The organism is Pseudomonas sp. UBT (genome assembly GCF_050915955.1).
GTDB lineage: Bacteria > Pseudomonadota > Gammaproteobacteria > Pseudomonadales > Pseudomonadaceae > Aquipseudomonas > Aquipseudomonas antarctica_A.
Window position 1 is genome coordinate 4,180,757 of the sequence record NZ_CP168079.1, and the last position, 230,035, is coordinate 4,410,791.

General features: G+C 60.2%; 203 protein-coding genes, 3 pseudogenes and 1 riboswitch (2 of these 207 cut by a window edge). Of the genes and pseudogenes, 90 read left to right on the forward strand and 116 right to left on the reverse strand.

What is annotated here, in order from left to right:
• The 3 genes in view from pvdM to ACDZ94_RS19325 are tightly spaced (at most 33 nt apart) and all read left to right on the forward strand, a layout consistent with a single transcriptional unit that may run on beyond the window.
• On the forward strand, positions 1-114 hold the 3' portion of the coding sequence (gene pvdM / locus ACDZ94_RS19315; protein ID WP_432750610.1) for a pyoverdine-tailoring dipeptidase-like protein PvdM. It extends 1,236 nt beyond the left edge of the window; only the last 114 of its 1,350 coding nucleotides appear in the window; the start codon falls outside the window, past its left edge; the stop codon is at positions 112-114.
• Positions 115-132: 18 nt separating this feature from the next.
• The gene (locus tag ACDZ94_RS19320; protein WP_432750611.1) at positions 133-1,413 is read left to right on the forward strand and encodes an aminotransferase class V-fold PLP-dependent enzyme; all 1,281 of its coding nucleotides are present in this window, start codon (positions 133-135) and stop codon (positions 1,411-1,413) included.
• A gap of 33 nt (positions 1,414-1,446) precedes the next feature.
• On the forward strand, positions 1,447-2,319 hold the full coding sequence (locus ACDZ94_RS19325) for a formylglycine-generating enzyme family protein (protein WP_064452740.1): 873 nt from the start codon (positions 1,447-1,449) through the stop codon (positions 2,317-2,319).
• 142 nt (positions 2,320-2,461) lie between these two features.
• Here the strand turns inward: ACDZ94_RS19325 and ACDZ94_RS19330 are convergent, their stop codons facing one another.
• Positions 2,462-3,289 (reverse strand): formyltransferase family protein, encoded by an 828-nt coding sequence (locus ACDZ94_RS19330; RefSeq protein WP_432750612.1) that lies wholly within the window; start codon positions 3,287-3,289, stop codon positions 2,462-2,464.
• Positions 3,290-3,487: 198 nt separating this feature from the next.
• Here ACDZ94_RS19330 and ACDZ94_RS19335 point away from each other — a divergent pair, with 198 nt between their 5' ends.
• On the forward strand, positions 3,488-5,140 hold the full coding sequence (locus ACDZ94_RS19335) for a cyclic peptide export ABC transporter (protein ID WP_064452742.1): 1,653 nt from the start codon (positions 3,488-3,490) through the stop codon (positions 5,138-5,140).
• 109 nt (positions 5,141-5,249) lie between these two features.
• The gene (locus tag ACDZ94_RS19340) at positions 5,250-7,691 is read left to right on the forward strand and encodes a TonB-dependent siderophore receptor (RefSeq protein WP_432750613.1); all 2,442 of its coding nucleotides are present in this window, start codon (positions 5,250-5,252) and stop codon (positions 7,689-7,691) included.
• A 144-nt stretch (positions 7,692-7,835) separates the two neighbouring features.
• Here the strand turns inward: ACDZ94_RS19340 and ACDZ94_RS19345 are convergent, their stop codons facing one another.
• Together ACDZ94_RS19345 and ACDZ94_RS19350 are read right to left on the reverse strand one after the other, a co-directional pair.
• Positions 7,836-19,688: an amino acid adenylation domain-containing protein gene (locus ACDZ94_RS19345; protein ID WP_432750614.1), complete on the reverse strand. Its 11,853-nt coding sequence runs from the start codon at positions 19,686-19,688 to the stop codon at positions 7,836-7,838.
• 3 nt (positions 19,689-19,691) lie between these two features.
• The gene (locus ACDZ94_RS19350) at positions 19,692-33,746 is read right to left on the reverse strand and encodes a non-ribosomal peptide synthase/polyketide synthase (RefSeq protein ID WP_432750615.1); all 14,055 of its coding nucleotides are present in this window, start codon (positions 33,744-33,746) and stop codon (positions 19,692-19,694) included.
• A 208-nt stretch (positions 33,747-33,954) separates the two neighbouring features.
• Between ACDZ94_RS19350 and ACDZ94_RS19355 the strand changes: the two genes are divergently transcribed.
• On the forward strand, positions 33,955-34,206 hold the full coding sequence (locus ACDZ94_RS19355; RefSeq protein WP_053256594.1) for a type II toxin-antitoxin system HicA family toxin: 252 nt from the start codon (positions 33,955-33,957) through the stop codon (positions 34,204-34,206).
• Positions 34,203-34,568 (forward strand): type II toxin-antitoxin system HicB family antitoxin, encoded by a 366-nt coding sequence (locus tag ACDZ94_RS19360; protein ID WP_064452746.1) that lies wholly within the window; start codon positions 34,203-34,205, stop codon positions 34,566-34,568. Before ACDZ94_RS19355 ends, ACDZ94_RS19360 begins: the two co-directional genes overlap by 4 nt.
• Here the strand turns inward: ACDZ94_RS19360 and ACDZ94_RS19365 are convergent.
• Positions 34,551-35,741 carry an MFS transporter gene (locus ACDZ94_RS19365; protein ID WP_432750616.1) on the reverse strand — a complete coding sequence of 397 codons (1,191 nt, stop codon included), beginning with the start codon at positions 35,739-35,741 and terminating at the stop codon, positions 34,551-34,553. The genes ACDZ94_RS19360 and ACDZ94_RS19365 overlap by 18 nt on opposite strands.
• 142 nt (positions 35,742-35,883) lie before the next feature.
• Between ACDZ94_RS19365 and ACDZ94_RS19370 the strand changes: the two genes are divergently transcribed.
• Entirely contained in the window at positions 35,884-36,477 is a 594-nt protein-coding gene (locus tag ACDZ94_RS19370; protein ID WP_262665008.1) for a TetR/AcrR family transcriptional regulator, read from the forward strand.
• Here ACDZ94_RS19370 and ACDZ94_RS19375 read toward each other — a convergent pair.
• The 11 genes from ACDZ94_RS19375 to urtA form a co-directional block, all read right to left on the reverse strand.
• Positions 36,461-37,816 (reverse strand): MATE family efflux transporter, encoded by a 1,356-nt coding sequence (locus ACDZ94_RS19375; protein ID WP_221294969.1) that lies wholly within the window; start codon positions 37,814-37,816, stop codon positions 36,461-36,463. The two genes, ACDZ94_RS19370 and ACDZ94_RS19375, sit on opposite strands and share 17 nt — an antisense overlap.
• Before the next feature lie 25 nt (positions 37,817-37,841).
• Positions 37,842-38,414 (reverse strand): DUF2239 family protein, encoded by a 573-nt coding sequence (locus tag ACDZ94_RS19380; RefSeq protein WP_432750617.1) that lies wholly within the window; start codon positions 38,412-38,414, stop codon positions 37,842-37,844.
• 67 nt (positions 38,415-38,481) lie between these two features.
• A complete protein-coding gene (locus ACDZ94_RS19385) occupies positions 38,482-39,438 on the reverse strand; it encodes an AAA family ATPase (RefSeq protein WP_432750618.1) in 957 nt (318 codons plus the stop codon).
• Positions 39,439-39,441: 3 nt separating this feature from the next.
• Positions 39,442-40,485: an aliphatic amidase gene (locus ACDZ94_RS19390; protein ID WP_432750619.1), complete on the reverse strand. Its 1,044-nt coding sequence runs from the start codon at positions 40,483-40,485 to the stop codon at positions 39,442-39,444.
• A gap of 15 nt (positions 40,486-40,500) precedes the next feature.
• Positions 40,501-40,848, reverse strand: a complete 348-nt coding sequence (locus ACDZ94_RS19395; RefSeq protein ID WP_064452753.1) for an FmdB family zinc ribbon protein — start codon at positions 40,846-40,848, stop codon at positions 40,501-40,503.
• Between the two features lie 2 nt (positions 40,849-40,850).
• Positions 40,851-42,080 carry a formamidase gene (fmdA, locus tag ACDZ94_RS19400; RefSeq protein ID WP_064452754.1) on the reverse strand — a complete coding sequence of 410 codons (1,230 nt, stop codon included), beginning with the start codon at positions 42,078-42,080 and terminating at the stop codon, positions 40,851-40,853.
• A 218-nt stretch (positions 42,081-42,298) separates the two neighbouring features.
• Positions 42,299-42,988 carry an urea ABC transporter ATP-binding subunit UrtE gene (gene urtE / locus ACDZ94_RS19405; RefSeq protein ID WP_064452755.1) on the reverse strand — a complete coding sequence of 230 codons (690 nt, stop codon included), beginning with the start codon at positions 42,986-42,988 and terminating at the stop codon, positions 42,299-42,301.
• A 10-nt stretch (positions 42,989-42,998) separates the two neighbouring features.
• The gene (gene urtD / locus ACDZ94_RS19410; protein WP_003218258.1) at positions 42,999-43,757 is read right to left on the reverse strand and encodes an urea ABC transporter ATP-binding protein UrtD; all 759 of its coding nucleotides are present in this window, start codon (positions 43,755-43,757) and stop codon (positions 42,999-43,001) included.
• Positions 43,754-44,914: an urea ABC transporter permease subunit UrtC gene (gene urtC, locus ACDZ94_RS19415; protein WP_064452757.1), complete on the reverse strand. Its 1,161-nt coding sequence runs from the start codon at positions 44,912-44,914 to the stop codon at positions 43,754-43,756. The genes urtD and urtC overlap by 4 nt, the downstream gene beginning before the upstream one ends.
• A 10-nt stretch (positions 44,915-44,924) precedes the next feature.
• The gene (gene urtB, locus ACDZ94_RS19420; protein WP_432750620.1) at positions 44,925-45,842 is read right to left on the reverse strand and encodes an urea ABC transporter permease subunit UrtB; all 918 of its coding nucleotides are present in this window, start codon (positions 45,840-45,842) and stop codon (positions 44,925-44,927) included.
• Positions 45,843-46,020: 178 nt separating this feature from the next.
• A complete protein-coding gene (urtA, locus tag ACDZ94_RS19425; RefSeq protein WP_064452758.1) occupies positions 46,021-47,229 on the reverse strand; it encodes an urea ABC transporter substrate-binding protein in 1,209 nt (402 codons plus the stop codon).
• Between the two features lie 302 nt (positions 47,230-47,531).
• Between urtA and ACDZ94_RS19430 the strand changes: the two genes are divergently transcribed.
• Positions 47,532-50,915, forward strand: a complete 3,384-nt coding sequence (locus tag ACDZ94_RS19430; protein WP_432750621.1) for an ATP-binding protein — start codon at positions 47,532-47,534, stop codon at positions 50,913-50,915.
• Positions 50,890-51,555: a response regulator gene (locus tag ACDZ94_RS19435; protein ID WP_053256610.1), complete on the forward strand. Its 666-nt coding sequence runs from the start codon at positions 50,890-50,892 to the stop codon at positions 51,553-51,555. Before ACDZ94_RS19430 ends, ACDZ94_RS19435 begins: the two co-directional genes overlap by 26 nt.
• Positions 51,556-51,675: 120 nt before the next feature.
• Here ACDZ94_RS19435 and ACDZ94_RS19440 read toward each other — a convergent pair whose 3' ends face one another.
• Positions 51,676-52,506, reverse strand: coding sequence for an IclR family transcriptional regulator (locus ACDZ94_RS19440; protein ID WP_064452760.1), 831 nt, complete (start codon positions 52,504-52,506; stop codon positions 51,676-51,678).
• A gap of 242 nt (positions 52,507-52,748) precedes the next feature.
• Between ACDZ94_RS19440 and ACDZ94_RS19445 the strand changes: the two genes are divergently transcribed.
• The 9 genes from ACDZ94_RS19445 to ACDZ94_RS19485 all read left to right on the forward strand — a co-directional run bounded on the left by ACDZ94_RS19445 (position 52,749) and on the right by ACDZ94_RS19485 (position 61,553).
• Positions 52,749-53,777 carry an ABC transporter ATP-binding protein gene (locus ACDZ94_RS19445; RefSeq protein WP_064452761.1) on the forward strand — a complete coding sequence of 343 codons (1,029 nt, stop codon included), beginning with the start codon at positions 52,749-52,751 and terminating at the stop codon, positions 53,775-53,777.
• The gene (locus tag ACDZ94_RS19450) at positions 53,774-54,619 is read left to right on the forward strand and encodes an ABC transporter permease (protein WP_064452762.1); all 846 of its coding nucleotides are present in this window, start codon (positions 53,774-53,776) and stop codon (positions 54,617-54,619) included. The genes ACDZ94_RS19445 and ACDZ94_RS19450 overlap by 4 nt, the downstream gene beginning before the upstream one ends.
• Before the next feature lie 4 nt (positions 54,620-54,623).
• Positions 54,624-55,418 carry an ABC transporter permease gene (locus tag ACDZ94_RS19455; protein ID WP_053256614.1) on the forward strand — a complete coding sequence of 265 codons (795 nt, stop codon included), beginning with the start codon at positions 54,624-54,626 and terminating at the stop codon, positions 55,416-55,418.
• Entirely contained in the window at positions 55,418-55,708 is a 291-nt protein-coding gene (locus ACDZ94_RS19460) for a (2Fe-2S)-binding protein (RefSeq protein ID WP_064452763.1), read from the forward strand. The genes ACDZ94_RS19455 and ACDZ94_RS19460 overlap by 1 nt, the downstream gene beginning before the upstream one ends.
• Positions 55,705-57,048, forward strand: a complete 1,344-nt coding sequence (locus tag ACDZ94_RS19465; protein WP_432750622.1) for an FAD-dependent oxidoreductase — start codon at positions 55,705-55,707, stop codon at positions 57,046-57,048. The genes ACDZ94_RS19460 and ACDZ94_RS19465 overlap by 4 nt, the downstream gene beginning before the upstream one ends.
• Positions 57,045-58,142: an NAD(P)/FAD-dependent oxidoreductase gene (locus tag ACDZ94_RS19470; RefSeq protein WP_432750623.1), complete on the forward strand. Its 1,098-nt coding sequence runs from the start codon at positions 57,045-57,047 to the stop codon at positions 58,140-58,142. Before ACDZ94_RS19465 ends, ACDZ94_RS19470 begins: the two co-directional genes overlap by 4 nt.
• A 14-nt stretch (positions 58,143-58,156) precedes the next feature.
• Positions 58,157-59,188 carry an ABC transporter substrate-binding protein gene (locus ACDZ94_RS19475; protein WP_064452766.1) on the forward strand — a complete coding sequence of 344 codons (1,032 nt, stop codon included), beginning with the start codon at positions 58,157-58,159 and terminating at the stop codon, positions 59,186-59,188.
• A gap of 668 nt (positions 59,189-59,856) precedes the next feature.
• On the forward strand, positions 59,857-61,395 hold the full coding sequence (locus ACDZ94_RS19480; RefSeq protein WP_064452767.1) for a cryptochrome/photolyase family protein: 1,539 nt from the start codon (positions 59,857-59,859) through the stop codon (positions 61,393-61,395).
• Positions 61,392-61,553, forward strand: coding sequence for a DUF2256 domain-containing protein (locus ACDZ94_RS19485; protein ID WP_082895908.1), 162 nt, complete (start codon positions 61,392-61,394; stop codon positions 61,551-61,553). The genes ACDZ94_RS19480 and ACDZ94_RS19485 overlap by 4 nt, the downstream gene beginning before the upstream one ends.
• 543 nt (positions 61,554-62,096) lie before the next feature.
• Here ACDZ94_RS19485 and ACDZ94_RS19490 read toward each other — a convergent pair.
• From ACDZ94_RS19490 to ACDZ94_RS19500, 3 genes are all read right to left on the reverse strand, one after another.
• The gene (locus ACDZ94_RS19490; protein ID WP_262665030.1) at positions 62,097-62,744 is read right to left on the reverse strand and encodes a nicotinamidase; all 648 of its coding nucleotides are present in this window, start codon (positions 62,742-62,744) and stop codon (positions 62,097-62,099) included.
• A gap of 429 nt (positions 62,745-63,173) precedes the next feature.
• The gene (locus tag ACDZ94_RS19495) at positions 63,174-63,947 is read right to left on the reverse strand and encodes an L-iditol 2-dehydrogenase (protein WP_262665032.1); all 774 of its coding nucleotides are present in this window, start codon (positions 63,945-63,947) and stop codon (positions 63,174-63,176) included.
• 21 nt (positions 63,948-63,968) lie between these two features.
• On the reverse strand, positions 63,969-65,228 hold the full coding sequence (locus ACDZ94_RS19500; RefSeq protein WP_407016816.1) for an ABC transporter substrate-binding protein: 1,260 nt from the start codon (positions 65,226-65,228) through the stop codon (positions 63,969-63,971).
• 276 nt (positions 65,229-65,504) lie between these two features.
• On the opposite strand from ACDZ94_RS19500, the gene ACDZ94_RS19505 reads away from it, so the two are divergent.
• On the forward strand, positions 65,505-66,452 hold the full coding sequence (locus ACDZ94_RS19505) for an AraC family transcriptional regulator (protein WP_432750624.1): 948 nt from the start codon (positions 65,505-65,507) through the stop codon (positions 66,450-66,452).
• Here the strand turns inward: ACDZ94_RS19505 and ACDZ94_RS19510 are convergent.
• Positions 66,434-67,246, reverse strand: a complete 813-nt coding sequence (locus ACDZ94_RS19510; protein WP_432750625.1) for an aminoglycoside phosphotransferase family protein — start codon at positions 67,244-67,246, stop codon at positions 66,434-66,436. The two genes, ACDZ94_RS19505 and ACDZ94_RS19510, sit on opposite strands and share 19 nt — an antisense overlap.
• Positions 67,247-67,452: 206 nt before the next feature.
• On the opposite strand from ACDZ94_RS19510, the gene ACDZ94_RS19515 reads away from it, so the two are divergent.
• Positions 67,453-68,415, forward strand: a complete 963-nt coding sequence (locus tag ACDZ94_RS19515; RefSeq protein WP_064452773.1) for a nucleoside-specific channel-forming protein Tsx — start codon at positions 67,453-67,455, stop codon at positions 68,413-68,415.
• Between the two features lie 14 nt (positions 68,416-68,429).
• On the forward strand, positions 68,430-69,461 hold the full coding sequence (locus tag ACDZ94_RS19520) for a purine-nucleoside phosphorylase (RefSeq protein WP_432750626.1): 1,032 nt from the start codon (positions 68,430-68,432) through the stop codon (positions 69,459-69,461).
• Between the two features lie 120 nt (positions 69,462-69,581).
• Here the strand turns inward: ACDZ94_RS19520 and ACDZ94_RS19525 are convergent, their stop codons facing one another.
• The 7 genes from ACDZ94_RS19525 to ACDZ94_RS19555 form a co-directional block, all read right to left on the reverse strand.
• Positions 69,582-69,917 carry a DUF6124 family protein gene (locus ACDZ94_RS19525; RefSeq protein WP_432750627.1) on the reverse strand — a complete coding sequence of 112 codons (336 nt, stop codon included), beginning with the start codon at positions 69,915-69,917 and terminating at the stop codon, positions 69,582-69,584.
• 435 nt (positions 69,918-70,352) lie between these two features.
• Positions 70,353-71,312, reverse strand: a complete 960-nt coding sequence (locus ACDZ94_RS19530) for a quinone oxidoreductase family protein (protein WP_221294986.1) — start codon at positions 71,310-71,312, stop codon at positions 70,353-70,355.
• Between the two features lie 30 nt (positions 71,313-71,342).
• On the reverse strand, positions 71,343-71,516 hold the full coding sequence (locus ACDZ94_RS19535; protein WP_082895909.1) for a DUF1427 family protein: 174 nt from the start codon (positions 71,514-71,516) through the stop codon (positions 71,343-71,345).
• 89 nt (positions 71,517-71,605) lie between these two features.
• A complete protein-coding gene (locus tag ACDZ94_RS19540; RefSeq protein ID WP_407016817.1) occupies positions 71,606-72,370 on the reverse strand; it encodes an AraC family transcriptional regulator in 765 nt (254 codons plus the stop codon).
• Between the two features lie 67 nt (positions 72,371-72,437).
• Positions 72,438-72,608: a metallothionein gene (locus ACDZ94_RS19545; RefSeq protein ID WP_064452778.1), complete on the reverse strand. Its 171-nt coding sequence runs from the start codon at positions 72,606-72,608 to the stop codon at positions 72,438-72,440.
• A gap of 89 nt (positions 72,609-72,697) precedes the next feature.
• Complete coding sequence (locus ACDZ94_RS19550) at positions 72,698-73,153, reverse strand: DMT family transporter (protein ID WP_053256633.1); 456 nt, start codon at positions 73,151-73,153, stop codon at positions 72,698-72,700.
• A gap of 4 nt (positions 73,154-73,157) precedes the next feature.
• Positions 73,158-73,646 (reverse strand): DMT family transporter, encoded by a 489-nt coding sequence (locus ACDZ94_RS19555; RefSeq protein WP_056859391.1) that lies wholly within the window; start codon positions 73,644-73,646, stop codon positions 73,158-73,160.
• A gap of 117 nt (positions 73,647-73,763) precedes the next feature.
• On the opposite strand from ACDZ94_RS19555, the gene ACDZ94_RS19560 reads away from it, so the two are divergent.
• The gene (locus ACDZ94_RS19560; protein ID WP_432750628.1) at positions 73,764-74,696 is read left to right on the forward strand and encodes a LysR family transcriptional regulator; all 933 of its coding nucleotides are present in this window, start codon (positions 73,764-73,766) and stop codon (positions 74,694-74,696) included.
• 93 nt (positions 74,697-74,789) lie between these two features.
• Here ACDZ94_RS19560 and ACDZ94_RS19565 read toward each other — a convergent pair whose 3' ends face one another.
• From ACDZ94_RS19565 to ACDZ94_RS19575, 3 genes are all read right to left on the reverse strand, one after another.
• The gene (locus tag ACDZ94_RS19565) at positions 74,790-76,109 is read right to left on the reverse strand and encodes an Nramp family divalent metal transporter (RefSeq protein ID WP_064452780.1); all 1,320 of its coding nucleotides are present in this window, start codon (positions 76,107-76,109) and stop codon (positions 74,790-74,792) included.
• A gap of 41 nt (positions 76,110-76,150) precedes the next feature.
• Positions 76,151-77,704, reverse strand: a complete 1,554-nt coding sequence (locus tag ACDZ94_RS19570) for a DUF726 domain-containing protein (RefSeq protein WP_432750629.1) — start codon at positions 77,702-77,704, stop codon at positions 76,151-76,153.
• A gap of 82 nt (positions 77,705-77,786) precedes the next feature.
• Positions 77,787-78,569 (reverse strand): helix-turn-helix domain-containing protein, encoded by a 783-nt coding sequence (locus ACDZ94_RS19575; RefSeq protein WP_432750630.1) that lies wholly within the window; start codon positions 78,567-78,569, stop codon positions 77,787-77,789.
• A 99-nt stretch (positions 78,570-78,668) separates the two neighbouring features.
• On the opposite strand from ACDZ94_RS19575, the gene ACDZ94_RS19580 reads away from it, so the two are divergent.
• Positions 78,669-79,565: an EamA family transporter gene (locus tag ACDZ94_RS19580; RefSeq protein ID WP_407016799.1), complete on the forward strand. Its 897-nt coding sequence runs from the start codon at positions 78,669-78,671 to the stop codon at positions 79,563-79,565.
• Between the two features lie 16 nt (positions 79,566-79,581).
• On the opposite strand, the gene ACDZ94_RS19585 is transcribed toward ACDZ94_RS19580, so the two are convergent.
• Entirely contained in the window at positions 79,582-90,081 is a 10,500-nt protein-coding gene (locus ACDZ94_RS19585) for an autotransporter-associated beta strand repeat-containing protein (protein ID WP_432750631.1), read from the reverse strand.
• Positions 90,082-90,385: 304 nt separating this feature from the next.
• Between ACDZ94_RS19585 and ACDZ94_RS19590 the strand changes: the two genes are divergently transcribed.
• Positions 90,386-92,194: a monovalent cation:proton antiporter-2 (CPA2) family protein gene (locus ACDZ94_RS19590; RefSeq protein ID WP_064452785.1), complete on the forward strand. Its 1,809-nt coding sequence runs from the start codon at positions 90,386-90,388 to the stop codon at positions 92,192-92,194.
• A 72-nt stretch (positions 92,195-92,266) separates the two neighbouring features.
• Positions 92,267-92,824: a hypothetical protein gene (locus tag ACDZ94_RS19595; protein ID WP_432750632.1), complete on the forward strand. Its 558-nt coding sequence runs from the start codon at positions 92,267-92,269 to the stop codon at positions 92,822-92,824.
• 129 nt (positions 92,825-92,953) lie between these two features.
• On the opposite strand, the gene ACDZ94_RS19600 is transcribed toward ACDZ94_RS19595, so the two are convergent.
• From ACDZ94_RS19600 to ACDZ94_RS19615, 4 genes are read right to left on the reverse strand one after another with little or no spacing between them, the layout of a single operon-like run.
• Positions 92,954-93,673, reverse strand: coding sequence for an alpha/beta hydrolase (locus ACDZ94_RS19600; RefSeq protein ID WP_064452787.1), 720 nt, complete (start codon positions 93,671-93,673; stop codon positions 92,954-92,956).
• Between the two features lie 12 nt (positions 93,674-93,685).
• Positions 93,686-94,441: a precorrin-6A synthase (deacetylating) gene (cobF, locus tag ACDZ94_RS19605; RefSeq protein ID WP_262665049.1), complete on the reverse strand. Its 756-nt coding sequence runs from the start codon at positions 94,439-94,441 to the stop codon at positions 93,686-93,688.
• 45 nt (positions 94,442-94,486) lie between these two features.
• Positions 94,487-95,041 (reverse strand): histidine phosphatase family protein, encoded by a 555-nt coding sequence (locus tag ACDZ94_RS19610; RefSeq protein WP_128588095.1) that lies wholly within the window; start codon positions 95,039-95,041, stop codon positions 94,487-94,489.
• Between the two features lie 53 nt (positions 95,042-95,094).
• Positions 95,095-95,646, reverse strand: a complete 552-nt coding sequence (locus ACDZ94_RS19615) for a DUF4865 family protein (protein WP_432750633.1) — start codon at positions 95,644-95,646, stop codon at positions 95,095-95,097.
• 93 nt (positions 95,647-95,739) lie between these two features.
• Between ACDZ94_RS19615 and ACDZ94_RS19620 the strand changes: the two genes are divergently transcribed.
• Complete coding sequence (locus ACDZ94_RS19620) at positions 95,740-96,606, forward strand: LysR family transcriptional regulator (RefSeq protein ID WP_064452791.1); 867 nt, start codon at positions 95,740-95,742, stop codon at positions 96,604-96,606.
• A gap of 3 nt (positions 96,607-96,609) precedes the next feature.
• On the opposite strand, the gene ACDZ94_RS19625 is transcribed toward ACDZ94_RS19620, so the two are convergent.
• The 3 genes from ACDZ94_RS19625 to ACDZ94_RS19635 are packed head-to-tail and all read right to left on the reverse strand — an operon-like array spanning position 96,610 to position 100,738.
• Positions 96,610-97,977, reverse strand: a complete 1,368-nt coding sequence (locus ACDZ94_RS19625; protein ID WP_432750634.1) for an MFS transporter — start codon at positions 97,975-97,977, stop codon at positions 96,610-96,612.
• 43 nt (positions 97,978-98,020) lie between these two features.
• Entirely contained in the window at positions 98,021-99,556 is a 1,536-nt protein-coding gene (locus ACDZ94_RS19630) for a class I adenylate-forming enzyme family protein (RefSeq protein WP_432750635.1), read from the reverse strand.
• Positions 99,557-99,559: 3 nt separating this feature from the next.
• Entirely contained in the window at positions 99,560-100,738 is a 1,179-nt protein-coding gene (locus tag ACDZ94_RS19635) for an acetyl-CoA acetyltransferase (protein WP_064452794.1), read from the reverse strand.
• Positions 100,739-100,867: 129 nt separating this feature from the next.
• Between ACDZ94_RS19635 and ACDZ94_RS19640 the strand changes: the two genes are divergently transcribed.
• From ACDZ94_RS19640 to mntP, 3 genes are all read left to right on the forward strand, one after another.
• Positions 100,868-101,440 (forward strand): LuxR C-terminal-related transcriptional regulator, encoded by a 573-nt coding sequence (locus ACDZ94_RS19640; RefSeq protein WP_064452795.1) that lies wholly within the window; start codon positions 100,868-100,870, stop codon positions 101,438-101,440.
• A gap of 142 nt (positions 101,441-101,582) precedes the next feature.
• Complete coding sequence (gene scpB / locus ACDZ94_RS19645) at positions 101,583-102,365, forward strand: methylmalonyl-CoA decarboxylase (protein WP_432750636.1); 783 nt, start codon at positions 101,583-101,585, stop codon at positions 102,363-102,365.
• Between the two features lie 30 nt (positions 102,366-102,395).
• Positions 102,396-102,565, forward strand: a riboswitch (yybP-ykoY riboswitch).
• Between the two features lie 10 nt (positions 102,566-102,575).
• Entirely contained in the window at positions 102,576-103,139 is a 564-nt protein-coding gene (gene mntP / locus ACDZ94_RS19650) for a manganese efflux pump MntP (RefSeq protein ID WP_064452797.1), read from the forward strand.
• A 154-nt stretch (positions 103,140-103,293) separates the two neighbouring features.
• Here mntP and ACDZ94_RS19655 read toward each other — a convergent pair whose 3' ends face one another.
• A complete protein-coding gene (locus tag ACDZ94_RS19655) occupies positions 103,294-104,361 on the reverse strand; it encodes an NAD(P)-dependent alcohol dehydrogenase (protein ID WP_064452798.1) in 1,068 nt (355 codons plus the stop codon).
• Between the two features lie 146 nt (positions 104,362-104,507).
• Here ACDZ94_RS19655 and ACDZ94_RS19660 point away from each other — a divergent pair, with 146 nt between their 5' ends.
• A complete protein-coding gene (locus ACDZ94_RS19660) occupies positions 104,508-105,326 on the forward strand; it encodes an alpha/beta fold hydrolase (protein ID WP_262665065.1) in 819 nt (272 codons plus the stop codon).
• Positions 105,327-105,573: 247 nt separating this feature from the next.
• On the opposite strand, the gene ACDZ94_RS19665 is transcribed toward ACDZ94_RS19660, so the two are convergent.
• Positions 105,574-105,960, reverse strand: a complete 387-nt coding sequence (locus ACDZ94_RS19665; protein ID WP_432750637.1) for a DoxX family protein — start codon at positions 105,958-105,960, stop codon at positions 105,574-105,576.
• 174 nt (positions 105,961-106,134) lie between these two features.
• Here ACDZ94_RS19665 and ACDZ94_RS19670 point away from each other — a divergent pair, with 174 nt between their 5' ends.
• Positions 106,135-107,133, forward strand: a complete 999-nt coding sequence (locus tag ACDZ94_RS19670; RefSeq protein WP_221294996.1) for an NAD(P)H-quinone oxidoreductase — start codon at positions 106,135-106,137, stop codon at positions 107,131-107,133.
• Here ACDZ94_RS19670 and ACDZ94_RS19675 read toward each other — a convergent pair whose 3' ends face one another.
• From ACDZ94_RS19675 to ACDZ94_RS19685, 3 genes are all read right to left on the reverse strand, one after another.
• A complete protein-coding gene (locus ACDZ94_RS19675) occupies positions 107,134-108,255 on the reverse strand; it encodes an alkene reductase (protein WP_064452802.1) in 1,122 nt (373 codons plus the stop codon).
• Positions 108,256-108,335: 80 nt separating this feature from the next.
• Positions 108,336-109,013 (reverse strand): type 1 glutamine amidotransferase domain-containing protein, encoded by a 678-nt coding sequence (locus tag ACDZ94_RS19680; RefSeq protein ID WP_128588082.1) that lies wholly within the window; start codon positions 109,011-109,013, stop codon positions 108,336-108,338.
• A gap of 25 nt (positions 109,014-109,038) precedes the next feature.
• Entirely contained in the window at positions 109,039-109,653 is a 615-nt protein-coding gene (locus tag ACDZ94_RS19685) for a TetR/AcrR family transcriptional regulator (RefSeq protein ID WP_064452804.1), read from the reverse strand.
• Positions 109,654-109,825: 172 nt separating this feature from the next.
• Between ACDZ94_RS19685 and ACDZ94_RS19690 the strand changes: the two genes are divergently transcribed.
• Complete coding sequence (locus tag ACDZ94_RS19690; RefSeq protein WP_064452805.1) at positions 109,826-110,770, forward strand: GlxA family transcriptional regulator; 945 nt, start codon at positions 109,826-109,828, stop codon at positions 110,768-110,770.
• On the opposite strand, the gene ACDZ94_RS19695 is transcribed toward ACDZ94_RS19690, so the two are convergent.
• Positions 110,748-111,254: a GNAT family N-acetyltransferase gene (locus tag ACDZ94_RS19695; protein ID WP_237140851.1), complete on the reverse strand. Its 507-nt coding sequence runs from the start codon at positions 111,252-111,254 to the stop codon at positions 110,748-110,750. The genes ACDZ94_RS19690 and ACDZ94_RS19695 overlap by 23 nt on opposite strands.
• Positions 111,255-111,434: 180 nt before the next feature.
• Here ACDZ94_RS19695 and ACDZ94_RS19700 point away from each other — a divergent pair, with 180 nt between their 5' ends.
• Positions 111,435-112,307, forward strand: a complete 873-nt coding sequence (locus ACDZ94_RS19700; protein WP_262665075.1) for an undecaprenyl-diphosphate phosphatase — start codon at positions 111,435-111,437, stop codon at positions 112,305-112,307.
• A 110-nt stretch (positions 112,308-112,417) separates the two neighbouring features.
• Here ACDZ94_RS19700 and yghU read toward each other — a convergent pair whose 3' ends face one another.
• On the reverse strand, positions 112,418-113,251 hold the full coding sequence (gene yghU / locus ACDZ94_RS19705) for a glutathione-dependent disulfide-bond oxidoreductase (RefSeq protein WP_432750638.1): 834 nt from the start codon (positions 113,249-113,251) through the stop codon (positions 112,418-112,420).
• 2 nt (positions 113,252-113,253) lie between these two features.
• A complete protein-coding gene (locus tag ACDZ94_RS19710) occupies positions 113,254-113,385 on the reverse strand; it encodes a hypothetical protein (protein WP_257784278.1) in 132 nt (43 codons plus the stop codon).
• A 206-nt stretch (positions 113,386-113,591) separates the two neighbouring features.
• Here ACDZ94_RS19710 and ACDZ94_RS19715 point away from each other — a divergent pair.
• The 3 genes and pseudogenes from ACDZ94_RS19715 to ACDZ94_RS19725 form a co-directional block, all read left to right on the forward strand.
• Positions 113,592-113,744, forward strand: a pseudogene (locus ACDZ94_RS19715) (LysR family transcriptional regulator); the annotation flags it as partial.
• On the forward strand, positions 113,741-114,274 hold the full coding sequence (gene mug / locus ACDZ94_RS19720) for a G/U mismatch-specific DNA glycosylase (protein ID WP_432750639.1): 534 nt from the start codon (positions 113,741-113,743) through the stop codon (positions 114,272-114,274). The pseudogene ACDZ94_RS19715 and the gene mug, both read left to right, overlap by 4 nt.
• 30 nt (positions 114,275-114,304) lie before the next feature.
• Positions 114,305-114,907: a glutathione S-transferase family protein gene (locus tag ACDZ94_RS19725; RefSeq protein ID WP_064452810.1), complete on the forward strand. Its 603-nt coding sequence runs from the start codon at positions 114,305-114,307 to the stop codon at positions 114,905-114,907.
• Positions 114,908-114,912: 5 nt separating this feature from the next.
• On the opposite strand, the gene ACDZ94_RS19730 is transcribed toward ACDZ94_RS19725, so the two are convergent.
• Positions 114,913-115,680 carry an SDR family NAD(P)-dependent oxidoreductase gene (locus ACDZ94_RS19730; RefSeq protein WP_262665081.1) on the reverse strand — a complete coding sequence of 256 codons (768 nt, stop codon included), beginning with the start codon at positions 115,678-115,680 and terminating at the stop codon, positions 114,913-114,915.
• Between the two features lie 138 nt (positions 115,681-115,818).
• On the opposite strand from ACDZ94_RS19730, the gene ACDZ94_RS19735 reads away from it, so the two are divergent.
• Positions 115,819-116,967: an aldose epimerase family protein gene (locus ACDZ94_RS19735; protein WP_432750640.1), complete on the forward strand. Its 1,149-nt coding sequence runs from the start codon at positions 115,819-115,821 to the stop codon at positions 116,965-116,967.
• 53 nt (positions 116,968-117,020) lie between these two features.
• On the opposite strand, the gene araH is transcribed toward ACDZ94_RS19735, so the two are convergent.
• Genes araH through ACDZ94_RS19770 form a run of 7 tightly spaced genes read right to left on the reverse strand, consistent with a single transcriptional unit; the run spans position 117,021 to position 125,447 of the window.
• On the reverse strand, positions 117,021-117,992 hold the full coding sequence (gene araH, locus ACDZ94_RS19740; RefSeq protein ID WP_432750641.1) for an L-arabinose ABC transporter permease AraH: 972 nt from the start codon (positions 117,990-117,992) through the stop codon (positions 117,021-117,023).
• Positions 117,993-118,001: 9 nt separating this feature from the next.
• Positions 118,002-119,528 (reverse strand): L-arabinose ABC transporter ATP-binding protein AraG, encoded by a 1,527-nt coding sequence (gene araG / locus ACDZ94_RS19745; protein ID WP_432750642.1) that lies wholly within the window; start codon positions 119,526-119,528, stop codon positions 118,002-118,004.
• A gap of 57 nt (positions 119,529-119,585) precedes the next feature.
• Positions 119,586-120,590 (reverse strand): substrate-binding domain-containing protein, encoded by a 1,005-nt coding sequence (locus tag ACDZ94_RS19750; protein WP_064452815.1) that lies wholly within the window; start codon positions 120,588-120,590, stop codon positions 119,586-119,588.
• Positions 120,591-120,628: 38 nt separating this feature from the next.
• The gene (locus ACDZ94_RS19755) at positions 120,629-121,492 is read right to left on the reverse strand and encodes an SMP-30/gluconolactonase/LRE family protein (RefSeq protein WP_407016811.1); all 864 of its coding nucleotides are present in this window, start codon (positions 121,490-121,492) and stop codon (positions 120,629-120,631) included.
• A 33-nt stretch (positions 121,493-121,525) separates the two neighbouring features.
• Complete coding sequence (locus tag ACDZ94_RS19760; RefSeq protein ID WP_432750643.1) at positions 121,526-123,106, reverse strand: aldehyde dehydrogenase (NADP(+)); 1,581 nt, start codon at positions 123,104-123,106, stop codon at positions 121,526-121,528.
• A gap of 10 nt (positions 123,107-123,116) precedes the next feature.
• Entirely contained in the window at positions 123,117-124,109 is a 993-nt protein-coding gene (araD1, locus tag ACDZ94_RS19765; protein WP_064452818.1) for an AraD1 family protein, read from the reverse strand.
• Between the two features lie 15 nt (positions 124,110-124,124).
• Positions 124,125-125,447 carry an MFS transporter gene (locus tag ACDZ94_RS19770; protein ID WP_064452819.1) on the reverse strand — a complete coding sequence of 441 codons (1,323 nt, stop codon included), beginning with the start codon at positions 125,445-125,447 and terminating at the stop codon, positions 124,125-124,127.
• 192 nt (positions 125,448-125,639) lie between these two features.
• Here ACDZ94_RS19770 and ACDZ94_RS19775 point away from each other — a divergent pair, with 192 nt between their 5' ends.
• The 3 genes from ACDZ94_RS19775 to ACDZ94_RS19785 all read left to right on the forward strand — a co-directional run bounded on the left by ACDZ94_RS19775 (position 125,640) and on the right by ACDZ94_RS19785 (position 129,664).
• Positions 125,640-127,376: an IlvD/Edd family dehydratase gene (locus ACDZ94_RS19775; RefSeq protein WP_128588064.1), complete on the forward strand. Its 1,737-nt coding sequence runs from the start codon at positions 125,640-125,642 to the stop codon at positions 127,374-127,376.
• Between the two features lie 47 nt (positions 127,377-127,423).
• Positions 127,424-128,146, forward strand: a complete 723-nt coding sequence (locus ACDZ94_RS19780) for a FadR/GntR family transcriptional regulator (RefSeq protein WP_064452821.1) — start codon at positions 127,424-127,426, stop codon at positions 128,144-128,146.
• A 126-nt stretch (positions 128,147-128,272) separates the two neighbouring features.
• Positions 128,273-129,664, forward strand: a complete 1,392-nt coding sequence (locus tag ACDZ94_RS19785; RefSeq protein WP_128588062.1) for an HdeD family acid-resistance protein — start codon at positions 128,273-128,275, stop codon at positions 129,662-129,664.
• Positions 129,665-129,776: 112 nt separating this feature from the next.
• On the opposite strand, the gene ACDZ94_RS19790 is transcribed toward ACDZ94_RS19785, so the two are convergent.
• The 4 genes from ACDZ94_RS19790 to ACDZ94_RS19805 form a co-directional block, all read right to left on the reverse strand.
• Entirely contained in the window at positions 129,777-130,376 is a 600-nt protein-coding gene (locus ACDZ94_RS19790; RefSeq protein ID WP_262665095.1) for a hypothetical protein, read from the reverse strand.
• A gap of 13 nt (positions 130,377-130,389) precedes the next feature.
• Positions 130,390-130,974: a papain-like cysteine protease family protein gene (locus ACDZ94_RS19795; RefSeq protein WP_432750644.1), complete on the reverse strand. Its 585-nt coding sequence runs from the start codon at positions 130,972-130,974 to the stop codon at positions 130,390-130,392.
• Positions 130,975-131,375: 401 nt separating this feature from the next.
• Positions 131,376-135,119 carry a beta strand repeat-containing protein gene (locus ACDZ94_RS19800; protein ID WP_432750645.1) on the reverse strand — a complete coding sequence of 1,248 codons (3,744 nt, stop codon included), beginning with the start codon at positions 135,117-135,119 and terminating at the stop codon, positions 131,376-131,378.
• Between the two features lie 709 nt (positions 135,120-135,828).
• Entirely contained in the window at positions 135,829-136,113 is a 285-nt protein-coding gene (locus ACDZ94_RS19805; protein ID WP_069553840.1) for a hypothetical protein, read from the reverse strand.
• Between the two features lie 194 nt (positions 136,114-136,307).
• Here ACDZ94_RS19805 and argP point away from each other — a divergent pair, with 194 nt between their 5' ends.
• From argP to ACDZ94_RS19830, 5 genes are all read left to right on the forward strand, one after another.
• Positions 136,308-137,237: an HTH-type transcriptional regulator ArgP gene (gene argP / locus ACDZ94_RS19810; protein WP_064454956.1), complete on the forward strand. Its 930-nt coding sequence runs from the start codon at positions 136,308-136,310 to the stop codon at positions 137,235-137,237.
• A gap of 268 nt (positions 137,238-137,505) precedes the next feature.
• On the forward strand, positions 137,506-138,381 hold the full coding sequence (locus ACDZ94_RS19815; protein ID WP_064452827.1) for a bestrophin family protein: 876 nt from the start codon (positions 137,506-137,508) through the stop codon (positions 138,379-138,381).
• Positions 138,382-138,624: 243 nt separating this feature from the next.
• Entirely contained in the window at positions 138,625-141,033 is a 2,409-nt protein-coding gene (locus ACDZ94_RS19820; protein ID WP_432750646.1) for a glucose/quinate/shikimate family membrane-bound PQQ-dependent dehydrogenase, read from the forward strand.
• A 69-nt stretch (positions 141,034-141,102) separates the two neighbouring features.
• Positions 141,103-142,368: a carbohydrate porin gene (locus ACDZ94_RS19825; RefSeq protein WP_432750647.1), complete on the forward strand. Its 1,266-nt coding sequence runs from the start codon at positions 141,103-141,105 to the stop codon at positions 142,366-142,368.
• A gap of 471 nt (positions 142,369-142,839) precedes the next feature.
• Entirely contained in the window at positions 142,840-143,136 is a 297-nt protein-coding gene (locus ACDZ94_RS19830) for a DUF6124 family protein (protein ID WP_064452830.1), read from the forward strand.
• A gap of 116 nt (positions 143,137-143,252) precedes the next feature.
• On the opposite strand, the gene ACDZ94_RS19835 is transcribed toward ACDZ94_RS19830, so the two are convergent.
• Positions 143,253-144,752: a CoA-acylating methylmalonate-semialdehyde dehydrogenase gene (locus tag ACDZ94_RS19835; protein ID WP_432750648.1), complete on the reverse strand. Its 1,500-nt coding sequence runs from the start codon at positions 144,750-144,752 to the stop codon at positions 143,253-143,255.
• Between the two features lie 109 nt (positions 144,753-144,861).
• Here ACDZ94_RS19835 and ACDZ94_RS19840 point away from each other — a divergent pair, with 109 nt between their 5' ends.
• The 13 genes from ACDZ94_RS19840 to ACDZ94_RS19900 all read left to right on the forward strand — a co-directional run bounded on the left by ACDZ94_RS19840 (position 144,862) and on the right by ACDZ94_RS19900 (position 161,847).
• A complete protein-coding gene (locus tag ACDZ94_RS19840; protein WP_064452832.1) occupies positions 144,862-145,800 on the forward strand; it encodes a LysR family transcriptional regulator in 939 nt (312 codons plus the stop codon).
• Between the two features lie 412 nt (positions 145,801-146,212).
• Positions 146,213-148,078, forward strand: coding sequence for a 3-dehydroquinate synthase (locus tag ACDZ94_RS19845; RefSeq protein WP_432750649.1), 1,866 nt, complete (start codon positions 146,213-146,215; stop codon positions 148,076-148,078).
• Positions 148,079-148,083: 5 nt separating this feature from the next.
• Positions 148,084-148,953 (forward strand): UbiA family prenyltransferase, encoded by an 870-nt coding sequence (locus ACDZ94_RS19850; protein WP_064452834.1) that lies wholly within the window; start codon positions 148,084-148,086, stop codon positions 148,951-148,953.
• Positions 148,950-149,633 (forward strand): EboA domain-containing protein, encoded by a 684-nt coding sequence (locus tag ACDZ94_RS19855; protein ID WP_064452835.1) that lies wholly within the window; start codon positions 148,950-148,952, stop codon positions 149,631-149,633. Before ACDZ94_RS19850 ends, ACDZ94_RS19855 begins: the two co-directional genes overlap by 4 nt.
• Before the next feature lie 32 nt (positions 149,634-149,665).
• Complete coding sequence (locus ACDZ94_RS19860) at positions 149,666-150,550, forward strand: TatD family hydrolase (protein ID WP_064452836.1); 885 nt, start codon at positions 149,666-149,668, stop codon at positions 150,548-150,550.
• Positions 150,547-151,767, forward strand: a complete 1,221-nt coding sequence (gene eboE / locus ACDZ94_RS19865) for a metabolite traffic protein EboE (protein WP_432750650.1) — start codon at positions 150,547-150,549, stop codon at positions 151,765-151,767. Before ACDZ94_RS19860 ends, eboE begins: the two co-directional genes overlap by 4 nt.
• The gene (locus tag ACDZ94_RS19870; protein ID WP_432750651.1) at positions 151,757-153,193 is read left to right on the forward strand and encodes an alkaline phosphatase family protein; all 1,437 of its coding nucleotides are present in this window, start codon (positions 151,757-151,759) and stop codon (positions 153,191-153,193) included. Before eboE ends, ACDZ94_RS19870 begins: the two co-directional genes overlap by 11 nt.
• Complete coding sequence (locus tag ACDZ94_RS19875; RefSeq protein WP_432750652.1) at positions 153,172-154,311, forward strand: hypothetical protein; 1,140 nt, start codon at positions 153,172-153,174, stop codon at positions 154,309-154,311. Before ACDZ94_RS19870 ends, ACDZ94_RS19875 begins: the two co-directional genes overlap by 22 nt.
• A gap of 10 nt (positions 154,312-154,321) precedes the next feature.
• Positions 154,322-156,685 carry a hypothetical protein gene (locus ACDZ94_RS19880; protein WP_432750653.1) on the forward strand — a complete coding sequence of 788 codons (2,364 nt, stop codon included), beginning with the start codon at positions 154,322-154,324 and terminating at the stop codon, positions 156,683-156,685.
• A 59-nt stretch (positions 156,686-156,744) separates the two neighbouring features.
• Positions 156,745-157,668 (forward strand): hypothetical protein, encoded by a 924-nt coding sequence (locus tag ACDZ94_RS19885; RefSeq protein WP_064452841.1) that lies wholly within the window; start codon positions 156,745-156,747, stop codon positions 157,666-157,668.
• Between the two features lie 19 nt (positions 157,669-157,687).
• The gene (locus ACDZ94_RS19890) at positions 157,688-158,974 is read left to right on the forward strand and encodes a hypothetical protein (protein WP_221295015.1); all 1,287 of its coding nucleotides are present in this window, start codon (positions 157,688-157,690) and stop codon (positions 158,972-158,974) included.
• A 3-nt stretch (positions 158,975-158,977) separates the two neighbouring features.
• Positions 158,978-160,786, forward strand: a complete 1,809-nt coding sequence (locus tag ACDZ94_RS19895; protein WP_064452843.1) for a hypothetical protein — start codon at positions 158,978-158,980, stop codon at positions 160,784-160,786.
• Between the two features lie 11 nt (positions 160,787-160,797).
• On the forward strand, positions 160,798-161,847 hold the full coding sequence (locus tag ACDZ94_RS19900; RefSeq protein WP_221295016.1) for a hypothetical protein: 1,050 nt from the start codon (positions 160,798-160,800) through the stop codon (positions 161,845-161,847).
• 8 nt (positions 161,848-161,855) lie between these two features.
• Here the strand turns inward: ACDZ94_RS19900 and ACDZ94_RS19905 are convergent, their stop codons facing one another.
• The gene (locus tag ACDZ94_RS19905) at positions 161,856-162,161 is read right to left on the reverse strand and encodes a putative quinol monooxygenase (protein ID WP_082895910.1); all 306 of its coding nucleotides are present in this window, start codon (positions 162,159-162,161) and stop codon (positions 161,856-161,858) included.
• Positions 162,162-163,153: 992 nt separating this feature from the next.
• Between ACDZ94_RS19905 and ACDZ94_RS19910 the strand changes: the two genes are divergently transcribed.
• Both ACDZ94_RS19910 and ACDZ94_RS19915 read left to right on the forward strand, forming a co-directional pair.
• On the forward strand, positions 163,154-163,678 hold the full coding sequence (locus tag ACDZ94_RS19910) for a GNAT family N-acetyltransferase (RefSeq protein ID WP_432750654.1): 525 nt from the start codon (positions 163,154-163,156) through the stop codon (positions 163,676-163,678).
• 191 nt (positions 163,679-163,869) lie between these two features.
• Positions 163,870-164,430 carry a fasciclin domain-containing protein gene (locus tag ACDZ94_RS19915; RefSeq protein ID WP_064452847.1) on the forward strand — a complete coding sequence of 187 codons (561 nt, stop codon included), beginning with the start codon at positions 163,870-163,872 and terminating at the stop codon, positions 164,428-164,430.
• A 158-nt stretch (positions 164,431-164,588) separates the two neighbouring features.
• Here the strand turns inward: ACDZ94_RS19915 and ACDZ94_RS19920 are convergent, their stop codons facing one another.
• Together ACDZ94_RS19920 and ACDZ94_RS19925 are read right to left on the reverse strand one after the other, a co-directional pair.
• Positions 164,589-165,047, reverse strand: coding sequence for an Hsp20 family protein (locus ACDZ94_RS19920; RefSeq protein WP_064452848.1), 459 nt, complete (start codon positions 165,045-165,047; stop codon positions 164,589-164,591).
• Positions 165,048-165,168: 121 nt separating this feature from the next.
• Positions 165,169-165,384, reverse strand: a pseudogene (locus ACDZ94_RS19925) (hypothetical protein); the annotation flags it as partial.
• A 366-nt stretch (positions 165,385-165,750) separates the two neighbouring features.
• Between ACDZ94_RS19925 and ACDZ94_RS19930 the strand changes: the two are divergent.
• The 3 genes from ACDZ94_RS19930 (at position 165,751) to ACDZ94_RS19940 (ending at position 166,990) form a co-directional block, all read left to right on the forward strand.
• A complete protein-coding gene (locus ACDZ94_RS19930) occupies positions 165,751-165,975 on the forward strand; it encodes a hypothetical protein (RefSeq protein ID WP_221295018.1) in 225 nt (74 codons plus the stop codon).
• A gap of 396 nt (positions 165,976-166,371) precedes the next feature.
• On the forward strand, positions 166,372-166,581 hold the full coding sequence (locus tag ACDZ94_RS19935) for a hypothetical protein (protein ID WP_432750655.1): 210 nt from the start codon (positions 166,372-166,374) through the stop codon (positions 166,579-166,581).
• Positions 166,582-166,660: 79 nt separating this feature from the next.
• A complete protein-coding gene (locus ACDZ94_RS19940) occupies positions 166,661-166,990 on the forward strand; it encodes a hypothetical protein (protein ID WP_432750656.1) in 330 nt (109 codons plus the stop codon).
• Positions 166,991-167,135: 145 nt separating this feature from the next.
• Here ACDZ94_RS19940 and ACDZ94_RS19945 read toward each other — a convergent pair.
• From ACDZ94_RS19945 to ACDZ94_RS19965, 5 genes and pseudogenes are all read right to left on the reverse strand, one after another.
• Positions 167,136-167,239 (reverse strand): annotated as a pseudogene (locus ACDZ94_RS19945) (lysis protein); the annotation flags it as partial.
• A 338-nt stretch (positions 167,240-167,577) separates the two neighbouring features.
• On the reverse strand, positions 167,578-170,655 hold the full coding sequence (locus ACDZ94_RS19950; RefSeq protein ID WP_432750657.1) for an efflux RND transporter permease subunit: 3,078 nt from the start codon (positions 170,653-170,655) through the stop codon (positions 167,578-167,580).
• Positions 170,652-171,818 (reverse strand): efflux RND transporter periplasmic adaptor subunit, encoded by a 1,167-nt coding sequence (locus ACDZ94_RS19955; RefSeq protein ID WP_432750658.1) that lies wholly within the window; start codon positions 171,816-171,818, stop codon positions 170,652-170,654. The genes ACDZ94_RS19950 and ACDZ94_RS19955 overlap by 4 nt, the downstream gene beginning before the upstream one ends.
• Complete coding sequence (locus tag ACDZ94_RS19960) at positions 171,815-173,233, reverse strand: efflux transporter outer membrane subunit (RefSeq protein WP_432750659.1); 1,419 nt, start codon at positions 173,231-173,233, stop codon at positions 171,815-171,817. The genes ACDZ94_RS19955 and ACDZ94_RS19960 overlap by 4 nt, the downstream gene beginning before the upstream one ends.
• A 103-nt stretch (positions 173,234-173,336) precedes the next feature.
• On the reverse strand, positions 173,337-174,026 hold the full coding sequence (locus ACDZ94_RS19965) for a response regulator transcription factor (protein WP_428553109.1): 690 nt from the start codon (positions 174,024-174,026) through the stop codon (positions 173,337-173,339).
• A gap of 117 nt (positions 174,027-174,143) precedes the next feature.
• Between ACDZ94_RS19965 and ACDZ94_RS19970 the strand changes: the two genes are divergently transcribed.
• From ACDZ94_RS19970 to ACDZ94_RS19990, 5 genes are all read left to right on the forward strand, one after another.
• Positions 174,144-174,836, forward strand: a complete 693-nt coding sequence (locus tag ACDZ94_RS19970) for a response regulator transcription factor (RefSeq protein ID WP_193040024.1) — start codon at positions 174,144-174,146, stop codon at positions 174,834-174,836.
• Positions 174,814-176,208, forward strand: a complete 1,395-nt coding sequence (locus ACDZ94_RS19975) for an ATP-binding protein (protein ID WP_432750660.1) — start codon at positions 174,814-174,816, stop codon at positions 176,206-176,208. Before ACDZ94_RS19970 ends, ACDZ94_RS19975 begins: the two co-directional genes overlap by 23 nt.
• Before the next feature lie 217 nt (positions 176,209-176,425).
• Entirely contained in the window at positions 176,426-176,635 is a 210-nt protein-coding gene (locus tag ACDZ94_RS19980) for a co-regulatory protein PtrA N-terminal domain-containing protein (RefSeq protein ID WP_193040022.1), read from the forward strand.
• 72 nt (positions 176,636-176,707) lie between these two features.
• Positions 176,708-177,511, forward strand: a complete 804-nt coding sequence (locus ACDZ94_RS19985) for a glycosyltransferase (RefSeq protein WP_432751525.1) — start codon at positions 176,708-176,710, stop codon at positions 177,509-177,511.
• A 543-nt stretch (positions 177,512-178,054) separates the two neighbouring features.
• Positions 178,055-178,381, forward strand: coding sequence for a hypothetical protein (locus ACDZ94_RS19990; protein ID WP_432750661.1), 327 nt, complete (start codon positions 178,055-178,057; stop codon positions 178,379-178,381).
• 1,053 nt (positions 178,382-179,434) lie between these two features.
• Here ACDZ94_RS19990 and ACDZ94_RS19995 read toward each other — a convergent pair.
• From ACDZ94_RS19995 to ACDZ94_RS20050, 12 genes are all read right to left on the reverse strand, one after another.
• Positions 179,435-179,950, reverse strand: coding sequence for a lysis system i-spanin subunit Rz (locus ACDZ94_RS19995; protein ID WP_432750662.1), 516 nt, complete (start codon positions 179,948-179,950; stop codon positions 179,435-179,437).
• Positions 179,947-180,375, reverse strand: a complete 429-nt coding sequence (locus tag ACDZ94_RS20000) for a structural protein (RefSeq protein ID WP_432750663.1) — start codon at positions 180,373-180,375, stop codon at positions 179,947-179,949. The genes ACDZ94_RS19995 and ACDZ94_RS20000 overlap by 4 nt, the downstream gene beginning before the upstream one ends.
• A gap of 57 nt (positions 180,376-180,432) precedes the next feature.
• Entirely contained in the window at positions 180,433-180,672 is a 240-nt protein-coding gene (locus ACDZ94_RS20005; RefSeq protein ID WP_432750664.1) for a hypothetical protein, read from the reverse strand.
• Between the two features lie 131 nt (positions 180,673-180,803).
• Complete coding sequence (locus ACDZ94_RS20010; RefSeq protein ID WP_432750665.1) at positions 180,804-181,304, reverse strand: hypothetical protein; 501 nt, start codon at positions 181,302-181,304, stop codon at positions 180,804-180,806.
• A 79-nt stretch (positions 181,305-181,383) separates the two neighbouring features.
• Positions 181,384-182,022 carry a hypothetical protein gene (locus ACDZ94_RS20015; protein ID WP_432750666.1) on the reverse strand — a complete coding sequence of 213 codons (639 nt, stop codon included), beginning with the start codon at positions 182,020-182,022 and terminating at the stop codon, positions 181,384-181,386.
• A gap of 346 nt (positions 182,023-182,368) precedes the next feature.
• Positions 182,369-186,286, reverse strand: a complete 3,918-nt coding sequence (gene gpJ, locus ACDZ94_RS20020; RefSeq protein ID WP_432750667.1) for a TipJ family phage tail tip protein — start codon at positions 186,284-186,286, stop codon at positions 182,369-182,371.
• A 58-nt stretch (positions 186,287-186,344) separates the two neighbouring features.
• Positions 186,345-186,926: a tail assembly protein gene (locus tag ACDZ94_RS20025; RefSeq protein WP_432750668.1), complete on the reverse strand. Its 582-nt coding sequence runs from the start codon at positions 186,924-186,926 to the stop codon at positions 186,345-186,347.
• Positions 186,923-187,678, reverse strand: coding sequence for a C40 family peptidase (locus tag ACDZ94_RS20030; RefSeq protein WP_432750669.1), 756 nt, complete (start codon positions 187,676-187,678; stop codon positions 186,923-186,925). Before ACDZ94_RS20030 ends, ACDZ94_RS20025 begins: the two co-directional genes overlap by 4 nt.
• 2 nt (positions 187,679-187,680) lie before the next feature.
• A complete protein-coding gene (locus tag ACDZ94_RS20035; protein WP_432750670.1) occupies positions 187,681-188,430 on the reverse strand; it encodes a phage minor tail protein L in 750 nt (249 codons plus the stop codon).
• A 10-nt stretch (positions 188,431-188,440) separates the two neighbouring features.
• Positions 188,441-188,779, reverse strand: a complete 339-nt coding sequence (locus ACDZ94_RS20040) for a phage tail protein (protein ID WP_432750671.1) — start codon at positions 188,777-188,779, stop codon at positions 188,441-188,443.
• Positions 188,780-188,781: 2 nt separating this feature from the next.
• Complete coding sequence (locus tag ACDZ94_RS20045) at positions 188,782-192,012, reverse strand: phage tail tape measure protein (protein ID WP_432750672.1); 3,231 nt, start codon at positions 192,010-192,012, stop codon at positions 188,782-188,784.
• Positions 192,013-192,117: 105 nt separating this feature from the next.
• Positions 192,118-192,567 (reverse strand): superinfection immunity protein, encoded by a 450-nt coding sequence (locus ACDZ94_RS20050; protein ID WP_432750673.1) that lies wholly within the window; start codon positions 192,565-192,567, stop codon positions 192,118-192,120.
• A 728-nt stretch (positions 192,568-193,295) separates the two neighbouring features.
• On the opposite strand from ACDZ94_RS20050, the gene ACDZ94_RS20055 reads away from it, so the two are divergent.
• Positions 193,296-193,856 (forward strand): fasciclin domain-containing protein, encoded by a 561-nt coding sequence (locus ACDZ94_RS20055; protein WP_432750674.1) that lies wholly within the window; start codon positions 193,296-193,298, stop codon positions 193,854-193,856.
• Between the two features lie 197 nt (positions 193,857-194,053).
• Positions 194,054-194,290, forward strand: a complete 237-nt coding sequence (locus tag ACDZ94_RS20060) for a hypothetical protein (RefSeq protein WP_432750675.1) — start codon at positions 194,054-194,056, stop codon at positions 194,288-194,290.
• On the opposite strand, the gene ACDZ94_RS20065 is transcribed toward ACDZ94_RS20060, so the two are convergent.
• On the reverse strand, positions 194,274-194,537 hold the full coding sequence (locus ACDZ94_RS20065) for a hypothetical protein (RefSeq protein ID WP_432750676.1): 264 nt from the start codon (positions 194,535-194,537) through the stop codon (positions 194,274-194,276). The two genes, ACDZ94_RS20060 and ACDZ94_RS20065, sit on opposite strands and share 17 nt — an antisense overlap.
• A gap of 121 nt (positions 194,538-194,658) precedes the next feature.
• Here ACDZ94_RS20065 and ACDZ94_RS20070 point away from each other — a divergent pair, with 121 nt between their 5' ends.
• Complete coding sequence (locus ACDZ94_RS20070; RefSeq protein WP_432750677.1) at positions 194,659-194,844, forward strand: hypothetical protein; 186 nt, start codon at positions 194,659-194,661, stop codon at positions 194,842-194,844.
• Positions 194,845-195,058: 214 nt separating this feature from the next.
• On the opposite strand, the gene ACDZ94_RS20075 is transcribed toward ACDZ94_RS20070, so the two are convergent.
• The 30 genes from ACDZ94_RS20075 to ACDZ94_RS20220 form a co-directional block, all read right to left on the reverse strand.
• Positions 195,059-195,289: a DUF1799 domain-containing protein gene (locus ACDZ94_RS20075; protein ID WP_432751526.1), complete on the reverse strand. Its 231-nt coding sequence runs from the start codon at positions 195,287-195,289 to the stop codon at positions 195,059-195,061.
• 86 nt (positions 195,290-195,375) lie between these two features.
• A complete protein-coding gene (locus tag ACDZ94_RS20080) occupies positions 195,376-195,756 on the reverse strand; it encodes a phage tail assembly chaperone (protein ID WP_432750678.1) in 381 nt (126 codons plus the stop codon).
• An 11-nt stretch (positions 195,757-195,767) separates the two neighbouring features.
• A complete protein-coding gene (locus tag ACDZ94_RS20085; protein WP_073842680.1) occupies positions 195,768-196,415 on the reverse strand; it encodes a phage tail protein in 648 nt (215 codons plus the stop codon).
• Positions 196,416-196,486: 71 nt separating this feature from the next.
• Positions 196,487-196,903, reverse strand: a complete 417-nt coding sequence (locus ACDZ94_RS20090; RefSeq protein ID WP_432750679.1) for a phage tail terminator-like protein — start codon at positions 196,901-196,903, stop codon at positions 196,487-196,489.
• Positions 196,900-197,556 carry a hypothetical protein gene (locus ACDZ94_RS20095; protein WP_432750680.1) on the reverse strand — a complete coding sequence of 219 codons (657 nt, stop codon included), beginning with the start codon at positions 197,554-197,556 and terminating at the stop codon, positions 196,900-196,902. Before ACDZ94_RS20095 ends, ACDZ94_RS20090 begins: the two co-directional genes overlap by 4 nt.
• Positions 197,553-197,924 carry a hypothetical protein gene (locus ACDZ94_RS20100; protein ID WP_432750681.1) on the reverse strand — a complete coding sequence of 124 codons (372 nt, stop codon included), beginning with the start codon at positions 197,922-197,924 and terminating at the stop codon, positions 197,553-197,555. Before ACDZ94_RS20100 ends, ACDZ94_RS20095 begins: the two co-directional genes overlap by 4 nt.
• A gap of 17 nt (positions 197,925-197,941) precedes the next feature.
• The gene (locus tag ACDZ94_RS20105; RefSeq protein WP_432750682.1) at positions 197,942-198,445 is read right to left on the reverse strand and encodes a DnaT-like ssDNA-binding protein; all 504 of its coding nucleotides are present in this window, start codon (positions 198,443-198,445) and stop codon (positions 197,942-197,944) included.
• 59 nt (positions 198,446-198,504) lie between these two features.
• Positions 198,505-199,089, reverse strand: a complete 585-nt coding sequence (locus ACDZ94_RS20110) for a hypothetical protein (RefSeq protein ID WP_432750683.1) — start codon at positions 199,087-199,089, stop codon at positions 198,505-198,507.
• 47 nt (positions 199,090-199,136) lie between these two features.
• Entirely contained in the window at positions 199,137-200,102 is a 966-nt protein-coding gene (locus ACDZ94_RS20115) for a major capsid protein (RefSeq protein WP_432750684.1), read from the reverse strand.
• A 12-nt stretch (positions 200,103-200,114) separates the two neighbouring features.
• Complete coding sequence (locus ACDZ94_RS20120) at positions 200,115-200,843, reverse strand: hypothetical protein (RefSeq protein ID WP_432750685.1); 729 nt, start codon at positions 200,841-200,843, stop codon at positions 200,115-200,117.
• Positions 200,844-200,924: 81 nt separating this feature from the next.
• Positions 200,925-202,010: a minor capsid protein gene (locus tag ACDZ94_RS20125; RefSeq protein ID WP_432750686.1), complete on the reverse strand. Its 1,086-nt coding sequence runs from the start codon at positions 202,008-202,010 to the stop codon at positions 200,925-200,927.
• Positions 201,985-203,403 carry a DUF4055 domain-containing protein gene (locus ACDZ94_RS20130; protein WP_432750687.1) on the reverse strand — a complete coding sequence of 473 codons (1,419 nt, stop codon included), beginning with the start codon at positions 203,401-203,403 and terminating at the stop codon, positions 201,985-201,987. The genes ACDZ94_RS20125 and ACDZ94_RS20130 overlap by 26 nt, the downstream gene beginning before the upstream one ends.
• On the reverse strand, positions 203,400-204,734 hold the full coding sequence (locus tag ACDZ94_RS20135; RefSeq protein WP_432750688.1) for a terminase large subunit domain-containing protein: 1,335 nt from the start codon (positions 204,732-204,734) through the stop codon (positions 203,400-203,402). Before ACDZ94_RS20135 ends, ACDZ94_RS20130 begins: the two co-directional genes overlap by 4 nt.
• Entirely contained in the window at positions 204,731-205,474 is a 744-nt protein-coding gene (locus ACDZ94_RS20140; protein ID WP_432750689.1) for a terminase small subunit, read from the reverse strand. The genes ACDZ94_RS20135 and ACDZ94_RS20140 overlap by 4 nt, the downstream gene beginning before the upstream one ends.
• A gap of 41 nt (positions 205,475-205,515) precedes the next feature.
• A complete protein-coding gene (locus ACDZ94_RS20145) occupies positions 205,516-205,767 on the reverse strand; it encodes a hypothetical protein (protein ID WP_432750690.1) in 252 nt (83 codons plus the stop codon).
• Positions 205,764-205,952: a hypothetical protein gene (locus tag ACDZ94_RS20150; RefSeq protein ID WP_432750691.1), complete on the reverse strand. Its 189-nt coding sequence runs from the start codon at positions 205,950-205,952 to the stop codon at positions 205,764-205,766. Before ACDZ94_RS20150 ends, ACDZ94_RS20145 begins: the two co-directional genes overlap by 4 nt.
• Complete coding sequence (locus ACDZ94_RS20155) at positions 205,949-206,140, reverse strand: hypothetical protein (RefSeq protein WP_432750692.1); 192 nt, start codon at positions 206,138-206,140, stop codon at positions 205,949-205,951. Before ACDZ94_RS20155 ends, ACDZ94_RS20150 begins: the two co-directional genes overlap by 4 nt.
• Entirely contained in the window at positions 206,140-206,370 is a 231-nt protein-coding gene (locus tag ACDZ94_RS20160) for a DUF7681 family protein (RefSeq protein ID WP_432750693.1), read from the reverse strand. The genes ACDZ94_RS20155 and ACDZ94_RS20160 overlap by 1 nt, the downstream gene beginning before the upstream one ends.
• A gap of 57 nt (positions 206,371-206,427) precedes the next feature.
• Complete coding sequence (locus ACDZ94_RS20165; RefSeq protein ID WP_432750694.1) at positions 206,428-206,772, reverse strand: hypothetical protein; 345 nt, start codon at positions 206,770-206,772, stop codon at positions 206,428-206,430.
• Complete coding sequence (locus tag ACDZ94_RS20170; RefSeq protein ID WP_003218335.1) at positions 206,769-207,107, reverse strand: hypothetical protein; 339 nt, start codon at positions 207,105-207,107, stop codon at positions 206,769-206,771. Before ACDZ94_RS20170 ends, ACDZ94_RS20165 begins: the two co-directional genes overlap by 4 nt.
• Before the next feature lie 156 nt (positions 207,108-207,263).
• Complete coding sequence (locus ACDZ94_RS20175; RefSeq protein WP_432750695.1) at positions 207,264-207,581, reverse strand: hypothetical protein; 318 nt, start codon at positions 207,579-207,581, stop codon at positions 207,264-207,266.
• A 176-nt stretch (positions 207,582-207,757) separates the two neighbouring features.
• Positions 207,758-208,276, reverse strand: a complete 519-nt coding sequence (locus ACDZ94_RS20180) for a hypothetical protein (protein WP_432750696.1) — start codon at positions 208,274-208,276, stop codon at positions 207,758-207,760.
• A 5-nt stretch (positions 208,277-208,281) separates the two neighbouring features.
• On the reverse strand, positions 208,282-208,470 hold the full coding sequence (locus ACDZ94_RS20185; RefSeq protein WP_432750697.1) for a zinc finger domain-containing protein: 189 nt from the start codon (positions 208,468-208,470) through the stop codon (positions 208,282-208,284).
• A gap of 144 nt (positions 208,471-208,614) precedes the next feature.
• The gene (locus tag ACDZ94_RS20190) at positions 208,615-209,196 is read right to left on the reverse strand and encodes a hypothetical protein (protein ID WP_313043104.1); all 582 of its coding nucleotides are present in this window, start codon (positions 209,194-209,196) and stop codon (positions 208,615-208,617) included.
• A complete protein-coding gene (locus ACDZ94_RS20195; RefSeq protein WP_432750698.1) occupies positions 209,193-209,783 on the reverse strand; it encodes a recombination protein NinG in 591 nt (196 codons plus the stop codon). Before ACDZ94_RS20195 ends, ACDZ94_RS20190 begins: the two co-directional genes overlap by 4 nt.
• Positions 209,780-210,250, reverse strand: a complete 471-nt coding sequence (locus ACDZ94_RS20200; RefSeq protein ID WP_432750699.1) for a hypothetical protein — start codon at positions 210,248-210,250, stop codon at positions 209,780-209,782. The genes ACDZ94_RS20195 and ACDZ94_RS20200 overlap by 4 nt, the downstream gene beginning before the upstream one ends.
• A complete protein-coding gene (locus ACDZ94_RS20205) occupies positions 210,247-211,044 on the reverse strand; it encodes a hypothetical protein (protein ID WP_432750700.1) in 798 nt (265 codons plus the stop codon). Before ACDZ94_RS20205 ends, ACDZ94_RS20200 begins: the two co-directional genes overlap by 4 nt.
• Positions 211,031-212,023, reverse strand: a complete 993-nt coding sequence (locus tag ACDZ94_RS20210) for a phage replication protein (RefSeq protein ID WP_432750701.1) — start codon at positions 212,021-212,023, stop codon at positions 211,031-211,033. Before ACDZ94_RS20210 ends, ACDZ94_RS20205 begins: the two co-directional genes overlap by 14 nt.
• A gap of 1 nt (position 212,024) precedes the next feature.
• On the reverse strand, positions 212,025-212,873 hold the full coding sequence (locus tag ACDZ94_RS20215) for a BRO-N domain-containing protein (RefSeq protein WP_432750702.1): 849 nt from the start codon (positions 212,871-212,873) through the stop codon (positions 212,025-212,027).
• A gap of 215 nt (positions 212,874-213,088) precedes the next feature.
• Positions 213,089-213,304 (reverse strand): YdaS family helix-turn-helix protein, encoded by a 216-nt coding sequence (locus tag ACDZ94_RS20220; RefSeq protein ID WP_176992367.1) that lies wholly within the window; start codon positions 213,302-213,304, stop codon positions 213,089-213,091.
• An 87-nt stretch (positions 213,305-213,391) separates the two neighbouring features.
• On the opposite strand from ACDZ94_RS20220, the gene ACDZ94_RS20225 reads away from it, so the two are divergent.
• Together ACDZ94_RS20225 and ACDZ94_RS20230 are read left to right on the forward strand one after the other, a co-directional pair.
• Complete coding sequence (locus tag ACDZ94_RS20225; RefSeq protein WP_432750703.1) at positions 213,392-214,060, forward strand: LexA family protein; 669 nt, start codon at positions 213,392-213,394, stop codon at positions 214,058-214,060.
• Between the two features lie 399 nt (positions 214,061-214,459).
• Positions 214,460-214,678: a hypothetical protein gene (locus ACDZ94_RS20230; protein WP_367242015.1), complete on the forward strand. Its 219-nt coding sequence runs from the start codon at positions 214,460-214,462 to the stop codon at positions 214,676-214,678.
• 1,028 nt (positions 214,679-215,706) lie between these two features.
• Here the strand turns inward: ACDZ94_RS20230 and rhuM are convergent.
• Positions 215,707-216,732, reverse strand: a complete 1,026-nt coding sequence (rhuM, locus tag ACDZ94_RS20235) for a RhuM family protein (RefSeq protein WP_367242016.1) — start codon at positions 216,730-216,732, stop codon at positions 215,707-215,709.
• A gap of 263 nt (positions 216,733-216,995) precedes the next feature.
• Positions 216,996-217,484: a DUF2846 domain-containing protein gene (locus ACDZ94_RS20240; protein ID WP_367242017.1), complete on the reverse strand. Its 489-nt coding sequence runs from the start codon at positions 217,482-217,484 to the stop codon at positions 216,996-216,998.
• 163 nt (positions 217,485-217,647) lie between these two features.
• Here ACDZ94_RS20240 and ACDZ94_RS20245 point away from each other — a divergent pair, with 163 nt between their 5' ends.
• The 3 genes from ACDZ94_RS20245 to ACDZ94_RS20255 all read left to right on the forward strand — a co-directional run bounded on the left by ACDZ94_RS20245 (position 217,648) and on the right by ACDZ94_RS20255 (position 219,995).
• On the forward strand, positions 217,648-218,532 hold the full coding sequence (locus ACDZ94_RS20245) for a zinc ribbon domain-containing protein (protein WP_432750704.1): 885 nt from the start codon (positions 217,648-217,650) through the stop codon (positions 218,530-218,532).
• Positions 218,533-218,699: 167 nt separating this feature from the next.
• Positions 218,700-218,951, forward strand: coding sequence for a DUF1654 domain-containing protein (locus ACDZ94_RS20250; protein ID WP_432750705.1), 252 nt, complete (start codon positions 218,700-218,702; stop codon positions 218,949-218,951).
• A 660-nt stretch (positions 218,952-219,611) separates the two neighbouring features.
• Complete coding sequence (locus ACDZ94_RS20255; RefSeq protein WP_432750706.1) at positions 219,612-219,995, forward strand: response regulator transcription factor; 384 nt, start codon at positions 219,612-219,614, stop codon at positions 219,993-219,995.
• 113 nt (positions 219,996-220,108) lie between these two features.
• Here the strand turns inward: ACDZ94_RS20255 and ACDZ94_RS20260 are convergent, their stop codons facing one another.
• Entirely contained in the window at positions 220,109-220,468 is a 360-nt protein-coding gene (locus tag ACDZ94_RS20260) for a hypothetical protein (protein ID WP_426180408.1), read from the reverse strand.
• A 380-nt stretch (positions 220,469-220,848) separates the two neighbouring features.
• Here ACDZ94_RS20260 and ACDZ94_RS20265 point away from each other — a divergent pair, with 380 nt between their 5' ends.
• The 7 genes from ACDZ94_RS20265 (at position 220,849) to ACDZ94_RS20295 (ending at position 224,042) form a co-directional block, all read left to right on the forward strand.
• Entirely contained in the window at positions 220,849-221,268 is a 420-nt protein-coding gene (locus ACDZ94_RS20265) for a hypothetical protein (RefSeq protein ID WP_426180406.1), read from the forward strand.
• A complete protein-coding gene (locus tag ACDZ94_RS20270) occupies positions 221,265-221,456 on the forward strand; it encodes a hypothetical protein (RefSeq protein ID WP_094953501.1) in 192 nt (63 codons plus the stop codon). The genes ACDZ94_RS20265 and ACDZ94_RS20270 overlap by 4 nt, the downstream gene beginning before the upstream one ends.
• A complete protein-coding gene (locus tag ACDZ94_RS20275; RefSeq protein ID WP_201228767.1) occupies positions 221,453-221,644 on the forward strand; it encodes a hypothetical protein in 192 nt (63 codons plus the stop codon). The genes ACDZ94_RS20270 and ACDZ94_RS20275 overlap by 4 nt, the downstream gene beginning before the upstream one ends.
• Positions 221,645-221,723: 79 nt before the next feature.
• Positions 221,724-222,449 carry a hypothetical protein gene (locus ACDZ94_RS20280; protein WP_426180404.1) on the forward strand — a complete coding sequence of 242 codons (726 nt, stop codon included), beginning with the start codon at positions 221,724-221,726 and terminating at the stop codon, positions 222,447-222,449.
• The gene (locus ACDZ94_RS20285) at positions 222,446-223,009 is read left to right on the forward strand and encodes a siphovirus Gp157 family protein (RefSeq protein ID WP_426180402.1); all 564 of its coding nucleotides are present in this window, start codon (positions 222,446-222,448) and stop codon (positions 223,007-223,009) included. The genes ACDZ94_RS20280 and ACDZ94_RS20285 overlap by 4 nt, the downstream gene beginning before the upstream one ends.
• A 7-nt stretch (positions 223,010-223,016) precedes the next feature.
• Complete coding sequence (locus tag ACDZ94_RS20290; protein WP_432750707.1) at positions 223,017-223,610, forward strand: hypothetical protein; 594 nt, start codon at positions 223,017-223,019, stop codon at positions 223,608-223,610.
• Positions 223,611-223,679: 69 nt separating this feature from the next.
• On the forward strand, positions 223,680-224,042 hold the full coding sequence (locus tag ACDZ94_RS20295) for a hypothetical protein (RefSeq protein ID WP_432750708.1): 363 nt from the start codon (positions 223,680-223,682) through the stop codon (positions 224,040-224,042).
• Here ACDZ94_RS20295 and ACDZ94_RS20300 read toward each other — a convergent pair.
• Positions 224,039-224,515, reverse strand: coding sequence for a hypothetical protein (locus ACDZ94_RS20300; RefSeq protein WP_432750709.1), 477 nt, complete (start codon positions 224,513-224,515; stop codon positions 224,039-224,041). The two genes, ACDZ94_RS20295 and ACDZ94_RS20300, sit on opposite strands and share 4 nt — an antisense overlap.
• A gap of 29 nt (positions 224,516-224,544) precedes the next feature.
• Between ACDZ94_RS20300 and ACDZ94_RS20305 the strand changes: the two genes are divergently transcribed.
• Positions 224,545-225,147 carry a hypothetical protein gene (locus tag ACDZ94_RS20305; RefSeq protein WP_432750710.1) on the forward strand — a complete coding sequence of 201 codons (603 nt, stop codon included), beginning with the start codon at positions 224,545-224,547 and terminating at the stop codon, positions 225,145-225,147.
• Positions 225,148-225,216: 69 nt separating this feature from the next.
• On the opposite strand, the gene ACDZ94_RS20310 is transcribed toward ACDZ94_RS20305, so the two are convergent.
• Positions 225,217-225,717 (reverse strand): hypothetical protein, encoded by a 501-nt coding sequence (locus ACDZ94_RS20310; protein ID WP_432750711.1) that lies wholly within the window; start codon positions 225,715-225,717, stop codon positions 225,217-225,219.
• A gap of 75 nt (positions 225,718-225,792) precedes the next feature.
• Between ACDZ94_RS20310 and ACDZ94_RS20315 the strand changes: the two genes are divergently transcribed.
• From ACDZ94_RS20315 to ACDZ94_RS20335, 5 genes are all read left to right on the forward strand, one after another.
• On the forward strand, positions 225,793-227,841 hold the full coding sequence (locus ACDZ94_RS20315) for a DNA cytosine methyltransferase (RefSeq protein WP_432750712.1): 2,049 nt from the start codon (positions 225,793-225,795) through the stop codon (positions 227,839-227,841).
• Positions 227,842-228,236: 395 nt separating this feature from the next.
• Entirely contained in the window at positions 228,237-228,725 is a 489-nt protein-coding gene (locus tag ACDZ94_RS20320; RefSeq protein ID WP_432750713.1) for a hypothetical protein, read from the forward strand.
• Positions 228,726-228,822: 97 nt separating this feature from the next.
• Positions 228,823-229,152, forward strand: coding sequence for a hypothetical protein (locus ACDZ94_RS20325; protein ID WP_432750714.1), 330 nt, complete (start codon positions 228,823-228,825; stop codon positions 229,150-229,152).
• A complete protein-coding gene (locus tag ACDZ94_RS20330) occupies positions 229,149-229,379 on the forward strand; it encodes a hypothetical protein (protein WP_432750715.1) in 231 nt (76 codons plus the stop codon). The genes ACDZ94_RS20325 and ACDZ94_RS20330 overlap by 4 nt, the downstream gene beginning before the upstream one ends.
• A gap of 49 nt (positions 229,380-229,428) precedes the next feature.
• Positions 229,429-229,881 (forward strand): hypothetical protein, encoded by a 453-nt coding sequence (locus tag ACDZ94_RS20335; protein WP_432750716.1) that lies wholly within the window; start codon positions 229,429-229,431, stop codon positions 229,879-229,881.
• Between the two features lie 146 nt (positions 229,882-230,027).
• Here the strand turns inward: ACDZ94_RS20335 and ACDZ94_RS20340 are convergent, their stop codons facing one another.
• Positions 230,028-230,035, reverse strand: the 3' end of a protein-coding gene (locus ACDZ94_RS20340) for a glycosyl hydrolase family 28-related protein (protein WP_432750717.1). The gene runs 1,789 nt beyond the window's last position; only the last 8 of its 1,797 coding nucleotides appear in the window; its start codon lies beyond the right edge, outside the window; its stop codon occupies positions 230,028-230,030.

Genomic DNA, 230,035 nt, shown 5'->3' on the forward strand with positions numbered 1-230,035 from the left:
GAGCTGATCCAGCGCGGTTACTCCGAAGCCGATATCGCCAAGCTCTGGGGAGGCAACTTCCTGCGGGTGTGGGACCAGGTACAAAAAGCCGCCAAGCCATTGGCCAACCGCTAATCACCTAGAAGCAAGTCCATGACCGACCGCCGTACATTTCTCAAGCAGGCCGGCGTATTCGCCGCCAGCCTGCCGCTGGGCGCCGCCCTCCTCCCACAGGCCTTGGCAGGCGAACCGGCACCCGCTACGAACGACCCATGGACGGGGCTCAAACAACTGTTCAACCAAGACCCGGACTACCTGCACTTTTCCAACTTCCTGGTGACTTCACATCCCAAGCCCGTGCGCGAAGCCATTGACCGCTACCGCCAGCAGATCGACCGCAACCCGGGCCTGGCGATGGACTGGGGCCTTGAGGAAACCTGGAAACGTGAGGGCCAGGTGCGCGAATGGGCGGGTCGCTACCTGAACGCCACACCGCCTCAGATCGCGCTGACCGGCAGTACGTCGGAAGGCCTGGCGATGATCTACGGCGGCATCAAGCTGCGGCCTGACCAGGAAATTCTGACCACCGAGCACGAGCACTACGCCACACAGAACGTCCTGGATTTTCGCGTCGCCCGGCAAGGCACGCAGGTGCGCCGAATTCGGTTATTCGAAAATGCCCACCAGGTGTCCGTAGACGAAGTGCTCGGCAACATCAAACGCGCTATCCGCCCCAATACCCGTGTGCTGGGCATGACCTGGGTGCAATCCGGCAGTGGCGTGAAGCTGCCCATCGGCGAGATCGGCAGGCTGGTGGAGACACTCAACCGCAACCGTGACGATAAGGACCGCATTCTCTATGTGGTCGATGGCGTGCATGGCTTTGGCGTGGAGGACCTCGATTTTCCGGCCATGCACTGCGATTTCTTTATCGCCGGCACCCATAAATGGATGTTCGGGCCACGCGGCACCGGGCTGGTCTGCGCTCGTGATGCCGAGAACAAAGACGTGACGCCGATGGTGCCGACCTTCTCCGAAGACACCAATTTCGCCACCACCATGACCCCCGGGGGCTACCACGCTTTCGAGCATCGCTGGGCGGCGGACGAGGCCTTCAAACTCCACCTGCAACTGGGCAAGGCGTCGGTGCAGGCGCGTATTCACGAACTGAACACCGAGCTGAAAAACCAACTGCTGGCCCACCCGCAGATCGAGCTGGTGACGCCGCGCAGCACCGAGCTTTCAGCGGGCTTTACGTTCTTCCGTGTCAAGGGCCAGGACAGCGACGCCGTAGCCGCCTACCTGATGAAAAACCGTGTGGTGATCGATGCGGTAGACCGCGATGTCGGCCCAGTGATTCGCACCTCTCCCGGCCTGCTTAACAGCTCGGACGAGATCCAGCACTTCATGACCTTGCTGAGCCAACGGTTGTGACGGCCACTTTTTTCCTTTGAACGAGATGCCCACATGAATCCATCCCGACTCAACCCCCTGACAGCCCTGGCGCTGACCGCCCTGTGCGCTGCGGCGCTGCCCAACCTGGCCCAGGCCGCTACGCCGCAGCCCGGCAAGGTATTCAAGGACTGCAAGGACTGCCCGGAAATGGTGGTGCTGCCGGCCGGCACGTTCACCATGGGCACCCCCGAAGACGAAGTCGGCCGCGAGCCCGACGAAGGCCCGATGCACGACGTGACCTTCGCCAAACCCTTCGCCATGAGCCGCTTCCACATCACCGCCGGTGAATGGGACAGCTATATCCGCCAGAGCGGGGTCAAGATCGCCGATGGCGATACGCGCCCCGGCCGCGAATGCATCGCCAGTAAACCGCGCTACCCGCAGGGGCCGCGCCAACCGGCGGTATGCATGGACATGGACGACGTAAAGAACTACGTCGCCTGGCTGTCGAAAAAAACCGGGCAGACATACCACATGGTCAGTGAAGCGCAGCGTGAATACGCCGCCCGCGCCGGTTCAACCGGACCGTTCCCGTTTCCTTTCGATGCAGGCAAGGGCTACAGCATCGCCGAACATGCCAATACCTACGGGCCGGCGGATGGCTACAGCTACTCTTCGCCGGTCGGCAGTTACCCGCCGAATGCATTTGGCATGTATGACATGCATGGCAATGTGTATGAGCGTGTGGCCGACTGTGAACACCCCAACTACATCGGCGCGCCTACCGACGGCAGCGCCTGGATGGAGCCGAACTGCGAGAGCTACCAGATTCGCGGCAATGACTGGGGCGAAGCGCCGGTATTTTCGCGCTCGGGCAACCGCAACAACATCTACCCGCAGACTCGCGGTGACTGGATTGGCTTTCGTGTAGTGCGCGATCTCTAAGGCCGACACCCTCAAATGTGGGAGCGGGCTTGCTCGCGAAGGCGGTGAATCAGTCGATACATCCGGCGACTGACACAGCGCTTTCGCGAGCAAGCCCGCTCCCACATTTTGCCCTGCATACATCAGCTGCAGCTCGGCTGAATCAGGCCTGCCTGGCCAGCAATTCCAAGCCCTCATGCAACGCCGGGAACAGGCTGTTGTTGAAGTTGTTCCAGCGCAACTCAAGGATGGTGTCTTCCGGCGAAATCTCGGTTTTGAGCACGTCGTGGAACACTTCACCGGAGTCGATGCCGTTGTCCACGTAGTGGAACGACGCCCCGGTAAGGTATAGCGGCTCCGACGGCGTGGTTGCCTTGGTCGCCCAATCCACCACGGTTTGCCCGCGCGCACCATACAAGGCGTTCCAGGTGGCGTAAGCCCCACGGCGCTCGTACGGCGATTCGATGCGGGTAATGCCCGGGTGAATGTTCATGATGCGCCGCGCAAACGGTGCGCCCGGTCGTAGCAGCTCATCCAGAATCACCAACAGACCATCCAACACCACGACATCAGCCTTCAACTCCACGAGAGTGTCGTGCAAGCGTCGCTCGAAATCCTGCTTGCCGGCGATGTGTTCGGCGCTGCCGCGAGGCAGGCGGCGATAGGTGGATGGCACACTCAGCAACAGGTCGTTAACCGGGCGCCCCTGCACCCGCAAGTCCGCCGGGTAAAGCCACTGGCGGCCGGGCTTATAGGCAAAGCCGTAATCGCTGACCAACTGCTGGTCCCGTGGATTCTGCTCGTCATCGTCGTAGATCACGCCGACCAGGTTATACGCCTCGCCCAGCGGTGTGTCGTTCAGCGACCCCACCAGAAACTCCAGCACCGATTTCATGTAGCGCTCGTGGTCTTTGTAAGCCACCGGCTGCCCTGCCTTGTCGGCGGCGGCATTTCTCAGGGACCACACATACACCAGGTTCTTTTTGGTCATTTTTCGCTCTCGCTGAATGGACTGCGCACAACGCCAATACACGTGCGCCTACAGCACAAGAACGAACCAGCCCAGCGGCAATTTATACCTCGCCGCTGCCGTCGGGCGCGCCGAGCTAAATACTCGCGCCGACGCTTCGTTTGTCATGGGTAAGGGTCTGTGTGCCCAGCCCCTCTTTTCACTCTCCGGGATGTATTTATGACCGACCCCAAACGCAGCGCCTTCAAGGGGCTGCTCGCCTTGCTCAGGCCCTTTCGCACCATCGTGACCGTCTCCGTCGCCCTCGGCATGGTCGGCGGCCTGGCCATCACGCTGCTGCTGGCCACCATCAATAATGCCCTGCATTCGGCCAACGGCATGACCCAAGGCGTGGTCCTGACCTTTGCGGCGCTGTGTGTGCTGGCATTGATCAGCTCGATCATTTCGGATATCGGCACCAATTACGTCGGCCAACGCATCATCGCAGCCCTGCGCAAAGACCTGGGCGAAAAAGTGCTGTCGGCGCCCATCGGGCAGATCGAGCGGTATCGCTCGCACCGCCTGATCCCGGTGCTGACCCATGATGTCGATACCATCAGCGACTTTTCCTTCGCCTTCACGCCGTTGGCCATCGCTGCCACGGTGACCCTCGGTTGCCTGGGTTACCTGGCCTATCTGTCGGTGCCGATGTTCCTGATGATGGTGGTGGCGATCATTATCGGCAGTGCCGTGCAGTTCATTGCCGGCGGTAAAGGCATCCAGGGCTTCGACCTGGCACGCAGTCATGAGGATGAACTGCAGCGTTATTACAACGCGATCGCTTCCGGCGCCAAGGAACTGCGCATGCACCGGCCACGGCGTTTTCGCATGAACACCCATCGCATCCAGGAAACCGCCGACCGCATCAGCGACATCCAGGTGCGCTCGGTCAACATTTACATCCTGGCCAAGACGTTTGGCTCGATGCTGTTCTTTGTGGTGATCGGCCTGGCCCTGGCGATGCAGGCCTACAACCCGAACCCGGACCCTACCGTGATCACCGGCTTCGTGCTGGTGCTGCTGTACATGAAAGGCCCGCTGGAACACCTGCTGGGCTACCTGCCGGTGGTGGGCAAGGCGAAGATTGCCTTTGGCCGTATCAGCGAGTTGTCGCAGCGCTTCTCCTCCCCCGAACCGCACCTGCTGATGGATGACAGCGAAGCCCCCAAACCGGTGGTCAACAGCCTGGAACTGCGCGGCGTGAGCTACAGCCCGCCGGCAGTTGAGGGCAGCGAACCGTTCCACCTGGGGCCGATCAACCTGAGCATCAAGCAAGGCGATATCGTATTTATCGTCGGCGAAAACGGCAGCGGCAAGACCACCCTGATCAAACTGTTGCTGGGCCTGTACCCGCCCCAGGCCGGCGAGATCCGGCTCAACGGCGAGGCCGTGACCGACCCCGAGCGCGATGATTATCGCCAGCTGTTTACCACGATTTTTTCCGACTATTACCTGTTCGATGACCTGGTGCAGGGCAGCGCCACCCAGTCATTGGACAGTGCCGCCAAATACCTGGAACGCCTGGAGATCGCGCACAAGGTCAGCGTGAAGGATGGCGTGTTCAGCACCACCGACCTGTCTACCGGCCAACGCAAGCGCCTGGCCTTGGTCAACGCGTGGCTCGAAGAACGCCCGGTGCTGGTGTTCGACGAGTGGGCCGCCGACCAGGACCCGGCCTTTCGCCGGATCTTCTACACCGAGCTGCTGCCGGACCTTAAGCGCCTGGGCAAAACCATCATCGTGATCAGCCACGACGACCGCTATTTCGACATCGCCGACCAATTGGTACGCCTGCGCGCCGGCCAGGTGGTGCACGAAATGGAGCCTGCCTGAAATTTCTTTTCCGGTTTTCCCAAGTAGGAACGTCTCACTAGTGTTAATGAGAACCAGAATCAATAAACACCTATAACTTGCCCACTTACACATAGAAGAGAAAGCATCCATGCCAGCAAGACTCGGTCTCAGCCCTCTGAGCAAAGCGCTATCCATGCGCCGGGCCCTGAACATTAATCTTCTTCCGAGCGCCCTGGCCCTGGCGATATCGTTGCCGGTTGCAGGCTATGCGCAGGCGCAGGAGATCGAGCTGGATATTCCTTCACAGTCGCTGGGGAGCGCGCTGCAGGAATTCGGTCGTCAGACCAACGTGCAGGTGCTGTACAGCCCGAGCGATGTGCAGGGCAAGAACAGTCGCGCGGTGAAGGGCAAAATGGAACCGCAGCGGGCAATTGATACCTTGCTGGGTGGGACTGAGACCACTCACAGCCTCAGTGGCAACTCGCTGACCGTGACCGCTGCCGGTACAACCGAAGCGTTGGAACTGAGCCCGACCCAAGTGACCGGCAACGCGTTGGGCAACATTACCGAGGACTCCGGCTCCTACACGCCGGGCACCATTGCCACAGCCACACGGCTAACCCTGACGCCTCGGCAAACGCCGCAATCGATCACTGTCATCACCCGTCAGCACATCCAGGACTTCGGCCTGAATAACGTTGATGACGTGATGCGCCACACCCCGGGCATCACCGTGTCGGCCTATGACACCGACCGCACCAACTATTATTCCCGTGGTTTTTCGGTCAACAGCTTCCAGTACGACGGCATTCCGTCCACTGTGCGCAACGTCGGCTATTCGGCGGGTAACACCCTAAGCGACATGGCCATCTATGACCGCGTCGAAATACTCAAGGGCGCAACCGGCCTGCTTAACGGTGCGGGTTCCCTGGGCGCGACCATCAACCTGATCCGCAAGAAGCCAACCTCGGAATTCAAGGGCCATGTCCAGCTGGGCGCAGGTTCCTGGGACAATTACCGCAGCGAAGTCGACGTCAGCGGCCCCTTGACCGACAGCGGCAACGTCCGTGGTCGCGCAGTGGCGGCGTATCAAGACAAAAAGTCCTTCATGGACCACTACTCACGCAAGACCGAAACCTACTACGGCATTACCGAATTCGACCTGTCCCCCGACACCATGCTGACGGTGGGCTTCGACTATCAGGACAACATTCCACAAGGCTCCAGCTGGTCCGGTGCCTTCCCGTTGGTGAAATACGACGGCAGCATCAACAAGATGCCGCGCTCCTATAACAATGGCACCACCTGGAGTTCCTGGGAGCAGAATACCCGTACCGCCTTTGCCATGCTGCAACATGACATGGGCGACGGCTGGGTCACCAAGTTCCAACTCGACCATAAGATCAACGGCTACCACGCCGACCTGGGCTCGATCCAGTTCGTTGAGCCTCAGTCCGATGGCACCGCGTCGATCAACGGGCAGAAGTACACCGGCGAAACCAAAAGCACCTCGGTCGATCTGTACGCCACCGGGCCTTTCAGCCTGTTCGGCCGCGACCATGAACTGGTGGTGGGCGGCTCGATCGGTACCTCGCGCTGGCAGGGCAAGGGTTATTGGTCGCCGGAATGGCCAGGCGGCAACAAAGTCGACTTCTACAACTGGAATGGCAAGATCGACAGGCCGATCTACGGCCCGGTCCAGCAGTACATCGACGACACCATTCGCCAGAACGGCTACTACATGACCACACGTTTGAACGTGATGGATGACCTTAACGTGATCCTCGGCGGACGCGTCGCCAACTACCACGTCACCGGTAATAACCCGTCCTACAAAGAAACCGGCCGGTTCATCCCATATGCCGGTGTCATCTACGACCTGAACGACAACTTCTCGCTGTACACCAGCTACACCGATATTTTCCAGCCCCAGGAAAGCACCTATAAGGACCGCGACCAAAAACTGCTGGAACCGGACGAGGGGCAAAACTACGAGTTCGGCCTCAAGGGTGAGTTCCTGGAAGGCCGCCTGAACACCAGCATTGCCTACTTCGAAGTGCATGAGACCAACCGCGCTATTTCGGACGATGCCTACAACAACCAGACCCCAACGCCGAACAACTACGCGTTTAAGGGCTCCAAGGCCGTCACCAAAGGCTACGAAGCGGAGATCTCCGGTGAGCTGGCCCCGGGCTGGCAAGTCCAGGGTGGCTACACCCACAAGATCGTACGCGACGAAGACGGCAAGAAAATCTCCACCTTCGAGCCGGAGCATCAGGTCAACCTGAACACCACCTACAAGCTCAAGGGCGACCTGGACAAGTTCACCGTCGGCGGCGGCGTGCGCTGGCAGAGCAAGGGCTGGTACGAAATCTATAACTCGCCGCTCGAAAAAAACCAGGACATTACCCAGTCGTCCTACACAGTGGTGGACCTGATGACCCGCTACCAGTTGACCAAGAACCTCTCGGCCACTATCAACCTCAACAACATCTTCGACACGACCTACTACACCAACGTGGGCTTCTATAACTCGGCGGCCTACGGCGAGCCGCGCAACGTGATGGTCAGCACCCGCTGGAACTTCTGACCGGATGCCTTGATCGCCCAGGCGATCAACTCAACGCCCGATGAAAGCCCTGCTTTCATCGGGCATTTTTTATGCCTGCCCCACCTGAAAAAAAGCCCAAAAAAACCCGGATCAATGATCCGGGTTTATTCGTACAACAGCCCCTTACTCCATGGCAGCCACCAGGCTATTGATGAACGCGGCGCTGTCGATGATCCCGTCATGATCAGTCTCGATCATCACCGAACGCTCGATGCGCCCCTGGCCAATCACACCGGCCATGTTCTGTTCGATCAGGTCCTTGAAGTGCCCCGCGCGGCTCAAAGAAGCCCACCAGCAACTGACCGGAGCCTGGATCGGCTTGAAGTCAGCCGCGGTCATGCGCTCGCTGAGTGCGCGGTCAACCTCCCAGGAAATCTGCGCTTCATTGCCACGCAGCAACTCGTCCTTGATGCCGGTGAAGGCCTCACCCAGGGTCTGTTCGGCCCAGGCTACAAACGCCTGCCATTGCCCGGCTTCATCCGCAGCCTGACGCCGGCACTGTTGCCACGCCCCTTCAATCTGCTCGGCAAACGCTGGGAACATCACCCCAAGCAACGCCACACGGCGCTCATTGGCTGATACTTCACGATCATCCTCGATCACCACCGCGTCCCAATAAGGCTTGAGCCACTGCGGTGGTGCCGAATCAATCCAGCCGACAAATTCGACCTCACGCCCGGCTTGCTCCAGTGCATAGGCGACTTCCATCGCCAGGTTGCCGCCCAGTGACCAGCCGGCCAGGCGATAGGCACCCTGTGGCTGAGCCTTCAACAATTGCGCGGTGTAATCGTCAACCATCGCCTGCCATTCAGGCACCGGTGCGCCCTCTTCCACCAGCGCACGGCAGATCACGCCGAACACCGGGCGCTGCTCCCTGAGTGCCAGGGCAATGGCGGTGTAGCAATGCACCGAGCCGAAACTTGGGTGGAACATGAACAGCGGCGTGCCTTGGGTCTGGCTGTTGAGCTTGACGATCAACTCGCTGCGTACCTCGCCCTGCACGCAATTGACCTGCCCACGCACGGTGGGGTTGAGCATCAACTGGCTGACGGACAGATTGACCCCGCTGACCTGCCTGATGCGCTCCTTGAGCAGCAGCACGCGCAATGAATGGCCACCCAACTCAAAGAAGTTGTCGTTCAGCCCGACGCGCTCAACACCGAGCACCTCGCTCCAAATCGCCGCGACCTGCTGCTCAATGTCGCTTTGCGGCGCCTGATAGTCCTGCGCAGCGTTTGCTTCAGGCTTGGGTAGCGCTTTGCGATCCAGCTTACCATTGGGGCTCAACGGCATCTGTGCCAGCACCACCCACTGCGCGGGCACCATGTAATCCGGCAGTTGCGCAGCAAGGTGAGCACCCACCAAGGCTTTCCAGTCCGCACACGGTTCCTGCAACACCAGGTAACCCACCAGGTGCGTGCCGCCTACTGCCAGCACGGCAGCTTCACGCACGCAGGCATGCTCCAGCAGGCGCGCCTCGATTTCACCCAACTCGATCCGCAGCCCGCGCAGCTTGACCTGATGGTCGATGCGCCCGGCGTACTCGATCACACCATCGTCGCGATAGCGCGCCAGGTCGCCGGTACGGTACAGGCGCGCGCCGCTGCCGAACGGGTCGGTCACAAAACGTTCAGCGGTCAGCGCCGGCCGACGGTGATAACCCCGCGCCAGCCCGATGCCGCCCAGGTACAGCTCACCCAACACGCCCACCGGCGCCGGCGCCAGGTTGCCGTCGAGCACATAGCAACCCAGGTTGGCGATGGGCCGACCAATCGGCACCACATCATGCCCTTCATCGACACAGGTCCAGTGGGTCACATCAATGGCGGCTTCCGTCGGCCCATACAAGTTGTACAACTGGGCACCGGGCAGCTTGGCAAACACCTGCTGCTGGGCATCCACGGGCAATGCTTCACCGCTGCAGACAATGCGTTGCAGGCTATGGCAGGCACTTACCGCCGAGTCCTGCAAGAACGCTTGCAACATGGACGGCACGAAGTGCAGCGTGGTGACCTGCTCGGCGTTGATCAGGCTGACCAACCTGGCCGGATCGCGATGCTCCCCGGGCGCAGCCACCACCAGGCGCGCGCCGGCCATCAGTGGCCAGAAGAACTCCCACACCGACACGTCAAAGCTGAACGGGGTTTTCTGCAACACGCTATCGCTGGCTTCCAGGCCATACGCCTGCTGCATCCAGCAGAGCCGATTGGTGAGCGCCGAATGCCGATTACCGGCGCCCTTGGGCTGCCCGGTAGAGCCCGAGGTGTAGATCACATACGCCAGGTTTTCGCCATCGACGGCGATGTCAGGATTGCGCGCGCTATAACCCTCAAGCCACGCCTCGCCCGTCTCCAGCACCAGGTGCTGAACGCCCGCCGGGATCGGCAGTTGTTCCAGCAGATGAGCCTGGGTCAGCAGCCACGTTACGCCACTGTCCTGCAACATGTAGGCGAGTCGGTCACGCGGGTATTCCGGGTCCAGCGGCACGTAGGCGCCACCGGCCTTGAGCACGGCCAACAGACCGACGACCATCTCGATGGAGCGCTCCACCGCCAGGCCCACCAGCACGTCCGGCCCCACGCCGGCCGCGATCAAACGATGCGCCAGGCGGTTCGCCCGACGGTTCAGCTCGGCGTAACTCAGGTGCTGCCCGGCAAACGCCAGGGCCGTAGCGTCTGCCGTACGAACCACCTGCGCCTCGATCAATTGATGCACGCTCTGGTGCAGCGGGTAGCTTTGCGCCGTGGCGTTCCAGGCCTGCAGCGTCTGGCGCTCGGCCAATGCCACCGAAGGCAGCGCGGCCAGGCACTGGTCGGCATCCATAATCAAGGCACTCAACAGCTGCTGGAAGTGCTCGGCCAGGCGCTGGATATGCGCGGCACTGAAGGCCTGCCGGTCGTAGTTGAATTCAAGCCCCAGGCTTTCGCCCATGCCCAGGAGCACGGTCAACGGGTAGTGCGTCTGCTCCAGGCTGTGCACGGTGCCAAAGCGTAAACCCGACGGCGCGCCCTGCTCCAGCGCCTCGGACACCGGGTAATTCTCGAACACCAGGATGCTGTCGAACAGCGCCTCCCCGCCCAGACCGGCCCAGCGCTGGATCTCGAACAGCGGCGTGTGTTCTTGCTCGCGCAAGCGCACATTCTGCGACTGGACATGTTGCAGCCATTGGCTGACCGACATCTGCGCCTCAGGCGTGGCCACCACGGGCAGCGTATTGATAAACAAACCGACTTGCTGCTCGATACCGCGCAGCTCGGCTGGGCGCCCCGCCACCGTGGCGCCGAACGCGACGGTGGCCTGCCCGGTGTGATGGTGCAGCAGCAATAGCCACGCGGCTTGCACCAGCGTATTGAGGGTGACCTTGTTGCTCTGGGCGAACACTTTGAGACGCTCGGTATGCGCGGCATCAAAGCTCAGGCGATGTTCACCGTTGGCCGCCGGGGCCGTCTGCACCTCGCTCGACTGGCCGCATGCCAGGCGCGTAGGCGCCTGCAGGTTGACCAACTGGTCTTTCCAGAAGGTTTCGCTGACGGCTTTGTTCTGCGCCTGCAACCAGGCGATGTAATCGCGATAGCGCCCCGTCGGCGCAGCCAGCGGCTCGCCGGCGTAGTGTTGCAACACCTCGCCAAACAACTGCGAACCGCTCCATCCGTCCATCAGGATGTGGTGGTTGGTATAGATCAGGTGATAACTCGACACCCCAGTGCGTATGACCGACAGGCTCAGCAGCGGCGCCTGTTCCAGCACGAAACCCTGGGCCCGCGCCGATTCGGCCAGGCTATCGAGGGCCGCAGGGCAATCCGTGCGGTCCGTCCAATCGAGCGCTTCAAGCGGTATGCGCCGCTGCTTGTAGACCACCTGCAACGGTTGCTCGACATCGGTTTGCCAGAGGAAACCACTGCGCAGAATTTCATGCCGGTCGACAGCTGCCTGCCAGGCCTGGCGGAAACGCGGGACATCCAGCCCGTCCACATCGATGCGCATCTGGTTGATGTAGTCGCCCGAACCTTCGCCATACAACGACTGGAACAACATGCCTTGCTGCATCGGCGACAACGGATACAGGTCTTCCACCTCAGAGAAGTTCAGTGGCAGCGCATCCAGCTGGCCTTGAGACAAGCGCGCCAGGGGAAAGTCCGACGGCGTGACGCCTTGATTTGCCGGAGCACAGCAATGCTCGATCAAGGCCTTGAGTTCCAACGCGTACTCGTCCGCCAACTGCTGCAGGGTCGCTTGCGCGAACATCTCTTGGCTGAAACTCCAGTTCAACTTCAATTCGCCTGCGTAGACCTGGCCATTGATTTCCAGCCAGTTGCCCAGCGGCGCGTCAAGGCTTTGCTCGGCACCACTGGCGTCACCGGAAGGCGCGAACAAACCTTCCTGTTCGCCGCCCTCGAAACTGCCGTCGAACTGCCCCAGGTAGTTGAACGTGATACGTGGGCGCGGCAATGCACTTAATGCCTGTTGCGCCTCGGCATTACCCAGGTAACGCAAGGCACCAAAGCCCAGGCCTTTGTCCGGTACAGCGCGCAATTGCTCCTTGATATGTTTAAGGGAACCCGCCAGGGAATCGGTCGGCGTCAGTTGCAAGGGATAGAGGCTGGTAAACCAACCCACAGTGCGGGTCAGGTCGATCTCATCGAACAAGTCCTCGCGGCCGTGGCCTTCCAGCCGGATCAACATCGACGTGTCACCGGTCCAGCCCACAATGACGCGCGCAAGGGCCGTCAACAGCAGGTCGTTGATCTGGGTACGGTAGGCACTTGGAGCGTCCTGCAACAAACGTCGGGTAAACCCTGGGTCCAACTGGGTCGTCACACTCAATGCATGACGGTTGCTCAGGCTGGCCTGCGGGTCGGCGCCCGGCAAACCGGCGTGGCTGCCGTGTAGCTGGGTCTGCCACCACGTCAACGCCTGCGCCAGCGCCGGGCTGCCGGCGTAAGCCTGCAGCCGCGCGGCCCATGCGCGCGTGGAGCTGGTCTTGGCGGGCAGCACCACCGCGGCGCCTTGGGCAATTTGGCGGTAGGCCGTTTGCAGGTCCTCGAGGAGGATGCGCCAGGACACACCGTCCACCACCAAGTGATGGATCACCAGCAACAGACGCTGTGAGCCATCGGCCATGCCTACCAACACCGCGCGCAGCAAAGGGCCTTGACTCAGGTCGAGGCTGCGCTGGGCTTCCTCGCCCAAGGCTTCAAGTTCTTCGAGGGTCGTGAGGGTGGTCTGCCACAGTACCTGTTCGGCCTGATGCTGTTCCGAACTTCGATACGCCGCACTCCAGCCATTTACACTTTGGGCAAACGTGGTGCGCAGGGCGTCGTGATGCACAATCAGCGCCTGTAGAGCGGCCACCAGCACCGGCACCTCCAGCCGCTGGTGCGGTTGCAGCACCACGGACTGGTTCCAGTGCTCACGCGCCGGGATGTCATCGGCAAAAAACGCATGCTGGATCGGCAGCAACAACAGCTCGCCGGTCAGCGCCGACTGATCCAGCAGCACCGCGCCCTCGCCTTCGCGGGCGACGGCCGCCAGGCTCTGGACCGTCTGGTGTTGGAACAGGTCCTTGGGCGTGAACCGCACACCCACTTGGCGCGCACGGCTGACGACCTGGATCGAAATGATCGAGTCGCCGCCCAGTTCGAAGAAGTTGTCATGCAGCCCCACGCGCGGCAGGCGCAGCACGTCGGACCAGATCGCGGCGATCTTCTGCTCCAACTCACTCTGTGGCGCCACGTACACCTGCTGCATCAGGCTCACGTCCGGCAGCGGCAGGCCTTTGCGATCCAGCTTGCCATTGGGCGTGAGTGGCATGCGCGCCAGGAACATCAGGTGCGTGGGTACCATGTAGTCGGGCAGGCGGGTTTTCAAGGCGCGGCGCAGCGCTTCACGGCCGTTCGATTGCGCCACGGCATCGTCGATCAACGCCGGGTCCAACGGCACCACATAGGCGACCAACTGCTTGCCGGTCGGCCCTTCCTGCGCCACCACCACGGTTTCACCAACGCTGTCCTGCTCGCGCAGACGGGCCTCGATTTCACCCAGCTCGATGCGAAAACCACGAATCTTCACTTGATGGTCGACACGGCCAAGGTAGTCCACCACGCCGTCCGGGCGGCCACGGGTCAAGTCGCCGCTGCGGTACACGCGGCTGCCGGGTTTGCCGAACGGGTCCGGTACAAAACGCTCGGCGGTCAGCGCCGGACGCTCCAGATAACCCCGGGCCACGCCCTCGCCGCCCAGGTACAACTCCCCGGCCACGCCGATCGGTTGCAGGTTCAACTGCGCGTCCAACACGTAGCCGCTGCGGTTGCCCAACAACGTACCAATCGGTGCATAGACAGCGCCGCAAGGGTCGCCCTTGCGGGCCTTCCATAGCAGCGGCGTGACCACGGTTTCGGTGGGGCCGTAACCGTTGAACAGGTAGGTCGGTTTGAGCGCACGCCAGGCCAGGTCGTAGCTCGCCTGCGCCACCGCATCACCACCAAAACAATACACGCGCACCGCCGGCGGGTTGCCGTCGCGTTCGGCATGCTCGGCCAGTTGTTGCAGGTACACCGGCGGGAACACCGCCATCGTCACGTTATGGCGGTGCATTTGTGCGTAGGTGTATTCCGGCAGCCACAGGCTGTCGTCGCGGATCAGCACACTGGCGCCGTTGATCAGCGGGTGCATCCAACCTTCGTGGGAGCCGTCAAAGGCGAAGGACATGAAGTGCAGTTCGCAATCGGCCGGGCCGGTTTCATAGCGTTCGCCGGTGGCGATGATATGCGCCACGAGCGGGCCGTGCGATACCGCCACGCCCTTGGGCATGCCGGTGGAGCCGGAGGTGTAGATCACGTAGGCGAGGTTGTCGCCGTCCAGTGCGACCTCTGGTGCGGTGTCGCTGTAATCGGCCCAGTCCTCGGTGCGATCTATCGCCAGGGTGTTCAGCCCTTCAGGTATCGGCAATTGCTGCAACACGCGGGTGTGAGTCAGTAACAGTTGCGCGCGGCTGTCTTGCATCATGTACAGCAGGCGATCACGCGGGTATTCCACGTCCAGCGGCACATACACGCCACCCGATTTCATCACGGCCAGGAACGCCACCATGCTCTCGGCACTGCGCGGCATGGCGATGGCCACGCGCACTTCCGGGCCCACACCACGGGCGATCAGCGCATGCGCCAGGCGATTGGCCTGGCGATCGAGTTCACCGTACGTCAGCGTTTGCGCATCGAATTTTACCGCCACTGCATTCGGGTTTTCCCGAGCACGGTCGGCGACCATTTCGTGAACCAGGCGCTTGGCCGAGAAGCCCGAGTCGGTGCAATTCCATAGCTGTAGAATCTGTTGCTGCTCAGCAGTGTCCAGCAGCGGCAATTGGCTGAGGGTTTGCTGCGGGTTGGCAACCATGCCCTGCAACAGGTTCTGCCAATGGCGGGCCATACGGTGCACGGTGTCGGCTTCAAACAGGTCCTGGGCATAACCCAAGGTGGCCCAGATGCCTTCGGCGGATTCCTGGATATCCAGGTCCAGGTCGAAATGCGCCGTCTTGCTCTCCCAGTCCAGCCCTTCGACCCGCAGTTGCGGCAATTGATGCTGGACCTGGGCCTGGCCCACATCGGTCTGGTGGTTGAACATCACTTGGAACAGCGGGTTGTGACTCAGGCTGCGTTCCGGTTGCAGGGCTTCCACCAATTGCTCGAACGGCAGGTCCTGATGCGCCTGGGCATCCAGCGCGCGCTGACGCGTGTGCTGCAACAACTGCTCAACGCTCATCTGGCCATGCAGGTCGGCCTTGAGCACCTGGGTGTTAACGAAAAAGCCGATCAGGCGCTCGGTCTCACTGCGATTGCGGTTGGCAATCGGCACGCCGACGCGGATCTCTTCCTGGCCGCTGTAGCGGTGCAGCAAGGTCTGGAATGACGCCAGCAGCAGCATGAACAGCGTTACGCCCTGTTGCTGGGCCAGTGCCTTGAGGTCGTGGGCCAGTGTCGGGGCCAGTTCGATCGGTAAGCGTGCGCCACGGTGGCTCTGCACGGCCGGGCGTGGATGGTCGAATGGCAATTCCAGCACGCTCTGCTCACCGCCCAGCACCTCGCGCCAGTACGCCAGTTGACGGGCTTTCTCGCCCGCGTCCATCCAGTTGCGTTGCCACACGGCGTAGTCGGCGTACTGGATCGGCAGTTGCGGCAATTGCACGCCCTGCCCCTGGCTGTAAGCGGCGTAAAGCTGCACCAGTTCCTCCACCACCAACTGCATCGACCAACCATCGGACACGATGTGATGCTGAACCAGCACCAGCACATGTTCGTCAGCCGCCAGACGCAGCAGCGTCACGCGCAGCAACGGCCCTTGTTGCAGGTCAAACGGCCGGGCGATTTCAGCTTCGACGCGCGCCTTGAGTTGGGCTTCCTCGACATCGGCACGCACCATCGGCAACGACGCCACCGGGTCAATCACCTGCACGGCGCCATCGTGCGTCTGGCGCAAATGGGTACGCAGGCTTTCGTGACGGGCCACCAACGTATCGAAACTGCGCTGCAACGCCGCCGTGTCCAACCGCCCTTTCAAGCGCAGGGCGCTAGGTATGTGATATGCGGCGCTTTGCGGCTCCAGTTGCCACAGGAACCATTGGCGCTCCTGGGCATACGACAACGGCAACGGCTGGTCACGCCCCACCGGCAGCAACGCGGGAGCTTTGGGCGCGGTCGGGGAATGGGCTTCAATGGCCGCGACAAATCCATCCAGGCGCGGCTGCTCAAACAGCATCTTGAGTGGCACTTCGAGGTTCAGCGCCTGGCGCATGCGCGAGACCACCTGCATGGCGAGCAGGGAATGCCCACCCAGCTCGAAAAAGTGCTGAGTCAGGCCCACACGCTCAGTGCCGAGGATATCGGCCCAGATCCCGGCAACTTGTTGCTGCAAGGCCGTTACAGGCGCTTGCCAGTCGGCTTGGACCGAAGTGGCATCAGGTTTGGGCAGGGCCTGGCGGTCCAGCTTCCCATTGGGGTTCAACGGCATGCGGGCGAGGAAGATCAGGTGCGCCGGCACCATGTAATCCGGCAATTGCTCGCGCAGGCGGGCCTTGAGCTGCTCACCGGCGGCCAGCTGTTCTGGCTCGGACAGCGCTTGTGTGGGCACCACGTAAGCCAGCAACTGGTTGTCAGCGGCCAGCAGCAGCGTTTCGCGCACGCCTGTCTGGGCCAATAGCAACGCCTCGATCTCACCCAGCTCGATGCGGAAACCACGGATTTTCACCTGGTGATCGACTCGCCCGACGTACTCGATTACCCCATCGGCGCGACAGCGTGCCAGGTCACCGGTGCGGTACAGGCGCTCGCCCAAGCGGCTGAACGGGTCGGCGACAAAACGTTCGGCGGTCAGTGCAGGTCGCTGCAGATAGGCACGCGCCAGGCCGCTTTCACTGGCAATATACAGCTCACCCACAGCCCCGACCGGCAGCAGATTCAAATCGCGGTCGAGCACATACAACGCACGCCCCGGCAGCGCCCGGCCGATAGGGCTGGCGCTGGCGCCGATCACGGTCGCGTCGTCGCTGCAGTCCAGCACGCTGGACACCACCGTCGCCTCGGTAGGCCCGTAGGTATTGAGCAGGCGTACATGCCCGAGCCCCGCGCGACGCCACAGCGCCGGGCCATCCAACGGCATGGCTTCGCCGCCGATATGCACCTGGCGCAGTGCGCCGTAAGCGCGTGGGCCGGCCGCCAGGCAATCCTGCAGGAAAAGTTTCCAGTAGGCCGTCGGCAAGTCGGCCAGGGTGATGCCCTGGGCGATAATCTGCCGGTACAGCTCGGCACCGTCCCACAGCTGCGGGCCACGCAGGACCACGCTGGCGCCGACGGTCAGCGCCGGGTACAACTGCTCGACGAAACCGTCGAAGTTCAAGGTCGCAAACTGCAACACCCGGTCATCCGGGGTCAGGCACGAGTAGCCCGCAGCGATGTTTGCGAACTCACTCAAAGCCGCATGGTTGATCGCCACGCCCTTGGGTTTACCAGTAGAACCTGAGGTGTAAATGACGTAAGCCAGGCTGCGCGGTTCGAAGTCGAGCCCGGGATTGTGCTCGGCACACTGCGCCAGTTGCGCATCGGCCACATCGATGTCCAGGGCCGACACGTGTTCAGGCAGTGGCAAACGCTCACGCAGGGACGACTGAGTCAACACCCGCTGCAAGCCGCTGTCGTCGAGCATGTGCAGCAAGCGCTCACGCGGGTATTGCGGGTCGAGCGGCACGTAAGCGCCGCCCGCCTTGAGCACCGCCAGCAGGCTCACCACCATCGCAAACGAGCGCTCCACGGCAATGCCGACCAGCACCTCCGGGCCTACGCCGTGGGCGATCAGGTAATGGGCCAGACGGTTGGCCTGGCGATTCAACTCGCCATAGCTGATGGTCTGCTCATCCAGGGCCAAGGCCTGGCGTTGCGGGTGCTGCTGGGCCTGGGCCTCGAACAGCTGATGCACCGCCTGCAGTTCGCCGCCGGTGGCCGGGGCATTCCATTCCTTGCGTATCACCGTTTGTTCGGTTGCGCTCAGCATCGCCACGTCACTGAGACGGCTGTGCGGTGCACTCACCACTGCGTGCAGCAGGTTCTGCCAATGCTGCGCCAAACGCTCTATTGTCGCGGCATCGAACAGGTCAGTGGCGTAGGTCAGCGCCGCCCAGATACCTTCCGGGGATTCATGGGTGTCCAGGCTGAGGTCGAAGTGCGTGGTTTGGCTGTCCCAGTCCAGCTCCGAAACGCGCAAGCCGGGTAATTGCTGCCCCTCGCGCCCGCCCTGGGCGTCGGTCTGGTGATTGAACATCACCTGGAACAACGGGTTGTGGCTCAGGCTCCGCTCGGGCTGCAACGCCACCACCAGTTGCTCGAACGGCAAGTCCTGGTGCGCCTGGGCCTCCAGTGAGCGCCGCTTGGTCTGCTGCAGCAGTTCGACAAACGTCATCTGCCCGTCAAGGTCGGCCTTGAGCACCTGGGTGTTAACGAAAAAGCCAATCAGCCGCTCGGTTTCGACACGGTTACGGTTGGCATTTGGCACGCCGATACGGATGTCCGACTGCCCGCTGTAGCGATAGAGCAAGGTCTGGAACGAAGCCAGGAGCAACATGAACGGGGTGGCGCCCTCTTGCTGCGCAAGGCGCTTGATGTCGCTGACCAGTGCCGGTTGCAGATGCACCTGCAGGCTGTTGCCGCGATGGCTTTGTTGGGCCGGTCGCGGATGGTCGAGGGGCAACTCCAGCACGGGCTGCTCACCGCCCAGCAGTGCCTGCCAGTACGCCAACTGACGGGCCTTCTCCCCCGCTTCCATCCAGCCGCGCTGCCACAGGGCATAGTCGGCGTACTGGATCGGCAAGTCCGGCAACGCCAGGGTGCGCCCCTGGCAGCAGGCCGCATAGAGCTGCACGAGTTCCTCGACCATCACCTGCATCGACCAGCCATCGGAAATGATGTGGTGCTGGACCATCACCAGCACATGTTCATCTTCGGCCAGTTGCAACAGTGTCACGCGCAACAGCGGCGCCTGGAGCAGATCGAAAGGACGTGCAACCTCCGCTTCCACCCGCGCCATCAATTGCTGTTCGTCCGTTTGCATCTGCACGATTTCAACCCTGGCCTCAGGCATTACCGCCTGCAACAGCTGCTCACCGTCCTGTACCAAGCGGGTACGCAGGCTTTCGTGGCGGGCCAGCAAACGGTCGAAACTGTGTTGTAACGCCGCGAGGTCGAGCTGGCCTTGCAGGCGCAGCGCCCCAGGAATGTGATAGGTGGCGCTGTCCGGATCAAGCTGCCAGAGAAACCACTGGCGTTCCTGGGCGTAAGACAATGGCAATGTGTCGACATCATGCCGGGTGGGGGCAATCGGCAATTGCGCGAAACTCATGCCGCGCGCTTGCAGGCGCTGATAAAACTGCTGGCGTTGTTCAAGCGGCAGGCGAAGAAAGCGCGAGACCAGATCGATATTCGTGTTGGAAAGCATGGTTCAAATCGCCTCTAGTTCGCTCAAAAAGTCACGTAGATCATCAAAATCTTCCACGCTGCCCGCGCGGAAGGTGGCGGCGGCCTGCACATAGGCACGCAACGTTTCGGTCTGGAACACTTCGACCAAGGGCACTTCCAGGCCCAACTCGACCTGGACCCGCGAAGTAATCTGGATCGCCAGCAAGGAATGGCCGCCGACTTCGAAGAAGTTGTCATCCAGGCCCACTTGCGGCAGGCGCAGCACTTCGGCCCAGATCGCCGCAACCTGCTGCTCCAGTTCGGTTTCGGGTGCCACATAGCGTTGCTGCATCAGGCTCGCATCCGGCGCGGGCAAGCCTTTACGGTCGAGTTTGCCGTTGGGGGTCAGCGGCATTTGCGCCAGGAACATAAAGTGCGTGGGCACCATGTAATCCGGCAGTCGGGTCTTGAGCGCACGGCGCAGGGCGTCACGGAATTCGGCCTGGTTGATCAGCGCGGGATCAACCGGTACGACATACGCCACCAGCTGCTTGCCGGTCGGCCCTTCCTGGGCCACCACCACGGTTTCACCGACGCTGTCCTGCTCGCGCAGACGGGCCTCGATTTCACCCAGCTCGATGCGAAAACCACGAATCTTCACTTGATGGTCGACACGGCCAAGGTAGTCCACCACGCCGTCCGGGCGGCCACGGGTCAAGTCGCCGCTGCGGTACACACGGCTGCCGGGTTTACCGAACGGGTCCGGCACAAAACGCTCGGCGGTCAGCGCCGGACGCTCCAGATAACCCCGGGCCACGCCCTCGCCGCCCAGGTACAACTCACCGGCCACGCCGATCGGTTGCAGGTTCAACTGCGCGTCCAATACGTAGCCACTACGGTTGCCCAGCAACGTACCAATCGGCGCATAGACCGCGCCGCAAGGGTCGCCCTTGCGTGCCTTCCACAGCAGCGGCGTGACCACGGTTTCGGTGGGGCCGTAACCGTTGAACAGGTAGGTCGGTTTGAGCGCACGCCAGGCCAGGTCGTAGCTCGCCTGCGCCACCGCGTCGCCACCAAAACAATACACGCGCACCGCCGGCGGGTTGCCGTCGCGTTCGGCATGCTCGGCCAGCTGTTGCAGGTACACCGGCGGGAACACCGCCATCGTCACGTTATGGCGGTGCATTTGTGCGTAGGTGTATTCCGGCAGCCACAGGCTGTCGTCGCGGATCAGCACACTGGCGCCGTTGATCAGCGGGTGCATCCAGCCTTCGTGGGAGCCGTCAAAGGCGAAGGACATGAAGTGCAGTTCGCAATCCGCCGGGCCGGTTTCATAGCGTTCGCCGGTGGCGATGATATGCGCCACGAGCGGGCCGTGCGATACCGCCACGCCCTTGGGCAGGCCGGTGGAGCCGGAGGTGTAGATCACGTAGGCGAGGTTGTCGCCGTCGAGTGCGACCTCTGGTGCGGTGTCGCTGTAATCGGCCCAGTCCTCGGTGCGATCTATCGCCAGGGTGTTCAGCCCTTCAGGTATCGGCAATTGCTGCAACACGCGGGTGTGAGTCAGCAACAGTTGCGCGCGGCTGTCTTGCATCATGTACAGCAGGCGATCACGCGGGTATTCCACGTCCAGCGGCACATACACGCCACCCGATTTCATCACGGCCAGAAATGCCACCATGCTCTCGGCACTGCGCGGCATGGCGATGGCCACGCGCACTTCCGGGCCCACACCACGGGCGATCAGCGCATGCGCCAGACGATTGGCCTGGCGATCGAGTTCCCCGTACGTCAACGTTTGCGCATCGAACTTCACCGCCACCGCATCGTGTGTTTCCCGAGCACGGTCGGCGACCAATTCGTGCACCAGGCGCTTGGCCGAGAAGCCCGAATCAGTGCAATTCCACAGGTGCAGAATGTGTTGTTGCTCATCAAGGCTGAGCAGGTTCAGTTGCCCGATGGCCTGCTGCTGATCGTCCACCATGCTCTGCAACAGGTTCTGCCAATGCCCGGCCATGCGTTCGATGGTGGTGTGTGCAAACAGATCGGTGGCGTAACTCAGGGATGCACGCAACGCCTCGCGGGATTCCTCCACATCCAGCGCCAAATCGAACTGGGCGACGCCTTCATCCCAGCTCAACACCTCGACCTGCAACCCGGACAAACGCTGCAAATGACTGTCTGCCGAGGTTACGCGGTGGTTGAACAGCACCTGGAACAACGGGCTCAGGCTCATGCTGCGTTCGGGCTGCAGCGCTTCCACCAGTTGCTCGAACGGCAGGTCTTGATGAGCCTGCGCTTCCAGGGACCGTTGGCGCACCTGACGCAACAGTTGCGCCACGCTCATCTGGCCGTTGATGTCAGCCTTGAGCACCTGTGTATTGACGAAGAAACCAATCAGCCCCTCGGTTTCAAGGCGGTTGCGGTTGGCGATTGGCACCCCGACGCGCACGTCTTCCTGGCCGCTGTAGCGATGCAGCAAGGCCTGGTAGGCCGCCAGCAACACCATCGGCAACGTGACTCCAGCCTGGTTCGCCAGGCTGCGCAAGCCGGCCAACAGCTGCGGCTTCAACTCAACACCGAGACGCGCACCACGATGGGTTGGCAACGCTGGGCGCTGATGGTCGAACGGCAGCTCCAATACCGGCTGCTCGCCGCCCAACTGCTCACGCCAGTAAGTCAGCTGGCGCGCTTTCTCGCCGGCTTCCATCCAGTTGCGCTGCCACAGCGCGTAGTCGGCGTACTGAATCGGCAAGGTCGGCAACTGCGGCGTGTGGCCGTCGCTGAAAGCCGCATACAGTTTCACCAATTCCTCGACCATCAACTGCATCGACCAGCCATCGGAGACGATGTGATGCTGTACCAGCACCACGACGTGATCGTCGTCGGCCAGGCGCAACAACTTGACCCGCAGCAACGGCCCGCGCAGCAGGTCGAACGGTTGGGCGACGGCCTCGGCCACCTGCCCCTTTAGCCCGGCTTCGTTGGTATCGCAACGTTCGATTTCGATCAAGCCCAGGTCTTCAATCACTTGCACCGCGCCGCCGGCCTCCTGACGCAGATGCGTGCGCAGACTTTCATGCCGCGCCAACAGCGTGTCAAAACTGCGTTGCAGCGCGGCCACGTCCAGCGCGCCTTTCAAACGCAGGGCGCTGGGGATGTGGTATGCCGAGCTTTGCGGGTCGAGTTGCCAGAGGAACCATTGGCGCTCTTGGGCGTAAGACAACGGCAAGGGGTGTGTGCGGTCGGCCTTGAGCAGTGCTGGTGCGGTGACGCCCTCCTCGCCCAATGCGCTCACAAAGTCACCGAGCACAGGCTGTTCGAACAGGGTCTTGAGCGCGACTTCCAGCGCCAGTGCCTGGCGTACTCGCGACACCACCCGCGTGGCCAGCAGCGAATGTCCGCCCAGCTCAAAGAAGTGATCCTCGAGGCCCACTTGCGGCACCTCCAGCACATCAGCCCAGATGGCCGCGACTTGCTGTTCGCGCTGACTGACGGGCGCCTTAAAGGCTTCGAGCAACAGCTCGGTATCTGCCTTGGGCAGCGCCTTGCGGTCGAGCTTGCCGTTCGGGGTCAATGGCAGGCTATCAAGGAATATAAGCTGTGCGGGCACCATGTAGTCCGGCAGGCGCTCGCGCAGCGCTGCCTTGTACTGGTTACGCAGCGCTGCCTGCTGTTCGGCAGCGAAAGTCACCAGGTAGGCGATCAAGCGGTCGTTCTCAGCCAGCACCACGACTTCACGCACTGCCGCGTGTTCGCGCAGGCAGGCTTCGATTTCGCCCAGCTCGATACGGAAGCCGCGCACCTTGACCTGATGATCGACCCGGCCGATGTACTCGACCACGCCGTCGGGGCGATAGCGTGCGAGGTCGCCGCTGCGGTACAGGCGTTCGCCCGGGGCACCATAAGGATTGGGCACAAAGCGTTCTGCGGTCAGCGATGGTCGCGCGTGATAGCCGCGCGCCAGGCCAACGCCGCCGATTAACAATTCACCGGCAGCGCCCTGCGGGCATGGCGTCAGGCCGGCGTTGAGAATGAACAACGAGGTGTTGGCAATCGGCCGCCCGACAAAAGGCTGCGCCTCTGACAGACGATGGGCAGCCGACCAGACAGTGGTTTCCGTCGGGCCATAGAGATTCCACACGGGGCCCCGCAGATCGAGCAAGCCTTGGGCAAGGTCGACCGGCAGTGCTTCGCCGCCACACAGGCACTTGATGCCCTGCAACAGCTGGGCGCGCGGGCTTTCCAGCAGCATGCGCCAGGTCGATGGGGTGGCCTGCAGCACACAGGCGGATTGGTTATGCACCAGATCGATAATCGCCTCCGGGTCGAGGGCCAGTGCCTGGCCGCTCAGCAGCACCGTGCCGCCGACGATCAGTGGGACGTAGAGTTCCAGGGCGAAGATGTCGAACGAGAAAGTGGTCAGCGACAGCACCCGCGCGTCGGAGCCAATCTCCAGGCTACCGGCCATGCCGCAGGCAAAGCTGCACAGCGCCTGATGACGGACCATCACGCCCTTGGGCCTGCCGGTAGAGCCGGAGGTATAGATCACGTAAGCCAAATGCTCCGGCGTGATATTCACCTGCGGGTCATGGTCGGCACCGCTGGCGTCTACCGCGTCCACCCACAGCACCTTCAGACCGTCCGGTTGTGCCAGGCGACCATTCAAGTGTGATTGGGTCAGCAACACCCGGGCGCGGCTGTCTTCCAGCATGAAGGCCAGTCGATCTGCCGGGAACTGCGGGTCGAGCGGCACATAAGCGCCACCCGCCTTGAGGGTCGCCAACAGACTAACCACCATGTCTACCGAGCGCTCGACATGCACGGCCACCAGTACGTCAGGGCCAACGCCCGCCGCAATCAGACGATGAGCCAGGCGGTTGGCGCGGCGGTTGAGTTCGCGGTAGCTCAGGGCGTCGCCATTGAATTGCAGCGCACTCGCGCCCGGCGTTGCCAATACTTGCGTTTCAAACAGCTGATGCACACAGCGCGTCCGCGGGTAATCGACGGTGCTGTCGTTCCAGCCATGCACGGTCTGTTGCCATTGCTGCGCGCTGAGCATCGGCAGTTCATCCAATACTTGCGAAGCATCACTCACGACGGCGCGCAACAGGTTCTGCCACTGCTGCGCCAAGCGCTCCAGGGTCGCGGGTTCGAACAGGTCGGTGGCGTAGGTCAGTGACGCCCACAGGCCTTCAGCGGATTCTTCGGTTTCGAGGCTCAAGTCAACTTGCGTGGTGTGGCCTGCCCAATCCAGCGGCTGCAACGCCAGACCTGGCAGGTGCACAGGGCCGGCCCGCAGGGTGTCCTGGTGATTGAACATCACTTGGAACAGTGGGTTATGGCTCAGGCTGCGCTCCGGTTGCAGCGCTTCTACCAACTGCTCGAATGGCAGATCCTGATGGGCCTGCGCCTCCAGGGCGCGCTGCTTGACCTGGGCAAGCAATTGGCTGAAGGCCATCTGCCCATCGAGGTCGCCCTGAAGCACCTGAGTGTTGACGAAAAAGCCGATGAGCCGCTCGGTTTCAAGGCGATTGCGGTTGGCGATCGGCACCCCGACGCGCAGCCGGGACTGACCGCTGTAGCGATGCAGCAGGGTCTGGAACGAGGCCAGCAAGAGCATGAACAGTGTCACGCCCTCGCGCTGGGCCAGCGCCTTCAGGTCGTTCACCAGCGCAGGGTCAAGCTGGACCTGCTGACGCGCGCCCCGATAACTCTGTACCGCCGGACGCGAGTGGTCCAGGGGCAGCTCCAGCACCGGATGCTCATCGCCCAGGCGCCGTTGCCAGTAGTCGAGCTGGCGCTGTTTTTCACCTGCCGCCATCCAGTTGCGTTGCCACACGGCATAGTCGGCGTACTGGATCGGCAGCGCCGGCAACTGAGCCTGGCCCTGATACAGCGCCACCAGCTCATCCACCATCACGTGCATCGACCAACCGTCGGAGATGATGTGGTGTTGAGTGATGACCAGCACATGGTGCTCGGGCGCGATCACCAGCAGTTTGACGCGCATCAGCGGGCCGCTGCGCAGGTCGAATGGGCGCTGGATTTCTTGCTCCACACACTGCTGGAGCGTCGCAGCCTCTGCCCTCGCCTGCTCGACAGGCATTGCCAGGGCGGAATGGATTACCTGCAAGGTCTGCTCACCGTCTTCAACAAAAGTGGTGCGCAACGGTTCATGGCGCAACACCAGCGCCTGGCATGCACGCTCCAGCGCGTTGATATCCAGTTCGCCGCGCAGATGCAACGCCGTAGGCACGTGATACGCCGCGCTGGCAGGGTCTAACTGCCACAAAAACCATTGGCGTTCCTGGGCGAACGACAGCGCCATCGGCTGCCCGCGCTCCAGAGCCACCAGCGGTTGCGCACTCTGCTGATGCAAGCCTGAACACAGCGTGGCGAATGCTTCCAGCGTCGGTTGCTCAAAAAGTGCTCGCAGCGGGACTTCGCGCTTCAACTCATGCCGCACACGGGAAATCACCTGGGTGGCCAGCAATGAATGGCCACCCAGCTCGAAGAAGTGATCCGTGAGGCCCACCTGCTCGACCTGCAACACCGCTTGCCAGATCGTTGCCAACTGCATTTGCAGCGGGCTTTGTGGCGCCACATAAGCCTGTTGACGCAGGTTCAGGTCGGGCGCCGGCAGCGCACGGCGATCAAGCTTGCCATTGTGGTTCAACGGCAACGCGGCGAGCAGCACCCAGTGGCCCGGTACCATGTAGTCCGGCAGCGATTGGCGCAAGGTTGCCGCCAGCGTTTGCGCATCCAGAGTCTGCCCATGGGCAGGCACTGCATAGGCGACCAATTGCATGCCGATAGCGCTCGGCTGGGCGATGACGACGGCTTCACGCACCTGCGGCAAGGCTTGCAGGCAGGCCTCGATTTCGCCCATTTCGATGCGGTAGCCGCGAATTTTCACCTGATGGTCGATACGCCCGACGTACTCCAACGCCGCTGCCTCGTTGTAACGGGCAAGGTCGCCGCTGCGGTAAAGCCGTGCGCCCGGCACACTGGAAAACGGGTCCGGCAGGAAGCGTTCAGCAGTCAATGCCGGGCGGTCGAAATAACGCTGGGCCAGGCCCGCTTCGGCGCCAATGCACAACTCGCCGACGCCGTCGGTGGCCAGCAGCTCGAACCCGCTGTCGAGCACATACAGCGAGCGACCTGCGATCGCCCGACCAATCGGCACACCGAACGCATCACTGGCATCCGCCAGTTGGCACTCGTGCACGCTGGACACCACCGTCGCCTCGGTCGGCCCATAGGTATTGACCAAGCGCACATCGCCCAGCCCCGCCGCGTGCCAGGCGCGCACGCCTTCCACCGACATGGCCTCGCCGCCCACATGCACTTGGCGCAGGTTGCCCAAGGTACGGCGGTCCAGCGCACATTCCTTGGCCAGCAGGTACCAGTAGGCAGCCGGCAAGTCGGCCAGGGTCACACCCTGCTCGACGATCTCCTGTGCAAGTTGCCCGACGTCCCACAGCTCATCGCCGCGCATGATCAAGGCGGCGCCCACACACAGCGGCGGGTAGCACTGTTCGACAAACCCGTCGAAACTGAACGTCGCAAATTGCAGCACGCGGTCTTCGGCACACAGGCGGCTGTACGCCTCGGCGCTGTCGCAGAACTGGCCGAGGGCGGCATGGTCGATGGCCACGCCTTTGGGCTGGCCGGTAGACCCGGAGGTATAGATCACGTAGGCCAGGTCGGCAGCCGCCGCCGAGTTGGCTGGATTGGTCGCCGAGTAATTGGCCAGCTCTTCACCGCACGCGCTGAACGCCACGCGCATCAGCCCTTGCGGCAGCGGCAGATCGGTGAGCAAGCCGGTTTGGCTGAGCAGCAGGTCCAGGCGACTGTCCGCCAGCATGTAGGCCAAGCGTTCGGCCGGGTATTTTGGGTCCAGCGGCACGTAGGCCGCGCCAGTTTTGAGCACCGCCAGCAGGCTGACGATCAACTGCGGCCCACGCAGACTGGCCAGGCCCACCCGTTGGCCCGGCCCTACGCCGAGTTCCATCAGGCGGTGGGCCATACGGTTGGCTCGCGTGTTGAGCTGGGCATAGCTCAGGCGCTCACGGCCCGCCTGTACCGCCAATGCGTCAGGTGTGGCGTGGGCCTGCGCGGCGATGCGCTCGTGCACGCGCTGATGACGCTGGGCGCCGCCGACCGATTGGCTAAATGCGAGCACCTCGTGTCGTGTGTCGGCATCCAGCAGCTGCAAGTTGCCTAAAGGTACGCGCGCGTCCGCCACCAGTTGCGTCAGTAGGTGACGCAGGTTAGCGCCCAACCGCGTGACTTGTTGCTCGCTGAAGCGGGCTCGGTCGTAGCTGAATTCCAGGCGCAGACTGGCACCCAGCTCGACGCCCAGGGTCAGCGGGTAGTGAGTGCGCTCATGGTTGTGCAGCCGGCCGAATGTCAGGCCTGCGGGCGCGCCTTGCTTGAGCGCTTCGGCCACCGGGAAGTTTTCAAACACCAGCAAGGTGTCGAACAACGCCGCGCCTTGCTGACCGGCCCACGCCTGTATGTCATAGAGCGGCACGTGTTCATGGTCGCGCAAGCTGAGGTTCAGGGCTTGCAACTCACTGAACCAAGCGCTGGCCGATTGAGCGGGCGAGGCGGCACTGATGATGGGCAAGGTGTTAATGAACAAGCCCAGCTGCTGCTCGATTCCCGGCAACGGCGCTGAACGCCCGGCGACGGTGGCGCCGAACGCCACGCAGTCCTGGCCGGTGTAGCGTTGCAGCAACAGGCTCCAGGCGCCTTGCAGCAGCGTATTGAGCGTGACTTTTTGTTGGCGGGCAAACTCGCCGAGGGCCTGGGTAAAGTCGTTGCCCAATGCCACTTGATGGTCAGCCATGCCCACGCCGTCGACCGGCGCCCGCAGGGCCTGGGCCAGCAACGTTGGCGCTTGCAACGGCGCCAGGGCATTTTTCCAGAAGGTCTCGCCGCTGGGTTGCTGTTGCAGCCAGCCCAGGTAATCGCGGAACTGCCCCAGCGGCGCCGGCAGTGCCTGGCCTGCATAGTGGGCAATGACTTCGCCAAGCAGCTGCGCGTTACTCCAGCCATCCATCAGGATGTGATGACTGGTGAAGATGAAGTGCCAGGCGGACCCGGCGCCGCGTACCAACATCAGGCGAAACAGCGGCGCGGCGTTTAGCTCGAAACCGCGTGAACGCTCGGCATCGGCCAGCGCATCGAAGTCGACAGCCACGTCTTCGATCACTTGCAATTGCACGTCGACCTGACGCTGGATCACTTGATGGGCACTGTCCAGGCCCAGCCAGTGGAAGCTGCTGCGCAAGATGTCATGCCGGTCCAGCGCCGCTTGCCAGGCACAGCCGAAGGCAAGCAGATCCAGGCCTTCAATATCCAGGCGAAGCTGGTTGATATAGGCCTGGGCCTCGGGCTCATACAACGTGTGGAACAGCATGCCCTGTTGCATTGGCGATAGTGGGTAAAGGTCAGCGATTTGCGGGCCGGGTACGGGCAGTGCATCCAGCTGCTGTTGGGTGAGGCGTGCCAGCGGGAAGTCCGACGGCGTCACCTGCCCTGCCGGCGTTTCGCAGCAATGTTCGATCAACGCCTTGAGTTCCGTGGCGTACTCATCCGCCAGGCGCTGAATGGTCGCAGCCTTGAACATCTCACGGCTGAAGCCCCATTGCAGGGACAGCTCCCCGCCGTACACCTGCCCTTCCACCGTCAACCAGTTGGCCAATGGGGCTTCAGGGTCTTGAGCCTGGCCGCTGCTTTGCGCGGCCGGTACGAACAGTGCCGAGTCGTTGAACTGGCGGTCGAACTGCCCCAGGTAGTTGAAGGTAATGCGCGGCGCGGGCAAACCAGCCAGGGTCTTGTGCGATTGCGGGTTGCCCAGGTAGCGCAGCAGGCCGTAGCCCACGCCCTTGTCCGGGACCGCGCGCAGTTGCTCCTTGATCGACTTGATCGCGCTCGACAGATCGCCATGGGCCTGCAAACGCACCGGGAACAAACTGGTAAACCAACCGACAGTGCGGCTTAGGTCGAGGGTGTCAAACAGGTCTTCGCGACCATGGCCCTCCAGCTGGATCAACGCGCCGGCCTGGCCGCTCCAACGGCTGATCACCCGCGTCAGCGCGGTCAGCAACAGGTCGTTGACCTGGGTGCGATAGGCCGCCGGCGCATCCTGCAGCAGTTGGCGGGTTTGCTCGGCATTGAGGCGGGTTTCGAGCTTGGCGCCCAGGCGATTCTGCAGGCCACCTTGAGGGTTGTCGCACGGCAGGTCAGCGTCGCAGGACTGCGCCTGCCAAAAAGGCAGTTGGTCCTGGCGGGTGTGCGCATGGGCCTGCAACTGCTGCGCCCACTGCTGGTAGCTGCTGGTCTTGGCCGGCAATGCGGCTTGGCGATAAGCCTGTTGCAGGTCTTCGAGCAGGATGCGCCAGGACACGCCGTCGACCACCAGGTGATGGACCACCAGCAGCAGGCGCTGGCTGCCATCGGCCATTTGCACCAAGGCTGCGCGTAACAGTGGGCCGTGCTCCAGGTCCAGGCTGCGCTGGGCTTCATCGCATAGCGCAGCCAGCTCAGCGTCGGTGCTGACGGTGGATCGCCACAGTGTGGATTGCGTGATCGGAGCGCCGTGGGCTTGCTGCCAGCCAGCGGCTTGCTGCGTAAAACGCAGGCGCAGCGCATCGTGGTGGTTGATCAGGTGCGTCAGGGCTGCATCCAGCCGAGCAGGCTCCAGCGCCTCGCGCGGCCTGAGCAGCAACGACTGGTTCCAATGGTGACGGGCCGGGATTGCCTGGGCGAAAAAGCCGTGCTGCACGGGCGTCAGGATTGCTTCGCCGGTCACCGGGCCTTGATCAATAACAGTCGCCTGTTCAAAGCTCGCCACCAGCGCCAGGCTGCGCACGCTCTGGTACTGGAACAGGTCGCGTGGGCTGAGGCGAATCCCCGCCTGGCGGGCGCGGCTGACCACCTGGATGGAGATGATCGAATCGCCGCCCAGCTCAAAGAAGTTGTCGTCCAGGCCGACTTGCGGGGCGCCGAGCACATCACCCCAGATCGCCGCCAAGGCTTTTTGAAGCTCAGTCGAAGGAGCAACAAACGCTTGTTGCGGCGCTGCATCGGGCAGCGGCAGCGCCTTGCGGTCAAGCTTGCCATTGGCGGTCACCGGCAGTTTGGCCAGGGTCACGAAGTGAGTCGGCACCATGTACTCCGGCAAGCTGCTGAGCAGCCACGCCTTGAGGTCCGTGGGCTCTTCGTTCTCGAGTACCAGGTAGGCGACCAGTTGTTTACCGCCCTGTACCAGCACCACCGCCTCACGCACCGAGGGGTGCTGCATCAAGCGTGTTTCAATTTCGCCCAACTCGATACGCAAGCCGCGCAGCTTGACCTGATGATCGAGACGGCCGAGGTAGTCGATTACGCCGTCGGCTCGCTGACGCACGCGGTCGCCGGTGCGGTAAAGGCGCTCGCCGTTGACGAACGGGCTCGACACAAACCGCTCGGCGGTCAGCGCCGGGCGGCGGTGATAACTGCGCGCCAGGCCAGTGCCGCCCAGATACAGCTCGCCGGACACACCGGCCGGCACCGGGTTCAGCTCGGCGTCGAGCACATAGGTGGCGAGGTTGGCGATCGGGCGGCCGATAGGCACGCTGTCGGCACCTTCATCCACACAGGTCCAGTGGGTCACGTCGATCGCGGCTTCGGTGGGGCCATAGAGGTTGAACAAGTCGGCCCCTGACAGCTTGGCGAACACCTGCACTTGCGCATCCAGCGGTAAGGCTTCGCCACTGCAAACGATACGCTTGAGGCAGGTGCAGGCGTGTACGCCCGGCTCATGGATAAACGCCTGCAGCATCGACGGCACAAAGTGCAAGGTGGTGATGGCGTGACGGCCAATGGTCTCGATCAAGCGCGCGGGTTCGCGGTGTTCGCCAGGCGCGGCGACGACCAGACGTGCGCCGGTCATCAGCGGCCAGAAGAACTCCCAGACCGAGACGTCAAAACTAAACGGGGTTTTCTGCAGGACTGCATCGCTGGCATTCAGGCCATAGGCCTGTTGCATCCAGCAAAGACGGTTGACCAACGCACGATGGCTGTTGCCGGCGCCTTTGGGTTTGCCGGTGGAGCCGGAGGTGTAGATGACGTAGGCCAGGTTGAGCGCGTGGATATCCACGGCAGGCGCTTCGATGCTGTAGCCCTCGAGCCAGGCTGGCGCTTGGTCCAGGGCAATCACCTGGAGGCCTTCAGCGGGCAGCAACGCCAACAGGCTGTGCTGGCTGAGCAGCAGCGTGATGCCGCTGTCTTCGATCATGTAGGCCAGGCGCTCCCGAGGGTATTCCGGGTCCAGCGGCACATAGGCGCCACCCGCCTTGAGGATCGCAAGCAAGCCCACCACCATTTCGACGGAACGCTCGACGCAGATCCCCACCAGCACATCCGGGCCGACACCTCGCTCACGCAAGGCATGGGCCAGTTGGTTGGCGCGGGTGTCGAGCTGGGCATAGGTCAACGTGGTGGCGCCAAATACCAGGGCTGGCGCGTGCGGCGTGCGCTGCACCTGGTCTTCGATCAGTTGATGAATACCCACGTCGGTCGGGTACGCCTCGGCGGTCTGGTTCCAGCGATGCACCAGGCTTTGCTGCTCATCAACATCCAGCATCGGCAGCTCGCCGATGCGCTGTTCACCATCGGCCACCATGGCCTGCAACAGGCTGATCCAGTGCCGGGCCATGCGCGCAATGGAGGGCGCGTCGAACAGGTCGTTCGCGTAGGTCAGCGCGGCGTACAGGGTGCCGGACTTTTCATAGGTATCGAGGGTCAAGTCGAACTGCGTGGTACGGCCCTGCCACTCCACAAGTGCCAGCTCCAGGCCGGAGGCGGTGCTGACCGAGGCGATGTCCGCGACCACCGGCTGATGGTTGTACATCACTTGGAACAGCGGCGTATGGCTAAGACTGCGCTCGACTTTCAGTGCTTCCACCAAGCGTTCGAATGGCAGCTCCTGATGGTCCTGCGCGCCCAGCGCGTGCTCCTTGATGCTTTGCAGCAATTGGGCAACACGGGGCTGCCCGGTCAGCTCCGTGCGCAGCACTTGGGTGTTGACGAAGAAACCGATCAGCCCTTCGACTTCACTGCGGTTGCGGTTGGCGATCGGCACGCCAACACGTATATCGCCCTGCCCGGTGTAGCGATGCAACAGCACGTTGAAGGCGCCCAGCAGCAGCATGAACAGGGTGACGTTGTGCTGTTGCGCGCAACTGCGCAGTTGCATGGCCAGGCCCGCGTCGATCGCGAAATTATGGCGCGTGCCCTGGTAGCTGGGCATGGCCGGGCGCGAGCGATCCGTCGGTAACTCCAATACCGGATGCTCATCACCAAGACGCGCCTGCCAGTATTCCAGCTGACGCGCCTGCTCCCCCGCTTCCAGCCAGCGACGCTGCCACAGGGCGTAGTCGCTGTACTGGATCGGCAACGCCGGCAATTGCGGCGCCTCGTTGCGCTCGTGGGCGTCATAGCAGCGGATGAACTCGTCGATCAGCACATTCATCGACCAGCCGTCGGAGACGATGTGGTGCAGGGTGAGCAGCAGCACGTGCTCCTGCGCGTCGAGCTTGAGCAACTGCACACGCAGCAACGGGCCGTGCTCCAGATCAAACGGCAGCAGCGATTGACGTGTTGCCGCGTCATTGACGGCCTGCTCGCGCTTATCGGGGGCCAAGGTGCTGAAGTCCAGACGCTCGACGGCCAGCGACGGCTCTATCGCCACCTGAATCAGGCGCTCATCGGCCTGGCGCTGGAACACCGTGCGCAAGGTTTCATGCCGAGCTACCAGGCTGGCGAACGCTTGCTCCAGCGCCCTGAGGTTGAGTTCACCCTTTAGCCGCACTGCGCCGGGCAGGTTATAGGCACCGCTGGCCGGGTCCAGTTGCCAGAGAAACCACATGCGCTGCTGCGCGTAGGACAGCACCTGGCGGTCCTCCGCGTCCACCCCTGCAGGAATCGGAAACCGGGAAAAGTCCACGCCTTCTTTTTGCAGGGCCTGTAGGAAAACCTGGCGTTTTTCCAGGGGCAACCCGATAAACCGGCGAGCAAGTTTCAAGGAGTCTTCAGCATTCATTTCTTGGAGTCCGGAGCAATAGGCGGGAAGCACAAAGGCACGTCGTCCCTATAAAACGAACCGGGCGAGGAAAAATTAGCGGGGGTGGGAGGCGTGGAGCGAGGTGTCATCAAGGGTTACATCAATCTCGAGAAAGACACGCGAACCCGAGTTAGCATTGACGGACACCACTTTTTGCAACTACATTTAGTTACACGCAGGGATCGCCGTGTCAAAAAATGAAAAGCTGCTCGCCAAACTGCTCAACGAGCACATGGCCTTTACCTGGCCAGAGCTCGTAACGCTGCTGCATCGCTTGGGCTACACACAGATTGAAGGGGCTGGAAGCCGCGTCAAGTTCGACATCGGCGACCCCAGTGCAATGATCAGCTTGCACAAGCCTCACCCCGGCAACGAACTGAAACACTACATTCGGCGCCAGATCATCGAACAATTGAAATCAGGAGAACTGATTCAGTGAACAACCAACTGAAATACAAAGGCTACATCGGCTCTATCGAAGCCAGCCTCGAAGACAACTGCCTGTTCGGCAAGATTCTGTTTATCAAGGCCTTGGTCAGTTACGAAGGGAAAACCGTCGCAGAGCTGGACGCTGCGTTCCGTGAGGCAGTCGATGACTACCTCGCGACATGCCACGCACTGGGGCAAACGCCGGAGAAGCCTTGCAAGGGCTCATTCAACGTACGGGTCGGCCATGACCTGCATTTGGCGGCGGCACTGGCCGCGACCCGTAAAAAAGTCACGCTCAATGACCTGACGCGCCAGGCGTTGAATGAGTTCTTGCAGCATCACTGCACAGAACCTCTACCCGTGCTCGGTTGACGGCCCCAACCGCCGATACCCAAGCGCTGCCGAGCCCAGCACAATCGCACCGGCCACCAACGCCACCCAAAATCCGCTGGCAGCACCGAAATGATCGATCATCCAACCGGAGCTGGCAGCGCCAATGGCCACGCCGATGCTCAGGCCGGTGATCAGCCAGGTCATGCCTTCGGTCAGGCGGCTGGGCGGCACGACCTGCTCCACCAGGGCCATGGACACGATCAAGGTCGGGGCGAAGAACAAACCGGAAATAAAGATCGCCACCGCCAACCCGGTGATATTGGTCACCAGCAGTAACGGTAAAGTGGTCAACGCCGTTGCCACGCCGCAGAACAGAAACTGGCGGGGCAACGGCGCCTTGAGCTTAAGGATGCCAAATGCCAAACCCGCCAGGCACGAACCGATGGCATACACCGAAAGCACGATGCTTGCCGCTGCCGGTTGGCCCTGATGTTGGGCAAAGGCCACGCTGACCACATCCACGACGCCGACGATCACGCCCATGGCCAGCAGCAGGATCATCAGGATCAGCACCGAAGGTGATGCGATCAGCCAACCGCCGTGATGCCCCGTGTGCTCATGCACCGGTGGTTCTGTCGCGCGTTGTAGCACGAAGGCCGTGACACCCACGGCCAGCAACACTGCCGCTACCAAAGGTCCTGCCTCCGGAAAGAGCACGACACACAGGCCTACGGAGATCGGCGGGCCGATGATGAAACACACCTCATCCAGCACAGACTCCAGGGCAAACGCGGTTTGCAACCTGGGCTGACCGCGCAACAACTCGGTCCAACGTGCCCGCACCATGGCCGACATGTTCGGCATACAACCGGCCAAGGCGGCGAACAGGAACAAGGTCCAGTTCGGCGCCTGCAAGCGCGTGCACAGCAACAACAGCAACAACGCCCCGCCACCGATCATTGCGGCGATCGGCAGTACCTTGCCCTGGCTGTGCCGGTCTACCAGCCGCGACACCTGCGGCGCGCAAAACGCCGTTGCCAGGGCGAACACCGCCGCCACCGCGCCCGCCAGGCCATAGCCACCGTGTACTTGCGAAAGCATGGTAATCAGGCCGATGCCCGTCATCGATATCGGCATGCGCGCAAGCATGCCCGCCAAGACAAAAGCCCTGCTACCTGGGACCTGGAACAACTCGGCATAGGGATTTGCCATCCTGCTTAACCTATTCCTTTGCGCCCTGAAACTTGCTATCTGCGGTTATCAAGGCAATATACATACGGCGCGTATGTGGCGGAGCATGCGTAACATACGCACCGTATGTCAATCACTCACTAGCCCAATGCGAGCCTTATCAATGAGCCGAGCCCGTACCGAAATCATCGAAGACACCCGCGCCCGGCTGATCGCCAGTGCCCGCGCGGCCTTCGCCACGCATGGGTTCGCCAACACGTCGATGGACGATTTTACCGCTCGCGCCGGCCTGACTCGAGGCGCGTTGTACCACCACTTCGGTGACAAGAAAGGTTTGTTGGCCGCGGTGGTTGCGCAACTCGACAGTGAGATGGACGCACGCTTGCAGCACATCACCGAACAGGCCCAGGACCCCTGGCGCGGTTTTTGTGATCGCTGCCAAGCCTATCTGCGCATGGCCCAGGATGGCGAGATCCAACGCATTGTGTTGCAGGATGCGCCTGCCGTATTAGGCGATACAGGCTGCCAACAACATTGTGTGGAGTCGTTGCGCCAATTGCTGGAGGCGTTGATGCAGACCGGTGCCATCCTGCAAGCCCCCAGCGTCGCGCTGGCTCAATTGATCAATGGCAGCCTGGTCAATACCGCCTTGTGGATCGCCCGGGATGAACACCCAAGCGAACGCCTGGAAGAAGGCCTGTCGAGCCTGGAACTGTTGCTGCAAGGCCTGAAGCAGCCCATCACACCAGCCGTGTGATCTGCTTGTGCCGCCACACCAAACGGTAATAGGCCGTCTGCAATGCGAGCATCGCCAGATACGTCACCGGAAACGCCATCCATACCCCTTCGAGGCCGAAGTGCGCATTGAACAGGTACGCCATCGGCAGCTCCACGCAGAGTACGCAAAAGATCGAAATCGCGACCGGCATCAGCACCACGCCGCTGGCACGCATGATTCCGCCGATCACGGCCTGGAACCCAAAGACCAGAACGCTCCACAGCATGATGTGCAGCAAGTGCTCAGCCTTGATCCGCGCCGTATCATCAGTGATGAACAAGCCCAGCAGCCAGTGGGACAGCAGGTAACCGAGCAGAATCAGGCCGCCGGTGAGGCAAATGTTGATCAACAACCCGGTGCGCAGGATCGGTCCGATGCGCTCCAGGCGCCCGGCGCCAATCGCCTGTGCGCCGAGGATCGATGCGGTAATCGCAATCGACAACGCCGGGAATTGCACATAGTTGACGATCTGCGTTACCGCACCATACGCCGCCGTGGCCTGGGAGCCGTGGCTGTTGACCAGGGCCAGAATGACCAGCTCCGACAGCGACAACACCACCATCTGCAAACCTGTCGGTAAGCCGATACGCAGGACTTTGCCGAGGATGACCCGGTCCAGGCGCAATGCCGCGAACAGTTCACGGTCCGGCGCCATCACATGATTTTTATGGCGCAGGCGCAGTATCAGAAACAACATGGCCAAGGCATTACCCACCAGGCTGGCATACACCGCGCTCTGGATGCCCATGGGCGGCAGGCCGACCCAGCCGCGAATCAGCGCCGGCGTCAGCAGCAGGCCGACCAGGGTCGAGACCATCAGCGCCAGCAGCGGTGAAATCGTGTCGCTGACGCCGCGCAGTAGTTGGGTGTAGAGGATGAAGACCAATAGCAGCGGCATGATCAGCATCATTGCCTGGGCATACCCCACCGCATCGTCGAGTACGTCAATCGGTGTACCTAACGCCTGCAACGCCGGGCGCGCGAACAGGCTACCAAGAACTGCCGCGATCAACCCCACCAGCGCCCCCAGTGTCAGGGTCGCACCGGTAATCACCTTGACCAGCCCCGTTTCCTGGGCGCCCCACGCCTGACCGATCAGCACCGAAGCACCCGCCCCGAGGCCAATCACCAAGGCAATAAAGAAAAACACGATGGGGAACATCCCCGACACCGCCGCCAACGCCTGGGTGCCCAGCATTTGCCCGACATAGATGCCGTTGAGGGTGCCGGAAAAGCTTTGCAGAAAGTTGGACAGCACCATCGGTGCCAGAAAAATCAGGTAGATCTGCCACAGCGGCCGTTGTTGAGTGACTTCCATGGTGGTTCGAGTCCCGGAATTATTGTTAGACGGGGAAAGCATTGCGCGACAGCCAGGCCAGGTAAGTCTGCACGTCTACCGGCCAATGCGCGACCTTGCGCGAAAAGTCGGCCGCATCCTCAGCAAACAGCGCACGTGAAGCGTCTTCAAAACCCGGCAAGTTGCCGCCGATGGCATTCATGAAACGGTAGCTGGATTCTTTGGCCTGGCGCATCTGATCACGGGAGGCGCTGGTGTTGCGCGCCTCATCCACCAACCGGCGCAAGGCCGCTGAAGCGCCGCCGCGTTGCTGGCCCAGCCACTCCCAATGGCGAGGCAACAACGTGACCTCCCGCGCGACCACGCCCAGCTTTGGGCGTCCGACCGAGGGGGCCACGGGCGGCTCGTCATCGGTTTCAGTGTGTGCGGGTTGCGCTGGTACGTAACCGAGTGGCCACGGGTAATCGACCTGGGTGCCGGTAGCGTCGTCGAACACCAGGAAGCTGCCCATCGGCAGGTCAAGGCCCGCCAAAACAGTGGCAACTTCGGGATAACTACCAGCGGCCACGCGCTGCTGTTGGACAAAGGCGGTGCAACGGGGAATGTTTTGCGTAGACATGGATTATTACCCGGGCTTTATTTGTTTTACCCGGATCATATTAGTCTTAATTTTTCGGTACGCAAGGTTATTCTCGTGAAACGTTCAAACGCTCGCCGTGCAGTGTCGCCCGCATCCCTTGCACCGTGGGGTCTCTCAGCAAGCACTCGGCAATCGCCGGCTCCAGCTCTACCCGCAGGCGGCGGCCCAACGCCCGTGCGCCGAACCGTGCATCGTGCTGGCGACACAGCCACATCCTTGCCGGCGCTTCCACGCTTAACGAACGCTGATGCGCCGCCAAGCGCAGGTTGAGTTTCTCCAGCTCCACGCCCAGCAGTGCGTCCAGCCACTGGCTGTCGATAGGCTCGAACATCAGGATGCGGTCGATTCGGTTGAGAAACTCAGGCTCAAAGTGGCTATGTAACGCGTCTTCGAGCACGGCCGCCTCATCCCGCACAAAGACGCGCAGCAAGCGCCGCCAGCCCTGGGCAAACCGCTGACGATGACGACGTGCCTGTTGCGCGCCGATATTGCTGGTCATGAAGATCAGGCTGTTGCGAAAGTCCAGGGTGCGCGTACCACCGGCCAACGTCAGCTGGCCGTTTTCCAGAATACCGAGCAGGCTGCGCACTACTTCCTGGCTGGCTTTCTCCAGTTCATCGAACAACACGATACCGGGTCGACTGTAGCTGCCTTGGATCAACTCGCTGTTGAACAAGCTGATGCCCTCCTTGCTGCCCACATACCCCGGCGGCGCGCCGGTCAGTGCGGCGGCATAATGCTCCTGGGCCAGGGTGTGCATGTCGATACGGCAAAAGCCATCCGTGCGACCGTGCAACGCCTGGGCCAGCAGGCGCACGATTTCGGTTTTGCCGACGCCGGTCGGCCCCATGAACAGGTTGACGCTCAAGGGCCGGTCCCGCTCACCGATGTCGGCTTTGACCACCTTGAGCAAACTCTCAACCTGGGCCAGCGCGGCCTCCTGCCCAACGATACGGCTACGCAGCAATGCCATCACCTGGGCCGGTTCAAAGGTAAAGCGCATGCCCTACCCCACTGATTTTTCTTTTCCGCCATGGGGCAACTGCCCCACCGGGCACGCGGCGACGCCCACCGTGCTGCGGGTGATTTTCTCGACATTCTCCTGGGCCTTTTGCGCGTCCAGCACCCAGGTGCGGTAGAACTCGAAGGGGCAGTCGGCCACACCCTTGTCGCCATCGCCCGAGGCGTGCATGCCGGTGTAGCCACGGTGCAGCAGCTTGAACAAGTGATTCTGCGACTGGTCGTTGGCCCGCGCATCGCGGATCTGTGACACCGAAAGCTGGGCGTATTGAATGCCCATCTCCTCCTCGCCACACTCGCCCAATGTGCGCCCATCAAACCCGATGATCGCCGAGTGGCCGAAGTACGAATACACCCCGTCAAACCCCGCCGCATTCGCCACGGCCACATAGCAGTTATTCGCCCAGGCCATGCTCTTGGACATTTGCACCTGCTGCTCCTTGGCCGGGTACATGTAGCCCTGGCAGCGCACGATCAACTCGGCGCCCTTCATCGCGCAGTCGCGCCAGATCTCCGGGTAATTGCCGTCATCGCAGATGATCAGGCTGATCTTCATGCCTTTGGGCCCCTCGCACACATAGGTGCGATCCCCTGGGTACCAGCCTTCGATAGGGCACCAGGGAATGCACTTGCGGTAACGCTGCACGATTTCGCCGAGGTTGTTGATCAGCACGAGCGTGTTGTAAGGCGCCTTGTGCGGGTGGTCTTCGTGACGCTCACCGGTCAGGGAAAACACGCCCCACGTATTTGCCTGACGGCACGCCGCCGAGAAAATCGCCGTCTCTTCGCCAGGAATGCTTGCGGCGGTGGCCATCATCTCATCGTGGTCATACATGATGCCCATGGTGCTGTATTCCGGGAACACGACCAGGTCCATACCCGGCAGGCCCTGCTTCATGCCGAGAATAATCTCGGCAATTTTCTTTGCGTTATCGATGACCTCGGCCTTGGAATGCAGGCGCGGCATCTTGTAGTTCACCACCGCGACACCAACGGTGTCCGGGCTGCTGGAAATATCGCCATGACGCATAACAACGCTCCTGGTCTAGTGACTGATCATCCACGGCCGTGGCCCGGTCCTGGTCTTGAGGCCCAAAGGGTTGGCCTTACTCGGTTCCACCTGCTTGCTGGTGCCGCAGCAGCTGCAACCCGCTGGGTGCTTTCGGCTTTCCTGGTACTCACCGACGGTTTGCGGCGCGTGGGCGCTGCGCTCGTTGCCGGCCATAGCCTTGCGCTGGTTGGCCGACAGGGTTTGCAGCGCCGGTGCCGACACCCTCAGTTGCCCGCCCGGCCCCGCACAATAGGGACACTGGCTGGGTTCGTTGCGCTGGGCGATTGGCCGCAGCATCGTGAAAGTGCCGCACGTTGGGCAGGCGTATTCGTAGGTCGGCATGGCTACAGGTCCGGGGCGATGGGCAGGTCGATACTGCCGTCGAGGAATTTCGTCGGGCCATTGGCATTGGGGTTGATGTCGAATTCAAAGATTTCCGTCGGCAACCACAAGGTGGCGCAGGCATTTGGAATGTCCACCACGCCGCTGATGTGCCCCTGCACCGGCGCCGAACCGAGCAACGCGTAACCCTGGGCCGGTGAGTAGCCGAACTTGGTCAGGTAGTTGATCGCATTCAGGCAGGCCTGGCGGTACGCGACGTTGACGTCCAGGTAGTGTTGCTGGCCTTGCTCGTCCACCGAGATGCCTTCGAAAATCAGGTAGTTCTTGTAGTTCGGGGTGATCGGGCTCGGCTTGAACACCGGGTTCTTGATCCCGTACTTGGCCATGCCGCCCTTGATCAGCTCGACCTTCATATGCACCCAGCCGGCCATTTCGATGGCGCCGCAAAAGGTGATTTCGCCGTCGCCCTGGCTGAAGTGCAGGTCGCCCACCGACAGCCCGGCACCGTTGACGTAGACCGGAAAGAAGATCTTCGATCCGCGGGACAAATCCTTGATATCGCAGTTACCGCCATGCTCACGCGGCGGTACTGTGCGCGCGCCGGTCGCAGCGGCGTCGTCACGCGCCTGGCCCTTGAGCTTGCCCATATGCGCGGTGGCCGCCAACGGCGCATTCGCCAGCGGCGGCACGCGGGTGGGGTTGGTGTCGATCAGTTCCTGCTCGCGGCGGTTCCAGTCGGCGAGCATCACCGGGTCGGGCAGGCAACCGATCAGGCCGGGGTGGATCAGGCCGGCAAAGTTAACCCCTGGTATGTGCCGCGAGCTGGTGAACATGCCCTTGAAGTCCCAGATGGCTTTTTGCGCGCTGGGGAAATGATCGGTGAGGAAACCACCGCCGTTCTGTCGCGAGAAGAAACCGTTGAAGCCCCACTGCGAATCGGCCTTGGCGCCGATGTCGAGCAAGTCCACCACCAGCAGATCACCCGGTTCGGCGCCGTGCACGCCCACCGGGCCTGACAGGTAATGCACGGTGGACAGGTCCACATCCCGCACATCGCTGGCGTCGTCGTTGTTCTTGATCGCGCCGGCGGTCCAGTCGTAGGTCTCCAGGATGAAGTCATCGCCGGGCTTGACCCAACAGGCCATCGGGATATCCGGGTGCCAGCGGTTATGGATATTTTCGTTTTCGGTGACAGGCTGGTTGAGGTCGACTTTGATCAGCGTTTCGGTCATGGACTGGCTCCTGGACGGATGGCTTGGTGCGTTCGATCCAGTCTCGTGGAGCCGGGGGAAACGGGGAATACGTTGGATGACGTATGGAGAAAGGGGTGTACCGCAATCAAAAAATGTGGGAGCTGGCTTACCTGCGATAACGGTGTGTCAGCCAACAATTCCATGACTGATAAACCGCTATCGCAGGCAAGCCAGCTCCCACATTTGATCGGTATTGGTTAGACAGACAGGTAGCGGCTTATGGTCGCCTCATCTACCCGATCCCGGGTCTCTTCGACCACGAAGCGGCCCTTTTCAATCACCAGGAATCGGTCGGCGATTTCCAGCGTGAACGACAGCACTTGCTCGGACACCACAATGGTCAAGTCCCGCAGGTTGCGAATCTCTTTCAGCGTACGTGCTATGTCCTTGATGATCGACGGCTGAATGCCCTCCGTAGGCTCGTCCAGCAACAACACCTTCGGGTTCGTCGCCAGCGCCCGCGCAATCGCCAACTGCTGTTGCTGCCCACCCGAGAGGTTGCCGCCTTTGCGCGACTGCATGTCGTGCAACACCGGAAACAGGGCATACAAATCCTCCGGCACTTTGCCCCGCGCCGACGCCGGCAAACCGGTCTGGATATTCTCCAGCACCGTCATGCTCGGGAAAATCATGCGCCCCTGGGGTACATAGGCGATGCCGCGCGCCACCCGCTCATGGGTTTCCAGTGCCGACACATCCTGCCCGTCCACGCTGACCTGGCCTTTCCACTGCGGCAGGATGCCCATCAGGCTTTTGAACAGCGTGGTCTTGCCCATGCCGTTGCGGCCCATCACCGCGACGATTTCACGCTTGGCCACGTTCAGGTCGAGGTCGTGGAGGATCTGGCTCTGGCCGTAGCCGCAGGACAACTGGTCAATCTTGAACATGCCGGATTCCTCAGTGGCCCAAATACACTTCGATAACTTTAGGGTTGCTTTGCACCGACTCCATACTGCCCTCGGCGAGCACCTTGCCCTGGTGCAGCACCGTGACCTTGTGGGCAATACTTTTGACGAATTCCATGTCGTGTTCGATCACCAGCACCGAACGCCCCTGACTGATGCGCTTGAGCAGCTCGGCGGTTTGCGCGCGCTCGTTGACGCTCATGCCCGCCACCGGTTCATCAAGCATCAGCAGCTCGGGGTCTTGCATCAGCAGCATGCCGATCTCCAGCCATTGCTTTTGCCCGTGGGACAACAGATCGGCCTGTTGTTGCAGTAAATCACCGAGGAAGATCTCCCGCGCCACCTCTTCCACCCGCGCGATCACTTGCGCGTTGCGCTTGAAAAACAGTGCGCCCCAAACCTTGCGACCGGCGGGATAAGACATCTCAAGGTTTTCAAACACCGTGAGGTTTTCGTAGATCGACGGGTTCTGAAATTTACGCCCGACCCCGGCGCGCACAATGTTGTACTCGCGCATCTTGGTCAGTTCCTGGCCGTCGAACTGGATACTGCCGCTGGTGGCGCGGGTCTTGCCGCAGATCAGGTCGAGCACCGTGGTCTTGCCGGCGCCATTGGGGCCAATCACCACGCGCACTTCATTGCGGTCGATATACAAATTGAGGTTGTCGACCGCCTTGAAGCCGTCGAACGAGACAGTGAGGCCTTCGATGGCCAGCACCGGTTTCTTCATTTCAAAACCGACGGCGGTCATGGCTGGGTCTCCAGGATTTTGGTTTCAGTTTTGGGCTTGGCCACGGCGGCGGCGACTTTCACCACCGGTTTACGCCGCAGCAATTTCGCCAGCGCCTGGCGACCATGACTGTCCCACAAGCCAGCCAAACCATTGGGGAAGTACATGACCACGGCGATAAACAGCCCGCCCATCAAGTACAGCCACAGCTCAGGAAAGGACTCGGAAAAGTAGGTCTTGCCGTAGTTCACCAGGAGCGCGCCATACACCGCGCCGAGCAACGACATGCGCCCGCCCACGGCGGCGAAAATCACCATCTCGATCGACGGCACGATGCCGACGAACGACGGCGACATAAAGCCCACCTGCAAGGCAAACATCGCCCCGCCAATCGCCGAGAACGCGGCAGCCACACAGAAAACGAAGATCTTGAAGCTGGCCACGTCATACCCGGAGAAACGCACCCGCTCCTCTTTGTCGCGCATGGCCATCAGCAGCCGGCCGAGCTTGGAGGCGAGAATGAAGCGGCCAATAAAGATGCAGCCGAACAGCAGGCCGGCGTTGATGAAGTACAGGATCATTTTCGCGCTGTCGGTGCGCAGGTCCCAGCCGAGCAGGGTCTTGAGGTCGGTGATGCCGTTGACGCCGCCGGTCAGGCCTTGCTGGCCGACGATCAGCACCGTAAGGATCAGCGCGATGGCCTGGGTGACGATGGAGAAATACACATCGCCCACGCGTCGCTTGAACAGCGCCATGCCGATGATGAACGCCAGCAGCACCGGCACCGCGATCACCGCCACCAGGGTAAAACTGAAACTGTGGAACGGCTGCCACAACCAAGGCAACTCAGTGATCTGGTTCCAGTCCATGAAGTCCGGAATGCCCGGTGTGGATTGGATCCTGGTGCTTTCGGGGTCCGATGCTTCCAGCTTGAGGAACATCGCCATGCAGTAGCCGCCCACCCCAAAGAACACGCCCTGCCCCAGGCTGAGAATGCCGCCGTAGCCCCAGCACAACACCAGCCCTACCGCGACGAACGCGTAAGTCAGGTACTTGCCGACCATGTTCAGGCGGAACGCATCCAGGGTCAGGGGGAATACCACCAGGATCAGCAGCGCCAACAGCACGATACCGATCAGGTTTTGCTGGCCGCCCAGCAGCTTGTCTAAAGCCTTCATCTGCTCGCCTCTACTTGCGCACTTTGATGGAGAACAACCCTTGCGGGCGCAGCATCAGGATCAGGATCACCGACGACAAGGTCAGTACCTTGGCCATCGAGCCACTGAGGAAAAACTCCGACAGCGATTGGGTCCGGGCGATCACGAACGCCGAGGCGATGGTGCCGAACAGGCTTTGCGCGCCGCCGAACACCACCACCAGGAAGGTGTCGACGATGTACTGCGAGCCCGCCGTCGGGCCGGTGGAACCGATGGTGGTGAAGGCCGCGCCCGCCACACCGGCGACGCCGCAGCCGAGGGCAAAGGTCATGCGGTCGACCTTGCGCGTATTGATGCCCACGGCGCGGCTCATCAGGCGGTTCTGTACCGTGGCGCGCACCTGCAAGCCCCAGCGCGAGCGGTACAGCATGAGGAAGATCGCGGCGGTCAGCAGCAAGGTCAGGCCCATCATGAACAAACCGTTGCGCGGGATTTCGATGGCGTCGGTGAAGTTTACCGAGCCCATCAGCCAGGCCGGGGGCTCGGCGCTGACTTCACGGGCGCCAAACACCGAACGGAAGGTTTGCTGCATCACCAGCGACAAGCCCCACGTGGCGAGCAACGTGTCCAGCGGCCGCTTGTACAAGCGGCTGATCATCGCCCACTCCACCAGCCAGCCGACGGCGCCGGCGACAAGGAATGACAGGGCGATGGCAAAGAAGAAGTAATAGGGTTGGAAGCTCGGCGCAAAGTGCGCCGTAAGGCTGGAGCACACGTAGGTGGTGTAGGCGCCGATGGTCAGGAACTCACCGTGGGCCATGTTGATCACGCCCATCTGGCCAAAGATGATCGCCAGCCCCAATGCCATCAGCAACAGCACGCAGAACACGGACAAGCCGTTGAACCCCTGCATTGCCGCGATGGCCCCAAATTCCGATAGCCATTCCATGATGATGGTCTCCTGAGCGGGAGGTTGAAATGCAATCTGCTGTTGATTTATGTGGGAGCTGGCTTGCCTGCGATGGCATCACCTCGGTCTGGCTGCAAGACCGAGTCGCCTGCATCGCAGGCAAGCCAGCGCCCACACAGAGCCAGTTCCCACAGTTGGATCAGTGCCAGCCCCGGAGTTATTGGTAGCCTTTAGGAAACGGGTTAGGCTCAATCAGATCCGACTCGTAGATCACCTTGAACTGGCCGTTGGGCTGCACTTCACCGATACGCGACTTGCTCCACAGGTGATGGTTCTCGTGGATCTTCACGTAGCCTTCCGGCGCGGTTTTCAGCTCGATACCCGGCGAAGCGGCCACGACTTTATCCACGTCGAAACTGCCGGCCTTCTCCACCGCCGCTTTCCACAGCCATGGGCCGAGGTAGGCCGCCTGGGTCACGTCGCCGATCACCGCATCCTTGCCATACTTGGCCTTGAAGGCTTCGACGAAGGCTTTGTTGTTCGGGTTGTCCAGGCTTTGGAAGTACTTCATCGAGGCGTAGAAACCAGCCATGTTTTCGCCGCCAATGCCGAGCAATTCATCCTCGGTCACCGACAGGGTCAGCAAGGTTTGCTTGGACGCGTTCACACCCGCCGCATTCAGTTGTTTGTAGAACGCCACGTTGGAACCACCGACCACGGCCGCGAACACCACGTCCGGTTTCTTCAGCTTGACCTTGTTGATCAGCGAGCCGAACTGGGTGTTGCCCAGCGGGTAATAGTCTTCGCCGACCACGGTGCCGTGCAGTACGTTTTCAATGTGCTTGCGCGCGATTTTCATCGAGGTGCGCGGCCAGATGTAGTCCGAGCCGACCAGGTAGAACGTCTTGGCACCTTTGGTCTTGGCGATCCAGTCGAGGCTGGCAAGGATTTGCTGGGTAGCTTCCTGGCCGGTGTAGATTACGTTTTTCGACTGTTCCAGGCCTTCATAGAAGGTCGGGTAGTAGAGCAAGCCGTTTTCTTTCTCGAAGATCGGCAGCACGGCTTTGCGCGAGGCAGAGGTCCAGCAGCCGAACACGGCGGCGACCTTGTCGTTGACCAGCAGCTTCTTGGCCTTTTCTGCGAAGGTCGGCCAGTCAGAGGCGCCGTCTTCCTGGATCACCTTGATCTGCCGTCCCAGAATCCCGCCTGAGGCGTTGATCTGCTCGATGGCCAGGCGCTCGGCCTGAATCGAGCCGGTTTCGGAAATCGCCATGGTGCCGGTGGCTGAGTGCAACTGGCCGACGGTCACTTCGGTAGGGGTCACGGCCAGGCCTTCGTTATCGGCCAGTACGCCCTGGCTGAACAGAGCGGCCGCCAGCAATGACAGGGCCAACAGCGGTGTGGAGCGGATCAATCGTGGTGCCATGGGGCGACTCCTCTGCAATGAGGGGTCCAGCATGGCGGCACCCGGCCAGCGCGGGTATACGCAGCCTGACGTAACGGTGTACGTCATTTGACGTATGCCGCTGCGCACCATTTTCGAGCAGGATCCCGACCGCCCAAACACCCTCGATCAATGTGGGAGCTGGCTTGCCTGCAATGGCGGCGTATCAGGCGGCATCTGCAGAGGTTGACCCACCGCTATCGCAGGCAAGCCAGCGCCCACATTTTGAATCGGGGCATGGAACTTGCTCATTTAAACTCGCCCACTCTGCGGAGCCACCCACCGTGCACCCCACCTCTGGCACTCAGCGCATCGTCAAGATCCGCCGCGACTACAACACCTGGGTCGCCGACGAGACCATGGAAGACTACGCCCTGCGCTACACCCCAAAATCCTTTCGCAAATGGTCGGAGCTGCGTATCGCCAACACCGCCCTGGGCGCCGTGTCGTTCCTGGCGCTGGAAGCCATCGGCGGTGTACTGGCATTGAGTTACGGTTTCACCAACACCTTCTGGGCGATCCTCGCGATCAGCCTGGTGATCTTCCTCACCGGCCTGCCCATCAGCTATTACGCCGCACGTTACGGTGTGGACATGGACCTGCTGACCCGCGGCGCCGGCTTCGGTTACATCGGCTCAACCATCACCTCGCTGATCTACGCCAGCTTCACCTTCCTGTTCTTCGCCCTGGAAGCGGCGATCATGGCCCTGGCGCTGGAGCTGTATTTTCATATCCCGTTGGCCATCGCCTATGTCATTTGCTCGCTGCTGGTGATTCCGCTGGTGGCCTACGGCGTAACCCTGATCAGCCGCCTGCAACTGTGGACACAACCGGTCTGGCTGCTGTTGCTGGTGCTGCCCTACGGCTTCGTGTGGTGGAAAAATCCCGATGCCTTCAGCGACTGGACCAGTTTCCTCGGGCGCAGTGGCGACGGCGGCGGGTTCAACCTGTTGGCGTTCTGCGCCGCCTGCACGGTGGCGCTGTCGCTGGTGACGCAGATTGGCGAACAGGTGGACTACCTGCGGTTTCTACCGGAAAAAACCGCCGCCAACCGCAAGCGTTGGTGGGCCGCCCTACTCTGTGCCGGCCCCGGCTGGATTATCCCCGGGGCGTTGAAAATGTTCGCCGGTGCGTTCCTGGCCTTCCTTGCCCTGCAACATGAAATCCCCATGGAGCGCGCCGCCGAGCCGACCCAGATGTACCTCGTCGCGTTCCGCTACGTGTTCAGCTCGCCGGAATGGGCACTCGGCGCGATGGTGCTGTTCGTGTTCATTTCCCAGATGAAGATCAACCTGACCAACGCCTACGCTGGTTCCCTGGCCTGGTCGAACTTCTTCGCCCGCGTAACCCACAGCCACCCCGGGCGCGTGGTATGGCTGGTGTTCAACGTGGCGATTGCGCTGATGCTGATGGAGCTTGGCGTGTTCGATGTCATCGACCAGGTGCTGGGGCTCTATGCCAACATCGCGATTGCCTGGATCGGCACGCTGGTGGCCGACCTGGTCATCAACAAGCCCCTGGGCCTGTCGCCCAAACACATCGAGTTCAAGCGCGCGCACCTTTACGACATCAACCCGGTGGGCGTCGGCTCAATGCTGATCGCTTCATTGCTGTCGATCCTCGCCCACTTCGGCCTGTTCGGCGCACTGGCCCACGCCGCGCCGCCCTTCGTTGCGCTGGGCACGGCGCTGATCATGGCGCCGCTCTTGGCCTGGCTGACCCGGGGCAAGTACTACATCGCCCGCACCAGTGATGTACAGCTGATTCACCCGGTCGCCCCCGCCACCCACGCGGTCTGCGGCCTGTGCAGCAACCCGTTCGAAACCGCCGACATGGCGTTCTGCCCGGCCTACAGCACGCCCATCTGCTCACTGTGCTGCTCGCTGGACGCACGTTGCGGTGATCGCTGCAAACCCCACGCCCGGCTGGTTACCCAGTTTGAAAGTGCATTGCGCTGGTTGCTGCCGAACTCCTTGATGCCACGCCTGCACACCCGGCTGGCCCACTATTTGGGGTTGTTATTGGTCCTGGTGCTGCTGCTCGCGGGGGCGTTGGCACTGATCTACGTTCAGGCTGCCCAAGGGCTGCCCCATTCAGAGACCCTGTATCAGGCGTTCTTCAAGGCGTTTCTCACGCTCTCGGTGCTGGCCGCCGTGCTCGCCTGGTGGGTGGTGCTGACCCGCGAAAGCCGGCGTGTCGCCCAGGAAGAATCCGACCGCCAGACCCTGCTCCTGATGCAGGAAATCGACGCCCACAGCCTCACCGACCAAGCCCTGCAACAGGCCAAGGAAGCCTCGGAAGCCGCGAATGCTGCCAAGAGCCGCTACGTCACCGGGCTGTCCCACGAACTGCGCACGCCGCTCAACAGCATCCTCGGCTTCACCCAGATCCTGCAGCGCGACAACGCTATGCCTGACCAACATCAGGACGCCCTGGCGACCATCCTGCGCAGCGGCTCGCACTTGCTGTCGCTGATCGACGGCCTGCTCGACGTGGCCAAGATCGAGGCCGGCAAGCTGCGCCTGGAACTCACCGAAATCCCCTTCCCGGAATTGATCCACGACCTGGAACAGATGTTCACCCCGCAGGCGCAGGACAAGGGCCTGCGCTTTCGCCTCGACTGCGTGGGCAAGATCCCGGCAGTGGTGCGCGGTGATGAAAAACGCGTGCGCCAGATCCTGATCAACCTGCTGGGCAACGCAGTGAATTTCACCGACAGCGGCGAGGTGTGCCTGCGGGTCAGCTACATGCGCGAGACCGCAAATTTTGAAATCATCGACACCGGCATCGGTATTGATCCGGAGCAGATCGAGCGGATTTTCCAGCCGTTCGAACGCGGCGATTTGATGCGCCAGGACAAAGGCGTGGGCCTGGGCCTGACCATCACGCGCATGCTCACCTCGTTGATGGGCGGCGAACTGCGGGTCACCAGCGAACTGGACAAGGGCACGTGCTTCCAGGTGCGGCTGTTCCTTTCCCAGGTGCGCGCGCCGCAAGCGGTGGTGCATGTGGAGCACGACATCATCGGCTATCAAGGTGAACGCCGACGCATCCTGTTAGTAGACGACCACGTTGACCATCGCAAGGTGCTTAGCGGCATGCTCACACCCTTGGGTTTTGAAGTGATCCAGGCCAGTAACGGCCAGGATGCGATCCGCCAGGTGGCGTTGCTGGCGCCGGATTTGATCCTGATGGACCTGTCGATGCCGACCCTGGATGGCTTGGAAACCAGCCGCTTGATCCGCCGCAATGCGCTGTCCAGCGCGCCGATTATCGTGATCTCGGCCAACGCCTTTACCGACGACCGCGAACGCAGCATCGCCGCCGCCTGCAATGACTACCTGGCCAAGCCGGTGCGCACCCCGGAGCTGCTTGGGCGCCTGCAACAGCATCTGGGTTTGCAGTGGCTGCGCCGCACCAAGACCTCCAAGGCACCACCGCCGCCCAGTGTGCTGCCCAGCCCTGAAGACCTCGCCGCGCTCGCCGAACTCAGTGCCATCGGCTATGTGCGTGGCCTGCACGACAAACTCGACATGATCCTTGAACACCGCCCGGACACTGAACCTTTCATCAGCAAAGTCCGCGGTTTGCTCAAGGGTTTCCGCCTGGATGAACTCAACCGAACCCTCAAGGAGGCCGAAGATGAATGCACTCACCCGCAGCACTGAACCCGGCGTGGTGCTGATCGTCGACGACACCCCGGACAACCTCGCCATGCTCTCCGATGCTCTCGACGACGCCGGCTACATGGTGCTGGTCGCCCTCGACGGCCTGAGCGCGCTGAACCGCGTGCAACGACGGCGCCCGGACCTGATCCTGCTGGACGCGATGATGCCCGGCCTGGATGGCTTCGAAACCTGCCGCCGGCTCAAGGCGCAGCCCGCCAGCGCAGACATCCCGGTGGTGTTCATGACCGGGCTGACCGACAGCAAGCATGTGGTGCAGGGCTTTGAAGTGGGCGGCAGCGACTATGTGACCAAGCCGATCCAGACCGATGAGGTATTGGCACGGGTGGCAGCGCATTTGCGCACGTCACGCATTTTGCTCTCGGCACGGGCGGCCACGCAGCCGAGTGTATTGACCCTGGAAGACGCACCGGCGCAGCGGCTGTTGTCGGCCAGGTTCCAACTGACCGAGCGCGAGGTGGAAGTGCTGCGCTGGGTGGCGTGCGGCAAGACCAATCGGGATATCGGCGATATTTTGGGGTTGAGCCCCAGGACGGTGAACAAGCATCTGGAGCATGTGTATGTGAAGTTGGGGGTGGAGACTCGCACGGCCGCCACGTCAGTAGCATTGGCCGCAATCTGAAAAATGTGGGAGCGGGCTTGCTCGCGAAAGCGGTGTGTCAGTTGACCTATCCATAACTGATCTATCGCATTCGCGAGCAAGCCCGCTCCCACACTGGTTCTTCATCGTGGCGGAGATACGTTACCCACCAAAGGTCTGCGACGGCCTGCGCAACGTCGGATCAAACGGGTTGATCCTCGGCCCAATCGCCGCCGCTTCGCGCTTGAGCAACTCCACCACCATCGGCATGCGGCTCGGCCCCAATCGATCACTGATGGTCGCCACACTCAGTGCCGCCACCGCATGCCCGTCCCGATTGAGGATCGGCACCGCCACCCCCGCCATGCCTTCCAACACGCCGGTATTGCGCGCTGCATAGCCCAGGCGCCGCACGTTCTCGACCTCCGAGCGCAACAGCACTTCGTCATACAGGTGAAAATCCTTGAGCCGTGGCAGGTTGTAGCGAATCACCGTCTCACGCTCTTCCTCCGGCAAGAACGCCAGAATCGCCAAACTGCCCTGCCCCACGCCCAACGCCACGCGCCCACCGATATCGCCGGTAAACGTGCGGATCGGGTACGGCCCCTCGCTGCGGTCCAGGCAGATCGCATCAAAGCCGCTACGCGCCAGCAGGAACAGCGAATCGCCCAGGGAAGCGCTCAGGCGCAACATGCTCGGCCGCACCAGGTCGCGCAGGTTGCCGGTCTTGCCCGCGTTCGCTGCCAGCGCGAAGAACTCCAGGCTCAAGCGATAGCGTTTGCTGCGCGCGTCCTGCTCGACCATGCCTTCGTCGATCAGGCTGCGCAGCAGGCGGTGGGTGGTGGGTTGCGACAGGCCGACCTGCTGCGCGAGCTGGGTGACGCGTTCGCCGCCTTCCGGCACCTCGCCCAGAGTACGCAGCAGCGCGAACAGACGAGACACCCCGCCCGCGCCGACTTCTTTACTCGCTTCATTCCGCTCAGTGGAATCCATAACACTCAACCCTGGCATAAATTCTAGTGAATGAATAAAACTGAAAATAATAGTCCATTCAGTGAAATTCCATCTTCCGCCCATCCTAGTCTTCGTCCTAATCTGCGTCCACAGGGGCGAAATGAACAACAAATGGCAGCCGACTCGAGATCGAGCGCCAACGCACCCGCAACACTCTTTTCGCATCTGCCCAAAACAAAAAAGCGCGTTTCGACGCGACTCAAAAAAGGTGGAACGCAGACATGGCATTTCTCCAACTCAACGCCTTGAGCAAACGCTACGGCGCCGTCGACGCGGTGGTCGCCACCGACCTTGCGGTGGAAAAAGGCGAGTTCGTTTCCCTGCTCGGCCCCTCGGGATGCGGCAAGACCACCACCCTGCAAATGATCGCCGGCTTCGTCGACGTGAGCGGCGGGCAGATTCTGCTCGACGGGCGTGACATCACCCACGCCAAACCCGCCACCCGGGGTCTGGGCGTGGTGTTCCAAAGCTACGCGCTGTTCCCGCATATGACCGTGCGCGACAACGTCGCCTTCGGCCTGAAGATGCGCAAAGTGCCGGCCGCCGAAATCGCCAGCAAAGTCAAAACCGTGCTCGACCTGGTGCGCCTGGCACCACACGCCGAGCGCTACCCGCGTGAACTGTCCGGCGGCCAGCGCCAGCGTGTGGCCCTGGCCCGTGCCTTGGTGATCGAGCCGCCGGTGTTGCTGCTGGACGAACCGCTGTCCAACCTTGACGCCAACTTGCGCGAAGAAATGCAGTTTGAAATTCGCCGCATCCAGTGCGCCGTGGGCATCACCACCTTGATGGTCACCCACGACCAGGCCGAAGCGCTGTCCATCAGCGACCGCGTGGTGGTGATGCAGGCCGGGCGCGTGACCCAGATCGACGCGCCGTACAAGCTGTATGAGCACCCGCGCACACGCTTCATCTCGGATTTTGTCGGCAAAGCCAACCTGCTGCCGGGCGACTATGACGAACTCGGCGCCCCACAGGTGCGCCACGCCAGCGGCGATGGTGAACTGACCCTGAGCCTGCGCCCGGAAAAAATCACCCTGGTGGAGGCCGGCACCGGGCGCGTGCAAGGCAAAGTCCTCGACAGTTACTTCTTCGGCAGCCAATGGCTGTACCGCATCCACACCACCCTCGGCGAAATCACCGTGGTACGCAGCAACGACGGCAGTGCGCCGCTCGGCTGCGGCGCGGCGGTGGGCCTGGACTGGCACGCCGGCCTGCTGCGCGTGTTGGCGGCGGATGAGGTGCGCGCATGAGTCGGGGTTATGTGTTGTCGTTGCCGGCCCTGGCGCTGTTTACCGGGCTGCTGATTCTGCCGCTGCTGATGACGTTGGTGCTGTCGTTCAACGTGTTCGACTACCAGGTCGGCGTGAAGGCTGATGAGTGGACCTTCGCGCATTACCTGTCGCTGTTCAGCGATTCATACTTTTACGAGATCTTCTGGCGCACCTTCTGGATCAGTGCGTTGGTGACCTTGTTGTGCGTGGTCATCGGCGTGCCCGAGGCCTATATCCTCAGCCGCATGGGCACCCCGTGGCGCTCGATCTTCCTGATCCTGATCCTCACACCGCTGTTGATTTCAGTGGTGGTGCGCGCCTTCGGCTGGAGCCTGCTGCTCGGTGCCGACGGGCTGGTAAACCAGGTGATCCAGGCGCTCGGCGGGCGCCCGGTGAAACTGCTGTATACGCCGTTCGCCGTGATCATCGCGCTGGTGCACGTGATGCTGCCGTTCATGATCATTCCGGTGTGGACCTCGCTGCAAAAGCTCGACCCGTCGGCTGAGCAAGCCGCCCTGTCGCTGGGTGCGAGCCAGGCCACGGTAATGCGCAAAATCGTGTTGCCGCAGGTCATGCCCGGCGTGCTCTCCGGCACCTTGATCGTGTTCGGCCTCGCCGCCAGTTCGTTTGCGATCCCCGGCCTGCTTGGCGGGCGCCGCCTGAAAATGGTCGCTACGGTGGTGTACGACCAGTACCTCTCGGAACTCAACTGGCCCATGGGCGCGACCATCGCGGTGGTGCTGCTGTTGGTCAACCTGCTGATCATGCTGAGCTGGAACCGCATGGTCGAAAGCCGCTACAAAAAGTCCCTGGGGGTTTAAGCGCATGTCCAGAAACGGTCCTTTAGCCCTCGGTTTTCATGGCCTGGTGGTGCTGTTCATGATGGCGCCGCTGGTGGTGGTGTGCCTGGTGGCCTTCACCCCGGAAAACACCCTGAGCCTGCCTACATCAGGCTTCTCCCTGCGCTGGTTTCGCGCGGTGTTCGAGCGTGCCGACTTCATCCAGGCGTTCTATAACAGCCTGATCCTGGCGTTTACCGCCGCGACCCTGGCCACGCTGATCGCAGTGCCGGCGGCGTTGGCGATCAGCCGTTATCAATTCCCGGGGCGCAACTTTTTCAGTGCGCTGTTCCTGTCGCCGATCATCATCCCGCACCTGGTGCTGGGGGTGGCGATGCTGCGGTTGTTCGCACTGATGGGCGTCAACGGCAGCTTCACCTGGCTGATGCTCGCCCACGTGGTGATCATCACGCCGTATGTGTTGCGCCTGGTGCTGGCCGCGGCTATCGGTATTGATCGCAGTGCCGAGCAGGCGGCGGAGTCACTGGGTGCCAGCCGTTTTACGCTGTTTCGTCAGATTACCCTGCCGATGATTTTGCCCGGTGTAGCCGGCGGCTGGTTGCTGGCGTTTATCAACAGTTTCGATGAGGTGACCCTGTCGATCTTCGTCAGCTCGCCGGCCACGCAAACCTTGCCGGTGCGCATGTACGTGTACGCCACGGAGTCCATCGACCCCATGATGGCGGCGGTCTCGGCGCTGGTGATTGCGCTGACCGCAGCGACCATGATTCTGCTCGACCGGGTCTATGGCCTGGACCGCGTGCTGGTGGGGAAACATTGATGGCGTTGTTCAAACGATTGGCCGAAACCGCGCGCCCTGCCCTGGCCTTCACCCTCGACGGGCAACCGGCCAAGGGCTTGCTGGGCGACACCCTGCTGACCGCCATGCTGACGTGCGCCGATCACCTGCGCGGCAGCGATTTCAGTGCCGAACGCCGCGCCGGTTTCTGCCTGATGGGCGCCTGCCAGGATTGCTGGGTGCGCCTCGAAGACGGGCGCCGCGTGCGGGCCTGTTCGACGCTGTTGGAAGAAGGCCAGGTGATCAGCCGCGACCCGGGGCGCCAAGCATGAAGCCGATCGTGATTGTGGGCGCAGGCCCGGCAGGCATCAGCGCGGCGCGTACCCTGCTCGACCATGGCCTCAAGCCTTGCCTGGTGGATGAAGGCCTGCGCGGTGGCGGGCAGATTTATCGGCGCCAACCGGCGAACTTCCAGCGCACGCCCAAGCAGCTTTATGGGTTTGAAGCGCGCAAGGCCGAGGCCGTGCACCGCACCCTGGATGAGCTGGCGCCGCTGATCGACTACCGGCCGAAAACCCTGGTGTGGAACGCCGAGGACGGTCGGCTGGACATGCTGAATAACGACCGCGCGCAGAGCATCGAGTATGCCCGGATCATCGTCGCAACCGGCGCCACGGACCGCATCCTGCCGGTGCCCGGCTGGACCTTGCCAGGCGTCTACAGCCTGGGCGCGGCGCAAATCGCCTTGAAATACCAAGGCTGCGCCATCGGCGAGCGGGTTGCATTGTGTGGCAGCGGGCCGTTGCTGTACCTGGTGGCTTACCAATACGCCAAGGCCGGCGCCAGGGTGGTCGCGGTCCTCGACAGCGCGCCCTTCAGTGCGCAGTGCCGCGCATTACCGGCGTTGCTCGGGCAACCGGTGACCCTGGCCAAAGGTTTGTATTATCGCGCCTGGCTGACGGCCCATGGGGTTCCCGTGCATCAGGGCGCAACGCTCACGCAGATTGACGGCGAACTGCGGGTCACGGGCATTCGCTGGGGTGAGCACCGATTGGACTGCGATGCCGTGGCTTTCGCCCATGCCTTGCGCAGCGAGACACAACTGGCGGATCTGCTCGGCTGTGACTTTGCCTGGAACAGCTTGAACCGAGCCTGGTTGCCGCAACGCGACAGCGCCGGGCGCAGCAGCGTGAACGGCGTGTACCTGGCGGGCGATGGGGCCGGCATCATGGGCGCCGACGCGGCGCAAATGGCCGGTGAGCGCGCGGCATTGGCCCTGTTGGAAGATTCCGGCATCACCATCGATCAACGCCGCGCTGCCGAACTGGAGCAGCAACTGGCAGGCATCCAGCGCTTTCGCCATGGACTGGAAACCGCCTTCCCCTTTCCTCAACAGTGGGCCGCGCAGGCGCCGGATGCGCTGATCCTGTGTCGCTGCGAGGAAGTCAGCGTCGGCGAAGTGCGGGCGGTCGTGGATGAAGGCCATTGGGAACTCAACCGCGTCAAGGCCCATTGCCGTGTCGGCATGGGCCGTTGCCAGGGCCGCATGTGCGGGCTGGCGGCAGCCGAGATTGTGGCCGAGCGCAGTGGTCGAGGGATTGAAACCGTAGGCCGCTTGCGTGGCCAGGCACCGATCAAGCCGCTGCCGTTTGGCGTGCAGGTGCAACCATGATCGACGTCATCGTATTGGGCGGCGGGATTGTCGGTGCGTCGGCGGCGCTGATGCTGGCGCACAAAGGCCAGCGTGTGGCCTTGGTCGAGCGAGATTTCTGTGGTTCTCATTCCAGCGGCGTCAACTATGGTGGCGTGCGGCGCCAGGGTCGGCCGTTGCATCAGTTGCCGTTGTCGCAACGCGCCCACCAGTTGTGGGCCGACTTGCCGGGGTTGATCGGCATTGATGGCGAATATGTTCGCTCCGGGCATTTGAAATTGGCCCGCAGCCATGGGGATTTTGCCGCGTTGCAGGCGTATGCCGAGCACACCCGCGGCTTTGGCTTGGGCCTGCAGTTGCTGGATTACACGCAATTGCGCGCGCGCTTTCCCTGGGTGGGCGATGTGGCGGTGGGCGCGTCACTGTGCCCTGAAGACGGCCATGCCAATCCACGCCTGGTCTCGCCCGCCTTCGCCCGTGCAGCGCAGCGCCTCGGCGCCTCGGTACACGAGCAGGCCGACGTGATTCGCCTCGAACATGACGGCCACCGCTTCCACGTGCACTGCGCCAACGGCCTGCACCTGCAAGCACCCTGGCTGCTCAACTGTGCCGGCGCCTGGGCCGGCCACGTCGCCGAGCAGTTTGGTGAGCCGGTGCCGATCACCTCGGCGCACCCGGCGATGCTGGTCACCGAACCGCTGCCGATGGTGATGAACGTCAGCACCGGCGTTGAAGGCGGCGGGATATACGCGCGCCAGGTCGCCCGGGGCAACTGCATCCTCGGCGGCGGCCGCGGCTTTGCCCTTGGCCCGCAAACGGCGCGCCCAGGGCAAGCGGCGGTGCTGGAGATTTTGCGCAATGCCGGCGAGTTGTACCCGTTCCTCAAGGGTGCCCAGGCGATTCGCACCTGGAGTGGCACCGAAGGTTACCTCCCCGATCATGAACCGGTGATCGGCCCAAGCAGCACCCAACCTGGCCTGCTCCACGGTTTCGGCTTTGCCGGCGCCGGGTTCCAGCTCGGCCCCGCCGTCGGTGAAGCCCTGGCAGAGATCGTCTGCGCCGGGGCCAGCCGGCAACCCATCGAAGCGTTTTCCATTCGTCGATTCCAAGCCTGAGAGGAAAAACATCCATGAACACACGTATCGCGCTGTCCTGCTTGCCCCTCGCGTTGCTCGCCTCCATCGCCCATGCTGCGCCGACGCTGTACCTGGGCATGAACGGCGGCACCATGGAACGGGTGTACGCCGACAAGGTGCTGCCCGCCTTCGAGAAGGCCAATAACGTCAAGGTGGTGATCGTGCCCGGCACCTCGTCGGACATCCTCGCCAAAGTCCAGGCCAACAAAGACAACCCGCAAATGCACGTGATGTTCCTCGACGACGGCATCATGTACCGCGCCATCGCCATGGGCCTGTGCGACAAGCTCGCGCCGAGCCCGACCCTGGAGCAAATCCCGGACAAGGCGAAAATCAAGCAAGAGGCCGTGGCCGTGACCCTGGGCGTCACCGGCCTGGGCTACAACGCCAAGATGTTCAAGGAAAAAGGCTGGGCCGCACCCACCTCGTGGATGGACCTGGCCGACCCGCGCTTCAAGGACAAAGTGGTGTTCCAGTCCCTGGCCTCCTCCACCTTCGGCCTGCACGGTTTTCTGATGTTCAACCGCATTCAGGGTGGCTCTGAGACCAACGTGGAACCGGGTTTCAAGGCCTGGCCGAAGACTATCGGCCCCAACGTGCTGGAATACATCGCAAGCTCCGCGAAGATCTCCGAGATGGTGCAAACCGACGAGGCGGCGATCTTCCCTCTGACCCCGACGCAGGTCACCACCCAGCAACTGCTGGGTATCCCCATGGAATATGCGCAACCGAAGGAAGGCGCGGTGGTGCTCAATGTGGCCGAATGCGTGATTGCACGTAATGACCAGCCGGAATTGGCGCAGAAGCTCGCGGCCTTCCTGCTGACGGCTGAAGCCCAGGCGCCGGCGCTGGAGGAAGGCGACCAGATTCCGTCGAACCCGACCACGCCAACAACCGACAAGACCCGTGCACGAGTCGAAGCGATGCAGAGTTACTTGCAAACGGCGATTTCGATTGATTGGGACCAGGTAAATCAGGCACGGCCGGAGTGGAATGCACGGTGGAGTCGCTCGATCGAGCGCTGATTAAACCGGAGCAATGGGCAGCGCGCACGTGTGCGCTGTATTGCTATGGCCCTCTCGACAATCGCCCTCACCGGTGTGCCCTGGGTACGCGTTAATCTCTGCATCAGTGCAGCCCTACGCAGGGTCATCCCGCTTGCCTGGCGCCGAAATCGGCGGGCCTTGGTTGTGCACAGTGACTTTAGTCCTGTCCTCCCGCACCACACTGCGAATAGTCACGGCCGTAGCGGGAGCCCCCTAACGCAGTGCGTTGGCGAGCAGGTTGGCCAAGGCTCGACGAACCAAGGGCGGATCAGCCCGTAGTAGTCCTCGATAACGCCATCGCGCCCGCTTTGCCGATGACGTGAACGCCTTCGCATCGCTTGCCGCCACCCACCTTGATACCGAGGGCACAGGCGATCCGTTCGCGAAAATGGGCATCACCGTCCATAACACAGCAAAAAGACAGTGCACATTGTCAGTCTGTTTCTTTCGGCATATCTTGTGTAAAACTTATACAAAGACATAGCCGATGTACAATAAAATGAATTGGCCGCTGGCGCTGTACGTTGACGGTGAATGCCCTCTGTGTGCGCGCGAAATCAAGTACTTGCACGGGCCCATCGAGTCGTTGCGTATTCCTTTCTCGCTGACTGCGTCATGGTAAGTCACCCTCCGTTGGATCCTGTCGTATGAATAAGACTCACCGACTGTGCCTGGTCTTGGGCGATCAGTTGTCTTTTGATTTGGCCTCATTGAAGGCATTGGACGCCGAGCACGATACGGTGTTGCTGGTCGAAGTGATGGAGGAAGCCAGCCATGTGCCCCATCACCCGCAAAAAATCGCACTGATCTTCAGCGCGATGCGCCATTTTGCCCAGGCGCTGCAACAACGCGGCATCCGCGTGCAATACGTCACCCTCGATGATCCGCACAATACTGGATCGGTAGCGGGAGAGTTGCAGCGTTGGCAGTCGCGACTGAACCCGGATGAGTTGCATCTGACAGAATGCGGTGACTGGCGTCTGGAGCAGTCCCTCAAGGCATGCGGTTTAGCCATCCAATGGCATGCCGATACACGCTTTCTCTGCACACGCGCTGAGTTCTCGTCCTGGGCCGACGGCAAAAAGCAGCTGCGCATGGAGTTCTTCTACCGTGAGATGCGGCGCAAGAGTGGCCTGCTGCTCAACGGCGATGGCAGCCCGGTCGGCGGCGCTTGGAACTTTGATGCAGAAAACCGCAAGGCGCTGCCCAAAGGCGTGAGAGCCCCATCCCCCATGCGCTTTACGGCAGATGCCATCACCCAGGAGGTACTGGCGCTGGTCGCAAAAAACTTCACCAGCCACTATGGCGCCCTCGACACCTTTGACTACCCGGTTACACATGCCGACGCCCAAGCGTTGTGGGACTACTTCCTCGACTGGGGGCTGGCGGCCTTCGGCGACTACCAGGATGCCATGGCCACTGATGAACCGTTCCTGTTTCATGCGCGGATCAGCGCCGCGCTAAATATTGGCCTATTGAATCTGCGTCAGTTGTGCAGCGACGTCGAGGCCGCGTATTGGGCGCACAGGATTCCATTGAACGCCGCCGAAGGTTTTATCCGCCAGCTCATTGGCTGGCGTGAATATGTACGGGGTGTCTACTGGCTGAAAATGCCCGACTACGCCAGCGGCAATCTGTTTGGCAACAGCAGGCCGCTTCCAGCGTTCTATTGGACGGGCGACACCCAAATGAACTGCATGGGCCAGGCGATCGGCCAAAGTTTGAAACACGCCTATGCCCACCATATCCAGCGGCTGATGGTGACCGGCAACTTTGCGCTACTGGCCGGCATCGCACCGAGCCAGATTTGCGACTGGTACCTGGCGATCTACATGGACGCGTTCGACTGGGTCGAACTGCCCAATACATTGGGCATGGTCATGCACGCCGATGGCGGATACCTGGGCTCCAAGCCGTACTGCGCCAGTGGCCAATATATAAAGCGCATGTCTGACTACTGCCGCAACTGCGCGTATAAGGTCAGTGAAAGCACGACCGAGGACGCCTGCCCGTTCAATTCGCTTTACTGGCATTTCCTAATGCGTCATGGCGACCTTCTGCGCGGCAATCAGCGCATGGGCATGGTCTACAAAAACCTCGATCGGATGACTGACCCCAAACGACAAGCGCTCTGGGAACGCGGCCAGAAACTGCTCGCCAGGCTCGACGCAGGGGAGTCGTTTTGAAGAAGAGTGAACTGCCCGTCAAAACATGCGTGACGTGCGGCCTTCCCTTCACGTGGAGGAAGAAGTGGGCTCGCTGCTGGGAGCAAGTACGCTACTGCTCGGAACGCTGCCGGCGCAGCAAAGCCGAACCAATAAAGCGCCATGACAGGCCCTTTTGAACCTGTCGGAAGATTGCCAGTCAAGGTGAGTTGGCCGCACGTTTACCCCGTTGGCGCGTTGCTGCCGATAAGCGCTTCCAACCAAATGCAGCCCACAATGGGGAAAGCGCTTAACTGGACGACATCGCAGATGAACCTAACCGCGCTTTTCGCTGCATAGCGTTGCTCGTCCGCTGCTTCTATTAAATCGTGGAATGCAGCCAGCAAACGGCGCACAGATGATAAGGCCGGCGGGGTTGATGCATGAACGCCGCAACAGCCGAATTTCTTTGGATTCACTGGCATTTCCAGCACTGTCCTCGGCGCTGTCACAGGTGTGTCCGGCCGACGATCGCCTTTGTGATTCTGAAACCCCGTCCTTGGAGGTTCTCATCACGGGTGTTGTAGCGCGCACAAACGTCTTTCGCTACGGCGCTGGCCACGGATATATCGGTTGGCTCAGTACGACCATGCTGTTACTGAAATGCATGAGTAATCCCAGGCGCTACAAGATCATCACTAAGCCGGCGTCGCAATCGCGCCCATGTAACGGGTTGATTCTCCTTAAAGCGCGACCATCGCGGCCAGATCTTCGCGGGTGCTGCTGACGGCCGCACCCGCCTTGAGCAACTCATTGACGGCTTGCACGCCGCCCTCCTCGCTGATACCTCGGCAGGCTGGCAGGTGCAGGATCACTTTCAGGCCAGCCTTGAGCAGTTGCAACGCGGTAGTCTTGACGCAGTAGTCCAGGGCCAGGCCGCCGACGATCACGCGGCTGACACCTTGGGCTTTCAAGTACTCAATGACACCGGTGGACAGCTTGTCGTGCAGGTCGTGGTAGCAGGCGCCGTAGGGGTGCAGGTCGGGTTCGACACCTTTCCAGATGAAATAGTCGTAGTCATACGGCGTGGGCAATTCGTCCAGCAGCGTAAAACCCTCGGTGCCTGGCACGCAGTGGCTGACCCAGGTGACGTCGGCGTGTGCCAGGCCGGTGGGTTGCAGCATCTCGCTGTGCTGCGTGACCACCCAAGGCGCATGCGGGGTGTGCGCATCTTTGCTGCCGACGCGATGGCCGGCCAAACTGGCCATGTAGTTGAGTTCGGCACCGATCTGGTCGCCGCCGGCCACAGGCAACTCGTTGGGGCACAGTGGCGTGAAGCTCTTCTGGGCATCCACGTCGAATGAAGCAGTGGCAGTTTTCGCGAGGGTCATGGCAGTTCTCCTGTGACCTGTAAAAAGTACACATCAGGTACTTTCATTTTCTTGCTGAGGCTTAACCCAGACAACGAGGATTGTCTTGGAAATATCGATGCCGACCCAGGAGGTCATGACAAAAACCTCATACACTCAGGAAGCAGAGCACTGTGGCTTTGCCCACGTTTGTGATGCGAGTGGCGCGCATTCAACGGTTCGGGCTTATGCGCCGGAGTGGAAAGGTGGATAGACGCTTTGCTCCCACTCGTGTTTCTAGCACTGCGCACTCACAGCTTGCAATACAACCCTCTCACCCCAGCGTTTCTTACCAGATCAAGACACAAGCGGGCTTGCTCGCGAATGCGGTGTATCAGTCAATAGCATTGCCGACTGACATACCACTTTCGCAAGCAAGCCCGCTCCCGCCTTTCTGATGGGTGTACGGCTTTAATTCATCCAGTTGCCACCGTCGACGTTATAGGTTTGGGCAACCACATAGTCGGCCTCTTTCGACGCCAGAAAAATCGCCATTCCGGTCAAATCCCCGGCCGTGCCCATGCGCCCGAACGGCACCTCAGCCCCTACCCGCTGCTTCTTCTCACCGGGCGCCAGGCCTTCATGCTTGGCGAACAACGCGTCCACGCCGTCCCAATGCTCACCGTCCACTACACCGGGAGCAATGGCGTTGACGTTGATGCCCTGCTTGATCAGGTTCAGCCCCGCCGATTGCGTAAGGCTGATCACCGCGGCCTTGGTCGCGCAATAGATGGCCACCAACGGTTCACCGCGCCGCCCGGCCTGGCTGGCCATGTTGATGATCTTGCCGCCGTGCCCCTGGCTGATCATTTGCCGCGCCGCCGCCTGCAAGGTGAACAGCGTACCGGCCACGTTGATCGAGAACAGCCGGTCATAGCTGTCGCGGGTGATGTCGACGATCGGTGCGAGGTCGAACAGCGCGGCGTTGTTGATCAGGATATCGAGCTTGCCGGCATGGGCGACCACAGCGGCAATCGCGCCGTCGATGGAGGCTTGGTCGGTGACGTCCATCGCCACCGCATAAGCCTGTGGGCCCAACTCGGCCGCCGTGGCCTGGGCGCGTTGCAGGTTGATGTCGGCGATGGCAACCGTTGCGCCTTCGGCGATATAAGCCTGGGCAAAAGCGCGGCCGATCCCGCGCGCCGACCCAGTGATCAGCGCGCTCTTACCTTCCAGTCGTTTCATGGGGTACGTGTCCGTTCAAAATTATTTGGGATAGCCGGCGCGTTTCATTTCGCGCTCGGTGGTGGACTGGGCTTCGAGCAGCGCCTGGTCAACCGTCATGCCGCCGGTGAGCGCCGCCGAGAACAGCTTGCCTACGGAGGTGCCGATGGCCTGGAATTCAGGGATGGTCACGTACTGAATGCCCACGTAGGGCACCGGTTTGGCCGAAGGGTGCGCGGGGTCCGCGTGTTTCATCATTTCCAGCGTCACCTGGGCAAACGGTGCGGCCTTCAAATACGCCTCGCTATAAGTGGACTGACGGGTGCCCGGCGGTACGTTGGTGATGCCCTCTTTATCGGCGACCAATTGGATGTAGTCCTTGGAGGTTGCCCAGCTGATAAAGGCTTTGGCGGCGTCCTTATGCTTGGACGTGGCCGGGATTGCCAGGGACCAGGCATAAAGCCAGGAGGAGCCCTTGTCGGTGACTTCGGTTGGGGCGGCGGCAAAGCCTACGTCATCAGCTACCTTGCTCTGGCTCTTGTCGGTGGTGAAAGAGCCGGCGACGCTGGCATCCACCCAGATCGCGCATTTGCCGCTGTTGAACAGCGCCAGGGTTTCGTTGAAACCGTTGCTGGAGACGCCCGGCGGGCCATAGTTTTTCAGGGTATTGACGTAATAGTTGGCGGCTGCCGTCCACTCAGGGCTGGTCAATTCGGGCGTCCACTGTTCGTCGAACCAGCGCGCGCCAAAGGCGTTGGCCATGGTGCTGAGCAGTGCGATGTTCTCACCCCAGCCGGCCTTGCCGCGCAAGCACATGCCGTATTGGCCTTTATCTTTTGCGGTGAGCTTGGCAGCGAACTCACCGAGCTGGGTCCAGGTCGGGTGCGCGGGCATACTCAGGCCGGCTTGCTTGAACAGATCGGTGCGGTAGTAAGTGACCGTGCTTTCGCCGTAGAACGGCAGGGCATACAGGGTGTTGTTGACCGACAGGCCCTGGCGCACCGAAGGGAAGATATCGTCAGCGTCATAGTCAGCCGGCAATTGGGTCAGCGGTTCCAGCCAGTGTTTGGCGCCCCACAGCGGCGTTTCGTAGGTGCCGATTGTCAGCACATCGAATTGCCCGCCCTGGGTGGCGATATCGGTGGTGAGGCGCTGGCGCAATACGTTTTCTTCCAGCACCACCCAATTGAGCTTAATGTCCGGGTGCTGCTCCTCGAACACCTTGGACAGGCGCTGCATGCGGATCATGTCGCTGTTGTTGACCGTGGCGATCGTGACGGTGTCGGCGGCGTAGCTGGGCATGGCCAGCGCCAGGCCGGTCAGCAGGAACAGCGCTTGCGGGAGCTTGGCTTTGCAGGTCGGGAGCATGGCGGTTTCCACCTGTTGTTTTTGTTGTTGAGCGTCGATTACAGCAGCTTGGCCAAGCCCTCACAAACGAATGGCGAATGCACAGCTGATACTTTTTTAACCCAGGCTCCAGGATCAAAAAAGTATCAGTGCCAGGCGAAACCGGGGGTAGCGTATTGAATGCCTGTGCGCGTATTTTGAGGCGACTCAACAACTAAAAGAGGCATCACCATGCCCGTCAGTCGCGCCGAGCTGTTCGAGCACCGCCCCGCCGAACTGGAAGTCATCCTGCCCGAGCCGGACCACTGTTTCCGCTGGTTCGAACATGACTACCCGTATGACCTGGCACGCTGGAACCACCACCCCGAGTTCGAAATCCACCTGATCCGCCAAGGCAGCGGCAAGTTGGTGGCGGGCGACTATATCGGCGCGTTCGGTGCCGGGCATGTCGCGCTGATCGGCCCGGACCTGCCCCACGACTGGATCGGTGACCTGGCCCCCGGCGAATACCTGACCGGCCGCGACGTGGTGCTGCAGTTCGACGGCGCCGCCCTCCTCGCCCTGCGCAAGACCCTGCCGGAACTCGGCGACCTGCAGCCGCTGTTCGAACAGGCCCGGCGCGGCCTGCAATTCAGCGGTGACACCGCCGTGCAGGCGGCACGCCTGATGGAAAACATCGGCAACGCCCATGGCCTGCAACGCTTGATCCTGTTCCTGCAACTGCTCGACACCCTCAAAAACGCCGCGCCACCGCACGTGCAGGCGCTGGCCAGCCCCTGCTATGCCCCCACCCTGGACGCACGCAGCGCCGAGCGCATCAATAAGGCTTTCGATTACCTGATGCGCGAGCTGACCGGCGACTTGCGCCTGTCGGTCATCGCGCGACAGCTGGAGATGAGCGAACCGGGCTTCTCGCGTTTCTTCAAACGCAACACCGGCCACGGCTTTATCGAGCTGATGCGCAAGTTCCGCGTGCAGCGCGCCTGCCGGCTGTTGCTGCAAAGCGAGATGTCAGTGGCGGATATTTGTTTCGAAGTGGGCTACGCCAACCTGTCCAACTTCAACCGGCACTTTCGGATCGAAATGAACCAGACCCCGAGTGAGTATCGGCGGGAAACCGCGATGCATCTGTTCAACCGCATCGCCGATCAGCCATTGCCCTACACCATCGGCCATTGAGCCAACGCCCGTTGCGCCAGGCGAGCGACTTCAAGGTCAACGTCTGCACGCTGGCGCTCTCCATCCTCAAGGAACCAAGCTGCGGACAGACCTGCATGGGCCAATACCCATTGCAACAGGCGTGGGCGTGCGAGGTTGGCAGCCTGGGCAATCACCGCGACCTGCCGATTAAAACGCACCGGATCGTGGCAGGTCGGCAAATCCGGGTTGCAGATCAGGTTGGCATAATCATAACCACGCTCGCCGATGACGTGCTTTGGATCAATCGCCAGCCAACCCCGAGCACCGAAGTCGAGAATATTGTCGTGATGGATATCACCGTGCAGCACCACGATGTCCTGTGGCGCCGCCAGCAGTGCATGCGCCATCGCTGCGCAGTCGCGCAACACACCGCCTTTGTCAGCAGCGGCCTTCCACAATGACTGGAACCAGGTTTGCATGGACAGTAACCCTTGCGGTGGCGATGGCCGTGGCGCATGCAGCCGGGCAACCGTGGCGCAGGCGATCCGGCTGGCTTGATCATCCTGCCCATTGAGGGCCATGCACATCAAGGAACCCGGGCCGGTGGCTCGCTCCATCAACAACGCCACGTCGTCATGGGCATACACCTGGGCGGCACACTCGCCCGCCCACCAGCTCATCAACTGCCCACCGAGCTGCTCTTCTGAGGTGTGAGCAATTTTCAACATCGCCGGCCGGCCTTGCCAACGCACGGGCAACAGGTGACTGCCGGGCGTCACGACGGGGTCGCCATCAACCTTCAGGTTCCAGGATTGCAAATAGCGCTCGAACATGTGAGTGGATCCTCGTAGTGGCCTGCAAAAATGACACCCAGTCATTTTTGATCAAAAGGTCGACTAATTGCGCTTTTTTTCATTTTATTCAAGCCATTGAGCAAAGTTGGTACAGCCTGTGCAAACGTTTGCGGAACGAACTTGGCTGCCAAGTTCACCGTTACCCGAGGTATCGGGTTCAAACCGCGTACGAATAGGGACTTTCAATGCACCCCACCTCAAGGCGTCCTGCTTCCTTTGGTGTTTCCTTGCTACTGGCTGCCGTTACGGGAGTACTCAGCGCCCCCATTTTGGCGCAGGAAAAACCCGCTGATGACTCAGCACAGGGCGAAACCCTCAGCCCTGAGACCAAGAGCCCCGACGCCAGCCCCGCGAAAAAAGGCGTGTATCTGTCGGAATGGTTCAACCAGGACCTGACACTGATCGGCAGCAAAGACATCAGCTTCGGCCCCAAGCCGCAGGATGACGTCTATCTGGAGTACGAGTACTTCGGTCGCAAGGGCCCGTTCGAGTTGTACGGCTATATCGACGTGCCGAAGATTCTCGGCATCGGTAACAGTAATGACAAAGGCGCGTGGGACCATGGCTCGCCGGTATTCATGGAGCACGAGCCGCGCATCTCCATCGACTACCTGGCCGGTCGCAGCCTGGCCATCGGGCCGTTCAAGGAATGGTATGTGGCGTTTGACTGGATCTACGACCACGGCAGCAATAAGTCCAACCGCGCCAACACCCTGTACAGCGGTCTCGGCACCGACATCGACACGCACTCGCGGGTCAACCTGTCGGCCAACTTCTATGGGCGCTACCAATGGGAAAACTATGGCGCGAGCAATGAATATTCGTGGGACGGCTACCGTGCACAAATGAAGTACATCGTGCCTATCAGCAGTTTCGATAACGGTGCGTCGCTGACCTACATCGGCTTCACCAACTACGATTTCGGCTCGGACCTGCACAAGGACAACCCGGCGCGCACCGCCAACTCGTTGGTGGCGACCAACGTGCTGCTGTATTCGTTTACCCACCTGCGCTTTACCCTGGTTGGCCGTTACTTTCACAACGGCGGCAACTGGGAGGACGGCAGCGAGCTGAACTTCGGCGAAGGCAACTTCCGCGCCCGCTCGGATGGCTGGGGCTACTACGCCGGTGTCGGCTACCAATTCTGATAAAGGAGCATTAGATGAAAGCGTTTACCCGTCTCTCGATGGCCGTTGGCCTGGCCCTGCTGCCTCACGTGGTGCTGGCGGCTGCCCCCGCGCCGATCAAACCCAAAGTGATGCTGATCACCATGTTCGCCCCCGAGGCGCAGACCTGGATCGACCGCCTGGAACTCAAGCAGGAAGTACGCGTGCCGGGCCTGTCGGCTGAATACCCGGTGATTCGCTGCAACACCCAGGATGTATGCCTGCTGGTGACCGGCATGGGCCAGACCAACGCCGCCGCGTCGACCCTGGCCTTGGCCTTGTCGCCCAAGTTCGACCTGCGCCAGAGCTATTTCCTGATCGCCGGGATTGCCGGTATCAGCCCCAAACACGGCACCATCGGCACGGCTGCCTGGGCTCATTACCTGGTGGAATTCGGCACCCAATGGGAACTGGACTCGCGGGATGCGCCCAAGGATTGGCCAACCGGTTACATCGGCATCAACACAAAAGGCCCCAACGAAAAACCGCCACTGGACTACAAGACCGAAGTCTTTGAGCTGAACCCCAAGCTACAAGCCAAGGCGTATGACTTGTCGCACAAGGTTGAGCTGACGGAAAGCAAGGAATCCAGCGCCTGGCGCAAACACTACCCTGCCGCCCCGGCCAACCAGCCGCCGCAAGTCACCCGCTGTGACACGCTGGCAGGCAACACCTGGTTCTCCGGCACACGCCTGAGCGAGCGCGCCGAAGTCTGGACCAAGTTGCTCACCGACAACAAAGGCGAGTACTGCACCACCCAGCAGGAAGACAACTCCACCTATGAAGCCCTGCTGCGCGCCAGCCGCGAAGGCCTGGTGGATATCCAGCGCCTGGCCGTGGTGCGTGCAGGTTCCGATTTCGACCGGCCGTACCCTGGCTACAGCGAAGTCGACAACCTGCTGAAATACGCCGACCAGGGTGGGTTTGTTCCGGCACTGGAGAACCTGTACCGCACGGGCAACCCGCTGGTACAGGCGATTCTGAAGAACTGGTCAGCCTGGGAAAAAGGCGTTCCCGACGCCCAGTAGAGATCAAACTGTGGGAGCGGGCTTGCTCGCGAATGCGGTGTTTCAGTCAACCTTTCTGTGACTGACCTACCGCCTTCGCGAGCAAGCCCGCTCCCACATTTTTTGACCGCGCTAAAATCGTTATGCCGCCGGATGGGCCACATTCAGTGCCTTATCGACCAACAGTTGCACACCCTCCAGCATTCGACAGATACCCAGCGCGACATTGCGTTGAGCCCCGTCGATTTCAAACGCCAGATGGTTGGCAATCTCACAGAGGGACGCCAAATCCTGGGAAGCATTGACCAGCAAGGTTTCAGTGCCCAGATCGGCGCGCACGGTGAAGAGCCCTTCGGTGGGTTCGGGGATTGGCTTGCCGGGATTGAGGTAGTGGTTGATCGCGCGGTTGGCCACTTCGTGCAGGGTGCTGGTATCGAAGTCTTGCTGGCCTGGGGGGTTTGGGCTGTCTTTAATCATGGTGGAACTCCTGGTAGTGGAGCTGCCATCACTCGCGGTCAAACAAAGTGGGGTGGCAGCTGAACGCGGGTTGACCGACCGGAACCAGGGATCCGGCATACCCGAAGGTATCCCGCGCACAGCTGCCGCGACACGATACATCAAGCGTAGAAAAAACGCCTGATATAGGTCTTGGGTGCTGTAGCGCACTGGTTTAGTCGGACGGTCAAATCCGATCGCTGAACGGTCAGCGACGGCAGTGAGGTTAGTCAGCGCCCTTCCGAGCGACAACCTGAAATCTCTGTGGGAAAGGTCCGAGCGACCAAGGTTTCTGATGCCCAGTGAAGATCAAACTGTGGGAGCGGGCTTGCCCGCGATGACGGCCTGTCAGTCAGAGAGATGTTGACTGACACACCGCTATCACAGGCAAGCCAGCTCCCACATTTTTTATCCGTGTTAAGGCAGAAAGATGATCTTGTCAGCACCGCCCTGGTTCACTTCCTCGTAACACTGCACACCATCCGCCAGCGCCACTTCGCGCAACCCAGTCGGCAGTGGCAGTAGCCCTTCATCAAAGAAGCGCCCGAATTGCTCCAGCATCACGGCGCACTGCTCGCAGTTGTAGAGCAACGAATTGATGCCCACCACCGAGCCGCCTTTGCGATACAAGGCCAATGCCGGGAGTTGCACGTGCCCATCAATCGGCGCGGCGATGATTGCGATGCGCCCGAATGGGGCCAACCCTGCGACAGCGGCCGGCAGCCAGAAACCGGTCGTGTCGAAGATCACATCGGCGCCGCCCTTGAACACGGCGTTCACCTGCGCACCCAACGTTTCCGGCTGGCCCAGTGCGATCGCGTCAACCCCTTGCGCCTGCAACGCCGCAACCTGATCGGGTTTGCGCACCGCCGCCAACACCTGGGCACCACGAATCTTCGCCAGGGCCAGCGCCGCACTGCCTACGGCACCATTGGCACCCATCACTAACAAACGCGTGCCCTTCGCGACACCGCTACGTTCCAGGGCATCCCAAGCGGTGGTGTAGGGCACGCCAAGGCTGGCGGCCTGAGCAAAACTCAGGTGAGCAGGCTTGTGCGCCACGCCCTTGGCGGACACGGTGAGGTATTGGGCGTGGGAGCCGTCGGCGAAAAAACCGAGGTCACGGCCGGTGCCCCACACGTCCTGCCCCACCAACGCTGGCGGGCCTTGCACCACAACACCGGCGAAGTCTCGCCCGGGAATACGCGGCAGCGTGGTGTAGGGAAAGCGGCCCAGCACGTTTTTAACATCGCTGGGGTTCAGGCCCGCAGCCTTGATCTGTACCAGCACTTCATCGGCAGCCGGTACCGGGGTGGCGACGTCGACGAAACTCAGGGCGGCGAGGTCGCCAGTGGCGGAAAATTGCAGAGCTTTCATGGCCAACATCCATCGAAGGGAAGTGAATAATCAGGACAACCAACCACTCACCAGTTGCCGCCCCACGGGCCACAGCTTCTCGCCCAGTAACATGCCCATCAGACCGACCAGAGCGATGGCAGGCGGCGCGGGCGAGCGGAAGTCAAGGGCACCGTAGATCACGCCGACAAACAGGCCAATGGCGAGGGAAATCAGGTAATTCATTTGGGCGACGCCTGGTGGGTTGATGGGCTCAGTGTAGTGAGCCCGTCGCCGAGGCATCGGCCAAGTGCTTCAGGATTTCGGCCAACCCCTCAATCGATGTAGTGCGATGGCGCCACACCGAGTTCGCGCCGAAACATGTCACTGAAGCTGCTGGGCGAATAACCTAAAGACCGGGCAATGCCGCTGACCGACTGGCCCTGGATCAGCTCCGCCACCGCCGTGGCCAGTTGCACCTGACGACGCCACTCGGCAAAGCCCATGCCGAGGTTATGCTGGAACAGCCGCGCCAGCGTACGCACGCTGGCACCGGCCGTCTCGGCGTGTTGCTCAAAGGGGATCTCCAGGGAAGGCGCCGCCATCACCGCCTGGCACGCGCTGATCAGCCGGCGGTCCGCCGCCACCGGCATGGCGATGCGGATTTGCGAGCGGCGCGCACGTTGCAGTTCCAACAGGGCCAGGCCAACCACGGCGTCGTAATACGCCGAATCGCCGGTATCGCCATGATCGACCAAGGTGACGATCAGCTCGCGCAGCAGCCCACCGACTTCAATCACCTGCACCTGGCTGTCCAGCGTCGCCGCCAATGCCGGGCGCAAGTAGATATTACGCATCTGTAAATCGGAGACCACGCGAATCCCGTGCTCCACCCCTGGCGGCAGCCACACCGCACGTTGCGGCGGGACGACCAGGGCTTCGCGCGGTGTTTCCACCCACATCACACCGCTCATGGCGTACAGCAACTGGCCCCAGTCATGGCTATGGGGCTCAACATACAACCCGCGCGGGTAGGTACGCGCCAAGGGTTGCACGGGGACGGCATGATCACTGAGGTCGGGGGGTGCGGCCAGAGCCATGAAGAGCGCATCGGTCAAGGGTGAACGGCCATGGTAATGACCGCCACCCGATAATCCGAGCGGATTTTTAGCCCTTTGCCGACTTGGTGCACTCGCAACCCGTCGACGAGGCGCACGGCTCGCCATGCGCATGGTGCTCGGCGCAGCCCTGGCAGCAGTAGCCCTTACCGTCTTTCATCACCGCCTCTTTGCCCAGTACGCATTTGCAATGTGGGCAAGCACAGGTTTTATCAGCCATGGTCAGACTCCTTTTTCATGGTCGTCCAGGTGCGGCGAGCGCTGCACCTTAAGCAGTGACTCTCGGCAAGACGCCAAGGTTCAGCGCCGTTAATCGGCCTGACGGGTATTGCTGCGGTACATGAACACCAGCGCCAGGGCCAGACAGAGCATCGCCACGATGCGACTGCCCGACAGTTCGATGGCCGGGTTACCGAGCCAGCCGAAGTTGTCGATCAGCATGCCCATGCCCAATTGCCCGACGATCACCGCCACCGTTGCCACTGCCGTGCCAACGATGGGCACCGCGCCGACCATCACCATCATGTACACCACGCCGAAGAGCGCGCCGGTCAGTTGCCACTTCGGCACATCCAGCAGGCTGACAGCCTGCGCGGGCTCGAAGAAAAAAATCAACAACGCGGTGCTGAGTGCTCCGACTGCAAAAGTCAGCAAGCTGCTACGCAACACACCCACCGTCTGGCCCAGGCGACCATTGATCGCCGCCTGCACACTCAGCACCGCACCGGCGGCAATCACCAGTACCAATAACAGAATCAGATTCATCGCCTTACCCTCGTGCAATCAGAACAAGTGCCGCCACAATCAACGCCAGGGCAATCCAGCGCTCGCCATTGACCCGCTTGCGCGCAGTACCAAACCAGCCGAAATGGTCGATCAACACACTCTTGCCCACCTGCCCCGACAGGATCGCGATCATCGTCATGGCGATACCGATGTGCGGTGTGGCGAGTGTCAGCACCACCACGTACATCGGCCCGAGGAACCCGCCGATCAACTGCCAGCGCGGCAAATCGGTGAGGGCCGGGCCCTTTTGCGGGCCGCTGAACAGCAGCAGCAAAAACAGGATGGCGGTGCCGACGCCAAAGATGCTCAACGTCGCCCACAAATGCCCGACCTGCACACCCAATGGGCCGAGCAAACCGGCCTCCACCGACAGGCCCATGCCCGCCAGAATCACCAACGGCAACAACAGCAGCCGTAGAAGGTTCTTTTTCGGCCTGGCCTGCGCCACGCCCTCGATCGAACTTGCCTGCATAGATCACCTGCACTACTGGAAAGGAAACATGGCGCGCATTATCCGGTGGCCGTCCTGTGCGATAAATGGGAGCATGCGGATAACACCTTTGCGCAAAGCGCACAGCTCGGAGGCACGATGCAGGGTTTAAATGAGTTGAGTTTCAAAGCGTTACGTCTGTTCGTCGCCGTGCTGGACCACGGCAGCTTCTCCGAAGTAGCACGCCGCGAGAGCCTGGCGCCCTCCTCGATCTCGCGGCAGATCCAGCTGATGGAACAGGCACTCGGCCAACAATTGCTCTACCGGCATACCCGCGCGGTCAGCCCCACGGAGGCCGGGCGCCTGCTCGGGCATCACGCACGCGTGATGCTGGAACAACTGGAAGCGGCCGCCCAGGCGCTGCAGGAACAGGAAAGCGAACCCAGCGGCCTGGTGCGGATCAATGCGCCGATGGTGTTCGGCCAGCGTCACCTTTCACCCTGGTTGGGCGAGTTGTGCCGGCGCTACCCCAAGTTGCAACTGGATATCCAGCAAACCGACACCTACGTCGACCCGCTGCAAGATGGCACCGACCTGCTGTTTCGCATCGGCGTGCTCAATGACTCGGGCATGCAGGCGCGCATCTTCGCGCCCCAGCGCTTTCGTATCGCCGCCAGCCCCGCTTACCTGGCACGCCATGGCACACCGCGCCACCCCGATGAACTGGTCAATCACCAGTGCCTGACCTACAAAGGCATCACCGGCCAGCAACGCTGGTTCTTCCGCCGCGGCCAGGGCGACTGGACGCCGTACAGCGTTAAAGGCCCCATCACCGGCAACCACGCCGATACCCTTACCCACGCGGCAGAGCAAGGCCTTGGGCTGGTGGTGTTTCCGTCCTGGTTGATTGGCGAAGGGTTGCGCGCAGGCACCTTGCAGGCGGTGCTGACGGAGTACGAGGTGGCGACCACGCTGGAACCGCAGCAGATTGCCGCGTTGTGGCCGGGCAGTCGGCGGCTGTCACTGAAGGTACGCACGGTGATTGATTATTTTGTGGAGTGCTTTGGGACTGTGCCCTACTGGGATCGGTGAGCTCTCTCAGTTCACGGGTTGCTGCTGCGCGCCCCTGTCCTGCTCTCGAGTGGCGGTCCTGGTTTTGGTCGCCTCAAACCGCGCACGTTTGGATCAAAACAACCACTGCCCAATCAACCACGCATTCGCCCCACTGATCACCGCAAACAGAAACCACGCCAGTAACCGCGTGGGCAGTCGGTTTACGAACGGCCCCATCAGTTGCTTGTCGTCGGTCATGCGGATCAGTGGATAGAGCGCAAACGGCAACTGCAGGCTGAGGACCACCTGGCTCAGAATCAGCAGCTTGCCGATGGCATCGTCGCCCATCAGCCAGACCCCGAGAAACGCCGGAATCAGTGCCAGCCCACGAGTAATCAGACGGCGCTGCCAGCACGGAATGCGCAGGTTGAGGTAACCCTCCATGATCACTTGCCCGGCGATGGTGCCGGTAAAGGTCGAACTCTGCCCCGAAGCCAGCAAGGCGATGCCGAACAGGATGCTGGCGAACGCACCGCCCACCAACGGATCAAGCAGGTGGTAGGCGTCCTGGATTTCGACTACTTCGGTGTGACCCGTTTTGTAAAACGCAGCCGCCGCCAGCACCAGGATCGCAGCGTTTACCAGCAACGCCAGCGCCAGGGAGCCGATGGTGTCGATACGCGCCAGCTTGACCGCGTCCTGTTTGCTGGCGAGGTCTTTGCCAATCAGGCGAGTCTGCACAATGGAGGTGTGCAGGTAGAGGTTATGCGGCATCACCGTGGCGCCGAGAATGCCGATGGCCAGGTACAACGGCGCCGCATCGCTGATGGCCGACAATGACGGGGTGAAGCCACTGAGTACGTCCGGCCAATACGGCTTGATCAGCACCAGCTCGATAAAGAAGCACACGCCGATGGTCGCCACCAGGGCCAGCATGATCGCTTCAAGGCGGCGAAAGCCTCGGTTCTGCAGAGCCAGGATCAATAGCGTGTCAAAGGCGGTGATAACGATACCGGTGGTCAGCGACACACCGAGCAGCAAGTGAAATGCCAGGGCGCAGCCGAGCACTTCGGCAAGGTCGGTGGCGATGATGGAGATTTCCGCCAGCACCCACTGCGTGCGCGAGGAGCGCTTGCTATAGCGCTCGCGGCACAGTTGCGCCAAGTCTTTGCCGGTGGCGATGCCCAGGCGCGAGCACAGGCATTGCACCGCCATTCCGGCCAGGCTGGCCAGCAGCACTACAAATAGCAGGCTGTAGCCGTAACGTGAACCGGCTTCGATGGCCGTGGCCCAGTTGCCCGGGTCCATGTAGCCAATGGAGATCAGCAGGCCGGGGCCGGCGAACATCAGCGCCCGTTTGAAAAACGACGCCGTAGGGTCAACGACAACGGAGCCGGCCACTTCCGGCGGGCAGAACGGGGCGGTAGCGATTTTCGGCAGGCTGAATTTCACGCGGTATCCCAGGCAAACACACAAGTCAGAACCGCAGCTTATCAGTCCGATGCGACCGTGCGCATCACTGTCTCCCGGGGCAAATCAAACGCTTCAACGACTTGCACCACCAGGTCCATCTCCTGATTCAGCGCTTCGCGCTCCATGCGCTGGCGAATCACACCTATCACCAATACCGACAAGGTGGTGATCGAAAAAGCCGGGCCGGAAAACGCCCGCACTCCCGTCACCAGCAACATCGCCGCCGCCAGCGCCTGGCCCACCACCGGAATCGCCGTGGCCGCGCCGCGCCGCAGGATAAACCCGGTCAACCCCGCCAACGCCGTGCCGCTCAGCGCGGTGGTGGCCGAGCGGCCAATGTCGATTCGACTGAACAACCCCTGCTCTTTTTGCGCGGCGGCCTTGAGCTCGGCGTCGAAGGCCTGCCGGTCGGCGCTGCTGAGTTTGCCTTTGTATTGCTCGATCAGTTTTTCCGCGACCTGCGCCTCGATGTCCGCCAGCGCCACGGTTTCAAGCGGCTCATCGAATTTGATTCCAAGCTTTTGCGCCACATCTTCGGCGATCTGTCGATAACTCACGCCATGGCCGCGGGCGAGGTTCATAAAGCTGTCACCGCCCATACGCTGCAACTCGATGGCCAGTTTCAGCGGTTCGCGCACGCTGGCATCAATCGAGGCACTGCGCTTTTGCGCCATCAATTCGGCGAGAAACTTCAATTCTTCCGCACGCGCCTGCATCAGTGCCGGGAACAGTTGCGCGTCTTCCTCGGCAAAACGCACTTCACTGCTGCGCAGATCAGAGCGAATCAGGCCGCGCCGCTCCTGCAACAAGTCGGTGTACTGCACCACCGTCTTCAACTGCGGCCAGTAGGCGGCATGATCAAAGGTGGCCAGGTGAACATTGGTGACCTTGGCCTTGAGTGCCGGCGTGACATCAATCGCATAACGGCCAATGCAGCGCTCGGTATCCGGCTTGATAGCCAGCGCCCAGTCCTTGCTGGAGTGGCAATTGATCACGCGCCCCTTGAGCGGCGCCGACACTTCATCCCACGGGCTGGACGTACAGATCGCCCCGCCCATCAGCAGCAAATTGTTCAATGGCAGTTCGCGGGCGATCTCGGGGCTGGCCAGCAAACTTTTGACCAGGATGCGTGCGCCGAGGGAATGGCCGATCAGGTTGATGCGCCTTACTTGCAGCGATTCGGCGTGCAGGTAACTGGCCAACTCCGGCAATAAAGTCTTGGCCACTTCATCGACACGCGCCTCGACGCTTTTGTAATGATCAAGAAAATACGCAATCGCCTTGCCCACGCCCACAGTCGCCGCGCCCAGGCCGCCGCCACCGAGCATCGAGGTGATCACATCCTTGAAGGGGGCGAACAGGTTTTCCAGAAAATGCCCCGCCGGCCAGAACAGCATCAAGTTGGTCGAGCCTTCGATACCTGCCAGTTGCGCTTTGAAATTGCCCAGTTGCTGGCGGTTGAAGAAGGCCGAGTAACCGTGAACATAGAGATTGAGCACATCCCCCTGAGGCTCGCCGCACAGTAAGAACGTGGGTTTGCGGGTGCGGTGCATTTCATCCCACTGGTGTTGCATGGGCCGGTGACTCCTGGTGACGATGGACGGCGATAGTAACAAAGCATGACTGCAAGCAAGGTGAATCCTGACCGACGTGGGCTCAGAACAATGACGCGGCCCTGGATTTGGCCAGGTAGCGCGCAGGGGAATCCCCCAGGTTGCGACGAAACACGGAGGTAAAGGCGCTGGAACTGCTGAAACCCAGCGCTAACGCTACCTCGGTGATGGATGCACCATGACTGAGCCGTGCAGTGGCCTCCAGCAAGCAGACCTGCTGGCGCCAGGCTACAAACGTCATGCCGGTGCTGTTCTGAAAATGGCGGGTAAAGGTACGTCGACTCATGCTCGACCACTCGGCCATCTCGTCGAGGGACACGGTTTGCGCAGGCGCGTCCAGAAAGCGCTGGCAAGCACGGGCCAGGCGCGGCTCGGAGGGCAGCGGCGCACTGAGGGGCAATACCGGCATGCTGCCTATTTCATCGATCAGCAGCGTCAATACGCTATGCCGTCGGGCATCGGACGCTGCCGATGGGTCGATAGCCAATGCCGCTTCCAACAGATGCCGGAGCAGTGGCGACACCTCGACTACCTGGCAGCGGTCGTGCAGCCCTGCCCGCTCGGCAGCTTGAGCATCGAGGTAGGTGTTTAGCATGACCACATCACCGCGCATGTGCATTTCATGGGCAATGCCACCCGGCACCCAGATTGCCCGCTGCGGCGGCACCACCCAATTGCCCAGGTCGGTGAACATTTTCAGCGCGCCGGTGGAGGCATAGGCAAACTGCCCGCGCGGGTGTGTATGCCGCTCGAACACGGTGCCGGAGGGGTACGCACGCAGGGTGACCAGCGCTTCGAGGGCGTTGTCATCAAAGGTTGGAATCATGGCCCGATATTGTCAAAAGATGACCCAACATAGCAAGCGGGCCATCCGCACGCGCCCTACCCTTCATGCCTTTGAAGCAGCGTGCTCGAAGGAATCGCCATGCAAAAGAAACATCTGGCACTTGCCCTGCTGGTCACCCTGGTCTGGGGGCTGAACTTTCCCATCACCAAGCTGGGCCTGCGTGCAATCGACCCGTTCGTGCTGACAGGCATGCGCTTTGCCCTCGCCGCCTTGCCACTGGTGTTGTTCATCCAGCGCCCCAGCGTCAAGTTCCGCTATGTGGCCGCCTACGGCATTATTTTCGGGCTGGGCATGTGGGGCGTGATCAACTATGGCATCCAGGCTGGCGTTAGCCCGGGAATCGCCTCGTTGATCATTCAGTGCAGCGTGTTTTTCACGCTGGGCTGGGGCTACCTGCTGTTCAAGGAAAAAATCCGCCGTGCACAATGGCTCGGCGCCGTTATGGCATTGATCGGGCTGGCGGGCATCATCTCTACCCAAGAAGGCGAGCATGCGGTAGTTGGGGTTTTGTTGATCGTGTTCAGTGCGTTGGCCTGGAGTATCGGTAACGTCATCATCAAGGCATCGGGCGTGAAGGAAATTTTCTCGTTCATGGTCTGGGCCAGCCTGTTTCCGCCAATCCCACTGTGGCTGATGGCCTGGTGGATGCACGGCAACGCCGCGTTCGACGGCTTGCCGGCCAGCCTCGACCTGACCGCCGGGTTGTCACTGCTGTTTCAGGTTTACCTGGCCACGCACTTCGCCTATTGGGGCTGGAATTCGCTGCTCAAGGCATACCCCGTGTCAACTGTGGCGCCGCTGTCGTTATTGATCCCGGTGTTCGGGATCACCAGTTCAATGCTGATACTGGGCGAGCGCATTTCCCCAGCCAATGGGCTGTTCATCACCGTCATTATCATCGGCCTGGCTGTCGGGCTTTACCGTAAACCAGTGGTGCATGACGCCGCAAAAAAAACCGCCCTTTCGGGCGGTTGAAGGTGCTCGGCTTTGATCAGAAACCGAGGGAGAAACTGATCGTCATCGCATGGTCCTTATCGTTTCGGGACAACTGCCCCGAATAGCCCAAGCCCAGCTTGCCGTTCTGACTGATCTGGTAATCGACGCCCGCTTCCACCACCGCGCTGTCTTTGGCGATCGGCACCCCTTGGGTGCTGAACGAACCACCGCCGTTGATAAAGCTCAGGTCGGCATCCGGCTTGGTGTCGCCAAAGGCGTGACGCCAGCCGATGCTGCCACGTGGGGTGATTTTCGAGCCGTTGCCCAAGGTGAGGGTCTGGCCGATGCGCACGCCCAAGGTCGAGAAGGTCACGTCCTGATCGGCATCACCACGCAGGGCTGCGGAACCGCCTTTCTCCCTGAGGGTGTCGCTGTCGTAGTTGACATAGGCCAGGCCAGCGAAGGGTTCCACCACCACACTGCGGGTTTCAAGGGTGTAGCCCACTTCACCGAAGACTTGCGCGCTACGTGCCTTGTAGTCAGCTTTCAGGCGTTGACCTGCACCGCCAACGGCCACGTCGCGTTTGCTTTCGATGTCATGCCAGCTGTACGCCACGCCCATACGCGCGGCGAAGGCCTCCTGCTGATAAGCGGTGTAGGCCATCAAGTGGTAGCTGTCGACGTCGGCACTGGAACTGCGGCGCTTGGCGTCCAGGTCACTGCGGGTGTAGCCGGCCGCCATGCCGACGCGCCAGGCGTCATCCACTTGCTTGTCGGTGCCGAGCAGGAAGCCGCTGAGGTTGCGGTCCAGTTTGGCGGTGTTGCTGTCGCCGCCCATGTGGCCCCAAGTACCGAGTACGCGCATCCAGCCGACCATCTCGCCATGGCAACCGGCGCTGCTCAGGCGATTTTCACTCGGCGCCAGGCTGTTGCGTGGGTCGTCTTCGCGGTAGCAGCCCGGTTGGCGCAGGCGCTCATTGACCGCGTCACGGATGTAACGCGAATCCTCAAGCAAAGCGCTGGCAGTGCTGGCGTGGATCTCACCGGACAAGCTGTCGAAGGCGGCGCGCGCCCCGGCTGCGTCCGAGGTAAGCAGCGCATTCTGCACCGCAGCGCCGCCTACAGCGGTACCGCTGTCCAACGCTGCCGCGACGCCGCGCTGGTTACTGGTGGCCGCCACACTGGCGTAGCTGACGCTGTTACGGCCGACCGCCAATGCCACTTGGGTCGGGCTGTAGTTCAGCGAGGTACTGAGGAACGCCAGGTTCTCCAGATTGGTGGTGCTGAAGGTGCCATTGACTGCGGCTGCCGTCAGCAGCGTGTAAGTGGAAGGGCCAGTATAGGGCGCCAGGTTGACCACATTTAAAGTACCACCCAGGTCCGCCGTGCCGCCGACCGCCAAAGAACTGACCACCGAAGGCGTGATGACCAGGTTCAGTACGCCAGTGCTGGCGTTAGTGAAGTTGCCGGCCACCGTCAGCTTGCCGCCATCCGGTGTGACGCTGCCGTTGTTGACCAACGAACCGACACTGCCGTTGCCGGTCAGGCCTGCGCCATTGGCGACTGTCACCTGCCCGCCGAACACGGTGCCTGGGTTGGCCGCGTTACCGACTTGCAGCACGCCCTCATCCACCGACGCGGTGCCGCTGAACGGCTGGTTGCCGGTGAGCAACAATGCACCCGCGCCCTGTTTGGAGAGGGTACCGGTGCCGGTCAAGGTGCCATTGAAGGTGCCGTTAGTGGGTTGGACAAACAGCAGTCGCGCATTGTTGAGGATGCGACCTTGCAAGCTGAGGGTGTTACCGGCCAGCGTACCGCCACTGACGGTAGTGCCGCCGGAGTAGGTATTGGCGCCGGTCAGCAACAAGGTGCCCGCGTCGAGTTTGTTGATCGCTCCGGCGCCCACGATTGGCGCGGCAATTTCTGTGGTAACACCCGAGTTGACCCGCACCGCCGCCGTGCCGGTTGGCGACAAGGTCCCACCTGCACCGGCCGTCAGCGTGTAGCCAGGGTCGAGAAATTGCAGGCCGGTGAAGCTCTGATTACCGAGCACGGTGACGGTACCACCCTGCCCCGCGAATACAGCGAACTGGTTGTTCGACGCCTGAGCTTGGGTGCCCGTTGGATCGGTCCAGTTAGTGCCCGGGCCCCAGGTGCCGCTGCCGCCGGTGATAGTGCCATCCGGGTTGGTGGTGCCGCCGTTCCAGAACTGAATTTGCCCTGGCGTGGTCTGCACCAACAGGTTGAGCTGGTTGGCCAACGACGTCTGCAGGCTCAGGTTACCCAGGCCGGCAGGTATCGAGCCGAAGGTCAGGCCGTTGTCGGTCAGGGCGCCACCGTAGCGGAACAGTTGATACACACCGATGCCAAAGCCACCGGCGTCAGTGACATTGAGTGTGCCATCGAGGACCAGGTTGCCTGCCACGTTCACCGCCGTGGTGGACGCACCTGGCGCACCCAGGGCGAAGTCCAACGCGGTGCCCGACGACAGCGCCAGCGAACCCACCGACAGCGGCGTCGCCGCCCCGGCCTTGAGAGTCGAGCCATCCGCCATGCTCACTGCACCGCCGAGGGTACCGCTGCCCCCGAGGGTCGCGCCGCTGGCCACTTGCACCGCCGCACTGTTCAGCGTGCCGTTGACCAGCAGGCTGCCCGCGTTGACGTTGGTGTTGCCGGTCAGGGTGTTGTTGCCGGTCAACAGCAACGCGCCCGTGCCGGTTTTATTCAGTACGCCTGCGCCGGTGAGATTACCGGTGTAGGTGCCGTCGGCGCCCTGCTCGAAAGTCAGGGTCGCGTTGTTGGCAATCGCACCTTGCAGGCTGGTGGTGTTGCCGGTGGTGGTGCCGCCGTTGAGACTAGTACCCCCGCTGTAGGTGTTGGCGCCGGTCAGCAACAGCGCACCGTTGCCATTTTTCACCAGGCTGCCAGTGCCGCTGACTACGCCGTTAAGTGCCAGCGCGTTGCTGCCGGCCAGGGTCAGCGGGCCGCTCAGGTTGATGGCGTTGGCAAGTTGCAGGTCGGTGCTGCCGTCCAGACTCGCAGCGCCGCCGACGGTCAGCGCGCCAGTGCCCAGCGCGGCGTTATTGCCGAGGACCAATTGACCGGCATTCAACCCCGTACCGCCGGTGTAAGTATTGGCACCATTAAGCGTCAATGTCGCCGCGCCTTTTTTCAGCAGGCTACCGCTGCCACTGAACACCCCATTGAGTGTCAGCGCGTTGCTGCCGCCGATGGCCAGCGCGCCATTGAGTATCGCAGCGTTGCCCAGCGAGACAGCCGCGTTGCTGTCCAGGGTGGTGCCATCAGCCGCAAGCAGCGCGCCAGTGCCCAGCGCGCTGTTATTGCCAACCACCAGCGTGCCGCCATTCAGCGCGGTGCCACCGGTGTAAGTGTTGGCACCGTTCAGCACCAACGTGCCGGTGTCTAGCTTGGCCAGAGTGCCGGCGCCGCCAAGGGTGACACCCAGCGTGGCGGTAACGTTCGGGTCGACGCGGATTGCCGTGTTGCCAGTGCCGCCATTGACCAGGTTAAGCGCACCCGCCGTACCGGACGCCAGGTTGTAGCCATCGGTGACAAACTGCAGGCCGGTGATGTTTTGCGTGCCATCCACCGTCACGTTACCCGCCGTACCTTGAAACACGGCGAAGCTGTTGTTCCAACCTCGATTGAGCGTGCCGTCAACGTTAGTCCAATTGCTGGTGCCAGCGCTCCAGGTGCCGTTACCGCCGTCGATGGCGCCGTTGCCGATCAGATTAGCGCCGTCCCAGAACTGCACCGTGGTGTTGGGCGCTGTGACCAGCAGGTTGACCTTATTGCTGACGGCCGTCTGCACTTGCACGTCGCTCGGGATCACACTGCCCGGCAGTGTGCCGATGGCCAGGCCATTATTGGTGAGTGCCCCGCCGTAGTTGATGATGTTGTAGACGCCGCTGCCAAAGCCGCCGATATCGGTGACGTTAAGCTTGCCGCCCAAAGTCAGATCGCCGCCGACATTCAGCAGCCCGCTGCCACCGCCCACGACTGGAACACCGAGACCGACATCCAGGTTGGCATTATTGCCCAGTACCAGCGAGCCCACCGACAGCGCGCTGCCGGTGGCCAAGCCGATCTGCCCGCCGTCAGCCACCGTCACGGCACCCGCCAACGCACCCGTGCCGGTCAGTGTGGCGCCGTTATTCACCGCCACGCTGGCGCTGGCCAGCGAACCGCTGACATTCAGGCTGCCGCCATTGACGTTGGCGGCGCCGCTGAGGCCATTGATGCCGCTCAGGTTGAGGACACCGGTGCCGTTTTTGTCCAGGTTGCCGGTACCGTTCAGCGTGCCCGCGAAGGTGTTATCGAGGTTGCTGCCACCCACCGCCAACGTACTGCCGCCCGCCACCTGAATCGCGCCGTTGCCGGCCAGGGTATTGAGGCTGGCATTGCCGCCCAGGTTGAGGCTGGCACCCGAGCCGACGTTGACGCCGGAGGTATTGCCCAGCGCAGCGTTGCCCACCGTGGTCACGCTGCCGCCGACCACGTTGAGAGGGCCGGTGAAGGTGTTGTTGCCGGTCAGCAGCAAGTCCGCTGCGCCATTCTTGATCAGCGCCGCGTTGCCGGCCAGCACACCGGCCAGGGTCAGGTTGTTGTTACCGGCCACAGTCAGGTCGCCGTTAAGGTTGACAGCATTCGCCAGCACCAGCGGCGTGCTGTTGGCCAGCGTGCTTGCGTTGCTGACGGTCAAGCCGCCGGAGCCCAGGCCGGTCACGTTGCCCACCGTCAGCGTACCGCCGGCGAGAGTGGTGCCGCCGCTGTAGGTATTGGCGCCGTTGAGGATCAGGTTGGCACTGCCGTTCTTGACCAGCGAACCGGTGCCGCCGACCACACCGCCCAGGGTCAAGTCGTTGCTGCCAGCCACCGTCAGTGCAGCATTCAGTGTGGTGTTATTGGCCAGGGCCAGCGCGGCGCTGTTATCCAGCGTCGCCACGCCGTTAACGGTCAAACCGCCAGTACCAAGCGCCGAGCCGTTGCCCAAGGTCAACGAGCCTGCATTCAACTGCGTGCCGCCGAGGTAGGCATTGCCGCCGTTAAGGGTCAGGTTGCCCGCCCCGCTTTTGGTCAGGCCTCCGGCGGCGCTGACCAGCCCGTTGAGGGTCAGGTCGGCGCTGCCGAGAATGCCCAGGTTGCCTGCCAGGTTTACCGCATTGGCCAGGACCACTGCGTTGCCGGTATCAAGCGTGGTGCCCGCCGCCGCATTCAATGCGCCGGTGCCCAAGGCACTGTTTGAAGCCAGGATCAGCCCACCCGCATTCAAGGCCACCGGGCCGAGGAAGGTGTTATTGCCGCCCAGGGTCAAATTGGCCAAGCCGTTTTTGATCAATCCGCCGACGCCGCCGATCACGCCATTGAGGGCCAGCGCGTTGCTGCCCGCCACGGTTGTGTTGCCGTTCAAGAGCACGGTATTGCCCAGTGCTATCGCGGCATTGCTGTCCAGTGTCGTACCGGCCGCCGTCGTCAACTGGCCGGAACCCAGCGCCGTGTTACTGCCGACCACCAGGGTGCCGCCATTGAGCGTGGTGCCACCGGAGTAGGTGTTGGCGCCGCCCAGCACCAGGGTGCCGGTGTCGAGTTTATTGAGGGTGCCAACGCCGTCGATATTCACGCCGATGGTTGCCGTAGCGCCTGGGTCAACCCGGATGGCGGTGTTGCCCGTGGTGCCATTGACGGCGGTCAATTGCGCACCGGTGCCGCTGACCAGGTTGTAGCCGTCGGTGGCGAATTGCAGGCCGGTGAAGCGTTGTGGCCCCTGCACGGTGACCGTGCCCGCTGCGCCCTGGAACACCGCAAAGTCACCGACCCATGGCTGATTAAGCGTGCCGCCGGCATTGGTCCAGTTGGTGCCCGCGCTGGTCCAGGTGCCGGTGCCGCCATCCACACTGCCGTTGGCAATGGTTTGGCTGCCATCCCAGAAACGAATGTTGCCCGTCGGCGCGGAAACCACCACGTTGACTTGGTTGCCGACGGAGGTCTGTACCACCAGGTCGCCCAAGGCATAACCGGCCGGTACGCTGGCCACATCCAGGCCCAGGTTGGTCAGGCCACCGGTGTAATTGATCAGGCGATACACACCCACACCAAAGCCACCGGCATCCGTCACGTTGAGGTTGCCGTCGAGGGTCAGGTTGCCGCCCACGTTGAGCAAGGAACTGGTGGACGGTGCATTCAATGCCACATCCAGATTGGCACCCGACGCCAATACCAGAGAGCCGGCCGACAAGGTGTTGCCGCTGCTCAGGCCCAGGTGCCCGCCATTGTTGACATTCATAGCGTTCAACACTGACCCGGTGCCGGTCAGCGTACCGCCGCTGTTGATGTTGACCAGGTTGCTCGCCAGGGAGCCGCTGAGATTCAAGGTGCCGGCATTAATGGCCGTGTTACCGGTGATGCCATTGATACCCGTGAGATTGAGCGTACCGCTGCCGACCTTGGTCAAACCGCCGCCGCCATTGAGGTCGCCACCAAAGGTGCTGGTGGCGTTGACGCCGCCCACGCTCAACGTTGTGCCTGCGCCCACTTGAACAGAACCGCTGCCGGTCAGGGCGGCCAGGCTGGTGTCCACGCCGAGGTTGAGTGCGGCCCCGGCGCTGATGTTGGCGCCGGAGGTGTTGCCCAGCGCACCGGTACTGAGCGTGGTCACGCTGCCGGATACGACATTCACGCCACCGGTAAACGTGTTGTTGCCACTCAACGTCAGGTCTGACGGGCCATTTTTGATCAGGTTACCGGTACCACTGAGCACGCCGCTCAAGCTCACGTTGTTGTTGCCGGCGACGGTCAGGTCGGCGTTCAGCGCAATGGCATTGCCCAAGCCAAAGGCCGCGCTGTTGTCCAGGGTCGACGCGCCGCCGACGGTCAACGCACCGCTGCCCAGGCCATTGGCGTTACCCAGGGTCAATGTCCCGGCATTCAACGTGGTGCCGCCACTTAGGGTATTATTGCCGTTGAGCGTCAGGTTGGCCGCGCCGTTCTTGATCAACGGGCCGGCGCCGCTGAGTACGCCGCCCAGGGTCAACGCATCGGTGCCGCCCACGGTCAGGCCTGCATTGAGAGCAACGTTGTTGCCTAGGGTGACGGCCGCATTGCTGTCCAACGTAGCGGCACCGCCGACGGTCAGGTTGCCCAGGCCCAGGGCCGAGTTGCTGCCGACGGTGAGGGTACCCGCGTTCAGCGTGGTACCGCCCAGGAAGCCGTTGTTGCCATTGAGGGTCAGGTTGGCCGCGCCCTCTTTGGTCAGGCTGCCTGCGCCATTCACAACGCCGCCGAGTGACAGGTCGGCCGTGCCGCCGATGCTGAGGTTCCCGGCAAGATTGAGCGCATTGGTCAGTGTGGCGGCCGTGTTGGCATCCAGGGCAGTGCCCGCCGCCGCATTCAATGCACCGCTACCCAGCGCGCCAGTGGCACCGACCACCAGCTTGCCGACATTCAGCGTGGTAGTGCCCAGATAAGTATTCGCGTGGTTGAGGACCAGGTCGGCTGCGCCGTTTTTGATCAAGCCGCCGACGCCACTCACCACGCCATTGAGGGTCAAGGCGTTGCTGCCGCCGAGTGTCAGGGTGCCGCCCAGGTTGATGTCATTGCCCAGGGCTGAGTCGGCGCTGGCATCCAGCGTAGTACCCGCCGCTGCGTTCAATGCACCGGAGCCCAGCGCAGTATTGGCGCCGACAATCAGTGAACCGCTGTTCAACGCGGTGGGGCCGCTGTAGGTGTTGGCACCGGTGAGGTTCAGGCTCGACGCGCCGTTTTTGATCAAGCCGCCCACACCGCCGATCACGCCACCCAGGGTCAGGGGGTTGGTGCCGTTGACGGTCAGGTTGGCGTTGAGGTTGATTGCATTGTTGGCCGTCAACCCCGCTGTGTTGCCCAGGCTGCTCGCCCCGGCCACGGTCAACGCGCCCGTGCCGAGCGCCGCACCGTTACCCAGGTTCAGGCCGCCGGCATTCAGGGTAACGCCACCCTGGAAGGTGTTGGCGCCATTGATGGTCAGCAGCCCTGCGCCGTTCTTGATCAACTGGTTGGTGCCACCGATCACGCCGCCCAGGGTCAGGTCGTTGGTGCCAGCCAGGGTCAGGTCGGCGTTGAGGTCGATGCCGTTGGCCAGGCTAATACCGGCCGCACTGTCCAGGGTACCTGCACCGCCGACAGTCAAGTTGCCGGTGCCGAGTGCGCTGTTAGTGTTGACGGTCAAAGTCCCGCCATTGAGCACCGTGCCCGCCAGAAAGGTATTGGCGCCATTGATAATCAGGTTGGCCGCGCCGTTTTTAGTCAGGCCGCCTGTCCCACCGATCGCACCGTTCAACGTCAGGTTGTTGCTGCCGCCCAGATTCAAGTTGCCGGAGACATTCACTGCATTGCCCACTGTCACCGCCCCGGTGGTATCCAGGGTAGTGTTGTTGGCGGTATTCAAGGTGCCGACCAGACCCAATGCGTTGTTGCTGCCCAGGATCAAAGCGCCCGCATTCAGCGTTGTATTTCCCAGCAAGCCGTTATTGCCGCTGAGGGTCAGGGCGCCGGTGCCGTTCTTGATCAGGCCACCGATGCCGTTGACGACACCTGTGAGAGTCATTGCCTGGCTGCCGCCGAGCGTCAGGTTGCCCGCCAGGTTGACGGCGTTGCCCAGAGAAACCCCGGTGGTAGCATCCAGTGTGGTGCCCGCCGCCGCATTCAAGGCACCCGTACCCAATGCGGTGTTGGAGCCTACCAACAAGGTGCCGCCATTCAATGCGGTAGGGCCTTGCTGGGTGTTGTTGCCGGACAGCGTCAGGGCCGCAGTGCCATTTTTGATGATACCGGCGGTTCCGGAGATTACGCCTGCCAGGGTCAACGGGTTACTGCCAACGGTGGTCAGGTTGGCGTTAAGGGTCACGTCGTTGTTCAACGTGCCGGCGGCAGTCGTGTCCAGGCTGGCGACACCGTTGACGCTCAAGGCCCCCGAACCCAGGGCGTTGGCACTGCCGAGGATCAAGCCACCCGCGTTCAAACTGGTAGGGCCGGTGTAACCGGCGTTATTGCCACTCAGCGTCAGGCCACCGCTGCCGTTTATGTTCAGGCCACCGCTACCACCGAGATTGCCGCTGAGGGTCAACGCGCCTGTGCCGGTCGTGGTCAAGGCGCTGTTGAGGGTGAACGCGTTGGCCAGATTCACCGTGCCGGGTGCCGATAGGGTCGACACCCCGGCGACCGTTACGCCACCGGAGCCCAGCGCCAGAGTGTTGCCCACTTGCACACTGCCGGAATTCAGCGTTGTCCCACCGCTGAAGGTGTTGGCGCCAGTGAGGATCAGTTGGCCGGTGCCGGACTTGATCATCCCGCCGGTACCCGAAAGTACGCCGCCCAAGGTGGTGCCATTGGCGCCCAGCAGTGTCAGGCCACCGCTGCCCAGGGTCATCAAGTTGCTGAGCGTCAGGCCCGCGGTGCTGGCTTGAATCGCCCCGCCATTGGCGGTCAGGACGCCGGTGCCGAACGTACCGTTGTCATTGAACTGCGCAACACCGCCATTGAGGGTGGTGCTGCCGCTGACCAGTGGGCCTTGCAAGGTCCAGGTGCCGCTGTTGACGGTCAGGTTGTTGAAGTTGACGTAGGTGGCGCTCGAGGCCGTGGCCGCGCCCGACGTGCCGCCCCCAACACCGAGAGGGTTTTGCAGAGTCAACGTGTTGCTGCCGCCCAACCCACCATCAATCTGCCCGGTGGGTGCGAACCCCAGATTGACCCCAAGCAGGCCGCCCAGGGCAAGCCCAAGACCACCGCCGCTGGAAACAGTGGAGCCGGTGACCGCCGTAAAGGTGTTGGTGCTGGCGGCCCCCATCGACAAACCGCCAATGATGTTGCCGCTGTTGAAGAAGGTGTTGCCGCCTGCCGACGCCTCGAATGCCATGCGCCCGGTCACCGTACCGGTGTTGGTCATGTTGACCCGGGAACCACCCTGCACCGCTATCACCGGCGCGTCGGAAGCAAACAGGCTCAGGCCCAGCAACGCAGCGGAGCCGATGGCACCGTTGTTGGTAATGGTGGTGGTACCGGTGGCGCCGTTGTTGATATTCAGCGCCATGCCGTTGAGGGTACTCAGGCCGACACCCAGGAGGCCCGAGGTGCCTTTCATGATACCGGTGGCAAGGTTGGTGACACTCACCGTACCCGACGCGCCGCTGCCAATCACCGTGCCGTTGCTGAGCAGCGTGATCAACCCCAATATCGAGGGGTCGATGGTGCCCGCGTTGTTCAACGTGATGTTGTTACCCGCGAGGTTCATCGCGGTTCCACCCAGCAGCGCATTGATGGTGGAGCCAACGGTTACGCCAACAGTCAGGTTATTCACGGCGCTGGAAAAGGTATTGTCCAGCAGGATTGTTGCGGTGCCCGTACAGGTCACGGCGTCACCCAACGCGGGGCTGGCCGGCGTGCACGCTGCCGAGGCCTGAGGGCTCGCCAGGCCGATCACCAGCCCCGCCACGCCGAGGCGGATAGCAAGCGAAAGCGCAGAAATACGCGGTGTAACGGCAGTCGCAAGTCTTCTATCCACGTCCAACTCCTTGGTGGTCCAAGCCTTTCATCCATGAATGCGCAGAAGCCCAACCCTATTGACTCACACGCATTGAGTGCGAAATACCTGACCGCGGTGACAACTGATCTGGTTTTTCGAAACGGTAGTCGACCCTCAGAGAAGCCATTGAATTAAATGGTATTAATACTTTCGTAAGCCCCGTGTAAGAATGGGATTACAGCTAGTAGCCATTGGCTTTCGCGTCAAAAATACAAGTTTCGAAATGTAAAAAAGCGCTTTAATAGCCCCCTGTTGATTCGTTTTAAAGATTCTGGAGTTCGCAATGCCCCATGAAGGCAACCTGTTACAAGCAGCCGTGGTGTTCCTGCTCGCCGCCGTGCTGACAGTGCCCCTGGCCAAGCGCCTGCAACTGGGTGCCGTGCTGGGCTATCTGTTCGCCGGTGTGATCATCGGCCCGTCGGTCTTGGGCCTGGTGGGCAACCCGCAAAGCGTGGCGCAGTTCTCTGAGTTGGGCGTGGTGTTGCTGCTGTTTATCATCGGCCTGGAGCTGTCGCCGAAACGGTTATGGGTGATGCGCAAGGCGGTGTTCGGTGTCGGCCTGGCCCAGGTGTTGCTGACAGGTTTGGTGATGGGCGCGGTGGCGCTGTGGCTGTTTGGCCAAACCTGGAACAGCGCGATTGTGCTGGGCCTGGGCCTGGCGTTGTCCTCCACTGCCTTTGGCTTGCAAAGCCTGGCCGAGCGCAAGGAACTGAACCAGCCGCATGGGCGGCTGGCCTTTGCGATTCTGCTGTTCCAGGACATCGCCGCAATCCCGCTGATCGCCATGGTGCCGCTGCTCGCCGGCAGCGACCACCCGACCACCGAAGCGCAAGGCCTGCAACACGTCTTGCAGATCCTCGGCAGCATCGCCGTGGTGATCATTGGCGGGCGCTACCTGTTGCGCCCGGTGTTTCGTATCGTCGCCAAGACCGGCCTGCGCGAAGTGTCTACCGCCACTGCGCTGCTGGTGGTGATCGGCACCGCCTGGCTGATGGAACTGGTGGGCGTATCCATGGCCCTCGGTGCATTCCTCGCCGGGCTGCTGCTGGCGGACTCGGAGTACCGTCACGAACTCGAATCCCAGATCGAGCCGTTCAAGGGCCTGTTGCTCGGCCTGTTTTTTATCAGCGTGGGCATGGGCGCCAACCTCAGCCTGCTGCTCAGCTCGCCGCTGGTGGTCATCGGCCTGACCCTGCTGTTGATCGGTTTGAAATTGCCGCTGCTGTATGCGGTCGGCCGCCTGGTGGGTGACCTTAATCGCGAAAGTGCGCTGCGCCTGGGCGTGGTGCTGGCGGCAGGCGGTGAGTTCGCCTTCGTGGTGTTCAAGATCGGCCGCGACCAGGGCTTGTTCGAGCCGCATCTTTACGATGTGCTGGTACTGACCATTACCCTGTCCATGGCCGTGACCCCGCTGCTGTTATTGGTATGCCCGAAGCTGTTCAAGTCCAAGGCCAAACCCGTGGAAGTGCCCGAAGAATACCGCGCCATCGAAAGCGATGCTCCGCGCGTGGTGATTGCCGGCATGGGCCGTATGGGCCAGATAGTGGCGCGGATTCTGCGCGCGCAAAACATCTCGTTCATCGCCCTCGACACCTCGGTCGAAACCATCGAACTGACCCGCAGTTTCGGCGGCATGCCGGTGTTTTATGGTGACCCGCAGCGCCCGGAGATCCTGCACGCCGCCAAGGTCGATCAGGCGGAATTCTTCGTGATCGCCATGGACGACCCGGAGATCAACATCAAGACCGCCGAATTGGTGCGCACGCGCTACCCGCACATGAAAATCATCGCCCGCGCGCGTAACCGCCAGCACGTGCACCGCCTGGTGGACCTGGACGCCTCACCCGTGCGCGAAACGTTCTACTCCAGCCTGGAAATGAGCCGCCGCACCCTGGTCGGCCTCGGTTTGAGCCAGGCCCAGGCCGATGCGCGCATCACCCGCTTCAAAAATCACGACCTGCAGTTACTCGCCGCCCAACACGCGGTGTATGACGACGCGGCCAAAGTGATGCAGTCCGCCCAGGAAGCCCGTACGGAACTGGCGCGGCTGTTTGAGATGGACCGTCTCGAAGAAGAGTCCGACAAGGTGTGAGGCTATGTATGAACGATCTTGCGAGTTTTCTGACAGAATACGCCGCAATTTCGTTCATCTCTGGAGCGCTTCATGGCCACTTTCACCAAGACCGCCGTCCTGCTGGCCCTTGCGCTTAGCGCCGGTAGCGTGTTCGCCGCCAGCAAGCCCGCTGCCACACAGACCATCTCGACCCTGGGCGGCAAGTTCACCTTTAATCTGCCCAAGGCCTACACCGCCGACACGCTGCCAACCGGCAAGGCTGAGGACGGCACCGCCGACACCCAAGGCACGCTGTACGCCAACTCGGCGACTAAAAGTGTGGTGATCGTCGCCGAAACCGTGCGTAACGACGGGGCAACCATCAAAGACAATGACCCGCAGTTCCTCGATGGCGCCGTGGCTGATTTCGTCAAGGACCAGAGCGCCGCCCTGCCCGACTTCAAGAAGCAAAACGAGAAAAAACTGACCTTCAAAGGCCTGGGCCTGCGCCAGGTAGACAGCACCGCCACCCAGGGCGGCGGCAAGACCTTGAACTCCACGTTCCTCGGCGGTTCCGGCAAGCACTTGCTGGTGATCCAGGCCATTTCGCGGGCGGATGATGTGAAGGGGCACGCCGAACTGGTGAAGCAGATTACCGGCGGCAAGTAAGCCTCATCCCTGACAACACAAATCAAATGTGGGAGCGGGCTTGCTCGCGAATACAGTGGATCAGTTAAAGATGAGTTGACTGACACACCGCATTCGCGAGCAAGCCCGCTCCCACATTTTTGATCGCGCTTACTTCAAGGTTTTCTCTAGCCAAGCCTTCAGATCCTGCACTTCCGCCTCACTCACGGTATGCGGCATCCCCGGATACCCGTGGAACTCCGGCTTCAACCCCAGCCCCACCAACACCTCATTCGCACGCGTCGCCGACACATACGGCAGCGCCTGGTCCAGCGTGCCGTGGCCAATAAAAATCGCCAGCTTGCCCAGTGATTCATTGGGCTTGAGCTCAGCCTTGAGAACTGGCAATACACTGCCACTCAAGGCCGCGATCCCGCGCACCAACTCGGGCTGACGCAAGCCCACTTCGTAGGACATGATCGCGCCCTGGCTGAAACCCACCAGGAACACCCGATCGCTTTGCGTGTGGTATTTGGCTGTGGCCTTGCCGACAAAGTCTTCGATCAGCCTGGCGCTGCGTTGCAAGTCAGCGGTCTCGCCATTGTAATCGCCGTCACCCGCGGTCTTGGTAAACCAGCGATAGCCGTTCGGGTCCACCGGCATCGGCGCACGCGCCGACAGGTAAGTCCAGCTGGAAGGTAACGCGTCCTTGATACCAAACAGGTCTTCCTCGTTGCTGCCGAACCCGTGCAGGAAAATCACCAACGGTTGGTTGCGTGAATCGCTCTGCGTCTGTTCCAGGTACGCCAACGGCAAGTCGGTGTGCAGCGTGGCATCGGCATGGGCGACACCGGCCATCAGGGTCAGCGCCAGGGCAAACAGCTTGAACATGGGGAAGTTTCCTCAGGGTTTGCGCAACAAATAAGTGTCCATGATCCAACCATTTTCCAGGCGTGCGGCCTTGCGCACCCGTTCGATTTCTTCAGCCACGTCACTGACTTTGCCGCTGATCAGGATTTCGTCCGGTGTGCCCAGGTAGGCGCCCCAGTAGATATCCAGGTCTTGATCAGCCACGGTACGGTAGGAATCTTCGGCATCGAGCATCACCACCAACGTGTCCGCATCACTCGCCTGCCCCGCCGCCAACCGGCGCCCGGTGGTAATCTCGATGGAGCGGCCAATGCGATTCAGCGGCACCTTGTGCTGGGCCGCCAGGGCCTGCACGCTGGTGATGCCGGGTATGACTTCGAACTCAAACGCACAGTGGCCACTGGCGAGGATCGCCTGCAGGATACGGATGGTGCTGTCGTACAACGCAGGGTCGCCCCAGGCCAGGAAGGCGCCTACTTCGCCATCCGCCATGTGCTCATTGATCATGCGCTCGAAGGTGTGTTGCTTGTCGCGGTTGAGGTCCTGCACGGCGGTGGTGTAGTCGATGTCGCCGCGCGCACGCTCGGGGCAGTCGGCCTCGACGAAGCGGTAGCCGGGCTCGGTGATGTAGGTCTCGCAGATCTCGCGGCGCAGGTCGATCAGCTTGTCTTTGCTCTGGCCCTTGTCCATCAGGAAAAACACGTCGGTGCGGTTCAGCGCCTTCACGGCCTGCATCGTGATGTAGTCAGGGTTGCCGGCGCCAATGCCGATGATCAGGATGCGTTTCATGGTTTGCTCTCATTGCGGGGCGTGGATTTTGCCATGTTCGCCGGGTCAGGCGTGAGTTTCCAGGCGCAGGCGCCAGACAGTGTTGAAGCGCAGCTCGGTGGCGGACAGGGGCTCGATGTCGATCCGGTAGAACATCGACACCGGGAACTGCATGACATAGAGCAAGGCGGCGCGAATCACCAACGGGTGGGTGATGGCCAACACATGACCGGGTTGGGTTTCGAGGGATTGCAGCCACTGCCCGACCCGCGCACAAACCTGTTCCACCGACTCGCCGCCGTGGGGCGTGCTGGTGCTGTCGGTCGCCCAGGCCATCAATGCATCGCCGTCCAACTGGTTGATCGCCTGGCCTTTCCAGGCACCCAAGTCAGCATCGCGCAAGGCGTCCTCGACCTGCGCGTCAGCGCCGAACAGCCCGGCCGTCTGGCGGGTCCTGGCTTCAGGCCCGCATACCAGGCGCGGGTTTTTCTTGAAGCGCCCGGCCAGGGAGAACGCTGCGTGTTGCCAATCCATGCTGACAGACTCGTCATCGGCAAACCGCCCCAGCTTTTGCGACGCCGTAGCGGCATGGCAGATCAGTGTCAAACGCGTGGCTGGCACCGCAGATCGCTCCGGTAACGAGTTAGAAGCCTGCAAGACTGGCGCAGTTGACGCTATCGCGCAACGCCTTGCGCCAGATAGAGCACCTGGTAACCCGTGCCCGGGTGGTCCATCTGCAGCGGCTTGGCCGAGAGCGTGATCCGCACCAGGCGCCACGCTTGCACATCCAGCGCCAGGAAGACCGCGAATGTATCCGGGCTGTCAGCCAACTGCTGGTTACGTCGTTTTTCCTCGGCCAATATCCCGGCTCGATCCGCCCCTGGCTCCAATGACCATTGCTCCCGGTACAAACTCAACGCCTGCCGCGCGGGCCCTTGCTGCACGTCCAGCGGCAACCAGCTTTCGATGTGCGGGCGGCCAAAGCTGTCGAGCACCTTCTGGAAACGCTCGCCCAACAAGAAGTCGGCGGCCTGCAACGGGTCTGCCCACAGGTACACCGACGCATAGACATTGCCCGTCGCTTGCCCGCGTTCCTGGGCGATAAATGCCTTGAACAGCAGCCCTTCAGCGTGATCCCACAACGGCCCCAATTGCTCAGCGCGGCGGCGGATAACCCCCATGTCGTAATCGGCAGGCAGGCGGTGTGAATACTGTTTGGCAAACATGGCGAAGCTCCTGTGCAAGATAAGGTTTGAGCTTGCGCAGTGGCAGTGATTTCAACAAGATATCAGCCGATATATGTGCGATAAGGATTTGATATGACTGATGCGCTCAAACCCCTGGATATCGACACCGTGCAGGCCTTCGTCCGGGTCGCCGACTTCGCCAGTTTCACCCGTGCCGCCGAGGCCCTCGACACGTCCCAGGCCGCCATCAGCCTCAAGCTCAAGCGCCTGGAAGAACGCCTCGGTTATCGACTGCTGGAGCGCACGCCCCGCCACGTAAGGCTGTCGCCCCAGGGCGAGCAGTTCATCGTGGCCGCTCGCGCCCTGCTTAACGCCCATGAACGCGCATTGGGCGACATGGGTACCCAGCCCTCGCGGCGTCTGGTGATCGGCATCAGCGACCACGTCGCCGGGCCGGACTTACCCACCTGGCTCGGCCGCCTCGCCGCGTACGACCCTTTGCTGATCCTCGAAATACGCATCGCCTCCTCCCGCGATCTGGTGGCCGCGTTCGACCGCAACGAGCTGGACGCGGTGATCGTGCGCAACGAAGGCGACCGCCGGGACGGCGAAGTGTTGGCAGTGGAACGCTTTGGCTGGTTCGCTGCGCCGACCTGGCGACACAACCCCGGCCTGCCCTTGCGCCTGGCAACCATGGCGCCGCCGTGCGGGGTCCGGCATCTGGCGGTCAGGGCGTTGGATGAGGCCCATATCGACTGGACTGAAGTGTTTGTCGGCGGTGGTGTGATGGCGGTGGGCGCGGCGGTGAGCGCCGGCTTGGGTGTCGCCGCCCTCGCCCACCGAGTGGCCCCGGCCGGGGCGGTGGACGTGAGCGAGCAATGCGGTTTGCCCGCATTGCCCGTCAGTGAAGTGGTGCTTCACAGCCGCATCAGTGACCTGCGGTCCCGCGAAACATTGCGCACGTTAAGCGCAACGTTTCGCGGCGTGTTGCCGCGCTGAGGTTTACGCCACTGGGGCTTCTGCACTCACCGTGGCGGTGGAAGCCCGGGCCTGTAACTGTGCGGCCCCCACCGAAGGCACGACCGGGCTGCCGCTGGCGACAAAATCTTCTTTGCGCAGCGCCACCAGGGCAATCAGTGACACCACGCCGGTGGCCACGTAGAAATACCACGGCGAGGTGATATCGCCCGTCACCTTGATCAGCCAGGTGGAGATCAGCGGCGCGCTGCCGCCAAACACCGCGACCGGCACGTTGTACGCCACCGCAATGCCGGTGGAGCGGATGCGTGTCGGCAGCAGTTCGCTCATCAGCGCATACGTCGACGAGGCATACAGCCCGAACAGAATCGCCACTGCCATCAACGGTGCGAAGAACGATGCGGCCGTTGCGGTCGGCGCCGACTTGAACAGCCAGAACATCGCCAACGTGGCCAAGGTGCCAATCACCATCAGGAACGGCTTGCGCCCGTATTTATCGGTAAATGCGCCGCCAAAGGGCATCACGAAGGCCGCCGAAAAACTGGCGACAAATACGTAGAGCAAGGTGGTACCGCTGTCGAACTTGAGGATCTTGGCCATGTAGGTCGAAGCGAAGGTCAGCACCAGGTAAAAGATCGAGCTGTGCAAGGTGATGATAAAGAACACCAGGGCGATCGCCCGCTTCCATTGCCAGACTTCACGCAGCGGTGCGCGGGAGGTTTGGCCGGCGCGTTGCAGGGCGAGAAACTCGGGGCTGTCTTCCAGCTTGAGGCGGATGTACATGGAGATAAAGCCCAACGGCGCGGCGATCAGGAACGGCACGCGCCAGGCCCATTCCTGCATCACGTCGGCGCCGAGGATCCAGGTCATGCCATTGGCCACGGCGCCGCCCAGCAGCAGGCCGAGCACGGCGGTGACCATTAACCAGCAGGTCGCGAACCCGCGTCGACCCGGCCCGGCGTATTCCGAGATAAAGCTGGTAACAGTACCGATCTCACCGCCTGCCGAAAAACCCTGCACGCAGCGCACCAGGATCAGCAGGATCGGCGCCGCGATGCCCAGCGTCGCGTAGGTCGGCAACACGCCGAGCATCACCGTCGAGCCGGTCATCATCACCAGCGCCATGATCAGGGTTTTACGGCGGCCGATCTTGTCCGCCAGCGGGCCGAAGAACAGCCCACCCAAGGGCCGGATGAAAAAGCTCAGGGCGAATGCGGCAAAGCTGGCGAGCAGGCTGGTGGTGGGGTCATCGGAGACGAAAAACGCCTGGCCGATGTACACGGCGAGAAAGCCGTAGACGCCGTAGTCGTACCACTCGATCAAGTGACCGGAAGTGGCACCGAGAAACGCACGGCGCCGCTTGCGGACCGTGTCTTGCGCTTGATTGCCCATCGAAGGGACTCCTTGTCTGATGATCTGTCCATGAATAGCGGGTCTAGGGAAGCGCGGCGATACTCGCTGCTTTCAACCACTGCCGCAAGTCGGTCTTGAGGATTTTGCCGTAGCTGTTTTTCGGCAACTCGTCGCGGAACACGTATTTCTTCGGCTTCTTGAACGAGGCCATGCGCTCGACAAACCACGCGGTGAGCCGGGCATCGTCAAGCGTCTGCCCCTTGCGCGTGACCACAAAAGCCACCACCGATTCGCCCCATTGCGCATCCGGCTCACCCACCACACACACCTCGAACACCTCGGGATGCTGCGCCAACACTTCCTCGACTTCGCGCGGGTACACGTTGCTGCCGCCGGTGATGATCACGTCCTTGGAGCGGTCCGTCAGGGTCAGGTAGCCGGCCGGGTCGAGAAAGCCGATATCGCCGGTCATCAGCCAGCCATCGACCAGGGTCTGGCGGGTGGCTTCTGGGTTGCGCCAGTAGCCTTGCATCACCGTGGCACCGCGCACTGCAATCTCGCCGCGCTCTCCCGTCGGCACCGGCTGGTGCTGCGCGTCGAGGATGCGGATTTCGACACAAGCGTGCGCCTGGCCGACAGAGGCGGCCAGGGTTGACCAACCCTCGCGTTGGCGGTCGGCGATCAGCGCGCGGGGCAACACGCTGATGGTCATCGGGCTCTCGCCCTGGCCGTAGATTTGCACCAGGCGCGGGCCAAACGTATCGACCGCCGCGCACAGGTCAGCCAGGTACATCGGGCCGCCGCCGTAGACGATGGTCTTGATGCCTGCGCCGCCATAACCCTGGCGCTGCGCCTGTTCGACCATGCGCTTGACCATGGTCGGCGCGGCAAACAGCGATACATCGCCCAACTCGACAGCCAACCCGAACAGCTCGGCCGCATCAAAACCGTGGGACGCAGGCACCACATGCCGCGCGCCACAACGCACATGAATAAAGTTGTAGAGCCCGGCACCGTGGGACATTGGCGCGGCATACACCACGGCGTCAGCGGCGCTGACCGGGTCGACATCCGTGGCATAACACAGCGACATGGCAACCAGATTGCCGTGACTCAGCATCACCCCCTTGGAACGCCCGGTGGTGCCGGAGGTGTAGAACAGCCAGGCGAGGTCCTTATCCTCACGCGCCACCGGCTGCTCCAGCGTCGGCCAGCCGCGGGTCGGCGGCAGCGTGTGGCCGTCCAGCTCCTTACAGCGCTGAGGCAAGTCCCGTGATGACGAAAACACCCGGCCGCCGTCGGTAAAGATCAGGCGCGCCTGGGCGTTATCTGCAATCCAGGCCGCTTCGCTCGGATGCAGCTTGGCGTTGATCGGCACGACCACCCCGCCCAGCCACCAGATGGCGTAGAGCAATTCCAGGTAGTCACAGCTGTTCTTCATCAGCACCGCGACGGCATCCCCCGCCGTCACGCCGTGCTGGTCCACCAGGTGCGCGGCGCGTTGACGAACATGGGCCGCAAAGGTGGCGTAATCGGCGATTTGCCGGGTGCCTTCGAACAACGCCGGGCGTTGCGGATCACGGCGCTGGGTATCGTGCAGCCAGTTGGCAATGTTCATGGCTCAGCACCTGCGTGCGTGCAGGACCGAGGCGTAGTTGGCCACCGCCATGCCGCCCATGTTGAACACCAGGCCAAACTCCGGGTCAGGCACCGCCAGGCCAATCGGCTCACCGGTCAATTGCCGAAACGCCAGGGCATGCATCGACACCCCCGTGGCGCCCACCGGATGCCCTTTGGCCTTGAGCCCACCGGAAAGATTCACCGGCAGCCGCCCACCGGCGCGCACCACGCCGCTGTCGAGCACGCGATGGCCCTCGCCTTTGGGCGCCAGGCCCATGGCTTCGTAGATCAGCAGTTCGGCGATGGTGAAGCAGTCATGCACCTCGGCGAAACTCAAGTCGGCCAGGGTGATATTCGCGCCGCGCAATGCCGTGTGGATCGCCCTTTGCGGGCCCTCAAAGGCCAGGATGTCGCGCTGGGCGATGGGCAGGCAGTCATTGACCTGAGTCATCGTGCAGATCTGTACATCGCGGCGAAACGCCCGCGCGCGCTTGGGCGAGGCCAGAATGATCGCGGCGGCGCCGTCGCTGATCAGTGAGCAATCGGTCAGGCGCAATGACTCGGCCACAAACGGGTTGCTCTTGGACACGTTGTTACAGTGTTCGAAGTCCATCACCCGGTGCATCTGCGCCAACGGGTTGGCCATGGCATTGGAGTGGTTCTTGGTGGCGATGGCCGCCATCGAGCCCAGCGGGCAATGGTAGCGCTCGGCATATTGCCGGGCAGCCCGACCGAACAGTTGCGGGAAACTCATGCCGGCTTCGGCCGGGTCGTTCTGATAGCCGGCGCCGGCCAAGGCTTGGGTGACCTCGGCGGTGGAGGTGTGGGTCATCTTTTCGGCGCCCACCACCAACACCAGTTCCGCGCTGCCGGACAGGATCGCATTGATCCCGGCCTGGATCGCCGCCGAGCCGGACGCGCAGGCGTTTTCACAGCGGGTGGCCGGTTTGAAGCGCAGGCCGGGGTCGGCCTGCAACAACAGCGAAGAGGCGAACCCGTCAGGCACCAGCCCCGAGTTGAAGTGGCCCAGGAACAACGCATCGATTTCTGACGCGTCAATCGCCGCATCCGTGAGGGCTTCGCGGGTGACCTGCACGATCAGGTCTTCAAGGGTGGTGCCTTCCAGGCGACCAAAACGCGAATGACCGGCGGCAACAATGGAGACGCAATCAGCAGGCATAATCAATTTCTTCTGTTCTTGATACGGACATTCCTTACAATGACCCACCACTGGGCCGGCGCCAATTCGTGTAACTACTTACATGGATAAGTAGCCCGAGGTGAGAAAAACAACGAGGCAGGATGCCTAATGACTGTGTTTGCACAACAACTCCAAGATATCGGGCGCCTGGCGTTCCAGCTGTCCCCCGCACCGCAACTGGTCACCAGCAACCGTGTGATCGTCGACTGCAATGAAGCCTTCCTGCAGTTGTTCGGCTATTCGCGCGACGCGTTGGTCAACCAACTGACCCTGCTGATCTACCCCTCCCAGGCTGACTACCACGCCATCGGCAAGCGCAGCCACGATTGGTTGCTGGACAGTGAAAACGGCCGCTACTCCGACGAACGTTTCATGCAGCACAAAAGCGGCGAAGTGTTCTGGGCCAAGTCCCACGGCTACACGCTCACGCCCAAAGACCCGTTCAAGCTGATGATCTGGCACTTCGAACGCCTCGATCGCACCCACCAGGGCACCGGTGACCTCACGCCCCGGGAGCGGGAAATTGCCATGCACATCGTCAACGGCCTCAAGTCCAAGGAAATCGCCCTGCGCCTGGCAATCTCCCACCGCACGGTGGAAGTGCATCGGGCGCGGTTGATGAGGAAGTTGCAGGCCAAGACGGTGGTGGAGTTGGTGTCGAAAATTATTATGGTGGCGTGACGCGGCCACCGCCGTTGCCCGGCGCACACAGCATCGAGGTATTGCGCGAAGCGGGCTTTGAGCCGGCGTCCATACAGAGCCTGCTCAAGGCCAACGTGCTCGTGCAGGCCAGCCCATCCGAATGTTCAGCAGGAACCGCATCATGACTGCCACTGTGACGCTCAACCTTATCGACACGCGCATCGCACGCCTGACCTTCAGCAACCCCACTCAGCGCAATGCCCTCAGTGCGCACTTGCTCGACAGCCTGGATGAAAGCCTGGTCACCCTCGCCGCCCAGCGCATCGGCGTGGTGATTCTCGGTGCCGACGTCGGCCAGACAGTGTGGAGCGCCGGCCATGATATTGGCGAAGTGGCCCGCGACCGCGACCCCGTTGCCTATGGCAAACCGCTGGAGCAAGTACTGCGGCGAATCCGCGCCTACCCCGGCGTGGTGATCGCGGCGATTTCGGGCTCGGCCTGGGGCGGCGCCGTCGACCTGGCCATGAGCTGCGACATGGTGGTGGCCGACCACAGCGCCAGCTTCGCCATGACCCCGGCCAACATCGGCTTGCCCTATACCACCAGCGGCCTGCTGCGGTTCTTCAACAACCTGCCGATTCATGTGCTCAAGGAACTGTTCTTCTGCGCGCAGAAACTCGACGCCGAACGCGCCGAACGCTTTGGCGTGATCAACCGCCTGGTACCCACCGATGCCCTGGAAGCCACCGCCCTGGAAATCGCCCAAGGCATCGCCGCCAAGGCGCCGTTGGCGATTCAAGCGGTGAAGGAGCAATTGCGCATTCTCGAAGACCTGCAACCCATGCCCGTGCAGGCCATGGAGCAGATCGCCGAACTGCGCCGCCAGGCCTGCGCCAGTGCAGATTTTGGTGAAGGGCTGGCAGCATTTGCCGAACGTCGCCCACCTGCGTTTGAAGGGCGTTGACAGTTTTTTCATATTTGATCGTCTAGGATGCTGCGCTTCGTTGGGGAGTAACCGGCTTCTGACCCGTGCAGAAGCGTTCGTATCAACATATTCGGCAACCTGCCGTGGTACGAACACCGTTGAGGTTGGTGAGACCAGCGACACATCCATGCCTAACGTCGGGCGTGTGGTTGTGTCGTTGACTCATACAGCCCGACTGGAAGCCTTACCGTGAACCCCATTTCCCTCATTCTTCTCGCCCTTGCCATGTCCACGGACGCCTTTGCGGCGGCCATCGGCAAAGGCTCCAGCCTGCACAAACCACGCCTGACCGAAGCCCTGCGCGCCGGCTTGATCTTTGGCGTGATCGAAGCCATCACGCCGATGATCGGCTGGGCTATCGGCCATGCCGCCACGCGCTGGGTAGAAAGCTGGGACCACTGGATCGCCTTTACCCTGCTGGTCGCGCTGGGCTTGCACATGATCTACAACGGGCTCAAGCCGGATGATGACGAGGTTGAAAAACCCACTCAGCATTCGTTCATGATCCTCGCCGTGACGGCATTTGCGACCAGCATCGACGCAATGGCGGTGGGCGTGGGCCTGGCATTTGTCGACGTGAATATTCTGCTGGCTTCAGCGGCGATAGGCCTTGCGACCATGACCATGGTGACCCTTGGCATGATGCTCGGTCGGGTGCTGGGGACGGTGGTCGGCAAGCGCGCCGAGATGGTCGGTGGCGTGGTGCTGATGCTGGTGGGTGCGACGATTTTGTATGAGCACTTGTCGGCTTAAAAAACCAAACACCAAAATGGCGGATAGCTTTATGTGGGAGCCGGGCTTGCCCGCGATGGGATCACCTCGATGCAACTGAATGACCGAGGTGCCTGTATCGCAGGCAAGCCAGCTCCCACAAAAAGCAATGTGCTGCTGTGAATAGACGGTTCTATCAAGCCGCGTGGCTTTCCTTCTTCAAACTCTCCATATCAATCACGAAGCGATACTTCACATCGCCCTTGAGCATCCGCTCATACGCCTCATTGATGCCCTGGATATCGATCATCTCGATGTCCGAGACAATCTTGTGCTTGGCGCAGAAATCCAGCATGTCCTGGGTTTCCTGGATACCACCGATCAACGAGCCGGCGAGGCTGCGGCGCTTGAAGATCAGGTTGAATACCGTGGGCGACGGGTGCGGGCTGTCGGGGGCGCCGACCAGGGTCATGGTGCCGTCACGCTTGAGCAGGTTGAGGAAAGGATCAAGGTTATGCGGCGCGGCAACCGTATTGAGGATGAAGTCCAGGCTGTTGACGACCTTGGCCATTTCGTCGGGGTTCTTCGACACCACGACCTGGTCGGCGCCCAGGCGCAGGCCATCTTCGCGTTTGTTCGGTGAGGTGGTGAACAGCGTGACATGGGCACCCATGGCATGCGCGATCTTCACCGCCATATGCCCCAGCCCGCCGAGGCCGACCACGCCGACTTTTTTGCCAGGGCCCACCTTCCAATGGTGCAACGGCGAGTAGGTGGTGATGCCGGCGCACAGCAGCGGCGCCACCGCCGCCAGGTTGGCATCGTCATGGGAGATGCGCAGGACGAACTTCTCCTTGACCACGATAGTGTCCGAGTAGCCTCCGAACGTGTTTTCCCCACCAAACACCGGGCCGTTGTAGGTGCCGGTAAAACCGTTCTCGCAGTATTGCTCCTCGCCTTCGGCGCAGGAGGCGCAGTGCTGGCAGCTATCGACCATACAACCGACGCCGGCCAGGTCACCCACCTTGAATTTCGTCACGTTGGCACCGACCGCTGTCACGCGGCCGACAATCTCATGGCCGGGCACCGACGGGTACAAGGTGTTGTGCCACTCATTGCGCGCGGTGTGCAGGTCGGAGTGGCATACGCCGCAGTAGAGGATATCGATCTGGACGTCATCCGCCCCTGGCGCACGGCGCTCAAAGGTAAAGGGTTTGAGCGCATCCTTGGAATCCCGAGCGGCGTAGCTGTAAGTCTTGGCCATTTGGTTCACCTGTTGAACTGACGGTAGAGATCAGTGGACCAATATAGACGCTGAACCGTTCAACCGAGCACATCCGTACAAGCCCTTCGTCCGGTTTAACGCAATAGTGAGGCTGACATTCCCCCCCGACACGCGAGGCGTTTTCCATGAGTACATTCGTTGCCAAAGACGGTACCCAGATCTATTTCAAGGACTGGGGCAGCGGTAAGCCCGTGCTGTTCAGCCATGGCTGGCCGTTGGATGCCGACATGTGGGAATACCAGATGGAATACCTGAGCAGCCGTGGCTTTCGCACCATTGCGTTCGACCGCCGTGGTTTCGGCCGTTCGGACCAGCCGTGGACCGGTAACGACTACGACACCTTCGCCGACGATATTGCCCAACTGATCGAACACCTGGACCTCAAGGACGTGACCCTGGTGGGTTTCTCCATGGGTGGCGGCGACGTGGCACGCTACATCGCACGCCATGGCACGGCTCGCGTGGCCGGCCTGGTATTGCTGGGCGCCGTAACGCCGATCTTCGGCCAGAAACCGGATTACCCGCAGGGCGTGCCGACCGAAGTGTTCGACGGCATCAAGGCCGGGCTATTGAAAGATCGCGCGCAATTCATCGCCGACTTCAACCCGACGTTCTATGGCATCAATAAGGGTCAGAAAGTCTCCGAGGGCGTACTGACCCAGACCCTGCAAATCGCGTTGCTGGCGTCGCTCAAGTCGACTGTTGATTGCGTCACCGTGTTCTCGCAAACCGACTTCCGCCCGGACATGGCCAAGATCGACGTGCCGACCCTGGTGATTCACGGTGACGGCGACCAGGTCGTACCCTTCGAGACCACCGGCAAAGTGGCAGCCGAGATGATCAATGGCGCGCAACTGAAAGTGTACAAGGATGCGCCGCACGGTTTTGCGGCCACGCATACCCAGCAGTTGAACGAAGACTTGCTGGCGTTCCTGAAGCGCTGAAACGGCTGAACCACCCGCTCCTTGTTGGCCGGGCTTGCCCTAATGCCAGTCAGTTAAGCGAACTGAAATGCTCAATGCAGCGAAGATCAAATGTGGGAGCGGGCTTGCCCGCGAAGACGTCGGCCCAGCAAACATTGATGTTGACTGACCCACCGCTTTCGCGAGCAAGTCGAATCGTCGCACCGCCGCTCCCACAGGAGATCTGCGCTTAACTGACTGGCATTAGGGGCTTGCCCGGCCTTTTTTATCAGGCATACCGCTGGCTGAGCGCCAACCGACCCGGTCCTGCGATCAGAATACTGGTGAAGATAATCAGCAGCAGCCAGCCAAACTGCCCCTCAAACAAAGTCCATTGCGGATGCACCACCAGCAAGGCCACCCACAGCACGGCCAGGATCGGCAAGCACGCCAGGCGCGCCAGCACACCGGCGATGATCAGCAGCGGGCACAGCACTTCGGCAACAATCGCCAGGCACAGCGTGACGTGGGCGCCGAGGTGAAACGGGTCTTCGATCAACGCCAATTGGTCGCTGTAGTGCAGCAGCTTGGGCAAACCATGTACCCACATCAGAAACACCGCGCCGCTGACGCGCAGAAACAACAGCCCCAGCGCCTGGTACTTTGATTCGTTCATAAATGCCTGTCCCCGTAGAATCCCCCGGCGCCTGTGCGCCGGAGCCGGTGCGATTGTGTCGGCACAGACGCCGGTAGACTTGCAGGCATGTGCTGACATGACAGCGTTCCGGTTGAATCAACGCTCGCGTACTGTGGTCCCACTCCATACGCTCCCGGTTATAGGAATTACACAATGACCCTGCCCAAAGAAATGACCCTGATCGAAATCACCGCCCCCGGCGGCCCAGAAGTCCTGCAACCACGCCGAGCCGACGTGCCCGTGGCAGGCGCTGGTGAAATCCTGATTCGCGTGCATGCCGCCGGGGTCAATCGCCCTGACGCCCTGCAGCGCGCGGGCAAGTACCCGATGAAACCCGGCATGAACCCGATCCCCGGCCTGGAAGTGGCCGGTGAAGTGGTCGCACTGGGCGACGGCGTGACCGACTACAGCCTGGGCGACAAGGTCTGCGCCCTGACCAACGGCGGTGGCTATGCGCAGTTTTGCGCCGTGCCTGCGAGCCAGGCGCTGCCGATCCCAGAGGGTATGGACTGGATTCAAGCCGCTGCCGTGCCGGAAACCTTTTTCACCGTCTGGGCCAACCTGTTCGGCCTTGGCGATGCGCACACCGGCCAGAGCGTGCTGATCCACGGTGGCACCAGCGGCATCGGCACCACCGCGCTGATGCTCTGCCGCGAGTATGGGATTCAGGCATTCGCCACCGCCGGCAGTGCCGACAAATGCGCGGCGATTGCCAAGCTGGGCGCAGAGCCCATCAACTACCGCGAGCAGGACTTCGCCGAGGTCATCGCACAGAAGACCGGCGACAAAGGCGTGAACGTGATCCTCGACATCATGGGAGCCTCGTACCTCAACAACAACCTCAAGGCCCTGGCCATGGACGGGCATCTGGTGATGCTGGGTTTCCTCGGCGGCGGCAAGGCCAATGACGTCGACCTGCTGACCATCCTCGGCAAACGTGCCGTCATCACCGGCTCGCTGCTGCGTGCACGCACCCAGGACGAAAAGGCCGCAATCGCCGAACAACTGCGCGAATACGTGTGGCCGGTGCTGTCCGCCGGACGATGCCTGCCGATCATCGACAAAGTGTACGAATACACCGACGCCGCCCAGGCCCATGCGCGGATGGAAGGCGGCGACCACATTGGCAAGATTGTGTTGCGGGTGGAGTGATTACTCGGCGTACACCGGGTAATCGGTGTAGCCCTGCTCCGAACCGCCATACATGCCCTCGGCGCGCAGCGGGTTCAGCGGCCAGCCGTTGAACAGCCGCTGCGGCAAATCCGGGTTGGCAATGAACGGACGTCCGAATGCAATCAGGTCTGCCAGCCCGGCTTCCACCAGTGTTGCACCGCGTTCAGCGGTGTAACGCCCGGCGTAGATGATCCGGCCGCTGAAGGTGCTGCGTACCGCTTGGCGGAAGGTTTCAGGCAGGTCAGGCGCGTTGTCCCAATCGGCTTCAGCGATGGACACGTAGGCAATGCCCGACGCTTCCAGCACCTTGATCGCTTCGATGTAGGTGTGATGCGGGTCTTCTTCCACCAGGCCGATATACACGCGGTCCTGGTCGGTGCCGCTGAACAACGGTGAAAAACGCACACCAAGACGCTCCGGCCCGACGACGGCCGTCACGGCTTCGACGATCTCGCGCAAAAAGCGCAGGCGGTTGTGCAGCGAGCCGCCGTATTCATCATCACGCTGGTTGGCGTGGGCCGAGATGAACTGGTTGACCAGGTAACCATTCGCCGCGTGGATTTCCACCCCGTCAAACCCGGCGTCCAACGCATTGCGCGCGGCCTGGGCGTAATGCCCCACCAACTCCTCGATCTCAAGCACGCTTAAGGCGCGTGGCACAGGCGGCTGTTTCAGCTCGCCAACCCCAGGCCCGGTTTCGATAAAGGCCTTTGCTTGCTCTGCTGCAATAGCCGACGGCGCGACCGGTGCGGCGCCTTCTGGCTGCAGCGCGTTGTGGGACACGCGGCCGACATGCCACAGCTGGGCGAAGATCACCCCACCGTCGGCGTGTACCGCGTCAGTCACTTTGCGCCAGCCGTCGATCTGCGCCGGACTGTAGATACCGGGCGTCCAGGCGTAACCCTGGCCGCGCGGCTCGATCTGCGTGCCTTCGCTGACCATGAAACCGGCGGTGGCGCGCTGGCGGTAATACTCGGCCATCAAGTCGGTCGCGATATCACCCGGTTGGGCACTGCGCTGGCGCGTCAACGGCGGCAGCACAACGCGGTTGTTCAAGGTGTGGTGACCCAGTTTTATTGGGGTATTCAAACTACTCGTCATCTAAGAACTTCCAAATTCAAGGCGCGCTAACGCATTGACGGCTCTTGAGAGCCGTCAATGAATGAAGCGTTTTAATTAAGTTATGCGGTGAGTTTCAGCAGTGCTTTAGCCACATCACTGGAACTGGCAGGGTTCTGCCCGGTCACCAGCAAACCATCTTCAAGTACAAAGGATTGCCAATCGGCGCCCTTTTCATAGTGGCCGCCGAGTGCCTTGAAATCATCTTCGATCAGGAACGGCACCACATCGGTCAGGCCAACCGCAGCCTCTTCAGCGTTGGAGAAGCCGGTAACGCGACGGCCCTTGACCAACGGCTCGCCATTGACGGCCTTGACGTGACGCAGTGCGCCGGGCGCATGGCAGACAAAGCCGATGGGCTTGCCGGCACGCTCGAAGGACTCGATCAGCGCGATGGACGTGCTCGATTCCGCCAGGTCCCACAGCGGCCCGTGCCCACCTGGGTAAAACACGGTGTCGAAGTCATCGGCGTTGACCGTGTCCAGCTTGACGGTGTTGGCCAGGGCCTGCTGCGCAGCCGGGTCAGCGGCGAAACGTCGGGTTTGCTCGGTCTGCGCGTCAGGCTGGTCGCTGACTGGGTCCAGCGGTGGTTGGCCGCCCGCTGGGGAGGCCAGCACCAACTCGGCCCCGGCGTCCTTGAAGGTGTAATAGGGAGCCGCAAACTCTTCAAGCCAGAAGCCGGTTTTACGGCCGGTATCGCCAAGCTGGTCGTGAGAGGTCAGTACCATTAATACTTTCATTTTCCAGTGCCTCGATCGATGGGTTTCAGTAGGTGTAAGCGTCGGTGTGTGCAGGGCAACCCAACAGGTGTCGGGTCAAAAGCAGCGCCTCGTCAAACGGCGCGGATGTTCGGGTGATCTTGCTCATCACGCTGGTCCCCAGCCACAGCGCATACAGGCGTTGGGCCAGGCGTTGCGGGGGTTGCTGAACCGTCAGCGAGCCGTCTTCGACGCCTTGCAGCAAGGCTTGCGCAAGCAAAGCAATCGTACGTGCGGTGCCTCGATCCAGGGCCAAACGCATGGGCTCTGAAAGGTCTGACACCTCGGCACCGAGTTTGACGGCAAGGCATTTGCCCGCATCGGTGCAGCCGGTCTGGTTGTCGACCCAGGTTTGCCAATAGCGCATCAATTTGGCGCAGCCGGACAGTTCGGGTTGTTGGAACAGTTGCTCAATGCCCTTCACATAGTGATCGAAGTAGGTATCCAGCAAGACAACGCCGAAGGCATCTTTAGAGTTGAAGTAGTGATAAAACGAGCCTTTCGGTACGTCAGCGGCTTGAAGTATTTCGTTCAACCCCACCGCAGAAAACCCTTTGCGGCCGACAATTAATTGCGCCGTATCCAGGATTGCCTGCCTTGTACTTTTAGTGTCGTTATTCATTGTTCTTCCCGTCCGATTAGACCAGTCGTCTAGTTCGTTGAGGGAATGTTAGGCGTCGAGAAAAACTTCAACAATGTCATATCCGCAAGGATTCCGGACATGACGCAAAGTCGGTTGCCGTTTCGCCGACACCCGCCGACAATCCCCTCTCCCGCCCCCTTGGAGAATGACGATGCACAGCGTTGCGCTGATGGTTTACCCGAACTTCCAGTCCCTGAGCCTCAGCCTGGGTTCGGTGTTCGAGTGCGCGAACCTGCTGAGGGGTGAGTCAGCCTATGAGTTCCACCTGGTTTCGGAGAGCGGCGGCGCCGTCATGACGTCCCAGGGCTTTTCGGTGAATACCACGCCCATCCGGCCGCAGGGCTATGACACGCTGATTGTCAGCGGCTATCTGGAGTTTCGTCTGCCGGAGGCCAACCTGCTGGAACTGGTAAAGGCCGCCTCCGCTCAATCACGGCGGGTCGCCTCCTTGTGCATGGGCATCTTCGTGCTGGCCGAAGCGGGCCTGCTGGAAGGCAAGCGCACCACCACCCACTGGATTCACGCGCCCGCGTTTCGCAAGCGCTACCCGGATATTCACCTGGAAGAAGACAAGTTGTTCGTGGTCGACGGCCAAGTATGGACGGGCGCCGGCATGAGCGCCGGCGTGGACCTGGCACTGGCGATGGTAGAAGCCGACCTGGGCAGCGACCTCGCCCGGCGTATTGCGCGCAAACTGGTGATTGCCCAACGTCGAGGCAGTGAGCAATCCCAATTGTCGGCCTTGTTGGAACTGGACCCCAAGTCAGACCGCGTGCAACTGGCATTGGCCTATGCCCGCGAAAACCTGACCCACGACCTGTCAGTGGAGGCCCTGGCCGATGTGGCCCGGCTCAGCCCGCGCCAGTTCAGCCGAGTGTTTCGCGAAGAAACCGGGCAAACACCCGCCAAGGCCATCGAATCGCTGCGCGTGGAAGCCGCCCGGGCAATGATGGAAACCAGCCGTCACCCGGTCGAAGTGGTGGCCCGCGAAACCGGCTTCGGTGATCGCGAGCGTATGCGCCAGGCGTTTCTGCGCGCGTTCGGGCAGCCGCCTCAGGCGATGCAGCAAGCGTTCAATGCAGCGCCGCCCGCGTAATCAAGTAATTCACCAACTGCGGGTCATCATCCAGCTCAATGGTCTGCGCCGGGCGTGGCAGGTCGTCCAGCACGGCGCGCCAGAACGCCTGGGACACTTCATCCTGATCGTAAAAACGCACCAGCCAATTGTTCTGGCCGCTGCTCAACACCTGGGTCGCGATGGCGCGGCCGATGCCTTTGCGGCGATAGCGCTTGAGAATGAACAGGTCAGCCAGTTCCAGGGCATTGATGCCGGGCAGTTCGCTGCCTTCGATCAACAGGAAGCCGGCGATATACCCATCGACCAGCAGCAGATTGGCGCTCCATAGCGGGTCCTGCCAATAACGCGTCAGGTGCTCGTCATGGATGTAGAAACGGCCGTCCGCCTCCACATCTTCCTGCTCCCAGTCCGACGACTCGTAGGCGTAATACTGGTAAAGATTGCGGATCAGCTCAGACGCTTCGGGGCCGGTCTGGATCAATTCGACGGTGGTTTCAGGCATGAGGCTCTCGGTCAGAAAAAGCAGGGCGCCATTGTTCACAAAACACGGCGGCAGGCCAATACATTGCCTAACCTTTCTGTTTGCTGAACCGATTGCGGATTTGTCGGGGCCCGTCCAAAATCCTGAAACATTTAGAATAAACTTTGCTCGCTCTCCCCTATTTTTTCAAGGACATGTACTTTGACAAACGTCTGTTCCGCCGGCCTGGATGTGGGTTTTGCTTCCCTGGATTACCTGCAGATCTTCATCCTGGGCGTGATCCAGGGCATTACCGAACTGTTGCCCGTGTCGTCCACTGCCCACATGCGCGTGGTGCCTGCCCTGCTCGGCTGGCAAGACCCAGGCTCGGCGTTTTCGGCTGCGATGCAGTTGGCGGCGCTGGCGGCGGTGGTCAGTTACTTCTGGCGCGATGTGCGCCAGGTGACCACGGGTAGCATCAGCGCGGTGCGCCGGGGTGACTATAACGACCGGTGGTTCAAGCTGGCGGTGGCGATTATTTTGGCGACCATCCCGATCGGGATTGCCGGGCTGGCCTTGTCCTCGACCCTCAACACCTGCAACTCGCCGTTGCGCGGCCTGATGGTGATCGGCATTTCCTGTGTCGTCATGGCGGTGTTGCTGGCAGTCGCCGAAGTGCGGGCACGCCACACGCGGGACATGAGCGAAATGCGCCTGCGCGATGCACTGATTGTCGGCATTGCACAGATTGGCGCGCTGATTCCCGGTGTCTCGCGTTCGGGCTCCACGCTGACCGCCGCACTGTTCCTCAACTTCAAACGTGAAGAAGCCGCACGCTTTTCCTTCCTGCTGGGCTTGCCGGCCATCGCCCTCGCCGGTTTGAAAGAGCTGTGGGTGCTGCTGCACGCCGACCTGCCCACTCACGCCTGGTCGCACTTGATCTTCGGCCTGGTGGTTGCCAGCGTCTCGGCGTTCTTCGCGATCTGGGGCCTGATGAAGTTCCTGGAACGGTTCTCCACCTGGCCGTTCGTGATCTACCGCGCACTGCTGGGGATCTTCCTGATCGTCGCAGTCAGCACCGGGCTGTTAAGTTAAGACGCATTGAGCTAAGCCGCAGGTGTGCGGTCGGCCAGCGCTCCGAGCTGGTCGGCCATACGCCCTGGCAATCGCACAGGACGGCCCGAAGGCCGCCAGGGTGACTGCAATCAGTCCAAGTCGCTTGCGGCATGCCGCTCCGGCAACTGCTCCGCAAGTTCCCCGGAAACCCGATTCACCCTGCGCCCGCGCTGCACCGCCGGTCGCGCTTCAATCGCTTCAGCCCAACGCAGCACATGCGTGTAATCCTGCACCGAAAGGAATTCTGCCGCCCCATACAAGCGGCCTTTAACCAAGCCACCGTACCAGGGCCAAATCGCAATATCGGCGATGGTGTATTCATCCCCGGCAATGTACTCACTCACCGCCAGGCGTCGGTCCAGCACATCCAACTGGCGCTTGGTTTCCATCGCAAACCGATTGATCGGGTACTCCATCTTGCTCGGGGCATACGCATAGAAATGCCCGAAGCCCCCGCCCAGATACGGCGCGCTGCCCATCTGCCAGAACAGCCACGACAGGCACTCAGCACGGGCCGCAGGCTCAGTCGGGAAGAACGCCCCGAACTTCTCCGCCAGGTATTGCAGGATCGCACCAGACTCAAACACCCGAATCGGTATGTCAGCGCTATGGTCCATCAATGCCGGGATCTTGGAGTTCGGGTTGACTGCAACAAACCCGCTGCCGAACTGGTCACCATCGCCGATCTTGATCAGCCAGGCGTCGTATTCCGCACCGGTATGCCCCAGGGCCAACAGTTCTTCCAGCAGGATGGTGACCTTCTGCCCATTGGGCGTGGCCAGGGAATACAGTTGCAGCGGGTGCTTGCCGACCGGCAATGCCTTGTCATGGGTCGCACCGGCAATGGGCCGGTTGATGCTGGCGAAGGTGCCGCCACTTTCGGTGTCCCAGGTCCACACCTTCGGGGGTACGTAATCGGTCATGCTTAATTCTCCTTGGTTTCAATACGGTTCGACGCAGCCAATCGGGCCACGTTCCAGCCGCCACCCAGCGCCTTGATCAGGCCCACATTAGCGCTTAATTGCGGGTTTTGCAGGTGCGCCTGCGTGAACTGCACCGGGCCTGGACGTTATCGCCTCCGCCGAGTGTGCCAGCCCCTGTTGGCCAAGGACATCTAAGCCATCGGCTGAGGGCTTGTCACGCAGTGGATACCACCACCGCCCGCTGCAATCGCATTGATAACCTTGCTCCAGCCAGGGTTGCGGTTGCGGTTGATCAAACTGCTTTCGGTCATGATGCCGGTGCCCGGGCCATCAGCTAATTGCTCAGCCAGATGGCTTGCTCACGCCATTGGTAGATGCCACCATTCGTGGCCCAAACTGGGCGATGCTGACCCATCGTGACAGCGAAAATGACCCGCAGGCGCGGCGCTTCACCGAATGGCTGCTGACCCATTTACAGGCAGACCCGATATGAGCGAACGACTCGAGGACATCCTGGCCGAGCACCTGACGGTCGTGTTTTGCGGGATCAACCCCGGCAAGGGTTCTGCCGCGGTCGGCCAGCACTTTGCCAACCGCAGCAACCGCTTCTGGCGCACCCTGCACCTGGCCGGTTTCACGCCCCATGAAATACTTCCCGAGGACGGTCACACCTTGCTGCACTACCACTGCGGCTTGACCACTGTCGTGGAGCGCCCGACGGCGAGTGCGAGCGAGTTGGCACGGCATGAATTCAAAGAAGCGGCGGCAGCGTTTGAGCAGAAAATCCGCCATTACCGGCCACGCGTCGTGGCATTTCTCGGCAAGGCCGGTTACAGCGCGCTGTCTGGCCAGCGCGAGATAGCCTGGGGCTTGCAAGCGCAATTATTGGGCGATGCGTCGGTGTGGGTGTTGCCCAACCCCAGTGGGCGCAACCTGGCATTCAGCCTGGAGCAATTGGTGAGCGCCTATGGGCAGTTGCGTCAGGCCATTGCGCACGCCGATCAAGCGCCCTTACTCTCTTGAGCCAATGATCCTGATAGCAATGGAGGCTGCATGAAACTGGTCGGTATGCTGGATTCGCCTTACGTTCGCCGCGTGGCAATTTCCCTGGAGTTGTACGGCGTAGACTTTGTGCATGAACCCTTGTCCGTGTTCAGCACCTTCAACGAATTCGCACGGATCAACCCGGTGGTCAAGGCGCCCAGCCTGGTGCTGGAGGATGGCACGGTGCTGATGGATTCCAGCCTGATCCTGGACTATTTCGAAGCCCTCGCGCCGGCCGACAAGAAGCTTTTGCCCCAACACGCCGAGGCACGCGCCCACGCGCTGCAAGTGCTCGGGTTGGCCCTGGCAGCGTGTGAGAAAACCGTGCAGATCGTCTATGAACACCACCTGCGCCCAGCAGAAAAACTGCACGAGCCGTGGATCGAGCGCGTGACCGGGCAGTTGGTGGCGGCCTATTCGCTGCTGGAAAAACACCTCGCCCAACCCACCGACGAACCGTTGACCCAGGCTGCACTGACCGCCGCTGTCGCCTGGTCGTTCACCCAACTCAAACTGCCGACGGTGCTCGAGGTCGATGCGTTTCCCAACCTGCAACGCCATGCCAGTCGGCTCGAGCAACATCCGGCCTTTCGCAACTATCCGATCGAATAACGGATCTACACCCAACCGCCATCCACTATAAAGTTCTGCGCCGAACACATCGCCGACACATCAGAGGCGAGAAACAACGCCATATTGGCGATGTGTTCCGGCAGCACACTGCCCGGCAGGCACTGGCTGCGGCTGATCAGCTCGCGGGCCGAGTCGTCTACCCACATCGCCAGTTGTTTTTCGGTCATGACCCAGCCAGGTACCAGGGTGTTGACTCGGATGCGGCTGGGGCCCAGCTCCCGTGCCAGCGCCCGCGTCATGCCATGGGCGGCGGCCTTGCTGGCCGCGTATACCGGGTAGCCCGCAGAGGCCATCATCCAGCCGACCGAGCCCAAATTGATGATTGCCCCGCCGCCGGCGTTTTTCATCATCGGCACCACCGCCTTGGCGGCGAAGAAGGCGTGCTTGAGGTTGACCGCGATCAACCTGTCGAACATCGCCGAATCAACTTCTTCCAGGGTGTGGCGCACATCATTGGCGGCGTTGTTGACCAGCACGGTGATGGGGCCGAGCGAGTGTTCGAAACGCTCTATCGCTGCCTGAAAGGCGATTTCATCGGTGATGTCGCACTGCACGAATTGCACGGTGTGCCCCTGGGAACTCAATAACGCCGCCAATCGCTCGCCCTGGCTTTGCGCGCGGTCCACAAAGCCCACCCTGGCGCCCTGCGCGGCGAAGGCCCGGACCATGAATTCGCCAATGCCCGAGGCACCTCCAGAGACCAGCACGGTCTTACCCTTAAGGTCGGGATACACAGCCTGCGGAATATTCATATAACGATTGCCTCACTCAATTAGTCTTATTTTATTTTGCAAAAAGGCAGTAAAAGGCTATAAATCTGCTGTCCCATCGACAAAATATCGCACATTAGTAGAACTATTCCACTGAAAACAACAAAAGGAAGTTCGACCATGAAGCACCCTCGTCACCTGCTTTCCGGCCTTGCCCTTTCCATAATGATTGCCAGCGGCGGTGTCCAGGCCGCAGGCCTCACCAGCGAGCAAAAACCCTTCGGCAAAACCAATGACGGCACCGCCGTCGAACAGTACGTGTTGCGCAACAGCCATGGCATGCAAGCCACGGTCATCACCTACGGCGGCGTGTTGCAGTCGCTGAAAGTACCGGATAAAAACGGCAAGGCCGAGGACGTGGTGCTCGGTTTTGACGATGTACAGGGTTACCAGGCCGGCAGCGCATTTTTTGGCGCGACCATCGGGCGCTTTGGCAACCGCCTCGCGGGCGGCGCCTTCGAACTCGACGGCAAGCACTATCAGGTACCGCTCAACGACGGCCCCAACTCGCTGCATGGCGGCGCACAGGGTTTCGACAAGCACGTGTGGCAAGCCAAGCCAGTCAAGGGCAAGGACTCGGTCGGCGTGACCCTCACCTACCTGTCCAAGGACGGCGAGATGGGCTTCCCGGGCAACCTGAAAACCGAGGTCACGTACAGCCTCAACGACAACAACGAACTGCACATCGATTACACGGCCACCACCGACAAACCCACGGTGCTCAACCTCACCAACCACAGTTACTTCAACCTCGCCGGCGCGGGTAACGGCGACATCCTCAAGCACGTCGCGACCTTGCATGCCAGCCACTACACGCCGGTGAATGCCACCTTGATTCCTACCGGCGAACTGGCGCCGGTCAAGGGCACGCCGATGGACTTCCTCAAACCCACGCCGATCGGCCAGCACATCAAGGACGACCATCCGCAGCTCAAATTCGCCGAGCCGAAACAGGGCGGGTTTGACTTCAACTGGGCGCTGGACACCCAGGGCGATATCAAAAAACTTGCCGCCGAAGTACACGACCCAGCGTCTGGCCGGCATTTACAGCTCTACACCACCGAGCCTGGCGTGCAGTTTTATACCAGCAACTTCCTCGACGGCACGGTCAAGGGCAAGGCCGGCAAGACTTACCAGCACTGGAGCGGTTTCACACTGGAGACCCAGCACTTTCCGGATGCGCCTAACCAGCCGAAGTTTGCGTCGACACGCCTGAACCCGGGCCAGACCTACAGCCAAAACACCATCCTGAAGTTCACCGCCAAGTAAACGCTGGGAGCGGGCTTGCCCGCTCCCACACTTTTGACCTTCACAGAGCCGGGCTATCCGCGTTGTTTCATGCGGTCGATGACCACGGCCAACAGCAGGATCGAACCGCGAATCACATACTGGTAAAAGGTGTCGATGTTCTTCAGGTTCATCGCATTCTCGATAATCGCCAGGATCAACACCCCCGCAATCACGTGGCGAATCATGCCCACCCCGCCACTCAACGACACCCCGCCGAGCACGCAGGCGGAAATCACCGTCAGCTCGAAACCCTGGCCAATCATCGGCTGGCCGGAGGCCATGCGTGAAGCCAGGATTACCCCCGCCAGCGCACCAATCACGCCATGCATGGCAAAGATCAGGATCTTGGTGCGGTCCACATTCACCCCGGCCAGCAACGCCGCTTCCGGGTTGCCGCCGATGGCCATGGTGTTGCGCCCATAGGTGGTGTAGTTGAGCAGCCAGCCGAAAAACAGGAAACACACGATGGTGATCAGGATCGGCACCGGCACCCCCAGCAACTGGCCGTTGCCGAAGATGAAAAACTGCTCCTGGGACACCCCCACAGCCTTGCCGTTGGCAAAGATATAGGCCAGGCCGCGCACGATCTGCATGGTTGCCAGGGTGGTAATCAACGCATTGACCCGCAGCTTGGCGATCACGATGCCGTTGATCAGGCCGACGATCAGCCCCATCAGTAGCGCTGCGCCAATGCCCAGCATCACGCTGTCGGTATCGCGCATCACGATGGCCGCCACGACCCCGGCGCAGGCAATCACCGAGCCCACCGACAAGTCGAAATGCCCCGACGCCAGGCAAAACAGCATGGTGCAGGCGGCGATACCGACCGTGGAAATTGCCAGGCCCAGCCCACGCATGTTCAGCGGCGAGAGGAAGTTGTCGATCAGCAAGGCACACAGGACAAAGATCCCTATCGCCGCCAGCAACATTGCCCAGTTATCGAGCAGCGCACGCACATCGAGGGGTTTGCGTGCCGTGGGCAACGCGTTGTGTTGGGTTGTCATCGTCATCTCTCAGTTCGCCGGGCCGCGCGGCAAGGCCAGCTGCAGCAAGTTGGATTCAGTGGCGTGTTCACGGCGTTGTTCGCCGCGCAGGGCGCCTTCGCACAGCACCAGGATGCGGTCGGAAATGCCCATGACTTCCATCAGGTCGCTGGACACCACAATCACCGCAATGCCCTGCGCCGCGAGGTGGTGGATGATCCGGTAGATCTCGGCCTTGGCACCGATGTCGATGCCACGGGTCGGCTCGTCGAGCAGCAAGACCTTCATGGGCATCGACAACCAGCGGCCCAAAATGGCCTTTTGCTGATTGCCGCCGGACAGGTACATGATTTTCTGCGCCGCGTTCGGGGTTTTGACTTTCATGGCGCTGATCTGCTGGTCGGCATTGCCCTTTTCCCAGCCCTCGCGCAGCAGCCAACCGAACGCAGAGTGGGCACCGCGTGCGCTGATATTGATGTTTTCCGCGACGCTGGCGAGCGGGATGATGCCCTCCTTCTTGCGGTCTTCCGGGCACAGCAGCACACCGGCTGCGATGGCATCGCGCGGTGAGCGCAACTGCAGTGGTTGCCCACAGAGTTGCAGGTGGCCGGCGCTGGCGCGCTCCAGCCCGCTGAGCAGCCGAAACAGCTCGGTACGCCCCGCGCCCACCAGCCCGAACAGGCCAAGAATCTCGCCCTTGCGCACCTCAAAGCTCACTGGCTCACGCAAGCCCGGGCCCAGCAGCCCCTCAACCTTGAGCGCGACTTCGCCATGTTCGCGCGCACGGTAGTCGTAGATATCCTGAATATCGCGACCGACCATGCAGGTCACCAACTGGTCATGGGTCAACGCGTTCATGTCGTCAAAGGTGCGCACGTAGCGGCCATCCTTGAACACCGTGACGGCGTTGCAGATACGGAACACTTCCTCCATGCGGTGCGACACGTAGAGCACCACTTTGCCCTCGTCACGCAGGCGCGTGATGATCGCCATCAGCCGATCGATTTCCCGTGCCGACAAGCTGCTGGTCGGCTCATCGAAAGCAATCACGCTCGCGCCACGGGACAGCGCCTTGGCGATTTCCACCAGTTGACGCTGGCCGAGGGACAGGCGACCGAGTTTTTCCTCAGGGTCGATTTCATCGGCCAGGCCTTTCAGGCACGCCAATGCCTGCTTGCGCAGAAGGCCGCGATTGACCACTCCAAAGCGTGATGGCAAATGCCCCAGAAACAGGTTCTCGGCAACCGTCATTTCCGGTACCAGATGCAATTCCTGGTGAATCACCGCGACGCCGCAGGCGATGCTGTCGGCGGCGGATTTGAACGCCATCACCTGCTCGCCAATCTGCAACGTACCGCTGCTGGGCACATAGGCCCCGCCGAGAATCTTCAGCAGCGTCGACTTGCCTGCGCCGTTTTCGCCCATCAAGGCGTGCACCTGTCCCGGGTAGGCGGTGAAGCTGATGCCGTCCAGCGCCTTGACCCCGGGAAAGGTTTTTCCGATACCGTTAAAGCACAACCGGGCAGCGGCGTTGTGTGTCTGTACTTGCGCGTGCATAACCACCTCGTCACACGGATCAGGCGGCCCCGCTGCCGGGGCCGCCGAGGAAATGCATCAGTTCCACAAACCGATTTTTTCCAGCTCCTGCTTGAAGTTCTCGCGGGTGATCAGCGTGACTTCGTCCATGGCGGTGTACTTCGGCGGTTCCTTGCCGGTGGTAACCCAGTCGAACATCATCTTCGCGGTGTTGTAGCCCTCGATGTGCGGGCTCGGCAGCATCGAGCCGAAGAAGCCGCTGTTGGGTTTCTTCAATTCGCCGATGGCGTCGGTGCCATTGATGCCGATGCCAATCACATTGGCCGCGGCAAAGCCGGCACTTTCGGTGGCGCGTACGCCGCCCAGCACGGTGTTGTCGTTCATGCCGCCGATGATCAGGTTCTTGGCGCCACTGGGCAGTTTGACCAACGCCGAATTGGTCGCGTCCATGCTGCCCGGTACGTCGAGGGTCTTGGCGGCGGTGAACAGGATATGGTCCTTGGGAATGCCGGCGTCTTCCAGGGATTTGACCGAGCCGTCGGTGCGTTTTTTACCGGTGTCGAGTTCGTTGAAGGTGTTGATCACCGCGTAGGTTTCCTTCCAGTCCCAGCCGCGTTTTTTCGCCTCAGCCGCCATCGCGGCGCCCTGCTTCTGGCCGACTTCGAAGGCCGCCATGCCCAGGTACGGCACGTCTTCCATGAAGTTGCCCTTGGCGTCGACGAAGCGATCATCCACCGCAATCACTTTCAGGCCGTTGGCCTTGGCCTTGGCAACGATGGCAGGCCCGAGGGACACGTCCGGCGGGCAGATCACAAAGCCCTTGGCGCCGTTGGCAGCCAGGCTGTCGATGGCCGACAGGGTTTTCTCGCCATCGGGCACGGCGATCTTGATCACGGTGAAACCATGCTCCTTGCCGGCTTTTTCAGCGAAGGCCCATTCGGTCTGGAACCAGGGCTCTTCGGCCTGCTTGACCAGGAAACCGATCTTCACTTCTTCAGCGGCCAGCAACAGGCCACTCAAGCTCAGGGCCGACACCGCGACAGCGGCGCAGCACAGGGAACGGATACCACGACGACGATTCATAGGGGTGACTCCTTGTTGTTGTTTTTTAAGTCTTGGGTTTAACCGGCAAAGCGGTGACAGGGTTTGCCTGGCACATCGACCTCGATGGCCAATACCGCGCCATCCAACGGATGGTCCAAGGGGCTGGCGGCGCTGGTGATATACAGCGTGGTGAGGTCGGGGCCACCAAACACGCAACTGGTGGGCCGGCTGACAGGCAGTTCGAGGATGCGGTCCACCTCACCTTCGGGCGTCAGGCGCAGCAGGCAACTGCCGTCCCAGCGCGCATTCCAGATATAGCCCTCGCGGTCCATCGCCGAGCCGTCCGGGCCGCCACGAGCATGTGGACCGAACCACACCTGTGCCGGATCGAGTTGGCCATCCGCCTGGATCGAATGCCGATACAACGTGCCGTCCATGCTGTCGCCGAAATGCACCTGGGTGCCGTCCTCGTTCCACAGCAAGGTGTTAGGAATGCCCAGGCCATGCAGCAAAGCCGTGACGTGCCCGTCGGCATCGATGCGAAACAGGCCACCGGAACGCCGCGTGATGGGCAGGTCCTCTCCTTGCTCGCCGATGTTGTTCTGCATGGTGCCCAGCCACAGCCGGCCGTGAGCATCACAGCGCGCTTCGTTGCCGCGGTTGCCGGGTTGCGGGTCGGCGACACAGAGCAGGGTCAAGGCCTCGGTTGCCAGGTTCAGGCGATACACGCCGCTGCTCAACGTCACCAGCGCATCGCCGCTTTCACACGGGATGAATGCCGAAACATGCTCCGGCAACTGCCAGACCTGCAATTGCCCGCCCATCAGGCGTAGCGCCTGTTTGCCGGCGATATTGACCCAATACAGTGCCTGGGTCGGCACGTCCCAGAACGGGCCTTCGCCCAACTGCGCACGGTGCGGGGTGACTGCGGTACACGGCATGTTGCCTCCTGGAGCAGGGTTCTCAGGTACGTGTTACAGCGGGTCGCGGGAAGGCGTGCCATCCACCAGCCGCTGAATACGCAACGGGTTGGCGTTTTTCAACGCGTCGGGCAGCAGGCTATCAGGGTAATTCTGGAAGCACACCGGGCGCAGGAAACGGTCGATGGCCAGGGTACCGACCGAGGTGCCACGGGCATCGGAGGTCGCCGGGTATGGGCCACCGTGGACCATCGAATCGCACACTTCAACACCGGTTGGGTAACCGTTAAGCAGGATGCGGCCGACCTTTTGTTCCAACAACGGCGTCAGTTCAGCGAACTGCGCAAAGTCAGTGGGCTCGCCGATAATCGTCGCCATCAGTTGCCCGTGCAGGCCGTGCAAAGCCTTGCTGAGTTGGGCCTGGTCGGCCACTTCGACAAATACGGTGGTCGGGCCAAACACTTCCTCCTGCAGCACTTCATCGCCGTCGATCAGCAAACGCACATCGGCCTTGAACACCTGCGGCTGCGCCTGATTGCCGGTTTGGGCATTACCCGCCAGGTGCTGAATACCAGGGTGTGCGAGCAGTTTTTCCAAGCCCTTGCCGTAGCTGCTCAAGGTGCCGGCGTTGAGCATGGTTTGCGCCGGTTGATCGCCGATCAGTTGTGCCACTTGCTGGGTGAATGCCGTGAACTGCGGCGAGGCGATGCCGATCACCAGGCCGGGGTTGGTGCAAAACTGCCCACAGCCCTGCACCACCGACGCGGTCAGGTCGCGGGCGACTGTTTCCGCGCGAGCCTGCAACGCCTGGGGCAACACAATCACCGGGTTGATGCTCGACATCTCGGCAAACACCGGGATCGGCTGCGGGCGGGCCGCCGCCATATCACACAGTGCGCGACCGCCCTTGAGCGAACCAGTGAAGCCGACTGCCTGGATCGCCGGGTGCTTGACCAGTGCTTCGCCGACGCCGCCGCCGAAGATCATGTTGAATACACCCGCCGGCATCTCGGTGGCCTCGGCCGCCCGAATGATTGCATCGGCGACGCGCTCGGCCGTCGCCATATGCCCGCTGTGGGCCTTGAACACCACCGGGCAACCCGCCGCCAGCGCGGCAGCGGTGTCGCCACCCGCCGTGGAAAACGCCAAGGGGAAATTGCTCGCGCCAAACACTGCGACCGGGCCGAGGCCGATACGGTATTGGCGCAAGTCCGGGCGCGGCAGCGGCTGGCGGTCGGGCAAGGCGTTGTCGATACGTGCGCCGTAGAAGTCGCCACGGCGCAACACTGTGGCAAACAAACGCATCTGCCCGCTGGTACGTCCGCGCTCGCCTTTGATACGCGCAGCCGGCAACGCGGTTTCGCGGCAGACCAACTCAATGAAATCATCACCCAGCGCCTCCAGCTCGTCGGCCACCGCGTCCAGGAATTGCGCGCGACGCGAGGCACTCAACGTGCGGTACGCCGGGTAAGCGGCGGCGGCGGCCCGGGCGGCGGCGTCGACCTCCTCGGGCGTGGCCTGGTAGAAGGCCTGGGGCAAGGATTCGCCGGTACTGGCGTCGACGCTGTTGAGCGTGACACTGCCCTTGGCACTGCGCTGGCCGCCGATGTAGTTGTGGCCGAGAAACGAGGTCATGTTGTTCTCCTTAAAGGCTGATGACATTGCCGGGTTCGAACACCGCATCGGCCTTACCTACCGTGTTGATCAACGGCGCGCCAAATTCGGCTTGGCTGATCTCGAACACATCCCCCGGCTGGGTACGTATACCGTCCGCGAATGACAAGGTGGCGGTGCCGAAGAAGTGAATATGCACATCGCCCGGCGTGAGGAACTGGCGGTATTTGAAGTGGTGGTATTCGAGGTTTTCCAGGCTGTGGCACATGTTGGCTTCGCCACTGAGGAATTCGTTCTGCCAGATCACTTCGCCGTCGCGCAGGATGCGGCTGGTGCCCGCCAGGTGCTGGGGCAACTCGCCCACGCGCAATTCGGGGCCATAGCTGCAACTGCGCAGTTTGGAGTGAGCCAGGTACAGGTAGTTCTTGCGCTCCATCACATGGTCGGAAAACTCGTTGCCTACGGCGAAGCCAAGGCGATAAGGCTTGCCGTCGTGGCCGATCACGTAGAGGCCGCCGATCTCCGGCTCTTCGCCGGCATCTTCGGCAAACGGCGGCACCGGGAATGCTGCGCCCGGGCGCACGACGATGCTGCCGTCGCCCTTGTAGAACCATTCGGGTTGTACGCCCGCTTGGCCGGCGGCGGGTTTGCCGCCCTCCACGCCCCATTTGAAGATGCGCAGGGTGTCGGTCATGGCGCTGTCGTCACCGACTTGCTTGTGCATCTTGTCTCGCGCCGAAGCACTGCCCAGGTGGGTCAGGCCGGTGCCGCTGATCAACATGTGCGCCGGGTCCGGGTGGTCGAGTGGCGGCAGGATTTTCAGGTCGGCCAACAGGGCCGCGTAGTCGTAGCTGTCACCCAGGCCCAGGCGCTTGACCTGTTGCGCCAGGCCCTCGCCGGCTTCGATAGCGGCCAGCGCCAACTCGCGCACGCTGCGGGCGCTCTGCACTTCGCGCAATGTGCGGCCTTCCACCACGCCGACGCGGCGCTCGCCGTTACGTAACTCGAACTGAACTAAACGCATGAAGTGACTCCTCGATTAAGTACGTGTGGCGCCACGCGCGCTGGCGGCGAATTGGTCGACAGGCAGCACGTGCTTGCGCTCCAGCAGGCGATAGACCACGCCGGTCAGCACCAGCCCGAACACCATCACCCCGCTCAGGAAGTACAAACCGGAAGCCAGGGTGCCGGTGTATTCCTTGAGTGCACCAATCACAAACGGGCCGATGTAGCCGCCGAGGTTGCCCACCGAATTGATCAGCGCAATGCCCGCCGCCGCACTCGCACCGGCAAAGAACCGGCCCGGCAAGGTCCAGAACACCGCCGTGCAGGAAAACAGCGCAAACGCCGCCAGGCACAGCGCGGCCATTTGCAGCACCGGCACACTCAGCCAGGCGCTGAGGAACAGGCCGATGGCGCCGAGCACATAGAGCACGGCGAGGTGGCCGTAGCGGTCGTTCAAACGGTCGGAACTGCGCGGGATGATCAGCAGGCCGATGATGCCGAAGATGTACGGCACCGCGGAGATGAACCCGGTGACCAGGTCACTGCCGCCGAACTGCTTGATCAACGTCGGCAGCCACAGCCCCAGCCCATAAATGCTCAAGGTCACGGGCAGGTAGAACAGCGCCAGCAACAACACGCGCGTGTCTTTCAGCGCATGCAGTGGGTTGCCGTGGCGGGTCTGGCCGTAGGCTTGCAGGTCTTTATTGAGTTCGCCGGTGAGCCAGGTCTTTTCGTCCTCGCTCATCCACTTGACCTGTTTGGGGCCGTCCGGCAGGTAGCGCAGCACGGGCCAGGTGAGCAGCAGCGCCGGGGTACCGATCACGATAAACAGCCACTGCCAGCCGTGCAGCCCAAGAATGCCGTCCATGCCCAGCAAGCCGCCGGACACCGGGCCGGTGATCATCATCGCGATGGGTTGGGACAGGATGAACAGCCCGAGAATCTTGCCGCGATGGCGCACCGGAAACCATTGGGTGATGTAGTAGAGAACGCCCGGAAAGAACCCGGCTTCCGCCGCACCGAGCAAAAAGCGCATCACATAGAAGCTGTGGGGGCCCTGCACGAATGCCATGCCGATGGTGATGGCGCCCCACGTGAGCATGATGCGGGCAAACCAGCGCCGGGCACCGAAGCGGTCGAGCATCAGGTTGCTGGGGATCTCGAACAGGAAGTAGCCAATGAAGAACAGCCCCGCGCCCAAACCATACGCGGCGTCACCGATACCGACGTCGGCGCCCATGTGCAACTTGGCAAAGCCCACTGCCGAGCGGTCCACATAGGCGACCAGGTACAGCAGGATCAGGAAGGGAATCAGTTTCAGCGTGATGCGCCGAATAAGCCGCAGTTCCTGGCTCATGGGGTCGATCTCCGATTGTTGTTTTTATAGAAGCTCGGGGGCTGCCTCTCGCGAAAATCCGCCAGGGCCATGCCTCAGTTAAGACGGACTATATAGTAGGACTATTTACAAAACAACACTTCCAAAGCCTCGATTTTGCGCTTATGTTTAGCCACATATAGAACATATAGTCATACAATAAGAGAAGCCATCATGCCTGATAAAAAGCCCGCCCTCCGCTCCGCCCAGTGGTTCGGCACCGCCGACAAGAACGGCTTTATGTACCGCAGCTGGATGAAGAACCAGGGCATCGCCGACCATCAGTTCCACGGAAAACCGATCATCGGTATCTGCAACACCTGGTCTGAGCTGACCCCGTGCAACGCGCATTTCCGCCAGATTGCCGAGCACGTCAAACGCGGTGTGATCGAGGCCGGTGGCTTCCCCGTGGAATTCCCGGTGTTCTCCAACGGCGAATCCAACCTGCGCCCCACCGCCATGCTCACCCGCAACCTGGCGAGCATGGATGTGGAAGAAGCCATTCGCGGCAACCCCATCGACGGCGTAGTGCTGTTGACCGGCTGTGACAAAACCACCCCGGCCTTGCTGATGGGCGCGGCCAGTTGCGACGTGCCGGCCATCGTGGTCACCGGCGGGCCGATGCTCAACGGCAAGCACAAGGGCCAGGACATCGGCTCGGGCACCGTGGTGTGGCAGCTCAGCGAACAGGTCAAGGCCGGCACGATTACCCTGGACGATTTCCTCGCGGCCGAGGGTGGCATGTCGCGCTCGGCGGGCACCTGCAACACCATGGGCACCGCGTCGACCATGGCGTGCATGGCCGAGGCACTGGGCACTTCCCTGCCCCACAACGCGGCGATCCCGGCGGTGGATGCGCGGCGTTACGTGCTGGCGCACATGTCCGGCATGCGCGCGGTGGAGATGGTGCGCGAAGACTTGAAGCTGTCGAAGATCCTCACCAAGGAAGCGTTTGAAAACGCGATCCGCGTGAATGCGGCCATCGGCGGCTCGACCAACGCGGTGATCCACTTGAAAGCCATCGCCGGGCGCATCGGTGTCGAGCTTGACCTGGATGATTGGACACGCATGGGCCGTGGCATACCCACCATCGTCGACCTGCAACCCTCGGGGCGCTTCCTGATGGAGGAGTTCTATTACGCCGGCGGCCTGCCTGCCGTGCTGCGCCGCCTGGGCGAAGCCAACCTGATCCCGCACCCGAATGCTTTGACCGTCAACGGCAAGTCCCTGGGCGAGAACACCAAGGACTCGCCGATCTACGGCCAGGACGAAGTGATCCGCACCCTCGACAACCCGATCCGCGCCGATGGCGGCATCTGCGTGCTGCGCGGCAACCTGGCCCCGTTGGGCGCCGTGCTCAAACCGTCGGCCGCCAGCGCACAGCTGATGCAGCACCGAGGCCGTGCGGTGGTGTTCGAGGACTTCGACATGTACAAGGCGCGCATCAACGACCCGGCGCTGGACGTGGATGCCAACTCGATCCTGGTCATGAAAAACTGCGGGCCCAAGGGCTACCCGGGCATGGCCGAAGTCGGCAACATGGGTTTGCCGGCCAAACTGCTGGCCCAGGGCGTGACCGATATGGTGCGTATTTCCGACGCGCGCATGAGCGGCACCGCCTACGGCACGGTGGTGCTGCACGTGGCGCCGGAAGCCGCTGCCGGCGGCCCGCTGGCCACGGTGAAGGAAGGCGACTGGATTGAACTCGATTGCGCCAATGGCCGCCTGCACCTGGACATCCCCGACGCAGAGCTGGCCGCGCGCATGGCCGACCTGGCGCCACCGCAGAAGCTGATCGTCGGGGGCTACCGTCAGCTGTACATCGACCACGTGCTGCAGGCGGACCAAGGCTGCGACTTTGACTTCCTGGTGGGCTGCCGTGGGGCTGAAGTCCCGCGTCATTCCCACTAATTGGGATGCTATGATGCCGCCTATTTAGCCAGAGCCTCCCGTTCGTTATGGATCACCAGCCGCCCAAGCCGCGCAAGAGCATGCATGCCCAGATCGTTCAGGACTTGGGCATGCACATCGTTTCCGGCCGCTTCAAACCCGAAGAACGCCTGCCCATGGAGGCCACGCTCTGCGAGGAGTACAAGGTCAGCCGCTCGGTGTTGCGTGAGGCGACGCGGGTGCTCAGCGCCAAGGGCCTGGTGTATTCCAAGCCACGGGTGGGCGCGGTGGTGCGGCCACGCTTGAAATGGCACCTGCTGGACCCGGACGTGTTGTCCTGGCTGATGCAGTCCACGCCCCACAGTGAGTTCTTCAACACCCTGGCCGGTGTGCGGCGCATCCTCGAACCGGAAATCGCCGCCATGGCCGCGACCACCGCCACCGACGAAGACATCGCTACTATCGAAAAAGCCTACGTGGGCATGGAAACCGCGAAGACTCACGACGACCTGTTGCAGGCCGACCTGGACTTCCACCGTGCGATTGCCGACGCCACCCGCAACGACTTGCTGGCCTATATGTGCAACATGCTGTCGCTGCCGTTGCGCGAGTCGATCAACATCACCAACCGCCGCCCGGACATCCAGGGCCTCAGCCTGCCCCGCCACAAGGCCATCCTCACCGCCATCCAGAACCGTGACGCCCTCGGCGCCCGGCACGCCTCGCTGGTGCAACTGGATGACACCCGCGTGGCGCTGGACACCGTGATGAATGTGCTGACCCCGCTGTAAATCCATCGTCTACGCTCAGGGGGGCAGTTCGAGGAACCGGCCATGCGCGGACGACGCTCGCAGTACCACGGCATTCATGACGTCGTGGCGCCCTCCACGCCTGTCTGAAAGGTAGAGGATGATGCAATGGTCAGGCTTGTCATACTGCTATTAGGGGTTGATTACCTTCGGTCATATTGGCGCACGCTGACAGTCATTGGGGTTGTCGGCATCCTTGCCGGCAGCATCGTGTTTATTGATGCACTGGATGACGCACTGTACTTCCCGATAAACCCCTTCGCCTGGTTATTGTTGCTCGAAGGCAGTGCGACGTTGATCGTCGCTCACAGTGGGATCGTCGGGCAGCGCAAGCTGCGCTACCTCAAAGGCTTCTCTTTTGTGCTGGCGGCATCACTGATCCTGGCGGGCCACCACCACGGCAACTTTATTCTTTCGATGATATTCGGCACGCTGTTTTTAGCCGACGGCTTACTGCAGATCGTGTCCGCTTATGTTGTCCGCTACCGAACCTGGCGCATCGCAATGTTCGGCGGCGGGGTCGAAATCGCTTTGGCCATCTTCTTCTTTCAACCCTACCCGACAGACTATATCGGCACGGTCCCCTACTGCCTCGGGCTGGGATTGTTTTTTGCAGGTTGGAATATGTTGCTTGTTGCTGGCCGCGCCCGCCGAATGGTCTCCAACCCTGCGCTGGATGGTGATGCGCAGAGTCCCATTCCTGGGCCAAGTCACAAAAAACCAACCGAGCGGGACAGTGCGACAGACGACAATGCCCAGGCCCTTATCGTCCATATATGGACGCCCCTCGGTGTAGCGAATGCTGAAGTTGTGCGCCGCCCATTGATAGAACGGTATATCGCCGCCGTGGACAAGAATGGGGTGATATCAACGGGGCACGCCGCACTGGAAGCGCCGGATGGTCTGTACGTGAGCCTTTACCCAGCGGAGGACATCGACCATTCGCCCGACCAGTTCATGCGCCTGTTGCGGGCCACCGACGATAACAACATGCCGGGAGAGTTTCAGTCCGATTACCTCACGGAATCGCAGGCATGGTGCCCGTCTACCGTTCAAGTACACCTGCGTAACTATGACCCACAGCACTTGCATGACTTTTGGGAGACATACCGTAAAGACACCACCTATAACCTCACCCACCGCAATTGTTCCAGCAGCGTCATACAGGTGCTTGAAGCGGCTCTGGAAGGGTCTTTAGGGCGTATCTGGGGGCATTACGGCCTCTACCGTATTCTGGGAAAAATATTCACTACGCCGGAATTATGGGTGGCCATTCAAATCCGTAAACGCGCGCAAACCATGGCTTGGACGCCAGGCCTGGCACTCGATTATGCGCGGGCGCTCAGTATGCTGGTAGACCCCAGGCCCACTGGCTGGATCAATACCACCCAGCGTGCGTTTCAGAAAATACGGTCTTTACGCCGTCAGTGGCAAAAAGAAAAAGCATTGGCTGAGTCCAGTAGAAAAAACCCGCCGGATGATCTCAAAAAACCTATGTGAGTTTTACTCCGCCCGCCTCTGGGTCCTTATCACGCCTGACGGACCTGCGTTAGCTGACTCGTTTCGATAAAAAACCCGGACACTGTCCGGGTTTTCTTACCCTAGGGTTTTATCAACTGCCCAACTCGCCACGGGTGTCTGCGTCGAAGCGCTGACGGGCCTGATCAGCCGCCGGTTTGAGCAAAGCGAGCAGCGCCACCTCACTGTACAACTGAGTGACCGCCAGCTCCTTGGGGGTCGGTTCAATCGGGATCAGCAGCTCTTCGCCGTCGGCGTGCAGCCAGATGGCCACAACGTGCAGTGCCGAGATGAATAACACGCGCAGCTCCACGGTTTTACCCTGCAATTGCGGCGACTGTTCCGCCAGTTTCAGCGCATCCACCGTCGCGGCTGCCAACGTCCCGTGGTTGAGCGACGCGAACTCGACATGGCCGCGTACGTCGGCCAATTGCGCGTCGGCAATCGTCGCGCCATCGGCAAATACCAGGTAATGCCAATCGCCGACCTCAGCGTCTTTCAGGCCTTTACCGAGGCTCAGGTCCTCCAGGCTGAGCGAGTAGCCACGATAGCCTTCGCTCAGCCTGATTTGGCCCGGCACGGCGGCTGCGAATTGGCGATTGATGCCGAAGCCCTGGGTTTGCAGCGCGGCTTGCAGCGCTGGACGCAGTACCTGTACGCCGTTGGAAGGCGCCTTTGGATAAGTCAGTTGCATGATGCAGCCCTCCTCAGTTTTTTACGGTGAAGTAAGTGTTGGTCCAATTGCCGCCGCCGTTGTACGAACCGGGGAACGAGTTCAATGCGCGAGTCGAATAACCGTAGATCGAATCTGCGATCAACAGGTAGTTGCCGTTGGTGCCATAGATCACCAGAAAGTGCGCGCCGCCACCGTACCAGGCGCAACGCAAACCGATGGGGCGGCCCATGTTGAGCTGGTTCTGGATGGCCGACATCTGCAGCGAGCCTTGATTCATGCCGTTGTAGCTGCGCGTGATCCGAAGCGCGGAATCCAGGTAACCGTATACGTTGCACGGTCCCGGCTGGTTGCAGCAGTTGCGGTCCAGCGCGTTGCTGGCCACACCGCACTGGGTCCAGGACCCGGTGCCGTAGTAGTTACCGACTGACGCGGAAACAGCCGCCCAACACCAGTTGGTCTGGGTTTGTTTCTGCATGCTGAAATTCAGGCTGGCGGCAGCCATTGCCTTAGGCTGATAAGCCGCTTCGACTTCGACCAATTGCGGGTCGAGCAGATGACCGATCAGGCAGTTGGGCTGTGTGTCGCCGGTGAATCGGGTTGTTTCAGGGGTTAACATTTTTCAATCCTCCATGAATGAAAACACGCGTCCAGCGTGTAAAGGTGCAGCGGTGTTGCTGAGCTATCGACGTTCCGGGATGCCCGTATTCGAGGGCGCGTTCCGATCTGGCTCGAGGTAACCCTAGGCGTGAATATGCATTAACGCAAACATATAAATGCATAACTGCATATTCATTGAAGAAGAGTGCAGACTACGAGGATCACCGCGTTCGCTGCCTCGACCGGCCTGTCGCCGATTGATAACAAAACGCCCCAAACAAATCGGGGCGTTTTGCATTGGCCTTCATCAGGGTGTTGTCACAGCGTCAACCCGGGCATGCTTCCCTTCACCAGCATGATTGATAGCACCTGGGGGGTAAGTTTTCAGCACTCGGCCTCAGGCTGTTTTAGAGAGAAATTTCATGGCTGAAGCTGGGACGGGTCCGCCTCACTGTGGCTGTTGTCCTCAGCCTTGATCAGAACGTTGCTGTCCTCGTCAATTTGATAGGGAACATCAGCTTCTACACCGTCGATGCCCGTCTTGACGACCACGTTGGTGTAACGCTTACCGTCCCAGCAGCGGAAAACCAGTGTCGAGTTCTCTCCGCCTGAAAGCGTCGAGCCGAGACTCCCTATAAGCCGGCTGTCAGCGCCTGCGGTCAATACGCAGTTCTTGCCAGCCGTCAGCTTGCTACGATCCCCGGCCATCAGCACACAATCGTCGCCGGCAGTGAGTTTGCTCCGGTCGCCAGCCGTCAGGTAACTGTTGCTGCCGGCCAGGAGCTTGCTGCGATCGCCCGCTGTCTGGGTGCTGTCTGCACCGGCAGTCAGCTTGCTGCGGTCGCCCGCCATCTGGACACTGTTAGCGCCGGCGATCAACGTGCTGCGAGAACCCGCTGTTTGCGAACTGCCTTTGCCGGCGATCAACATACTTTTGTGCCCTGCAATCTGAGTGCTCTCATGGCCCGCAATCAGCGAACTCTTATGGCTCGCAATCTGGTTGCTGCCGTATCCCGCCGTCAGGCTGCTGCGCATGCCTGAGGTAAGACTGCTGCCGTAGCCCGCCGTCAGTACACTGTGCAGTCCACTGATGAGTGTGCTGCCATAACCCGCGGTCAAACAGCTGCGCGTGCCACTGGTCAAGCTGCTGCCATAACCGGCAATCAGCGAGCTGTCCTGCCCTGCAATCCCGGTGCTGCCATAACCCGCGGTGAGCGTGCTGTCGCGCTCCGCCATCTGGGTACTGCCATAACCCGCCGTTAATGTGCTCTCAAAACCGGCGGTCTGCGAACTGCCGTAGCCGGCCATCAACGAACTGCTAAACCCGGCTGTTTGCGTGCTGCCATAGCCGGCGGTTAGCGTACTGCTGTCCAGTGCAGTTAGCGTACTGCCATAACCCGCGGTCATGACACTGCCGTAACCCGCAGTCTGGGTACTGCCATAACCCGTCGTCAGGCTGCTGTTGTAGCCGGCAGTTTGAGTGCTGCCGTAACCGGCGATCAGTGTACTGTTGTAGCCCGCCGTTGAAGTGCTCCCATAACCGGTCGTCAGCGAGCTTTCTTCCTGGGCGGTCTGGGTGCTGCCGTAGCCTGCGGTCAGGGTGCTTTTGTAGCCGGCGGTTTGCGTACTGCCATAGCCGGCAATCAGCCTGCTTTCATAGCCGGCTGTCGATGTACTTCCGTAGCCGGCAGTTAACCAACTTTGCTCCTGAGCCGTCTGGCAACTGCCGTAACCCGCTGTCAACGTAGACTCATAGCCAGCGGTCTGGGTGCTGCCGTAACCCGCGACCAACGAACTTTGATAACCCGCAGTCGAGGTACTGCCGTAACCCGTGGTGAGCGAGCTATTGTCCTGGGCCGTTTGGGTACTGCCGTAGCCGGCAGTCAGGGTGCTCTCATATCCCGATGTTTGCGTACTGCCGTAGCCGGCGATTAATGAACTGTTGAATCCGGCAGTTGAGGTACTGCCATATCCCGCAGTCAGCGAACTGTCCTCCTGAGCGGTTTGGGTGCTGCCGTAGCCCGCAGTGAGTGTACTTTCGTGTCCTGCGGTCTGAGTACTGCCGTAGCCTGCGATCAGCGAGCTGTCAGCGCCGGCGGTACTCGTACTGCCATAACCTGCGGTGAGTGAACTGCCTTCTTGTGCCGTCTGCGTGCTGCCGTATCCGGCAGTCAGAATGCTTCCGTAACCGGCGGTCTGGGTACTGCCGTAACCGGCGATCAACGAACTGTCGTAACCACCGGTTTCAGTACTGCCGTAGCCGGCGATGAGATCACTGCTTTCCTGGGCGGTCTGAGTGCTGCCATATCCCGAAGTCAGAATGCTTTTGTAACCCGCAGTCTGGGTGCTGCCATAACCTGCAATCAACGCACTTGCGTGACCGGCGGTCTGCGAGCTGCCGTAACCGGCAGTCACCATACTGCCAGGTCCGGTGGTGGCCGTGCTGCCGTAGCCGGCAGTCAGGTCACTGCCTTCCTGAGCCGTCTGAGTACTGCCGTAACCCGCAGTCAGGGAGCTCTCTCCCCCCGCAGTTTGGGTGCTGCCATAGCCTGCGATCAGCGAACTGTCGGAGCCCGCAGTGCTCGTGCTGCCGTAACCGGCGGTGAGATCACTGCCCAATTGAGCTGTTTGCGTACTGCCATAACCGGCAGTCAGGGAGCTGTCTGTGCCAGCAGTTTGCGTGCTGCCGTAGCCGGCGATCAGCGAACTGTCGGAGCCCGCAGTGCTCGTGCTGCCGTAACCGGCGGTGAGATCACTGCCCAATTGAGCTGTTTGCGTACTGCCATAACCGGCAGTCAGGGAGCTGTCTCCCCCGGCAGTCTGCGTGCTGCCATAACCGGCAATCAGTGAGCTGTCGGAACCCGCAGTGCTCGTACTGCCGTAACCGGCAGTAAGATCACTGCCCACTTGAGCCGTTTGGGTACTGCCGTAACCGGCTGTCAGGGAGCTGTCTGTGCCGGCAGTCTGCGTACTGCCGTAACCTGCGATCAGCGAGCTGTCGGAGCCCGAAGTGCTTGTACTGCCGTAACCAGCGGTGAGATCACTGCCTTTGCGGGCTGTTTGGGTGCTGCCATACCCTGCGGTCAGAGAGCTTTCTCCGCCGGCCGTTTGCGTGCTCCCGTAGCCAGCGATCAGCAAACTGTCGGAGCCAGCGGTGCTCGTACTGCCATAACCGGCGGTGAGATCACTGCCTTCTTGAGCCGTCTGGGTGCTGCCGTAACCGGCGGTCAAGGAGCTTTCGCCCCCGGCTGTTTGCGTGCTGCCATACCCAGCAATCAGCGAACTGTCGGAGCCGGCGGTGCCAGTGCTGCCGTAGCCGGCGGTGAGATCACTGCCTACCTGAGCCGTCTGGGTACTGCCGTAACCGGCGGTCAAGGAGCTTTCGCCCCCGGCTGTTTGCGTGCTGCCATACCCGGCAATCAGCGAACTGTCGGAGCCGGCGGTGCCAGTGCTGCCGTAGCCGGCGGTGAGATCACTGCCTACCTGAGCCGTCTGGGTACTGCCGTAACCGGCGGTCAAGGAGCTTTCGCCACCGGCCGTTTGCGTGCTGCCATACCCGGCAATCAGCGAACTGTCAGAGCCGGCGGTGCCAGTGCTGCCGTAGCCTGCGGTGAGATCACTGCCCACCTGAGCCGTTTGGGTACTGCCGTAACCGGCGGTCAAGGAGCTTTCGCCCCCGGCTGTTTGCGTGCTGCCATACCCGGCAATGAGTGAGCTGTCGGAGCCGGCGGTACTCGTACTGCCATAACCGGCGGTGAGATCACTGCCTTCTTGCGCTGTTTGGGTACTGCCGTAACCGGCGGTCAAGGAGCTTTCGCCCCCGGCCGTTTGCGTGCTGCCATACCCGGCAATCAGCGAGCTGTCGGAGCCGGCGGTGCCGGTGCTGCCGTAGCCTGCGGTGAGATCACTGCCTACCTTGGCTGTTTGTGTACTGCCATACCCCGCCATCAGGGAGCTTTCATCGCCGGCGGTTTGTGTACTGCCGTAGCCGGCAATGATCGAACTATCAGAACCCGACGTTCCGGTACTGCCATAGCCTGCAATAAGTGTGCTGCTGTCTCCGGCAGTTTCAGTGCTGCCGTAGCCGGCAATGAGTTGGCTCTGATTAGCGCCAGTGAGCGTACTGCCATACACGGCCGTTTCCAGCGTTTGCGGATGACGCACAGTGGTACGACGATTGACGACATCGGGAGCAGTGTTAGTAGTAACCGGCAGGACGGGAAGGACAGACGTCGTCGCTGATTGCGCGTCAGGACTAACAAATGCCTCAATCAAATTTGTCGTGGAGGCTTCATACTTGCAAGCATTGTTATAAATAAAGTCCAGTGCACTGCTTCGCGTGCCGACGTGAACAACTTCAGCACGCGAAAATTTTACGCCCTCATCCTCTTCGAGGAAAATCAGCTCACCCACTGCCACTTCACACACCACCCATTTCGCGTCTGCCTGTGGGCTCAACTGCGCACTCGCGCCCTGCCCCCACAAAACGCCAGCCAACCCGTTTTCAAGCTTGATGGTGGGTTCCCAAAACTTGCATTCGACCACTCCTGAAACAGGCCAGATCAGACCACAGTGGTCGGCCATATTATTAGCGCATGTTCGCAGAACCAGAACTTTTTCGGTTTTCATTTTTAAACACCTTTTACAACTACTTTCTCTAAAGTCCTTTGGAGGCAAACTTCCATGACAAACATATATGCAAAGTCAAGACGGCCGATAACGCGAGCACTGACAAATAAATTTGACTGTGCTTTGCTGGAAACCAAACACCTTATTCTTGAATAATCAGGAAAACATTGACGGCATCAAACCACTGGCAAACAACGTAATAGAACAGCAAGGCGGCTATCAACGGCCCACCCTGTGTCTATTTTTACTGTCCGACATAACCCTTTAAACGCATGCAGTCGTTCATCAGTTCAATCTGTTTTTGCGCAATAACAATCCCGTCACCCACGGCATTGCCCATGCCGGAGGTTTTGTCATTAGCCGAAGGCGAAGAGTGATAACTTGCCGTTGCTGCTTTGGCCTCGTACTGACACTGGGCCTTGTCGTGCGCACTATCAGTCGTGCGCCCGTCTACTCTGGTCCAATTACGAACCGATGTTGTGCACGCACACAACATCAACGTGAGCAACATCACCAACAGACATCTCATGGTTAACTCCTGGGGTAAACCAGCACGTCCACTGCGCCGCCCTTCAACTGTGGACGACGATCGGGTCGGGGACTGTATGGGCGAAACTCACCGTCTGTCGCCCTGAGGCCATCATGGGATGCATCGAAGTAAAAGTGAAGTTAAACGAAGTATATTTCAGTACCGATAAGAAATACTTAATCAGGAGTTTGACAATGAAGCTCGATGCGAAGCAAATGCAGGCATTTCTGGCCGTCATCGAAGGTGGCAGTTTCGAAAAGGCTGCGGAATATCTGAACGTGACTCCGTCGGCAGTCTCGCAGCGAATACATGCACTTGAGGCGCGTCTGGGGAGTTCAGTAGTGGTGCGGGGCCGGCCGTGCGAGCCGACTCAGGTAGGGAGAAAGTTGATGAATTACCTCCGTCGCGCGACCGTGCTGGAGGAAGAACTACTCAACGATATAGAAGGAAACGGCGAGGACTATTTACGCTTGGTGATAGGCGTCAACGGCGACACCTTGAACACATGGTTTTTCCCGGCATTGGCAGATACTTTTATCAGCGAAAACATTCTTCTGGAGCTGGTGGTCGATGATCAGGATCATACGTACGCCCTGTTGGAGAGTGGGCAAGTCATTGGTTGCATAGGCACGCGCCCAGTGCCGATGCGTGGCTGCTTTGCAGAACCGCTAGGGTTGGTTCGCTACCAACTGGTGGCATCGACGGCGTTTCAGGAGCGATGGTTCCCGTCAGGGCTGACACGCGACGCCGCACGCAAGGCACCGGTGCTTGCCTACTCTCGCAAAGACACATTGCAGTCAGAATTTTTACAGTCGCGCTTAGGCTTGCACGCAGATGCCTTTCCGAGCCACTACCTGTCGCTCCCCGAAGCGCGCTTTCGGGCAATACGTCATGGCCTCGGCTACGGCATGGTTCCACAGATGAAAGCCAGTACCTTGCTTAAAAGTGGAGATCTGGTGGATCTGGACCCTGGCCATTTCACCGAGGTTGCGTTGTATTGGCACGCCTGGGCCTTGCAATCGCCACGCATGGAAGCGCTCTCCAACCATGCAGTGTCTGCCGCCAGGCGCATCTTGAATTTCAAGAGTCAGGAGGCATTTGTGGTTGGCACCTCGATCAGATAACAGGATCGCCCTTTCAAGACTCGCTTATGCAACGGGGAAATAAAGCCCTCACTGTCATCCAAATCACTGGATTTTTCGCAGTGTAAAAATCAACAAAGTCTTCGCTTCGAAATAATCACGCCAGCCGCCCCCCGCCCCCGCCTCTCGATGAGCGCTTGAAACCTGATACACCGCAACTTAAACGATTCAGGCCCCAGGCGAACCTTTCTCCGCAAACGGGCGTCCGAGCTTAAGCACTGTTGCTTATCGCCCGCCGCGAGGTTCACGTTTGAAAGCCGCCATCATCAAAAAGTACCGCTTGGTCATCAAGACCATGGGCTATGTGGGCTGGTCCCTGTTCTGGCTATTGTTGTGGGATGTCGCCGTCACGGTGGATTTCATGCTGTTCCTGACCACCAAGATCAACCTGCCGCTGATGCCCCTTACACTGCTGGGTTCGGCGCTGGTGGTGCTGATCAGTTTTCGTAACAGCAGCGCCTATAACCGCTGGTGGGAAGCGCGCACGCTGTGGGGTGCGATGGTGAATAATTCACGCAGCTTTGCACGCCAGGTGCTGACCCTGCTGGATGATGCGGACGGCGAAGTAAACCCGGTCAAAGCCACTCTGCTGCGCCGCCATGTGGCCTACGTGAATTGCCTGGCGGCGCACCTCAGGGGCAAGCCCTGCCCGGACGAAGTGCGCGCGTTTATCCCGGCCGAAGAGTTCGCGCGCAACGGCGCCACCAACAACTTTGCCAATGACATCCTTACCAGCTCGGCGACGTTATTGGCGCATGAATACAAGGCCGGCCACCTGGACAGCATTCGCCTGGCACGGCTGGAATCGACCCTGGTGGACCTGTCCAACGCCCAGGGCGGCATGGAACGTATCGCCAACACGCCGCTGCCCTACCCCTACGTGTACTTTCCACGGCTGTTTATTTCGCTGTTCTGCCTGATCGTGCCGGTAGGTTTGGTGGAGTCCCTCGGTTGGTTCACCCCACTGGCGTCGACGGTGGTGGGCTTCATGCTGCTGGCAATCGAGCGCATCGGCACCGACCTGCAAAGCCCGTTTCACTCCAGCGAACACCAGATCCAGATGGAGACTATCTGCGAAACCATCGAGAAGAACCTGCAGTCGATGCAGCGTGATGCCTTGGCTTGAGCTCGCTCGAACGCCGCTGGCCTTGAACCCAATCACCACCACAATGCCGAGTGCCAGCGCCGCCGACCTTGGCATAGGAAGTGAGACCAGACGTTGTGTGGCGGGCCCACGCGCTGCGCCGGTAGTTGACTCACGTAATCATCACCCAGCCTGTAACAGACTATTACCGAGCGTAATGTACTAACCAGTTACTTATCTTGCTAACATTCGACCTTTAGTCACTCACCTTCGAGTCCTGTCGACATGAAACGAGCATCCCGCGCCGCTGGCGCCTCAAGATATCTGCTGCTGGGCCTGGGCATCGCCATCGCCGTGCTCGGCGTGGCCCTGGCCGTTGGCGGCGCCAAACTGGTCAGCCTGGGCGGTTCCTGGTACTTCCTGATCGGCGGCGTGGCCATGGCCATTTCCGGCTTGCTGATCGCGCGTCGCAAACCGGCAGGCGCGTGGCTGTTCGCCGCCTTCCTGGTCGGCACGGCTGTCCGGGCGGTGGCGGATGTGGGGCTGGTGTTCTGGCCGCTGTTCTCGCGAGTGTTCATGTTTGCGGTGATCGGCCTGGTGGTGGCGCTGGTCTATCCGCTGCTGGTGGGCCGGCCTGCGCGCGGCGCGTATGGCATCGCCGCCGTGATGGCGGTCGGCGTGGCGGTCGCGGCGGGCAATATGTTCGTCGCCCACCCAAGCGTGGCCCCAACCGGCGCCGGCCCTGGCATCACGCCGGTTGCCGCAGCCGATGCACAGAAAGACTGGGCGCACTACGGCAATACCGAAGGCGGCAGCCGTTTTGCGGCGCTGGACCAGATCAATCGCGACACCGTCAATAAGCTCAAGGTGGCGTGGACCTACCACACCGGCGACGTGGCCATCAGCGACGGCAACGGTGCAGAAGACCAACTGACGCCCCTGCAGATCGGCAACAAAGTGTTCATCTGCACGCCGCATAACAACCTGATCGCCCTGGACGCCGACACCGGCAAAGAGCTGTGGAAGAACGAGGTCAACGCCAAGTCGGCGGTATGGCAGCGTTGCCGCGGCATGGCCTATTTCGACGCCACCGCGCCGATCGCCCAGCCGACCCAACCGAACAGCTCGCCGATCATTGCCGCCAGCGTGCCTGCCGGTGCGCAATGCCAGCGCCGTCTGCTGACCAACACCATCGACGCACGCCTGATCGCCGTGGATGCCGACACCGGTAAATTCTGCGAAGACTTCGGTACCCATGGCCAAGTCGATTTGAAAGCCGGCCTGGGCGATGTACCGGACAGCTACTACCAACTGTCTTCGGCACCGTTGATCGCCGGCACCACCGTGGTGGTTGGCGGGCGTGTCGCCGATAACGTGCAAACCGACATGCCGGGCGGCGTGATCCGTGGTTTCGATGTGATCAGCGGGCAAATGCGCTGGGCCTTCGACCCGGGCAACCCTGAAGACAAGCAAGCCCCTGCCGCCGGCAGCACCTATGTGCGCAGTACGCCGAACAGCTGGGCGCCGATGTCTTACGACCCGCTGATGAACACTGTTTTCCTGCCAATGGGCAGCTCATCCACCGACATCTACGGCGTGGAACGCACCCAGCTCAATCACAAATACGGCGCCTCGGTGCTGGCGCTGGACGCCTCCACCGGCGCCGAAAAGTGGGTGTACCAGACCGTCCACAATGACCTCTGGGACTTCGACCTGCCGATGCAGCCAAGCCTGATCGACTTCACCCCGCCGGGCAGCGACAAGGCCGTGCCGGCAGTGGTGATCGGCACCAAGGCCGGGCAGATTTATGTGCTCGACCGCGCCACCGGCAAGCCGCTGACCGACGTCAAGGAAGTCCCGGTCAAAGCCGCGAACATCCCTAACGAGCCTTACTCGTTGACCCAGCCAAAATCGGTTGGCATGCCGCAGATCGGTGCGCAGACGCTGAGCGAATCGGACATGTGGGGTGCCACGCCGTACGACCAGTTGCTGTGCCGTATCGACTTCAAAGGCATGCGCTACGAAGGCCTGTACACCGCGCCGGGAACCGATAAATCGCTGAGCTTTCCGGGCTCCCTGGGTGGCATGAACTGGGGCAGTATTTCCACTGACCCGGTGCACGGTTTTATCTTCGTCAATGACATGCGCCTGGGCCTGTGGATCCAGATGGTGCCGTCGCAGAACAAGGCCCAGGCCTCGTCCGGCGGTGAAGCGCTGAACACCGGCATGGGCGCTGTGCCGCTCAAGGGCACGCCGTACGCGGTGAACAAAAACCGCTTCCTCTCGGTGGCCGGCATTCCGTGCCAGGCACCGCCGTTCGGCACCCTCACCGCCATCGACATGAAGACCCAGAAGATCGCCTGGCAAGTGCCGGTCGGCACGGTGGAAGACACCGGCCCCTTGGGCATTCGCATGCACCTGCCGATCAAGGTCGGGTTGCCCACCCTCGGTGGCACCCTGTCGACCCAGGGTGGCCTGATCTTTATCGCCGGCACCCAGGACTTCTACCTGCGCGCCTTCAACAGCGGCAACGGTGATGAAGTCTGGAAAGCCCGCCTGCCAGTGGGCAGCCAAGGCGGCCCGATGACCTACGTTTCGCCGAAAACCGGCAAGCAATACATCGTCATCACTGCCGGCGGCGCACGCCAGTCCACTGACCGTGGCGACTACGTAATCGCCTACGCCCTGCCGTAACCACCCGCTGTTCGCGCGGTGCCCCCGCACCGCGCGTTCCTTCTACACAGGCAGTTTGGAAAATCCCGCATGACCTCCACTTCTCACCTACCGTTTGGGCGCCTGGTGCTGGGCCTGGCCTTTGCTGCCGCCCTGCCCGTTCAAGCCGACGACACCACCCTGACCGGCGACTGGGGTGGCCTGCGCCGTGAGCTCGACGAGCAAGGCGTGCGCTTTACCGGCGACTACAGCGGCGAGACCGCCTACAACGCCGACGGCGGCCAGCACCGCGCCGCACGCTACTCGCAGAACATCAAGCTCGGTGTGCAGTTCGACCTGGGCAAGCTCTACGGTTTCAACAACGGCGACCGTATCCAGCTGACCATCAACGACCGGCGCGGCACGAGCGCCTCCGAAGACCTGGTGGGCAACCGCCTGCCGATCCAGGAAAACTACGGTGGCCTCTACACCCGTCTCACCGAATTGAGCTACGAGCGCACGCTGTTCACTCCCGCGCTGAACGTCAAGCTGGGCTATATGGCCATGGGCAATGACCTCGGCGGCCTCGACAGCGGCATCCTGTGCAACTTCATGAACGCCGGTTTCTGCGGGCACCCGTTGAACATGTCCGGCGGCAGCGGCTGGACCAACTACCCGAATGCACGCCTGGGCGCGCGGGTGAAATATGACTTTTCACCGTCGTGGCAACTGCGCGTGGCGGCGTTCAACGTCGACCCGGACAGCAACGGCAATTCTAGCCGCGCCTGGCATTTGAACCCCAAGCGCACCACCGGCACCGTGGTGCCGATTGAGCTGGTCTACAAACACGCAGGCCCGCTGCCGGGTGAATACAAGCTGGGGTATTACTACGACAGTTCCGACGTGAAGCGGATCGGCAGCAACAAAGACGTCAGCGGTCGCGGCGGCCACTACCTGTTGATCGACCAGGCGGTGTGGGCGTCCAGCGCGTCGGCGGGCCGCGTGCTGCACGCCTTCGGCCAATACTCGGCAGCCAGTGAAGCGGCCTCACCGTTCACAAAATGGTATGGCGCGGGCATGGTGCTGTACAAACCGTTCGACGGCCGCCCACGCGATACCGTGGCCCTGGGTTATGGCCGCGCAGTGCCAAACCCGCGCAGTCGTGATGTACAGGAATTGGCGGCGTTTACCGCGGGGACGGACTACCCCAACTTGAATAATGCCGAGCAGTTGATTGAGCTGAGTTATGGCTACCAGGCCACGCCGTGGCTGACGGTGCGCCCGGATGTGCAATACATCATCGAGCCGGGGGCGTTTTCGGGTGAGAACATCGATAACGCGTTGGTGCTGGGGTTGCAGGTCAAGGCGGTGTTCTAGCGCCCTGACGCGGTGAACAATGTGGGAGCTGGCTTGCCTGCGATTGCGGCCTATCAGTGCCCGAGGCGCTGACTGACCCTGCGCTATCGCGGGCAAGCCCGCTCCCACAGTGGGGCCTCAATGCATCAGGTGAAGACGGGGCATTGCTGGCCTTTCGTCATGATTTGTAAAGGGCCAGCAAGGCGCGTCGCTTTTAATTGCAGGACGTTTCCTAGACAATCCCTGCCGCCTTGTGCCTGTTGGAATCGATGGCTAGTCTGCGCTCCGTCACTGCTCATCAGTGATCGGGTTTAGTCGCCCGACCTTTCATCACGTGCACGGTCTTCCATCAGTTTTATGGTGGCTGTGCGCAGGGCACCTTCGGGTGCGCCGGATTTTCCGTGATGGCCGGTCGACTAACCTGCGTACAGCCGCCACCCATTCGTTTAGTCGCGACGGGTGTCGACTCCTAAGCCATTACGGAGTTACACCATGAATAAAGTCGTCCCCGACCCACCCCTCAGCTCAGCCAAAGCCCGCGCCGCGTTCAACCGCGCCATCGACCATTACCTGCCCACCCACGGTGTTCAAATCGAAGACTTGAGCTTCGAAGATGCCCTGCTCTACACCGCCAGCTTGCTCGACAGCGCTTCGGCCACGACGCTCAATTGCAGTGAGAAGCTTGCAAGTCCCGAACGGGCGAAGATTCTGGCGGTGTGGCATTTGCTGGAGATGGCCAGGACGACGGTGGATCGCTCGATCGAATGCCTGAAACCTGAAACGCGGTAAAAAATGTGGGAGCGGGCTTGCTCGCGAATGCAGTGTGCCAGTCGCTACATGTGTTGACTGATACGCCGCATTCGCGAGCAAGCCCGCTCCCACAGTTGATCTACAGCGTTCTTGGGTTATTTGGACACCGGCATCGCAAACTCTGCGCCCTGCTCGATGCTCTCCGACCAGCGCTGCATGATCGACTTCTGCTTGGTGTAGAAGCGCACGCCTTCAGTGCCGTAGGCATGCATGTCGCCGAACAGGCTCTTCTTCCAGCCACCAAAGCCGTGCCAGGCCATCGGCACCGGGATCGGCACGTTGATGCCGACCATGCCCACTTCGATACGCCGTGCAAATTCGCGGGCGATGTTGCCGTCGCGGGTAAAGCAGCTGACGCCGTTGCCGAATTCGTGATCGTTGACCAGCTTGATCGCTTCGGCAAAGTCATCCACGCGCACACAGGCCAGCACCGGGCCGAAGATTTCTTCGCGGTAGATGCTCATGTCTCGGGTCACGTGGTCGAACAAGGTTGCGCCAAGCCAGAAGCCATTCTCCAGGCCGGGTTCGGTGGGCACATAGTCGCGTCCGTCGAGCAGCAATTGCGCGCCGGCTTGCACGCCTTGTTCGATATAGCCGCTGATGCGTTGCAGCGCAGCACGCGAGACGATCGGGCCCATCTCGGCCTTCAAGTCGCGGCCGTCGGTGATGCGCAGTTCTTTAGCGCGCGCGGTCAAGGCGGCAATCACCTTGTCCCCCACATCGCCCACCAGCACCGCCACCGAGATCGCCATGCAACGCTCGCCGGCACTGCCGTAGGCGGCGCCCATCAGTGCGTCGACGGTTTTTTCGATGTCAGCGTCGGGCATCACCACCATGTGGTTTTTTGCGCCACCCAGGCCTTGGACGCGCTTGCCGTGGCGGGCGCCGGTTTCGTAGATGTATTGCGCAATCGGCGTGGAGCCGACGAAGCTCACGGCCCTGACGTCCGGGTGTTCGATCAGCGCATCCACCGCCTCTTTGTCGCCCTGCACCACGTTGAACACACCTTTGGGCAAGCCGGCTTCACGCAGCAGCTCGGCCATGAACAGCGAGGCGCTTGGGTCAGTCGGGCTTGGCTTGAGGATGAAGGTGTTGCCCGCCGCGATGGCGATCGGGTACATCCACATCGGCACCATCACCGGGAAGTTGAACGGCGTAACGCCGGCCACCACGCCCAGGGGCTGGCGCATCGTCCAGTTGTCCATACCACGGGAAACCTGGTCGGAATGTTCGCCCTTGAGCAGGTTGGGAATGCCGCAGGCAAATTCAAGGATGTCGATGCCACGGTCCACCTCGCCCTGGGCGTCGGTGAAGACCTTGCCGTGTTCGGCGACAATGATGCGCGCCAGGTCGTCCTTGCGTTCACGCAACAGGTGCAGGTACTCGAACAGCACGCGGGCGCGGCGGATCGGCGGTGTGTCAGCCCAGCCGGCGAACGCGGCCTGGGCGGCAGCGACGGCTTCGCCAACGGTCTGGCGGCTGGCCAGGGCGACGCGGCCGGTCACTTCGCCGGTGGCCGGGTTATAGACGTCCTGATAGCGGTCATCGCGGCTCACGCGCTGGTCGTTGATGTAATGTTCGATCGTTGCAGTCATGGCAGTGGCCCCTGGGTCGGTAACGTTGGGACACACGATAGGCTTTCGGTTTGTTCCAAACCAGAGCAGAATCCAGAACTGATTGTCCTCATATGCGAACAATAGAACCATGGAAAAAGCTGAGATCGAAGGGTTGTGGACCCACATTCACTGGCTGTCGGTGCTGGAAGAACAAGGCACCTACACCGCCGCCGCCGCACGCCTGGGGGTGAGTAAATCCGCCGTCAGCCAGCGCATCTCGGACCTGGAAAAGGCCACCGGCACGCGGTTGGTCACCCGCACCACGCGCAGCGTACGGCTGACCGATGCAGGGCTGTCTTTGACCCGGGAAGTGCGCAGCGCCTATGAACATATCGCCCGCAGTTTTTCCTCGGTGCGCGACTCGGCCGGGGAGATTCGCGGGCTGGTGCGCCTCACCGCGCCAGTGGCGTTTGCGCGGCAGCAACTGGTGCCGCACCTGCCGGCGTTCTTGCAGCAATACCCGCAGGTGCGTATCCAGTTGGATGTGTCGGATGCCTTGAGTTCTCTGGCGGCCGAAGGTTACGACCTGGCGGTGCGGCACGGCTTCCAGGTGCCGGAAACCCATGTGGCATGGAAGTTGTGCGACACCACGTCGGTGTTGGTCGCCACACAGGATTACCTGCAACACCACGGAGAACCGCGCGAGCCCGGCGATCTCACCGCGCACAACTGCCTCTATTACCCACGGGGCGCCGACCAACCCGCGTGGACGTTCGAACGCGGCGGCAAAAAGGTCGAACGCGTCACCGTGCCGATCTCCGGCAGCTTTTCCACTAACAACAGCGAAGCCTTGCGTGATTCGGCGCTCAACCACCTGGGCATCGCCCTGCTCCCGGATTTCAGCGCCCATGCCGCGCTCACCAGCGGCAAACTGGTACAGGTGCTCAAGGGGTGGACACTCAAAGGCGCATTTGCCGATGAGATTTACCTGATCCGCCCCTACTCGCCTCATGTACCCAAGTCGGTCAGTACGTTAGTGAGCTATCTAAAGGATAAGTTGTCCGGCGGCTTCAGGTTGACGGGGTAAGTCTTAACCTTATTCATACGGGTTAAGTGGAGTCATTCTCGACAACCTAAAATCAATACAATACTTATAGCCAGCGGCAATAACGCACATAACGAACACACAGGATTTGTCATCAACTTGATACGTATGCGAAGCGCCGCCAACGCGTTCTTGACGCCTCGCAAAAAGCCATACAACTAATTGTAAAATTTGCATAAATTGCGTTACGCCACCCTCGTTAAAGCCCCCGTTTAAAACTCCTTCATTCGCAAACTTGCAAAAAAACCACAACCGGCTAAGTTCATGAATACCGTGAAAGCCATCAGCCATTACGCATAAAACCAGCCCACCAGGCGAGGGATTTTATTGCTCTAAAAACAGCCCCGGACACTGACACGGAACTTAAGTCTTAACACTCAAAAGGGATGCTTTGATGAAGCGCAGCCGGTGGTATCGTGCGTTTTCGAAAAAGGGGCCAGCCGAACATTTTTGGCTGTCATTGTTGTGCTTTTCTGTACTGGTGATTGCCAGCTTTCTGTTGTTTGAACAACAAATCCAGGACTTCCTGATTCATCTGAACCTGTACCAGCCTTCCACGCCGGCCCAGGCCCTCAACCTTGCACTGCTGCTGATCGCCCTGCTCGCCCTCGACGTGGTGCTACCGGTGCCCTCCAGCATGGTTGCCTTGCTGGCAGTGGCCATGCTCGGCAGCCTCGGTGGTTACCTGGTGATTTTTATCGGCCTGTGCCTGGGCGCCGGGTTGGGGTATGCGTTGGGCGCCGGTTATTTTCGGCTGTTATCCGGCCGACTGGGCTTGCATCAACGTTCGCCTGGGCAGTTGGGGTATCGGCTGGGCACGCTGTCGTTGATCTGCCTGCGCGGCGTGCCGGTGTTGGCGGAAACCTCGGTGGTGGCCGCCGGGATGCAACGCTATCCGCTGCGGGCTTTTTTGCTGATTACCACATTGGCCAATGCCGGTCTCGCGCTGGCCTACACGGCCATCGGCACGTTCCTGATCGAGCAGAACGCGCTGTTGGTGACCATCCTCGCCAGTATGGTATTGCCGGTCGCATTTGTTGCCGGCTACAGCCTGCTCAAGCGCAAGCCCCGTGTGGAGCCGCCTCTGCGCGGGCGGTTCGAGGTCAGTTACGACTACCCGGTGATCTTCACCGACCACCTGTTCGACCCGCTCAACCCTTGCCTGCACCGCGCGCTTACCGCGCAGCACCACACCCCCGTGACGGTGATGGTGTTCGCCGATGAGCAACTGCTGCACAGCGCGCCCCAGTTGCGCGAACAGATCGACGCCTATTTCGCCGCCCATGCCGACCTGCATTTGCAAACCGCCCCCCTCGCAGTACCGGCCGGTGAACTGAGCAAAACCTCACAGGTATTGGAGCAGCTTTACACCGACATGCTGCAACACGGCCTGGACCGGCATTGCTACGTGCTGGCCCTGGGCGGCGGCGCGGTGCTGGATGCGGTGGGCTACGCCTGCGCCACCTTCCACCGGGGCATTCGCCTGATCCGTATCCCCAGCACCGTGCTGGCCCAGAACGACGCCGGCATCGGCGTGAAAAACGGCATCAACGCTTTCGGCCAGAAGAACCTGCTGGGCGCCTTCTGCCCAGCCACGGCGGTGATCAATGACTTCCAGTTGCTGACCAGCCTGACCCGCCGCGACCAGATCGCCGGGCTGGCCGAAGCGGTCAAAGTAGCGTTGATCAAGGATCAGGCATTCTTCGAGTGGATGGAACAGCACGCCGACGCCCTCGCTCACTTCGACCACGCGGCCAGCCGCTATGCGATTCGCCGTTGCGCCGAGCTGCACCTTGGGCACATCACCGGCGCCGGCGACCCGTTCGAACGCGGCAACGGCCGGCCCCTGGATTACGGGCACTGGGCCGCACACAAACTGGAAAACCTCAGCCACCACCGGCTGCGCCATGGCGAAGCCGTTGCGGTGGGCATGGCCCTGGACGGGCTGTATGCCAATGCACTCGGGCTGTTGAGCGACGCCGACACGCAACGGGTCATGAGCCTGTTGCGCAAGCTGGGCTTCAACTTGTGCCCACCGGAGCTGAGCTTGCAGGATGCGCAAGGCCACTCACCGCTGTTGCTCGGCCTGGAGGAATTTCGCCAGCATTTGGGTGGGCAGCTGTCGATCCCCATGCTCAACCGCATCGGCCAGTCGGTGGACCTGCATGAAATCGACGGCGCGAAAATGCAAGCGGCGCTGCTACGGCTGTCGACCCGCAGCGATGCGGTAGTGCCCCTGGGCGAGGGTTACGCGCAATGAGCCCGATGAAAACCTGGATGACCCTTGGCCGGGTGTCCAACCTGCCCACGGTGTGGACCAACACCCTGGCCGCCGCCCTGCTCGCCAGCAGTGCCGGGGCAATGGCGCCGCCGTCGTCACTGGTGTGGGTGCTGCTGTTGATCACGCTGTCGTTGTTGTACCTGGCCGGCATGCTGCTCAACGACTGGCTGGACGCCGACTGGGACCAGCAACACCACAACCCGCGACCGATCACCCTGGGCTTGGCCAGCCGTCAGCACGTGGGCCTGGCCACGGCGCTGTTGCTGATACTCGCTGCGGCGGCGGTGCTGGGCCTGAGCCGGCTGATCGACGAACCGCACTGGCTGCTCGGCAGTGTGGTGCTGCTGGTGGGCTGCATCTTCGGCTACAACCTGCTGCACAAGAAATACGCCCACAGCGTCTGGCTGATGGGCGCCTGCCGCTCGGCGCTGTACCTCACGGCAGCCGCCAGCCTGGCCGTGCCGCCGGAGCCGATCTGGCTGTGCGCAATCCTGCTCGGGGTGTACATCAGCGGTTTGACCTACCTGGCCCGTCAGGAACACCGCAACCAACTGATCAGCCGTCTGCCGTTGCTGTTGATGCTGAGCCCGCTGGCCTTGGCGATCTACTCCAATAACCTGTGGTTCTGGCCGGTGCTGCTGCTCTGGCTGGGGTGGTTGGGCTGGCACTACTGGAAGTACCTGGCCAACCCGCAACAGCGCAAGGTGCGCGCGTTTATCGGGGCGGGCCTGGCCGCCTTGCCACTGTTTGATGCGCTGGTGCTGGCCGTGGCCAATCAGCCGTTGGGCAGCCTGCTGTGTGTACTGGTGTTTTTCCTGCTCCCCCACTTTCAGCGTTGGATCAAGCCGACATGAACATGCGCCAGGATTGCCTCACCGAACACCGCCACGTGTTGACCCAACAACTGGCGGCTGCCCAACTGCAGTGGTGGCAGCAGGCTCAGGCACAGCTTGCGCAACAACCGGACGCCACCACCGCGGCGCTGTTGAGCGGCCAGTGCAAGCGTCAGCTGCCGGGCCATGCCGTCGAGCTGGCGCGTGCGTTGGTGTTGGCCAATGCGCTGGAACATACCCCGGTGGACGAACAATTGCCGCTGCTGCGCCAGCTGTTCCTGTGGGGCGACGATCAGGAAAAAATCGCCCTGCTTGGCGCCCTCGACTGGCTCGACAGCGACGGGGTGTGCCTGGAGCTGGCCTTGCAAGCCGGGCGCACCAGTAACCCCCAGGTGTTCGCCGCCCTCGCCCTCGACACGGCCTACCCGTCACGTCATTACCCAGAGCGCGCCTTTCACCAGTTGGTGTTGAAGGCACTCGGCATGGGCCTCGACGTCGGTCGCCTGGTTGGCCTGACGCAACACCACAGCGTCAGCCTCAACCAACTGGCGCTCGACCTGCTCGATGAACAACTGGCGGCCGAACGCACTGTGTCCCCCGGCCTGCCCCGAGTGATCGCCTTTGACCTGCTCAGCCCGGCGCAACACCAGCGCCTGCGCGGCCTGCGCCTGCCGCCGGAATGGCACGCCTACTTGAACTGATGCACACCGCCTGCCCTTGACGAGGATTCACCATGCTCAAGTACTTCGATCCGCATATTCATATGGTCAGCCGCACCACCGACGACTACCAGAACATGGCCGCCGCCGGGATCACCGGGGTGATCGAACCGGCGTTCTGGCAAGGCCAGGCGCGCACCAGCGTCGGCAGTTTCGTCGATTACTTCGACACGCTGCTGGGCTGGGAACGCTTTCGCGCGAGCATGTTCGGCATCCATCACTTCTGCACCATCGGGCTTAACCCCAAAGAAGCGAATGACCTGTCGATCGCCAACGAAGTGCTGGAACTCCTGCCGCGCTATCTGGTGAAGGACGGCGTGGTGGCGGTGGGCGAAATCGGCTACGACGACATCACCCCCGAAGAGGATCGCTTTCTCGCGGCGCAGCTTGAGCTGGCGAAACAATTCAATCTGCCGGTGCTGGTGCATACGCCACACCGCGACAAGATCGGTGGCACCAAACGCACACTGGCGGTGATCCGCGACGTGGGGATCGCCGAGCACCTGGTGATTATTGACCACCTCAACGAACTGACCCTGCCGCTGGTGCTGGACAGCGAGTGCTGGCGCGGCCATTCCATTTACCCCAACACCAAGATGTCGGAGCAGCGCATGGTCGCCCTGCTCAAGGAATACGGCACTGAAAAAATGGTGGTCAACAGCGCCGCCGACTGGGGCATCAGCGACCCGCTCAAGGTGCCCAAGACCGGCCAGGCGATGTTGGCGGCGGGCTTTACTGAAGCCCAGGTAGAACAGGTGCTGTTCCACAATCCGGTGGACTTTTTTGCCCAGAGCGGTCAGCTGGACAAGGGCTTGGTCAGCACACCGCTGCCCATCGACCAACGCAAGCAATGGCAGGAAAACTCGGCCCTGCGCGGCCAGGAACCGGTGGTTAAATGAGCCCCCGTAGCGGCTGGACGGCGCCCCAGGTCGGGTATTGCAGCAATGTGCACCCGACCCGTGACCTGGCCGGGTTACGCACCTCCATCGAGCAGCACTTTCAGGGCGTGCGACACCTGCGCGGGCTGCACGAACAGGACAGCGGCTTGTGGATCTGCGCACACGCTGCGGCGCAATTACAACAGGCATCGGCGTGCACGCAATTCCTCGAGTTGCTCGATCAAACCGGCTTGCGGCTGACGTCGCTGAATGGTTTTCCCTATGGCGAATTCCATCAGGGCGCAGTGAAAGCCGAGGTGTATTTACCCCACTGGGCCGACCCCCAGCGGCTGGCCTACAGCCTGAACCTGGCGCGCATCCTCGCGCAGGCCTTGCCGGTCGACTGCCACCAAGGAGTGATTTCCACGGTGCCGCTGGGCTATGCCGCCACCTGGACCGCGCCATTGCAGGCGCGCGCCGACGAGCACCTCAACCAACTCACTGCGGCACTCGCCAACCTGCACCGGGAAACCGGCAAGCAGATCGTGTTCTGCCTGGAGATGGAGCCCGATTGCGTGCTGGAAAACACCGAGCAGGCCATCGCGTTCTTCCAGCGTCGGCAGCGCCTGGACCCGAACCATGCTTACCTGGCCCTGTGTTTTGATGTGTGCCACCAGGCGGTGATGTTCGAGGATTGTTATCAGTCGCTGGCCAGGCTACGTCAAGCCCAGGTGCCCGTGGGCAAGATCCAGCTGTCCAACGCGATGATCTGCCGCTTGCCAACTGAGGACGCGCATCGCCGCGAACACGTGCTCGAGACCCTGAGCACCTTCGCCGAAACCACCTACCTGCATCAGGTAAAAGCCCTCGACCCTCTCGGTCGCATTATCAGCTGGCCGGACCTGCCGGCCGCGCTCGCCGACTGCAGCGGTTTGCGTGAACTGCGCATTCATTTCCATATACCGCTGTTCAGCGAACACTTGCTGTTGCCCGAACTCAGCGGCAGCCAGGCCGCGTTGGCACAGACCTTCGATTACCTGGCGGCCCATGGTGACTTCCGCCCGGTGCTGGAAGTGGAAACCTACAGCTGGGGGGTGCTGCCCGCGCAACTGCGGCCCACCACCGAGCGCGCGCAACTGGAAGGGATCGCCGCCGAATTGCGCTGGGTTGAGGACCAACTGCGCCAGCGCAACCTGCTGCTTTCCCTCAAGCACGAGGCGTACGCCCATGCGCTCTGAACAACCGCTGCTGCTGATCAATGTGGTCGGGCTGACGCCATCGCAGCTGGGTGAGGCAACGCCGCATATCAATGCCCTGCTCAAGACCGCGCAGATGGCCTACTTGCAACCGGTGTTCCCCGCCGTCACCTCGACGGTACAAGCCTCGATCCTCACCGGCGCGCCGCCGTCGCAGCACGGCATCGTCGGCAATGGCTGGTACTTTCGCGACCAGGCCGAAGTGCGGTTCTGGCTGCAACCCAATGCGCTGATCGAGGGTGAAAAGGTCTGGCACACGCTCAAGCGCGAGCTCCCGGGCTTTCGCTGCAGCCAGTTGTTCTGGTGGTACAACATGTACGCCGACGTGGATGCCGCGATCACCCCGCGCCCGCACTACCCGGCGGATGGTCGCAAACAATTCGGTCTGTATTCGTCGCCACCCGGGCTGCACGAACAGATCGAACGGCAGATTGGCGAGTTTCCGTTTCCAGGGTTCTGGGGCCCGGCGGCAGGGATTGCATCGAGCCGCTGGATCGTGGATTGCGCGATGGCCGAGTTCCAGATCAACCGGCCCCACTTGCAGTTGATCTACCTGCCGCACCTCGATTACAGCTTGCAGCGCGTGGGGCCCGATCATCCCTCGATTGCTGGTGAAGTACGGGCCATCGACAGTGAAGTGGGTCGCCTGCTGACCTTTGCCCAAGCGCAAGGCGCGGCGGTGATGCTGCTGTCCGAATATGGCATCGAAGCCGTCGAGCAGTCAGTGTCGATCAACCGCGTGTTGCGCGCCGAAGGCCTGTTGCAGGTGCGCCAGTCCCTGAGCTGGGAATTGCTCGACCCCGGCGCCAGCGCGGCGTTTGCCGTGGCCGACCATCAGGTCGCGCATGTCTACGTGAAGCAGGCGCAGGACATCCCGCGGGTCAAAGCCTTGCTGCAACGCCAGCCCGGTATCGAGCAGGTGCTGGACAAGGCCGAGCAACGCGCCTGGCAGCTGGACCACCCGCGCAGCGGCGAGCTGGTGGCCGTGGCCGCCGCCGGTTTCTGGTTCGATTATTACTACTGGCTGGATGATCGCAACGCACCGGATTTCGCGCGCACCGTGGACATCCACCGCAAGCCCGGTTACGACCCGGTCGAGCTGTTTATCGACCCGGCGATTCGTTTCCCCACATTGAAAGTGGCGCGCCGCCTGCTGCAAAAGAAGCTCGGCTTTCGCTACTACATGGACCTCATCCCACTGGACACCACCCTGGTACGCGGCAGCCATGGTCGCTTACCCAGCAGCGTACAGACCGGCCCGCTGCTGATCACCAATTGCGCACTGGCGCTACCGCAACACCTTGCGGCGACGGCAGTGAAGCAACTGCTCCTGGAACACTTCCTGGGGCGCCCACACCTCGAACTGGCCACAGCCAAGGAGCTTCCATGCGGCGAGCCTTATCTATAACTGTCTTGAGTGCATTGGCCGGGTTGGCCCATGCCCAAGGCACCACCCCCTTCGACTGCACCCAGTTCCTGCAGTTTGGAGGCAACCTCGACAAGACCCGCGCGGCCTTCGTGCAAAGCCGCGACACGCTCGCCTGGAACTGGTTTGCCTGCCTGAACCAGAACGTCTCCGCGCAAAGCCCTGATCGGGTCTGGGAGACCATGAAGCCTTCGGATCAGGTCTACCTGAGCAATGGCGCTCAGCCCCTGCCGTATGCCGAGCGCGAGCGCGTACCGATCGAGGTGATTGCACAGGCACAAAAACTGGGCATGAACCTCAACCGTACCTTTCACAACCTCAATGCCACGCAGCAAGTGGATGGGTTGATCCTGCAGATGGGCGGCCAGATGCCGGCGGCGCAAAAAGGCCAGCCGGTACGTTTCCAACTGTTGATGGGCCAGGACACCTTCAACTACATCGTGCAGCAGAACGTCTACAACGTGAATGGCCAGGCCGCGCTGACCAGCGACCTGTCGTTCCCCTCCACCGCCTGGGAGTTGAAGGCTGCCTGGCTGTGGATCGGCAACAACCCGACCTATCAGCAGCAACTGATCAAGGATGGTTACTACATTGCCCAGGCCTACTATCAGCAGGACGGTAAATACCTGGTCGGCTACGCCGCGCTCAGCGGTTTGCATGTGATCAACAAACTGAACCCCGACTGGGTGTGGACCACCTTCGAAAACCGCAACAACAGCAAGTACACGGTGACCAATGCGACGCCTGCAACGCCGATGACCAACAGCACCGGGCCCACAAAGGCGGCGCAGCCGGTGAACACGACGTTTCAGGCCAACTTTCCGGCCCTGGCGCAGTACGAGTTGATCGGCGTGCAATCCAAAACGCTGCCGACCTTGCTCGCCAACTCCCAGCTGGAGTCGGCGTTCCAGAGCGAGTCTTCGTGTTTCGCCTGCCACAGCACCGCCGCGTATTCAGCGAAAAAAGGCTACTTCAATTTCGCCCTCAAACAACAGGGCGGCATCGTGTACCCCACGGCCGAACTGCCGCCCGCAGACTTTGTCGGCTACCACAAACTGGACTTTGTCTGGTCGCTCAAACGCGCCCAGTGGCAACGCTAAGGAGCCTCACATGAGCGTATTGAATTTCCCGCGTATCTACCTGGGCGGCCATATGTTCTGGAACCCGCCGACCGCCAACAACAACGACATGTACCCGCTCTACGACGCGGTAAAAATGCAGATGAACTGGCCGTTTTTGAAGGCCTTCAACATCACCCCGGAAAACGCCATCAGCACCTTGCTGCCGTGGACAATCGCGCCGCTGTCACCCGCCAGCGTACCGCCCTACGTCATGCAGGTGCCGGGCAATGCCGGGCAGTTGACCACACCGATGATCCCCGGCGAATGGAACCTGTTCGGCGACAACGCGTGCGGCACCGTCAGCTACAACCAGACCCAATCGGTGGTCACCGGCGGCGAGTTGCCCAACGGTGGCTATGTGAGCCAGGACCCGCTGATCAACCAGAGCTTCCAGTTGCTCGGCAACCCCTTTGGCGGCGCGCCCTCCTCCCCGGCGCGCTTCGTGGACGTGAGCCCTTGGCAGAACACCTTCACCGCGCTGTATTTCGACAAGCTGGTGCTGGGCAATGCGCAGTGCGGCCTGACGCTCAATCGCCAGTTCCGCATGCTCGACCGCTTCCTGAACTTCAACTGGGCCAACCTGGGCGGCCTGGCCTATGTCACCACCACTTGGCAAACCTGTTTTCCGAAGGAAAACCTGGAGTGGGTGATCGGCAACTCGGCCTTGCTGCAAAACCTGCAAACGCAAATGGCGCAACAAAATGCCAAGGGCCTGATGTTCCGCTTTTCCACCTACCTGACCTGCTACGACAAGAACGGCATCCTCAACAATTACCCGCCCATCGACACCCACAGTTCCAGTGCGGCAGCCCAGGCCAAGGTGCAGGCCATGTATCAGCAGGGTCTGGACAACGTCGGCGATATTTTCTTCAACCCCGCCTACAGCCGTACGGTGGGCACCCTGGGCCTGTGGTTCGAAGACGAATTCCCCACCGCCCCCGCTGGCAGACGCCTGTTACCCGCCAGCCCCGTGCCCATCTACAAAACCACGCCGGCGCAGTCGACACCGGCGCAACTGGGTGTGATCTCGGCCCAGGCCCATGGCGCTACCTTGTCGCTGGACCTGAGCAACGCCTTCCCGTTCTATCCGATCGACAGAAACGCAGCCATACCGGTAGCCGCCAAGTACCAGGCCGGCAACTACCAGATTGGCACTCGCCAGAATGGGCAATTCAGCCCGCTGGCCAGTTTCGGTTATGACGACTATCAACAAGCGGCGTTCGACAAGCGCTCCGGCATCCTCGACCTGACGCTGACGGCACAAGCACAGACGCAACTGCAAACCGGCACCCTGGAACTGCAACTGCAGGGCGCCACCGCCGTCACCGCCGCGACCCAGCAGATGTGGACTGCCGAAGTGGTGGAGAGCGCCAGCTTTATCGACGTGGGCGACACCCGGACGCTGCAGGTCATGGTGCAATACGACGGCCTGCCCGCACCGGCCGGCACCACGTTGTGGGTGGCGGAATACGGCAATGCCTACATGCTGTGCACCACCGATTACTACCTGGCATTCAGCAACCCGGCCAACTTCACGCTGTTCAACAATGACCCGCAAAACCCGGCCAATAACAGCGCGAACCTGCCGCAATTCAAGGGTGCATCGACGCTGCTCAGCCAGGTGACCGAGGGCACGGGCCGCCAGCTCATGGCCACGCGGCTCGCGGTGGCAGCGGATCAAATGACGCCGGTGACCTATCAGCAATTTCTGCCGACACCCGCCGCTGTCGCCTTGAGCCCGACGCTTAAGTTCGCCAACCCGATCGCGATGCAGGGCACGTTGCAGGACCCGCTCAACAGTACGGTGCAATACAGCCTGACCAAGATTCAGACCGACGCCAATGGCATCGCCAACCTGACCGTCACGGGCTTGGCACCGGGGTTTCCGACCTTGCGTTTTTTCCTGCAGGAAGGTCAGCAAACACCCACCATTCCGTTCAGCTTCCCGCTCCCGACGGCCTTCACCGACTTCCTCGCACCGCTGCGCGTACTGCCGCTGGAGCCGCAGCTGCAGCAGGATTTCGTTAATGCGTGGAACCGCATTTATATGAACAAGGACGCGGGCACCGTGATCTGGGAGACCTTCATCTACCCCTTCATCCTGCAGCCGTTCTATTACCTGTACCCGATCATGAGCAAGTTCATGCCACTCAACTCCTTGACGCGCATCGAGGGCGCCGTCGACCAATTGATTGTGTTGATCAGTAAGGAATACCAGGAGGAAAGCACCCTGGCGATGCCCATCACACGGGACATGCCGCAAAGCCGTCGCGCGGTGCTGGAGCTGTGGGCGCAAGCCCTGGTGAAACGCAATTACCCGCCCATTCCACTCAGCATGAGCGACTACGACTAAGCCACACACAGGATCGCCGGGTGGCGAAACAATCACCCGGCACACCACAGGAGTGTCCTATGAACACCAGCCTCTTAAGCCGACTGTTGCTGCTGATACTGCTGCTCAGCCCTGGCGCGTTTGCCGCAGATGACAGCGGCGCCGTGTACTTCACCAACGGGGTGCACAACAGCGAGGGATGTAATCAACAGAACGGCAACTGCATTGCCGAGCGCGCGCCCGGCGACCCGTCCGATCCGTTTTTTCCGGCGCAATGGATCAGCGACTGGACGATGTACCGGGTGATGAACAACTACGAGAAAAACCCGCCGCCCTACAGCAATCCACCTTCCACCCTCACGCCTGCGGATTACACCGTTTCCAAGGGCACCAGCTACTACGACACCGCCTACATCCCAGCGGACGGCGACGGCTTCGGCGCGATGATGGAGCACTACGAGAAGTACTGCCTCCCGATCTTCCCGATCAAGAACAACAACTACACCTGCTCGTTCGTGTCCCTGGGCAACAAGGCGTACTTCCTGACGTATCCGCAGGACCGCCCGAAAGACATGCCGGCCTGCTGCATGTTTTCACCGATGAATCATCCGCCACGCCAAAGCTTTATCGAACACCTGCCGTACAGCGCCGCGCGCAGCAAAAACCTCAACGGCAGCGTGCAGGCGTATGCGCTGGACCTGCAATCACCGGCGGGGCCGATCCTGTTCGGGTATGCCTTCAACAAACAACAGTCGGGGTCGCCGCCCTACCGTTTGCCCCAGTCATTCTTCTTTTCGGGGGACGCCAGCGTCGCGAATGCGCCCATCGTGAGCCAGAACTACACGAATTTCCGTATCGCCAGACCCGACCCGAAACAGACCTGGGACCAAGTAGCCGCGATGTGCCCGTCGAACCCGCCGCCTTGCCAGCTGTTCGAACCGCCGGCGTCCCAAAGCAACGGCCACAAGGCGCAGTGGAACCAGCTCATGCAGCGCAAACCCTGACCCACAAGGACGGATCGCCATGAAAACGTTATTCCGTGTGATGTTACTCGGGCTGGTCAGCCTGTCGGCCCAAGCCCGGGAGGCGCCTCAGGCGTCGACGCTGGCCACGCAGCTCAATTGCCAGCCGCCCAGCAGCGCACCCGCCGCCACTGCCCCGCAGGACCAGTTCGATCAATACAGCTGGCAGATGTTTATCGCCTTGAACTGGCCTGCCCAGGACGGGCAACGCGGCACGCCCAACTGCAACAAACAACCGGGCGATGCCGGCTACACGGTGTGGCAGACCTACAAAACCGTCAGCGAAATCTTCCTGCCGGGAGCCGCCAACCCAGGGCCTTGGAACAGCCCGCTGACCGCTCGCAGCCTGGGCATCATCAACATCGCTGCGCTGAAGAACAGCTCACTGGTCAACTCCATCGACCAGGCCGTCGGCGGCTGGTTGATCGACCAGGCGGGCAACCCGACCTACTACGACATCTCGGCCAACCAGGCTTCCTATAACTACATCGTGGGCAACAATTTCTACAACGCCAACGTGGTGTCCAAAGCCAGCAACATCAGCTTCCCCAACGGGGTCATCGAGATCAAATCGAGCTGGCGCATGCTTACGCCCAAGGACAACGCCAGCCATTACCTGACGCAGTTCGCGCGCGTGGCCACCTTCAATAACCAGGGCCAACGCACCGGGGTGACCGAGGCTTACCTCGGGCTGGTGGGCCTGCATATCATCACCAAGGTCAATGGCTACCCGCAGTGGATCTGGTCGACCTTCGAGCAAATCGAAAACGTGCCGCCCAAGGCCAAGGTCAATGGCCAATGGGTCGACCAGCCTGTCGCCGGCACCGCCTATTCCTACTACAACCCGCTCGCGCCTGCTGCGACGCTCAACCAGTCACCGTGCAACTGGCAAACCCAGGGCACGCAACTGGTCTGCGTGCCCAAACCCGGTACTACGTTCCAGACGCCGAACCCACTGAACCGCGTGACACCGATTGCCGATGCCACAGGCTGGGTGAACGCCAATTACCAGGCCAACCCCGGCCTGCAACGCAGCGTATTGAAGTACTACCAGCTCATCACCACCCAGCGCCCATTGATGCCGAACAACCCGAGTAACCCGCTGGGCCAACCGACACCGGCGCTGTCGGCCAACGTGACCATGGAAAGCTACATCCAGCCCAACAGCAGTTGCATGAACTGCCACTCCATGGCGACACCGGTGAAGAGCCCGTTCAAATCCGACTTTTCCTACCTGTTCAAATTCGCCAATCCGCCTGTCACCCCACACGCCACGGACAAGGAATAGACCATGAGCATCCTCAATGGACCACGACTGAATTTCTGGGGCGGCATCCGCACGGACGTGAGTTTGCCGAACAACTCACCGACCATTCCCTTCAACGGCAACCCGAACTGGCCGCTGTTCGACCTGACCACGTCGACCCTCGCGCCAGGTGCGCAGCCGTATACCGATGACCAGTTGAACAACATGATCAACGCGCCGGCCGGCAACTACTACACCGCTGGCGGCTGGAACCACTATGGCCAGCATGTGGTGGACATGCAGAACGCCTTGATCAGTTCCCAAGGTGCGCCGGGCAACATCAGCACCACCGGCGACCAGGTCGGCCAGCCCGTGTACCTGCTGGGCTCGGTGGACCCGGTCACCGGACAAGGCCCGGTGTCCGGCCCGATGATGGTAGACCTCGACCCCAGCGCCTCGACCACCACACAGATATTCGTCGGCGGCCTGCAAATCGGCAGCAGTGACAATATCCAGTTGCTGATCCGCTGCAATGCGGTGTGCAGCAGTTTCGACGTGACCGGCCGTGTGCTCGACCCGGCAAAGATGGACGCGCCGGGCTCGTTCCATGCCAGCGGCACGTTCCAGCTGACCTTCCCGCTGAGCAGCATCGTCAGTTGGAACCAAAACAGCAGCGGCCTCAAGGCGATCATCCAGGCCCCGGGGGCGACCGGCATTGTCCTGCGTTTCGTGATGTTCGAGATGTGCCCGCAGATGACCACCGCGCAACTGGACGCCGATTACGCGGCGGGCAAATACACACCCAACCCAAGCATCGGCCGCGTGATCGGTACCCTGGCCCCGGCGTTTGCCGGCGAGCCGTCGGGCTGCCAGCCAGGTCGGCAACTGGTCAACCAGGTCACGGGCAATGCCGCCTATGCGGCCCTGGGCAACAATGGCTTGCTGAGCCTCGATATGGTCAACGTCATCCCCAAGCAAACCTTCCGGGCCGTGCGGGACGACATCACCAGCCCTATCGGGCCGAATGCGAACTACGGGCCGGTGACGATTTCCGCTGGCGCGGCCGCGTTGATGACCCTCAACCCAACCACCAGCCCGTTGGTCAATTACTACGTGTACGGCGGCATCGTCGACGTGGCGCTCAATGCCAGCCAGCAGCAAGCCGTTAAGACCACCGCGTTGAACATCACCGCGCCCAACCCGGTGAACGGTCAAAAACTCAACGCGACCGAATCGACCTATCGGGTATACGCCGATCAGCGCAATGTGTATCTGGAGGATTACCCCAATGGCCTGACCATCACGTTACAGGTCAGCTACCTGGGCGGGCCGGTGCCCAACGCCACCAAGGTCAGCCTGGGGGCCAGCGCACCTGGGGTTTATGATCAAAAGCAATACACCGACTTCCTCAACTTTCCGACGTCACTGACCGTCAATGCCGGCCAACAGACGGTGAGTTTTCCGGTCACCCTCAAACCCGGCAGCGCCAGCCAGGCAGGCTTTGTCGCGCTGACCTGCACGGCCAATGGCGTGGACGACGGCGCCTTCTTCACCAACTTGCGCAAATATGCCCAGACCGACTTCGGCATTCCCAAGGGCAGCATCATCACCTGGCAGCAGATGTACCCGAACGTGCTGCGCTTTCACTACCTGGCCTTCCCCGCCATGTCCCGCTACATCCCGCTGAACCAACCCGACGCGATCATGGGCGCGAAGAACGCCATCCTCGCGCGCACTTCGGACGCCTACAAAGGCACCACACTGTTCATGCCGGTGGTGCGTTCGATGTCGCCGGCCCAACGGGCGCTGCTGCGCGCCTATCTCACCGGCAGCCCGTGGCAGCCGCCGCAATAGGAGCAACGCCCATGACCCTGCATATCCCGGCGCAGCCCATCGAAAACCTGCGCCCCAGCACACTGATCGCCGAGAGCCTGCTCAACCCACGCGGTGTGTGCGTGCAAGCCGATGGCAGCCTGCTACTGGCCGAGGCCGGCTCAGGCCTGGCGGACCAGCCGTTCAGCGGCCGCGTCAGTCGGCTACGACCCGACCCGTTGCAGCCCGGTGCCTATCTGCCCAGCGAGACCCTCGCACAAGGCTTTCGCGCCATGAACATGCAGGCGCGCATGCTGCGTGATGAAATCATGGGGTTGTCGGACATTGCCTGCGGCGGCGGCCGTTGCCTGGCCAGCCAGACCGATTATGTCGGCGGCTCCAAACTGCTCGACCTGCAATACAGCCCGCCCGAGCCGGTGTTTCACAGCCGTGGCAATTTGAATGCGCTGTGTTATCACCCGACCCGCAACAGTTGGCTGGCGGTCAAGCCCGATACCAACCAACTGGTGGAGTTTCGCGACGGCCAGGACGAACAGGTGCTGGTGCAACTGCCCGAACTGGACATGGGCCAGGAAGCCGTCCCCGTGACCCTGGTGTATGAACCGCAGACAGACGCGGTGCTGATCAGCCTGTTCTCCGGGGAGCTGCACGGCGACCCGGCGCGCAAGGGCATCGACTTTGCCGACTTCGCAGGCCAAGTGGTCCGAGTGCACCCGGCCAGCGGGCAGATTGAGGTGGTGATACGTGGCCTGCAATTGCCCACGGGCCTGGCGCTGTGCCCGCAGGGCAACCTGCTGGTGCTGGAGCTATGCAACCACCTGCAACAACCCTTGCCGCCGGACTGGAGCGGCGAGCCGCTGCATGGCGGTTTTACTCGATTCAGTGGGCGATTGTTGCGTTGCAACCTGCACACCGGGCCGGTCGAAGTATTGGCGCGCGGGCTGGATACGCCGTCCAACCTGTGCGTGGTGCAAGGCGCGGTGTTAGTGAGCGAAGGCATGGGGCTGGCCGGCCGGCGCATACCCACACCCGACAACACGGTGGTGCCATTGAGTGGCCGGTTACGCTGGGTGCAGCTCTGAACGCCGCCTTATGCAGGCAAGACCGCAGCGTCTAACATCAAAACGGTAGCGGGCCCGGCACGAAAAGAGGGATTGTGCCTGGCCGCTTCCACCATATGAGCGGCCAGATGATGGGCATCCAGTGCGTCCTGGGAAGCCCACGTTTCGATCAGGACAAAACTGTCTTGGTTGCCCGCAACCGGGTGCAAATCATATTGCAGGCAGCCATGCTCGGCCCTGACCTTGGGCGCCAGCCCTTCGAATGCGGCCAACTGCTGCGAACCTTTACCGGGCTGGGTATGGATAATCACGACAAGCCGAACTTCATCTGACATGAAAACACCGTTGCATAGGCTGGATAGGGAACCCGCACAGTACGTGAGCAAAGAGCGGGCGGCAAAAGACGTAACAGGCACTTTTATTTCACAGGGTTTTCACAGTTGAGCGCCTAGGCTTAACCCAGCTCCTAAGTGAACACCTTTTAAGCCCGCGCCCCCATCGTGGGCTTTTCTTTGTCCGGTGAACGGTGGCTTTATGCGCTGCAATCACCTTCGCATCATGAGCCCACTGCACGTGTTTACCGGCGCTGTAGTCGTAGCCGTCAGGCCTGAGCAAATTTTGCTCGCTGGAACACGGTACACGGCGTATTCAAGCATCGCTTGCTGCCAGTCCGCACCCCGCTCGGAGCCTGGCCACTTCTCATGATGGCAGCCAGCCACTGCTCCAACCCGGCCCGACCTGATCGTAAGCAACCGCTTACGCGGAGCGCCTTTCGTTACGATTTTGTTGTTTTTTTTACGCCTTTCCCGTTCTTTCGCTCGTATCCGTGGTGAAAAAACCAAACGACCAAAAGCAGGCCTGCCAAGCCAAAAATGAACAGCAACAGCTCTATTGCGGGACCTTCGTGTGAAAACATTTTTCGTTCCTCATCCTGAAGTCGCGTGACCCGAAACAGGTCATGCACGAAACTATTCGTAACAATTCATACATTTTCAGGTTAACGGCCAAAACCACCTGTGGCAACCCTGAATTGCGTTGTAACCATTGATCTAGACGGGTTGTTTATCGTAACGACTGAGTTGCAAGGCCCGTCAAAGCGCGCCTGCGGTAACCGAACTGACAGAAAACTGTGCTGGACTACGCTGGTGCTTTGGGGTTGGACGAAGCCAACACCACGCGCTTCGCCCCTGCTTTCCTCCAGGCAATAAAAAACCGCGATATCGCGGTTTCCAACGCAGCTGCGTAGGGGCGTCATTACCTGTTTGTTTATCGCCGTGCTTACTGGATTGACTAAAGGGCGCTCAGTGCCCGAACAAGGAGTTCATCAATGATTCGTCAAGCATTACCCAGCGACGCAAAGGCCATCGCCCAGGTGCACATCAGCAGTTGGCAGCAAGCGTATCGCGACCTGATGCCTACCGAATACTTGAACGCGTTGGACGCAACGCTGGCTCAGCGTGAATCATCCTGGATTCGCTCGATTGAATCGGCCGAGTCGAACGTATGGGTCGCGGAGCTGAACCAGCAGGTCGTTGGCTGGATATCAGTCGGCGCCAGCCGTGACGAAGATGCCGCCGAGGGAAACGCAGGTGAGGTCATGGCCATCTATGTGTTAGCCAGCCATTGGCAAACCGGCGTCGGGCTGGCCTTGTGGAAAGCAGGTTTGCAGTGCTTGATTGAGCAGGGATATCAGCGCTTAACGCTTTGGGTGTTGACCGGTAATGAAAGGGCTATCCGATTTTATCGCAGGGCCGGATGCGTGGAGGAAACAGGCAGTGAGCGTAATCTTCAGCGCGGCGGTGCAGCACTGGTAGAGGTGAGGTATGGGTTGCCCTTTACCCGGTTGAGCTAGGCAAGAAGGGGTGCGTTTTTTGTTATGCGCGCCCTGGTGTGGATGGCACATCATTGGCAGCAACCCACAGGCCTGAACAGGCCCGCGCAGTCCTTGAAAAATTATTTTATGAACCGGTGCATCCACTTTGATCGTTGGCTCGTAGATTCAATACCCTCACTCGGAGGGCATAAGAGCCAAGGAGATACATCATGCACGCTTTTTACAAAAAACTTGCTGCAGCCGCCTGCTTCTCGATTCTCTCCGTCACCGCAACGCTCAGCTTTGCCGCCGACACCGTGATGGTCGGAGGCGCAGCGATGTACCCCAGCAAAACCATCGTAGAAAACGCGGTCAACTCAAAGGACCACACAACACTCGTTGCGGCAGTCAAAGCCGCCGGACTGGTTGATACGCTCAACAGTAAAGGGCCTTTCACCGTATTCGCACCGACAAACGAAGCCTTTGCCAAGCTGCCGGCAGGTACCGTCGACACGCTGGTCAAGCCTGAACACAAAGCCGACCTGACTAAAATCCTCACCTACCATGTTGTGCCTGGCACTCACACATCGGCACAGCTGATGGCCGACGCCAAAAAGAACGGAGGCACCGTTGTGCTGAAAACCGTTCAAGGCGAGTCGCTGAATATCAAACTGCACGACGGCAAACTGTGGGTAGTCGATGCCAAGGGCGGCAAAGCCGGTATCAGCATCGCAGACGTGATGCAGTCCAACGGCGTGATCCACGTTGTCGACTCGGTCTTGATGCCTTAAACGCTCTTCACACCCGGCAGGCGCAGCGCTTGCCGGGTGTTGGGACGTGTATGTCAAGGAAACGGCTCCAGAGGTTCGCAGGCTCTGTACATAGGGCTAAGCCTTCACTCCAGGCCACAAAAAAAGGCGCTACTAAGAGCGCCTTTTTTACCGCCAACTTACTGCAAGCCAACCTGACGCAGCTCGGGCGTAGCTTCGCCACCGATAGCGATTTTTTTCGGTTTGGCTTCTTCAGGAATCACGCGCAGCAAGTCAATGCTCAACAGTCCGTTGTTCATCGAAGCACCGCGAACCTCAATGTGATCCGCCAGACGGAATGACAACCGGAATGCTCGTTGCGCGATGCCCTGGTGCAGATAAGTTACTTCTTTCCCGGTTTCACGCTTGTCGCCAACGACTGTCAAAACCCCCTTCTCGACCTGGATATCCAGATCCGCTTCAGTGAGCCCAGCTACTGCGATGACAATACGGTATTCGTCATCACCATGCTTTTCCACATTATGAGGCGGATAGGTATTCGGAGCCTCGCTGCGAAGCGCCGACTCAAACAGGTCATTGAAACGATCGAAGCCCACAGATTGACGGAACAGCGGGGCCAACGAAAGGGTAGTAGCCATCTCTAAATCTCCTGATTAAATCCAAGTGATTAAGTGCGCGACCCGCATTCGGCGTCGCGTGATAAAAATTTATGTGCGACGGAAAAAATTTCAAGAGGGCAGATAAAAAATTTTACAATGCCTAGGCAAAGCCGTGGTTAACGAGGTTCTCGGCAGGTGGCCCCGCTGATGGCCTCTGAAGCTTTCCATTGACAAAACTGGTCCATTTCGCATCCGCGTACCTGAGGATCAGACGCGTGCGGTCGTGCCAGGGGCCACCCTAGACGATGATCTCGGACGGCCTGCCGTGCAGGTGGTGCAGCAGAAAGGCGCCTGGCTCTTTCCCGGGCAATACTGGAATGGGGACTCACTGAGCGCGAGAACCCCTGCTTGGGCCTCAGTAAGAATAAAGAGACACCCCGCGACTACTATGCCAACGCCACTGTGTGGGATGGCGTATACGGGATGGCTGGACCTGAACTGTGGGAAGCCATGGATCTGGGCTACCTGACCGGCCAGCGTCCGGCTGACGTGATCGCCATGCGGATTGACGTGACTACTTCCTCGTCAAGCAGGGGAAAACAGGGTGAAGCTCAGGATCCTGATGCGCACGTAGGAAGGGGAAACAGCCTGGAAGATTGGTTAGGGAAATTTCAGAAAGGAATGCCGCCCACCCCTCAAAATATCTGCTCATCAACAAGCATGGGAAAGGATGACGAAGGGAATGCTGCGCTTGCGCTGGGACAAGACGCACAAGATGGCTTGCGAGAAACCTGTCGAACAAGGAGATCCAGCACTGGCTGCAAAGATCAGTGGGTTTCAGTTCCGAGATATTCGACCCAAGGCGGCGTCGGAAACCGTTGATATCGGCGATGCGAGCCTGCTGCTGGGGCATAGCAATCAGGAAAATCACAAAGCGCGTTTACAGGAGGCTCGGCGCCACTGCTAAACCGTCAAAATAGAAAAGTTATGGAACACTTCCACAACAGTTATGGAACGTCACGAAAAAACTGAAATGCGTCAGCCAGTCTCCAGAAACGCAAAAGCCCCGCTTTCGCGAGGCTATCGTGTAAATCTTGGCGGGAAACCAGGGATTCGAACCCTGGAGACGCTATTAACGTCCGCCGGTTTTCAAGACTGCCGTGTTAACTATACAAATCAATACTTTAACTACGGATCGTTTCCGCAATTGAACGCTTTTTGCTGGTCTGTAAGCCCCGCAAATCAAAGGGCACATGCACAGTTGCGGAAATGATTTACCCTCTTCCGGCGTCCTGCCGACCGAACACTACCCCCCCCAAATAACACCGGCTGCTAAGCTGTTCACTCCACCAGAGGAACGCCAATGCCAAACTCCGACCTACTCCCTTCACTGCTCTCCAAACTTTACGAAAACCAGTTGGCTCTTGAAGCTTCCATCGTGGAAATAGCAAACTGGGTAGAGCAGCGCGGCTCTGCCGACGTGGCTGAGAATGTGCGCGGCGCCCTGCACACCATCGAAGATAACGAAGAGTTCATCAAGTTAACCCTCGCAGTCCTCATGACGCCGGACTGACCGCCTCTCGTCGCCCCAAATCGCGCAACGGCAAAACCTCGATTACTGTATTCACATACAGTATTCGGATTTACCCACCATGTACATCGATGAAGAAACCTGCGGGTGGCTTGGGCTCCCCTCGCCTCTAGAAATGTACCAACAGCAATGCCTGCTACTGGAGAACGAGATCCAGGAACTGAACCTGCTGCTGCGCAAAGCGCGCGCTGACGTCTTCGGCCTTGTCACGATGCTGACTGAGGCTCAGGCGAAAAAAGAAGAGTTCGCAGGCTATCTCCGACTGCGCGGAGCGGAAGCGTCAGTGATGAGAAAGCAGATCGCCGACCTGGAGATATCGGCTAGCGCGAACCGGAAAGACGCAGATCAGTTGCGCAAGATGCTCAACGAGTTGAAACCGCTAGGGCGTTGAGAAATACCACATAACAGCCACAACCGTGACTACCCAACCTAGGGTAAGCAGAAATGACAGACCTGCAAGCCGCTTATCCATGGTGCCCTGTCAATATCGAAATGATCGCAATACGAACGCCCCAGAGGGGAGTAGTTCAGTGCGCTCAGTGTGCAATTGCTCGAACGTACGCCTGGCAAGCCCGCAGCGCGATCACAGCGTTATCCCATCGTTTGTAATGCCGATAATTCTTTGAGCATGCGCTGGCTCAGTTGCCGAACAGCGCGACTACCTGCTCAGGGAGAATCAGCGGCTTCACGATGAACTCAGTAAAGTTACCGAGCAATAGCCCTGAAGTATGCCGGGCACGCCCTAAACCCAGCCAGTTCTCGGCGGCAGCCTTGGATGATGCATCAGCTTGGGCTGGAGGAGTGCATAAACCACGTACTACGTGGCTTTCAGCGGTCCACTGTCTAAAACCCAAGCGTTATTTGGGAGGTTTTAAGGTCAATAAAACCGGCTTAGCGGCAGACAGTATTAGACAGCCCCCCCTCCCCGGCGTCCTGCCGACGAACACAGCCCACCAAAAATATCAAGGATCCAGTGTTTCAAACCGGAACCTCAGCGCTGTTGAGCAGTGTTTTTCGACGCCAGCGTTCAAACCACAGATAGACCACCGGCGTAGTGTACAGCGTCAGAATTTGCGACACCGCCAAGCCACCGACAATCGCAATGCCCAATGGCTGGCGCAACTCGGAGCCGGCGCCGTGCCCGAACGCCAGAGGCAACGCGCCGAGCAAAGCCGCCAGGGATGTCATCAGTATCGGCCGTAAGCGCATTAGGCAACCTTCGCGCACCGCTTGCCGGGGCGACAGACCCCGCTGCTGGGCCTGCAACGTGAAATCGACGATCATAATTGCGTTCTTCTTGACGATACCGATCAGCAAAATGATGCCGATCATCCCCAGCACCGACAGATCCTGACCGCAGAGCATCAATGCCAGCAGTGCGCCGAAACCGGCGGAAGGCAAAGTCGAAAGGATGGTCAGGGGGTGAATCGCATTCTCGTACAGCACACCCAGTACGATGTAGACCGTGAGGATCGCCGCTAGAATCAGCCAGGGTTGTGACTTCAATGAGTCCTGGAAGGCCTGGGCGGTGCCCTGGAAACTGCCCAGCACGGTGTCGGGCATTGCTACGGCCAGGGACGCCTGATTGATCGCGGTGACCGCTTCACTCAGGGCATTGCCGGGCGCGAGGTCGAACGACAGGGTAATGGCTGGGAACACACCCTGGTGGTTGATGATGATCGGCACTTGTTCGGTCTTGACGCTGGCCAGCAGGTTCAGCGGCACCAGGGCGCCGGAACTTGCGCGGACAAATAAATGCTCAAGGGTGGCGGTGGACGTTTGCCAGCTCGGGTCGAGTTCAAGAATCACGTGGTTCTGATCGAGCTGCGTGAACATCGTCGCAATCTGTCGCTGACCGAAGGCGTCGTACAGCACGTCGTCGATGGCCTGCACCGTTACGCCCAGCCGTGCAGCGGTGGAACGGTCGATCACCAGGGTCGATTGGGCGATGGCCTGTTGCTGGTCCGACGTTACGTGCTGCAACTGCGGCAAACTCTTGAGCTTCTCCAGCAGCACACCGCTCCAGTGATCCAGTTCGACACTGTCCGGATCTTGCAGGGTGTACTGGTATTGGGTCTTGCTGGCACGACCACCAATCTGGATGTCCTGGTTGGCCTGCATGAACACTTTGACTCCGGATAACCGGTCGAGCGCCGGTTGCAGGCGACGGATAACTTCGGCGGCGCTGGCGGTGCGCTCGCTGAACGGCTTCAGGTTGATCATCACCTTGCCCTGGCTCACAGTCGGATTCGGGCCGATCCAGAAATACACCCGGGCCACCGCCGGGTCCTGGCCGATGATGGCGGCAGCGCGGTTGACCTGTGCACGCATCGCGATGGGTGAAATATCAGCCGCTGCTTCGGCCACACCTTGGATCAAGCCGTTGTCCTGTTGCGGGAAGAAGCCCTTGGGGATGCCGACATACAGCACCGCCGTCGCCACCATTGTTGCGATGGCCACCGCCATGGTGATGCGCTGATGGTCCAGCACCCAATCCAGGCTACGGCGATAACCGTTGTGCAGGCCTTCGAACACCCGCTCGCAAGCCTGGGCAAAGCGCCCCTCTTCATGATAGGCATGGGGTTTGAGCAGCCACGCACAGAGCATGGGTGTGATGGTCAGGGAAACGATGCCGGACATGATAATCGCGACGCTGACGGTCACCGCAAACTCACGCATCAAGCGCCCGACAATGCCGGACATCAACAGGATCGGAAGGAACACCGCGATCAGCGACACCGTCATCGAGACAATGGTAAACGCCACCTCGCGCAAACCATCGACCGCCGATTGCAGGCGCGACTTGCCCATTTCCAGATGCCGGACAATGTTTTCCATGACCACGATGGCATCGTCCACCACAAACCCTACGGCAATCGCCAGGCCCATGATCGACAGGTTGTCGAGGCTATAGCCTAACAAGTACATCACCCCGAACGTGGCCACCAGAGACAGCGGGATGGTCAGGCTGGGAATCAGCGTTGCCGTGGCTTTGCGCAGAAACACAAAGATCACCACGACCACCAGCGCAATCGACAGCAGCAAGGTGAACTGCATGTCGTTGACCGAGGCTTCGATGGTCTGGGTGCGGTCACCAACCACCTGTACCTGTACGTCTCGCGGCAACGAGGCGGTCAGTTCGGGCAGCTTGGCCTTGATGGTGGCGATGGTCGACAACAGGTTGAAACCAGGCTGTTTGTGGATGTCGACGATAACCGTTGGCTCGGCACCCAATTGCGCAGCTTGTTGCGTGTCCTCGGCGCCGGCAATCACCCGCCCCAGGTCACCGAGCTTGATCGGCATGCCGCTCTTATAGGCGATAACCTGATCACGATAGTGCTGTGGGTCCAGCAATTGATCGGTCGCACCAAGGGTGATCGAACGGCTTTGGCCATCGAGGGTGCCCTTGGGCTGATCAAGGGTGCTGACGCCGATCACACTGCGCACATCCTCCAGGGTCAGGCCGCGAGCGGCCAGCGCATCGGGATCGATCTGTACCCGCACCGCCGGTTTCTGTTCTCCGTGAAAATCCACCAGGCCGACACCGGGCGTTTGCGACAAGCGCTGGGCAATGTAGTTGTCGGCGTAGCGATCCAGCTCTGGCAACGTGCGCACGGGTGACGTCACGGCAAGCGACATCACTGTACCTTCGGCCGGATTGACCTTGTTAAAGGTCGGTGCGCTGGACATGGTCTTGGGCAGATTCGGCGTGGCTGTGTTGATCGCTGTTTGCACATCCTGCGCTGCCCCATCGATGTCTCGCGACAGATCGAATTGCAGTACCACCTGGGTTTTACCCGCCGCACTCGACGAGGTCATCGACGTCACTTGCGGCACGGCCGCAAAAGCGCGTTCCAAGGGCGTCGCCACCGAAGACGCCATGGTTTCGGCGCTTGCCCCGGAGAGTTTGGCGGTGACCTGAATGGTCGGAAAATCCACCGTCGGCAGCGGCGCCACAGGCAGATGAAAGTAAGCAAAGGTACCGAGCAGCAAGACCCCGATGGCCAGCAGACTCAGCCCCACGCGCCGTTGAATCAATCCGGCCAGCACATTCATCGGGCGGCCTCCGCCAAATCGGCGGTGGTGTTGGCCTTGACCGGCGTGACCTTCAGCCCCGGCGCGACGCGGGACTGGCCCTGCACCACCACGGTTTCACCGGCCGTCAGACCCTGGCGAATCCACTGCTTGCCATCGACGACCGTGGCGGCATCGACCAGACGCGGTTGCACCCGTTGATCAGCATCCACCACATAGACGAAGTTACCCTGACGTCCCAACTGCACCGCTTCAGCCGGAACCACGGCCACGTCCTTATGCGTCTGCACCAGCAACCGCGCGCTCACCAACTCGCCCGGCCAGAGTTTCGCAGCGCCATTGTCGAATTGCGCCTTGAGCTGAATCTGGCCACTGGCGGCGGTGACCTGACTGTCGATAAAACTCAAATGGCCGCGGGCGATTTCCTGTTTTCCATCGCGGGTCATCGCCACCACCTGCAATGCGCCTTTGGCGTTTTCTTCGAGAATTTCCGCCAGTTCGTCCTGAGATACGGCGAAGGCCACGGAAATCGGGTTCATCTGGGTAATGGTCACCAACCCAGTGGCTTCGGCGCCGTGGGCAATCGCTCCGACGTCCAGCAGGCGCTGGCCGGTACGACCGGTCAACGGTGCCTTAACCTGGGTGAACTCCAGTTGCAGGCGCGCCACATCCAATCCCGCTTGATCGGCCTGTAAGGTGGCCTGCTGGGCGGCCAGTTGGGCGCGGTAGGTGTCGACGTCCTGGGCCGGCCCGGCCTTGGCGGCGGCCAGTTTGCCGGCCCGGTCCAGGTTAACCTTCAGGTTAGCCAGTTGCGCTTGATCCTTGGCCACCAAGGCCTGTGCCTGGGCTACCTGTGCCTGAAAAACCCGCGGGTCGATGACCGCCAGCAAGCTGCCAGCGGTGACAGTCTGCCCTTCGTTGAACAGGACTTTTTGCAGCTCACCGTCCACCCTAACCCGCACATTCACGCTGTTGAGCGGCTGTACGTTACCGATGGCGCTGATCCAGACGGGCAGGTCCTGGCGGCTGACCTGGCTCATCTGCACCGGCACGGCGCCGGCATCGACCTGCACCGGTGCGGCATGGGCTTGACGGTTCCATTGAAAGCCGCCGATGAGAGCGGCCAGCGAGAGCACCACTCCCCCTGCGAACATAACGCGACGACGTGGGTTCAAGGCATTCATGGGTGAGCAACCTGAGCAGAAGAACTGGAAGTAAGGGTGTTCGGCGAGAAATCCCCGCCCAAGGCGCGGAACAGGCCGACGGCGGCCTGCAAATGCTGGAGGCGTACCTGTAACAGCGTGTCTTCGGCCTGGTATTGGGTACGTTCGACGATCAGCAGTGTCTGGAAATCGGTCGAGCCGAGTCGGTAGCGAACCTGCGCCAGACGTGCGGCTTCGCGGGCAGAGTCCACGGCGGACTGGTTCAGGACGTAGCTTTTATCGAGTTCGCGGGCCGCACTAAGCTGGGTTTCAACATCCTGCAGCGCTTCGATGATCGACTCGCGATAGCTCGATGCCAGCTCCTGGACATGGGCCTGATCGAAATGCAGTTGACCCTTGAGCTGACCGCCGGCAATCACCGGTTGGCTGAGCGTGCCGATGACGCTCCAGATCTGGCCGCCGGCGAGCGTATCGATGCCACCTAGCAGGTCCAGGGACAGGTTCGGTAAAAACGCGGCGCGGGCCACGCCCACGTCGAAATTGGCGGATTTCAGCCGTGCTTCGGCGGCCTGGATGTCTGGGCGCTGACGCAACAAACCAATCGGCAGGCCAGTCGAAGGCTGCGGCACTTGCAGGGTTTTCAGCCCGTTTCCTTGCAGATGAAAGCCCTCGGGCTGTGCCCCCACCAAAACGGCCAGTTGGTAGAGCGCCAGGTCCCGTTGTTGCCGCAGGGTCGGCATCGCCGCTTCAAAGGTCTGCATGGCATTGCGCTGCTGGGCGACTTCCAGATTCGACACGGCGCCCTGACTGGCCTGGACTTCCACCAAATCCAGCACCTGTCGCGCATCGTCGGCAATGGATTGGGCCAGACGCAGCCGGTCCTCCAGGGACAGTACCTCAAAGTAGCGGTCGGCAATGCTCGCACTCAGGCTCATGCGCAGGGTTTGCGCATCAAATACTGTGGCATTGGCCAACGCATCAGCGGAGTCAGCGGCAGCGCGCTGTTTGCCCCAGAAATCCACTTCATAGGTGGCTTCGGCAAATACGCTACGTTTTTCCGTGGAGCCGTAATTGTTCTGTCGCTGGTAATTGCCTCCCAGATTCAGCGCCGGATATTGCGCCGCCCCGGCCACCTGCGCCGAAGCGCGGGCTTCATCGATGCGGCTGACCGCCGCCTTGAGGGTGTAGTTGGAGGCCCGGCCCCGGGCGATCAATGAGTCGAGTTCGGCGCTGCGAAACTCGCGCCACCACTGGCCGCCCTCAGCCGCCGAGCTGTCTGTCGGACCATTGAACTGTTGCGCCAGGGGCAACTCGGGTTGCTGGTACTGCGGCACCATTGAGCAGCCGTCAAGCATGAGCATGCCGAACAACGTCAACGCCACGGATGAAAGACACGTAACCCGCCTGCGGCGTGCCACCAAAGTTGTTACCGACATGGGCAAGCCATCCCCCGCTAAATCCTGTGTGGAGCAATCCACGAATGGGCAGAAGATAGCGAGGAGTGCCTTCCAGAGCGTTCGTCGGCAGATAAACTTTTGTTTAGCCTTGCTCCGGCGTCTCCTGAAAGCTGTAGCCGGCACCGGGAATGGTCTTGATCAGCGAATAGTCGAAACCTTCATCGAGTTTGCGCCGCAAGCGATGGATATGTTTATCGATGACGTTGTCGTTAGGGTCGAAAGAGTAGTCCCAGGCGCTGTCGAGCAGCATGTCGCGGGTCACCACCTGACCGCTGTGGCGCATGAGCTTCTCCAGCAAAAGCGCCTCGCGATGCTGCAAGGCAATGACTCGGCCCTGACGGACTGCGGTGCGTGTGGCGCAGTCGAGTTGCAGCTCACCGACTTGCAACTGACGCGCGGGCCTCGTCGTCTGTTCGCGCCCGCGCAGCAAAGCATCGAGCCGCGCCAGTACTTCGGCGAACGCGTAAGGCTTGGCCAGATAATCATCGCAACCGGCCTGCAGGCCTTCAACCTTGTCGGTGGTGGACGCCTGCGCACTGAGCATCAGGATCGGCACCCGCAACTGTTGCGCTCGCAGAGCCTTGACCAGGCCAACACCGTCGAGGCCGGGCAAGCGGCGGTCGACGATCAGCGCATCATGGATTTGCTCCAGGGCCATGCCCAGCCCACTATTGCCATCGCTGGCGATATCGACGATGTGACCACTTTCGCTCAACCCACGTAACAGGTAAGCCGCGGTCTGGGCGTCATCTTCAACCACAAGAATGCGCAAGGTACCGCCTCCAGAAATCCAACCTAAACTTTTATTTACCTGGCGGGAACGTGGCATAGCCGCAGGCTTTGTCACACTATGCCATCTCTGCCCGATTATGTGAGCGGTTCATCTGCCATGACCCATGTTCTAGTCGTCGAAGACGACTTGCTTACCTGCCGCGAAATCGAAGCGGCGCTTTGTGACCACGGCTTCACCGTGAGCTGCGTCCACAATGGTCGCGAAGGTCTGCTCAAGGCCCTGAGTGAACCGTTCGATCTGATCGTCCTGGATCGCATGCTACCCGGCGGCCTCGATGGACTTGGCGTACTGACCGCATTACGGGCGGCAAGCGTGAGCACCCCGGTGCTGATACTCAGCGCCTTGAGTGCGCTGGACGAAAGGGTTCGCGGCCTGCGCGCAGGCGGTGATGATTACCTGACCAAACCCTTCGAATTCATCGAGCTCACCGCACGGCTGGATGCGTTGAACCGTCGCCGCGCCGAACCGGTCTCCGAAGCTCGTGAAACACGCTTGCGGGTCGGCAATCTGGAGGTCGACCTGTTGAGCCGGGTGGTCCGGCGTGGTGACAGTGTCATTGATCTGGTGCCCCGTGAGTACGCGTTGCTGGAACACTTGATGCGCCATGCAGGGCAAGTGGTCACCCGCACCATGCTATTCGAAGCGGTCTGGAACTACGCCTACGATGAGCGCACCAACGTCATCGAAGTCCACATGGGCCGTTTGCGACGCAAGATCGACGACGAAAACGAACCGTCGATGATCCATACCATTCGTGGAGCCGGTTATGTCCTCCGTTCGCCTGAGTGAGATTCCGCGGACCATCAGTTTTCGCACCGGCCTGCTGTTTCTCGGACTGTTCGGCTGTTCGTTTCTCGCACTGTTCGGCTATGTCTATTGGCAAACAGCGTTCTACCTGAAAGCCGAAGCGGATACCGCGCTGTATCGCCAAGTAGAAACCCGCAGTGCACAGGATACCGAGTTACAACTCAGGGAAATCCGCAATCACGCCGAGCAGGATACCGAAGCGCGCGTTCCCCAGAGCCTGTTCGACGCACAAGGCCAGTTTATCGCCGGGGCCATCCAGAAATTGCCGCCCTTCTCCTCCTACGACAAACCTCAGGAGTTCGATTGGCGCAAGCCCAGCGGTCATCAGCGCCCGATACGCTTCATTGTCCATCACTTGGCCGACGGCAAGACCTTGCTGGTAGCCCAGGACATCCACGACATACGCGAATTTGACGAACTGCTGATCAAGGCATTGGTTTCCGGTGGCGTGCTGCTGCTGGTGGTCGGCCTGTTTGGCGCGGTTGTACTGGGTTACTCGGCCCACCGACGCCTGGACAAGGTCAGTAGCTCGATTAAGGGGATCATCGAAGGCGAATTGACCGGCCGCTTGCCCATCCAGGGCAACAACGACGACATCGACCGCCTCGCCTCCGTGGTCAACGGCATGCTCGATGAGCTGGAACGCTTGATGAACGAGGTCAAAGGAGTGTGCGACGACATCGCTCACGACCTGCGCACCCCTCTGACTCGGTTGATCGCCGGGCTGGAGCGCACCCAGCGCCGCGGTCTCGATGAAGCACAATATGCCGCCAGCATCGACGCGGCACTGGTCGAAGCCAAGGCACTGCTTCTGACCTTCAAGGCGTTGCTGCGTATCTCGGAAATCGAAAACAGCGCCCGCCGCAGTCACTTCGCGCCGCTGGATCTGAACCTGATCAGTGCCGACGCCACCGAACTCTATGAGCCGTTGGCAGAAGAACGTGGCATCAGCCTCACGCTCAATAAAAGTCAGGGTCCTGCCGTCATCGCCGGAGACGCACAGTTATTATTTGATGCGCTCTGCAATCTGCTGGATAACGCCATCAAGTTCTGTCCCGACGATAGCCAAGTCAACCTGACCGTAATCGCCAATCTTGGGTCGGTCGGAATTTGTGTCACAGACAACGGACCGGGCATTGCCGAAGGTGAGCGCGAAGCCGTGTTTCGTCGGTTGTACCGTGCCGAAGCGAGCCGAAACACACCGGGTAATGGCTTGGGGTTAAGCATGGTCACCGCCGTTGCGCGCCTACACGACCTCAAGCTGACAGTCAGTGATGCGGCGCCTGGCTGTCGCATCGAACTGCTTGGCAAGACGGGGTCGACGGGGCCATCCGCGTCACTTGGCATTGTCTGATCAGGTTTTTGGGGTTTGGCTGAGCGTGAGCCGAAACACGCTACGCGACAAAACCTCCCGTCGTATTTATCTCCCCCTCGTCCTCAAAAAATCCAGCTTCGCCGCCAACCTGTCGAAAAATTCATTTTGCGGAGAACAGGGCGAAAGGCCGTGAGCGTCAAGATGAGTTCAAGCCAACAAACATTGTGTTGGCTCAACTCACTACTGGAAAACACTCATGAACAGCCTTAAAGCCCTTTTGATCGTGACCTTGATGACCGCTTCCGTCGCCGCAATGGCAGAAGGCGGTGGCGATACCGTGATGGACAAAATGGAAGCGGCAAGGGCAACCGCCATGGCCTCGTTTCAACAGTCAGAGTCTGCCACGGCTGCAGCCACTGCCAGCAACCAGAACGCCTCCACCAGTGACGCCTCGCGTTCGAACTGACCGTGTGAACGTCCGTCACCGTTAAGAACGGTGTTGCGCGATATCGGTGAAATCATCGAGGTACCACAAACTATGACTCGTCCAATTCCAGCGACCGCCAACTACAGCATTGTGTTGGTTAACTACAAAACACTTGATCTGACCAAAACCTGTCTGATGCTTCTGCAGGAGGCTCTGCGAGGGACAAATGTTCCGGTGATTGTGGTGGATAACCATTCCGACGATGCAAGCAGCGAGTACTTGCGCTCGCTGGACTGGATTGAGCTGATCGAACGCAAGCAAACAGGCCCCGAAGCGGGAAACATTGCCCATGGACGTGCTCTGGATCTCGCTTTGGCACAGGTTGAAACCGACTATCTGTTTCTGTTGCACACCGATACCTTCATTTACGATCCGGCAGTGTTCGCCATAATGCTCGACCAATGCACGGAACAATGCGACGTGGCTGCCGTCGGATGCCTGGAGCAACTAGATCGGGGGAGCGTTCGCTCGGCCTGGCGCCTGGCCTCACGTTTTTGCAAGCAACACGCCCGACGGAGTTTGCTGGCACTCGGCGTTCAGGCGAGAGAGCCCAAGCCGTATCGAGAAGTACACCTGAAGAGCTTTTGCACACTGTGGAATGTGGCGTTCATCAAGCAACACGGCTTTCACTTTCAAATGGATGAACGTAATCCGGGTTATGAACTGCAGGATCGAATGACTGCATTGGGCTATCAGGTGCGTTCTATTTCACCGCGAAAGATGTTCCGTTACCTGGATCACATTCAAAGCGGCACCGTTTCGGCTATGGGCGGTTACGCGCGTAATCACCGCAGGGTCCGGATGTACAAGCAGATTACCCAAGGCAAAAAATCTGAGGGTCTGGTGAATGGATAAAACCGCATGAAGACATTTTGACCTTTGGCGGCGCCTTGCGCCGTTGCTTACTAGGCGCAGTCCGGTCTACTGACTTGCCCGATCCGCCAAATCCATATCCGACAGATAGCGATTCAAACAGCCACAACCGTGACTACCCAGCAGAGGGTTAGCAGAAACGAAAGACCTGTGAGCCGCTTAAACATGGTGCCCTATCAAAAACGAATGATCGCAACACGAACGCCCACGAGAAGAGTAGTTCAGTGCGATCAGTTCGCAATTGCTCGTACATATGCCTGGCACGCCCTCAAGGAGATCAGTCCTCGTTTGCTGCGATATGGGATGCGTGGATGTCCATCACCCACCATTAGAAGTAATACGGACAAACAAAGTTTTCACCTAGACATCACATAGCCACTACAGAGACGCGCCTAATCTGAAATCTTACTCAGATACACATCAACGAGGACAAACTGAAAATCCTGAAGCACAGAAATGAAAAAAATAGCGCTGAACCAAAATTAATAATTACGCTTGCGCAACTCATTCAGTAGGGAGTCACCTATGTCTATCGGAGCAGTATCCGCGCCAAACCCAGTAATCCTTAATGGGCAAAAACCCGCCCAGACCCCTCCTCCCGCCACGAGCAATCAACCCACCAACGTATCCACCGCCACGGCAGCTCCCGCCGCCAGCAACGTGACGGCAGTGCTAAAAGAGGCAACCGAAACCGCCGCGCAGACTGCTCAAGAAGCAGTACACGGTGATCATCAGGCTCAGCGGTTGATCCAACAGCATCAACTTCATAAAACTGATGCAGCAGCGCCTGCTTCTGGAGTCGTTAACGGTAACGGGCAGATAACCGGTGAACGCATAAACACCAAAGCTTAGAGCGCTAGCGCAACACTCAAAGCTTGCAAGCCCTGCTTATGCAGGACTTGTAAGCTGCATTAGAGGCGCACCAGTCCTGACTGGCGATTCTAGAATGCTGGCATTATCTGATTCTAGTTGTGCAGTTCACGCACATACGCCTTGCAAGCCCGTAGCGCGACCAATCCTCGGCCCCCACCGCCGGTAATGGCGATAATTCGTTGCCCATGTGCCAGATCAAGTTGGGGTCAACGGGCCGAATGAAGCACGCCAACAGCGCCGTTGGCATCGTGGATATTGACGACTGCTGGGTTTTTGCGTCGACACCGGAACTGGCTCCGGAATTGTAAGATCACGCTAATGCTCAAGGAAAGTGCCGAGCATATCTGCCGATCGTGTACCCGAACAAGGCTGTCGTTTTTGGGGTAACGAATTTTTGTTTAGACACTCACGTGCAGCATGAAGTAACTCAAGGCAACTGCGCGCACATGCTAGGAATGCACCTGCACCACTAACCTGAAGCTTGTACAAAAAGTCAATGATTTACTAGCCTTAGCCCGGAGTTTGGCTATACCTAGATAGCTATCATTAAGGTGATCATCATGCTGTGGCTTAAGCTCTTCCCCCCTCACCCGCATAAATTTCGGAGCTTCGCCAAAATCGATCAAAACGGCGTCTGCTCACTACTCATCCGATGCCAGTTATCGCCTGGCGAATCATGGGTGGAAGTAGATGAGTTTTGCTTGAGTTGGCTCGGCAAACCATTACCACACTATGCCTGCCAAACGAGGGTTGCTGGGACGGGACCATCAGAAAAACGGCATTCCCATTTCTAGGCCATAGGAAGAAGGTCGGCAGATAAAATCACCCGCCAATCCACCTGACAGACACATACCCCACGTGCTGGAAATATCAGGTTCTTATGAAGGGTTTTACTATTAGAAGCGCCAAAAATAGCGCCCAACAAATGAATAGAAGCACCGTAATCGCTGCCCATCGCAACCCCATGATCAAATCCCCCTTTTTTGAATAAGTTTGTACCACGCAAAACAAATCGAAAATGTAGGAGATTTGCTACTTTATTGCCTGAGATTTAACCGTACTGATGTACGCCTGGCATGCCCGTAACGCGATCAGTCCTTTGTCGCCGTCGTCGGTGATGCCGATAACTCTTTGAGCATGCGCTGGGTCAAGTTGGGCTCGACGGGCTGCATGAACCACGCCGACGGCGCCGGGAGCGGCAGGCACGTTGCAGCCACTGGCTGAATCGGTTGCGTCGAGAAGGACTGACAACCGCACATCAGCAGTGGCAAGGCGATCGCGCAGAGCGGCCTGATTACGTTTGGCATCGGAGAGTTCTCGAGTGTGTTGTTGGTCCTGGGCAGCGAGCAGATGCTCGGTAGCCAGGCGCTTGTCCTGCTCGGCCGTCTGCTGACGCCAAGCCTCGCTGGTGATTGAGTCCAGGGCTTTCTGGTGTGCGGCGCCTTGTTCGGCGAGCCGCTCGCCCATCCGCCAGTCCTGAACCTGCCAGGTGCCGGCGCTGATGGCCATGGCCAGCAGGATAGCCGCCATGATCTGCCCGGGCGTCATGACAACGCCCGCCGCACGCCTTCCGCCAGCACCGCGTCAGGGTAGGCATACCCCGCGTTCTCGTGATGGATGATCGCCTTGACGAAGCCAGCCATCACCGCCTGCTGGGTCAGGTCGACCTCGGCACCTGGCTTGGTGCCGGTGTTCGCCTCAACGGCGCGCACATAGGCGGCGGTGTCGTTCTCCACCGAGGGTGCCCAGCGGCCGATGATGGACTTCACCGTCTTCAGGCCATGCTTGCGCTGGTAGGTAAGCAGCACCTTGCCCAGTGCACGGATGCCGTTCTCAGGCGTATCGAAACGGGCGAAGCGTGGTCTCGGTACGCCGACCTCCATACCAAGCTGACCTTCCCACTGGTTGGCCGGGCTGTAATCGATGTTGCCGGGGTTTCGGTTGCGCACCCCGCGGGGTTCGGTGATCGGCATACTTTTCTCCAGGCGAAAAAAAACCGCTCAATGGCGGCCGTGGTGTTCGGGCTTCGTTCAGGCTTCGGGGATTGCAAGCTCTTGCGCCGGCGGGGCCTCCTGCGGCATTTCGAATACCGGGGAGTCAGGCACCAGGATGTGCAAAGTGATCATGTGCTTCAGGTCGTAGGGCTTGTCGTCCTTCGTCGCCGTCACCACCAGCACGCCATCAGTGAACTGAATGTCCACGTCGGCCCGTGAGTCCACCTGGTTGACCGTGTAGCCCCAACCGTCGTCTATCGGTGGAAATGGAACCATGCCGAGACAACCAGTGATGTGATACAAGCCCACCGATTCGCGCGATGACTCAACCGCACCGGCCCCATTGGTCACGAAGTCGTAAGTTGCGCCTGTGGCGCCAAGTACGTTAATTGCTGCTCTTGCCATAATCAGATCGCCTTGAGTGTGCCGTCGGCGGCGCGGGTGGTGTTAAGTGTTGTGTAGAGTTTTGCTACCTTCCACTGGCCGCCCTGTGAGGGGTTCGTAATGGACACGTCGTAGATATCACCTTCGGTGGTGAACTGGAGCATGTGGCGCCATTCTGCATTCTGGCCCTGAATACCAAGTGCCAGCCCGTACGGCGAAACCGCGCCCGGGGCATTTGATCCGTTGACAGGGAAATACTGCCCCATCTCAAAGGTCCGGCCTGTCATATTGTAAAGGTTGGTAACGGTGGGCGCCGCAGTAGGAAGTCCCGAAAGGCCGCTCGTTCCTACTGCCATGACTTGGCCGGGTGCTGTCCCAATGTTGGCATTAGACGCCGACCCCAGTTGCGCATTCCGCGCATACAGTTCGGTCATCATCGCGTTGATCTTTACGCCAGTACTTCGCGTTGTATCCCCGCCAGAACCAGTAGGCGCCGTACCGAGATTAATTTCTTGTCTTGCCATAACTCTCTCCAAAAAACCAAAGCTGACCCTTGCGAATTCAGCTATCTAAAAACTCAAATAACGAAACCAAAACCTACCTTCAAGTTATTGGCTTAGCGAACAACAAGGATAGAAACAGCCCATTAGTCCTAAAGTCTCCAATGTTCTGGAGTGATATGACCATCCTGCTATTTTGGTAGTCCCAGCCACATGTAAGCTTTGACCACGTATCACCGCCTGGGATATCCATGGCAACGTTATTGATCATCATGTAATCGCCGGACCTAAAGTCAACCGGCGTCGTAAATATGTAGGTGTACCGTCCTGGCGACGGATTGGTAAGAGATAGCAGCGTCCAGTTCGCAGCTACTAGGGTGAACTGCGCGCACGGCGTACCGCTATCAAACAGAAGTTTTGACCCTCCATCCCACAACCGCATCCCGTAGGCTTCCGTTTCCTTTGATGCGTAGGCTGCCAGGAAGTATGTCCCTGGCGAGTTTGCCGGGTGAGAGTTTGAGAAGCCTGTCCAGTAGCCAGGTGTCCCAATAAGCCTCACGTATTGGAACGATGCTGTGTTGTCGGGCCGCACAAAGATGAGCGGAGGCTCGTCAGACGTGATCGGATACGGAAAGAATGCCCCGGCGTTATACCTTGCTGAATAAAGGATAACCAGCCTGGAAAACTCCGAGTCCAAAGTAACCACGTCGGATGTGTTTGTGAACTTTAGACCGTATGTCATCTGTATCTCATTACTAAGAGTCGCTGGGTCCCTACGCCGAAAGCGGCTGACGTTGGAATGGCCCTGTTTGTAAACCAGACGATAACCCCGCCCTGCACAACCTGCGCATCGAACATTGAGTTCCTTGCATCCTGCCCACTCGGGTCTCCCGTGAACGATATGTTTGGTACGCATACCGCGGTGTAGCTTTCCGGGTTTACCTCTGGGATTGATATAGAGACGTTGCGTGTCGAGTTTGGGCGTTCAGGGTTTCTTGTCACCAGGGTCGAATAAACGACCCTCACCGTGAAAGAGTTTTCATCAAGCTGGAGGGCTCCATTAGCCCCCCAAATCCTAATCCCTGTCGTCATTCGCTTAGGTCCCCCATCTGAACTCTCTTAACTCCATTTACATCCCAGAAGCGTAGAGATCTATTAGTCATCATTGAGCGGCCTTGACCAGGTACGACACCGTTAATTTCGAAAGTCCCGTCGAAGAAAAGCTTCCACCCACTGGTGCCTGCAACGTAATTGTTGGACTGGATATAGTTCCCGATCTTGGCGTTTGTGATGGTGCCGTCCTGGATGAATGCCGCCTTGATGAACGTCTGTCCGCCCTGTATCGCGAACGGCACGATACCGGCCTGCCCGATAGCGAACCGGTCGGCGTCAATGATGAACTGCGACTGCAGCCCGCCAGGTCCGTTTTCCAGACCCAAGCCGATGCCGGCGTACTTATAGAGCCCTGTCCCGGTGTCGTACTGCATCCGCACCGACCAGCTACCCGTTACCTTGCCGTCTACCGTTTGAATGGCACTGGTGTTGGTCTGGATTGCGAGCGTGTGGTCGCCAACGGTGGTTTGGACGGTGTCAATGCGCTGGCCCAGGGCCTGGTCGGCATTAGATCTGGCGGTTATCTCGCTTTGAACGGCAGAAGAGTTGTTTTGGCTTTGCGTCTGAACAGTATCAATCCGCTGACCAAGTGCCTGGTCTGCATTCGTTCTCGCGGTGATCTCGCTTTGAACAGCGGCTGCATTTGAGGAGGTCTGAGCCCTTACGGTATCTATCTGCGTAGCAAGTGCGCTATCGGCGTTGACGCGTGCCGTCTGTTCAGAGACCACGGAGGCCTCGTTTGCAGCAGTCCTAACCTCAACCGCATCCGTTCGCTGGCCTTGGACCAGGTCACCCTCAATCAGGGCAGATTGGGTAGACCAGACGCCGACATAGGCGGCCTCTGACCCCATCAGCGCACTGTCATCGCCCTGGAGCGGCGGGTTGACCTGCAAATAGATACCGTCAACGCGCTGGGCCGTGGTGGAGACTTTGCCATCGAGCGTGGTTACCGACGTCTTCAGCGTGCTAAGGCCCGACGCCGTGGCGACCACACCAGTTACAGGGTCGTTGACTGTCGTCCTAACCGCATTCAGCTGTGATGCCTGAGCGGTGATGTCTTTTCCTTGCTGGGTGACCGTCGCAGTATTTTGTTGAACCTGAGTCGCCAGCGCATCAACCGTCTGCGCTACGGTACCGATGTCGATCCAGTAGTTAGCATTCGGCGGCGAGTTGCCCGCAGGAACCGCAACCTTTGCCTGATAAAGATGCTGATCAAGCCTCACGATCTCGTTGACCTTGTAGGGCTTGGCTGGGTCGTAGACCAGAGAATCGACGATTTGGTCGATCAGCCCTTCAAGCTCTTTCTTTGCCGCCGTGATGCGCACATTCACAGAACCTGGGCCAATGCCATCGATGAGGTCGATCCGGTCCTTCAAGTGCTTACCCAGGGCGCTCTCATCGATCTGACCCTTGATCTGCTCCAGGATCGGACCTGCGTCCGAACTTGCCTGGCCCATCACACCATTCACGACGGGGTAGAAAGGCCCGATGTTGCCGGTACGGTCCACCAGGCGCGCCCAGAAGAACAGCGTTGCGCCAGCCTTCAGTTGTTGCATGCGGTATTCGGCCTGCGGATACGCCAGGTCGGCCAGCTTGGTTGCGGCCGGCAGACTGTTCGCAGGGCCATACCATAGCTCGGTGCGTTGCGTGTCCTCGGCGCCAGCAGGGAAGCCCCACTTGATGCTGATCCCGAAGAGCTCGCCGGTGGTGCGCAGAAACGACACCGCTGGCGGCAGGCCGACCTTGCCTTGCAGCTTGGTCAGGTTGGAGCTCTTCCAGATCGACGATATCTCGAAAGCGCTCACCGAGCGCACCCGCGCAAGGTATGCGCCCGAGTAGATGCCAGTGACGTCGACGCTGTTAGAGCCCGTACGCTGCACCTTGATCCAGTTGCCGCTGTCCTTGCGCCACTCCACGTCATAGGCGACCGCTCCGTTCACAGCAGGCCACGAGATGTTCATGGTGCTGATGGCAATGCCTTGGTTTACGGCGTAGCTCGAAGTGAGCGTGACACTTGCCGGTGGCGGAACGACGGTGATCGGGATAACGCTGATTGGGCGTTCTTCCAGGCGTGCGCCGGTATCAATGCTGGCAAACTTGCTTGGCTCGTACTGCAAGGCGCTGATGTCGTAATCGCCCTCTGGCGTCCTCGCAGTCCTCATCACCCTGTAAAGAGGGATTGCCAGGTCGTCAGCGTCGATTGCCCACTGAAGCTGTGCTGCCGGCGCTTCGCTGTAGGCAACGGTCACAGTTACGTTGCGGCCGCTCACGCTTTCCACGGTACGGCCTTCAGCACGCCCGCCGGGAAGGTTGATCACAAGTCGGTCGCCGACCTTGGCCAGGGTGTCGCGGTCCAGGGTGATTACCTTCCCCGCCGCGGCCGCAATGCGCCCGCCGATCTCCCTGCCAGCCAGCAGCGAGTCGGCAACAGGGATAATGAAGCCTGGTAGAGGGATGCGGCCTTCCATGCCGGTCCTGAAGCTGATGGTGCGGTCCTGGTTATTGCTCAGCACCAGCCATTTAGCGCGGCGCTGGGCCTCGGATGCCCGAGTGCAGCCGATGGCACTGATCTCCGTCGGCTTGTCGCCCAGGCGGCGCTGGAGTGGCAGGTCGGAATAGACCGTGACGTCAGTGTCGTAGTTGTTGAGCGGGTTGTCGTAGCTGACCAGGCAGCGAGTGAAGCGGGTCTTCGCCGAGGCGCTGCCGTAGGAGATCTTGCCGTCGATGACGTTGGACCGGGTGAAGACGTAATCGATGTCCTGCGCCCGAGGCATATCAGCCTGCATGACCAACTGGCCCTGGGCCCAGTACGTCATCCCGCGATAGATGCCGGCGATGTCGCGCAGCAAAGACCAGGCGTCAGCCTTGCCCTGCAGGTTCATATCGCACAGAAAGCGCGACTCAACGCCGTCGGCACCGTTAGGCACCATTTGGTCGCAGTACTGCGCAATGCGGTAAAGCTCCCACTTGTCCACCATCCACGGCTTGATACGGCGGCCCAAGCCAAAACGGTCCTGGGTGCAGATCCCGTAGGTGACCCACGCCGGATTGTTGGTCCAGGCCTCTTTCATGGTGCCGTCCCAGGCGCCGGAGTAGGTGCGGGCCACCGGATCGTAGTTGCTCGGCACCTGCCAGCGGCGCGCCTTGCACTTCACGGTGACAGCCGGAATGTTGGTGAACTGCTCAGCGTCGAACTCAACGAACAGCAGCGCGGTGTTCGGGTAGCGCAGCTTGGCGTCGATGACTTGGGTGTATCCGGCAATGAACAGGCTGTCTGCGATCTTGTCGGTGTTCTGGTTTGGAGTGATGCGGCGAACGCGGATCAGCCAGCCACTGGTTGCCGGCGGCAGATCAATGCGCAACGAGCGCTCGTAGCGAGTAGTGGTCTTGCCGGTTATGACTCCTACCAACACTTCCTGATAGGCCCCGCCATCAGTGGCAACGTCGACAGCGTACTGGATGCTGTAACCACCAATATTCCCTTCGCTGTCCTGGCTCGCAAGCCGGGGTGTGGCCAGGCGGATGCGTGCCGCCGATAGTTGCAGGTTGGTCAGCGATTGAACCCACGGCGTGCCGCTGCGCAGCTCGATATTTAGCGAGGTCTCGTTGTCGACAGAGGGGATGCCCGGGATGTAGGTCTGCTCCACAGAACCCGGCCGCCAGTCCCACTTCACGTTGGTGAAGTTGAAGTTGCCGCTGGCATCCTGAATTGGAGTGTTGTCGAGGAAGATATCGCGCCCGGTGGGCGTGCCGTCGAACTCGCCCTCGCCTACGGCGATCAGGATCTTGGCGACGTTGGTGGAGCGCAGGCTGTCGGGCGCCTCTACTGGCGACTTGGGCTTGCTCTCGCCACCTTTGGCACCGTGGATATCCAGCTTTTGTGCTGCGCCCATGCTTTCCTCCAGGCAATAAAAAAACCGCCTCTTGGGCGGCCTGCTTGATGCGTCGTGGTTATGTCTTGTCTTCGGCGTAGATGGAGGCCGAAATGATTGCCCCGCCCCATCGGCGTTCGCCGATGCAGATGGGGACCGGGTTGCCGCTAGCCGTGGTGTTCTTGGCGCTGCCGAACGCGTAGCTCGGCTGATTCTCGGGCGACGCACTTTGCTTCAAACCGGCGGCCTGCGGGCTGAGCATCTGGACAACCCCGCCAGCCACAAGCGCGATGCCCGTAGCCAGCGTCGAACCACCGGTGACATACGACGCTGCGATCAACACAACGCCAATGATTGTTTGGAGCAGGCCCGCGCGCTTTGCACCCTCTACTACCGGCACAATCCTGATTTCCTGGGTGCCGCCCATACCGAATTGATCCGGCCCAGCGTTCTTCCGGTTGCGGAAGATGGCGAATCGAAGGCCCAGGCGGTCAAGGCGGCGGATCTCAGCCTCGAATCCGTCAAGAGTGGCCTTCAGTGCCCGGAAAACCTCCCAAGTGTCGCCTGCGGAAACCTGGCGCCGGTGCAGTCTGCCGAACTTCTGTGCCAGCGAGCCGGAAAGCTTGATCGTGGTCATCGGCGAATAAACGATGGCGCTCATCGGGCCTCCTTATGTCGAAGAATTAGGCGGGTGCGCTGCAGCCAGGGACCGCCGTAGACGATCACCTCTGATGGCCTGCCATACAGATGGTGCAGCACGAAGGGGCCAGGGCCGAACACGCTTGATTCCTCACCAGGCAGCGCCGGGTCAGTCCCCAGGTAGATTCCGGCATGGTTGGGGTGAGCCGTGCGGCCTACCTCCATCACGATCATGTCTCCGCGCCGTGGGCTGTCGACTTGCTCGAAGCCGGCGGCGGCGTAGTTCGCCTCGTAGAGACTGGTACAGTCTGCACTCTCCCACCAGCCATCGGCGCGCTGGAAGGCCTCGAATTCAAGACCCCACTCACGTCGGTACCAATCGGCGCAGACCTGCCAGCAGTCCCAGGCCCCATGTACGAATGGGCGCTTTAGCAGCGGCGTGTTGCCGCTCGGGGTGAGAGTGCGCAGGTCGCCCTCCGGCCAGCTCAAGATGTGCCAGGGCAAAGCCGTGGCCTCACACATGGCGAGGTCGCGGGATGACGGGCGGCTAGTGGCGTCCGGGTGCGAGTGGACGATGCCAATCACCTCGCCCTGGTCTTCCGCCGCGGCGTAGTCCTCTGGCTCCAGCCTGAACTCTTCATTTGGCTCGGTCGCGATATTCCGGCATGGGAAGTACTTCTGCGCCCGGCCAACGGCCAGCACCAGGCCGCAGCACTCTTTCGGGTACTCGACTGACGCATGAGCCTGGATGGCCGCAATGATGTGTTTGCGCATTGTCAGCTCCGAGCGATCAAGGAAACAGCGGGAAATCCGCCGAATGGCAAAGGGTTGCCCTCGCCGAAGCGGGGGATACATCCCTTGCCGAGGGTGGCGTCGCACACGTCCAGTTCAGGGTTGTCGGTTACGACCCCGTCCTTGGTGACGTAGGGGCCGGTGTAGCCGCAGTTCGGCCCCCTGTAACCACCGGTGAGGCACCAGTGGCATAGCGTGGTCATCTGCCGCCCGATGGTTTCGCCGCCGACGTCGCCCGGGCTGGCCAAGTCCCAGCTGACTGACTCGCCATCCTCGTTGGTCTTCTGGTCTACGTACCAGACCTCAATCGATTCCTGAGTTGGATCAGCTGAGGGGTTGCCGCCTTCGAAGTTCACCGCGTCGAGGAATTCGGCCAGCGTGTTGCGAATGGTCAGCTTGAACTCGAGCAGATCCTCGAAGGCCAGGCACAGGGCTGTGATTCGCCCGTTGACGTTGCCGACCGAGAGCTTCGGCCGCACCGCAGTGCCATCGCCGTTTGCCTCGCTGCCCTCGTACTGCATGGGCCAGGCACCGTACTCTTCGCCCTTCCACCAGATCGACTTGGCTGGCAGCTGGTCAGCGTTGCCGCCGGCGGCGATCAGTTCTGCGGGCGTGTGCGGGATCGCGTGCCCATGGAAGCGCAGCACATCGGCGCCGTAGTCGCTGCCATCCAATTCGAACAGCATGACTTCGTTGCCAGGCTCTAGAGTCTGGATAGCATTGATCAGCGACATGAATTGACCTTTACGGGTGGAAAGCGCGCTCGAATGTCGCCGTCACTTTGAATACGCCTCCGCCCATGGGCGTAGGGGTTGGGTTCTTGCAGGTGAACAGGCCAAGCTGGCCGAGAGGTGTGCTCCACAAAAATGCCTTGGCGCCCTTGTGACGGTCAAAGAACGCCATCATGGCCACGGCCGTCGACGTGTTGCCTGTGTGGGTGATCGAGTAGGCATCGACTTTGTTGTTGATGCCGTCCCCGACTTCTTGCTTGTAGCCGTCCCCGAATTGCGAGGTGCGCACCCGATACGTGATATCGGGCGCCTCCCCGTTCTGGGTGGCCCAGGTGAACGTTTCAATCGCCATGGCTACCTCCCGTTGATGACTCGCCAGATTGAGCCGCCAGGCTGAAGACCCTTGGCAATTGCGGTTTCCGCCTCGGTCTTCGCTGCCTGCTGAATGCCCTTACCGAGCTGCGTGGTGTCTTCTTGCGTGGCCGTGCCGCCAGCGCCGGTCGTTTGCACGGAAACCGAGACGGGGAAGTTGTAGGTGTTGCCGCCTCCCCCACCCCCTCCGCTGCCAGCTGCAGCCATGATTGAGCTGCCGCCCGTCATCAGCGGAGTGACGCTACCGCCCTGGGCGCCAGTCATTAGGTATGACCGCCCTCCCTGACTGAAAAGCTCAGGGCCCTTTTCGTTTACCTCATACAGGGTGTTCGGATCGACAGGACCGCCCGACGCCCTTCCCTCGACCAGGGCGCTGCCCATGCTTGAGCCAAAGCTGGTTGTAGCTCCACCACCGAAATATGCCCCCAAGGCACTGCCGGCCAGGCTGGAAAAAATGCTGGACGCCGCTTGCCGAGTAGCGATGCGCGCCATGTCCGCCAGGATCGACTTGGTGAAGTCGGAAAACGAAAGTTTGCCGGTGATGGCAAAATTCGCGACCGCGTCTTCCATGCTGGAAAAAGCATTCGTGAACAGGCTCTTGGTCTGGCCAGCCACATCGTGGGCAAACTGCAGATAGTTCTGGAAAGCCGACGATGCCCCGCTACGCCAGTCGCCCTGGGCCTCCGACATCTTGTCGTAGTTGTCGACTACAGTGTCGCGGTACTTCCTTTCCGCATCCTCCAGGCTGGCCAGGTCGCGCATGTAGTCTTCCTGACTGTACTTGTCAGGTGCTGTCTTGCGTCGATCCAGCAGCTTGGCGCGCTCGTCGTTGAACTTGTCCGTGGTTGCGTCAAGGCTCGCTTGCAGAGCTGCTTGCCGGTCGCCCAGGCCCAATCCATTTGCTGCCCGGGAGCCTGCCGCTTCCAGTGCGGCACGCTGACGTTCAAGCTGATTGACGTACGCCTCCGAGGCGGCCGTCAGCTGTTCCAAACGCCCCTTCTCGTTTGTGGCGATAACCGTCAACTGGCTGTCTGCATCCTTCTGAGCCTTGACCATCCCCTGCCGCGCATCGGCAATCTTCTGGTCAAGCTGGATGCTCTGAGCCGCCGTTGTGCCCTTCTTGGCCTTGGCCGCTTCTAGCGCATCGATCTCAGCCTGGTACGCCGCGGTAACATCGTCCTTTTCCTGGTTGATCAGGGCTGACCGTTGCTTGGCATAGTCCGAGAGCGATACCACACCAGCCTTCTGCTGCGCCTCCAATTCCTTCTGGGCGTTCCGGTAGTCCGTAACGATGTCGGAAAGGTTGTTTTTGGCGTTGTTGAAACCGGTGAGGTCGACTTGAGAGCTTGCGGCCTTCGGGTCTTTGTACTTGTCGTTGACGTCCTTTATCTGCTCGGCGACGTACTTCGGATCAACCCTCTTATCGTTGGGATTTGCCGCGCGGATCTTCGCGGTGTCCTCGTTGATCTTTTTGATCTCAAGGGCGCGCTTCCCTTCATTCGACAAGTTAGCCAGGTGCCGGGCGTCGGCTCTGGCGGTCGCGTCTACTGCATCGTCTTCGACCTTTCTGCGGTCGCCCACGTACTTGCTTTGACGCTTTTCAATCTCGACATAGGCTTCTTTTAGTCGGATCGACTCTTCAAGCTGCTTGCGCTCCTCAGATACCGAAGCACTACCGGCAACAATTTTGTTTCCGGACGTTTTTTTATTCAGATCGGCGAGCTTTGCTCTCTCGCTTTCTAACTGCTCTGCCAGAGTTTTCTCGCGCCCGAGCGAAAGCGGGACATCGAGCGCTTTCTTGGCTGCATCCCGAATGTCATTCCATCCACGCTCAATGAGCCCAAGGTTTTGCGTGATCTGTCCGGCTCTTGTTTCAATGGTCGAAGCGTAACTGTCAGTGAGTATCTTCGCGGCACCGACTGTGTCGCCTTGCTCTTGGAGGGCGACGATTTGCGAGTACACGCTCGCAGTCAAAAAATGATATTGCTCATTTAAAGATTTCGCCGCAGTGACAGGATCCTCAGCAATTTTTACGAACTCTGCGACGGTTGCCTCAACCGACTTGCCGGTCGCCTTCTCCATTGCAAGAGCAGCTTCTGATATCTCAACAAAGCTCCCGCTAGCGAGCTTACCGCTACCCGCTAGGGATGCCAGGACCTCAGCAGCTTGCCCTGTCGTGCCGATTGTTGCGCTCACCTGGCGAGCCATATCGCTAAGCTGGGCGGCACTTACCCCGGCGCGGTCGCCAGTCAAAATCAGTGATTTACTGAAGTTTTCCTGTTCCTCGCTGCCTTTATGGTAGGCATATGCAAGCCCCCCTATGGCGGCCACCACAATCCCAATAGGTGCAGCGATAGCGAGCATGTTAGTCATGGTCGCGCCAGCGCCAACGCCCAATTGGGTCACAGCACGAACCCCGCTACCCCAGTCTCCGGACTGAAGCGCGTTACTGAGCTGCATGACGTTTTCCTGCGCCTGCCGGGTTCCTAGCTTCAGCTTGTCGAATGCACTTGCGGTCTCGGTCAGGCCGGCCCGGTCCTTTCCGATCTTGGCCAGAGCCTCGTTGTAACGAAACGCGTCATACTCACCAGACTTATGCAGTTCGTTGAGAGCCCGCTCACGAGCCTCCAATTCAGCCAGTTTCTTGGTGAGTGGATCTATGCCATTAACAGTTCGCTTGAGCGCCTCAATGCGACGATTCTCTGACTCAATCAGTTTCTGTTTTTGAGTATTCTCTTTCTCAGCGGCTGCGATCTGCCGTATCCGCGACGATTCGACTTTCAGCTCTGCCTTATCCAGAAGCCCCTCAAGTCGAATTTCATCCTCAGTCAGCAGCAGGCCACGCTCCTGAGCTTTAACGTAAAGCTCATTCGCCCGCGAAAGATTCTCTCTGGAGCCCGCGGCCGCCGCGACAGCAGCTTCAAGCTGCCGAGTGATGGTCATCTCGTACGCGGCACTGTCGCTTCGTTTTTTGCCGGCGGTTGCCTGACGATCAATCGCGCCAGTCGTCTTTTCGACCCCTTGCGCTACTTCTGACTCGGTCTGAGAGATTTTCTTGCCAGTGTTCGCGAGACCTTCACCAGTTTTCCCAAGTTCATCGATGGCCTTTTCGGCCTCCACCGCCGAATCGACAAGCTTGTCCAGATCATCGGAAGCTTTAGCTGCCTGTGAAGACTCAACAGAAATGCCCAAGGAGGCGAAATTTGTGCTCATTGGCTTCTCTCTTCTTGCACGGTTGGCCTGCAATCCGATGCGTTTCTTTGGGCAATAAAAAACCGCCCGAAGGCGGTTTGTTTTGTGTGCTTATTTCGGCGAAGGCTAGGAAGCCTGCTTTAAATCGCTGCCGCAGTGCTTGCACTTAACGGCGATCGCCAGAATCTCCTCTCCGCAGAACTGGCAATTTTTCTTCGGCTTTTCCTGGGTTGGAATACTGAAATTTGTGAGCGGCACTTCAGGCTCACGTACCATCACCACGGGTGATGGCTTTTTGAATGCCCAAACCAGAGCCGCGACCCAACCCAGCAAGCTCCAGCCGAGGAAGAAATTCACGGCGGCTATGGCGGGCAAATTCGTGCTTTTTCTAATCCACGCCTCAATAGTGGGGAGCATATAGAACATCGGCACGAACACTACCGAGCTATACGCAACTATCGTTCCGAAAGCGTTGAGCGGTCCGCTCTGCGTGCCCATCGAATAGCTGAAAAATGCCAAAAAACCTAAAACGAGCAGCCTCAAGACAAACATTCGAAGTCCCTGTCCAGTGATCATGGGGTATCCATGCTTGGGACTTTATCGTATCACCGTCGAAGCGCGTGCAAAAACGCCAACACGAAAGCCCCGCATGGGCGGGGTTCTTCGGGTTCGCGTGGGGCTGGCAGCTGTCCGGGCATCCAGCGTGGATGGAATGCGATCGACTGAGCTTTTCTCACTCCCAGCCAAGATCCTTATATGAGGTCTTGTCATGCTCAGGAAATTCGGTCGTGTAATCTCCCCAGTCCATGTACGAATAGTATTTGCTCATTGCTTCAAAGTAACTGGAGGCTTCGACCTGCCAAGTGAGTATTGATTCGGGTTCAAGAAGGTCCCGTGCACCTTCGCCGTGAGGGCCAGCAAGACAAAATGTCTGACACCCGTCGGGCTCAAGCCAGAGTTCATGATTCATTGAACGCTTGTTTCCCTCTTTGGTTTGTCGGGACTGTAGCACTGACGGGATAGATGCAAAAAGCACAGAGGGAGGTCTGGGCTTCTTCACACTGCACTTTGTGGCAACGCAGACGGTCTATTCCGAAGGACTGTTTCAACCAACAGCAGGCCTTCAGCACCCACGAAATTACGCACGATGTAGGCGTAGGACCACTACGCATAGCCACCCTTGGAATTAAGCGTGAAGCCTACCTACATAAACTCACAAATGTGTCTACGCTCTCAGAGGCGCTTCATAGCCCCGCATGTTCAGGACCCTCATTCAGAGGGAATTAATGCCAAGGAGATACATCATGCATGCCTTTTACAAAAATATTGCTGCAGCAACCTGCTTCGCGATTCTGTCTGTAACAGCAACGCTCAGTTTTGCCGATGACACGGTCATGGTTGGCGGAGCAGCAATGTATCCCAGCAAAACCATTGTGGAAAACGCGGCCAACTCAAAGGATCACACCACACTCGTTGCAGCAGTTAAGGCGGCGGGACTAGTTGATACTCTCAACAGCAAAGGTCCGTTCACCGTCTTCGCACCTACCAACGAAGCCTTCGCCAAGCTGCCAGCGGGCACCGTTGATACTCTCGTGAAACCTGAGCATAAAGCCGATCTGACGAAGATCCTGACCTATCACGTTGTGCCAGGCACCCATACCTCTAAAGAGCTGATGGCCGAAGCCAAGAAGGACGGAGGTACCGTTACTCTGAAAACAGTCCAAGGTGAGGCGCTGACTATCAAGCTGCACGACGGCAAGCTTTGGGTAGTAGATGCCAAAGGCGGTAAGGCTAGCATCAGCATCGCAGACGTGATGCAGTCCAACGGCGTGATCCACGTTGTGGACTCGGTCTTGATGCCTTAACGCTCTTCAAGCCCGGCACGCGCAAAGCTTGCCGGGTATTGGAGTCAGCATAGACACTTCGGATACCGCAATTTCAAGGTACAGAAATGTCGTAGCCACTGCTCCACGCGAACGTAAAACCGGCTGTACGAATCCTCAGTAACGCCCCTCAACCTTCTGATAGTAGCCTCAGGCCTTCACGCAACCAAGGATCGGCCATGTCAATCAGAAGCCTCGCGAAAAACCTTCCAGCAGACCCGGACAACAAAGGGTGCGTACTCGGCTGGGCAGTGCTCAGTGATGCCCTTGAGCCTTGGCACCTGGTAGACGTCTACGCCAGCAAGGCAATTGCCCAGGCTGAGGCTGCACGGCTGAATAACGGATACATCGTCGAGTACGGCTCTCATAGGCTTGGCACGGACGAGTTCATTGGCGGGCTTACACCGCCGAGGTGACCGGAGGCCTTTCGGCCGCAAACTGGATCTGCCCGGGGCCCGATTCAAGCTTTGCAATGAGCCCAGGTTTTCCAGTGTAGGCACGGCGGTAACCATCCTTGCTCTGGCACTTGCCGGAGAATTTCACGCGATCGACCTCGACACCGCAGTCCAGAATGGCGACCTCGGCTTCAGCGCCGCAAATACCGTTTTCGGTAACGATGAAGAGATCGCGAATAGTCAGCATGTAGCGATGGCTTGGATGCATACAGCCCTCCTGCTGCCAGGTGGGCAGTGAGAATGAATTGAAGGATTCCCCAGTCCTTCGCCTGCAAGCCCAAGGACTGGGGTTGCGCCAATATCGGCGCGTTTATGACCTGGAGGTCAATATGTCATTCAACATCAACGGCATCGTAATTTCGGAAGATGGACGATTGCTTGTAACGCTTAACAAAAAAGCCACGGGCACCAATACCCAGATTTGGGTACGACCCACCTCTCCGATCCCAAGCTTAACCGTCGCTGAGATTGAGCAATTGGCCAGGGAGGAGGCAGCAAAAGAACACGCCTGCTAAATGTTACGGGCTGAAAGCGTACTAATTCGAGATGAAAGCACCTCGTCTGCCGAGGCTCGTTGGCTCGACTCTTGATTGAGCCGGGCCTTTAGCTCCTGAATCTCACGTTTCAGGACCGCTATTTCCTTAGCCAAACTTTCGTAGTTGCTGCTCATACCCACTCCTGCGGCGATGCCGCGTCATGTTGGTTGTCTTGCGTCTTTGTGCCTGAGGATCAGGCGCCCCTCGCGCTCTCCCGCTGTTCCGCCATCACCTGCAAGGCTTCAGCCTCCATCCGCCGGAAGTCGCTGAAAATGGTTTGCCGCTGGCTTATCGGTACGCCGCACATCCGAATAACACCGGAGAGAACGCTGTAGTCCATGCCTGTTGCGCCGCACGCGCCTGTGCGCCACTGGGTGCTCATGGCCTCGAAGACTTTGAACGCCTCCCAGTTGTCCGGCCAGATGCCGACCTCTGTGGCGTAGTCGTCCGCAGTGAAGCCGAAGGCATCCGTGCCCTCTAGCGTTGGCTGATAGAGCGCGCGTGCAGCGCTTAGGAGTTTCCCAGGCGAGCCTCGTTGAATGCTTCGGCGTAGGCATTCAGCACGGCCTTGGGGGCCGAGTTGATCGAGTTGACGAGGATGCGTACGTTTTCAGGCGTGAATTTCTCCTCGATATCCCATCCGACGACGACATCAAGCAGCTGGTCGGCCTGCAGATCGATCTGAGCAGCCGTGAAGGCCTTGAGGTCCATGTCTCCTACCTGCTTGCTCAGCTCGTCGTGCCGCACGTTCCAGCCTGTGTACAGATCGGCCAGCGCGGTGCGGTCCAGGTACTTGAACTCGAACTCCACCTTCTCGGCGCTATAACCGGCACGCTGGATCATCACCGGCGCCTTGAAGGTCGGCTTCTGGATCAATTTGAACTTGGCCATGAGTCTTCCTATTACGCGGCGTAGCGAATGAATTTAGCGACCACGGCGAAAACGGCGGTCACCGCCATGATGTTGTTCTTGGTCAGCGACGGCACGTTGTCGAACGAGGCGTAAGCGTTGTAGACGATGACGCCACCCGAGGCGAGGTTGATGCGCACTGCGCGCGGCTTCTTGTCGTCGTCAGCCTCCAGCAGTACCTCGTTATGGGGTAGCGCCGGGTCATCCGCCATGGTCAGCGTGAACGACAGCGGGGATTTCGACGTCGGGATTTGGTGCTCGTCGTCTTCCTCGAGGAACGAGTACGTGACGTTCTGTTGCTCACCGCCGGACTTGTTCGATTCCGTGACCTGGCTTACAGGCACCCAGGTCAGAATCTTGCGCACCGAACCGCCGCCCGCACCAGCGATGAAGCGTGCCGCGTTAGCCGTGTTGATCGACTCAAGCACGAACGAGTCGGCGGTCACGGTTTTGATGCGTACAACCCGATTGTTCAGGCGCGCCCAGCCAGAGGTGACCTCGACAAAATCGCCAACCTCTAGGTCGTGGCCGGCCGACGAAACAACGGCTTCGGTTGCGTTGGTGATCGCGGTAAAAATGATCGGCGCGTCATACGAGGCGGCAATAGCGGCAGTCGAGCCATTGGGTAGAAAAACGGCCATTGGTGTTTCCTCTTATCAGAAATGACAAAACCCGCTCAATGGCGGGTTCTTGGTTTGCCCAATGGGCGGAATCAGGCGGTGTCGGCTCGGTACTCGAACGACACCGGCACGGTATATGTCGGCGGGTCTGTGATGCCTGGGCCAAGGTCGACAGGCGACATGGTTACCACGGTAACGCCTGCCTTGGTGTCTCGCGCATATAGCGGGAATAGCGCAGTCAGCTCAGCCACAAGTGGGTTCGTCTTTGTTTTGCCGGTATTGGCCGGAGCCACAATGCTGATCTGGTAGACGCCGATGAATGCGCGGTGGTCTCCAGCAAGCGTGCTGCTGGCTGTATCGCCTGGGAGCATGAACCCCCGTAGATAAGTCTCGCCGTCTGCCCGCTCATACTGGATGTTCTCGAACACAACCTTGATCGGCTCCGCCCGGCCCTTACTCCAGGCAATCAGCTTGGCCTCGTAAATGGACGCAATGATGGCGTGGCTCATACCTGGTTGTTCCTTGTGGCTTCATCGACAATCTGCTGGAAGCGGGCCAGAGTGATTCGGACCATGCCACCGGGTGCCTGGGTCGAGTGGCCATATTCCAGCGGGATAGAAGAGGGAAGGTTGTTCACGATATAGGCAGTTTGGCCGGCAGTGAGTGATTCCACCTGCAACTTCAGCTTAGCCAGCGTCACGCCACCAGCCGGATCGACCTGGTCAAGCGTGCCCTCCGCCGGCGTGCCGATGGAAAACTGCCAGTTCCCCCGAAACCGGCCGCCCACGTAGTCCTTGCCTGCCACCAAACCGTTCACGTTGAAGTTCTGGTCGCGCTCGGTCTTGGTCAGGGGCTTGGCGTGCTTCACGCCCCTTCGCAACTTGCCGGCTTTGGTGAAGTTCGATTCGTTCAGGTTGATGATCGTGTTGCGCACCTCGACCTTGAAGTCATAGTCATCGGCGGCTCGCTTGTTCGCCAGTCGGTGAACGACGTTCGCAGCCCAGATCTCTGGATTGCCCACCGGTGACATGCGGATAACGCTGCTGCCGATCTCGATCACGATCTCGCGGATGGTCGCGTCTATGCCACCTCTCGCCCGCTCCGCGAAATCACGAATGTTCTCGGCGAAGCTTCCGTTCATGCTCGCGTACTTGTTCGTCATGACCGCACCTGCAGCTCATACAGGATTGGCGTGCCGGCGGGGTTGACCTCTTTCAGCGGAGGGACGATTGACCAGATGCGACCTTGGGCGACCACCTTGTCTAGCAGACCAGGCACCCAGGTCAAACCCTGCGCAGCGATCTTGAGCTTCTTGTCGCCCTGCTTGATGAGGCTGTTGTTCTGGAATTCGATACCAGTGAAGTCGAGCAGGATGCCCTGGGCGATTTGCTCGAAAGTGGCGCCTGGCGCCTCCCCGCCCATCTCCGGGTCGTACTCGCCCGCTTGAGTCTTGCTGATAGTCACCGGCTGGCCGAACTCTGAGATCATCTCCAGAGCCATCACGGCCATTTCGTCGTAGAAGGTGGCCATGGTGGTCTCCGTTGCAGCTATGCGCGGACCGCGAACAACCCGCGCTTTTGTAGGTAGTCGGCAAACTGCGTAGAACTCGGTCGATCAGGCGCCGCAGGCAACAGTCGGCCGCTGGTGTTGGAAATCGTCGCGTATTCGCGGGTTACCGCACCTTCGACACGCTCCAGCGTCACAGCGCCTTTGCGCTTGTCGATTGGGTCGATATCGTCCTGATGTATCTCGGCCGCCAGGGCCATCTGCCCGTACTGAATGCGCGCCGGCAGGTAGTTGTTAGGCTTGATCTCGTGATCCAGCAGCACTTCCCGGCGCGGCCAAGAAAGTCCCTGCTCGCTGTTCGTCTTGCGCCCCTTCCAGGTCATGCCGTCCATAGCCAAAGCCGCCCGGCGCAGCAACGCTTCCTGCTCGGGAACGCCTGCGGGGATGACCGCGCCGAACTTCACGGCATACATGGCCAGGTCCTCGGCGCTCGCGTAGCTTTCGGCGTCAGGCTTGCCGGTACCGTCCTCGATGATGAGTGTCATGCGTCAACTCGCTGGAATGGTTTGAAGATTGGCCACCGGATCACCGGCGGCCAGCAGTATTACTCCTTGGGCAACTCAGCGACGAGTTTTTCCAGGGATTCTTTGGAGGCATTGGCTCGGTATTGGATCTTGGCTTCATCGAGCTTTGCTTTCAGCGCTGCGATTTCACCAGCCTCATCAGCCGGCGGCGTGAGGGCATCCTTCTTCAGCGCTTCAACCTCGCCGCGCAGTGCGTCGACAGTCAAGGCTAGGCCGTCACGCTCAGAGGTCAGCTCACCAACCGAGGCATAGATGGTGCCCAGCACTTCAAACAATCGCAACGCCAGCTGCCCGGACTCCGGGCGGTGAATCTCACCCACTTCCAAGCCCCCAACAAGGATCTCGATCGATCCCTTTTCAGCACGCAAAGCCGAGATGACTTTTTCCAATTCGGCCTGATGGGTTGCACCAATAATCTGAACCCGCTTGGCCTCCTTCACCGATACGTCGATACCGGCTGCTTGATACGCGTCGACAACGCTTGGCCAATCGCCAATCACCAGCACGCTTGTCACCCCAGCCTCTGGCTTATCGAAGTGCTCCGGATTGCGGTAACGCTTCTCCGGATCGAAGCCGTCGAGCTGGTTGCTGTAAGTCAGTTCCATGTGTTTCTCCAAGGCGGCCATCGCTGACCGCGCATTGACTTTGAGACTTAGCCGCCAGTAACAGGAGGCGTTGCAGTCAGCTTGATCATTACGCCGGCGGTGACCTTGTTGCTGCCCGCGTGCTTGATCCAGTTAGCAGCCGAACCGACCGCAGCCAGGGTTGGGTTGGAACCGCCAGTGGTGGCTTTCCAGCTGTAACCCAGCACATCGATGTTCACTGTGCCTTCAGCGCGGTAACCGATGCTCAGGTTCTCTTCGTCATTAACTTCGTAGGAACGGAAGCCCGGGGCCTGAGACTCGGTGATGGTTACCGCGTTTGGCAGCAATCCGAAGATCACGTCCGCCGGCGCGGTATCGGTCACCAGTACCGGCTTGCCCAGGGTGCCCGGCAGGCCACCGTAGATCACGACGCCAGCTTCTTCGTAGATCTTGTTGGTGATGGCTTCGTCGACGATGTCGAAGTAGGCGCTGGAGTGCATGACCCACAACGCAATACGGCCGAATTTGTCGCCGAACTTGCGCATGCCACGGGTCAGCGTCTTCTTGCCATCGGTTTCGATGTTGGCCGAAACCACCATGTCGGCGTTGGAGCCGATGGCGGCACGCAGGCCAGCAGTTGCGTACTGGATGAAGCCTTCCAAGGTCGCATCAGCGACGTCGGCACCGACGATCTGGGAGAACTCCTCGACCGGACGACCACGGCGCTTGAACGCCTCTTCGGTGGTCTGGTACGGGCCGTACTTCCAGGGAGCTTTGACGCCAACAGCTTCGCCGGCGCTGATCTTCTTGGCAGTTACCTTGCCGTCAGAGTTGACGTCGCGGTGCTCCAGAGAGCCGTTCAGCTTGTAGAGCGCGCGTTTGCGGAAGTCGCCTTCGATCAGCTCGTTGTCCAGCACCATTGCGCCGTTGGACGATGCGTTGAACACGTCCAGATTGTCCTGAACACGTTCCAGGTATGCGGTTTGCGCCTCATCGTTGTAGATGATCAGGTCGCTGTTAACGGTTGTAGCCATGGGTCAATCCCCTTACTTGGGCAATTGCAGATATGCGGTTTGGCCGTGCTTGCGCTGGAAGTCGCGCTTCTGCTCGGAGGTCATTTCGGAGCGCTTGAATGCAGCCTTGCCGCCACCCCCGCCCGGGGCAAATGTCCCTGAAGCCCTTGGCCACAGATGAGGTGCGCTTTCGCGCAGAGATTCCGCCCATTCGAGCGGAGTCAGAGGGGTCTTGCCGTCTTTACCGAGGATGACTTGGCCTGATTCATCAACGGCGACTGCATCGCCATCTTCGTTAAGGGTGAACACGCCTTTGGCGCGCAGGATGATGTCGTCTGTAGCTTCAGGGAGCGCACCAGCCTTCAGTGCTGCGCCGCGTACCGAGTCGCCCAGGACTTTGCCCTGGAATTTGGCAGCGAAGGACTCAGCCTTCTCTGCACGCTCACTGATGATCTTCAACTGCTTGTCGTAGTCGCCACGCAGGCGCTCGGTGCGGCGGTTGAACACTTCATCCACCTTACCCTCGGTCAGCAGCTTGGTTTCTTCGTCCTGGCCGGCACGACTTAGCAAGCCTTTGACGGCGTCAATATCGATGCCTTCGAACTGGGTTTCGAACTGGGTCAGCTTGCCGGAGGTTTCCTTCAGCTTGCCCAGCAGTTCCGAGTTCTTGGTCTTCAAACCGGAAACGGATGCTTCAACGGCAGTCGCGATAGCGGCCTTGATTGCCGGGTTTTCCAGGTCGATTTCGTTTTCTTCTGCCACGTTGATGCACCCCTTGGGTTTGGTTGCCCGCTTTGCAGGCAATAAAAAACCGCCCGAAGGCGGCTGGTTGAATGTGTTCGGTTAAATTCCGGCCTTAACGAATGCGAGTGGTTCTAACGCCTTCATTTGCAAAAGTGTCAGCGGCGCAAAGTTGCGATCAAGCTGCAGTTCGGTGAATCGCTCGACGGTTAAACCACCCTCGCGAAACAGTTTTGCCCGCACCGGCCCGATTGCCTCGTCCTGAAACGCTGCTGGCTGATCTTTCAGCCAGTTGTAGTAATCGAGGCTGGCACTGACTTGCCCTGCTCCTCCTGCACCTAAAGATGCGCGTGTGGCGTCCTTGGCGAAACTCTCGCTGAGCTTGGTCAGCATGATCCACGTGGTTCGGCAATTCGGGTGAAACGGCGGTCGCGGCCCTGACGTTACGGGAAACCTCCGACCATCCAGTGAGCGGCATTGCTGGCTGGTCTTGCTGTCCAGCGTCGCAACGATTTGGATCTCGGACACGATGTCAGTGTTGGCCTTTGCCACCTCCATGCGCGCTTGGGACGACACATGCTGAATCGCGGTGTGCACGACCGTGCTGGCATTGCGGTTGGTGGTGGCCAGGATGCCGTCTTTGTACCCTGCCGCCTTGGTGCCGCGAATGTTGCGAATGATCTGGAAGTTCGTCTGCCCTTCGAAGAAGCCCTGCCGGATGGTGCCGGCAACCCGTTCACGCTCCGCACCGGTCCAACCCTTGATGAAGGCCTTCAGCAATTTCCCGCCGCCGGTGCCGCGTATGCTGAGCGGGTTCGTCAGCACTGCAGTGCGGATTGCAGCGGCAGTCGGCGCGACTACATCCAGCGACACGCCAACCGGCGCCGATCTGGCAAGACTGGTCGCCTCAAACTCGGCCTCGTAGTTGGCAATGTCCACCAGGTCGAGGTTCAGTTGCGCGCTGTAGCGGTCGAAGATGCCCAGCAGCAAGCTATCCACTTCCTTCAGCAACGCTTCCAAACGCTTCGTGTTGTATTCGGTCAGGTCGGACTGAGTGAGCCGGTCACGGATCGAGCGGTCGATCTCCTTGAGGAAAGGGGCAAACTTGCCCACCTCCCCTGCCTTTAGTTTTTCAAGGAAGACCGCGTGCCGGATGGTGGCATCAAGTACTGCCGGATTTACCGCCATTTATTTTGTCCTCGTCGTCCAGGCCCAGGCCGTCACCCTGCTCCTCCAGTTCACCGTCGATCTGCAGGTCGGTCCGCTCTGGCGCGATCAGGCCCAGCTTTCGCAGGTAGGCTCGAAGGTCTGCCTTAGCAAATCCGCGCTGCTGCCACAGCCCTACCAGGGCCGTGATCATCTGCGGGTCAGCCGTCAATTCAACGAACTCCTGGTTCACCTGGTACGCAACCTTCTTGTCAGCGATGCCCATGTAGGCGCAGCACCACATGATTGCTCGGGTGTAGGCCTCGCTGACGTTTGCCACGCAGCCTGCGAGCACCGAAGTGGATGCCGACTGATCGCCTCGGGACTCGGTAGCGGTCTTGGTGGCAAGTGAAGCCACCACCATCCGTGCGCCGAGTTCGATCATCATCTGGTTCTTGTCGGCCATTGCCTCCTTGACCAGCGTGTTCGGCGCCGGTTGCGCGTAGCCGAATGCACCACCCGCCGGCAGCATCATGGGAGCCCTGGAGCCAACATAAACGCCGTTCTTCTCCATCCAGTCGCGCCACTGCTCATCCAGGCCGCTGATCCACGGCTGAGCCTGCCCGCACCAGAAGACGCTATCTTCATAGTCGGCGCTATTCCGGTAGTGGCCCAGGTTGATCATGGCGATGTCGTAGAGCGGCGACTCGTCGATGCTTGGGTCGTTGTTCTGCGCGCCGACGAAGGTGAACGGGATCTCCTTGAGACGCCCCGTGACGCCCTCCGGCCTGAACTCTTCGATGACCGCCAGCGGCCCGCCACCTTTCGGACCGGACCGGCGCCAGACCCGGCACACAAAGCCGTCGTCCTCCAACGCAAGTTCCCGGTACTGCTCAGCTGTCTTGTAGCCGAAGCCGTCAGGAACCTCCGGAGACTCCCGCAGCACCACCAGCGTCAACACGCTATGGCCGTTCACCATGCCCGTGCGCCAGTTGATGATGTCTTCAGCGCAATAGGACAGGATCACCGAGTGCCCGCCGATGCCGTCATCCTGGTGATAGTCTACGTATAGGCCGTGACGGCCAGCCTCAAGCACCTTCTCAAGCGTGCCTTGTGAGTGCTGGTAAATACTCACCCCGGAGCCGTTGGCGTTGTCCTGTAGGTATTCCAGCTTCTTCGGCACTGTCAGCGTCGGGTCTTTGTGGAAGGCAAGGCCCAGCAGCCCGTTACGGGTGTGCCCGGTGGCGTTCTTGAACACTGCGCGCTCACGGTAAGCCCGATTCCGATCTTCGTTTTCCGGCGACTTGTCGTGCGCGTTGATGTACGGCAGCCGATCGACTACCCGGTGCTGGCCCGCGCAGACGTCGCGAACAGTTGCCCAGCGGTCAAGCACTGCCGTGTATTCCGCCCGCTTGAAGGAGACGTCGTTGCTCATCGGGCGTATCCCATTTTGATAGAGGTGACAGGCTTGGCGCACGGCCACTCAACGTCGATGCAATATCCGATCGCTGTAGTGATGTGCTGGTAGTCGTTTTTTTGGTCTTCCTGGAAGGTCGAGCCCATTTGAAGCTGGACCGTACTCAAGCCCTTGTGGCACCAAGGAGCGGCGACAGGGTTGATGAACAGGCTGGTTTCGCCTGACGCGGTCAGGATCTTCGCCCGTACGGCGTTCTGCCGATCCTTGATGGATGGGTGAGCAGGCTTTACCTTGCGCGTGTACGTCCAGCCATTGGCCTTCAGCACGCCCTCAATGTCGGTGTAGTCAGAGGCGTGACCGTGCTTCTCGCCCGCCTTGCCGGCCGGGTCGCCGTAGATCAGGACGTGTTTGTTCTTGTGATCCTTGAACTTGTCCACGAACTCGGTCGCCGACTGTTTAGATACCGCGCTGATCAGCACGATCTCATCGAGCAGATAGAGGTCTTTGCCTTCGTTGCGCCGTACACCTATCGCGGATGATAGGGGCGTGAAGTTCTGGTCGTGCATCCACATCAGCTGCTCATGCGGCTCAATGGCTGCATTAGTAGTGTTCGCCTTGCTGTAGTCCTCGTAGATCCGGCCAGATGCCGTTTCGAAAGAGGCTTCAAATTCCTGCTTGAACTGCTTGGCCGACATGGCCCGCTTCATCGCGTCCATTACGTCAGCCGGAAGAATCTCGGCCGATTTCCAGTGGAACACACGGAAGTTCGGGTCATTCCCCGACTCCGCCTGCATGCACAGGTCGTAATAGTGGTTCAGGCCGTCAGGAACGCCGAGCAACCAGCACCAAGCCCGATAGTCAGGCATGGTTGGGTTGACGGTGTTCAGTGCCGGGAGAATGTTTGCCTCCCAGGCGTCCGGCTTAATGTCGGCGAATTCGTCAATTCCCCCGCCAGTCCACGGGATACCCTCAATCCGCTGCGGCTTGTCCAGGCCGATGACGTGAATCTCGCTGCCGTTGTCCAGGTAGATGATCAGGTCCGACTCGGAAGGCCGGCGGCTGTGCATGCAACTCAGCGTGAAGGCCTTCAGGTCGTCCCAGAAGATCTTCTTTGCCTGGGCGTGCGTTGGTGCCGCGGCGAAGTACATTCCGTTGTAGGCCGAGGCCTGCTTCACAAGGAAGCGCTTGAACCGTTCGGTCTTACCACTACGGCGACCAGCAGGCACTAAGGGGAAGCGAATTCCGTCCGATACGGCGGCAACCAATGCGAGCTGTACAGCGTGATCCTTGAGCGGGTACCAGCGTGATAGCTGACGATCCAGCATCAGGTTACCGGTGTTGGCCATCATGACGGCAGCCTCGCAATCAGATCAGCCAGTAACTGGGCGTTGGAGTTGCCGCCGCCCTTCTCTATCAGTTTGAGTTCTGCACGGCGCTTCTCGACCTCAAGACGCTTCAGCTCCTCATCAAGTGGCGATGCCGACTTGTCAGAGAACATGCCCAAGTGCTTGGCCACCTTGTCGAGTGCAGCCAACTGATCATGCATCTTGATCTCGAAGCCTTCCTTGGTCTGCTTTACGCCGGCATACAGCGCCAATGCTGCTTGGCTGACATGGCGCGAGTCATGAGCATGGACAGATCCAAACCCCTCCCCTCTGCATTTTGGGCACTTAGGATGCGGCCGTATCGTCGGGTCAAACCCAAATCCACCATCCTCCGATACATCGTCAGGGTCGGCTTTATCAGATACCGCCTTTAGCAGCTCCTCTTCATCCTTCCACTGGTACTGATGGTCTATACCGAAGCAATGGCGGCAACACCCACGACGATGCTCGATCAGCTCATTGGGATTAGCGGTAGCGATCATCCATAGACGCTCAAGCACCATTTCCTGAGTAATGGCGGCCTTCTGGCCTCTTGCGGACATGCGACATTCGATAACTGATTGAACATTAGGTTTTCTAAGGTTCTCTGCTGCAATGACTGCTGCCGTCTTCTTGCTGTATCCCGCACGAATAGCGGCTTGCGTAGCATTCAGGTCTTTCAGGTACTCGTCGACGAAGCGCTGCTGTTTTGCTGTCAGCGCCATAGGGATTCCTTGAGACTTTGGTGCCTCGCACGTTTAGGTTGTCAGTTGTCTGTATCGAGCAGCACATCAATCAGCTTCTGCTCACCCAGGCGCATCGCACCCAGGCATTGTAGGTCGTCACACTTGGGGCCGAGACCGAACACGGTCACCTCTCCCTTAGCGCCGATCAGGGTCAAAGCGCCCACCGTGCACTCGGGATGTTCTCCAGCATCGAGGTCGTCGGCAATTTTGCGCAGGGTCTTGGCAGCGTCGCGCCAATCCTCCCGCTTGAACTCCAGAACCTTGACGGTCATTTGGTCACCTGCTGTAGCCATTCCTCAATGATCCGCTGCACCACTGGCTCAGTCAGGATGGATGAAGGCTTGTCGCCGTCGATCACCGATTGCACCAGGGCGTGCGGAATTGCGTGGGCGCCATCACTGGCTACCACCATCAGGTGCGGGCGCTGGTCAGCAATGTCATGGATGCTCGCGGTCATTGCATCACCATCTGCTGTGTCTGTGCATATGCGTGACCGTGGAGCAATCCAACGATCAGGCCTTGGGGAAGCCCGGCAGTCTTAGCGGCGTCTACAGCTTTAGCGATGGCGCTATCCAGGTCGTTCACGGCCTTGTTGATGTCCGGGCTCATCGGGAGCGCGTGTCGCAGACGGGTGACGTTGGCCATCAGCTGTATGGATCGGCTGGCTTGGCGATCGAGCGTACGAACCACATGAAGCCCTGCTGCAGGTTCGTCTTGGCCAACGCCAAGAGCCGCGGGTCAACGCCTTCAATCTGGCCGATCTGCTTGAACAGTTCGCCGGTGTCAGCTTCCAGCGCCTTGATGGAGTTCATACCGTCGATTTCGGATTGACTCAGGTCGCGGTAACCGGTGATTTTCTTGTGCTGGTTATCCATGGGTGATTCCTCATGATTGCGCGCCACGATTTAGCGCATTCGAAAACGTGGCGCGGTTTACTTGGCCCGGCGCTCGATACCGCCTGGCGCCTTGTCACAGTGCAGGCAGTGCTCGCAGTTCAGCGTCCGGCACAGCCAGACCTTCACGCGTTGCCAGTACGTGACCATAAAGATGTGCCGGGCACCGGCCAGGGCCAGGGCCACGTGCAGCGTCAGGCCCGCGGTAGTTGGACCGAAGAAGATGTTCTGACTACGCACCGACACAACGAAGCCAGTGATGGCGATCGTGGTGTAGATCAGCTTGCCGAGGATGCCGTCCCTCACCTTCCCGCTCAGTACGCACCAAGCTGCCCACAGCGCGATAAGGCCACAGGCGATGGAGTTGATCAGTTCAAGATTCATGGTGGATTGCCTCCCCCGAACCGCTGGCGAATAAGCGCCCAGAGGTCAGCGGATTTAATGGCTCGATTGATGGCAGCCAGGAGCGAGCCGCCGAAGGCACCCAGCAGGAAGCCGATACCAGCGACGATCTTTGGCTCTGTCACGCCCAGGTAAGTGCTGACCATGCTCGTCAGGTAGATCGAGCAGGCCATGCCGGTAATCAGGAAGATCATCCAGGCACGCCAGTCGTTCAAGTCGTCCTTGTGCCACCAACTGGCGATCACGGCGCCGACCAGTCCAGCGATCAGCAATTCGAACCTGTCGATCTTGTCGAGCAGGCGCTGTAGATACTCCATGCGCTCGACTCCGTGGGGCATGTTTGAAATAGGTCAGCCCCAGCAGCACTCCCAGCTCAGAGCGATGGGTGTGGTGGAGCCGAAAACGAAAAAGCCCCAGCAGATGCCGAGGCTCGAAAATAGTTGCGAGTCCGCAGAAACGGACTCGCTTAGGCGTTACACGATTGGTTCGTAGGTGATCGAGGCAAAGCCTGTGCTGTACGAGGACAACCAAACCCCTTGGCCTGCCGGAATAACTACGGGGTATGGCAGAGTTGCACCGCCGGCGCCCGAAACCAAAATGGCCGGAGTCGTCATACCGAAGTGATTCGGCGGAGCGACCGGTCCGGTGTTCAGCCAGGCGAGGTTAGCCGGAATGGTGATACCCGCGGTGCAGAGGGTGATCCCATTGGTGTTCTCGGATGGTGCAACCAGTTGAGTTACACCGCTGTCCGCGCGTGCGGATTTGAATTTACTGCCGATTGTTTGAGCCATTTTAGCCACCTATTAAGTCGAATGATTTGTCGCGGAGGATTCCGCTTTCATGTCGCTCAAGGGCGATGGGGAGAGGCTCTTGACCTTCTTTTCTTCAGGCCTAGGGCAATGCTGAAGTCCTGAGTTGACGCGAAACAGCAAAGTAGCCCCGTACATTCACAGGGCCTCCTATAGCCTTAGAAGACGTTATTCCACGTCCATTCCTTGAATGTTGGCAGAGGACCGGTGCCATGATCCGGGTAAATCACGCGCGGCCGAGGAGCAGCAGTTGGCGTGAAACCAAATCGAGCCCAGGTAGGCACCCCGTCTACGATGACGATATTGCCATCGTCTTGCAGCTGCAAGAACGCACGCAGCGGCGCCCCCGCTTGGTCAGGTACCGGAATCCAACTGGTTTCAGCAATCCACATTCTGTTATGCACATGATCCATGAGGACCCCAGAGCTATGCATGTAGAAACAGCTGACCAGGCTCTTATTCGGATTGGAATCCACGTACGTGTAAGGTACGGAGTTATCCGAAACCCACTCCCTCAATCCATTGTTGTAGAGCACCAGGTTGGCATCAGCTTCAAAAACCAGCTTGTATTGCTTATTTGGAGACTCGAGGTACTGACCTGCGAGCATGAAGTTACGAGGAGGGAGAATGGAGCTTCCGTTCTGGGTGAACGGAAAGATCTGAAATTTGAGAGCCATGTAATTCACCTTTGAGTCGAATGATTTGTAGCGGAGGATTCCGCTTTCATGTCGCTCAATGGCGATTGCTCGAGGCTCGTGGCCTTCACATGATTCAACGTCCCACATCGGGAACATTTGATCTGGAGCTCTGTAAACCCACCCGTACGGGCGAGAAGTCGGTTGCAGTTACCGCATCTGAATTCTTTCAACATCTGCAAATTCCTTTTGCTGAATTGCCCTTTCCGTGGGCAATAAAAAACCCGACGCAATGGCCGGGTTTTCTTGAACTTCTAGTGAAAGTTGCCGAAGGCAAAATACTAACTGTGGGTAAATAATGCCCTCAGCCGTGCGGGAAGTCAAGCGGCCTCTTTCATCTTGTAAATTATCCCACCAATTGGACTCAGTGCTTTGGCGTCGATGTCGTAGCAGGCATCGAAGCAGAGTTGCACGAAGGGCTCCCAATCCCTCCCCCAAGCTGCTGAGGGGAGCTTGATGCCGTACTCCCCTTCCACCCATGCACGAAAGATCTCTGGTTTGATGAGCGGATCAGGGTTGGAAGACTGCCCCCCCTGGTGCATATATCGATACCGGCGAAACACGCCCTTTGCGACGTACGCGGCACGTTCACGCTTACTGGAAGTCATGCGCTCTACCCGAGAGCACGCCAAGTGGAAAACCGCGTCTTCCGCCTCCTCCCGATCATCATCGGTCGGCTCTGCCGCGTACATGGCGTTGCCGAAGGCCCGCAACTGGTAGTGGAGACGCGCTATCGCCGACTGGATATGGCCGGCCAAAGCACCGTGCACCGCATGATTTGCCGTGGGCCCCCGTTCGCTGCTCTGCACCACCACCCCAAGCTCCGCGGCATCTGAGGACTGACCCGGCGCGGGGTTGTAGTTGCAGTCATGCCACGCCTGGCGCGCTGAATTGATCTTCATGCTGCAGCCCTCTTCAGTTCTCTTATTTTTGCCCGGTAGTAGGTCTTGATGCCCTTGATCTGCTCGACGGTGTACTTGCGCACGCTCTGGTCAGCCTCCAGGGCGTCGACTGCCTCCTGGCCAATGCGTGCGATCAGACCGATCCGGTAATCCACGGCATTACCCGAAAGGAACCGGTTGTCCTGCTTGCTCTGGGCGTGGCAGTTGCGTTCATCGAAGCGCAGGTGCGGCGCGGAACCAACGCTGCGGTAGTGGCCGGCGTCGACTGCGTTGCCGCTCCAGTCCAACGGCTTGCCGCTGGAGATGCAGAGGTTGCCGGCGGCCTGGTCCCGGGTGCGGACGTACTCGTTGAACGCCTGCTGAGCCTCACGCATGTGTTCGCCGCGGCTCTTCAGCTTCTCCTTGCGAACCTTGATCTCGCGACGCTCGACCTGGGCCAGCGACTTGCGCGCCTTCGCCTGGTTCACGTCCTTGATAGCGAGGCCGCACTTCGGGCTGCATACGGCCTGGCCCAGGCGCTGCGGCGGGAAGCTGATGCCGCATGCCGGGTTCTTGCACTTCTTCGGTTTGGGTTGCTTGGCGATCATGCAGCCTCCTTGCTGAGTAGATTAGTGAAAACCACACCTTGGCCTGTGAAATAGGCTGCAATGCGGTCGGTGTAATTGATGCCTTGGGCGCGATTGAACAGGCTGGTTACCGGGAAGCCGTCCGGCCCGAACAAATGGCACTCCCCCATCATGGCCAGCTTCGTTTCGTAGGGGAGATGGCGCATGACGCGATACCACTCGGCCTGAAACCCGGCATCCTCGTTCAGCAGGATCTGCACGCCAAAGTGCAGCTTGCAGTAGCGCCGGGCGTCAGCCGCGTCACCGATCTGGGTCATTTCGGCGATGCGCTTGTACATCCCGAACCACAACCGATTTTGGTCAAGCGTGCGGTCCTTGCCCGGGCGCAGGGAGACCACCACGAACTTCTTGTCGCGGTACATGGCGCTCAACTTGGTGATAGCCTCAGAGAGCTTGGCCTGGCAGTTCACGCTGATCTTGTCGGTCATGGCGCCGCCCTCTTCGCTTCCAGTTCCTGAGCTTGCTTGATGAGCAGCGCCCTGCGATCCGCCAACTCATTTGCCGCGTCAATCCGCATTTCGGTTTTCCGTTCGGCACTGGCCTTGCGCATTTCCAGCATCGAGTTTTTCACCAGTTCCAACTTCTGCCGAAGCTGGGGCTCTGGCCGTGTGGCGGTGCCAGTGAGCAAGCCGGCGATGGCGCGACCGTCCTCAGTGATCGGCTCGACGCTCAGGTCCGTCAGGTACTTCTGGGCGTGTTCGCGCGGGATTCTCTTCAGCTCCATTGCCTTGGTCACAGCCTGCACGCGACGGTTTGCGTCAAAGCCGACGGACACGTGCCAGTTGACCGGTTTCGCATCCTCGCGGGCCTGCCCTACGAAACGCTGGTAGGCATCAATGAACGCCATGCGCGCACCGATCTTGTCGCCGCCATCCAAGATGGGCTTCGCAGCGGCCAGGGCCAGTTGGATTTCATCGGTCAGCACCACGGTTTCAAATTCGTCGTTGGTGGTCATAGCGATAGCCCAGGCCTCATCCTTGCCGGGACGGCCGTCGGAGGACTGGACGCGCTGCAGGATGTCAGCCATCGCCAGCTTGCCCTTCACCTCGAAGCGGCAAGCCTTCAACGCGGCTTTGACGACAGGCACCGGATACGCACAGAGGTCTTCAGCCATCATCGCGGCAGTGCCCGGGTTCATTTCCTGGCCCATGGCCTCGGCGGTGGCGCAGATGGCGGCGGCCAGCCCGGCAACCTGCTGGTCATTCATTTCAAAGGTATTCATTGCGGTCACCTGCTTGGCGTTTGGCCATTACCATCTGGGCGGCCTGCTCCGCTGCGGAGTGGTTCGCCTCTGTCCGTTCCATCTGCCGGGCGGTTGTCCCGTTGATGCGCTGCCCGGTCACCCACTGGGTGTGATAGCTCTCGGCGTTGGCCAGCAGCTCGTTGAGGCTGTGGCACTTGCGCAGAACTGCGGCATCGTTGGTTTTCAGGTAATGCGCGGCCACGTGGTGAGCGACATCAGCGCCGAGGCGGTCGACCAATTGGCCGAGCTGACCACCAACCTTGGCGTTCCAAACAGGCCATGCGCCGAGGTAGCGCTTGCGGTAAGCCATGGCGTAGTTCGCCCAGACCTTGAAGGTTTTGCAGGTCTGGTCTTTGGGGCCAGGCATGTCAGCGGGGATCTCAACACGGGGGGTGTCGGTGCGATCAACCACCAGCACCAAACCGCGGGACTGAGCCGGCTTGCCGGCGGCGTCCTGCAAGTCCTGATTGGTATCCTGATTGGTATCCTGATTGGTACCCTGATGATTGGTATCCTGATTTGTCGGAGATTTTTCCGACCCTTGCCCGGATTTTTTTCCGACCTTGCTCGGAGATTTATCCGAGGTAGATCGGATTTTTTTCCGACCCTTATTGTTTGGTGGGGTCGGATATTTTTCCGACCCGTCGAGCTTCTGGTTCCACTCGACGGCCTTCTCTGTGAGGCGGAAAAGGGTGATGTTCGAGGTGCTGGAAAGCTCAATCAAACCGGCCTCTTCCAGGGCCTTCAGCATGCGGTAAGCGGTGTCCGGCTTATCAGTGAGCAGCGGCAGCTCCTCGATAATCTTGGCCTTGCTCAGCGCGAAGAAGATCCCGTCATCAGTCTTGATTGGCTTGGTCCAACTCGGGCAGCCGTAGACGAAGGCGAACAGCAGGGCCTGCTGAGAATTCAGCCCCCACTCCAGCGCCTTCACCTGGTTAATCGTGACGGTGTATTGCATGTCAGGCCTTCCCGACCTTAGCGGCCAATTCAAGAAAGCGATCCACGTACCAGTGAGGCTGCGTCTCGCGGGGGCATTGAGGGCTGGTGAGGTTCTTCCCGTAGGCCATGCCCTTCTCCGTCACAGACCAGAAGTCCACCATTTCCTGCTTGGAGTTTTTGCGCTGGAGGACCTTGAGGAAGCCGTGGGCCTCCAGTGCAAGGTTGAAGGCGCGCGCGGTGCTGGCGATGGCGTGATCTTTGATCAGGGCGGTGATTGCCTTGGTAGGCATCGAAGAGCCGCCAGTGGCATCTGGCGCGGCGTCAACGGCGTAGCCAGGGAGGAATTTTGCATCCAGGCCGTTGTTGGCGGCGATCTTGGCCAGCATCATCATCTTGCTAGAGTTGGCAGGCTTCAGCAGGCGGTCGAAGCATTCAAGAATCGCCAGTTCGCCGACGATCTTAGAGTTGTTCGGGCCTTGAGCGGAAAATGTGCCGGTCTTGCGGATACTCGGCAGGACCTGGCCCACCACCCACTCTTCGAACTTCTCGGCAGCCGGCAGCTTGGACTTCATCATCAGCCGGTACAGATCACGCTCCGGAATGATGGTCATGAAACCACCACCCTGTTTCGGGGGAGTGGACGCAGCCTTGCAGTGACGGGACACGGCGTTCTCTGGCTTGGAGTAGCCGAGGGCGTCGGCGACATCGCGCGCGACAAACCATGGATCGCCGAGCTTGTCGGTGATGACCCGAATTGCGGCGCCGTCGAAGTCGAACGGAATCACTGCTGAATTGCGCGCCACGTTTTCAGATTGCGAAAAACGTGGCGCGAGATTGGTAGAGCTATTGATATGTAGCGGGGTTTGCATATAATCGGTCTCACAAAGTGTTATCGAATTAGCCGACCTCGTACGTCGGCTTTTTTGTGCCTGTAATTCAGCGCCGAAGCGCCAACCTCCCCGCGCTACTCCCCGTTTAGCCCTTTCAAAACCCACTGGATAAAACTCCAGCGACTTCAGGTTTCTTACTTCGCAGACCGTCTGGGCCGATACTGGGTACACGGATTTGCGGATAGAGACCTCGCTTAGGCGGCCATCTCGGCCCAGGGAAACGACGGACAAAGGGACTCTTTTTTGAACGCACCTCCGGTCACCGCCTCCGCTCGCTTGGCAACCACTGGAGACATGCCGTGCTTCCCGCGAACCCAACCGGAAACGGTGCTTTGATCAACCTTGAGCTTTTCAGCAGTGACCTCCTGAGTGCCAATGAAGGCAACGAGGTCTTTGTAAATACTGTTCATATCGCCCCTCCATACGGGAATACCCATATAGTAGATTATGGGAATACCGATTTGCAAGGATATGGGAGCACCCGTAATACTCGCTGAATGGAATTCAAAGACCGTTTAAAGACAGCGCGCCGGCACGCCAAGCTCAACCAGGGCGAATTGGCCGCTCAAGCTGGTATCACGCAGACGTCGATTTCTGACCTTGAGCGTGGAAAATCGAAAGCCACCGCGCACGTCGTGAAGATCGCCGACGCATGCGGGGTGAGCGCCAAATGGCTTTCCGATGAGATCGGGCCAATGCTGGCCCCGGGGTCGAGTGCAGGCTCTGCTGAATCGAACATCTCAGTTGCCGCCCAGCCCACCAAATCATTCCGCTACCCAGTAATCAGCTGGGTTGCCGCCGGCGCCTGGGCGGAAGCCGTAGAGCCCTACCCGGCCGGATTCTCGGACAGCTACGAGTTCTCCGAGTACGACTCCAAGGGCACTGCGTTCTGGCTGAAGGTGAAAGGCGACTCGATGACGGCGCCCGCCGGCCAGAGCATCACCGAGGGCACGCTGATTCTGGTGGACACTGAGGCTGAAGTTGCACCAGGTAAGCTGGTGGTGGCCAAGCTCCCGGACAGCAACGAAGCCACATTCAAGAAGCTGGTCAGCGACGGCGGCCGACTGTTCCTGAAACCACTGAATCCCAGCTACCCGATCGAGGCCGTCGACGAGAACTGCCGGATCGTGGGCGTGGTTGTGCAGGCACTGCAAAAGTTTTACTGATCCGCCAGCGTGCCATGCAGATGTGCCCGGACGGCAAGCTAAATCGAGATATCGCGAGCTGAGTAGTGCTCGTTGCGCAAGGGAATGTGGAATGAATGCTTTACGGGTCGCGGCACTGATAATCGCGCCACTATTTGTCACAGGCTGCTACGGCACGCTAATTGAAAAAACCGAGTACGAAAAGAAAATCGAAGCCATACCAATGCCAGCTACGGAAGCCGAGCGACTTGAGCAATGTCGGGAATTCCAGGGACTCGCAAGTGAGGCGTTTGTTAGAGACGCACTTCAGTTCTCCCCACGTGCCTACTCAGACCTCTGGGTTTACGACTCGTCCGAGTCTCCAGCGCTAAGACGCCGCCTCAAAGCGATGAATTGCCCTTACCGTGGATGGCAAGCCCGGTGACCGCATGGCGAGAGCAGAGCTTCTGGAGCAAGGTTGGAGTCATTGCTTGCCTGGCTCTCCTTATGATGCTCCCCGGGTATTCCGACGTTGCTGGACTGGGCGGAGGCTCATCAGGCCGCAAGCGGGTCTTCAGCCCTGGTTTTCTGGTGCTCTGCGCCTTCGTGGCTGTGATTGAGCTGCTAGCGCTGAACCACTTTTATGGCGGCGTGGACTAAATGCGTTTAGGCGAACCGCCTTGTAACTGAAAATGGACTTTATGAAAAAAATAATTCTCTCCTTTTGTGTGAGCTTGCTTCTCTTGGGTTGCGCCCCAGCTCCCGTTGTCCCCGTACCGATGGGACTGTGGTACGCAGATAACGAAGACCCGGGCTCGCGATATCATGTCTACGTTTATTTCAAAGACGCCAGTAGTTTCATATGGTGGCGTACCACAGAAGCGCAAGCAGTAGTCTTTAAGCGATGGACCTATTACACCAATGACCACCCCGGTGTTAATAACCCCGTTATCTTCACGCGCAAAGGTGATTGGATAAAAGGCGAGCGGCGTATTGTTAATAAAAACAGTGAGGGGGTTCTGCAACTCACGGTTACACAAACTTTCACCGGGCACTTTAGCGGTGACAGCCTGGAAATGGAGCAAAGTGGTAACTCCGTTTGGGCTGATGGAACTCCGGTTTCGCTAGAGACTGTGAGATGGTCAATGAAGCGGCTCAGCGCTCAATAGCAGTAGAGTTAATTTAATCTCGCGGGCGGTCTAAACCTGGCCAAACTAACCCCCTGTTGAACGCACGACAGCTCTTGAAAGTCGCGCGAATAAACCGTCGAAAAAAAGGAATTTAGATGAGATTTACCTTCATTCTGCTCGCGTTTGCCCTTACGGGGTGTGCCAATACGCCTCCCTCGCTATCCGAGGTCGCAAAGGCCACTTTAGATGCGCCAATGCCAATATCTGACGCGCAGCGAGTTTGGGAATGCGCCGGAACAAGCAACGTCATTAAAGGCCACGAGTTTGTCCTAAAATTACAGGGCAGACCGGCAGATTCGGGCGGGGAAATCTGGGCGCTCCGGGAGCGGGCCAAGCGCATGGGTTGCAGTCAAGCAGAGATGGATGCGCGTGATATGGGGAAATATTCAAGCCCACCTGTTTCTCCACGCCCAAAATGATTAACGAAGTCCGTCGTCGGCTATGCGGATGAGGTGGAGGCGGTACGCTTGTCAGGTATTTTCCGCTTTCCTCGCCTTTTCAATCTTCGATCAATAGTTCGTCATACTCGCCTGCAGCCAAGGCTTCTTCACTGTACTCATAACCTAGCGCTTCAATCTTTTTGCGCTTTTTGAACAGCCCTAGCTCCTGCCTTGCATGGCTCAAAGCCTCGTCTTTGATGAAATCCTCGTAACCACTAAAGACCGGGTAATCGTTGAAAACAAGTAGCTGATCCAATTTTTCGTGAAGCGAACTCATCGTCATTTCTTTTTTTGTCAGTGCCGTGCTTTCTGCATAAAGCATGAACTGCTCTGATAACAAATGCAGCCGGTATAATTCATCGCTGTTGAGGTAATTCTTTCCTGTTTTAGCCTCCTCAAGCGTCGGAAAGTCGCCGCGTATTGTCTGCATGCCCATGGACTCGGCTTTATGATCTGCCCTGTCTAGTATGAGCTTTGTGCTCGTCATGCCTGTGACCGCGTGGTGAAACTTGTCTTGGAGCAGAGCGTAAAAACTTCTGACTGTTTTTGAATTTGGGTCGTAGTCAGAAGAGCATATCTTGAAGCACTCGCGGACCTTGGCATAGACCTGCTTTTCCTCGGATCTAAGTGCTCTAACCGCCGCTGCGAGCTTGTTTAATTTTTCAGGAGACTCCCGAAGAGCCTTCTCGTTTATTACATACCCTTGTTCAAGATAGGTCTTGAGTGTCTGGGTAGCCCATTGCCGGAATGCAATGGCATTTTTTGCGTTAACGCGGTACCCGACCGACAGGATCGCATCGAGGTTGTAGTGCTTTATTGTGCGCTCAACGAAGCGCCCGCCCTCCCGGCGAACTACCGAGAATTCCTCGGTAGTTGCCTTTTCTTCAAGCTCACCTACCGCGAAAATATTCTTTAGATGCAGCCCAACGTTGTCTGCCGTCGTTTCAAAAAGGTCCGCCATGTTTTGAGTTGTAGCCCACATTGCTTGCTGGCCGGGTTCAAACTTCAGCTTCACTTTGGAGCCATCGCGCACGAACAACACTGTGCTTTCGTTCGGCGTTGTCGAATCTTCTTCCTTCGTCATGCGTTAATCCTTAGGTCGACGTTTCCAGCAAAGATGCCAGCTCGATGACGCATCAGCAACAAACCTGTGTCCCAATCTCTATGCCTGGCCCAGCGCCGGGCTTCTTGTCTCAGCCCTTCGTCGTGCCACCATTGAGCAGGTAACCCGAGGGATTGCAGACTGGCTGCGCTGAAGGATCGGCGCCCCAGGTATTACAGATAGCCCGCCATTGCGCGGGCTTTTCTTTGCCTGCGATTTGGCTCTAGATATTGCCCACCGTAGGGCTAGATCGCCTCAACCTTTCTACATTGAGAAATCTCGGGCAATGCCTGATCTGCAGACACTTTATTGAGCTGCCACTGCAGGTCAACAGCGACAGCATTGAATCGTTTTGCCTGCACTCTCGTGCTATTGGATGTGAGGCTAACGTAGGAGGCATCTGATCGTTTAACACCGACTACAGTGGTCGTGGTGCCCCCCTCAAGATCGGAATTGCCCAAAATTCCGGCCTTCCATTTCTGGGTGATCGTGTGCTCACCTGGCGTAACAGGCACAGCTACGTAACCGCCGTTCTCTAGAGACGCTATCTGCTTTCCGTCCAAAGAAATCAAAGCGGTCATTAGGCCCATGTCGTAATTACTGGGCCTGTATACGTAGAGAACACCACGTTGAGAGTCAACGTTTTCAAGTGGCGTGAATTTTGGTCCTGTCATCGTGCAGGAGCTGAGGAGCCCCAACCAGAGAAATGCTGAAACCTTCCATACCCGTGTCATAACCGCTCCATTCTGATTAAGCGCTTTATGATCAGCAATGCAGGTCACTCAATCAAACCTTTTATGGTGATTTTGCACACGCCACACTTCCGTCTGGCTTCCCGCCAATGGTGGCTGTACGCCCCGAATGGTAAAGTGCGCGCACAATTATGGGAGGGATTCAATGAAACGGGAATTCAGGAATCCGGCAAACGGCAACACTGAAAGTGTTGGCGGGATGTCGTGTCTCGCGGTTATTGTCTTCGGGGCTTTCTACCTTGCCTATAAAGAGCTGTGGGGTCACTTTTTTATCTGGCTGTTGTTGGTTGGAGGCTTCTCTTTTCTAACCGGCGGCCCTGGGCTGCTCATCGTTTCCCCCATGGTCAGTCTCGGGTATGCGATTGGCATCAACGGCATTCTGACGAACTCATATCTTCGTAAGGGCTGGATCGAGGTGTCAGGGGGTTCCGCGGGCGTGCAGACTAGCGACCTGCGCGACTGCCCGCTCTGCGCCGAGACAATCAGAAAAGCTGCCGTGAAGTGCAAGCATTGCGGGGCAGAGATTGAACCAGCGCGCGCCCCAAAACTGAAAAACGGATGGGTTGCATCAACTGCCTGCCGTGACGAAGAAGAACAGCGCCGAACTATCGAAGCCATCGCCAGCACCAGGCTCCCGGTTGTTCCTATGATTGGCCTAGCTGTGGGTGCCGGCCCATTTGAAACAAAGGAAGAAGCCGAGCGAGCCCTGATCACGATGCGCGACGGCCCCAGGCTTTTCAGCGAGATCGTCTACAGGGATTCGGTGAGTGGCAAATATCCGCCCTTTACTGAGCAGGCTCTTAAGTCCGCTTTTCAAGGCTGGACAGTTCGCATAACAGACCATCCGGGTGACTTAAGCCGGATTGAAGGCGTGCTTGAAGACCTGGCAATACCCGTTCTGGCGGTAGATGGGAACACAATCATCACCGGCCCCTTTGAAAGCGAACAATCCGCTAAAACTGTTTCGGTTAAGCTTTACGACAATCATGAGATTCATTGCCGCATGTATTGGGTGCCCCGCCATACCTAACCGAAAACAATGCCAGTCAAGCCCGCCAAGTGCGGGCTTTTTCATGCCTGCCAAAAAGAACCACCTACCTAAATATGCGTTTATGCATGAAACCTCCTGCTGCCCTCTTGCCAATATCTGGCATCAATAATACTGTTCATCCATACAGTTATCGCAAGGAGCGAAGCATGAACCAGGCACCCTACCCCACATCGAAACCACGCAACTCCTATGAGCTTGTTGGCCGTCGTCTGCAAGACTTGATCGCCTCTCCTCGAGTACAGAGGATCCAGCTGATCGAGGTAGCCAGACGCGACGACGAGAGCCCTGAAGCCTGGCACCAGGTGATCCAAGACATCGGCGACACAGCCGGAATAAGGATTGAACATTTGGATGATGGCACCGTCCGGATCGGCTGGCGCGAGTACTGCGACACATAGAAGAGCCCGCCAGTGAGCGGGCTTTTTATCGTCTCCAATAAAAAATATGGGAATACCCATTGACGAAAAATATGGGATTACCTATATTTGCATCCAGGCCAGCAACGAACATCGCCGGCCAGTAGCGAAAGCTGCGCCGCTCTTTAACAGTCAGCGCAATACAGAAATACCAACAGACCGCATTGCCTCTACCGGCGACCGGCGATCAGACGGGTCAGATAGCCCGCCCACGACAGGAGAACCCTGTACGGCTGATCGAGGGCGAAACGCTCGAACCGTGCGAATGACCTGGCAAGCAATGCGCCCCGCAAATCCCAGCGGCAGAAGGGAGATCCAACTGAACTGAATTAGCGCCCTGAGCTTCGGCTATGAGGGGTGCCGGACCTCATGCACCCTGCCCCACTCAACCAGGGCATTCAGAGCTGTAGCGTGCATGTTGTAAGGACCTGTGATCCACGGCGAACAGAAGCTGTTTGACGCTGTGGGTAGGAAGCTCGAAGCCCACACCGAAGAAGACCGGCCAGCCCTGCAATCAGCAGCGGGAAACGGGCCACACCGCTGACGCAACAACCCCGGCCTGTCGCCAGTAGCGAGGTCGGGGGTTTCACCGATAGTCCTTGGTAGCAGGGCCTAACGGGAAACCACCCGAGGGTCACGACGATGGAAGCAACAATCATAAACGGTTCATGGAAAGGCCACCTCGGACGTGGCCTTGCGCCGCGAGAGCTTCAGTTTCTGCTTTGGATTGCCCAGGGATTCACCTCGAAAGAGATCGCCCGGGAAGCGGGCATTGAAGCTGGCACCGTCAAAAAGCGCCTGACCAATGCGATGTTCAAGTTGGGCGTGACAAAGAGGACTGCTTTGGTGGCTGAGGCCATGAAGCGCCAGATCATCACGCCGGTTTGCTTTGTGCTGGCGGCGCTGATCGCCATGCACTCGATGATCAGTGACGACTCGGTGCGGCGTGATCGCCGGGCGCCGGAAAGGCGAATGGCTCAGGTGCGGATGGTGCGCCGGGCTGAGTGCGCTGAATTGACGGTGTAGCGGATCACCGCGGAAAGCATAAATTAGCAGCCTTTTCGCAAAGGCTGCTTGGGATGACAGCGCAGAGCAATGAGCAGTCACTCATCTGCTCAACCGGCTGCCCTGTCTTTTCTTCAGGACTTTTTGAGGGTGGCCGCGTTGCGTTGAAACGCACGAACTTTAGAGTTCAAAAACAGATATGCGGCAAACGCTAGTAAAGGAGCAGCGATAACGGTAAGCACGACTGCTGACTTGATGTTCTCCTTCATGCTCGCGACGGCAGTCACCAAAAATAATACGGCACTTAACGCACATAGAGCGGCAAGGATATTGCTGGCGACCCTGCTTCCCCTGAAAACAAAGAAGAACAACACCGCTGCAACCGCGAAGCGTCCTGCCGTGGCTGGCATGAAGTCAGTAACCAATTGCCATGCGAGGTAAAAAAAATAAGCACCGGCGACAGCAACAATTGGGAGAGGTGGTCTGTTTTTCATAAGGACTCACTTTAGCGAGGGTCGATTATGTTACTCCAGACATGCAATCCATAGCACTGCCACCTGCGCGCCGAAGCGCAGGCTGTATCGGACTGCTCTCCACCTTTCACAGCAGGCTTGAGATTGTCAAGAACCTTCATCGGGAGCCTGAGAGCAGTCCGATGCGGACGAAATCGCGCCCTATAACCGCCCACCTGCATCACCGCAACACAGCAGATGAATGCGCAGGGGTTTCCTGTCGCGCCGGGACTTGTCTTCGGCCATCGGCACCCACTTCCCCGCCTTTACCCGTCAGCACTCACCCCGCGCCCATCGGCAACCAGCGGGAGGCATGAGTGTTGACGAATACAGGTGAACAACCCGCCACTCTGGAGGCGACCATGAACGCACAAGCACTTGCACAAACTGAATTCGATAATCGCCTGCCGCCTCCGGTGAGCGAGTCGGCCCTGGAGATTGCACGCAAAGAGTGGATCGATAACGCGGTGGAAACGCTGGTTGATCGGCGCAGCGACGTGCAGTTCAAGCAACGCCTCTGTGCGCCGCAAGGTGTGACATTCAAAGCATTCGCAGCCGAGGTTGAGCAGTTCGCGATTACCAGCGACTGCAAAAGCCAGTGCGCCATTGGTGAAATGGTCATTGCCGGACTGTTGGGTGATCGGTTCCTGGCCCGCGACGGCGCCGAAGACTTGATGGCGGTAGCCGACCCCAAAGAACAGCTCAAGGTCATCGCCAGAGGGCTTGTTAAGGATCTGGCAGACGATGCATTGATCGCCCAGGCCGAGGACAACGAACTGTGAGCCCATACGTTGAGATCGATAAAGCACTGTTTGCTCTTGAAGATCCAGACAAACCCTTAATCGACGAGACCCTGACTGAAGGCTTGATCGTGCGCCACTTTACTTCGGGCGCCATCAACGCAGAAGAATTCCACTGGTATAGCGCCCGCCTATTGGATGTCAGCCGGCGGCGTAAGGAGATTCAATGAGTACCGCCCCGGTTAAATCCCTGATCGACGAACAGCTCGAGGACATCAGTGCTCACAACCTGCGTGAGGCCTACAGCCTGGCCGAGCGCCGCGGCTTCTTCGGGGCACCGGTTGAACAATACGCAGAGCCTGGTTACGGCGGTCGAGTGCTGCAAGTACTCCGATATCGGGTTCAGCAGCAGAGCTGAACCTGCGCCAGGTCAGCACCTCTATCCCACCAGCCCCCAGTCATTTTGAACGCTGCGATCATCGCGGCAAGGAATCCCCATGTCGACGAACATGCAGATCTGGGAAAAGGTCAGTACGACCGACACCCGCTATACGAAAGCCGCCGAGGTGGGCGGCCAGAAGATCACCAGCCTAAACGGTACGGCGATGATCATGAAAGCCACGGAAGTATTCGGCCCGGTCGGGATCGGATTTGGTTGGTCGGTCATGGAAGAGCGCTTCGACGAAGGCTCTGAAATGGTCAGCGGCGATGGAGATAAACGCCTGGTGTTGGGGCGTGAGCTCAACCACACCATCAAGATTCGCTTCTGGTTCGAACTGGACGGAAAGCGCGGCGAGATCGAGCAGTACGGCTGCACTCGCTACCTCTACAAATCCAAGTATGGCACGACAACAGATGGAGAAGCGCCAAAGAAGTCGCTGACCGATGCCATCAAAAAATCGCTGTCGATGCTCGGCTTCAGCGCCGACGTATTCCTGGGGATGTTTGACGACGCCGAGTATGTCAACCAACTGAAGGACGAAGAACTTATCGAACACGCCGAAGACCAGGAGGTCGAGAGGGCTCGCCAACAGCAGGAGCGTCTGGACTACATCAAATCGGTTATAGACACGATGGCCGGCGCCCAGTCGCCCCAAGAGCTGAAAAAGATACATGACGTTGCGGTGCGCAAACTAACCCTGCGCAAGGACACCAAGGGTGCCGAGCGTATCTCGCTGGAATGGAAACGAATCACCGACGCCGAAAAGGAGGCTGCAGCATGACCCAGCTCTACACACTCACCGGCAAGTTGGCCGAACTTCAAGCAATGGCTGACACGGACGACGAGGGTCTCAAAGAGGCGCTGCAGTACGCCATGGACGAGATCCAGGGCGAGTTCAGCGATAAGGCGGAAAGCGTTGTCATGCTGAGTCGGAATATCCAAGGCGATATCGATGCAATAGACAAAGAAGTCGACCGACTCAACGAGCTCAAGCGCATCAGGAAAAACACAGTCGGCAAACTCGACGAATATCTGCGCAGTAACATGGAGGCCGCCGATATCAAGACTATCAGACGCCCACTGTTCACGATCACTCTGGCATTGGCACCCGAAAAGGTCATCGTCGATAAAGAGGACGATATCCCGGATGACTTCATCGACACCAAAACAGTGTTCTCTCCTGACAAGCGTGCCATCGCGGCCAAGCTCAAGGAAATCCGAGAACACAACGCAGCCGTAAGAAAACGTATGGCGGCCGGTGAGGATGCGGAGCATGAACTTTTACCCGAACCAGCCTGGGCTCATCTGGAGCGCGGCGACAGTTCAATCCGCATTAAGTGAGGCCCTCATGATTAGCAACCACCTCAGCCTGGTCGAGGCGCTGCGCCCGGCCTCGGATGAACTGGCGGCCCAGGTCGCCGAGTTTGTAGCGGCCGGCGGCGAAATCGAAAAAGCCCCACCGTACAACTACAAGCCCAAACCCATCACCTACAGCAACCAGATGCCGCCGGCGCCGAAGCCGTTTGTTCGCCGTCGGGTTGAAGCGTCTCCCCTGCCCCTCGATAAAGACGACATCCGCACCCAGGCCCGCCTCAAGCTGGTTGAGCAGATACGCCAGCTCGGCGTAACGCACACCCAGACCGAAGTCGCTGCTGCACTTGGTGTAAGCCGACGGCTCATCTACAACCATGCCGCGCGGTACGACATCACGTTTAAGGCGCCAACCCGGGGCGGCGCACGCAACCTGGTGCACAACACGGTCGACAAGGAGCGCGACGCGAAGTATGCCGAGCGGATCAGGGCATTCATGGAGCTCGGAATTTCTCGGCGCCAGTGCTGCGGGAAGCTCGCCATAGGCAACAAGGCCTTCGAGCGGATCATCGCCGCTCACGGCATCCACTACCCCAAAGCGCGCCAAGGCAGCAATTCATGCGCCGCATAGCACGCACCCAGCAACGAAAACGTCAAACCTGGCTCGCACTGCCGGCCAGCGGAATAGAAGAGGTAGGCCATGGCCGAGGAAGAGCTGACGGCGGAAGCCAAGAAGCAGCGCCGCAAGCGCGAGAAGGCGAACGAGAAGAACGCTGCGTTGGGCGTCGAGAAGTTTACGGTTGAGGTGGCCGGCGCCTTCAAGGCCGACATCAAGCGCCTTATGAAGCAGCACGGCTTCAACAATCAGCAGGAGGTGTTTCAGAATCTATTGCGCAACGTGATCGCCGCCGACTTCGATACGGCGGCGAAGATGCTTGAGTGTGTCACGACACCTTACGAGATAAGCGAAAAGGTGTCGCGGCGGTTTTACGAGAGCAGCATCATAGAATTGGCTAGCGATCCAGGGGATGAAATATTAAATCCTCAATCCTCTTGCGGTTAGCCGAGGTATTTTTCTACCTCCAGTTCTACTGCGACTACGCCGTCCTCGCTCAAAGATGGCCGACGATGCGGTCTGTGCGGTAGCTCCTCTAGAGCTGCTGCCATGAAGCTCTCATTAGGCCCTATGAAGATCTTTCTTGCATCATGCAGATACTGATTGTCTGACATCCACTTCGCTGATCCAGGCAGCTTCCATTTGTCCAGCGATAGCCGTTTCGGACTTATTTGAGTTGTCAGTAGCATCCATCTGGAATTCCCTCCTTCACTTTTTAAGCAGAGAAACGGACGCTTGCCAATCCTTCCGTGGTCTCCGCTTTGGACAAGCGGATCTATAAGGAGTAGATCTCCATTCAAAATAGCAACATTGCCTCTGACAATTTCTTCTGAGCTTAAAGGCATTAATCCTCCCTGAGCCGGCTCCATGCCGGTCACCCGTAATACCCCAACCAAAACCAAATTGCCACCACCGGTCACGGAGGGCGGCGCCTGACTGGAGATAATCAATGGACAAGAACACCAAGATCCTGATCACGGAGATCCCGGGTGAGTGGACCCAGCGCCAGCGTAACGGCAGCCTCAACGTGTGGAACGGGGCGGATCATCACAGATTTCACCGTACCACTTCTGACCTGCCTGAAGTCAGCCTGCGGCCCCCGGAAAACGGCCTGTACGCCGAGCGAATCGATGGCGCCTGGTACTGGGTTTCTGGTTGCGCCAAGTGCAACGGAACCGGTGAGAAGTACAGCTACTCGGTGTGCGATAAGCACAACGTTTGCCGCCTGTGCAGCACTCACCGCTCGAAGCTCACGGAGGCACCGTGGGGCCACCCTGACGGCTTCACCTGCAAACCTTGCCAGGACGCAGAAGACGCAGTTGCGAAAGCCATAGCGCTGGCCAAGGTGGCCGAGAGCGAATACGACGAGTGGGATTATCGAAGCCAGGACGAATGCAAATGCCCGCATTGCGCCACGGTCATCCACATCGAGGCTGAAGATTACGGCGACAAGAACATGACCTGCGACACCTGTAGCGGCGAGTTCGAGATGGTCACCGAGTACACCATTCAGTTCACCACCACCGTGATTGGCGAACGCCTCACCGCCTGATCCGGCTCCATGCCGGTCAACCGTAACGCGTCAAACAGAGAGGTACATTGAATGGCATCCAAGTTTTGCTCAATCCGAGATTTCGAAGCCTCTATCAGACAAAATAGCAAGCTTCGCTATTTCTTCAACTTCGTGGTGCATTGATAAGTACAACATAACTACAGATATGATGTATCGGCCTCTAGATGGCTCATAATCAAACTCTTCAAACATGTCGCACATTACAAGTTTTGAGCACAGGTGAACAACATCGTGATTATCAAAAGTGAGCCCTTCCAGAGGTTTGTGCGCAAATAGATTACGGATTTTTATGAGCTGCTTAAACTCTTTCTTGTTGCGTTCGCCGAGAACCCCAATCAGGAATGCATTATCCACAGCTGCGGAGAGGCGACCTACCGGAGCTAGATTTCTAAGCTCATCATTAGCGCAATCAGGTAGCCGAGCTTTGATTAGTTTTAGAAGCATCTCTTCCAAAACACACATAGCAATTACGGCGCACCCTCTATCAGACTCATCGTGAAACTCAGCTATAAGCCGAGTTAGCCTGTCTCTATCGTCACCTGAAATCATTGTTCATTTCCAAAATAATTCAGGCGACAGAAATACCCCATATCAACGAATCACGCCAGCCGGCGAGGATCCCCTATGTCCGCACAACAGAAGAAACACCCTTTCGATTTCAAAACCCAATACGGACTCGGCTTCAACCCTCAGGACGATGAGATCGTTGTCGACTTCTTCTGTGGTGGTGGCGGCGCCGGTACCGCGCTGGAAATGGGCCTGGGCCGCGCGGTGAACGTGGCGAAGAATCACAGCCCGCAAGCGATCAGCATGCACACCGTGAATCACCCAGGCGCTAAGCACTTCACCACCGACGTGTTCGAGGGTGATCCTGACACCGAGTGTGGCGGCAAGGCCGTCGGCTGGTTCCACATGTCTCCCGACTGCACGCACCACTCCCAGGCAGCCGGTGGCCAGCCGCGCAAGCGCGAGATTCGCAACCTTTCGTGGATCGGCCTCAAGTGGGCGGGCATGAAGCGGCCCCGGGTGATCAGCCTGGAAAACGTGAAGCAAATTTTGCAGTGGGGCAGATTGATCGCCAAGCGCGACAAGGCCACCGGGCGCGTGGTGAAACTCAGCGGCGACGTTGCTGCACCTGGTGAGGTTGTGCCGGTGGGTCAGCAGTTCCTGATTCCCGACCCGAAACAGCGCGGCCGCACCTGGCGCCGATTCGTAGCGCTATTGGAAGGCATGGGCTACGCCGTGGAGTGGAAGGTGATCAAGGCGTGCGACTTCGGCGCGCCGACCAGCAGGGAGCGCCTGTTCATGATCGCCCGGTGCGACGGTCAGCCAATCGTGTGGCCGGAGCCTACTCACGCAAAGAACCCCGCCAAGGGCCAGCAGAAGTGGAAGACCGCCGCTGACTGCATCGACTTCACCGACCTGGGCAAAAGCATCTTCGGCCGCAAGAAAGACCTGGCCCCGGCCACCCTGCGCCGCGTTGCCAAGGGCATGAAGAAGTTCGTCATCGACAGCGCGTCGCCGTTCATTGTGCCGATTGCCAATTGGTCCGGCGAGGCAGTGCAGTCAGCCGACGAGCCGTTGCGCACCGTCACTTCCTATCCGAAGGGCGGCGCCTTCTCGGTGGTCAGCCCAATCATCGCACCTGCAACGCACCAGGGCAGCGACCGCATCAATGACCCGCTTGAACCGCTGCCGACGGTGACCTGCGCCAATCGCGGCGAGCTGACGCTGATCAGCCCGTTGATGGTTGGGGCTGGTGGCCCGGAGTACTCAGGCAAGCCGGTGGGCGTGGACCAGCCGGTGGGCACGCTGATGACGCAGAACCACCGCGCACTGGCTTCCGCCTGCATCGTCCAGGCCGGGCACGGCGAAGGTTCTGGCGCAAACAAGCGCCGCTCCCACGGGGTGAACGACATCTGCGGGCCGATCGGCACTGTCACTGCCAGCGGCGGCGGCCAATCCGTCAGCGCTGCGGTGATGATCCAGGCCAATGGCGGATTCAACACCACGCACGCCAAGGGCATGCACGAACCCATGACCACGGTGACCAACACCGGCAGCCAGCAGCAGTTGGCGGTGGCGAATCTGGTGCACCTGCGTGACAACTGCGATGCACGGGACGTCAACGACCCGCTGCATACCATCAGCGCCGGCGGCCAGCACCACGGGTTGGCCAGCGCATTCATGGAGCGGGCATTCGGCGGCAGCATCGGTCAGGGTCTGGAAGAACCTGCACCGACCATCACAGCCGGCGGCGGCGGCAAGAGCTCTCTGGTGTCGCTCACGTTATCGCCTGAGCACGAAGCCAGTGCCCTTCGCGTCGCCGCCTTCCTGATCAGCTACTACGGTACCGAGAACATCAGCGCATGCGACTCGCCGGCGCCGACGATAACCACCAAGGACCGTCTGGCCATGGTCACCGTGATGGTCAAAGGCACGCCTTATGTGATCGTCGACATCTGCCTGCGGATGCTGAAGCCGGCCGAGCTGTACAAGGCCCAGGGATTCCCCTCCGACTACATCATCAGCCACGGTGCCGACGGCAAACCGTTCACCAAGACTCAGCAGGTTCACATGTGCGGCAACAGCGTCAGCCCACCGCCAATGGCAGCGCTGGCACGGGCCAACGACCCATGGCGCACCGAACAACGCCAAGCACGCGCTGCGTAACACCCCCGCTCCACCGCCCAGGCATAGCCCGGCATGTATCAATTACAGCTCAGGCGTTCCTGCTCAAGCGCCAGTCAAACAACTTGCCTGGTACGAGTCGATCGTCGGCACAAACCCATAATTCTTCTGATGGGCGATCCATGTTCTAGCGAGCTCCACATCAAAGCTCCACCCATGGGTCTTCATCAATAAAAGTGCCGACTCTGTAATCCGATAGTGTCCGCAGCTTGGGCAGACCCTTTCCTCGTAATCGTCACCGACATCAGTTTCGGTCGCTGGCTCGTTGCAAATTAAACACGTCATGCAGCGCTCCTAATACCTGTTCAGCTAACTCTAGCTGACTCCGGCAATCCAAGCACTCTACCGCCCGGGCATGGCCCGGCAAGGAAATATCTGTGTCCGAAGTAAAGCGCTACCACGTAACCGAGGCAGGGCTTGTTGAAGGCCAGGCCCTGGGCCGAATCAACGTTGTGCTGGGCTCTGACTATGACAGCGCAGTGCAATGCTTCCTTACCGCTGCCGAAGGGTGCGTTGCTGCAGAGCGGCGCGAGCGAGCGCTGCAACGGCGCCTGAGCGCAGCGGATGAGCGGGTCGACACTGCTACGTCGCTGATCCAGCGCATCGTTGCCAACTTCGATACCGAGATTGAGTGCCACGAAGACGTTGAGCCGAACGATTTGGAGCATGACCAGGTGCTGACTGAGATGCGCGAGTTCCTGAACCCTAAGGATACTGAATGGCGCATGCACCCATGCAAGAACGGTCATCGAGATGTCGGGGCCGCTGGCGGCGTAGCGCACTGCTACACCTGCGACGAGAAGATCACGGCGGCCAGCACTCAAGAAGCTTTCGAACAATGGAACGCAACGCATCCAGCCAGCTGAACGCCAAATCCCGATAGGAGTACATCCGCACTCTTCGCGACAAACCTGTAACCCCCCCCCCTTCAAAGTCAGCCGCTATAGCGGCAAAGGAATCGTCATGCCTGAAGAAATCAAATTGATCCAGCCAGCCCCGGTCGTGCGCGATGAATACGGCATGTTCGCTCACCCCGACATGCCCGACTTCGACGAGGGCGACGGTGATAAGTGCAAGGCCTGGATCGCTACACAGGGCTTGCAGGTGAAGATGGTTAGCCTCGAATACCACAGCGACGAAGCGGTCTCTGAGCGCTATTTCGAAGCAGGCGGCCCTGACTGCAGCTACTGGGAGCCGGATCGGCCTGATGGCGAAGGCTGGTTCTGCCTGGCTATCCATGACACCGACGACGGGCGGGTCTGCTGGTGGGCACGCCGCGAGGTGACGCCGTGAGCCTCCGCCAGCAGATCACCGCATACATGAGCGGCGCCGGCGGCTCCCGCGACAACTGGTTCTGCACCTGGTGGTTCCGGTTCCACATCGAGCCGTTCACCACAAAGCAGATCCGCCGCGAACTGGAGCTGATGAAGCGCGAAGGCCTGGTCGAGTCGGACCACAGTCAGAGCAACAACACCAAGTGGCGTCTGACCAAATACAAACCTGATGGAGTGACGCCATGATCGCCACCCTCTGGTTCGCCTACGTCTTCATATATAAGGGGCCGAGGCCATGAAAGCTCGCATTGAGAAGAAGCTGAGCAAGCGTCTTATTCAGTTGTTTTCGTCCCACTACTACAGAGAGTCGTGGATCGACAAGGATGAGCCATCCGAGTTGGCCTACGAGCAGAAGACGAGAGTCAGCCATGTTCCATCGGTCGGTGGCGGGACTGACTACTGGGGCGACGGACAAGAAGCTTACACCGTGTGGAATGACTGGTATCGCATGTGGGCCTGGCATGGACCGTTCGAGCCATACCCCGAGGAGCATCACCTCGCGATGTACCCCAACACGGAAGGCTTCAAACCGACCACCCGCAACCTGCTGAAGCTGGCCGCCAACTGCGAGCTGGCATCGAAAGCAAAACCCTACCCCCAATCCCCCTACATGCCTGCCGGTAAGCGGCTGACGAGGCATACACGCATGTTTATCTGCGCAAAAACGAAAATCGGCCGGTACAAATAGCTTTGCGACCAGGTGCGCGTTCTAGCGCTTCGCCTTGGCGATGGCTGGAGTCAGCCAACATTTGCTCCAGTTCAATATGTGTTTTGTCGTAGAAAGAGAAAAGCCACTCCCGGACTTAGCAGGGAATGGCTTCTTTTGGTTAAATCTTAAGTCG

What these genes read in the sequence shown, in the direction of transcription:
- ACDZ94_RS19320 (WP_432750611.1), top strand. Translation starts at nt 133, where the DNA reads ATGACCGACCGCCGTACATTTCTCAAGCAGGCCGGCGTATTCGCCGCC.
- ACDZ94_RS19325 (WP_064452740.1), top strand. Translation starts at nt 1,447, where the DNA reads ATGAATCCATCCCGACTCAACCCCCTGACAGCCCTGGCGCTGACCGCC.
- ACDZ94_RS19330 (WP_432750612.1), bottom strand. Translation starts at nt 3,289, where the DNA reads ATGACCAAAAAGAACCTGGTGTATGTGTGGTCCCTGAGAAATGCCGCC.
- ACDZ94_RS19335 (WP_064452742.1), top strand. Translation starts at nt 3,488, where the DNA reads ATGACCGACCCCAAACGCAGCGCCTTCAAGGGGCTGCTCGCCTTGCTC.
- ACDZ94_RS19340 (WP_432750613.1), top strand. Translation starts at nt 5,250, where the DNA reads ATGCCAGCAAGACTCGGTCTCAGCCCTCTGAGCAAAGCGCTATCCATG.
- ACDZ94_RS19345 (WP_432750614.1), bottom strand. Translation starts at nt 19,688, where the DNA reads ATGCTTTCCAACACGAATATCGATCTGGTCTCGCGCTTTCTTCGCCTG.
- ACDZ94_RS19350 (WP_432750615.1), bottom strand. Translation starts at nt 33,746, where the DNA reads ATGAATGCTGAAGACTCCTTGAAACTTGCTCGCCGGTTTATCGGGTTG.
- ACDZ94_RS19365 (WP_432750616.1), bottom strand. Translation starts at nt 35,741, where the DNA reads ATGGCAAATCCCTATGCCGAGTTGTTCCAGGTCCCAGGTAGCAGGGCT.
- ACDZ94_RS19370 (WP_262665008.1), top strand. Translation starts at nt 35,884, where the DNA reads ATGAGCCGAGCCCGTACCGAAATCATCGAAGACACCCGCGCCCGGCTG.
- ACDZ94_RS19375 (WP_221294969.1), bottom strand. Translation starts at nt 37,816, where the DNA reads ATGGAAGTCACTCAACAACGGCCGCTGTGGCAGATCTACCTGATTTTT.
- ACDZ94_RS19380 (WP_432750617.1), bottom strand. Translation starts at nt 38,414, where the DNA reads ATGTCTACGCAAAACATTCCCCGTTGCACCGCCTTTGTCCAACAGCAG.
- ACDZ94_RS19385 (WP_432750618.1), bottom strand. Translation starts at nt 39,438, where the DNA reads ATGCGCTTTACCTTTGAACCGGCCCAGGTGATGGCATTGCTGCGTAGC.
- ACDZ94_RS19390 (WP_432750619.1), bottom strand. Translation starts at nt 40,485, where the DNA reads ATGCGTCATGGCGATATTTCCAGCAGCCCGGACACCGTTGGTGTCGCG.
- ACDZ94_RS19395 (WP_064452753.1), bottom strand. Translation starts at nt 40,848, where the DNA reads ATGCCGACCTACGAATACGCCTGCCCAACGTGCGGCACTTTCACGATG.
- fmdA (WP_064452754.1), bottom strand. Translation starts at nt 42,080, where the DNA reads ATGACCGAAACGCTGATCAAAGTCGACCTCAACCAGCCTGTCACCGAA.
- urtE (WP_064452755.1), bottom strand. Translation starts at nt 42,988, where the DNA reads ATGTTCAAGATTGACCAGTTGTCCTGCGGCTACGGCCAGAGCCAGATC.
- urtD (WP_003218258.1), bottom strand. Translation starts at nt 43,757, where the DNA reads ATGACCGCCGTCGGTTTTGAAATGAAGAAACCGGTGCTGGCCATCGAA.
- urtC (WP_064452757.1), bottom strand. Translation starts at nt 44,914, where the DNA reads ATGAAGGCTTTAGACAAGCTGCTGGGCGGCCAGCAAAACCTGATCGGT.
- urtB (WP_432750620.1), bottom strand. Translation starts at nt 45,842, where the DNA reads ATGGAATGGCTATCGGAATTTGGGGCCATCGCGGCAATGCAGGGGTTC.
- urtA (WP_064452758.1), bottom strand. Translation starts at nt 47,229, where the DNA reads ATGGCACCACGATTGATCCGCTCCACACCGCTGTTGGCCCTGTCATTG.
- ACDZ94_RS19435 (WP_053256610.1), top strand. Translation starts at nt 50,890, where the DNA reads ATGAATGCACTCACCCGCAGCACTGAACCCGGCGTGGTGCTGATCGTC.
- ACDZ94_RS19440 (WP_064452760.1), bottom strand. Translation starts at nt 52,506, where the DNA reads ATGGATTCCACTGAGCGGAATGAAGCGAGTAAAGAAGTCGGCGCGGGC.
- ACDZ94_RS19445 (WP_064452761.1), top strand. Translation starts at nt 52,749, where the DNA reads ATGGCATTTCTCCAACTCAACGCCTTGAGCAAACGCTACGGCGCCGTC.
- ACDZ94_RS19450 (WP_064452762.1), top strand. Translation starts at nt 53,774, where the DNA reads ATGAGTCGGGGTTATGTGTTGTCGTTGCCGGCCCTGGCGCTGTTTACC.
- ACDZ94_RS19455 (WP_053256614.1), top strand. Translation starts at nt 54,624, where the DNA reads ATGTCCAGAAACGGTCCTTTAGCCCTCGGTTTTCATGGCCTGGTGGTG.
- ACDZ94_RS19460 (WP_064452763.1), top strand. Translation starts at nt 55,418, where the DNA reads ATGGCGTTGTTCAAACGATTGGCCGAAACCGCGCGCCCTGCCCTGGCC.
- ACDZ94_RS19465 (WP_432750622.1), top strand. Translation starts at nt 55,705, where the DNA reads ATGAAGCCGATCGTGATTGTGGGCGCAGGCCCGGCAGGCATCAGCGCG.
- ACDZ94_RS19470 (WP_432750623.1), top strand. Translation starts at nt 57,045, where the DNA reads ATGATCGACGTCATCGTATTGGGCGGCGGGATTGTCGGTGCGTCGGCG.
- ACDZ94_RS19475 (WP_064452766.1), top strand. Translation starts at nt 58,157, where the DNA reads ATGAACACACGTATCGCGCTGTCCTGCTTGCCCCTCGCGTTGCTCGCC.
- ACDZ94_RS19480 (WP_064452767.1), top strand. Translation starts at nt 59,857, where the DNA reads ATGAATAAGACTCACCGACTGTGCCTGGTCTTGGGCGATCAGTTGTCT.
- ACDZ94_RS19490 (WP_262665030.1), bottom strand. Translation starts at nt 62,744, where the DNA reads ATGACCCTCGCGAAAACTGCCACTGCTTCATTCGACGTGGATGCCCAG.
- ACDZ94_RS19495 (WP_262665032.1), bottom strand. Translation starts at nt 63,947, where the DNA reads ATGAAACGACTGGAAGGTAAGAGCGCGCTGATCACTGGGTCGGCGCGC.
- ACDZ94_RS19500 (WP_407016816.1), bottom strand. Translation starts at nt 65,228, where the DNA reads ATGCCCAGCTACGCCGCCGACACCGTCACGATCGCCACGGTCAACAAC.
- ACDZ94_RS19505 (WP_432750624.1), top strand. Translation starts at nt 65,505, where the DNA reads ATGCCCGTCAGTCGCGCCGAGCTGTTCGAGCACCGCCCCGCCGAACTG.
- ACDZ94_RS19510 (WP_432750625.1), bottom strand. Translation starts at nt 67,246, where the DNA reads ATGTTCGAGCGCTATTTGCAATCCTGGAACCTGAAGGTTGATGGCGAC.
- ACDZ94_RS19515 (WP_064452773.1), top strand. Translation starts at nt 67,453, where the DNA reads ATGCACCCCACCTCAAGGCGTCCTGCTTCCTTTGGTGTTTCCTTGCTA.
- ACDZ94_RS19520 (WP_432750626.1), top strand. Translation starts at nt 68,430, where the DNA reads ATGAAAGCGTTTACCCGTCTCTCGATGGCCGTTGGCCTGGCCCTGCTG.
- ACDZ94_RS19525 (WP_432750627.1), bottom strand. Translation starts at nt 69,917, where the DNA reads ATGATTAAAGACAGCCCAAACCCCCCAGGCCAGCAAGACTTCGATACC.
- ACDZ94_RS19530 (WP_221294986.1), bottom strand. Translation starts at nt 71,312, where the DNA reads ATGAAAGCTCTGCAATTTTCCGCCACTGGCGACCTCGCCGCCCTGAGT.
- ACDZ94_RS19535 (WP_082895909.1), bottom strand. Translation starts at nt 71,516, where the DNA reads ATGAATTACCTGATTTCCCTCGCCATTGGCCTGTTTGTCGGCGTGATC.
- ACDZ94_RS19540 (WP_407016817.1), bottom strand. Translation starts at nt 72,370, where the DNA reads ATGGCTCTGGCCGCACCCCCCGACCTCAGTGATCATGCCGTCCCCGTG.
- ACDZ94_RS19545 (WP_064452778.1), bottom strand. Translation starts at nt 72,608, where the DNA reads ATGGCTGATAAAACCTGTGCTTGCCCACATTGCAAATGCGTACTGGGC.
- ACDZ94_RS19550 (WP_053256633.1), bottom strand. Translation starts at nt 73,153, where the DNA reads ATGAATCTGATTCTGTTATTGGTACTGGTGATTGCCGCCGGTGCGGTG.
- ACDZ94_RS19555 (WP_056859391.1), bottom strand. Translation starts at nt 73,646, where the DNA reads ATGCAGGCAAGTTCGATCGAGGGCGTGGCGCAGGCCAGGCCGAAAAAG.
- ACDZ94_RS19560 (WP_432750628.1), top strand. Translation starts at nt 73,764, where the DNA reads ATGCAGGGTTTAAATGAGTTGAGTTTCAAAGCGTTACGTCTGTTCGTC.
- ACDZ94_RS19570 (WP_432750629.1), bottom strand. Translation starts at nt 77,704, where the DNA reads ATGCAACACCAGTGGGATGAAATGCACCGCACCCGCAAACCCACGTTC.
- ACDZ94_RS19575 (WP_432750630.1), bottom strand. Translation starts at nt 78,569, where the DNA reads ATGATTCCAACCTTTGATGACAACGCCCTCGAAGCGCTGGTCACCCTG.
- ACDZ94_RS19580 (WP_407016799.1), top strand. Translation starts at nt 78,669, where the DNA reads ATGCAAAAGAAACATCTGGCACTTGCCCTGCTGGTCACCCTGGTCTGG.
- ACDZ94_RS19590 (WP_064452785.1), top strand. Translation starts at nt 90,386, where the DNA reads ATGCCCCATGAAGGCAACCTGTTACAAGCAGCCGTGGTGTTCCTGCTC.
- ACDZ94_RS19595 (WP_432750632.1), top strand. Translation starts at nt 92,267, where the DNA reads ATGGCCACTTTCACCAAGACCGCCGTCCTGCTGGCCCTTGCGCTTAGC.
- ACDZ94_RS19600 (WP_064452787.1), bottom strand. Translation starts at nt 93,673, where the DNA reads ATGTTCAAGCTGTTTGCCCTGGCGCTGACCCTGATGGCCGGTGTCGCC.
- cobF (WP_262665049.1), bottom strand. Translation starts at nt 94,441, where the DNA reads ATGAAACGCATCCTGATCATCGGCATTGGCGCCGGCAACCCTGACTAC.
- ACDZ94_RS19615 (WP_432750633.1), bottom strand. Translation starts at nt 95,646, where the DNA reads ATGTTTGCCAAACAGTATTCACACCGCCTGCCTGCCGATTACGACATG.
- ACDZ94_RS19620 (WP_064452791.1), top strand. Translation starts at nt 95,740, where the DNA reads ATGACTGATGCGCTCAAACCCCTGGATATCGACACCGTGCAGGCCTTC.
- ACDZ94_RS19625 (WP_432750634.1), bottom strand. Translation starts at nt 97,977, where the DNA reads ATGGGCAATCAAGCGCAAGACACGGTCCGCAAGCGGCGCCGTGCGTTT.
- ACDZ94_RS19630 (WP_432750635.1), bottom strand. Translation starts at nt 99,556, where the DNA reads ATGAACATTGCCAACTGGCTGCACGATACCCAGCGCCGTGATCCGCAA.
- ACDZ94_RS19635 (WP_064452794.1), bottom strand. Translation starts at nt 100,738, where the DNA reads ATGCCTGCTGATTGCGTCTCCATTGTTGCCGCCGGTCATTCGCGTTTT.
- ACDZ94_RS19640 (WP_064452795.1), top strand. Translation starts at nt 100,868, where the DNA reads ATGACTGTGTTTGCACAACAACTCCAAGATATCGGGCGCCTGGCGTTC.
- scpB (WP_432750636.1), top strand. Translation starts at nt 101,583, where the DNA reads ATGACTGCCACTGTGACGCTCAACCTTATCGACACGCGCATCGCACGC.
- ACDZ94_RS19655 (WP_064452798.1), bottom strand. Translation starts at nt 104,361, where the DNA reads ATGGCCAAGACTTACAGCTACGCCGCTCGGGATTCCAAGGATGCGCTC.
- ACDZ94_RS19660 (WP_262665065.1), top strand. Translation starts at nt 104,508, where the DNA reads ATGAGTACATTCGTTGCCAAAGACGGTACCCAGATCTATTTCAAGGAC.
- ACDZ94_RS19665 (WP_432750637.1), bottom strand. Translation starts at nt 105,960, where the DNA reads ATGAACGAATCAAAGTACCAGGCGCTGGGGCTGTTGTTTCTGCGCGTC.
- ACDZ94_RS19670 (WP_221294996.1), top strand. Translation starts at nt 106,135, where the DNA reads ATGACCCTGCCCAAAGAAATGACCCTGATCGAAATCACCGCCCCCGGC.
- ACDZ94_RS19675 (WP_064452802.1), bottom strand. Translation starts at nt 108,255, where the DNA reads ATGACGAGTAGTTTGAATACCCCAATAAAACTGGGTCACCACACCTTG.
- ACDZ94_RS19680 (WP_128588082.1), bottom strand. Translation starts at nt 109,013, where the DNA reads ATGAAAGTATTAATGGTACTGACCTCTCACGACCAGCTTGGCGATACC.
- ACDZ94_RS19685 (WP_064452804.1), bottom strand. Translation starts at nt 109,653, where the DNA reads ATGAATAACGACACTAAAAGTACAAGGCAGGCAATCCTGGATACGGCG.
- ACDZ94_RS19690 (WP_064452805.1), top strand. Translation starts at nt 109,826, where the DNA reads ATGCACAGCGTTGCGCTGATGGTTTACCCGAACTTCCAGTCCCTGAGC.
- ACDZ94_RS19695 (WP_237140851.1), bottom strand. Translation starts at nt 111,254, where the DNA reads ATGCCTGAAACCACCGTCGAATTGATCCAGACCGGCCCCGAAGCGTCT.
- yghU (WP_432750638.1), bottom strand. Translation starts at nt 113,251, where the DNA reads ATGACCGATTACGTACCCCCGAAGGTGTGGACCTGGGACACCGAAAGT.
- mug (WP_432750639.1), top strand. Translation starts at nt 113,741, where the DNA reads ATGAGCGAACGACTCGAGGACATCCTGGCCGAGCACCTGACGGTCGTG.
- ACDZ94_RS19725 (WP_064452810.1), top strand. Translation starts at nt 114,305, where the DNA reads ATGAAACTGGTCGGTATGCTGGATTCGCCTTACGTTCGCCGCGTGGCA.
- ACDZ94_RS19730 (WP_262665081.1), bottom strand. Translation starts at nt 115,680, where the DNA reads ATGAATATTCCGCAGGCTGTGTATCCCGACCTTAAGGGTAAGACCGTG.
- ACDZ94_RS19735 (WP_432750640.1), top strand. Translation starts at nt 115,819, where the DNA reads ATGAAGCACCCTCGTCACCTGCTTTCCGGCCTTGCCCTTTCCATAATG.
- araH (WP_432750641.1), bottom strand. Translation starts at nt 117,992, where the DNA reads ATGACAACCCAACACAACGCGTTGCCCACGGCACGCAAACCCCTCGAT.
- araG (WP_432750642.1), bottom strand. Translation starts at nt 119,528, where the DNA reads ATGCACGCGCAAGTACAGACACACAACGCCGCTGCCCGGTTGTGCTTT.
- ACDZ94_RS19750 (WP_064452815.1), bottom strand. Translation starts at nt 120,590, where the DNA reads ATGAATCGTCGTCGTGGTATCCGTTCCCTGTGCTGCGCCGCTGTCGCG.
- ACDZ94_RS19755 (WP_407016811.1), bottom strand. Translation starts at nt 121,492, where the DNA reads ATGCCGTGTACCGCAGTCACCCCGCACCGTGCGCAGTTGGGCGAAGGC.
- ACDZ94_RS19760 (WP_432750643.1), bottom strand. Translation starts at nt 123,106, where the DNA reads ATGACCTCGTTTCTCGGCCACAACTACATCGGCGGCCAGCGCAGTGCC.
- araD1 (WP_064452818.1), bottom strand. Translation starts at nt 124,109, where the DNA reads ATGCGTTTAGTTCAGTTCGAGTTACGTAACGGCGAGCGCCGCGTCGGC.
- ACDZ94_RS19770 (WP_064452819.1), bottom strand. Translation starts at nt 125,447, where the DNA reads ATGAGCCAGGAACTGCGGCTTATTCGGCGCATCACGCTGAAACTGATT.
- ACDZ94_RS19775 (WP_128588064.1), top strand. Translation starts at nt 125,640, where the DNA reads ATGCCTGATAAAAAGCCCGCCCTCCGCTCCGCCCAGTGGTTCGGCACC.
- ACDZ94_RS19780 (WP_064452821.1), top strand. Translation starts at nt 127,424, where the DNA reads ATGGATCACCAGCCGCCCAAGCCGCGCAAGAGCATGCATGCCCAGATC.
- ACDZ94_RS19785 (WP_128588062.1), top strand. Translation starts at nt 128,273, where the DNA reads ATGGTCAGGCTTGTCATACTGCTATTAGGGGTTGATTACCTTCGGTCA.
- ACDZ94_RS19790 (WP_262665095.1), bottom strand. Translation starts at nt 130,376, where the DNA reads ATGCAACTGACTTATCCAAAGGCGCCTTCCAACGGCGTACAGGTACTG.
- ACDZ94_RS19795 (WP_432750644.1), bottom strand. Translation starts at nt 130,974, where the DNA reads ATGTTAACCCCTGAAACAACCCGATTCACCGGCGACACACAGCCCAAC.
- ACDZ94_RS19805 (WP_069553840.1), bottom strand. Translation starts at nt 136,113, where the DNA reads ATGAGATGTCTGTTGGTGATGTTGCTCACGTTGATGTTGTGTGCGTGC.
- argP (WP_064454956.1), top strand. Translation starts at nt 136,308, where the DNA reads ATGAAGCTCGATGCGAAGCAAATGCAGGCATTTCTGGCCGTCATCGAA.
- ACDZ94_RS19820 (WP_432750646.1), top strand. Translation starts at nt 138,625, where the DNA reads ATGAAACGAGCATCCCGCGCCGCTGGCGCCTCAAGATATCTGCTGCTG.
- ACDZ94_RS19825 (WP_432750647.1), top strand. Translation starts at nt 141,103, where the DNA reads ATGACCTCCACTTCTCACCTACCGTTTGGGCGCCTGGTGCTGGGCCTG.
- ACDZ94_RS19830 (WP_064452830.1), top strand. Translation starts at nt 142,840, where the DNA reads ATGAATAAAGTCGTCCCCGACCCACCCCTCAGCTCAGCCAAAGCCCGC.
- ACDZ94_RS19835 (WP_432750648.1), bottom strand. Translation starts at nt 144,752, where the DNA reads ATGACTGCAACGATCGAACATTACATCAACGACCAGCGCGTGAGCCGC.
- ACDZ94_RS19840 (WP_064452832.1), top strand. Translation starts at nt 144,862, where the DNA reads ATGGAAAAAGCTGAGATCGAAGGGTTGTGGACCCACATTCACTGGCTG.
- ACDZ94_RS19845 (WP_432750649.1), top strand. Translation starts at nt 146,213, where the DNA reads ATGAAGCGCAGCCGGTGGTATCGTGCGTTTTCGAAAAAGGGGCCAGCC.
- ACDZ94_RS19850 (WP_064452834.1), top strand. Translation starts at nt 148,084, where the DNA reads ATGAAAACCTGGATGACCCTTGGCCGGGTGTCCAACCTGCCCACGGTG.
- ACDZ94_RS19855 (WP_064452835.1), top strand. Translation starts at nt 148,950, where the DNA reads ATGAACATGCGCCAGGATTGCCTCACCGAACACCGCCACGTGTTGACC.
- ACDZ94_RS19860 (WP_064452836.1), top strand. Translation starts at nt 149,666, where the DNA reads ATGCTCAAGTACTTCGATCCGCATATTCATATGGTCAGCCGCACCACC.
- eboE (WP_432750650.1), top strand. Translation starts at nt 150,547, where the DNA reads ATGAGCCCCCGTAGCGGCTGGACGGCGCCCCAGGTCGGGTATTGCAGC.
- ACDZ94_RS19870 (WP_432750651.1), top strand. Translation starts at nt 151,757, where the DNA reads ATGCGCTCTGAACAACCGCTGCTGCTGATCAATGTGGTCGGGCTGACG.
- ACDZ94_RS19875 (WP_432750652.1), top strand. Translation starts at nt 153,172, where the DNA reads ATGCGGCGAGCCTTATCTATAACTGTCTTGAGTGCATTGGCCGGGTTG.
- ACDZ94_RS19880 (WP_432750653.1), top strand. Translation starts at nt 154,322, where the DNA reads ATGAGCGTATTGAATTTCCCGCGTATCTACCTGGGCGGCCATATGTTC.
- ACDZ94_RS19885 (WP_064452841.1), top strand. Translation starts at nt 156,745, where the DNA reads ATGAACACCAGCCTCTTAAGCCGACTGTTGCTGCTGATACTGCTGCTC.
- ACDZ94_RS19890 (WP_221295015.1), top strand. Translation starts at nt 157,688, where the DNA reads ATGAAAACGTTATTCCGTGTGATGTTACTCGGGCTGGTCAGCCTGTCG.
- ACDZ94_RS19895 (WP_064452843.1), top strand. Translation starts at nt 158,978, where the DNA reads ATGAGCATCCTCAATGGACCACGACTGAATTTCTGGGGCGGCATCCGC.
- ACDZ94_RS19900 (WP_221295016.1), top strand. Translation starts at nt 160,798, where the DNA reads ATGACCCTGCATATCCCGGCGCAGCCCATCGAAAACCTGCGCCCCAGC.
- ACDZ94_RS19905 (WP_082895910.1), bottom strand. Translation starts at nt 162,161, where the DNA reads ATGTCAGATGAAGTTCGGCTTGTCGTGATTATCCATACCCAGCCCGGT.
- ACDZ94_RS19910 (WP_432750654.1), top strand. Translation starts at nt 163,154, where the DNA reads ATGATTCGTCAAGCATTACCCAGCGACGCAAAGGCCATCGCCCAGGTG.
- ACDZ94_RS19915 (WP_064452847.1), top strand. Translation starts at nt 163,870, where the DNA reads ATGCACGCTTTTTACAAAAAACTTGCTGCAGCCGCCTGCTTCTCGATT.
- ACDZ94_RS19920 (WP_064452848.1), bottom strand. Translation starts at nt 165,047, where the DNA reads ATGGCTACTACCCTTTCGTTGGCCCCGCTGTTCCGTCAATCTGTGGGC.
- ACDZ94_RS19930 (WP_221295018.1), top strand. Translation starts at nt 165,751, where the DNA reads ATGCTGCGCTTGCGCTGGGACAAGACGCACAAGATGGCTTGCGAGAAA.
- ACDZ94_RS19935 (WP_432750655.1), top strand. Translation starts at nt 166,372, where the DNA reads ATGCCAAACTCCGACCTACTCCCTTCACTGCTCTCCAAACTTTACGAA.
- ACDZ94_RS19940 (WP_432750656.1), top strand. Translation starts at nt 166,661, where the DNA reads ATGTACATCGATGAAGAAACCTGCGGGTGGCTTGGGCTCCCCTCGCCT.
- ACDZ94_RS19950 (WP_432750657.1), bottom strand. Translation starts at nt 170,655, where the DNA reads ATGAATGTGCTGGCCGGATTGATTCAACGGCGCGTGGGGCTGAGTCTG.
- ACDZ94_RS19955 (WP_432750658.1), bottom strand. Translation starts at nt 171,818, where the DNA reads ATGAATGCCTTGAACCCACGTCGTCGCGTTATGTTCGCAGGGGGAGTG.
- ACDZ94_RS19960 (WP_432750659.1), bottom strand. Translation starts at nt 173,233, where the DNA reads ATGTCGGTAACAACTTTGGTGGCACGCCGCAGGCGGGTTACGTGTCTT.
- ACDZ94_RS19970 (WP_193040024.1), top strand. Translation starts at nt 174,144, where the DNA reads ATGACCCATGTTCTAGTCGTCGAAGACGACTTGCTTACCTGCCGCGAA.
- ACDZ94_RS19975 (WP_432750660.1), top strand. Translation starts at nt 174,814, where the DNA reads ATGTCCTCCGTTCGCCTGAGTGAGATTCCGCGGACCATCAGTTTTCGC.
- ACDZ94_RS19980 (WP_193040022.1), top strand. Translation starts at nt 176,426, where the DNA reads ATGAACAGCCTTAAAGCCCTTTTGATCGTGACCTTGATGACCGCTTCC.
- ACDZ94_RS19985 (WP_432751525.1), top strand. Translation starts at nt 176,708, where the DNA reads ATGACTCGTCCAATTCCAGCGACCGCCAACTACAGCATTGTGTTGGTT.
- ACDZ94_RS19990 (WP_432750661.1), top strand. Translation starts at nt 178,055, where the DNA reads ATGTCTATCGGAGCAGTATCCGCGCCAAACCCAGTAATCCTTAATGGG.
- ACDZ94_RS19995 (WP_432750662.1), bottom strand. Translation starts at nt 179,950, where the DNA reads ATGACGCCCGGGCAGATCATGGCGGCTATCCTGCTGGCCATGGCCATC.
- ACDZ94_RS20000 (WP_432750663.1), bottom strand. Translation starts at nt 180,375, where the DNA reads ATGCCGATCACCGAACCCCGCGGGGTGCGCAACCGAAACCCCGGCAAC.
- ACDZ94_RS20005 (WP_432750664.1), bottom strand. Translation starts at nt 180,672, where the DNA reads ATGGTTCCATTTCCACCGATAGACGACGGTTGGGGCTACACGGTCAAC.
- ACDZ94_RS20010 (WP_432750665.1), bottom strand. Translation starts at nt 181,304, where the DNA reads ATGGCAAGACAAGAAATTAATCTCGGTACGGCGCCTACTGGTTCTGGC.
- ACDZ94_RS20015 (WP_432750666.1), bottom strand. Translation starts at nt 182,022, where the DNA reads ATGACATACGGTCTAAAGTTCACAAACACATCCGACGTGGTTACTTTG.
- gpJ (WP_432750667.1), bottom strand. Translation starts at nt 186,286, where the DNA reads ATGGGCGCAGCACAAAAGCTGGATATCCACGGTGCCAAAGGTGGCGAG.
- ACDZ94_RS20025 (WP_432750668.1), bottom strand. Translation starts at nt 186,926, where the DNA reads ATGAGCGCCATCGTTTATTCGCCGATGACCACGATCAAGCTTTCCGGC.
- ACDZ94_RS20030 (WP_432750669.1), bottom strand. Translation starts at nt 187,678, where the DNA reads ATGCGCAAACACATCATTGCGGCCATCCAGGCTCATGCGTCAGTCGAG.
- ACDZ94_RS20035 (WP_432750670.1), bottom strand. Translation starts at nt 188,430, where the DNA reads ATGTCGCTGATCAATGCTATCCAGACTCTAGAGCCTGGCAACGAAGTC.
- ACDZ94_RS20040 (WP_432750671.1), bottom strand. Translation starts at nt 188,779, where the DNA reads ATGGCGATTGAAACGTTCACCTGGGCCACCCAGAACGGGGAGGCGCCC.
- ACDZ94_RS20045 (WP_432750672.1), bottom strand. Translation starts at nt 192,012, where the DNA reads ATGAGCACAAATTTCGCCTCCTTGGGCATTTCTGTTGAGTCTTCACAG.
- ACDZ94_RS20050 (WP_432750673.1), bottom strand. Translation starts at nt 192,567, where the DNA reads ATGATCACTGGACAGGGACTTCGAATGTTTGTCTTGAGGCTGCTCGTT.
- ACDZ94_RS20055 (WP_432750674.1), top strand. Translation starts at nt 193,296, where the DNA reads ATGCATGCCTTTTACAAAAATATTGCTGCAGCAACCTGCTTCGCGATT.
- ACDZ94_RS20060 (WP_432750675.1), top strand. Translation starts at nt 194,054, where the DNA reads ATGTCAATCAGAAGCCTCGCGAAAAACCTTCCAGCAGACCCGGACAAC.
- ACDZ94_RS20065 (WP_432750676.1), bottom strand. Translation starts at nt 194,537, where the DNA reads ATGCATCCAAGCCATCGCTACATGCTGACTATTCGCGATCTCTTCATC.
- ACDZ94_RS20070 (WP_432750677.1), top strand. Translation starts at nt 194,659, where the DNA reads ATGTCATTCAACATCAACGGCATCGTAATTTCGGAAGATGGACGATTG.
- ACDZ94_RS20080 (WP_432750678.1), bottom strand. Translation starts at nt 195,756, where the DNA reads ATGGCCAAGTTCAAATTGATCCAGAAGCCGACCTTCAAGGCGCCGGTG.
- ACDZ94_RS20085 (WP_073842680.1), bottom strand. Translation starts at nt 196,415, where the DNA reads ATGGCCGTTTTTCTACCCAATGGCTCGACTGCCGCTATTGCCGCCTCG.
- ACDZ94_RS20090 (WP_432750679.1), bottom strand. Translation starts at nt 196,903, where the DNA reads ATGAGCCACGCCATCATTGCGTCCATTTACGAGGCCAAGCTGATTGCC.
- ACDZ94_RS20095 (WP_432750680.1), bottom strand. Translation starts at nt 197,556, where the DNA reads ATGACGAACAAGTACGCGAGCATGAACGGAAGCTTCGCCGAGAACATT.
- ACDZ94_RS20100 (WP_432750681.1), bottom strand. Translation starts at nt 197,924, where the DNA reads ATGGCCACCTTCTACGACGAAATGGCCGTGATGGCTCTGGAGATGATC.
- ACDZ94_RS20105 (WP_432750682.1), bottom strand. Translation starts at nt 198,445, where the DNA reads ATGACACTCATCATCGAGGACGGTACCGGCAAGCCTGACGCCGAAAGC.
- ACDZ94_RS20110 (WP_432750683.1), bottom strand. Translation starts at nt 199,089, where the DNA reads ATGGAACTGACTTACAGCAACCAGCTCGACGGCTTCGATCCGGAGAAG.
- ACDZ94_RS20115 (WP_432750684.1), bottom strand. Translation starts at nt 200,102, where the DNA reads ATGGCTACAACCGTTAACAGCGACCTGATCATCTACAACGATGAGGCG.
- ACDZ94_RS20125 (WP_432750686.1), bottom strand. Translation starts at nt 202,010, where the DNA reads ATGGCGGTAAATCCGGCAGTACTTGATGCCACCATCCGGCACGCGGTC.
- ACDZ94_RS20130 (WP_432750687.1), bottom strand. Translation starts at nt 203,403, where the DNA reads ATGAGCAACGACGTCTCCTTCAAGCGGGCGGAATACACGGCAGTGCTT.
- ACDZ94_RS20135 (WP_432750688.1), bottom strand. Translation starts at nt 204,734, where the DNA reads ATGATGGCCAACACCGGTAACCTGATGCTGGATCGTCAGCTATCACGC.
- ACDZ94_RS20140 (WP_432750689.1), bottom strand. Translation starts at nt 205,474, where the DNA reads ATGGCGCTGACAGCAAAACAGCAGCGCTTCGTCGACGAGTACCTGAAA.
- ACDZ94_RS20145 (WP_432750690.1), bottom strand. Translation starts at nt 205,767, where the DNA reads ATGACCGTCAAGGTTCTGGAGTTCAAGCGGGAGGATTGGCGCGACGCT.
- ACDZ94_RS20150 (WP_432750691.1), bottom strand. Translation starts at nt 205,952, where the DNA reads ATGACCGCGAGCATCCATGACATTGCTGACCAGCGCCCGCACCTGATG.
- ACDZ94_RS20155 (WP_432750692.1), bottom strand. Translation starts at nt 206,140, where the DNA reads ATGGCCAACGTCACCCGTCTGCGACACGCGCTCCCGATGAGCCCGGAC.
- ACDZ94_RS20160 (WP_432750693.1), bottom strand. Translation starts at nt 206,370, where the DNA reads ATGGATAACCAGCACAAGAAAATCACCGGTTACCGCGACCTGAGTCAA.
- ACDZ94_RS20165 (WP_432750694.1), bottom strand. Translation starts at nt 206,772, where the DNA reads ATGAATCTTGAACTGATCAACTCCATCGCCTGTGGCCTTATCGCGCTG.
- ACDZ94_RS20170 (WP_003218335.1), bottom strand. Translation starts at nt 207,107, where the DNA reads ATGGAGTATCTACAGCGCCTGCTCGACAAGATCGACAGGTTCGAATTG.
- ACDZ94_RS20175 (WP_432750695.1), bottom strand. Translation starts at nt 207,581, where the DNA reads ATGGCTCAAACAATCGGCAGTAAATTCAAATCCGCACGCGCGGACAGC.
- ACDZ94_RS20180 (WP_432750696.1), bottom strand. Translation starts at nt 208,276, where the DNA reads ATGGCTCTCAAATTTCAGATCTTTCCGTTCACCCAGAACGGAAGCTCC.
- ACDZ94_RS20185 (WP_432750697.1), bottom strand. Translation starts at nt 208,470, where the DNA reads ATGTTGAAAGAATTCAGATGCGGTAACTGCAACCGACTTCTCGCCCGT.
- ACDZ94_RS20190 (WP_313043104.1), bottom strand. Translation starts at nt 209,196, where the DNA reads ATGAAGATCAATTCAGCGCGCCAGGCGTGGCATGACTGCAACTACAAC.
- ACDZ94_RS20195 (WP_432750698.1), bottom strand. Translation starts at nt 209,783, where the DNA reads ATGATCGCCAAGCAACCCAAACCGAAGAAGTGCAAGAACCCGGCATGC.
- ACDZ94_RS20200 (WP_432750699.1), bottom strand. Translation starts at nt 210,250, where the DNA reads ATGACCGACAAGATCAGCGTGAACTGCCAGGCCAAGCTCTCTGAGGCT.
- ACDZ94_RS20205 (WP_432750700.1), bottom strand. Translation starts at nt 211,044, where the DNA reads ATGAATACCTTTGAAATGAATGACCAGCAGGTTGCCGGGCTGGCCGCC.
- ACDZ94_RS20210 (WP_432750701.1), bottom strand. Translation starts at nt 212,023, where the DNA reads ATGCAATACACCGTCACGATTAACCAGGTGAAGGCGCTGGAGTGGGGG.
- ACDZ94_RS20215 (WP_432750702.1), bottom strand. Translation starts at nt 212,873, where the DNA reads ATGCAAACCCCGCTACATATCAATAGCTCTACCAATCTCGCGCCACGT.
- ACDZ94_RS20220 (WP_176992367.1), bottom strand. Translation starts at nt 213,304, where the DNA reads ATGAACAGTATTTACAAAGACCTCGTTGCCTTCATTGGCACTCAGGAG.
- ACDZ94_RS20225 (WP_432750703.1), top strand. Translation starts at nt 213,392, where the DNA reads ATGGAATTCAAAGACCGTTTAAAGACAGCGCGCCGGCACGCCAAGCTC.
- rhuM (WP_367242016.1), bottom strand. Translation starts at nt 216,732, where the DNA reads ATGACGAAGGAAGAAGATTCGACAACGCCGAACGAAAGCACAGTGTTG.
- ACDZ94_RS20240 (WP_367242017.1), bottom strand. Translation starts at nt 217,484, where the DNA reads ATGACACGGGTATGGAAGGTTTCAGCATTTCTCTGGTTGGGGCTCCTC.
- ACDZ94_RS20245 (WP_432750704.1), top strand. Translation starts at nt 217,648, where the DNA reads ATGAAACGGGAATTCAGGAATCCGGCAAACGGCAACACTGAAAGTGTT.
- ACDZ94_RS20250 (WP_432750705.1), top strand. Translation starts at nt 218,700, where the DNA reads ATGAACCAGGCACCCTACCCCACATCGAAACCACGCAACTCCTATGAG.
- ACDZ94_RS20255 (WP_432750706.1), top strand. Translation starts at nt 219,612, where the DNA reads ATGGAAGCAACAATCATAAACGGTTCATGGAAAGGCCACCTCGGACGT.
- ACDZ94_RS20260 (WP_426180408.1), bottom strand. Translation starts at nt 220,468, where the DNA reads ATGAAAAACAGACCACCTCTCCCAATTGTTGCTGTCGCCGGTGCTTAT.
- ACDZ94_RS20265 (WP_426180406.1), top strand. Translation starts at nt 220,849, where the DNA reads ATGAACGCACAAGCACTTGCACAAACTGAATTCGATAATCGCCTGCCG.
- ACDZ94_RS20275 (WP_201228767.1), top strand. Translation starts at nt 221,453, where the DNA reads ATGAGTACCGCCCCGGTTAAATCCCTGATCGACGAACAGCTCGAGGAC.
- ACDZ94_RS20280 (WP_426180404.1), top strand. Translation starts at nt 221,724, where the DNA reads ATGTCGACGAACATGCAGATCTGGGAAAAGGTCAGTACGACCGACACC.
- ACDZ94_RS20285 (WP_426180402.1), top strand. Translation starts at nt 222,446, where the DNA reads ATGACCCAGCTCTACACACTCACCGGCAAGTTGGCCGAACTTCAAGCA.
- ACDZ94_RS20290 (WP_432750707.1), top strand. Translation starts at nt 223,017, where the DNA reads ATGATTAGCAACCACCTCAGCCTGGTCGAGGCGCTGCGCCCGGCCTCG.
- ACDZ94_RS20295 (WP_432750708.1), top strand. Translation starts at nt 223,680, where the DNA reads ATGGCCGAGGAAGAGCTGACGGCGGAAGCCAAGAAGCAGCGCCGCAAG.
- ACDZ94_RS20305 (WP_432750710.1), top strand. Translation starts at nt 224,545, where the DNA reads ATGGACAAGAACACCAAGATCCTGATCACGGAGATCCCGGGTGAGTGG.
- ACDZ94_RS20310 (WP_432750711.1), bottom strand. Translation starts at nt 225,717, where the DNA reads ATGATTTCAGGTGACGATAGAGACAGGCTAACTCGGCTTATAGCTGAG.
- ACDZ94_RS20315 (WP_432750712.1), top strand. Translation starts at nt 225,793, where the DNA reads ATGTCCGCACAACAGAAGAAACACCCTTTCGATTTCAAAACCCAATAC.
- ACDZ94_RS20325 (WP_432750714.1), top strand. Translation starts at nt 228,823, where the DNA reads ATGCCTGAAGAAATCAAATTGATCCAGCCAGCCCCGGTCGTGCGCGAT.
- ACDZ94_RS20335 (WP_432750716.1), top strand. Translation starts at nt 229,429, where the DNA reads ATGAAAGCTCGCATTGAGAAGAAGCTGAGCAAGCGTCTTATTCAGTTG.